Raw genomic sequence first — 194362 nt, forward strand, 5'->3', positions numbered from 1 at the left:
AACCAACTTAACTTCCGACCACGCAAAACACTCGGCTTTCAATCACCTCATTCCCTCTTGCCTTTCCTGCTCAAACCCATCTAATTCCAAAAACCAGCCCAGGTGCACTTTGGGTTTCAATCTGCAGACTATCGCTGGTGCGGCTATGCGGAGGCGCTGGGAGGGAGCCGCAGGGCGCAGCGTGGGTTGTGCAAGGCGCAAGGCAAGCCGGTGGACGGGTGGAGAAGCGCGGGAGCGGCGGAGGCGTATCGCTGCCTGCTGCATGCGGAGGGACGGGAGGTGAAGGACGCGCAGAACGAGAAGGTGGTGCAGCGCGGCGTGAGCGTGGAGTCGGCACGAGCGGTGCTGGCTGAGAAAGGCAGGCTGAGCCCGGCGGAACTGGTGCGGCTGCGGGTGCGTTATTTCACCGACGGCGTGGTGTTGGGCAGCCGGGAGTTTGTGGAAGGTGTCTTCGAGGCGCAGCGGGAGCAGTTTGGCCCGAAGAGGAAGAAAGGGGCACGGCGAATGGCGGAGTGTGAGGGGGCTTTCTACACGCTGCGGCAGCTTCGCGTGGGAGCCGTGGGGTAGGATGGGTTTGCCTTCATCATGCTCACTATTTGCCTGGTGGCATGTTTGCTGTGTTGGCTGGCATGTTTGCCTGCGACTGATCGGGATCGGCGTTTCGACGCTGGTGACGCCGGAGCAAAGGCGGCAGTTGAGGCTGGGGATTTGCGGGGGCTACGGGCGTGCGGCGGGGAGGGGCTCCCCTGCCCTGGGTGCGGCGGGCCTGGGCCGGGTGCAAGGTGGGGGCTGATTTTTCTGCGCGGTGGGCGCAACTGGCGGGCGGGGGGAGTGAATTTATATGAGAGACAAGCGGGCTGCGGGTGGTTATGCTGCGGTGGCTGGTTTGAGATTTTTCACTTTCCCTGATGCCTCTATGAAAACTCCCTCTCTTCTTTCCCTGTGTGTGCTGGCGGCGGTGTGCGGTGTGGCGACTTCCTGCACGGGCAATCTTTTCAAGCGCACGCTGCCCGCGGTGACGACGGCGACGAACTCCAAGCTGGCGTCTCCGGCCTTTGGCACGCCGGCGTATGTGAGCGAGCTGCGGCCCTACGGTGCGCCGTATGAGCGGAGCGGCTTTTACCCCTACAGCATGGCCCGCCCGGGCGGGATGGGCTACTATGACCGGGTGGCCTCGCCGCATGGGTCGTATGAGTACCTCTACCATGACATGGAGGTGCCGCACCCGGCGCCGGGGACGCGGCTGAAGGAGCGGACGGTGCGCTACACCTCGCACCACCCTTCGTCCTGGGGTGCGCCTGTGTGGGTGACGACTTTCAAGCCTGCGGTCTTTGCACGGCGCGGCAACGCGGCGGCGGCCTCACCTGCGGCCGGCTCTGGCTCTGAGTGAGGAGACAGGGGGGTGAGGCGGGTGCTACTCTTTTTTGGCGGCGGCCGGGAGGCGGAAGCCGAGGTAGGTGCCGTTGGAGATGCCGAGCAGGGCGAGGAGGGTGTCGTCAAACACGGGCAGTGAGCGGCTCTTGGCCACGGTGACGACAAAGACGACGCCGAGGACGAGCGTCCAGATGAGCATCTGGTAACGGTGAAAGCTGTAGCGGCCTTCCTCGGTCATCCAGTCGTCGAGCAGGCGCATGACGGGGCTGCCGCTCATGCGTGCGCAGTCGGCCTGCTGCTCCTTGAGCCTGGTGAGGTTTTCGACGAAGTCGGGGGAGTCTGCCTTCTGGGCGAGCTGGAGGGTTTTCTGCGACTGCGCGGAGCGTGCCTGGAGTGTGACGATCTCCGCCTGGAGCGTCCTGATCTTTTCTTCGAGTTCAGGGAGGTCCTTGTTGAGCTGGGTGGTGTGCCGCAGGTGCATGTCGGCGATGTCGCGACTGATGGCGGGGCGGTTTGCCTCTGCGGCGGTGTCGTGCTCCGCCTGTCTGGCTGCGATGTCGGCCTCGAGCCTGAGGATGGCGCGGTTCAGCGCTGGCAGGTCTGTGGACTGGGCTGCGGAGAGGGCCTGCTTCTTTTCGCCGATGGTCTGCCGGAGGTCGCTGATCTGGCGCAGGAGCTCGTCCTTGTCCACGGTGAGTGCGGTCTGCTGGGTGGCGACTTCGGAGTCGAGCCTGCGGATGAAGGCGGCGCGGCCTTCGGTGGGGAGGCGCTTGAAGGGGCGGGCATTGAGGCCGCCGCCGCTGCGGCTGCGGTCTTCGGTGATGACTGCGGCGCCGAGGGCGGTGCCTGCGCCGATGCCGATGAGCCAGAGGCAGGTGTTGTTGAGCACGGGCACCTTGTTCAGCGAGATGAAGAGAAAGAGGAAGGAGCCGATGACGAGGATGAACCAGAAGGCCATCTGCGAACGGGCGAGGCTGTAGGGCGGGATGCCGTCTGCGCGGAGGTCGCCCAAGGTGTCGCGGATGAGGTCTGTGCGGCTGGCGCTGACAAAGAAGAGCGCGAGGCAGACGACCATGAGCAGGAGCGCGATGGAGAAGAGCGTGCCGTCGATGACGACGAGCCTGAGGATGCTCATGCCCGGAAGGGGCTGGGTGTCTGAGGCGACGTACCTGATGGCGGTGGGGAGGAGAAAGGAGCGGTCTGCAAAGGGGCAGTTCAGGGTAAGCTGGACGCTGTCGTTCATGAGGATGCGCTTTCTGAGCTGCTGCCAGACGGCGGTGTTTTCTTCGTTTTCGACGATGGGGAAACGATACCAGAAGTAGTCGTCATAGTCGGTGGCGGGCCTGCGCTCGACCTTGGTCTGGGCCTCTTCATCGGGATTGGTGGGGGCGACGTTTTTGAGGTCGAGGTCATTGATGCGGAGGCGGAGCTCGGCGGCTTTTTTTCTCAGCATGCGCTTGATGAGCTGAGGCACCTCCTGCTCAAGCACGGAGACCTGCTGCTCTGCGGTGGAGGAGGCGAGCAGGGGGAGGAGGTTTTTGAAGCTGGGGAGCTTGAGCACGTCTGCCACGACGGCTTCTGCGGGGATCTCGTGCCTGCCGGGGGCGAGGGGGAGACGGCCAAAATCCCGTGGATCCGGGGGGCCGACGAGCTGGGCGTCTGCGGCGCGGAGCTGGTCGTTTTTGGCGCGGATGTCTGCGAGCACCCTGGCATCGTCTGCGGTGAGGGCCCCCTGCCCCACGTATTCATTGACGCGTGAGTCTGTCAGGACGCCGAGGGAGGCCTCGCGGATGATGAGGTTGGCGTCTGCGGCGCGCTTGAGGTAGCCGTTGAGGATGATGGAGCGTGCTTTTTCCGAGGTGCTTTTGGCGAGGTCTTCATCGACAAAATGAAGGTTGTCCGCCTGGCCGATGAGCCAGCCGTTGAAGTTTTTGACCTCGACGACGAGGACGTCACCGAGGGCGAAGCGGTCGCCCTCGCTGCGGGGCACGTTGCCCATGCCGCTGCCACGGGAGACCCAGGCGCGGAGGACGCCTTGGTGGAAATTTTCCGGTTCCGGCGGCACTGGGTCTGCCCGGACATGGCCGAGAAGGAGGGCGAGCAGGCAGCCGATGAGGACGGGGGTGCGGTGGCGCAGGAACGACACCTGGGAGGTGTTTTTGAGTGAATGCATGATTTTGACTCCCGTAATGTTCGTAGATTTGTGACGCAGTCTATCTGGCGGGTTCATTTGAATCCAGCAGGATTTTGTGCTGCGAATGGCGTGCAGGACAAGGGCGGGAGGCCGGGGCAGGAAGTCCCCCCCTGCCCTGCGTGCCTGGGCAAGCGCCCGCCCGCCAGCGCGGGAGGGAAAAGGACCTGCAGGCGGTGGCGGTGCGAATTTTCCCTGAAAAAGTTTGAAACAAACGGCCGCGTTTTGCATCTTAGCACGACTGCCATGCCTCGTCTGATCACACACCTCCTATCTGCGATGGTCCTTGCGGCCCTCGTTTCGGCGCAGGTGTTTGGCATGGGCCGGGGCTTTGTGTGCGACTGCGGCGGTGTGGAGACGGTGACGCTGGAGGAACACTGCCACGGCCCGCACTCCGCAGCCTGCCATGAGCACGAGCATGAGGCTGCGGAGCCCTGCCATGGTGGCGAGGATCATCGTGAGGGAGACAGCCATGAGCACGAGGCGCTGAGCGAAAGCCTGCGCGCGAGTGTGTCGCCAGGGCTGGCCTTTTCCGCCCCGGTGCTGAAGATTGTCACTGTGGTGCTGGAAGAATGGGGCTCGCCACTGCTGCTGCCTGATGCGCACAGCATGGCTGCCGAGGCGCGACCAGACACGGGACAGGCCGTGCAGCGACCGTGGCCGCAGGTGCTGACGCATGCGGTGGCTTTGAGAATGTGAGAGCGGGCACAGCCTGCCATCCCAAGACGGATGGCCGACGGGCTGTGATGCTGATGCTTCCCCCCATCCTTCAGGCATGGCTGGTCCACGCCTGTGCTCTCAAACTTTTCTGCCTTCATGAAATCCACTTTGCTTCTTACCCTGCTGCTTGGCGCCTTTGCCAGCAGCGCCCCGGCTTTGACCCTGTCTCTGGGAGAGATCGCGCCACGAGTGCGCACCCACAATCCTGCGCTGAAAGCGGCGCGCCTGACCATCGCGGAGGCGCAGGGCCGGCAGCTCGGCGCGGGACGGCTGAGCAATCCTTCCTTCAATTACGATTTTCAAAACCAGAGCCATGTGAGCCCGAGGACGGGCGTGTTCTCCTTTGACCAGTCCTTTCCCCTGACCCGGCGTCTGAGCCTGGAGAAGCAGCTCACCTCCCAGCTCGTGCAGGCCGCTGAACTGGAGGTGCGGGATGTGGAGCGCAAGCTCATCGCCGAGGCACAGCAGCAGGTGGTGCGGCTGCTGACGCTGACGCGGCAGAAGGATCTGCGGCAGCAGCAGACGGAGCTGGCGCAAAAGCTGGCGGACTTTGCCGACGGGCGCGCAAAGGCGGGCGAGGTCTCGCCGCTGGATGCGAAGCAGGTGCGGCTGGACTCGCAGCGGCTGCGGGTGGAGAGCCGCCTGCTGGAGGCGCAGAGCGTGAGCCTGCTGGGGCAGCTCAAGCCCATGCTGGGGCTGAATGCGGAGGACAGCCTGACGATCTCCGGCGACCTGCCGCCCATGGTGCTGCCGAAGGTGACGACGTGGACAGTGCGGCCGGACTACCGGCTGGCGCAGACGAAGATCATCGCCGCCGAGACCGACAAAAGCCTAGCGCGCGCCAACCGTCTGCAGGATGTGAAGATGGGCCTCTTCGCCTCGAATGAAATGCAGGATGTGCCAGGAACGGGGCGCGTGTACACGGGCTACGCGGGCTTCCGCTTTTCACTGCCGCTGCCGTTTTGGAACCGCAACCAGGGCGCCATCGCGGAGAAAACCGCCACTGCGGATCGCGCGCGCCTGGAGCGTGACGCGCTGGCGATGCAGATCAACAGTGAGTCCGGCACGGCGCGCAAGGAGATGGAGACGAACGCCTCGATCGTGCGCGAGGCGCGAGAGGACCTGCTGCCGCTGGCGGCGCAGCAGATGGAGGCGATGGAGAAGGCCTACGAGTCCGGGCAGGCGGAGCTGCAGTCCGTGCTGCGCTCGCGCGACCAGCGGCTGCAGCTTGAATCCTCCACGCTGGATGCGCTGCGGGATTTCCACCTGGCGCGGATCCGCTACGAGGCCGCCGTCGGCACCCACAGCCACTGATTCCCCCCCTTTCCATGAAGCGCTTTTTCCTTTCCCTCCTGCTGGTGCTGCCAGCCCTTTTTCTTCGCGCGGCGGACTCCGGCCGTGCGGACAACCTCATCATCCTGGACCCCGCTGCCGTGGCGAATCTGCAGCTCGAATACACCGAAGCCGAAGAGACCACGTTTGAGGACACCGTCTTTGCCCTGGGCGCGATCGAAGTGCTGCCGGGTAAAAAAGCCATTGTCAGCAGCCGCATCCCGGGCCGCGCGTACTCGGTGCTGGTCATTCCACACCAGGAGGTGAGGCAGGGGGACGAAGTGGCCTGGGTGGAAAGCCGCCAGCCCGGAGATCCGCCGCCCGTGGTGAAACTGGAGGCCCCGATCAGCGGGCTGGTGTCCAAGGTTCAGATCGCCCAAGGGCAGCCGCTTTCCCCGGATGATGCGCTGGTGGAGATCGTGGACCTCAGCATCATCGAGGCCAATGCGCATGTGCCGCAGCATTTTGCGGGGAAACTGGCCAAGGGGCAGACCGCGCACATCCGCGTGCCCTCGCTGCCAGACAAGGTGTTTGAAGCGCGGCTGGAACACATCGCCGCGGAGGCGGACGAAGCCACCGGCACGATCGAGGCGGCGTTTCACGTGGCCAATCCGCAGAAGCTTCTGAGGCCCGGGATGAAGGCGGAGTTCAACATCGTCGTGAGCAAGCGCGAGGGCGTGATGTCCATCCCCCGTACCGCCGTGCAGGGAGATGTGGCGGAGCGCTTTGTGTACATCAAAGACTACGAGCTGAAAAACGCCTTCCTGAAAAGCCCCGTCGTTGTCGGCGCGCAGAACGACCAGTTTGTGGAGGTGAAGGAGGGGCTGCTTCCCGGAGATGAAGTGGTGACGCGCGGAGCCTATGCCCTGGGCTTTGCGGGCAAGGGCAGCGTCAGCCTGAAGGAGGCCATGGACGCCGCCCATGGGCACCCCCATGCGGAGGACGGCAGCGAGCTGAGCGCGGAGGACCTGCAGAAGCAGCACGACCATGAAGACGGAGACGACCACGCGCATGCGAAAGGCTGGACACAGGCCACCACCTTTTTTGCCGCCACCAGCGCCCTGCTGCTGGTGCTGCTCATTCTCAGCATTCTCCAGAAACGGAATCCCGCCGCCCTCTGACCCATGCTCAACAAGCTCATCCGTTTCTCTCTGCACAACCGGCCGCTGATGCTCATGGCAGCGCTGTTTGTGCTGGTGTTTGGCTGGCAGACGCTGCTGCAGCTGCCGGTGGAGGTGCTGCCAGACATGACGAAGCCCACCGTCACCATCCTCACCGAGGCGCCCGGCCTCGCGCCGGAGGAGGTGGAGACACTCGTCACCCAGCCGCTGGAAAGCGCGGTGCAGGGAGTGGGCGGACTGGACCGCCTGCGCTCGAATTCGGACGTGGGGCTCTCGCTCATCTTTGCGGAGTTTGCCTGGGGCACGGACATCTACCGCGCGCGCCAGCTTGTGCAGGAGCGCATGCAGAATGTGCTGGCCACGCTGCCCAAGGACGCAACGCCGGGCATGACGCCGGTCTCCTCCCTCATGGGGGAGATCCTGCTCGTGGGCATGCGCTGCGATAAAAAACCCGGCGAACCGGGCTACATCCCGCCCATGGATCTGCGCACGCTCGCAGACTGGACGCTGCGCCGCCGCCTGCAGAGCATCAGCGGCATCGCGGAGGTGCTGACCATCGGCGGCGGGGTGAAGCAAATCCACGTGCAGCCCAATCCCTACCGCCTCGCGGCCTTTGGCATCACCTTCGCAGAGATCGAGGCCGCCGTGAGCCGTGCCGCCGGGAACTCCACCAGCGGCTACCTCCAGGCCGGCCCGCGTGAAATCATGGTGCGCAACCTCGGCATGACCACGCGACTGGAAGATCTCTCCCGCACCGTGATCAAGACCGTGGGCAGCCGCCCCGTGCTGATCAGCGACGTGGCGGAAGTGCGCCATGCCGTGCAGACGATGCGCGGAGACGCCAGCGTGAACGGCACGATGGGCGTGATCCTCAGCATCGACAAAGCGCCCGGCTTTGACACGCTCAAGCTCTCGCGCAAGATCGAGGACGCGCTCAAGGAGTTCCGCCCCACGCTGCCGGAGGGGGTGAGCGTGGAGATCATGTTCCGCCAGGGGGACTTCATCGAGCATGCCATCGGCAATCTCCGGGAGGCCATCCGCGACGGCGCCATCATGGTGGCCGTGATCCTCTTCATCTTTTTGCTGAACCTGCGCACCACCGCCATCACGCTGATGGCCATGCCGCTGTCCTTTGCCGTGACCATTCTCACCTTCAAGGTCTTCGGCATCAGCGTCAATTCCATGACGCTGGGGGGCCTGGCCGTGGCCATCGGCATGGTGGTGGACGACGCCATCGTGGATGTGGAGAACGTGTACCGCCGCCTGAAGGAGAACGCCTCCGCCCAGGCGCCGAAGCCGTTTCTGGACGTGATCGCCACGGCCTCGGGGGAGGTGCGCAACTCCATCCTCTACGCCACGGTGCTGATCATCCTGGTCTTCCTGCCCCTGCTCGGCCTGGAAGGGCTGGAGGGCCGCCTTTTCACGCCCATCGCCATCGCCACCATCACCAGCATGGCGGCGTCGTTTGTGGTCTCCCTCACGGTCATTCCGGTGCTGTGCTCCCTGCTGCTGAGTTCCAAGCCCTCCGGCCGGCCGCACCGGGACGGCTTTCTGGTGCGGGGGATGAAGTGGATCGTGCAGCGCACCTTTCTCAAGGCGGCGCTGGGCGCGCCCCTGCTGATCATCGCGGCGGCGGGCGTGCTGCTGATCGCCGCGCTGATGCTGTATCCCATCATGGGAAAAGAGTTTCTACCAGCCTTCAACGAAGGCAGCGCCACCATCTCTCTGGCCAGCGCGCCGGGGACCTCGCTGGCGCAGTCCAATGAGATCGGCGAAGTGGGCGTGCGGCTGCTGCAGGGCATCCCGGAGGTGAAGAGCGTGGGCCGCCGGGCCGGACGCGCGGAGCGTGACGACCATGTGATGCCCGTCAGCGTGAATGAATTTGACGTGGAGTTCAAGGAAGGCGGCAGGCCGCGTGAGGAGGTCTTTGCGGTGATCCGCGAGCAGCTCAAGGCCATCCCCGGAACCTTCCTGAATGTGGGCCAGCCCATCGGCCACCGCCTCTCCCACATGCTCAGCGGCGTGTCCGCAAAGATCGCGGTGAAAATCTTTGGCCCCGACCTGGGCGTGCTGCGGGAGAAAGGTGCGCAGGTGCGCGACGTGGCCAAAACGGTGCCCGGCCTGACCGATGTCATCCTCGAAGCGCAGGTGCCCATTCCGCAGATCAAGATCGAGGTGAACCGGGAGCGCGCCATCGCCTACGGCGTGCAGCCCGGGGCGCTCAATGAGCAGGTGTCCACGCTGCTCGGCGGCAAAACCATGACGGAACTGCGCGAAGGCCAGCGCACGGTGGATCTGGTGCTCCGCCTGCCCGAAGACTGGCGGGACTCCCCTGAGAAGCTCGGCGATCTGCTCATTGAAAATGACAGCGGCATGCGCATCCCCCTGAAGCTGGTGGCGGACATCCGGGAGGGCAAGGGCCCCAACGTCATCAATCGTGAAAACACCCAGCGCCGCATCGTCATCGGCGCCAACACCTCCGTGCGCGACCTGGAGTCTCTCGTGGGGCAGTGGGAGGCCGCCGTGAGGGAGAAGGTGAAGCTTCCGGAAGGCTACTTCCTGCGCTTTGAGGGCGAGTTCCAGGCGCAGCAGGCGGCGGCAAAGCGCATCGCCTTTTACTTCGCGCTCGTGCTGCTCGCCATCACCATCCTGCTCTACGGCTACTTCCGCAGCCTCTCGCTGGCGCTGCAGGTGATGGTGAACATTCCGCTCGCGCTCATGGGCGGGCTGGCGCTGACGTGGCTGCTGATCAACAACATCAGCATCGCCACCATCGTGGGCTTCATCGCGGTGGGCGGCGTGGCGGCGCGCAATGGCATCATGATGATCAGCCACTACCTGCACCTGATGGCGCATGAGGGGGAGAGCTTCAGCCCGGGCATGATCGTGCGGGGAACGCTGGAGCGGCTGGTGCCGGTGCTGATGACGGCGCTGAGCGCGGGCATCGCGCTCATTCCCCTGCTGCTGGCCGCCCACGAGCCTGGAAAGGAAATCCTGCATCCGGTGGCCGTGGTGATCGCGGGAGGCCTCGTCAGCAGCACCTTTCTCGACCTCATGGTCACACCGGCCGCCTTCTACCTCTTTGGCCGCCGGGCCTCGGCAGCCGCCCTGCGCAGCCGCGCTCCCGCAGCACTCTGATTTTTTCAACCCTACCAGACCAGCCCATGAAAAACCAGCTCATCACCGTCCTGGCCCTCATCGCCAGCATGGCCGCCGCGCACGAAGCCGTCACGCTCGGCCCCGATGGCGGGCGCGTCCTCTATGTGGACTCACCGGTCACGCCGAATGTGGAGGTGCTCGTCAACCCGGAGGGCCGCGCCGAGATCGCCCTTTTGGACAAGGACCGCCGGCCCATCTCCAACGGGGAGCAGACTCTCACCGTCACCGCAGGCCCGCGCACCGCGCTGAAAAAGCTCGCGCTGGAAAAGCAGGGCGCGAAATTTCTCACCGACAAAATGCCGGACGGCGCGCCCTATGTGATGGTGATCCAGATCAAGGAAACCGCCGGGGCCAAGCCCATCACCGTCCGCCTGAACTACGACCCCGCCCCTGCGGAATCCGGCAGGCCGAAGTACCTCGACAACAGCGTCAACGCCCACAGCGGTGAGAACATCGAAGTGCCCGCGACCGCCGCAGGCATCTGGGCGGAGATCAACCAGCACCAGTCCGAGCTGACCGAGGGCGTGGCCGAAAAGAAGTACGAGGCTCTGGACGAAGTCACCCGGGCCTATCCCAAACTCGCCAGAGCCCTCCCTGCGCAGTCCGGAGACAGTCAGGCCGCCGCACAGACGCTGGTGGACAGGCTGGTGAAACAGCTCGCGGACGTCCGCGAGGCCAGCGCGGCCCGGAAGCTCGACACCGCCGCCCCGGCGCTGGAAGGCATCGGCACCGTGCTGAAGAAGCTCAAGGCCCTCTACCCCGATGAAGTCGCCAATGCCACGCTCAAGAAATGATTCTCAACCACCTGCAAGCAACCTAACACAACCTACCACAACCCAACATAACGCACCCATGAAAACCCAGCTGATCACCATCCTTGCCGCTCTCGCGCTTGCCCTCGCCTGCACGGTCAACGCCGCCGAAGACAAGCATGACCACGGAAAAATCAAAGACGGGCCCACGGGCGGACGCCTCATCACCGAGGTGGAGCCGCATGCGGAGTTCTTTGTGAACAAGGAGAACAAGGTGGAGATCCGCTTTGTCGATGATGACAACAAGGTCGTGCCGCCCGGAGAGCAGATCGTGACTGTGACGCTGGGCGAGCGCTCCGCGCCGACGAAGCTGAGCTTCACCAAGGAGGGCGACAAGCTGATCAGCGACAAAACCATCCCCGCCGGCAACGACTACCCGACCGTGGTGCAGATCCGCGCCAAGGAGGGAGCGAAGCCGGTGAACGAGAAGTTTCACCTGAACCTGGACTCCTGCCCGACCTGCAAGAACAAGGAGTACGCCTGCACCTGCGCACACGGCGCTGAGGAGGAGAAGAAGGGCAAGTAGGCCGGAGAGAGGAGAGAGAGGCCCCCTGCCCCGGTGAGGGGTGGGGCTGCAGGGGGAGGATGGAGTGGAGGTGCCGCTTTCGAGGGGCTCACATCGGGCGTGGGGTGATGGGGCTGGCGAGGGTGTCACCGGCTGCCGCACTAGGGTATGTGCTGGTAGGCGGGAGCCACCGAGCACGGCCAAAGCGGTAGCTGCGCTCATTCTTCGCTCCGCGACCGCAGTCCATATGGGAGGCGAGCTTGCGGGGCGCTTTTGGAACCGAAGCGCAGCGGAGGTAGACAGCCGCAGGCTGCCCGTAGGGTGAGCGTAGCGAATCAATGCGGTCGCGCAGATGCACGGCGCAAGCCTGCATCGGAGCTGCCGCTTTCGAGGGTTCACGGCGGGCGTGGGAGCTGGGGCTGGCGAGAGCGTCACCGGCTGCCGCTCCCGGGTATGTGCTGGCAGGCGGAGCCACCGAGCACGGCCAAAGCGGTAGCTGCGGTCGTGCCTCCCTTCGCGACCGCAGTCCATATGGGAGGTGCGGCTTGGCGGGGCGCTGGATGGGAGACTACTGGGGCACGGGAATGGCCTTGGGGACGGCGTCGTCTTCGCGGGGGACGGGGATGGCTTTCGGAGCGCCGCCGGGGGCGGTGGTGCTTTGGTAGGGGTCTTTGCCGAGGACGACGGTGGACACCGGGGTGACGGGGATGACGCGGGCTTCCCCCTCCACAAAGAGGGCACGCGGTGGTGTGGCGAGGAGCTGGGAGGCGGGGGCTTTGCCGTCCCAGCCTTTGGGCTTGCCCTCGGTGACCATGGCGAAGACGGCGGCCCACAGGGGAAGCGCGGCGGTGGAGGCGGTGGTGGTGGCGCTGATGGGGGTGTCTTTGTCGTGCCCGATCCACACGAGGCAGGTGCGCTCGCGGTCGGAGCCGATGAACCAGGCGTCGGTGCGGTCGTAGGTGATGCCGCCATAGCCGGCGATGCTTTTGTTGGCGAGGCCGTGGGCGACGAGGGGCTTGCGGTATTCGGGGCGCTCCATGCCGGTGATGAGGGTGTCGCGCACATGGGCGACGGCGGAGGGGGCGAAGACTTCGGTGCTGCGGACGGTGGGACCGACGAGGAGGTGGGGGGCGGAGCAGGTGCGGCCGTCGTTGGCGATGGCGGTGAAGGCGTGGGCGACTTCGATGAGGCGGAGGGGGCTCTGGCCGAGGGTGAAGGCGGCCTCGGTGCGCAGCGGGGTGGTGAAGGCGCAGCGGTTGAGGGCGGCGCGGAGGGGATCGAGACCGACCTGGTAGCCGAGGCGGACGGTGGCGGCGGTGCGGCCCTCCAGCAGAGACTGCCTGGGGGTGATGGTGCCGCCGGTGTAGGCGACGGGCTCGCCCTCTGCGCCCCATTCGCCGAGGGTGCCGACCAAGCCGCCGATCATGGCCTGCTTGTTGTCGAGGGGGCCGTCGATCTGGGAGGCGTCGGTGAGGTCTGGCTGGGCGGTGAGGGCGGCGGCGTAAACGAGGGGGAGGAAGGCGGTGCCGGGGGGGCGGATGCCGTCGAGGGCGCGGTTGAAGGGGCTGGTGGTGAAGTCGCGCCCGCCCTGCATGGCGAGGATGGCGCCGGTGGTGTTGTCGAGGACGATGACGGCTCCCTGGAGGGCTTTGTCCTTGGGGGCGAGGGTTTCGAGGTGTTTGCGGACGAGGGCGTCCAGCTTGTGCTGCCAGTCGAGGCGGAGGGTCATGGTCATCTCCGGCGGGGTGCCGGGCTTGAGGCCGAGGCGCTGGAATTCGGCACGGGCGGCGGCGAGCATGTAGCCGGTGCGGACGCGGTTTTTGTCATGCCGGACGACGAGGGGCTGGGCGCGGGCGGCGGTGGCCTCTGCCTGGGTGATGCTGCGGGTCTCGGCCATGCGCTGGAGGGTGAGGTCGCGCTTCTGTTTGGCGAGGGCGGGCTGGGTGATGGGGGAGAAGGCGACGGGGGCTTTGATGATGCCAGCGAGCGTGGCGGACTCGACGAGGGAGAGGTCGCGGACGTCTTTGCCAAAGTAGCAGCGGGCGGCGGCACCGACGCCGCTGCAGCCGGTGCCGAGGTAGATGCGGTTCAGGTAGTGGGTGAGGATCTGCTCCTTGGTGCATTCGCGCTCGATGCGCATGGCGAGGAAGATTTCGGTGATCTTGCGCTCGTAGCTGCGGCCCTGGAGGCCGAAGGCATTGCGGGCGAGCTGCTGGGTGATGGTGCTGCCGCCCTGGCGGATGCCTTTGGCGGTGAAGTTGGCGACGGCGGCGCGGCTGAGGCCGATGATGTCGAAGCCAGGGTGGGAGAAGAAGCGGGCGTCCTCGGTGGCGATGACGGCCTGGACGAGGGTGATGGGGACGTCTGTGAGGGTGATGAGCTCGCGCTCGATGTCGCTGGCGCTGCCGATGGGCTCGCCTTTGGCGCCGATGATGAGGGTTTCATTCTGGCCGCGGTTGAGCGCGGCCATGTCGAAGGTGGCGGCGAGGGCGGAGTAATGACGCCAGACGAGGGCGAAGGCGCTGAGGCCGAGAAGCGCGAGGATGAGGCAGGTGCCGCCGACCCAGCGCAGCCAGCGCGGGAGGCGGCGGCCGAGGGTGCTGAGGGTGAGGAGAAGGCGGCGGAGGGGAAGCATGCGGGGGGAGAAGATTTTGTTTAGCGGAAGAGGCGCTGGAAGAAGCCGCCGATGCCGGGGGCGTCGTCGCGGTAGCGAGGGGGGCCGCCGTAGTAGCCGGGCGGGGGCTGGATGAGCTCGGGGGTGAGGGGGTCGTTTTCCTCGGGGACGGTGTCAGGGGTGAACTTGACGTCGTGGGCGGCGGGGCGGTCTTCGATGTCGCGGAGGACTTTGGCGATGACGGGGGCTGCGGTGCCGCCGCCGGAGAGGCCGCCCTGCCCTGCATCTCCCTCGACCATGACGGTGAAGGCGAGGGGGGGATTGGTGTCCACAAAGCCGGCGAACCAGACGACGTTGGCCTTGGCGCCGCGCAGCACCCACTGGGCGGTGCCGGTCTTGCCAAAGACGGCGACTTTTTTGAGTCGGGCGGCCTTGCCGGTGCCACGGGCGTGATTGACGACGCCAAACATGCCGCTGCGCACGGTTTCGAGGTCCATCTGGCTGACGGGGATGAGGGCGTCCCGGCAGGGCATGCTGACGTCTCCGAGGCGGCCGCTCTGGGACTGGGTGTGGGAGACGAGGCGCGGGCGGGGGCGGCAGGAGCCGTTGGCTAGGGTGGCCATGACCATGGCCATCTGGAGGGGGGAGGTCTCAGTGACGCCCTGGCCGATGGAGAGATTGGCGAGGTCGTGATTGGACGGGGCGGTCTGGGGGAGGTTTCCGGGGGCGGTCTTGAGCGGGAACACGGGGGCGCTGCCGAGGCCAAACTCGTGCGCCATGTAGAGGATGGGGCGGTCCCGGGTGACCATGGCGGACTGGTAGAAGTAGGTGTTGCAGGAGCGGATGAGGGCGGCGCGGGCATTGAACCAGCCGTGGTCGTCCTTGGACCAGTTGTCGAACTCGCGGCCGTCGATCATGAGGGAGGGGCCGCACTCAAACTCCTGCTGGGCGCCGACGGTGCCGGCGCGGAGCCCGGCCATGACGACGATGGGCTTGAAGATGGAGCCGGGGGGGTAGGTGCCGAGCAGGGCGCGGTCAAAGAGGGGGCCGTCGATGTCCTGGGCGAGGGCTGTGAAGTCGGTGGAGGAGATGCCGCCGGCGAAGGCGCCGGGGTCGTAGTGCGGGAGGCTGGCCATGGCGCGGATGTCTCCGGTGTAGGCGTCCACGATGACCATGGCGCAGCGGTGCTTTGACTGGGCGAGGGCGCTCTCTGCGAGGCGCTGCGTCTCGAGATTGAGGGTGGTGACGACGTCGCGCCCGGCGGCGGGCGGGGTGAAGACCTGCTGGTAGGCGACGCTACCAGCGTCTGCCATCATGAGGCAGAGTGTGCCATCGGTGCCGGTGAGCTGCTTGTTATAGGCGGCCTCGAGGCCGGTGGCGCCCTTCGTGCGCTGCCAGAGGGGTTCATTGCGGAGGATGGGGCCTGCGGGGGGCGGGCCGTCTGCGGAGATGTAGCCGAGGATGTGCGCGGCAAGGCCGCCGTGCGGGTAGTGGCGGAGGTACTCGGTGCGGAGGGTGGCGCGCGGGTGCTTCTGGGGATCGATGGCGAGGTCCTGGGGGAAGGCGTCGCTGACGGTGACGGGGAGCTCGCGGCGGCTCTCGTAGTGGCGCTTCAGGGTGTCGGCGTCGGGCATGCGGGCCATGGGGAGGTCGGCCTTGGTGGCGTCGATCTCCTTCTGCAGCCAGGCGGTGTAGGTCTCCAGGGTGCTGCGCTGGTCTGCGGGCACGGTGAACTGGAGGCGGCGCACGGTGGTGTTTTGCGCGAGGGGGCGGCCTTTGCGGTCAAGGATCTGCCCGCGAGGCGCGGGGATGGCGAAGTAGAAGGGCTTGACGTCAGAGCGGGAGCCGGTGCCGGGCACGAAGCCTGCAGGGGGCTCCTGCGCCTGGGCTGCGGAAAGCGCGAGGCCGAGGGCTGCGAGGATGCAGCGGCGGCGCAGGTGCCTGGGGGATGGGGCAGACGGCGGCGGGGAGGAAATCACGGGGGGAATTTGAGAGGGAGAATATCGCGAACGCGCGCGGACCGCCAACAAAACCGGCCTGCGCGTGAAGGATCGTCTCTGAAACGGCATTGGACGCGGTGAAGCGGGCGGGAGTTCAAATTTGGGGTGGTGAGGCGTGGTCTGATGCGCGTGTGGCGGTGGGTGGGACGCGGGACATGTCTGAAACACCATGAGAGCCGATCGTTGAGGCGGCGGCGCTGAGCACGTGAGCCGGTGTGGCGGGCAAGGACAGGCTGGAAGCCTGTCTCCCTCGGACAGCCGGGACGGCTATCCTCCGGGGGTTGGGCTTCGTAGGATGCCTGGGGGCGTTCGATGCCGTGAGAGCTCACGCGGGGGTCTGGGGGCAGCCTGCCGACCCCGGGCGCTTTGGCGTGACGGTGGCGGCGAATGCGGGGATGGTGACGGGCGTGTTTGCGGAGGAGGCGGAGGAGGCGGAGGCGCTGGAGTGGCTGCTGGGGGGATAAGAATCAACCGACAAAGAATGCGGCAGAGATGACGCTGCATGTGGCGGTGCCTCCCGATCTTTGCTCTGCCGCCCGATGAATTATTCATGGACCTCCGCCATGATTTCGGATGAGATGGGCTGCTGAACTGAGCAGGGAAAGGTGCGTCTGTGGGGCGTTTGCGCGGGCGGTGAATGCGCAGCGTTATATTGACCGCGCGGAATGGCCGGGGTAAGGCGGAGGGCCTCATGCCTGATCTTGTGTTTACCATCGTCTTTGTCTCAGCGTTTGCGTCGCTGTTCGTGGGCGGTGTTTTCACGGTGCTGAGCTTTGTGGCGTTTGACCGTCTGCTGCGCCAGGTGTGGGCGGAGTCTGAGGATGAGTGGATGAAGCTGGGAAAGCCGTGCGGCTTTTTCTGGGTGCCGCACGGGACGCGTGTCGGCTTCATGACGGGCTTTGTGCGCAGCGGACTCTATGACAAATGGGCGGCTGTGGATGAGGAGCCTTTTGCGGGGTGCGCGGAGTACCTGGGCAAGCTGAGGCGGTACCGGCGGATGTCCGGCTGGTGCCTTGCGGTGGGAGCGCTGCTGCTGGTGAGTGCGTTGGGGATGATGCTGGCGCAGTGAGCGGAGGGCCGTTCCTTTACGGCGGGTTGAGGGTGTGTTTGCAGGCGGGGCGGTGGCACAGGGCTCCCCTGCCCTGCCTAGGCAGGCCTGTCTGCGCAGGTTTCGGCCTGCCCATTTCAGGGCATCGACGGGAGCTGACTAAACTCGGCTAAAGATTGACTTAGGATTTTTAAAGCACGGCCTAGTTGCCAGACAGAGGAATGACTGGATGTTTGGGGCCTCATACCACGATGATGAAACCTTTCCATACTCTCCCCCTGCTCGCGGTGCTGGCCGCCACCTCTGTGTCACCGCTTTGTGCGGGCGAGCCTGCACCTGGCATCGCTGCGGCGGCGTCTGAGCCTGCGGTGTCTGCCATCAATGGCAAGCTGGACGCGAACTATGGGGCGATCAACCGCAGCTCCACGCGCGGGGTGGCGGGCACGTTTTCGCTGCCGCTGGGGCAGCGCTTTGGGGCGCAGCTGGACGGGCTGTACCAGCATGGGTTTTCGACCAACATCTTTGGCGTGGGCACGCACTTCTTTGCGCGTGATCCGGGCAAGGGGCTGATCGGCCTGGTGTTCAGCGGGATGACGAGCCAGAAGTTTACGGATGTGATCGTGGGCGCGGAGGGCGAGTACTACTTCAAGCAGCTGACGCTGGGCGCGGTGGCGGGGTATGACAACTACGACTCGCATGTGGCGACGACCTTTCCCGGGCTGGCGACGCACCAGAGCTTTGTGGCGGCACGCCTGTATGCGGCGGTGTATCCGGTGGATGATCTGATGATCCGCCTGGAGTACCAGAGCCGCTTTAACCACAACTTTTACATGGCGCATGTGGAGTGGCAGACGCCGCTGAAGGGCACGGCCGTGTATGTGGACGGGGGCGTGGGCGAAAACGGCTACGCGCACCTGCTGGGCGGGCTGCGCATCTACTTCGGCGGAGACAAGCCGCTGAAGGACCGCCATCGCCAGGACGACCCGTCCAATGTGAACTCGACTTTCATCGGCACGAACAGCGCAGGCTCCACCAATACGCAGCCTGCACCTGAAGCGCCGCCGGTGGAAGAATGCCATGATTGCTGTGAGTGCTGCTGACCTGCCGCGAGTCGGGCCAGCAGCTGCAAGTAAGTGTGTGTTATTTGATTGGGTTGGAAAATGCCCGGCGGGGAGGGGCTCCCTGCCGGGTGTTTTTTTGAAGGGTGCGGGGGCAAATGGTGGGTAGCGGGTGATTTTTAAACAACTGTTTATTTGAACAGTTTTTTAACTGTGCTAAAGAGGGTGCATGAGTCTGAGCTTCCGTGATCTTGCCGATATGGCTGCTGCCATCGAAGGAAATGAAGTCGCCGCACGCCAGTGGCTGCAGGCGGGGTTCTCCCCGGGGGATGCGGCGGCCTACGTGCGCGCGGGCTGCTTTGATGTGGACCGCACACAGGAGCTGCGCCAGGCGCACATCTCGCCCAGCCAGATCGCGGCGCTGGGGCTGGGCTGGGACTTCTGCGCGGGCACGGTGTCGCTGAAGGAGCTGCTGGCCTTCCGCACGCCCCAGGTGAAGGCGCCGATGCTTTGGTGAGGGGTGGCGTGGTGTGCAGGTGCCATGCCGCTCAGGTCATGCGCCCCCCCTGCTCTGGCGGAGTGGGACCAGCGTCGTAGCACTAGGCTGCGCGAAGTCTGCCGCATGGTGCAGCGGAAAACTGTCCGTCGGATGACGCGGGCGCGCTGGACGGTGCGAATGCGTGAGGGATCGGGACGATCCCTCTCCGCCGGAGGGCGTGTGCGGAGGCTCTGGCGGAGTGGGACCAGCGTCGTAGCACTAGGCTGCGCGAAGTCTGCCGCATGGTGCAGCGGAAAACTGTCCGTCGGATGACGCGGGCGCGCTGGACGGTGCGAATGCGTGAGGGATCGGGACGATCCCTCTCCGCCGGAGGGCGTGTGCGGAGGCTCTGGCGGAGTGGGACCAGCGTCGTAGCACTAGGCTGCGCAAAGTCTGCCGCATGGTGCAACGGAAAACTGTCCGTCGGATGACGCGGGCGCGCTGGACGGTGCGAGTGCGTGAGGGATCGGGACGATCCCTCTCCGCCGGAGGGCGTGTGCGGAGGCTCTGGCGGAGTGGGATCATCTTGATCCCACCACGCTCCGCAAAGTCTGCCGCATGGTACAGCGGAAAACTGTCCGTCGGATGACGCGGGTGCGCTGGACGGTGCGAGTGCGTGAGGGATCGGGACGATCCCTCTCCGCCGGAGGCTGGCGGGGGCGGAGGCTCTGGCGGAGTGGGATCATCTTGATCCCACCACGCTCCGCAAAGTCTGCCGTATGGTGCAGCGGAAAACTGTCCGTCGGATGACGCGGGTGCGCTGGACGGTACGAGTGCGTGAGGGATCGGGACGATCCCTCTCCGCCGGAGGCTGGCGGGGGCGGAGTTCTGGCGGAGTGGGATCATCTTGATCCCACCACGCTCCGCAAAGTCTGCCGCATGGTGCAGCGGAAAACTGTCCGTCGGATGACGCGGGTGCGCTGGACGGTGCGAGTGCGTGAGGGATCGGGACGATCCCTCTCCGCCGGAGGATCGCGCGGGGCGAAGCTCTGGCGTATACGCGACGAAGCTCTGGCTGGAGCACGCTGTTTACTTGGTTGGCGCGGCCTTGGCCGGGACGGGTGGGGGCGTGGCGGTGTCGTCGCGCTGGGTGGTGACCTGGTAGGTTTTGCCGTCGGTGGTGACGTTCACATTGCCGTGGAGGCCGGTGACGTAGGTTTTCGTGCCGAGGGCCTGAAGGTCTTTGGTGCTGCGGATGCCGCGTGCGTAGCGGGGGAAGACGCTGGCGATGGAGACTTCGGGGCGGGTGGCCTCACCGAACTCCTTGGGGATGGGGTGGATGCCGTGACCTGGGGCTACCAGAATGTGGCATTTGAGCTTTGAGCGATCAACAAAGGGCATGAGGCTGGCCTCGATGTCTTCGGTCTGGATGTCGCCGGGAAGGAGGAAGACGATGTCTCCGAACTGGATGCGGAGGGCGAGGGAGTTGGCGTTGACGAGGAAGTGGGAGGGGCTGTCGTTCTTGGGGCGGCCGGGGAGCTTGGGATCTTTGAAGAAGGTCTTGGGCGGGGCGATGACTTCGATCTTGAGATCGGGGTCGAGCGAGAGGGTTTCGCCGGCGGTGGCGCTGAGGTAGGCGTTGCGCGCGCGGAATTCTTCGCGGACGCGGGTGTAGTGGTCGAGCTCGGCTTTGTTGGTGCCGAGGTAGTCGGCTTCGAGGTCGCTGTGAAAGAGGTAGCCGCAGTCGATGAGGCGGCTGATTTGGAAGTGATCCTTGAGCCAGAGGAGGCCGCCGAAGTGATCGTAATGCGCGTGGCTCATAAACACGCCGTCGATGCGGGTGACGCCTGCCTTGGCGAGGTGCGGGGCGATGAGATCGCGCCCGGCATTGAAGTTGGCGAGCCAGCCGTCGGAGGAGAGTTTCTCAGGGTGCGCGGTGCCGGTGTCGTACAGCCAGGTCTTTCCAGAAGGCGTGCGCATGACGATGGCGAGGCCCGCGCCGCGCTGGATGTCGGGGATTTCGAGAACGGTGAAGCTGAAGGCGGGCTCGGCGGCGGGGGCGTGTGTGAGGAGGCAGGTGAGGAGCAGGAGGGAGGCGAGGATGCGGCAGGGCATGGGGGCTGGGGGAGGCGGGCAGATGGGTTCCAGACGAGAACGCTAGAGAGGGGAGGAATTAAACAGAGGAGTTTTGGGGGGACATGCTCTTCTGCTCATCACTTGGTGATGGCACTCTAAAGTCCTTTACGCTGATTTTTTTCAAAAAGCCGGCTGGTCGATCTTGTCCAAAACGGCGCGCTTAAACCAAGCTGGGATCTGGTCTGTTTTCAATTCCAGTCGCCTACCCTCGGTGATCTCTGCCAGCCAGGTGTGATTGTGGTCGGCATTGTCCGTGGAGTTGTCAAAGATATAGGCCCGGTTGGTGAAGCGAATGGCGGAGAGAAGCAGATCCAACGAGCGATAGTAGCGCTTCTCGACGCGGTCAGGGGCCACATCATGCCGTTCAATTTGACGCGGTTTTCCACGCGGGAGATATTGATGGCAGGATCATCTGTGGCCACATAATAGAGATAAGTGCGGTAGCCGGCTTTCTGGGCCTTCTGCAGCAACTCCACCTTGCCGGGGTGGGACATCACCGTCTCAAAGGTGAAGGTCCGCCGAGCCGCCATTAGCTGGTGCCGCAGAAAATCCGCGACCACAGAGGCAAAGTAGCTGTTGATGATGCGGGGTGGAAAGTACAGCCGTCCGTCAACAAAGCTCAAGCTACCGGCCGCTGCCGCCAAGTCCTGATGGATGAGGAATTCCGAATGGGTGAAGACCGCCAGAACTTCCGCCGCAGTGGTCTCGATGCCGAAGCTGTGCATGTCCACATAACCGCTGTCTCTCACAGCTTTCTCGATGTCATCCGGATTCAAATACACTCCCAGCAGCGGCTTCGGGAGGTAGGACTTCAGCACGCTCTTGCCAGACCCGTTCGGACCGGCAAACATGCGCAGCCTGGGTGTGGCCAGGCTCACTTGATCATGTAAACCGTGCCGGGTTTCACGCGGGTCGGGGGCTCGATGTGCTTGACCACCTCCCTGCGTCCGTCGGGGAAGACGCGGTAGATGGACGCACCCTCCGACTGCAGCACGCTCTGCCCCGATGCCAGCACCTGCGCGCTGGCGGCGGCAAAAGCCTGACCCGACAACGCGGGGAACTGGCTTTCGAGCACCTGGATATCGTGGTCTGACATGGGGCTAGATTAATGTACCTGCCACCTCAGATCAACCGCATCCTTCGTGCTGAGCGGGTGCGGAGACGAGGGGTGCAAATCCGATGAGCCATGAATGGACTGGCTGCTGCTGTTTTTTCACAGATCGTAAATCACCCGTGCGGCGCTGAGGGCGCCGGGTGGGTGGTCGGGGATGGATTCGAAGCGGAGGCCGGGGATCTGGGCGGCTTCGGCGGCGGTTTGGACGGAGTCGGTGACGAGGATTTCCCAGGGGCGGGCGGTGTCTTCGCCGAGCTTGCTGGCGGCGTTGACTTCGCGGCCAAAGACGTCGGAGTCGCCGATGCGGAGGACGGGGCCGTAACCGAGGCCGATGCATTGCAGGATGTGCTCCTCCTGGGGCTTGCCGGTGTTGTAGTCTTTGGCGGCGCGCTGCATGTCGATGGCGCACTGGAGGGCGCTGGCGACGGTGCGGAAGATGATGAGCATGCTGTCGCCTTCGACCTTCATGAGGAGGCCGTCGTTTCTGTCCACGCAGGGGGTGAAGATGCGCTGGGCCTCGTAGATGACCTGCAGGAAGTGGACGATGCCGAACTCGGCGGCATGGCCGGAGAAGCCGGAGAGATCGGTGAACATGACGGCCCAGGTCTCGCCAAAGAGGCTCCAGATGCGGGCGTCCACGGCGGCGCGGTCTGCGCCGGGGAGGAGGCGCTCTGCGAGGAGTTTTTCCAGACGCTGCTGAGAGGCGTGGATGGCGACTTCGTGGACGGAGGACATGAGGGGCTGCATGCAGTGGGAAAATGGGCGGTGTGGGGGCGCTGGGGTGCTGTGAAGGAGGGGAGCAACGGCGTGCCTGGAAATGGGTGGGGGTGCCTGGATGCTAGCTTTCCTGTGGTGCAAGCCAAGGCATTCTTCGGCTGCGGCTGCACAAGACCGCGCGCTGGGCACGGCGGCACGGCACTGGGACAGCAGGCGGTGTAGCGCGGGCTGCGGTGGGTCTCCGGGTGGCAGCGCTTGTCATTTAAGATTGGATGAAAGGTAAGTCTGAGCTTTATGAATATTTACACCCGAGCATTTAACCTATGCATTTATTATATTATTGACAGACTGGAGCGATTCACTTCCAATGGGCCGCATGGTGACCCCGGATTTATTCTTGGCCGCTGTGTGGCAGATGCCGGCGTGGTGCATGACTGCGCGGCGGCTGCGGCGTCGGGGTGTGGCGCGGACGGCGTGTGACGCTGAACCTCCCACCCAAGCCTGTGACGCATGAACAGCCAGGAAAAAAACAGCCCGCTCTTCTGGTGGCCAAACATCATGGTGATGGCAATGATGGCGGTGGGCATCCTGACGAAGCCGCAGTCGCTGACTTCGGTGCGGCCGTCCGGCACGCAGGGGGCGAAACCCGACGCGGTGCAGCCGGAGCACCGGCTGTGGGAGGACCCGCTGCCGACGCAGCCGAACAAGAAGAGCGAGGCGAATGCGACGCCTGCGCCGAAAGGTGAGACGCCCCCTGCCCCGCCCGAACTCACCGAGCAGCTGAAGACGTGGCTGAGCGGCGACCTGTCGGAGAGTGACAGCCGAGTATGCATCCTGATGGTGCACCTGCCGACCGGGGGCTACGCGGAGGAGGAGGAGCGGCGCATGCGCTTCCGCTACGCGATGCAGGCGGCCACGGGCTATGCGGGCTACAAGGCGGACGACCTGACGCCGATGGCGATCGTGCCGGTGAAGCATGCTGGAGCAAACCGCACGGTGGCGAAGGAGGTCTTCCGCCCTTTCAGCCCGGAGAGGAAAAACTGGCTGGCCAAAAAATACGATGTGGTGATGGTGGTGTACCTGGGAGATTTCCTGTTTGAGCTCAAGGCGGGCCAGCCGCCGCTGGCTGCGTGGCGGCAGGTGCTGCAAGCCATGGACCAACGCTGCGAGTACGTCTGCACCCAGACGGACAGAACAAAGCTGGAGGTGGACTTTCACATCATGGGGCCGAGCAATTCGGACCGGCTGGTGGACCTGTGCACGGACCTCTGCGTGGCGGAGGCAGAGGCTGAGGCTGAAGGCAAGACGACGAAGCTGGTGCAGCACGGGCAGGTGTGCTTTCACGCCTGCCTGCCCACGCTGGCCTCGGAGATCCTGATAAAGCTGGTGACCGACGCGGCGCCGAACAAGCCGGGCGGGCGTGACAGCTTTCAGTACCACTGCAGGCGGATGCTGGGGGACAAAAGAGTGATCGAGGCGACACGTGTGGGCGCCTCCCTGGTGCGGGTGGCGGGGGATGACTACGACCTCTGCAAGCTGCTGTATGATGAACTGGCCAGCCGGGGCGTACACCTGCAGGCGACGAGCGTGCCTGAGACCAAGGAGGATGCGACTGGCACCAAGGAGAAGACGCCGGAGCCAGCACTGAAGGCCAAGAAACATGATGACTGCCTGCTGGCGCTGATCTCCGAGTGGGACACGACGTACGGGCGGGCGCTGCCGCTGACGTTTAACGCGGTGATCCGGGAGTACGGCGCCCACCCGCAGCAAACCGAGGAGGAGAAAAAGAAAAACTGGTCCTGGCACTGGGAGGACCAAAACATGGAGTCGCGCACGCTGTGCCGGTTTTCCTACCTGCGCGGGCTGGACGGCCAGCTGCCGAATGACGCGGCGAAGAGCGGCCGCAGTGACAAGGAGGGCGGCGAGGGCGCGACGGACCGGCCGCAAGGACGCAGCCAGGCGGACTATGTGCACCGGATCGTGGAGCGGATGCAGGCGATCGAGCAGTCGGAGCTGCGGTCTTTCCGCGCCATCGGCATCCTGGGCAGCGACGTGTATGACAAGCTCATGATCCTGCGGGCGCTGCGGCCGGCGTTTCCCGGGGCGGTGTTTTTCACGACGGATCTGGACGCGAGCATGGACGACGCGAGCCAGTATGACTGGACGCAAAACCTGATCGTGGCCTCGCGGTTTGGCCTGCGGGCGCATGAGGCGTACCAGGGCTGGTCGCCGCCGTTCCGGGAGGGCTACCAGACGGGGTTTTACCTGGGGTGCCTGGAGGCGCTGGGGAGCACGTACTACGACTCCAATGCCAGGCTGCAGCACCTGACGCCGGTGGACTGGAGCGCGCCGTCGCTGCTGTTTGAGATCGGCCGCAGCGGGCCCTGGCAGCTGACGCCGCCGCCGGGCGCGGTGGCGAGGCTGCACGCTGCGGGCCATCCGCTGCTGTCGCTGTGGCCCGGCAAGCAGGAGTCCAAGTGGGAGCCGGAGCACCGGGTGAGATCCGGGGACGGGCAGAACATCGCGCCCCATGACATGCCGCACGCCAACCCGCAGCCGCAACCGATGGCGACGGTGACGGAGATGACCTTTCCGCTGACGCTGACGCTGGTGATCCTGGTGGCGGGTGTGTGCCTGAGCAGCTCGATGGGCCGCGAGCAGGAGGTGGTGACGGAAGAAGCGTCGTCGGTGGCCCTGAAAATGTGCACTTTGCTCCTGGGCTGGGTGTGGGTGGTGGGCATGTGCGGCTGGTGGCTGAGCAACAGGGAGGAGCCTTTCCTCTTTTGGAATGGCATCAGCGTGTGGCCGAGCGCGCTGATGCTCTCCACCGTGCCCTGCCTGTGCGTGCACTACTTGTGGACGTCATGGCTGAACCTGCGGCTGAACCGCGAGGCGCTGGCCAAGGAATGCGCCGCAGCCGCCGAGCCCTGGGTCGATGATGCCCCGGAGACACCCATGGAGAAGGCAAGGAGCGAAGGGATGGCACGCAGGCTCATCAAGCACCTCTTCCCGGCCTACAGCGATGGCGAAAGACTGGAGGAGCACTGGCAGAAGCACATCAAAAACTGCGGCTTTCAACGCTGCATGCGGCGCACGATAGCCTACGTCGTGGTGTGCACCCTGCTGAGCTGGATCGCGACGCTCTCGCTGCCGCATGTGCATACCAATCTGGTGCGCGGGGGCCTGAGCCGCATGCTGACGACGGAGTGGGTGCCGATGATGGCGCTGTTTTTCTTTTTGATGCTGCTGTTTTACGCGGTGGATGCCTGCCTGGTCTGCGCGGCGCTGCTGCGCACGGCGATCAAGAGCCTGAACGGGCGGGCCGACAAAGCGGCGGCTGCTGCGGAGCGGACGCATGCAGATGCCGGGACGAAAGCGGCCAATGATGCAGCGCCCAAGGTGGCAGTGACAAAGACGAGGGCAGCCGAAATGACACGCGCAGAGGCCAGGGCCCAGGCAGACGCCAAGGCGGAGGCAGAGGCGAAGATGGCGCGGCAGGTGCGGCAGATGATCAAGCGCTGCGCCTCGCGCGGGGACATCGTGGCGAGCTTTATCTACTACCCGTTCATCGTGCTGTTCATCCTGATCGCCTCGCGGCACCGGGTGCTGGACGGCTTTGACTGGTCGCTGGAGCCGCTGCTGATCTACTCGAGCAGCCTGCTGATCCTGGTGATCATCACGACGGTGCTGCAGGGCACGGCGAACCGGCTGAAAAAGGTGGCGGTGCGTGTGGTGGAAACCAGCCGGGAGCGCTCCCGCGGGGACACTTCCAGCCACGATGAGACGCTGAAGTACCTGGAGGGGATGGACTCGCCGGTGTTTTCCACGGTGTACTCGAACCCGGTCTTCCGCGCGGTGCTGATCCCGCTGGGCGGCACGGGGGCGCTGCATGGGCTGGATCTGCTGAGCACGCTGATGAAGTGATGCGCGGGCGCCGTTCGGGGCCTTATCTCATACCACGTTCTGCTGGAACCGGCCTGTCATGACACAATCCGTTTTCAAAGGATCGTGGTGCTACTTCTTTTTCGCGGGCTCGAAGGCGCGGGCGGTGGCGGCGAGGGAGATGGAGACGTCGAAGTAGTAGTCGGTCTCGGTGCCGTCGGGGAGGCTGACGTGCATTTTGTCGCAGGAGTCCACGAGGCTCTGGTCGATGAGCTTGGCGTCGATCTCATTGAGCAGGGCGTACTCCTCGGAGACGGAGATGACTTTCCAGGCGGTCTTGGGAGATTTGCCGTCGCCGGTGGCGGTGATGGAGCGCATGAGGCCGTAGAAGCAGTGGAAGTGGTGCATGCTGCCGGGGATGTCTCCGGCTTTCTTGAGGAAGTGGCCGCGGAGGTAGTGCACCTCGGCATCGACGGGGACTTTTTCGAGCCAGGCCTTGGAGAGTTCGAGGGCGCTCTTGTAGTCCTTGCTGCGGATGGCGGTGAAGACGGCCTGGCGCTCGGGCTCTACATTCCAGAAGGAGCTGAAGCCGGGCTGGGCGGCGTAGGCCATGCGCAGGGCGGTGTAGTCCTCTGCGCCGGGAAACGGCGGGACCTTGGGCGCTGCCGCCGGCTCGCTGTGGCCGACGCTGGTGAGGATGAGAACGAGCAGGAGGGTTAGGCAGGATGTTTTCATGACCGGGTTTCAGCGGTGTATTGATGGCTGGTGCGGTAAAGTGCGTAGCGATTCGCCCCGGGCAACGAACTTCTGAGGCGGATGAGATTCGGCGCGGTGAGGGAGGCGGAGATTGACGCCTGTGATGCGAAGACCTAGCGTTTCGGCTCATGAGTTCACCTTTGATCAAACTGCACCTCGGGGCCTTCAACTGTCCGCAGGAGGGGTGGTACAACACGGACATCACGCCGCATATCTGGGTGACGATGATCCCGGGGCTGCCGTGGCTGCTGCGGAAGGCGGGGCGCATCACGCAGGCTCGGCTGGAGGAGCATGAGCAGGGTGTGTTTAAAAAGCTGCACTACCTGAATGTGACGAAGCGCTTCCCGCTGGCGGACAACAGCTGCGAGTGCGTGTTCAGCTCGCACATGTTTGAGCATATTTTTGTGTGGGATGTGCCGCTGCTGCTGGGAGAGATCCTGCGCGTGCTGGCTCCGGGCGGGGTGGTGCGCTTTGTGATCCCGAGCCTGGACCACTACGTGAAGCTCTATGATCCGGAGGACCCGACGGCGATGCTGCTGGGCATCCTGGAATACGACGGCACCGGGGTGAAGAACCGGCACCAGTGGATGTACACGGAGAGTTCGCTGTGCAAGCTGCTGACGAAGCATGGCTTTGTGAACGCGCGGGCCTGCAAGTACCGCGAAGGGAAATGCGCGGACCTGGAGCGCATTGATAACCGGCCGGAGAACAGCATCTATGTGGAGGCGGAGAAGGCGGGGTGAGGGGGGGAGGTTGGAAAGTACTATCGAGCTTTAGCTCGTTCTGTGTTCTGGGAGAAGCGGGGCGGTTTCCAGAGTGAGCTAAAGCTCACGAGTACTTTAGTGGGGGCGCTGGAACGTTCGTGTTTGCCGCAGAGGAGCAGAGAGGCGGAGGGGGCAGAGGTTGGGGAGTGATGGATGGAGCGGGAAGAGTGTGCGATTTTGAGCTGCGTGTATGCGCTGGACGTTGCGTGAGCGTGAGGGATCGGGACGATCCCTCTCCTCCAGAGTGTGCTGCGGTGAGGTGAGACTGGCGGCTCTAGATCGTGCTTTACGGGTGGTGTGGTTTGTGGTGGGATTTGGGCATGGAGTTCTCGCCTTCTCTTCTGCGCATGCGCGGCGTGTGTGTGCCGGTGCTTGCCCTGGTGCTGGCATGGGTGTGCGGGGCGGCGCCAGTGATGGTCAAGAGTGCGGCGGCACGGAATGATGGCGCTGGGGTGGGAACGCAGCGGCAGGTGTGCCTGGTCCCCACGCAGCCTCTGTGCCTGAGCATTGATCCCGGCAGCTCCCGCTTCGGCCTGCATCTGCATTTCGATCCGCTCTTCGTGCTCGAAGTTCCCTCCCGGCTGCAGGAATTCCCGCAGGTGATTATGGACTACCTGCCCTGGTGGCGGGAGATGGAGATCAACTCACATTACCTCACTGGATGGCAAGTGAACTTGGTACCGCCAGAGGAGCGGTTTGGCTGGTGGCTCACGTGGATGTGTCAGCAAAGCCCCCTGCGGATTTCGCCAGAACTGCCCTATGTCTTTCCTGAGGGCGCTGGCTATTTTGACATTCGCGGGGACGTCTCGGGCGGGTATCCCTATGTCGTGGGTGGCCCGATGCCGCCGATGCCTGCCTACGGACCGCTGGGCCTAGTGCTGCGGATGGCTGAGAGGGGGCTTTGAGATGGAGGATGATGATACATGGCTGCGACGAAGGCTCAATGTGCGGGGATCAGGGTGATCCCCCCCTCCGGCTGGGGGTGCTGCGTAAGCGTGGTATTTCGTGCTTTACGGGTGGGGTGAGTTGTGGTGGGATTTGGGCATGTTCAGGACAATCACGCTTGTTGCTTTGGCATGTGCCGGTCTTGGCGTCACAGCACGCGGTGAGGAGGCGGCCGCGCCTGAGGTGATGTCGTTTGTGGAGCTGGTGAAGTGCCATGCGAGGTCTGCGACGCCCTTGAGCAAAGAACAGCAGCATGAGGTGACGATGGATGCGCATCGGCTGCGCAAAGCGGCCGACAGAGCGCACGGCATGAAGCTGACGCCGCTGGCAGACGAGGCGTTTTTGGCGGCGGTGGGAAAGCTGACGTCTGTGGCGCACCGGCTGGACGGAAACAACACCGAGGACCTGGATGTCTGGCACGGGCTCTCAAGCCTGCTGGAGACGGTGTTTTGGTCCAAAGGACTGAGTGCCGAGGGAGCGAAGAGAGTACTGGCTGCAGAGATCGGGATCTTGAAACGCTGCTTTGAAGAAGAGGAACTGCTGAAGAAGGCCGGGGCGTCTCCAGGGGTGGTCATGATTTACAATGTGGTCGGCGAAGGCCCTTCGGCTGCGGAACTGAAAAAGCAGGCGGCCAGGGCGCGGTACAATCTGGTGGAACGGGCCGAATGGCAGATGTTTGAGAGCCTCTGCCGCGCCTTGCGGAAATTGGAGCCCGGCACAGCGGAGCAGCGCAAAAGGTATCTCATGGCCGCGGGACTGACGGCGGGCGAGATCGAAAAGTGTCTGAGGCTGGGGCGGGAACTGGATGCTGAGGCGTTTGTGAGACATGCGCCGCTGTGATGGGGTGCGAAGGCGGGCCGCGCCGGCTAAAGCCTGCACTACAATACTCAGAGAGGCGGAGACGGGCTTTGAATGGACAAGGGGCTGAGGTGCGGCGGCTGAGGTGGCCCTTGTTCCGCAGGAACAAGGCTACCGGGCTGCGCCTGGTGCTGGCGGGTATTTTGTGGTATGACTCTGACGTCCGGTCTTTGGAAAGCGGCGGCTGCGGTCGTGGCACCCTTCGCGACCACACTCCATATCGGACGGGCGGGCGAAGCAGGGGGAGAGCGAAGAGGCGGCCCGGGTGGCACCTTCAGCGGCTCATTTGTACTTCGGGGAGATGTGGATCTGGATCACCGACTCACGGAAAGGGGTGGCTGTGGAGCGCGCTGCGCGGCTTTGCCCGTAGACCATGCGGCACTCGATCCAGACGATCCTGTCCTGATGAAGATAGGCGGCTCTCAGTCTCAGGTCATAGCCGTCTTTTGACTCCTCCAGAGACTGGGTGGACGTGGGAACGTCCATGATGGAAAAGAAGGCTTCATTTCCGGAGCGGGACGGCGGCAGCAGAGTCTGCAGCACTTCCTGGTAGGTGCGCGCTTCGGCCAGCTTTTCCAGCGTGGGCGGTTGAAAGGGGAACAGAGGATAGGAGGTGTCATCTGCGGTCTTGAGCGCCGCATAATCGTCCGCCACATGCAGCTTCTTGAACGGCACCTGGCTCCAGGCGTCTTGATCGAATGAAACGGCCACCTCCTTGTAGTTCACCGAGGATTCCTTCTGGATAAAATCGCCCAGCCCCTGCAAATCATAGAGCCTGAGGAAAGGCAGGATCTGCGCTCCTGTATAAACCTTCGGGCCGGGGGGCTGACCCGGCAGGCAGGTGATGGCGAGGAGCATGCACGCGAGAAGGAGGAGAGGTGGTTTCATCGGTTTGTGTATTCATCGCGCAACAAACGGCGAAGCCAAACTTTAAACCTTCAACCTCTCCCCTGCCCTACGCTTTCATCTCGCTGATCTGCTTGGTGGCGATGCCGATGGGCTTGTCGAGCGGGATGCCGGCACAGGAGAGGATGGTGGTGAGGAGGTCGCCCTGGTTGCCTTTGGTGTCGGGGAGGTAGCGGCCGGTTTTGACGGTGCCGCCAGCTTTTCCGGCGAGGATGAAGGGGAGGTTTTCGCGGGTGTGCTTGTTGCCGTCCTCCAGGCCGGAGCCCCACATCATGAGGCAGTTGTCGAGCAGGGTGCCGCTGCCTTCCTTGATGCTGTGCATCTTTTTCACCATGTAGGCAAACTGGGCGATGTTGAAGGCGGTGATGGCCTGCACTTTGTTCACCATTTCGGTGCGGTTGTTGTGGTGCGTCTGTGAGTGGTGCTCGTCCTTGAAGCCGAGCTCGGGATAGGAGACGCCGTTGGGCGTGGAGCCGATGTAGGTGCTCACGCGGGTGGTGTCTGTCTGAAAGGCGAGGACGGTGAGATCACACATGACCTGCATGTATTCGCTGCGCTTGTCGCCGAGGGGGATCTTGATCTCGATGGGCGGGGTGTCGGTGCCGCGATGGCGGCTGGGGGCGAGGCCGGATTTTTCGAGGGCGGCCTCCTTCTGGCGGATCTCGATGGCGGCGATGCGGCGCTCGACGGCGCGGACGCTGTCGAGGTATTCGTCGAGCTTGTGCTGGTCGTCCTGCGGGAGCTGCTTTCTCAGGTCCTTGGCGCCGGTGATGACGAGGTCGAGCATGCTGCGGTCCATCGCGCGTGCCTTCTGCGCGGCGGGGCTGGGGTCTGCGCTGACGCCGCCGGAGCCGCCCTGATTGAAGAGTCGGTTGAGCACGCTGCGGGGATTGATCTCCGCGGGCATGGCCTGGGTGGCGGAGCGAAAGCTGCAGTGGGAGTAGTAGCCTTCATTGAGCCCTTCCTGGTTCTCCTTGTGCGTCTGCGGCATGGTGGCGAGCTCGAGGGAGGGCAGCGCGGTGAGTGCGCCGATGTAGTTGGCGGCGATCTGGTCGGCGGAGATGGCGATGTTGATGCGGTTGCGCTGGCGGGCATCCGGAAGCTGGGCGGTGAGCCAGGTGGAGAGCTCGAGGGCGTGCGGTGCGCCATTGAAGGGCGCGATGGGGATGCCGCTGATGCCTTTCATGAGGAGGCACTGGTCCAAAACGCCGCGCAGGGACTCGAGTGCGGGCGGCGGGGTGGTGAGGTAGCTCTCCGGCGTGGCGGGCCAGAACTGATCCATGATGACGCCGTGGGGCATGTACATGAAGCCGAGGCGCACGGGCGGGCGCGCTGCGGCGGCCGTGGCTGCTGCCGCGCCTTTTTTGGCGGTGTCTGCCCAGCCCATGACTTCGAGCAAGGGAAGCGCGAGGGTGGTGCCGAGGCCGCGCAGGCAGGTGCGGCGGGAGATGAGGGGGCTGCGGGACATGGGGAGAGGAAGTGAAAAGGGGTAAGTGAAAAAGGGGCGTGTGCCGAGGGGGGCAGAGCGTCTGAGTACTTTTACTCGGAGAGGGCTTTGATTCTATCGGGGTGTTGAGGGGAGGCTGCGCTGCATCCCAATTTTCCCCGTGGCCGTTCATTGAATCATGCGCCGGCCTGGACTATGGCCGTGACTCCATGAAAACGCGTGATGATGTCGTTCTAACGCTGAAGTCTTTGCTGGCCGATCTGAGCCGTGACCGCAGCTCGTGGGAGAATCCATCGTTGGAGAGATATTTGGATGCCATGGCTGCATGGCTCGACTCGGCCCGGATGCGGAACACTGAAAAGCCCTCGTGGGAACTCATCTGTGAAATGCTGGAAGCCGCAAAAGTTTACGAATGACGAATGCGGCGAGGGACGCACTGCGAAGCGGTGGACGACTCCACGCTCCGCCGCCAAAAAAAAAGCCTGCCGGGGAATGGAGCATTCCCCGGCAGGCGGTGGATTCAGCGTGGATCAGCGGCGGCCGAAATGGAAGGGGAAGACCGAGGGGCGGCAGTTGCCGAAGCTGCTGCCATGGTGATGGCTCACAGGGCGGCAGTTGTGGCTGACGATGCGGTAGCCAAAGATGGGATGGCGGTGGCGGTCATAGCCGACGACGACGCGCTCGCGATACACGGGGGTGCCGCAGGAGTTGCAGTTGTTCGCGAAGCTGCGGCTGGGAGCGGGGCCATGGCGGTGGCCGTCAAAGGCATGCGAACTGGAAGGCGCGAAAACAGCCAGGCTGGCGGTGGCGGCGAGGAGGGTGATGATCTTTTTCATGACTTGAGGAGGTTTGCTTTTTTTGATCTGCTGCCGCTTTCTTGCGGCGTGTTCATGAGACGGGGGGCGGCCGGTCTTATTCGAGATCTGGCGATCTATTTTTTTTAACGCCCATGCGAGGCCCGCAAAAGCTGACGGAGGAAACCGGGGCTGCAGCCTGTGGAGCGAGTGCCGAATACAACGGATGAATTGACGGCGGGGCGGCGCAGGCATGGGCTGATGCAGCAGCACCTCCAGGTTCCTGACAGCTTTGCTCTTCAACGCGTGCAGAGGGTCACTTCACGGTGACCTGCTTGTCGAGCTTGTCGGCGGAGGAGCCGAAGAGGCCTTCGCGGCTTTTGGAAAAACGGAAATAGAGGGTCGAGGGCTTGTCGTCACTCCAGCCATCGACGGTGAGCAGGTCATCTGCGCCCTGGGTCCATTTGAGAGGCCATTCCTTGCCGGAGGCATTGGCCTGGATGCCGCTGCCGTCCGCCTTGAAGGTGAACTGGCTGCCGCTGGCGGTGGTCCATTTTTTTCCGACAAAGGTCCGGGGCTGGCGGGAGGGGGCTTCAGGGTTGCCGCCGATTTTTTCAAGCTCGCTCTTCGCGGCGAGGGCGTCTTCGAGCTTCCCTGCCTTGGCGTAGGTGTCCTGCAGTTTTTGCAGTTCGCGGACATAGACGGCGTCGCTTGGCTGCAGGGCTTTGTCGCGCGACTGGATCCAGGATTTTCGGAGGGCGACGAGCCTGGCGGGTTGTTTGTCGGAGGCGGGTGCTGAAGCCGCTGTGGCGGCGTCTTCGACCACGCTCTGGCTTTCGTTTTTGACGGCCATGGCGTCTTCGAGCTGCCCGGCCTTGGTGAAGGTGTCGAGCAGCTTCTGCAATTCGCGCAGGTAGCCTTCATCGATGGGCTGTGCGGCACGGGCGCGTGCCTGCTCCCAGGATTTTCTGAGCATGCTGATCTGGGTGGGCTCTGCAGTCAGCGCTGAGGCGGAGAAGGCAAAGATCGAAAGGCCGAGGACGATCCAGGTGCTGAGATGGCGTGTGTTCATGAACGAATTGTTTCGTTTGAGTGGAAGTCTGGCATCGGGGCTGAAAGCCCCTGCATGCGCCGCAATCTGAGCAGCGAACGGCGCGGCGGCGAGTCCAACTTTCGAAGGACCCGCAGACTGAAGAAATGCCCTAGGTGGCACTGACGACGCACCTGGAGAATGCGGACCACGGGCGTTGCGGCGGTGCTCCGGGTGGCTGAGAAGGCAGGCGCGGGAGTTGCACAACTTCTGCTTTCGTTCACTCTGTGAGCTGATCTTGTGTATGCGCCGCTTCCTCACACGCCTGCTTCTCCTTTCCGCCGCGCTCGGCCTGATGTCCTGCCGCTCTGTGAAGGAGGAGGAGGGAGACAGTGCGCGGTTTAGCGCCGGCAATTCATTCTCCTCCTGTGAGTACATTCTGAAGGGTACGCGAATGTCGTATTACACGATCGGGTACAATGGCGCGGATCGAAAGCGGGTGAGCACCAGAAAGCTGACGCCCGAGGAGCTGGCCGCGTTTTGGAAAGGGCTGGAGGACAACGATGTGTACCACTGGCGGAGCAAGTACGAGCCGTCAGGCGAGGTTCCCTACACGGATCCGGGAACCTGGGATCTCACGATCCACAAAGGAGGAAAACGAGTGCTGCAATGCTGGGGCTTTGCGGCCTACCCCAGCGATGCTGATCCGCGCAAAACGACCTCGTTTGAAGAGACTGACCGTTTCAAGAGGATGTTCAATCTCTTCATTCTCCACCTGTAAGCAGCTCCTGAAGAGGGGGCGGGGCTCCGTGGCTCAGAGAGGGGCACGGCGGGCGCTGGGCCTGCGCAGCAGATTTTCCTGTCCGTCATCTGCATGGCCCCTTTTGTGCTGCTGTGCACGCGCGCGCCGCATGCGTGGAGCCGGGATGGCGATGGCTGTGATGGACCTGCCTTGCCAGCAGGCGCAGCACGCTTTTCAAGTCCGGCCTTTCCGTGTTTTTATCTCGACAAGACCTGCGGAAACAAGCAATTAATTGAATCTATCACTTAATCCTTATTTATTTGTATCTTAGATAAAGACATTCTGAATATAGGGCGTTAGAAATTTTGTTTTTAGGACAATCCCATGTTTTTCCTCGTTGAAGTGACGAGCAGATCAACCTCCGACATTATAGAAGCATGACCCCGGCTCACATTTCCACCCGCAGCGCCCGCATTCAGTTTCGCTTTGTGATCGGGGTCTGCGCCTGCTCGCTGATGGCCTCCTGCGGGAGCGGCCCGAATTATTACCGCCCCAGCTTTGTGGAGATGGCGCGGGTGCCGCGAACGGTGAAGGTTCTGGATAAGAACGGCAAGCCGGTCGAGGTGGCGGTGGACAGCAGGACGGACCGCAATGCGGAGCTTCGCTTCAGCGACCAGGTGGCGATCAACTACGCGAATGAGATGATCAATGTGCTGGCGCCGAAGTTCAACCGGGCGCGGTATGCCAGCAATGCCTCCGCGACGCTGCAGACGGCCTCCTCCGGCCTGGTGGCTGGAAACGCCGCCACCAAGCTGGGCGCGCAGGCTCTTTCGTGGCTCGGCGTGACGAATCTGCTGCTGCCCGGCATCCAGGGGATCTTTGACGCGAAGGGACGCTCCCAGGCCTACCTGAAGGCTGCGTATGAGATCAAGAGCGCGATCAATGAGTACCAGTCGTTCAATCAGAACCCGTCCGGCACGGTGCTCACGCAGAACGGGGTGACGCTGGTGCACCGCACGGATGCGGCGATCCATGTGGTGGAGTCGTTCCTGGCAGGCGAGATGCCTGACCCGGTGAAGGTGCGCCAGATGGTGGAGCCGATGTCAACGAAGGGCGCCGTCGTCACGGCCGCCGGAGATCCGGTGTATAACAACATCTCGTCCAGCGGACTGAGGCAGGCGGTGGCCGAAATCCCGTTTAACCCAGGGAGGACCACGGATGACAAGATCACTCTGCCTGGCGCTGCGTACCTGAAGCGGGTGGATTCGCTGCTGGGGCGGGTGGATGGCATGAAAGCTGCCGATGCCATCAAAGCCGCCAATGACAATCTGGGGCTGACCCTGACCGCGAACGACGGCACCAAGGCGACCTCGCTCATCTACCGGGCGATAGCGGAGCTGCGCAACACGGAGGACGTGAAAGCAGTGGAAAAGTGGGAGGCGATTGTGCCGCCCCTGAGTGCGACGCAGAGCCGCATCGACAAATTGATTGATAAAGCCGGCGGCCTGGGAGACCGGGCAGTCGTCATAGCCAATCAGAAATGGCCGGGCGGCCCCTCCTTCACCAGCAAGGCGAAGGCGATCCAGGCCATCAGAAGGGCGCTCATCGTCCTGCAGCAAACCCCTGACGAAACCGAAATCGCCGACTGGGAGCAGCGGATCAACGGACCGTGAAGCCACGGACAGGCCCCCAGCTGCAACAGCCCGCCACAACACTCAGCCCTCCTAAAACATGCCTGACAACCTCATCACCAAATTCAAGGCCGCCACATTAGATGACCTGATCGAACATCTGCAGGTGAGCATCGAAGCCAACAACGGTGTCATTGTCTCCATTTCAAACCTGACGAGCACCGCAGAGGGCAAGACCGAGTATTTTCATGAGGTCGAATACTTCAAGCGTCCGGCAGGGACGGTGGTGAAGCCGGTGGAGTATCACGAGTTTAAGAGCGCGGAGGAGGCGGCCCAGCGGCTGGAAATGGCGGAGGTGCTCAGCCAGGGAAACTGCCCGGTGTGCTATTCGAGGCTGACGTTCATCGACGCAAATGGTGTGGCGATCGCGACGAATATTTTCTTTTACCGGCCTGATGGCGGGGCGTGGCTGGCGACGGTGACGAAACCGGCGATCAGCGCAGACCTGACGGGGACCATCCCGTGGAGCAAGGCCAAAAGAAGCCAGACAACCTACCAGGGGCTGAGCAAAGATGGCATTTCCTACTTTCCCAAAACGGGAGGCGGAAACGCTGCGGTGGTGACGGTCACGGACGCGGACATCGACACGGACGGCCCCGGGGGGAGCAAGGCGGTCGATCCCTACTGGCTGCCCAACACCTCGCTGACGGATGCGAACGGGAAGTCCTGCGACTCGCGCAAGTTTTTAGGGGTCGTGATTCCGCCGGGGCTGACGCATGAGTTTGGCATCCGCACGGGGGACTTTGCGCTGCTGAACTGGAAGGACAAGCAGGTGCCCGTGCAGGTGTATGATGTGGGGCCGAGCACGAAGATCGGAGAAATCAGCTTTGGCGCGGCTCTGGCGCTGGGCATCCACACAGACAGCAGCCCTGCCGGTGAAAAGGCGGCTGCCACCAGGGGAAATTCTGTGAAGGATCTGATGACGGTGTTTTTCCCGGGCTCCGGCGGCGGCAAGGCCGTGACTCAGGAGCAGACGACGGAGGCTGTGAAAAAGCGCCTGGCAGACTGGCTGGCGCCTGCTGCACCGGCGGTGGCACCGGCACCGGCTGCACCTGTGGTGGTCGCAGCGGCTCCTGCCAAACCAGCGGCCGGGGGCTAGCCCCCGGCGCAGGTGAAAAAGGGCCACGGATGAACGGCCGTTTGCACTCGTGATGGATGAAGGCGGAAAGCGGTAGCTGCGTTCGTGCCTCACTCCGCGACCGCAGTCCATATGGGGCTGGGTGTGCGGTGTTTTGGGGGATGGCGGAGGTGGCCGTTGTTGCACAGCAACAAGGCTGCTTTGCCGGAACCAGTTGCGGCGCAACTGGGCTGCTTTTTAGCGGGCGGGGTGGAGCGAGGGATTTTTTTGGAGTGCGGCTGCGCAACGAGGAACGAGTGGAGCTGCCGCTTTCGTGAGTCTCGTGGCGTGCGCATACCCAGGCTGTGAGCGAAAGATCATCGGCTGCCGCCTGCGGAATTTATCGGGTTCCCGCCCTTCGTCCGGCACGGCGAAAAGCGGTAGCTGCGTTCGTGCCTCACTCCGCGACCGCAGTCCATATGGGGCTGGGTGTGCGGTGTTTTGGGGGATGGCGGAGGTGGCCGTTGTTGCACAGCAACAAGGCTGCTTTGCCGGAACCAGTTGCGGTGCAACTGGGCTGCTTTTTGGCGGCGGGTTGGAGCGAGGGATTTTTTTGGAGTGCGGCTGCGCAACGAGGAACGAGTGGAGCTGCCGCTTTCGAGGGCGGTGTGATGGGCGTGGGGTGAGGAGCTGGCGAAGGATCACCGGCTGCCACGTCCGGTTGGGGCTGGGCGTGCGAGAGCTGTGATCGACGGCGGAAAGCGGTAGCTGCGTTCGTTCCTCACTCCGCGACCGCAGTCCAAATGGGGCTGGGTGTGCGGTGTTTGGGGGGATGGCGGAGGTGGCCCTTGTTGCACAGCAACAAGGCTGCTTTGCCGGAACCAGTTGCGGCGCAACTGGGCTGCTTTTTGGCGGGCGGGTTGGAGCGAGGGATTTTTTGGAGTGCGGCTGCGCAACGAGGGACGAGTGAAGCTGCCGCTTTCGAGGGCGGTGTGATGGGCGTGGGGTGAGGAGCTGGCGAAGGATCACCGGCTGCCGCGTCCGGTTGGGGCTGGGCGTGCGAGAGCTGTGATCGACGGCGGAAAGCGGTAGCTGCGTTCGTGCCTCACTCCGCGACCGCAGTCCAAATGGGGCTGGGTGTGCGGTGTTTGGGGGGATGGCGGAGGTGGCACTTGTTGCACAGCAACAAGGCTACTTTGCCGGAACCAGTTGCGGCGCAACTGGGCTACTTTTTGGCGGCTTTCCCGGGCTCCAGTTGCGGCGCAACTGGGCTACTTTTTAGCGGGCGCGGGTTTCGTGGCTGGCGCGGGCTTGGCAGCGGGCGCGGGCTTGGCAGCGGGCGCGGGCTTTGTTGTTGGCGCGGGCTTGGCGGCGGGGGCGCTGAGGGTCTCGACGACGCGGCGGTTGAGGAAGGGGTAGCTGGTCACGACAGAGGTGATGAGGGTCTGCATGCGGTGGTTGTCTTGGGAGATGCCGCGCATGAGGCCGTCGATGACGATTTCGTCGTGGCCTTCGAGCTGGCGGCAGAGGGCGTAGGCGAGGAACTTTTCGGCGAGGTTGCGGGTGAGGTCGTCTTTGCGCTGGGCGATGATGGCTTTCAGCTCGGCGGGGGTGGTGAAGCGTTTGCCGCCGGGGAGCTCGCCTGCGGCGTCGATGGGGCCGCCGGTGTCGTCCTGGGCGCGCCAGCGGCCGATGGCGTCGAAGTTTTCCAGGCCGAAACCGATGGGGTCGAGGATCTTGTGGCAGTTGGCGCAGACGGCGTTGGTGCGGTGGAGCTCGGTGCGCTGGCGGAGGGTCATGCTGGCGATTTTGTTTTTGTCCTGCTTCTCCAGGGTCGGGACGTTCGGCGGGGCGGGCGGGACGTGCTGGCCGAGGATCTGCTCGAGCACCCAGACGCCGCGCTTCACCGGGCTGGTGCGATTGGGGAAGGAGGTGACGGCGAGGATGCCGGGCATGCCGAGGATGCCGCCGCGATTGGGGTCGGGGAGTTTGACGCGGCGGAGTTTGGAGCCGGTGATTTCGGTGGCTGGCGCGCGAGCGGCCGGTGTCAGATCAGGCGGTGAGACGGCAGGCGCGGAGCTGGGAGCGGGGTCGTTTTCTTTGGGATTCTTTGGATGGCCAATGGCGCGCTCGAGAAACCCGAGCCGGGGGGCTTGCTCAGGCTTGATGCCATGCGTGTAGAGGGCGGCGAGGGATTCGTTGAGGTAGGTGTAATCTGCGGTGATGAAGGTGGAGACGGGGGCGTTGTCGCGGATGATGCTGGTGAAGAAGAGGCGGGCTTCGTCATACATGGCCTGACGGAGCTCGGGGGTCATCTGGGGGAATTTGGTGGTGTCGAAGGTCTTGCTGGCGAGATCGGCGAGGCCGAGCCACTGGGCGCCGAAGCCGTCGAAGAGGGCGCGGGAGCGGTCGTCTTTGAGCATGCGGGCGACCTGGGTCTTGAGGACGGCGGGGTCGTGGAGTTTGCCCTGGTCGGCGAGGGTGGAGAGTTCTTCATCGGGCATGGTGGCCCAGAGGAGGTAGGAGAGGCGGGAGGCGAGCATCCAGTCGTCTAGCGGGACGATCTCGGGGGCGGGTGGAGGCGTGGGTGAGGGCGTGGTCCCCTGCCCTGGGATGGTGACGGCCACCGGGGCAGAGGTAACGCCGGTGCTGGCGGGGGTGATGTAGAGGAACTGGGGGGAGACGAGGGCGGCCTTGAGCATGAGCTTGAGGGCATCGTCATAGGGGAGCTGGTTTTTCGTGGCGAGGTCGTAGACCTGCATGAGGACATCCACCTCCTGCGCGGTAGCGGGCCGGCGGTAGGCCTGCCGGGCGATTTTTTGCGCGACCTGCCGGGCGGCTGCGCGGTAGTCTGCGGGCGTGGAGTCGATGGTGGGTGCGGACGGGAGGTCGAAGAGGCGCTGCCGGACCTCCACCTGCGTGAGGGTGGCTGGGCCGCGGCGCGGGGGGAGGCCGAGGCGGAGGGCCTCATTGGCGATGCCGAGGTACTGCTCCATTTGCAACGGTGAGAGCGTGTTGAGGTAGCCTTCGCCGGGGACGTCGTCGGGGAGCTCTTTGACGATGTCCGGGGAGACGCCAAGGAGGTCGTGCAGGGTGTTGCCGTATTCGGTCTTGGTGAGGCGGCGGATGACGAAGGCGCCGGGGTCCTGGGGGCTGAGGTATTTGAGGCGGCTGACCCAGCTCATAAACTCCTCGCGCTCGGCGTCGGTGGGCTGCTTGTCGGCGTCGTCCGGGGGCATGTCGTGCGCGTTGACGGTGGCGAGGCCCATTTTCCAGCGGCGGGTGAAGGCGGGGTCGGCGGGGTTTTTGAGGGCGGGGGCGAAGTTGACGCCGCCTTTCATGCGGCGGTCGCCGTGGCACTCCCAGCAGTAGTTTCTGATGAAGGGGGTGATCTTGTCTTTGAAGGTGCGGCGGACTTCGTCCTGAACGGTGAGCGCGGCGGCGACGGTGGGCTTGGTGGTGGGTTTTGCGGCCGGCTGAGGAGCGGGAGTGGTGGCAGCGGGCCGGGCAGAGGCCTGTGAGGGTGTGGTAGATGCTGGTAGGGGCGCGGGCTTGGGCGCTGGGGCTGCGGTTTTGGCCGGGGCGGCTGCGGTGCTGGCGGGCGCTGGGGCTGCGGGGGCGCTGGCTGTTGCGGGAGCGGGCGCTTTGGCGGGTGTCGCGGCTGCGGCGGGCGCTTTGGCTGGCGCGGGGGTTTGGGCGTGCGGGATGGACGCGGGCAGCAGGGCGAGGAGGGCGCAGAGGAGGGGCAGGATGACGCGGAGGTCATGCCGCTGGGTGAGTGGGGGCATCAGGGGATTCTTCAATGGGGGGACCGTTGGGTTACGGTGCGCGCGGGGTGGGTCTTGCGCTGAGTCGATTTGCCCCCCCATGGGAAGGATGGGTTTGAGACAGATGGGGGGCTGCGGGCCAGAGACAGACGCCGTCGCTGGGGGAAATGGATGAAGGTTCCCAGTGTGGCCCGGAGCTGAGCCCTGCGGTCATGCTTTTTTTGCGCGCAGCCACTGGGCTGCCATGACGGGGGCTATGGAGAGAGAGCGGGGGGCCGCGCGGTTTTGCGGCCGCGGGCAGACCTGAACAGCTGATTCACAGAGGGGGAGAGGTCTCCCCCGCCCTGTGTGTGCTGACGGTGAGGGGGGAGAAATCAGCCCAGGACCTGAAGGAGGACGCGGCCGACGAGGAGGATGACGACGGAGGCGTAGATGATGGCGCTGACGGTGTCTTCCGGGTGCGTGACGCGCCTGGCGGGCACGGGTGCGCTTTCATCGAAGGTGAAGGAGGGCAGTGGCGATGTCATGGCGTGTGGGCGGGTGCGGGGTGGATGACGGCTGCGCGTTTGATTTCGCCACCAGATTACCCGGACTGCGGGGAAACACCGATAAGTAAAAGGTTCATATTGGCGGCCGGGTGCCGGGAGGGATGGGGGGCTGCGGGGCTGCTGCCTCCCCTGCCCCCCGGGGGCGCGGGCTGGCCCAGGGCGGGTGGTTCTTCTGAAAAAGGTCTGGCCAGACGGGGCATTGGGATTCATCATGGGGCTTTACTGCCATGGAAGAAGAGGTGTTTTCGAATTTCCTGAAGAAGCGTTACGAAGACCAGCTGCAATGGTTTGAGGCGAAGGCGGCGGCGCAGAAGCGGCGCTACCATGTGCTGCAGACGAGCGTGGTGGTGATCTCGTCTTCGATGCCGGTGATGGTGACGATGATGCCGCCGACGCAGAACTGGATCACGGCTTCGGCTTCGGTGATGCTGGCGCTGGGGACGGCGCTGCTGAAGATGCTGCACCTGCCGGAGGCGTGGATCAACTACCGGGACACGGCGCAGGCGCTGCGGCAGGAGATGTCGTGGATGGAATTTCAGACGGGGGTGTACGCGGAGCTGGACCTGCCGACGGCACGGAGGAAATTCATTGACCGCGTGGAGGACATCCTGCTGAAGGAGTCGGGCACGTGGCGCAGCACGGCGATGACGCCGGTGATGAACAACAACGGCGGTCAGCCAAACCCCTCCTATGGAGGTGGTGGCGGAGGCAGCGGAGGCTACCGGCCACCGCAGCAGCAGCAGTCGCGCGGGGATCGCGGTGACAGGCAGTCGTATAATAACGGGGACCGGGGTGAGCGCGGGGACCGCCAGAACCATGGAGGAGACCGTGCAGAGCGGCAAAACAACGGTGGGGACCGTGCAGAGCGACAGCCGCCACCGCCGATGCAGCAGCGAGTACCGCGCTCGACCGAGGTGGATCTGGAGAATGGGTGAGCACAGCGAATCCATGCGGCTGAGCAACGAGGGACGTGTGGAGCTGCCGCTTTTGTAATACCACGATCTGTTAAAAACGGGTCTGAAGGTGGAGGCACGAGCTGACGGAGGGGGATCATCTTGATCCCCCCACCTGCAGCGTGTTCGCGGATGTGCGAGAGCGCTGGATGATGAGGGAGGCTCGGCTTTGCGAAGGCACGAGAATGCAGGGCGATGCGTGAGCGTGAGGGATCGGGACGATCCCTCTCCGCCAGAGGCTTGGCCGCAGAGACGGAGGGGGATCATCTTGATCCCCCCACCTGCAGCGTGTTCGCGGATGTGCGAGAGCGCTGGATGATGAGGGAGGCTCGGCTTTGCGGAGGCACGAGAATGCAGGGCGATGCGTGAGCGTGAGGGATCGGGACGATCCCTCTCCGCCAGAGGCTTCGCCGCAGCGACGGAGGGGGATCATCTTGATCCCCCCACCTGCAGCGTGTTCGCGGATGTGCGAGAGCGCTGGATGATGAGGGAGGCCCGGCTTTGCGGAGGCACGAGAATGCAGGGCGATGCGGGAGCGTGAGGGATCGGGACGATCCCTCTCCGCCAGAGGCTTCGCCGCAGAGACGGAGGGGGATCATCTTGATCCCCCCACCTGCAGCGTGTTCGCGGATGTGCGAGAGCGGTGGATGATGAGGGAGGCTCGGCTTTGCGGAGGCACGAGTATGCAGGGCGATGCGGGAGCGTGAGGGATCGGGACGATCCCTCTCCGCCAGAGCGCTGGCTGGCCGCATGGGATGCTGGCTTACATCCATAAGACCCGTTTTCAACTGTGCGTGGTATAAGTCTCGTGGCGTGCGCATGCCCAGGCTGTGAGCGAAAGATCATCGGCTGCCGCCTGCGGAATTTATCGGGTTCCCGCCGTTCGTCCGGCACGGCGGAAAGCGGCAGCTGCGTTCGTGCCTCCCTTCGCGACCGCAGTCCCTATTCTGCGGCGAGGGCTCAGGGCCGGGTCATGAAGGGGCTGCGGGAGAAGCCGCGCTTGTCGTGGTTGGTGATGCTTTCGATGTACCACTCGTGGGCGTAGGAGTGGGCGTCGAGGTAGGCGTCCATGTCTTCCTTGAGCTCGATCTGGAAGCGGCTGAAGCGGGGGTGCCAGCCTTCGGGAGGGACGCCCTGGGCAAAGGCGGAGGTGCAGTAGTAGTCGAGGGGGTGGTACTGAATGACGCTGCTGAGGTCCCCCTGCTCTTTGACGTCGGGGAGCGGGGTGTCGAGGATGGTGAGGCGGAGGTTGGCGGGCCTGATGCCGAGGATGTCGAGGGTGCGTGCTGCGGCCATGACGACGAAACCGCCGGCGCTGTGGCCGATGAAGTGCATGGGCTGGTCGGCGCGGACTTTACCGGATTTGATCTGCATGGCGAGCTTGCAGCCGACGATCTTGCCGATCTCCTCGCCCATGGAGCGGATGGCGGCGAGGTCGTTGAGGAAATTGTGCTGGAGGGAGGGGTCCTGGGCGGCTTCGTGCCAGTCCACGAGGCAGATTTCGGGGACTTGCAGGGCGAGGTCTTTGCTTCTCTCCAGGGTGTTTTGCATGCGCTCCATCCAGCGGCTTTTGTCTTCCTTGCGGTTGGCGCCGTCATGCAGGCCGTGGGCGATGAGGATGAGGCCGTGGGCGGTGCGCTCTGGCCGGGGGTCCCAGCCGTCTGCGGTGGCGCTGGAGAGGAGGCGGCCATCCCGCCGGTGGATGGCGCTGGTGGCGACGTAGTCTTTGGGCACGTGCCAGGCGATCCAGGCGGAGGTGAGGACGATGGCGACGGCGACGACGACGAGGCGGCCGAGGATGACGGAGAGGATGAAGCTGAGGCTGGCGGTGAGGCCGCCGAGGAGGCGGTGGTGCCAGGTGTGGCGCGCCTGCTCGACGGTGGCGCGGATGGTGGCGGCCTCGTCGAGGTTTTTGCTGCGGTAGAAGAACTCGGAGTGCTCGGCCTGGTAAAACCATTCGACGACTTCGCCGAGGAGGACGGTCTCGACCTGGTGGACGATGGCCATGGCGTCGGGGAGGGTGGCGGCGTGCTGGAGGCGGGCGGCGGCGGCTTCGAGGAAGTCGATCTGCAGGGCGTAGCGCCCGGTGCGGCGGTTGAGCTCGAGGAAGGAGCTGAGGGACTGCATCAAAATGGCGACGAGCGGGAGGGTGGTGCCTGCGAGGCCCATGACGTAGTCGGAGCCGGAGACGCGGAGGAGGTAGTCTGCGCGGCCGCTGATGACGAGCGCGGCGCCGGCGACGGCGAGGAAGAGGGCGCCGTCGAGGGTGCGGGTGACCCAGCGGCTGAGGTTTTTGCGCTCGTGGATGGCGGCGCTGCGCTTTTCCTGGTAGTGGTCTCGCTGGTTGAGGATGCGCTCTGTGAGGTAGCGCTGGCGGAGGGAATCGAGGTCAGGCGTGCTCTCGGGGGCAGAGTCCTGGGGCAGGCCGGCGGCGATGACCTGGAGCTTTGGGACGGTGGAGAGGGCCTCGACGGTGACGCGGCCGGGCAGCCAGCCGGTGGCGGCGGCGGAGCGTGCGATCTCGGCCAGGAGGCGGGCGCGCGTCCAGGTGTGCTGCATGCCGCGCCAGCGCAGCCACCAGCAGACGCCGACGATGGCGAGGGTGCAGGTGAGCACGGCGGCGGCGGTGTAGCCGGGGTGCCAGCCGAGGCGGAGGACGAGGAGCCAGAGGAGCGGGAGGACGACGGCGACGCCCTCCAGCGCGAGGATCCAGCGCCAGAGCCTGCGGGTATTGGGCGCGAGGGTGCTGGCGACGGCGTCCGCCTTTTCCAGCACCTGCGCCGCCGTGGCTCCCGGCTGCAGGCCGAGGGCGGTGCAGAGGGGCTGGTACCACGCGGGGCGGTGAGGGTGTGCGGGGGGCTGCTCCATGGGGCAGAATGATGAATCGGCTCAGCGCCTACTTCAGCGCAGCATCTGTGCCTGCGTCAAGTGTGGGACGTGCTATTTCCGGGCGGTGTCCGCAGGTTTGTCCTTGGTGAATTCCGGCAGGGAGAGGGGGGCTTTGCGCATGTCTGCGGCGCGCTGGCGGAGAGCTTTGGCGATGTCTGATGCGGTCTTGCGGTTTTCGGGCTTGGTGAGGGGGAGGGCCTCCATCCAGGCGGCGAGGCGCTCTTCGCGCAGGGGCAGGTCGCCGAAGTTTTTCACGGCGGAGATGGCGACGAGCTCCTTCATGGCTGGCAGCGCGGCCAGGGCCTGGCTGTAGGGGGGATCAAAGAGCGCTGCGTCGGGATACAAGTGGAAGGACAATGAGACGACGCACTGGGCGAGGGCCTCCTCGTTGTCTCCCTGAAGGGCGGCGAGGATGGCTTTGTTGTAGGGGGTGGTGGAGCTGGGCTTTTTGTCCTTGGCGGCGCTTTCCTGAATCCTGCGGGCTGTTTCTTTGAGGTCTCCCAGAAGCCAGGGAAGCCAGATGTTTGCCGGGCGCTCTGCTTCCGGCATGCGGGCGGTCAGCGCCTCGGTTTCGTCGATGGTTTTCTTCATTTCGGCTTCGAGCGCGGGGATCTGGGCGGGAGCGGTGCCGGGGCTCAGGATCTCCCGCTTGAGGATCAATGCGAGCTGGTGAAGGCAGGACTGGCGCTTGCTCAGGGTGAGGCCCGAGTCTGGAGCGAGGGCGCGCTGCAGCACGGCTTTGGCCTCCGCGAGCCTGCCAGCCAGGCGCAGCGCACCGGCGTAGGCGCTGGCGTGAGTGATGCCGGCGATGCTGTCGGAGTCGGGCTCTGCGCGTTCAAAGAGCTGCTTGCGGATGGCGATGGCTTCGGGGAAGAGCCCCATGTCTTCCAGAAGTTCTGCGTGGGCGTCCTGGGCCCAGGTGGATGTGTCGTTGGGGAGTCCTTCGACGAAGCATTTTTCGCTGTCGGTGTACAAGCCGAGGCGGCGGAGGTTGTCCCCGAGTTCGGTGAGGACCCAGCCTTTGTTTCCTTCGTCAACGGCATGCTCATAGGCGTCCTTGTAGCCTGCCGCGGCTTCGAGGGTCTCGTTCTGCTGGCGGTAATGCGCGGCACGGCGGGAGACGAGGTGGAAGAGGATGTCCTTGTCCTCCTTTTCGCTGTCGGGCTTGACCTTCTTGAGGGCGGCCTCGATCCCCTGGTTGAGCACGCTGAGCGACCAGAGGCGGTATTCTTCATCGGGGCTGCTGGTGCCGTCCCAGAAGGCTTTGTAGAGCGGGAGGCTGTCTGGCTGGTCCTTGAAGACCTGCTCGGCAAAGGCCCGGGTTTCTTTGGCACGGCCGACGTCGTTCATGTGCTTGGCCACTTTGAGGAAGAGGGTGCGCCAGGGCTCCTCGAATTTTTTGCTGCCGGCGGCTTTTTCGATTTCGGCGGCACAGCGCAGGAGGTCTGCCTTGTCTCCGGAGAGGTCGGCGGCTTTGTCCTCCAGCTTGAAGCGGCGTGTCCAGGCCTCGTCCTCGCGGGCGGGGATGAGGGTGGCCTTGCGGACGTGGTCGAGGGCTTCGACGGGGCGGCCAAGCTCTTCGTGGAGGTAGGACCAGGAGAGCTCCGCAAAGGCCTTGTGGTCAGCCTCCTCGGCGAGGGTGGAGGTGAGCCTGAGGTAGGCGGTGGCGCGGTCATATTCCTTGAGGGCTCTGGCCTGGATGTAGGCCCTGGCGGTGCTGATGTAGTCGGGCGGGTAGCCGGACTTCACCGCCTCGTCATAGGCTTTGAGATAAGAGGTGCGGTCCTGCGGGGTGACGCCCGTGCCCTTTTTTTCGGTGATCTTTTCATAGAGTGCAGACAGGCTTGAGGACTGCTTCTGCATTTTGTCCAGGCGGGCCTTGATCTCGGACATCTGCGGACTCTCGTAGAAAAGCTGGCCTTTGCGGATGCTGAGGGCTCCGTTTGCGACGGCTTTTTTCACCGAGGCCACGCCTTCGTCGAAGACGCCCTGCCATTCGGAGGAGAGCGCCTCGCGCTTGATGCCGCCTATGTTGTGCATCTTCAGGCGCTGCTCGATGAGTCCGGCATAGTCCTGCCAGACTTCGCGGGACTGGGGCTGGGTGAGCTCCATGGACTTGAGGCGGGTGCTGAGCAGGAGCCAGCGCAGAGGAGCGGGCAGAGTTTCGATTTCGTCTATCCTGGCCTGGTCGGCCTCGGTGGCGGCGGGTTTCCAGTCCAGCAGTGTCTTGAACTTTTCCAGGTGCTGCATGTGCTGACAGTCCATGCCGCATTTTTCGAGCTTGCCGTGTGTGTTGCTGGCGCGGGCGAGGAGCGCGTCGATGTCCTCGCGGCGGACGTGCGCGCCCCCTCCTCGGTACCACTCGGTGACCTGGGCAAAGATGTGCCAGGAGTCGGCGATGTCCCGGGCGGCGTCTGCGTCGGCATGCATGTCGCGCCAGGACCTGTCCTCCCGGGCCACGCCGACGACGGAGAGCGCGTCTGAGACGTCCACGGACCAGCGGGACTTGGCGTCTTCGAGGGATTCGCCGGCGCGGATGATGGGGGTGGGTTTGGGGAAGAACTTCCAGAGGCGGAGCCAGCCGTGCTGATCTGCGGCGACGAGGCAGCGGCCGTCGGGTGAAAAGGCCACGGCCTCTGCCTGCGCGGGCTTTTCTGAAAAGGCGGGGATGGTCTCGAAGACCTCGCCGTCCCTGCCAAGGCGGATGGAGCCGTTTTTCAGACCGGCGGCATACCAGCTGCCCTCGGGTGAAAAGGCGAAGGTGACGGGCGGGAAGGAGGAGCGAAAAGAATTGGCGCGTTCGATGGAGTAGGTGCCGTGCGCGATCTGGAGGAAGATGCCGTCATTGCCGCCGTCCTTGGTGACGAGGTGGGTGAGGTCATCCGGTGCCATGACCACAGGGCCGGAGAAGTCGTCGCTGGACTCCACCTCTCCATCGGCAGATTTGTAGGTGATGTATTTTTTGTCGTCGCCTGCGATGAGCAGGAGGCCATGGCTGGCAAAGGAGAGGGTCTTGATGGCGCTTTTCGAGAATGACTTGCGCCAGCGGAAAACGGACCCGGCAGTGCCTGCGGTGTCGGGAATGGAGGGGTCTGGGAGGGTGATGTCGAGGAGGGCGACGTCGCCACTGGGGAAGCCTGCGGCGAGTGATTTTCCATCGCAGGACAAGGCGAGGCAGCAGGGGGCTTCATTGAAGATTCTGCCATCGGATTCGGTGCGGGACTGGTCGGTATCTTCGCCCTGACTGCGGCCTTTTTTGGAGGCTGCCGCCTTGCCTGTCTGGGCTTTGGGCTTGTTGAAGCTGGCGGCCGTGAGGAGCAGCGCACGGCGGGGGCCGGGGCCCTGGGCAAACTCGGCATCTCCCACCCAGGCACTCATTTCTTTGAAGCTTCTGGCGTAGCCGACTGCGACATGGGTGAGAGGCAGGGAACTGTAAGATCCATACAATCTTCTGGCGGACACGGACAGAGCCATGATGCCGTGCGGGGGACAGAAGCCCGCGGCGGTGAAGCCCTGGCTCGTGAGCTGGGGGATGGGGCTGGCTTCGGAGTCTTTTTTGGATTCAGGATCGGTGGTCAGGTACCGAAGTTCGCGCCCGATGGGGTCCAGCTCAAAGAGGGCCACATCCCCGCGCTCGGTTTCACCGAGATCCACCATGCCGGCATTGGCGATGGTTCCGCTGGGCAGGGTGAGGACGGGGCCGCGGGCAAATGAGAGGCTGCCCCGGTCTGAGAGCACATCTGTGCCATCTGCCGACCAGACGCCGATGCTGCCGGACCAGGTGCAGGCCACCAGGGAAGCACCATCTTTGCTGTAGCTGACATGGATGCGGCTGCCCCAGTCGATGTCTTTTTCATCGATGGAGTAGCCAATGCTGAGCTTGCGGATTTCGCCAAGAGTGGCGGCATCGAGCAGATAGGCATTTCCAAGCCGCCCGCCGAGGGCGATGCGTTTGCCGTCTGGAGAAACGGAGAGGGACTCCACGCCTTCCTTCAAAAGCATGAAGGCCCCGGCGGGCTTGCCGGTGCTGACATCCCGCAGCTCGACGGCTGCGGTCTCGGGGGCCCGGCCATACTCATGGGTGGAGGCGACGACGCAGGTCCTGCCGTCTGGCAGGAAGGAGAGGGCGGTGATCCGGCCTTCATGCTTCCACTGCACTGGGGGGGCTTTCTCCGGCCCGGTGCCGGCGACAACGACGGTGCCGTCTGCGAGGCCGGCGAGAAAGCGGTCTCCGGTGGGGCTGAGGGAGAGGGCGGTCCATTCGCCGAGCGGGGGCAGGATGGGCTCGGACTCGACTCCGGTGGCGAGCTCGATGGAGATGACCGGACCATCCTCGATGGCTGCGATGATTTTTTTGCCGTCCGGAAGCAGGGCTGCGGAGGCAAACTTGCGCCTGGTCTTGATGACCAGGGAGGTGACGCTGGGCTGAAGCTCCCAGACATGGAGGAGGCCGAGGCCATCCACCACCAGGAGGCGGCGGCCGTCCTTGCTGGCGTCGAGTGCGCGGACCAGCCTGCTAGTCTCATCATCAGTCCGGACACTCGCAAAGCTCAGGGGGAAAGCGAGGGAGGGCTTGGCCACTGCCTCCGGCTTGGGCTGACTGGCGAGGTCCCAGGCGAAAAGCTGGCTGAGTCTTTTGTCGTCCTCATCCTGCTGAACGACGAGAAAGCCGGGCTGGTGCCACCAGGGGATGATGCTGGTGACGGGCGTCTCCTTGGACAGCCTGAAGGCGCCGGCGGGCTCCACCTGAGAGGTGGCGGCGCGGGCAGCCGGAGCGAGTGCGGGCGCGGCTTTGGCCTCGTCGCTTGCTGCCGCTTCGTCAGGCAGAAGCTCGGCGGCGGCGGCATTGACCTCATCCTTGGCGCTTTGGGGGATGGCGGCCATGTCCTCCATGGCGCGGCGGAAGAACATCGCCTCGACGGTGCGCCTGCCTTCAGACCAGAAATTGATGGTCTGGGCCTTGTAGAGCTGGCCCATGGCGGCGGCAGCTTTCTGCTGCTGATCCTTGGCGATGGCGATTTCCGACCTGGCTTTTTTTTCGGCATCGGTGGCCACGGCTGCCTGCTGGGTGGCGGCGGTGGCCTCCGACTTGGCGCGCTCGCTGGCGGCGAGGGCCTCGGCCCGGCTTTTGTCCGCGGCTTCTTTTTCCAGGACGGTCTGCTGGAGAATGATTTCGGCGTTCTGCCGGGCGAGGTCCGCCTTGCTGCGCTGCATGAGCGCCCAGATGGCGACGGCGGGGCAGACGATGAGGAGGAGGACGGCGGCGGCGCGGCCCCAGAGGGCGGCCATGCGGGCCCAGTCCTTGGGCATGCGGTCGGAGATCCAGCGGGTGTTGAAGTTTTCCCGGTAGATGGGGTTCTTGACGATGAGCCAGCCTTTCTCTCCGCGCACGAGGCCGGTGAGCTTGAGGGCGGAGATTTCGGGCAGGACTTCGCTGTCCTCCACGCGGGAGCCTTTGAGGACGCGGCGGTAAACGCCGAGGAGCTTCTGGGTGAACTCGGGCTGGAGGGTGCGCTCTTTGTCGATGCGGTCGCGGATGGCGGTGAGGTTGTCGTCGGTCTCGCGGGCGCGCTGGGAGAGGAAGTTTTCGTGGACGATGCTGTCCACGTGCGCGGGGAGGGTGGCGGCCTCGTCTGCGGCGGCCATGGCGCAGATCTTTTGCGTGAGGTAGGGCTGGCCGCCGGTCCAGTGATAGACGCGGGAGACGATGTCCCGCGCGGCGTCCGGGGGGAGGCGGGTGAGGCCGTCTGCGAGGGCGAGGGACTCCTGCTGGGTGAAGTCGCGCAGCTCGATGCGGTGGCCGATGTTGAAGGGGGTGATGTCCTTGTTTTCGATGAGGTCGGCGGGACTGGCGACGCCCATGAGGCAGAAGCTGAGGCGCTCGAGCTCGGGGTCGCGGCTGCGGCGGTTGTAAAGCTCGCGGATGCCGGTGAAGAGCTCGTCTGTGGAGAAGGCGGTGATGCTGCGGACGTAGTCGATCTCGTCGATGACGATGACGATGCGGCCGGTGATCTCCGCGAGGAGGACGCGGCGGATGACTTCCTGCCACATCTGCTGGGGGCCGAGATTGGCATTGGCGGCGCGGAAGTCGTCGATCTCGTCCTCGATGCCGAAGTCGTCGCCGAGGCGCTCGAGCATGCCGTCGAACCACTGATGGGCGGTGAGGTTTTTGCCGAGGCCGGAGAGGTCGATGAAGCCGAAGCGGAAGCCTTCGCTGCGGAGGCTGCCGGCGGCGCGGGAGACGAGGGAGGACTTGCCCATCTGCCGGGAGGTGAGGACGTAGCAGAAGTCTCCGGCCTTGATGGCGTCAAAGAGCTCCTGGTCGGCGCGCCGCTCGATGTAGGAGCGGTTCATGGGGGGCATGGTGCCGCCGGTCCAGTAGTAGCGTGCGGTGGCGGGCTGCTTGCCGGGCTCTGTGCTCATGGGTGTGCGGGTGTGGAAGGTGCGTGCGGGGTCCCCCTGCCCCGCTGGGCGGCTGCTGCTGAGGTGGTGCGGTGGCTAGACGAGGTGGTCTTCGAGGTAGCGGCGGTAGATGCCGCAGCGTACCTGGGCCTCCTGGCGGATCTCTCCGACGATGAGGCCGGCGCTGCGGAGGCGGAGGAAGGAGTCGGGGTCGAGCTCCCTGCCCTGCTTGATGAAGCCGCGCACGGCGGCTTCGAGCTCGGGGTCGCGATGGAGGGCGATGAAGAAGCGGCGGAGGTGGTCGCCGAAGACGCCGCTGTCGCGGCTGGCATTGGCGATGAGTTTTTCGAATTCGGCGTTGGGGTCGCTCTCGGTGCGCTCGATGGTGAGGGCGTAGAGGCTGCGGCGCACGAGGAAGGGCTGGCCGCCGACGGCCTCCATGAGGCGGCGGATCTGCTCGTCATTGGCCAGGGGGTGGCCGTAGCGGGCATTGAGGTCTTTGACTTCCTCAAAGGTGAAATCCGCCAGGGTGACGCGGGTGCCGACATTGAAGGGGGACTGATTGACGTCTTTGATGAAGAGGGTGGCCTCGGTGGCGAAGCCGATCACGAGGGAGAGCTGGCTCCAGACGCTGGCGGGATTGAGCTGGCGGGCATTGTGCCAGGAGCGGAAGAGGCCGAAGACTTCGGTGCTGAAGCCGCAGGGGAAGAGGCGGTCCACCTCATCGAGGGCCCAGACGATGGGGGTCTGGGCGTCGCCGATGATGCGGCGCTTGACGAAGCGCTCGAAGCGCACATTGGGCGCGCGGCCTTCGGAGCCGGGCTCGTCGTAGGTGGCGTCGATGTCGAGCTGCTCGGCAAGCTGGTAGGCGAGGGCGCGGTAGAAGGTGTCGAGGGTGGCGAAGTCGCTCTCGTTGAGGGTCTGGAAGTCGATGATGACGACGCGGCTGCCGTTTTTGCGGGCGCGCTGGAGGCCGCGGGCGATGAGGGAGGTCTTGCCCATCTGGCGCGCGCCTTTGACGAGGACGATGCTGTCGCAGTGGTCGATGCCGGCCTCAAAGACGGCGTCTGAATTGCGCACGACGTAGAAGGGCGAGGTGAGGGGGACGGCGCCGACGGGGTTTTCCCGCTGCTGGGCCTGGGTGGCGGGCGGGGGCTGGGGGCGCTCGACGGCTTCGGTGATGGACTGGAGGAGGGCCTCATCGTCCTCGGGGCCGTGCCAGAGCTGGTACTGGAGGTGCTGGAGGGCGTGGGCCATGCCGGGGGGGAGCTCTCCCTCATAGGCGACGCGCACGGGGAGGATGCGCGGGGTGCCGCCGGGCGGGGTGTTCTGCCGGCGCTGGGCGATCTCGATCTCCTCTTCGAGCATTTCACTGCCGATGGAGAACATGGAGAGGAGCGGGATGACGATGTCTGCGGTCTCGACTTTCTCGCGGATGACGCGGCGCCAGTCTGAGCCGACTTCGAGATTTTTGTCCACAAAGACGCGGTGGCCGCGCTGCTGGAGGCGCTCGTAGATGAGGCCGAGGAGGCGCTCGTCTTCGACGACGTTGCGGCGGTAGAGGATGGCGACGGAGGATTTGTCTGCGGCGAGCGGTGGCTGGGCGGGTGCGGATGGAGATGCGGGCGCGGGTGCAGGCACAGGAGCGGGTGCCTGTGCGGGTACGGGCCGGGGCTTGGCTGCGGCGGCGGGCTGCTGGGCTTCGGACTTGAGCTGGCGGAGCTTGAGCTCGCCGATGAGCTGGCGGATCTGCACGGCGGCGCTTTCGAGCTTTTCGATGAGCGGCGGGGTGCTGGCGTCGAAGTGCTGGGTGGTGGCGAGGAGGAACTCGAAGACGCGGCAGGTGTCCGGCGCGGCGACGTAGAGGGGGACGACGGGGACTTTGTATTTGTCTGCGACGAGGAGCTCGCGCCGCTGCTCGTCGGGCTTGAGCACGGTGTTGTCGCTGATGAGGATGCACATGAGGAGGCTGTTGCAGATGGCCTGGGAGATGGAGTCGTCCCAGCGTGAGGCGAGGGCGATGCCTTCCTGGTCGATCCAGCAGCGCAGGCCATTGGCCTCAAGGACGGTGCGGAAGTTGTCTGCGCAGTCGCGGTCGCTGCTGCGGTAGCTGATAAAGACGTCGTGCTTTTTCATCATGCTCATATTTGAATGGCGGAGAGACGATCAGGGGTGAGGTGCAGTGCCTGCGCATTTCAGCGCGTTTTGCATGCCTGCGTCAAGCATTGGGAACGGATAAAGTCTTGCCATTTTCAAGAAATCTCAATAGTAGCTGCCGGGATGCCAGGTTAGCTCTCCGCCTGCCGAAGCCCAGACTTTATTTAATTGAACCATTGATGAGTGCTTCATCCACCTCCCACAATGAGGCAGGCCAGCGACATTACGCGGTCTTCATCTCCTACCGGCATGCGGACAACAAGGAGTCGGGCCGCCAGTGGGCAAACTGGCTGCACGACACGCTGGAGGGCTACGTGGTGCCGCCGGAGCTGGTGGGCACGGCGAATCTGCGCGGGGGCCAGGTGCCGGCCTCGCTGTACCCGGTTTTTCGGGATGAGGCGGAGCTGCCGGCGGATGCGGACCTGAGCAACAACATCAAGCTGGCGCTGGAGCGGAGCGATCTGCTGGTGGTGCTGTGCTCGCCACGGGCGGTACAGTCGCGCTATGTGGCGGAGGAGATCCGCTACTTCAAGGAGCTGGGGCGGTCCAGCCGCGTGCTGGCGCTGATGATCGACGGTGAGCCGAATGTGACGGATGATGCGGGAAAGTCCGGCCTGGAGTGCCTGCCGGAGCCGCTGCGCTACGGGGCGGCGCGGGAGGATGGCAGCGTGGACTGGAGCGTGCGGGTGGAGCCGATCGCGGCGGATGTGCGGCCGCAAGGGAGGCCGGAGCAGGGCTGGACGAGCGCGGCGCTCTACGGCCGTGAGCTGAAAAAACGGCAGCCCGCGCTGGGCAGCCGCGAGGTGCGGGAGGCGGTGGTGGAATATGAGAAGCGGCTGAACGAGGCGGTGCTGAAGATCGTGGCAGGGGGCCTTGGCGTGCCGTTTGGCGTGCTGACACAGCGCGACCAGGTGCGTGCGCTGGCGGCGGCGCGGCGGCGCGGGCGTGTGCTGATGCGGCTGGCGGCGGGCTTTGCCCTGCTGGCACTGGCGGCGGCGGTGGCGGGCGTGGTGGCGTGGCAGATGCGGGGGAAGGCGGAGCGCAGCGAGCTGACAGTGCGGCAGAATGCGGGCAGGTCTGAGTTTACGACGGCCACGGACTGGATGCGGCAGGGCGTGGGGGACAAGGCGCTGGCGCATTACGCGAAGTCGTTGAGGCTGGATCCGCACAACTCCTCCTCCGCCTTCTGCATCCTGACTCTGCTGGGGCGCAAGAGCTGGCCGGTGCTGCTGCGTGAGTTTGCCGGGCCTCACATGGTGCGCCGCATGCGCCTGCTGCCGGATGAAAAGCGCCTGGTGACTGCGCGGGCGCTGGATGCCTACAGCGTGATGGGCAAAGCAAGCCTGCAGGTGTGGGACTGGCGGACGAGCCAGCTGCTGACGAGGCCGCTGGAGGTGGGGCGCCGTGAGGTGGTGGACATGCGGGTGAATGCCGCTGGCACGAAGGCGCACCTCACGCTGGTGCACAAGGGCATCGATGAAACCCATGTCACGCCGCTGCCAGCGGGAGCCCTGCACCCGTTTTCTTTTGCGAAGGATGACGAGGCGCACGCGAAGCCACTGCAGTGGCTGAGTGCCGACGAGCCGCTGCCGCTGAACAAGGACATCGTGCCGGCGGGAGATCAGCGCGTGCTTTTCAAGACGGCGGCGACGGGGCTGCGCCTCTGCGAAAACTTCAGGCACGAGAGCGCGGTGACCGCGCAGGATGCGCTGCACGGCCATCTTTTCGCCACGGGAACGGCTCTGGGATTTGCGCGGGTGTGGACGCGCACGGACGCGCCATGGCCCACGGTGGCTGTGGCGGCCCGGAAGCCTGCCCAGGCCGGAAACACCGAGCCTGTGCCGCCGGGGCCGTTTCAGAGCGACTCGAACACCGAGGGGCAGGACGAGCTCTTTGCCACCGCTCCGGATGGCAAAACAAAAGTGTGGGGCAGGCGTGATGGCAGCCGCCGGAAGCCCTACCTGGAGCTGGACGGCAAAAAGGTGCCGCTCGACATCACCACCTATGGCGGAATGTATGTGGCCAATTTTTCCAACGACGGACGTCTGCTGGCGCTGCGCACCGCCTCCGGTCTCCTGGGGAGCTCAGCCTCCCTGAGCGGCCTTTATAACGACGGTGCCTCGCTCTACGATGCGCGGACGGGTGCGGTGCTGCGCTCCAAGCTGCCGCATGACGGCTGCTCGTGGACGGGTTTTGACCACAGCGGGCGCTGGCTCATCACGCTGGGGAATGGCAGCATCCAGTGCTGGGACAGCACCACGGGAGAGCGCAGCGGCCCGGCTTTCCAGCACCCCGGCGTCTCATGGATGGCGACGGACCCGAAGCGCCCGAACCGCCTGCTGAGCTTCAGCGAGCACGGGCAGCTGCGCATCTGGGACGTGGAGAAAGGTGTGATGCTTTACGAGTCCGACTGGCCGGCAGGTGACAGCGCCAAGGCGGTGCCCGGCGCGGAGGCACTGCACAGCGCGGCGCTGGACCCGGAGCGCCCCTGGTTCATCCAGCGGGAGCCCGGCGGCATGGTGTTTCGGAGTCTGGAGACGGGAGATCCGCTCACGGATGTGCTGCCGCATGTGTCGCTGGAAATGAATCCCGGCTACGAGCAACTGGTGCGCCTGCTGGGATGGGACGCAGTGCTGGCAAAGGACTTCTCTGCCGCTGCTGAAGCGCTGGCCACCGCCGCCGAGGCTGTCGCGGGCCTTTACGTGAACGACTTCGGCATCATAGCCCCGCTGCGTGACACCGCCGCGGCTTTCCAGAGGGTCGAAGAGCTTTTGAAGCCCGCACAGCCGGGTGAGAGCACCGCCGTGCATGCGCTGCTGGGAAAACTCACCGGCCAGCCGCAGCTGCGCCCGCTGCTGGAGACGCCGGCGGCAAAGCTCGCGGAAAATGCCGCGGAGGGCCGGGCGGTGATGATTCTGCAAAAAGCGGTGGAGGAGTCGGCCATGCAGCATTGGGAGGACCACACGGCGGAGCTGCGCTGGGCGGTGGACCAGGAGCGCATGCAGAACATGCGTGAAATCTTCCAGGAGGCACGGCGCGCCGCACCTGCGCCTGCGGAGCGCCTGATCCGCGAACTGCAGGCGCTGTGGGCTGAGCGCACAGATGCCATGGCCCTCTTTCTGCGTGTGGATGAAGGTGACCGCAGTCCCGAGGTGCTGGCGCAGGCGATGGAGTTGCTGGTGGAGTACCAGACGCTGCTGGATGCGGATGAAAGAACTCCTTTCAACTACGCCGCCCCCGAAGACCTGCGTGACAGGCGGCTGCGCTATGAGGAGCTGCAGCGCAGTGCTGAAGTGTGGAAGCTGCCCCTTCCCTCCGGTCCTTACGCTTCGGCGAAAACGGGCGGTCTGCTCGCGACGGGAGAGGAGCAGGTCTATCACGCACTGGACAAGGTGCTAAACACCCAGCCCTTCCCGAAACTGGACGTGGCCACGCTGCGCTCCTGGTATGAGCCGCTGCTGAAGGAGGCTGTGCTGCAGCCGGACCGGCGGGCGTCCAGCCGCTATTTCCGTGCAGAGCCGCTGCTGGAGTGGCTGGCACGGCCGGACGAGAAACCCGGCGCGGAGATGCTGGAGCGCCGCCTCGCCTTTGCGGAAAGCCTGATTGGCGATTTTACACGCCATTACCAGGCGCTGCTGCTTATCAAGGAAGGTGTGCGCCCGCATGTGTCTGCCAAGGAGCCGCTGGGAAAGCGTGCGCTGAGATCGCAGATCTGGATTTCGCGCCGCATCGCGCGGCAGGAGGGCTGGAGCGAGAGCGCCGCAGTCATGGACTCCATCTTTCCGCTCGTCTCCGAGTACCTGGGCAGCGGGGGCGCGTTTGAAGAGATCGTGAATGGCAGCACGGACGCTTTCGAGCAGAGCCTGGTCAGGAACCTGGTGGCGGACGTGAGATTCCCCTTTGAGCAGCTGCCCGCAGGACTCCAGACGAAGTATGCGGGCCTTCTGGCGCGCTATGGGGAGGACAGCCTGCAGCCCAGGGCCGCAGCCCTTCTGCAAGCCGCGATGAAAGCAGGCCCGCTCGTGCCGGAGCAGGTGGCTGCGCTGGGCTCCGCGCTCTACCGCGAGAAAAAATACGCCGAAGCCGCCCCGCTGCTGCGACAGGCGGCGGAGACGCTGCCCAAAAGCGGTGGCCTTTTCGAGCTCGCCCCCATCCTCTACCGCGAGTGCTACGCCTGGCTGCACACCGGCGCTGACAATCTGGTGGAGGCAGAGGCTGCGGCGAAGAGGCATGTGGCGGCATTTCCCGCCAAACCGGAGGGGCATTACTTCATGGGCCAGGTCCTGGAAAAGCGCGGGCTGCACGCCGCGCAGATGGCGGAGTTCGTTCTGGCGGTGAAGGCTGCGATCCGAGGCGGGCCTTCCTACTCCGACTATGTGGTGGATGTGCTGGGCAAGATTGACTCCGCCTGCACCAAGGCGGGCACACCGGCTGAAGCGGAGGCTGTTGCGAATCAGCTCATCGCTGAATTCCCGAAAAATCCCGAGGGTCATCGCTTCCTCGGAGGCATTCTGCAAGGTCGCGAACAGCCTGCCAAAGCGGCGGCGGCCTTTGCCTACGCCGTGAAATTTGCCCAGGAACAAGGCACGTACGCCTACCCTCTCACCTACGTGACCGGCGTGCTGCGCCAGCTGGGCACCGCGCTGGGCAAGGCGGGAAACCTTGCCGATGCTGAAAAAGCCTTTGACCATGCCACCGGCCTCCTGCCGCAGGATGGCGGAGTGGCGCGGCAATGCGGCTGGGCGGCCTTCAACGTGGGGCTCCACGCCAAGGCCCTGAGCTACTGGCAGACAGCCCACAAACTGCTGGGTGAAAAAAATGAGGATGCGATGGCAGGCGTGGCCGTGGGCCACTGGTCCACAGGAGACAAACCTGCGGCGGTGGCTGCGTACCAAAAGCTCATCGCGCTGAATGCGGACTACGGCAAAGCCGACTACGTGGCGAAGCTGGACTGGACAAAAGCGGAGGTCGCCGTCATGACGGAGATCCTGGCGGCGCTGCCGAAGCCGTGAGGCGCAGATTGCGCATGCACCAAGCTCATTCAGCGGGGCTGCCGCCCACATCCTGCGGCACGGCGCTCCCGGCTGAGATACCACGATCTATGGGAAACGGGTGTGAGCAGGCTTGTGCACGAGCAGCCTGGATGTCTGGACTGCAGGTCGGCCGTGTTTGGCGTCGAAGGCGTATTGCAACGAATGGCGGCATGGCAAGCTTTAGACCAGATGCCACTGGATCGTGCTATGAAGCGGCTTGCTGCTGGCGCGGGTCGTGCGCGGCGTGAGCGCTCTCAGTTTTTCCCGCGCCACTGCTCCTGCACCCAGGCGTCGTCCCAGGCGGTGCCGGGGCTGGGGGTTTGCCTGTCCAGGCTGGTATTTTGTGTCATGACGACGACCCAGTGGCTGTCGTACCCGGTGCAGTGGGTGATGCGGTAGCCTTTCTTTTCGTGCTCGGTGATCCACTCCTGCGGCCAGGGGCCGGGGCCGGTGAGGACCTGCTCTCCATACGCGGTGCCCTGGGTCATGATGACGGACCAGGTGTCCTGGCTGCGGTCTTTGCTGTACTCGTCTCCGGCGAGGCTGGTGATGCGGTAGCCGGCTTTCATGTTTTGGGAGATCCACCGGCTGCGCTCTTCATTCCAGGGGCCGGGGAGGTGGTAGCGCTGGTCCTTCCAGCCGGTGCCGGCGGTGAGGACGAAGACCCAGGAGGTGCTGAAGCCGGCGTGGCTGGTGATGTGGTAGCCGATGCTGCGGAGCTGGTCGATGGAGGAGGGGTCGAAGTCGAGGCCGAGGAGCTTTTGCTCGCGTGCTGTGCGGCCGGTGGCGGACATGACGACGCGCCATTTTTCGTTTTCGCCGCCGAGGCTGGTGATCTCCCAGCCGTCCTGCCACTTCTGCTTGATCCAGTCGAGCGGGAGCTTGCCGACGGGGTGGGCGGCCTGCTGGGTGAAGCCGGTGCCGGTGGAGGTAATGATGCGCCACTGAGTGGCGAAGCCGCCGATGGCGCTGATGCGCGCGCCTTTGTCTGCGGGGGTGGTGGTGAGGGCTTCGTCGTCGGTGTGGTCGGGGGTCTCGGGCTCCGGGGGGGCTTCGTCGCTTTTTTCTTCGGCGGCCTGACGTGGCGGGGTGAGGGCGGCGAGGGTGAGGTCGGCACGGGAGCCGGGCTGCCACTGCGCGGCGAGGGCGAGTGCGGCCTGCGGATTGACGACGCCACTGGTGGCGACCGCTTCCTGCAGGGACTCGAGCGCGGTGACGGAGCGCTCGAGGATGAGGCGCACATCCACGGCGGTGAGCTGCGGGTGCTCGGTGCGGATGCGTGCGGCGAGCCCGGCGACGGCGGGCGCGGCCATGGAGGTGCCGGACATGAAGCCGGCCTGGTCTGCGAGGAGGAAGGAGAGGATTTTTTCTCCGGGGGCGGCGACCTGGACGCTGGCGGTGCCGTAATTGGAGAAGTCGGAGAGCTTGTTCTCTGCACTCACGGAGGCGACGGTGATGACGTTGGGGAAGAAGCGGGAGAGGTAGGCGGGGGACGGGTAGCCGGCGTCGTTGTCTTCGCTGTCATTTCCGGCGGCGAGGACGAAGAGGACATCGGGGTTTTGATGGATCATGAGGGCGAGCTCGGCGGCGGCATTGACGAGGAGCTCCAGGCCGAGGTCTCCGCAGAGGTCGAGCCCGATGGGGCAGGTGTAGTTTTCGATGGAGTCGGGGTCCATGCCGTGCTCCTGGTAGATGTCCTTGATGTCTGAGGCGACGCCGGTGAACCATTTGCGCGACTGCATCCAGCTGAGGTTTGCGACGCCGGCGCCGGTGCTGCGGAGGTAGGCGCTGCGGCGTGCGCCGTGCTTCAAGGCGTCTGAGAGGAGGGTCTTGCGGAGCTGCATGACGAACTGCTCGTAGGTGACGGTGCGGGGGGCGAGGCGGTGCGCGAGGGCGATGAGGTCTGTGACGGCTTCCTTGGGGGTCTGAAAGCGGCCGTGGATCATGCCGTGGACCTGGGCGGTGCTGTTGCTGGCTTTGAGGACGATGCCTGCGACGTGGGTGCCGTGGGAGGCGCTGACGAGCATGTTGGTGAAGGTGAGGTCGTCGATGTCCACGCCTTCGTCCATCAGGGTGTCGAGGCCGAGCTGGCGCACGAGGGGGTTCTCATAGCCTTTGCGGAGGTCGTCGAGTTTCAGGCCTTTCCATTCGGTGCTGCCGGTGTCGTAGGACTCGACTTCGCTGCGATTGTAGAGGGTGACGAATTTGCGCAGGAGGGTGGCGCTGGAGCCGTCTGCCATGTTGGCCATGAGGGGGGCGCGGAGGGGCTCGTCTGCGGCGGCGTTCCAGCCGTAGATGTCGTCGATGAAGCCGTTGCGGTCGTCGTCGAGGCCGGGCTTGCCGGTGGCTTCGGCGGTGTTGGTCCAGTAGCGGGGCTTGATGTCCTTGTGGTCGTGATCGATGAAGCAGTCGCTGATCATGACGAGGCCGGGGCGTGTGATTTTTGCGGGGGCTTCGGGGTGCTCCTGCACGAAGGAATAGCAGCGCAGGAGGAGATTGACGGCGGAGAATCCGGCGGCGTCTTTCTTCAAAAGGTCGCGCGCTTTTTTGCCGGACTTGTCGGTGAGATTGGCATCGGCCCCGGCCCAGAGGAGGGCGCGGCAGATTTCAAAGCTGCCGGCCTTGGCGGCGAGCATGAGGGGCGTCTCGCCGCTGGCATTGCGCACGTCCGGCTTGGCGGAGCTGAGGAGGAGCTGGCGGACGCGGTCGGTGTCTGCCTTTTCGACGGCGGTGAGGAGTGCGGCGGGGTCCCCTGCCCCAGTCTGCGCGCGCAGCGGTTGAATCCAGCTGACTGAAAGGGCCAGGGTGCTCAGGATGACTTTGCCAAGAGAAGGAGAAGGAGCCATGGGTGCGAGTGGAGCATAGGGAGCATGAAGTGACCAGCCCTAAATGACGGGCTTGCATTTAAGCAGAGCGCCTGCTTGATGGCGGGCATGAGCCCGAGAATGAATGAGGGGGAGCGCGGCGCGAGACAGTGCGCGGTTTTCATTTCCTGCCGGCATGCGGACAATGCGGAAACAGGTGCGGTGAACGGACAAACCCATTTCAATCAATGCCTGCCGACACGATGAGCTGCCAGTACTTTGCCTTCATCAGCTACAGCCGGAGGGACAGCCGGGTGGCGGCGTGGCTGCAGAAGCGGCTGGAGTGGTTTCGCTTTCCGGTGAAGCTGGTGCCGGTGGAGCGGAGGCCGCCGCATGAGCGCTATGTGCGGCCGATCTACCGGGACAAGACGAACCTGGAGGTGACGGATGAGCATTACTGGAAAAACATCCGGTGGGCGCTGGAGGAGTCGCGCTACCTCATCGTGCTGTGCTCGCCGCATGCGGCGGGGTCTGAGCCGGTGGACATGGAGGTGAGGCATTTTTTGGAAACGCATGGCGGGGACACGAGCCTGCTGGCGCCGGTGATCGTGAGCGGGAATGTGATGAGCGCGGGCGCGGATGGGGCGCTGTGCCCGGCGCTGCGGGCGCTGGGGGGCACGCTGACGGACCGCAATCTGCCGACGATGGTGGCGGATGCGGCGGGCACGGAGCAGGCGGCGTGGGAGGATGGCTTTGTGTCGCTGATCGCCTACCTGCTGCGGCTGGAGCGCACGGCGGTGGGGGACCACATCCAGCGTGAGACGCGGCGGCAGGCGGCGGTGCTGCGCCGCTGGCTGGTGGCGGTGGGGGTGCTGGCGGTGTGCGCGGTGGGTGCGGGGGTGGTGGCGCTGAAGCAGCGGAGCATGGCGCTGGCGAATGAGCAGAAGGCGCTGGTGCTGCTGTCTGAGACGCTGGTGTCGTCCGCTGGGAGCTCGCTGCTGCAGGGGCTGGCGGGGCGGGCGCGCAGCCAGCTGGATGCGTGCCCGGAGGGGCTGCGGTTTGCGGAATGGCGTAGGGTGGCCGGGCAGGTGCCGCGTACGGAGCTGCGGCTGGAGCATGCGTGGTGGTGCCAGAGGGTGGCGGGGGATGCCGGGTGTGAGAACGTGATCACCGAAAGCCGCGACGATGGTGTGCTGCTGTGGACGAAAAAGAACCGGTACAAGGAGGCTGCGCTGCTGTCTGCGGAGGCGGGGCCGGGCTTTGCGGCGGATGCGGCCTGCGCCCGGGTGCTGACTTTGGCCAAGCCTGCGGCGGTGGTGCTGCATGAGGTGGCGACGCGCCGGGTGCTGCGGCGGATCGCGCTGGACCTGCCGGAGGAGACGAGGCTGATGAGCCTGGTGCTGAGCGCGGATGGCCGGCTCCTGGCCTGGGCCACGGAGGATGAGGTGCATGTGGCTGCGGCGGATGGCGCGGACGCGGCGGTGGTCTCGCGGCGCCCGGGCTTCAAGGTGCGGGAGCTCTCCTTTGGCGGGGCGCGTGGGCGCTGGCTGATGGTGCGTGGCGGGGAGGCTTCTGAGCTGGTGATGGTGGAGGAAGAATCCGCAGCGCTGAAGCTGAAGAGCAAGCCGCTGGCGGGCCGGGCATGGCTGGCGGCAGGGGCGGACAGAGTCGTGGTGGCGGCGGCGCAGGGGGCTGAGGGAAAGTTTTTCGTGCAGGACGGCCCGGGCGCCGACGGGGGGCGGAGCCTGGAGGTGGCGGGGGCCTACGGGGTTTCGGCGCTGAGTCCGAAGGGGGACTTTGCCGCCTTCAGCCTGGGCCCGGGAAAACTGGCGCTGCTGAATGTGGATAAAGGCCAGGTGCTGGTGCAAAATACCATTTCCACAACCCGGACGAACGACGCGATGGCGTTTTCCCAGGCGGGGGATTTGTTTGGGTACGACAAGGGCGGCGGCCGCGTGGAGGTGGTGAAGCTGCCGGGCGGGGAGCGCCTGGGGACGATCTGGACGCATGAGACCGTGATCAATGCGGTGGCGTTTTCCCCCGATGGCCGGCGGCTGCTGACGGGGGGAGATGACGGCCTGGCGCTGATGTGGCCGGTGGAGGCGGTGCGGAACGATGAGGCCATCGCGCTGCCAAAGGATGCGTGCGACATGCAGACGGGCTCGCTGGATCTCTCGCAGGACGGTGCGCGTGCGGTGCTGTGTGATGACGAGCACGGGACGGTGACGGTGTGCGATGTGATGAGCGGGCGCTGCACGACGGTGCCGTGCGCGGGGGTGAAGGCGGTGCAGGCCGGGAATGGCACGGGGGGATTTTGGGCGGCGTGCGACGGGGCAAAGGCGGGGGTGTTTCGTTTTGGCGCGGAGGGACGCACTCCGGTGCGGGTGATCGACGGGAGCGGCTTTTTGTGTCTTTCGGCGGATGAGGGCACTGCCTCCTGTGTTTCGCGGGGCGGGCATCCTGCGTTTTTTGATGCGACCAGCGGCGCGATGATCCGCGAGTATGCGGAGATCGAGGGTGCGCCGCCGCACGGGGCGGTGATGAGTCCGGACGGTGAGCATCTGGTGGTGAACCTGGACTATGCGGACATTCGTGTTTTGCGGCGGTCGCAGCACTCGGTGCTGAAGCTGGCGCTGCCGTCCACGGTGCGGAATCCGGGGATGGCCTTCTCCATGGCGGTGAGCCAGGACTCGACGATGCTGGCGGCGGGCTTTGCGTTTGGGGAGCTGTGGATCTTCCGGCTGAGCGACGGCGCGGTGCTGCACAAGCTGAAGGCGTCTGACTTTCACGTGTCGGGCGTGTGCTTTGCGGATGAGGACCGGCGGCTGATCTCGCTGGGCTCGGCGGGAAATCTGAACTTCTGGGACACGCGCACGGGCCGGGGTGTGCTCTCGGAGATAGCCACGGAGGCGAATGAAGACCCCTGGGTGTGCTACCTCCGGGCGGACAAAAGCCGGCGGTTGCTGGTGACCCTGGACGGGACAGACCTGCGGGTGATCCGCCTGCGCTGACGCCCGCGCCGCCTGCCGTGCGGGATGCGTGAGCGTGCGGCGCAGGCTGGCTGCCGGGAGCTACTGCGCGTTGAAGTTGCCGATGTCGTCGGCGGTGCCGTCGATGCCGTCGGGGCCGGTGCTCCAGAGGTCGTAGGGGTCGGTGGTGGAGCGGCGGGCCGGGGACTCGTAGCGGTAGGGGTGTGACCAGGGGTCCATGGGCAGCTCTTCGAGCAATTTAGTCCAGTAGCGCGGAACGGGCGCGAAGGAGGGTCTGAACAAGAGGGCGTCGAGCCCCTGCTCTGTGGTGGGGGGCTGCCCGCCCCTGGCCTGATACATCGTGAGCGCCATTCCGATCTGCGACATGGCCGCCTCTGCCTTGGTGATCCTGGCCCTGGCGATGTTTTCACCGGCGGAGGCGACCATCATGATGGTGGCGACGATCATGAACAGAATGGGGGAGGCGAGGATGGTGAGCATGAGCGCGAGCGAGCCCCAGAGGCGCTTTGCAGAGGGCGGGCCTGCGGGATTGACCGCGAGGGCATCGAGCCGCTGCCGGCGGGCGCGGCACCAGGCGACGCGGTAAAGATGCAGTGCCTCCAGGCCGAGCAGCCCAAAGCCGAGCATGCGTGCCCAGGGATGGATGAGGTACAACAGGCCGCCGCCTGCGGCGAGAACGAGCTGCTGCAGCAGGGCCTGCACCCAGGCGCGGTCGATGGGGCGCACATCCCAGTTTTCAGGGCCCACTTTGCCATGCACAAAGGCGAGGGCCTCTGGTGTGACCGAGGCTGTGCCCGAGGGGATCTGGGCCAGGAGAAACTGCACCTGCGGGACAAAGGTGGCGGCATCTGCCTGCCAGATGAGCAGCCGGAACTGGGTGCGGTCTGCCCCGAGCTGCTGGTGCAGCGTGTCTTTCCACGCTTCGGGGCTCCGGGTGGTGTCAATGATGAAGAGGGTGCGCTGCGGGCCGAAGACCTGCCAGGCGAGGCGGATCTCATCGAGCACATGGGGGGTGACGTCACGGATGTCGATGAAGACCATGCGTGTCTGGGCAAAGGAGGCGAGGAGGCGGGCCATCCAGTTGTGGTCCGGGGCGACCATCTCAAACTGGCGTGAGCCGAGGTACTTCAGGCCGGTGAAGAGGGGGCTGAGGAGTGTGACCCACAGGGATGTGCGCTCTGCGGGCGGGCGTATGCCGCCGAGATGCCAGTCGGGGCCCATGGCGGCTTTGAGCCAGGCACGCAGCTGGTCCGAGGAGGCGTCTGAACGAAAGGCACGCAGGAAGAGGCAGAGGTCTTTTTTGCCTCCGCTTTCGCTCATGAGGAGCCAGTAGGAGGCGGAGCCCATGAGCTGCAGCATGACCAGTACGGCAACAAAGATGCTGGCGTCTCGGAGATCGGAGGGCTCCATCTGCTGCCGTGCCAGCAGGATGGGCAGGGCAAAGCCCACGACGGCGAGAGCGGTGCTCCATTTGAGGAAGGTGACGGCAAAGCGGACCGAATCCAGCAGCGGACCACAGCGGCGGAGCATGACGGGGACGGGTGGGAGGGAGTTCATATTTTGAGAAGTCCGTTTAAGGGCATGCTGTGACAGCTGGCAGACGGCTGCCAGCCAGCCTGATGAGGCGTCAAAACGTTGGTGCAGGACGTTTTAATCTGCGCCGCAGGAAATTGTCCAAGGTTTTCACGATCCTCCCCCCCTGCTCTTTTCCTTTAACTGTGACGTTGAAAATTGAGGTGGGGCGGTTGAAAGGCGGGGATGGCTGAGATGAGGACACCCACCGCCCACGCCCTGAGAGTGCACGCGCTCCCCCCGTCCCACCTGCCTGCGGTCTGTGTGATGATGAAGCGGCAACCCACCCAAATTTTTTGTCAACCGAAATGACGACGTACAAATACTTCGCCTTCATCAGCTACAGCCGGAAGGACAGCAAGGTGGCTGCGTGGCTGCAGAACCGTCTGGAGTGGTTCCGCTTTCCCGTGAAACTCGTGCCGGAAGACCGACGTCCGCCGCATGAGCGCTACGTCCGCCCGATCTATCGCGACAAGACCAATCTCGAAGTCACTGACGAGCATTACTGGAACAACATCCGCCATGCGCTGGAGGAGTCGCGCTATCTGATTGTGCTGTGCTCGCCGAACTCGGCGGCATCCGACCCGGTGGACATGGAGGTGGCGCACTTTCTGGAGACGCATGCGGGCGATGCCAGCGTGGTGGTGCCGGTCATCGTCAGCGGAAACGTCACGAGCACCGGCGCTGATGCGGCGCTGTGCCCGGCGCTGCGGGCGCTGGGGGGCACGCTGACAGACCGCAATCTGCCGACAATGGTGCCTGATGCGACCACGGCGGAGCAGGATGCGTGGGAGCAGGGCTTTGTCTCACTCATTTCTTACCTGCTGCGGCTGGAGCGCACGGCGCTGGGGGACCACATCCAGCGGGAAACGCGGCGGCAATCCCGCGTGCTGCGGCGCTGGCTGGAGGTGGTGGGTGTGCTCACGCTGGTGGCTTGCTGCGCGGGCGTGCTGGCATACATCAATGGCAAGGAGGCGGTGGACAACCTCGCGGAGGCGCAGCGCAATGCCCTGCTTGCCAAGGAGCAGGAAGGCCTGGCCGTGGCCCGGGGCGTCGAGTCTGAAAAGCATGCGAGTGAGGCACGGGCGAATGCGGAGAAGGCAAGCAAAAATGCGGCGGAGGCGCGCGCGAATGCGGAGAAGGCAAGCCAGAATGCCGCGCAGGCGCAGGCGAATGAGGAAAAAGCCAACAAGAATGCGGCCGAGGCACAGAAGCAGGCGGAGAAGGTGCGGGCGCAGCTCCGGGAGGCGGCGCGCTCAGACTGGGTGGAGGCGGTGAAGCTGCTGGAAAGAGACCGGCAGAGCGAGGCCTTCGCCCATCTGGCACGGGCCCACCGGTATGATCCGGAGTTCATCCTGCCGATATCCACGGCGATGCTGGCGCTGCAGGACTGGCATGTGGCGCAGCCGGCGCTGACGATCCAGGCGGACGGTGGATTCATCAAAGCACTGTTCTTTTTCAACCACGACACGGAGATCCTGACGGTGGACAGCGCAGGCCTGGTGAGGAGGTGGAGCGCCACGGATGGCAAACTGCTGGCTGAATTCCGTGTGGAAGAGGAGGAACTGAGCAGAGCCGTGCTCTCCCCTGACGGGAGGGAGCTGCTGACCTGTGGCGCGAGGAACATCGTGGCGGTGTGGGACATCGCCACTGGCAGGAGCACGACGGAGTTCTCGGCCCACTTTGGGGACATCACCGAGGTGTGCTTCAGTCCGGATGGAAAACACATCGCCACCGCGTCCAAGGATGGCACCGCCATCTTGTTTTTGAACCGGCAGTCAAAGGGGATCGAGCTGGCACGCCGCGGTCAGCCCGGCGAAGGGCCCGGCCTGGAGCTGCCCTATCTCATCCGCCCAAATTTGCAGGGCCGCATGCTGCTGAACGGAGGACCGGCCGTGTACTACGTAGTCTTCAGCCCGGATGGCAAGACGATCGTTACGGGTGACGCAGACGGCTCGATCAAACACTGGAATGCGGCGAACGGGGAATTTCTGCGGGAGGCAACCATGCAGAACGCCATCACCAGCATTGAGTTCAGCGCGGATGGAGCACGCATGGTCACAGCTTCCAGAGACAGGACGGCGAAGGTCTGGAATGCCAAGGACGGGAAGCTGATCTCGACCCTGGCAGGCCATGAGGACATTGTTCACAGAGCGCACTTTCTCATCAGCGGCGCCACCTATCCGGTGGCTACTGCCAGCGGAGACAACACCCTGCGCATTTGGAACGGTGAAAAGGGCCAGCTTGAACTGACCCTTCCACAGCACACCGACCGTGTGCTGGACGCGATTCCCTCTCCTGACCTGGGCCGCGTGGTGCTGAGCCATTCCACGGATGGCAGGGCCATGCTGAGCGACGGCTCGTTTTCCATACGGGGGATGCAAAGACAGACAGCCTGCGAGGCGCATGGTTCGCCGGTTCTCGCCGCAAAATTCAGCCGCGATGGCTCGCACTTCATCACGGCGGGAGGCAATGGCTCGGTAATGCTGTGGGAGCCGACACGCTGCCACTTTTACGCCCGCGAACGCTCGGCTCTGGACCGGACGGAATCGATGCGAGGCGGTGTGGACTTCTCTCTCAATCACGATGGAACGATGGGTCTCACGGTACATGAAAAAGGCGCGCTGGTCCTCTGGGAGACAGCATCCGGGATGATCCGACACTTTGTAAACCTGTTTGAAACCGACCTGTGGGAGCAAGACTACAGCGAGTTTTTTTTGTGGGCGGACTGGAGCCCTGATGGAAAACAGTTCGCGACTTATTCCAGCCGCAACAAGCTGCGACTCTGGGATGCTGGCACCTGCAAGCCTGTGCGCATGCTGCTGGAGGGCACCGCACTCAACCGTGCGACGTGGGCACCGGACGGGAAGTCCATCCTCGTCGCCCGGGAGCGGAGCAGTGAAATGAGGACTGAACTGCTCAACGTGTGGGTGGATGGATCACCGCCCACGGCGATTGTGGAAACCCCCATGCAGGCGGCGCGGTTTCTGGTCTTCAGCCGGGATGGAGCCGTTTTTGCCACTGCGCACCGTGAGCGGAATCCGAATCCTGATTACTCCATCACGGTGTGGGACGCCGTGAAGCGGAAGGCACTGTGGACACTGGACAGCACGGGGGGGGAGATCACTCAGCTGGAGTTTGACCGCGAGCACCGGCAGCTGCTGACGGTGACGGATGATGGTGTGGTGAGCGTTTGGGATATGCAAAGGGGAGAGCTGGCGGCGGAATTCAAATCCGAGGACGCGGAGACCCTCGCCGAATTCAGCACAGACGGTTCACGGCTGCTGATTGCTCATGCGAAATCAGTGCAGGTGATGGACCTTGCGAGCAAATCTGTGGTGTCCACTCTGCGGGCTGATCATCTGGTGCTGATCCAGGCCCTTTTCTCCGAGGAAGGAAAGTTCATCGTGACGCTGGGGTTTGACCGCAGTGTGCGGCTGTGGGATGCCGCCACGGGGTTGCAGGTGGGTAGTTTCGGAAGGACCGGCCTAAACCCCGCGAGCATGGCTTTCAGCAAGGATGGCTCGCGGCTGATCATTGTTCACGCCAATGGAACTGGTACTGTGTGGGACATGCCGCAGATGCCAGAAGTGCTGCCGCCGTGGTGGCCGTCCTTTCTCGAATGCATGGCCAGCAGGGAATTTACCCCGGACGGGGCCATGGAGGTGCTGACACAGCCATCCTGGGCGAAGCTGCGTGCGGAGGTGCTCTCCGCGATCGGAATGGACTCCTCCAGACTGGCTCAGCTGGCGCGCTGGCATCTCTCCTCCCACGCGGAGCGGACGGTGCGCCCCGGGGATGCGCGGAGGCTGGACGAGATGTTTGACGAGATCATCTCCAGCCCAATCCAGCGAAACGTGCTCTTGATTGACGAAATCCAGCCACGGCATCCGCTGGCCTTCATCGCGATGGCTCCCGGACTCGTCGTCTATGAAGGCGGCAGCAAAGCGCAGGACAGCATTCGGCGTGCGGCGGTGGAGTTTTCCGTGAGGCATCTGCCGCCGGACGAGCCGACGTGCCGGCGTGCGTCTGAGATGCTGAAGAAACTCGGCTACGCAGATCTCTCCAAGCAGGCGCTGGCGAAGAGCAGGGCTTCCGTTTCGCTCATTCCGGTGGGTGCGGAGACGCTGCCGAAGAAAGCTGAAACGATGTCTCCCCCTGCCCAAAGCAAACCGCGAGCGCTCGAAAAGGTGAAAGTGAAGGAGGGCGATTCGTTTGTGCCCGTTCCCCTGGTGGAGCCCATGCCGCTCGGGCGGTCCGGCAAGCCTGCACTGCTGCCAGTTCCGCCGGTTCCGACGCCCAACCCCCCAGGCAAGCCCTGATTCGCCCCTGCTCTTTTCCTTTAACTGTGACGTTGAAAATTGAGGTGGGGCGGTTGAAAGGCGGGGATGGCTGAGATGAACTCGAACCCTGCTTCCACCACTTCCCCGCGACAGTACGCGGTCTTCATTTCCTACCGGCATGCGGACAATCTGGAGATGGGGCGCAAGTGGGCGAACTGGCTGCATGAGGCGCTGGAGAGCTATGAGGTTCCGCCCGACTTGATCGGGAAAACGAGTCTGCGGGGCGATCCAGTTCCGGCGTCGCTCTACCCGGTGTTTCGGGATGAGGCGGAGCTGCCAGCGGATGCGGATCTGAGCACGAACATCCGGCGGGCGCTGGAGAACAGCGGGCTGCTGGTGGTGCTGTGCTCGCCACGGGCGGTGCAGTCGCGCTTTGTGGAGGATGAGATCCGGTATTTCAAAGAGCTGGGCAAGAGTGACCGCATGCTGGCGCTGATGCTGGACGGGGAGCCGAACGCGAGTGATGATCCGGGGAAGGTGGCGAGCTTTGGCGCGGAGGCGGAGTGCTTTCCTTATCCGCTGCGGTTTGGCGTGCCGGTGGACGGGGATGCGCGGAAGATCGACTGGAATGCGCGGACGGAGCCGATAGCGGCGGATGTGCGGCCGGGCGGGCACTGCGTGCAGGGCTGGACGACGGCGGCGGCTTACCGTGAGCAGCTGGTGAAGGAGGGGAAGCTGACGGCGCGGCAGATCAATGATGCGGTGCAGGAGTTTGGGGAGCGGCTGGAACTGGCGAAGCTCAAGGTGATCGCGGGCGCTCTTGGCCTGCCGCTGGGGGAGCTGACGCAGCGGGACAAGGCCTTCCAACTGGCGAAGGCGAAGCGGCGGCAGAAGATCATCATGACGGCGGCGGTGGTGTTTGGGGTGCTGGCGGTGCTGGCGGCGGGCGCGGGATGGATCGCGTGGGAGATGCGGGGCCGGGCGACGGCAAAGGCGCATGAGCTGTCTGACACGCTGGGGATTTACTCGTTTTATGAGGGGACGAACCGGCTGACGAATCATGAGACGACGGGGGAGGCGCTGGCCTACCTGGCGCGGGGCGCGCGGGAGTATGGGAACCAAAACTGCGCGGACCGCATCCTGACCTTCATCCAGCAGCGGCCGCTGTGGGTGCTGGTGCCGTCTGACAGGAAACGGCCTGCGGTGGCGGAGCCTGCGGAGGTGCCAGCTTCTGGTATCAAGGGTCCGCCGCTGGAGGGGGTGGAGATGAAGGTGCTGATGACGGCGGCGGGGCCGGAGGGCATGACGGCGGCGGTGTGGGGGGATGAGGACACGTCCATGGGATCGCCCTGCTATTTCCGGGTGTGGGATGCGAAGGGGAAGGCGCTGACGCCGTGGATCGAGCCGAAGTTTGAGGCGATGACCCGGAGCGAGCACGTCTCCCGCATCGACTTTTCTCCGGACGGCCTGTACGTGGCGGTGTGTGTGCAGCGCTGGCGGGAGCCGGAGTTTCTGCAGGTGTTTCATGTGCCGTCTGGCAAGCAGGTGGGGGACACGCTGGAGGCCACGGGGGAGGGCTCCCATGTGCAGAGCGCGAGCTTTACGCATGTGTCCTTCACGCGGAGCCGGGCGCGCGGGGATGAGAAGAACGGGGCGCTGCTGGCGGGGAGCTCCCGCGGGGATGTGTACTGGATGGATCTGACGGTTTCCGCCGAGGGCGAGGCCACCTCCTACAAGGAGGCGCTGGTGCCGCACCACTACGCGGTGTGGGCGGCGACGCTGGTGAAAGATGGGGAGTACAAGGACGGGGATGCGGAGCTGCTGGTGTCCGGCTCCGAGGACGGGCGGATCAATCTGACGCGGGCCGGAGACGGCGCGCGCGGCGTGCAGGCGGGCACTCTGAACGCGGGGGGAAAGGTGGAGGCGGTGTATGTGGATGCGGATGGCGCGGTGGAGGTGGTGGTGGAGGGCGGCAGGCAGATGCGTCTGGTGAAGATCCCCAACCTGGACCTGGGGCTGAAGATGCCGGAGGTGCCTGAGTATGAGGCGGGGGAGTCGAAGCCGGAGGAGAGCGTGATCGCGGCAAAGAAGGGGGCGAAGGTGCAGTTCACCATTCCGGATGGGATTATGGAGGAGCAGATGGGGGTGTTTTCGAGTCCGCGGGTGCAGCCGGTGCCGCTGAGTGTGCGTGTGACGCATGCGGACAAGAGCGTGGCGTGCTACGGGGTGGACGCCTCCTACAAGAGCCGCCTGCTGGCCAAGGGGGCGGGCAGCCTGCTGACGCTGCGGGGCAGTGCGCCGCCGGTGGACGTGGGCAAAGAGATCGCGGACATCACGCCGGGGCCGGACGAGAAGGCGCTGACGGTGGGCTTTGCGGACTTCAGCTACCGGGTGCTTTCAGCCAGCACGGGGGCGCCGCTGAGCGCGCTGATGGATGAGAAGCTGTTCTTTGCGCAGGGCGGGCAGCCGGATGCGGTGGAGTCGATGCTGCTGTCTGCGTCCGGCAAGCGGCTGCTGACGCGGAGCCAGCACTGGGAGCCACCGAATGCCATGCTGAGCTATCTCATGGTATGGGACACCGCGACGGGGGTGCCGATGACGGACCGCCGGATGTACGCGGACGACGGGGGCGATGACCAGCCGTATGAGGGGCGGCTGTACATGGATGATGTGAACGCGACGGCGGACGGGATGCTGCGCCACCACGCGCAAGCGGAGGAGTTTGCGGTGCTGGCGGAGATCGCGGAGAACCTGGCCGGCCTGCGGCTGACGGAGTCGCGGGAGTTTCAGGCGGTGGCGCAGCAGCCGGAGGTGGTGCGGGGGCTGTTTGAGCGGCTGCGGGGGAAGTGATGGGCGTGGTGATGGGGGCTGTGTGCAGGAGCGGCGAGGGACCCGGGGGGCCGCACTCGGGTGTGGGTGGGTGGGCGTGAGTCACCGAGCACGACCAAAGCGGTAGCTGCGGTCGTTCCTCCCTTCGCGACCGCAGTCCAAATGGGGGCGTGCTTGCGGGGTGCTTTTGGAACCGAAGCGCAGCGAAGATAGACAGCCGCAGGCTGCCCGTAGGGTGAGCGTATCGCGCAGATGCACGGCGCAAGCCTGAATCTGAGCTACCGCTTTCGAGGGGTTCACAGCGGGCGTGGGAGCTGGGGCTGGCGAGGGTGCCACTGGCTGCCGCACTCGGGTGTGTGCTGGTAGGCGGAGTCACCGAGCACGGCCAAAGCGGTAGCTGCGCTCATTCTTCGCTCCGCGACCGCAGTCCATATGGGGAGGCGAGCTTGCGGGGCGGACCTACCATCTACCATCTACCATCTACCATCTACCATCTACCATCTACCATCTACCATCTGCCATCTGCCATCCGGCATCGCGGAAGAGTTGGTGTGGCACGTGGGGCCTCACACAAACCACTCGGCTTCCATCTGGAGGCGACACCATTCGCGGTGCTCGTTGTTGAAGAAGTGCTCGCTGTAGGCGATGTGGGCGAGGGTCTGGTTCACGCTGAAGGCGCCGGCTTTGCCGCGGGTGATGTAGTCGCCGATGGCGAGGGCTTTGGCGCGGAAGAGATTGCGGCTGCGCGGGGCCTCAAAGGCGGCGAGCCAGGCGCGGAAACCGAAACCAATGACGGGGAGCACGGCGGCGAGGGCGATGCCGAGGATCTCGAGGGTGAGGGTATTGGCGGCGGGCGCGGTGCTGGTGGCATGGGCGACATCCAAGACGGTGCCGCCGGCGGCGGTGTGGGCGGCCTCCATGGCGTGCCCGCCATGGCCGGCGCTGCCGCTGAGGATGCCGTGAAACAGCGCGTGCCAGACGGTGTGCATGCCGTGAATGAGGACGATGACGACGCTGAGGGCGAAGATCCAGAGGCCGACTTTGAAGTCCACGATCCAGGAACGGCTGTGGGCTTTGCTGGACTGGTGCTCGAAGTAGTGGCGCTGGAATTCGAGGCGCTTGATGCGGTAGTAGATGGAGATGGCCTGGAGGTCCGGGGGGGGGACGGCACAGGTGACGGCTCCGGGGAGCTCGGGGTGGAGGGTCTCTTTTTCCTGGGCCCAGTGGTGGGCGGACTTGGTGTCGATGGTGGTGAGGGCGCGGACTTCGGCTGCGAGGCGGCTCTGCCAGGCGGGGAAGTCTGACCAGAGCTCGGGCCAGGAGAGGGCGGTGAATTTGAGGATGCGGAGGCGCTCGGCGCACTGGCGGTGGGCGAGCCAGCCGTGGTGGAGATGGAAGTAGAAGCCGCCGAGGACGGCGAGCGCGGCGACGGTGACGGAGAAGGTCTCCATGAGGCCGAGCAGCATGGTGTCGCTGCGGTAGGTGAGCTGGATGATGGCGAAGACGATGCCGGCGATGCCGGGCCAGATGGCGATGGCGGCGGTGCGGCGGTGCCACTTTTGCTTTTTGAGGGCGGCGGCGTCTTCTTTCTGCCAGGCGGGGAAGACGGTGGCCTGAAACTCCTGGAGGGCGGCCCGGGCGCGCTGGATCTGGGGAGGGTGCTTTTCGAGCCAGTCGATCTCGGGCTGGTCGTCCATGTCAAAGGTCCAGGAGCGGGGGCCGCCGCTGCGGGCGTCGGTGGCGCACTGGCTGAGGTAGTCGTCCCAGGCGGCGAGGGCCTGGGTGCCTTCGATGGTGAACTGGCCGTCTCCGGGCTCGATGCGGTGGCCGAGCTTCAGGATGGTCTTGAGGGTGCCGACGGCGGTGTGGCGGTCGAACTCCTTTTCGGAGTCGGGGAGCTGCTCGTAGGGGACGAGGCAGGGGTGCTCCTTTTTGGCGTCGTCGCGCTGGGGGCCGTACGTCCAGCCCTGGGCGATGCGCTCCTGGGCCCAGATTTCATGGATGTTTTTCGCGAGCTGCTCATTGAGCCCCGTGAGCTGGTCTGTGAGCACGACATTGGCGGTGTCGAGGGGGGCGGGTGTGTAGGGGCTGGCGGACATGCGTGCGGGGGGCTTCCATGCGAACGGCGCAGGGCAGAATGAGCGAGCGGGGCCGCGATTGGCAAGCGGGATTCTTACAATCTCGGCTGGGATTGGGGGTGCGTACGTAGGCGGCTCCCCTGCCCTGCCTGCTTTGTGCAGGCGGGTGTGGAGGTGCCCCGGACCTGTGGCCCGCAGGCTGAAACGAAGTGCGCTGGGTGGCTTCTTTTGCAGTGGTGTTTGCGGGGGCGCGGCAGCCTGCTTAGGATATGGGGAATGATGAGCGGCGGGGCACAGACTTTTTTTCTTCCGGGTGCGGGTGGCAGTGCGGCTTTCTGGAGGCCGGTGGCGGAGCTGGCGCGGCTGGAGGGGGTGTTCTTTGCGTGGCCGGGTCTGGGCGCCGAGCCTGCGGAGCCGGGGGTGCGTGGGATGGATGATCTGGTGCAGCGTGTGCTGGAGCGGATGAACGCGCCGCCGGTGGATCTGGTGGCGCAGTCGATGGGCGGTGTGGTGGCGCTGAAGGTGGCGCTGGCGGCGCCGGACCGTGTGCGGCGTCTGGTGCTGGCGGTGACCTCCGGCGGGGTGCCGGTGGCGGGTCTGGGCGGGGCGGACTGGCGGCCGGAGTACTTCGCGGCCTTCCCGCAGGCGGCGTCATGGATCGCGGAGCCGGTGGAGGATTTGTCGGAGAAAATCCGCACGCTTCAGGTGCCGACGCTGCTGCTGTGGGGCGGGCGCGATGAGATCAGCCCCGTGGCCGTGGGCGAGCGCCTGCGCGACCTGCTGCCCGATGCGCGGCTCTGTGTGATGCCGGAGGCCGGGCATGACCTGGCGCAGACGCATGCGGAGTGGGTGGCGCGGGAGGTGGTGGGGTTTCTGGGGTAGGGTCAAGCAAGACATCCGTTCTCCCTGCGGCTGTGCCCGAGGATGCGGATGTTATACCATATGCAGTTGGAAACAGGGCCGCCCTTTGGGATGAAGCGTGCGGATCCTAAAAAAGGGCGGACTTTGCGGAGCTGAGGGACCAGGATGCCCCCCTCCTCCAGAGCTTCGCCGCACGAAGTCCTGGCACCTCAAATCCACCCCAGGTTTCTACTTTCCGAAGCGATAGCAGATCGCTTTACAGCGGCTGTAGATATTATGATGCTCGTGGTACGGCAGCACCCGTACCGGCTTTTTACATTTCAGGTTTTAGCAGCGTCTTTTCAAGTCTGTCCACAATAGACCTAAACTTGTCCAATGTGCCTTTGATACGTGCCTGATCCATTTGAACAAGCATTCCTTTTTCCTGCAATTCCTGGGAATCCTTCACATGCTCTGAAACTTGCTCGAGAAGCGCACGGGAAACAAACATCATATCAGGCCAGTGGAGCATATCGGACCACAAGGCACGGTTTTGGTCATTATTAATGGTTACTTTGACCACCGGAAGATACGGCGGCTTTTTTCCCATCAAGAATGGAGTGAATGACACCTCCCCTACTGAGACAACAGCATCACTGTCATTTTTTCCATCAGCCTCGATCAACTGCCTCAAATTTTTACGAGCCTCGTAAAAAGCGGGCAGCGAGGTCAATGAACCGATTTCATCCCTGTAGATTTGATGAATAGCTTCGATAAGCTCATCACTCAGAGGGAGAGGAATCTCTCGTTTCATCAAAACCATGTAATTTGATGCCTCGACAAGGTGCGCAATAATGAGCATCTGAGAAGGCACTTTACCGAGGATCTCCTCGCTCGTGACAGCAGCGTCTTTAGCCACCTGAGCAACCAGCTGAAGCTGTTGCTCATCCTTGATACCAAGAACCTTAAAGACTTCCTTGCGAACTTCCGGTGAAATAGCGCTCATTATTAAAAATTAACCATTTTGGACCGCTGATTTAACACATCAAATTGTGCGCCAGGTCGCCGCCTTGATGGTGGATTGATTGGAAGTTTAATGTCATTCAATGCAGTGGCACGATATGCCTCACGCGAATGTAACATAATCCCACTGTTTTCGTAGTGATGGGTATGGCCAGACAGGTTATTGTAAACTTTGTCATCTCTCGTCATTTTTCTAGTTTGACGCCGCTCAGGTCTAATTATGGTAGAGATAGAATCCTCCGAAGGTACTGCGGGCTGATAATATGCATGACTACACCACCAATCTGCAATAAACATCATCCCCTGCATCAATTGCAGATCCTCATCATAAACCAAAACCTTGCAATTTAAAATAGCTTCAAGATTAAGCACCAAATCCTTGACGCTTTCATTTTTGGAAAGCTCCAACTCTTTGACAGCCTGCTTACCAAGCCCTGCTTGAATGACCAGAGTTGCCAACTGTTCAATGGCCGCCGTATTCGATGGCTCCTTGGAGAGCAGAGCGGCTGTGAGCAAACGAATGTTGGTGGGCCACTTGTCTTGCAGCCTTCTTTTTAGCAGCTCAAGCCAATGCCTGGACATTGTCGTGAAAGATTCAATCTCCAGCAGCCGACGAAATGCCAGCGCAGCGGTCTGAGCTTTTCCAAGGAGTTTGTTCCACAGCACAAGGTCAGGTTCGCCTGTTTCAGAATAACCGGTAGCGGCCGCAGCAATTTCTGGCAACGCAGAATGCGCCAGAACAGGGGCCATTAGACATGCCTCCAAGAGCATTCGGGCATCTTTACGCAACTCTTCTGGTTTTACTGCGCTGATGATCTCCGCCCAATATTTCGCTTTTTCCGTGTGTTGAGGGATGACGATACCTTCCACCCACTCCTCCTGGATAGCGCGACGCACATTTTTCAAAGCTTCGATCACACCGTTTCTTTTCGCTGGTGTGAGAACATCCTGATTCAGGCCGAAAACGGCCGCCACTGCCTCGTGGGGACGCTCAATCTCCTTGCCTTGGTAGAGAAGCGGCATGCCATCCTCTCCATCAAGGCGCTGCTGCACCCAGATGTTTAGCTCCTCAGCTGGCTTGGCAGCCACCACGGAACGAAGTGTATCGGAAGGATGTGTCATGGACTCAGCAGTTTAACGTCAAAATTCATTACGCTGCAACTCTCATGAACGGCTTCCGGAAATCCCGGACCTGAACCTGAGGTCAAAGGCTCCGTAGCACCAAAGGCCACGCTGCAAGGATTTCGGGGCCGAAACTGGTCATTGTCAATGCCATCCAAGGCGCTGGGCACATGCAGCGACACCGTAGAAGGAAGTGACGATCGATCGTATTGAATTTCCACGCAGCAGCCACCTCCCGTGATTTGTGCGTAATGAGCTTTCAGCCCTAATCGATCCATCAAATCTGAAGCCGTGGCCCTGACCGCATCCAACGCTGGAGACTGCTCTGTCACCCAGACTAAAAGTTGAAAATCAACCGAGGCACTCGTGGCAGCCTCATCGAGAAGCTCCTGAATCTGAGTGCTGGTGGCGGAGTCCAAAGCGGCTCGTGTCAGCCCGGTAGAGGCGAGATCCAAAGCTGGGAACATGTCTGGCAGTTTCGTAGGGAGAGTGAAACGCACCAATCTGTCAAAATGACCAGCAGCCACCAGATTTCTCTTTCGATTGAGGCTGGGAGACTGCCAGATGGAATTTCGTGCAGCTTTCCAAGCAGCAGAGGAGTCGGTTGGAGTCCCTGCACTTTCAACTCGTCGCCAAAACTCCTCTTCAGTTGCTGGATCTATGCACGCCTCGTCTTGAAGATTCTGAAGAATTTGCGAAGTCTCAGGGGACGTCTTCATCGCATCTGCCCATTGATTCAAATGTGAGGGGACGATCATGGCTGTAATTGTAACCGGGGAAAGCGATGACTGTTTATCAGGAGAGCGAGCTTTTTTCTTTCAATATTGATCTAATTTAAGTCATTCACCATATGCAAGCATGTCGATGTGAAGACGCCAGCCAATTCGGAAAAGAACGACCATGTGCCATTCTACTTTGCGATGAAGACTCAGACTGTGTCCCCGTTGCGGCGCAACGAAGCTACTTTGCAGTCAACCAGCCTCAAGGCTGACCGGGGGCGGGCGGTGGTGCGGAAGGTGGTGGCGTTGTTTGCGGCGTGGCGGGGGGCTCGGACTTGCGGGCGGCTTCGATTTTTTTGCGGTATTCCAGGGCGCCTTCGGGGCTGAGGGCGCAGAGGGGCTCCGGGCCGATGCCGGTGGCGATGAGATAGACGGTGACGATGGTGTCTGCACTCACGGGGAGGCTGGCGGGCAGGAGGCGCAGGGTGGGGCCGAGGGTGAAGGTCTGATCCGGGACGGGCTGCTCGACGAGCTCGGGCTTGCCCTGCGGGGTGAGCTTGTAGCGCTCGTATTTGCCGCGCCTGGAGGTGAGCCGGACGGGGAGCTTGTCGGTGGGGAGGACGTCGACGAGCAGGGCGTCTTCGCTGCGGCGGACGCTGCGGATGTAGCAGCGCAGGGGGGCGCTGCGGATGCGCTGGAGCTCCTGGGCGTCTGCCTCCTCCTTTTCGCGGAGGGCGGCGGCCTGGGCTTTTTGGTCGGCCTGGGTGATGATGTCCTGGGTGCGCTGGCGCTGGCGCTCCTTGAGGAGGAGGGATTCGTTTTTGGGGTCGTAGCCGAAGAGCTCGCGGAGCTCGGGCTGGAGCTCTGAGAGGGGGACGGTGGCGGCGCCGGCGGCATGGGTGAAGCGGAGCTCGAGGGCGTCAAAGCGGGTGACTTTGACGTCCTTGTACGTGACGCCGCGGGTGGTGGTGAGGGTGGGAAAGCTGAGGGGCTCTGAGGCGCGGACGCAGGCGTGGCCGAGCAGGAGTGCGATGAGCATGACCAGCGCGAGGTGGGCGCGGTGATGACGCTGCCATGCCCCCCTGGAGGCGACGGTGGGCGCTGCGTGCGGCATGGGGCTGTGGCGGTGGGTTTGTACCACGGGCGGAGTGTAACGTGGCTGCGGGTTTTTGGGTAGGGAAAAGTGGGGGCTGGATGCTGGGTGCTGGGGTGTGAGGGGCGGCTCCCGTACCCTGCTTTGCCCCCCTGCATCTGTGGGGGTTTTCGAGTGGGGATGCGGAGGGCAAGGATGGTGGCCTCATGAAATCTACTTTGCTTTCCATCATGCTTCTCACCACGGCGCTGCCTGCGGGGGCGGAGCTCATCGTCACCTACGCGGAAGATCCAAACTTGAACCTCTCCTCGCTGGCCAACACGAATGTGTTCACGTTTGACCAGCTGAAGACGGGGGTGAACAAAAATGTGTCCTGGAGTGGTGTGGGCAGCTTCAACCAGCTGTATGTGAAGGGTGCGGATGTGTACGGCGGCGCGGCGGACGCGGCAAACCCCAACGGCACCAAGTACTCGCTGCAGGGCGCGGGCACGGGGGTGCTGAGCAGCACGCTGACGCTGGAGAAGAGCTCGTCCTACTTTGGCATGTGGTGGTCTGCGGGGGACCCATACAACAAGCTGGACTTTTACCAGGGCTCGCAGCTGGTGGGCTCCTTTACGACGGCGAGCCTGCTGGGCCTGCTGCCGGACACGTATTTTGGCAATCCCAAAGACCGCTCTCTGGATGCGGGCGAGCCGTTTGCGTTCATCAATTTTTTTGGCGATCCGAAGACGGCGTGGGACAAGATCGTGCTCTCGAACAACAACTCCTCGGGCTTTGAGTCTGACAACTACACGACGCGTGTGACGGCGTGGAACCCGCTGGTGGACGGGGCGCTGCCGGGCGTGCCGGTGGCGCTGGTGAGCGGGACGACGACGACGAAGGCGACGAAGGAGTCGCTGGCGGGGACGCCCTGGAGCCTGGGACAGAGCCCGGTGGGCGCGGCTCCCGGCGCGCCTGCGCCGCCGGTGACGCTGCTGGCGGCTTTTGCCGGGGTGCTGGCGCTGCGCCAGGTGCGGGCAAAGCGCCGCACGGCGTGAGTGGCAGAGGGCTGCGAAATGCGGCGTGACTTTGCGTGGCAGGTGCCTCCGGGTGCCTGCCACGTTGTGTCAGGGGCTACCATGATGGGCGAAGCCGGGACGATGGGTGGAGCTGCGGGGCGAGTGATGAGGGGGCTTTCACGCGCAGCCTCTCGACTTGCAGGCTCTGCCCCTTTCTCCAAATCTGAAATCTGAGAAGCCTATCGTGACCAGACGCACGCGTGTAGTGATTAAAACCCGTTTGAAAACGAGCCATGGAGCCGGCTGTCGTTGCAATGGCTGCCATGGAAGGTCGAAACCAGCAGCAAATGTCCATGATGATAATTTAGCACATTCAATTTAATTCATGCACTTAGCTTTTTTGACTTATTTTAAAATTGACATGCTGACATGCAGGAGAGTGACTTGTAAAACCTGGATTGTTTTTCGTTATGCACCTGCTAAAAATTTGTCTCACTCTTTTTGTCATCATAATCCTTGGATCGACAGCCTATTGCCAACAAGCGGCACCTCCGGCTTCGCTTTCAAAAGAGTCTGCCGCAGGACAAGCCGGGACAAACCCGCCAGAATCAGCACAACAGGGGACAAGCATTACCAGCATAATCACCGCCGCCGCTGCGATTTTTGGGATTTTTGCCGGAGCTCTTGGCAACGGATGGTTCAGGGTGATGTTGGATAACAAAAGAACTCGGTTAAAAAAATCGCAGCGTGATGCCAAACGCAAGACGCTAGTGGACCGCCTGCTCATAACTTTGGCAGAGCAGCTGGTCCATGCCAAGGAACCTCCGGATTTTACCAAGCTAAATGAGTATCTGGAAAAAAGGCGGGAAAAGTATCTGGAAAAACATCCGGCACCTTTGCTGCCCCCCGGCAAGGCTCCGGTAAAAATCATTGTCCTGGCCAGCGGCAAAGGAGGCGTTGGCAAATCATCCATCGCGCTCGGCTTGCTGGAGTATTTTTCCGCCAAGGGGCACACAGTGCTGCTGGATTTTGACATGCCAAACAGAGGCCTCACTTCTCTCTTCGGACACCGGCTCAAGTCGCCGGAACACAAAGGGACCACCACTGTATTGAAACAGCTTGAGCACTTTATTCTGTCACAAGACCCTGCCGAAACTGAGTCCGAAAAAAAGCCTCCCAGCAGGCCTGAGCTAAAACTATTTGCGGTGGCTTCGGATGATATGGAGCAAGATCCACCAGCGCGTGACGAAGTTCGTAAAAATCAGCTGGCGATTTTTCGTGAACACGCCTGGTTTATGCCGAGCATAGCCGTGCCAGACATGTTTCTCAGCTCCAGGGTGTTCACTGCGAACGAAATGGAAGTGGAGCAGTTTATCAAACGACTTGCGCTTGAGTTAACCGCAGTGCAGCCGGTCGCTACAGTAATCGTGGACTGTCATGGAGCCCACGATCTGTTCATGGTCGGCGCCATTCAGGCTGCCACTGATCTGATTGTAACCATGACCCCAGAGCCGGGCAGCTTTGACGGTACGTTTGATCTCCTGGCCTATGCAATGAGACCCCCTCTGAATGGGAAACCCGCGGTCAGGCCTCAGACCACAAGTCTCATTGTCAACAATGTTGCTGAATGGCAGCAGGAGGCCGCCCAAAAACTCGAACAGTTTTTTGATGGCTCGAGTGACGAGCCATCAGAAAATTCGTCCCTGATACGGCCCACTTTTGTGAAGGCCATTGAGTCTGATGATGCCATCAGAAATGTGATGGGCGACTATAAACTTGGAGCTGTAAGCCAGACACCACTCTGGAAAACGATCTGCGAGATAGCGAACAAAATCAGTCCGCCACAGGCTTATGTGCCGCGCGCGCAACAGGCTGCCCGCCCAGCCCCCCCCAAGTGAAAGTCCATTTTGTCGGCGTGCAGGGGCACGGACATGGCCAAGCGGGTAACAGGCTCCGCAGGCCGGCTCTCAAACAGGCGAGCAGCGCATGCTGAGCACAAAACGGCGCAGGCTGCCCTTTTAGCTTGGCACTGCTATGTTCACGGGTGACTGCATGTCCCCTGCAGGCTCTGCCAATATACAGACTGTGGCCGTCTGATAAGGGGGGCAATGGCTCGATGCCACCCGCCGTCGCACCCCCTGCATCTGTGGGGGTTTTCCAAAACGCCTACTGAAGCGATGATCGAGGCCTTATGAAACCCACACTGCTGTCTGTCATTCTAATCGCCACAAGCCTGCCATCCTTCGCGGATGACAATGCCTCACTAAAAAACTCCGCCGAGGCTGCTGTGCAGTCCAAGGAGTCGGATGACAAGCAAAAGGCTGAAGAGGTGAAGAAGGCTGAGGAGGCGAAGGCTGAGGCAGCCAAGGCTGAGGATGAGGCGCAGAAGGGCGAGGAGAGCCGGGTCGCGGCGATGAAGGCTGTGGATGACTCCAAGGCGGCGGCTGCAAAGGCGGCGGATGATGCCAGGAAGGCCGAGGAGAACCGGATCTCCGCCACAAAAGCTGCGGATGATGCCAAGCAGGCGGCTGCAAAGGCGGCGGACATCGCCAAGGAAACTGCGTCGAGAGCTGCGGATGACGCCAAGAAGGCCGAAGAAGCCAGGGCCGCGGCAGAGAAGTCCCCAAATGACGCCAAGAAGGCCACCGAGGCCAAGGAGGCGGCAGCCCTGGCTGCAGATGACGCCAAGAAGGCCGATGAGGCGAAGATCGCCGCTGGTCAGGCTGCGGACAATGCGAAGAAGGCCGAGGACGCCCGGGGCGCGGCGACGAAGGCGGCGGACGACGCCAAGGCGGCGGTCTCCAGGGCTGAGGACGCCGTCAAGGTGGCGTCCGCGAAGGCTGAGGATGCGGCCCGGCGTGCCTACGAGCTGAAGCTGGCTGCCACGAAGGCGGAGGAGTACGCCGGGCAGATGGCAGCCGCGGCGGGCCTGGGCTATCAGTCAGGCACCGGCGCGGGGGCTGGCTCCGGTGCAACCTCGGGCCTGTCCGCAGTGGGTGCTGCGCCGGGTGCGCCGGCTCCGCCGGTGACGCTGCTGGCGGCCTTTGGCGGTGTGGTCGCGCTGCGCCAGATGCGGGGCAAGCGGAAGAAGTAAGAAGGAAGTGCTCCTGCCCGCTGCCATGATGAATTTCCGACTTTCAGCTTCAAGTGTGCGCACGGCCTTTGCCGCGGCGGTGGTGGCGGGTGCGGTGCACCTGGCGCAGTCGCGGGATGTGGTGGTGGATTTCACCCGGCCTCTGGTGCTGGCGGTGCTGCACTGGCTGGGCATCGCGGCGGCGGACGGCGGCGAGGAGCTGCGAGTGGGCAGGCTGCTGGTGCCGTGGACGCGGGACTGCGCGGGGATAAACCTGCTGCTCATTTTGCTGGCGCTGGCGGTGTGGGTGAACCGCAAGGAGACGCGGGCGTGGCGCTTCTGGCTGTGCCTGGCGGGCATGGTGCCGGCGGCGGCGGTGGCCAATGTGCTGCGGGTGCTGACGCTGCTGGGATACCGCACGCTGGCATATCCTGGTGTGGAGAGCCCGCAGACGCATTACTTCATCGGGTTCATCTGGCTGGTGCCGTTTGTGACGCTGATCATGCCGCGTGACGCGCGGCGGCTGGGGTCGCGGCTGATGGAGACGCTGCATGCGGCGGCGGTGGTGGCGCTGCTGGCGCCGCTGGCGGGCACGCCGAATGCGCTGCTGCTGACGCTGGCGGCGGTGGCGGGCCTGGCGCAGTGCCGCGTGGCGGAGACGCTGAGCCGCGCAGGTGCAGGGCTGCTGGCCGCGTGGGTGGCGGCGGGGGCGTGCATCGCGCTGGTGGGGATGGAGTCTTTCTGGCTGCCGTGGCTGCTGCTGTGCCCGCTGATGGTGCGGCGGGAGTGGGCCATGAGCGTGCCGGGCCTGGCCTGCGTGGCCTGCACACAGTCGGTGCTGGTGATGCAGCCGTGGTCCTGGGCGGTGGCAGCCGCAGGGCTGGCCTGGGCGTGGTATTTTGAGGAGAAGGCGGCGGGTGGGGAGGGTGCGCAGGCTGAGGAGAAGGCGCTGGGTGAAGAGAATAGGTCCTATACGGCCCATACGACCTATGATGGGCGCTCTGAGCAGGCTGCGGGTGGCGCTGAGGCCCATGTGCCTGCGGAAGCTGCTGCACCTGCGCCGCCGGTAAACTGGGGGCGCTGGGGGTGGGTGGCGCAGGGGGCATTTTTTGCGTGCCTGACGCTGCCGTTTCTGGCGTCCACGGTGCTGGCGCTGGGCCGGGTGTCGTGGGAGCCGCCTGCGGGTGTGGTGTCCCGGTGCCTTTCGCCCCACTGCTACGAGGTGCGGCTGCGCGGCCAGCCGGAGGAGATCGGGCTGGCGTGCTACAGCTCTGCCAGCCGCGACCGCCACCACACGCTGGCGGTGTGCCTGAAATATCGCGGCGTGGAGCTGCAGGAGGTGGCGGACTGCCCGCAGGTGATGACGGACGGGAAGAACTGGTTTCGCGAATTTTTCATGCAGGAGGGCCAGATGCTGGGCAGCTACGCGGCCTACGTGCGCAGCACCTTCTACCCCTGGCGCGATCCGGGCGTACACCTGATCTTTGTCTGCCCCTGCAAGGCCCGGAGCGCGGCGGATTTCAACGCGGCGTGCGAGGGCCTGTCGCGGGAGTTTGATGCGGAGGTGAAGAGCAGCGACGCGGCGCGGGTGGCGGTGGTGCGGGGAGAGTGAAAAGGGGTAAGTAAAAAGGAAAAAGGGAGGCAGCAGTGTGGGCGCTGTAATTTTGTCAATAATTTGCACACTGACCCCGTTTTTCCGAACTCCGCATCCGCTCAAAACAACTCACGGATCGCCCGGCCGCCGTCGGACAGGGGCACGGCGACGCCGTTGGGCCTTGCGAGGCGCTGGTTCTCGCTGAAACCGAGTTTGCGGTAGATCGTTTCGGCGTAGTCGTAGGGCGTGTAGAGGGCATCGGTCACATCGCCGCCTTCGCGGTCGGTGGCGCCGATGACGGCACCGCCGGGACAGCCGGCACCGGCAAAAGCGATGGACATGGCACGCGCCCAGTGATCCCGCCCGCCGTTCTTGTTCATGCGCGGGGTGCGGCCCATCTCGGTGACGAAACACACGAGCGTTTCGGCCAGCAGGCCGCGCTCGTGCATGTCTTCGATCAGCGCGCTGAAGGAGCGGTCCAGGCTGGGCATCATGACCGGATGCGGCAGGCCGTAGCGCTCCTGATTGCTGCTGCCCTGCGGGCCGCCGCAGGGGCCGTTGTTGTAGATGCCTTCGTGATGATCCCAGTTGAGGAACACACCGCCCGGCTGGCCGATGCCGGGGCGCTTCACGTGCTCCGGCGGCTGGATGCACGTGACGGTGACAAAGCGCACGCCGGACTCGATCAACCGCCGCCCGAGCAGGTAGCAGCTGCCGCGATGATCGCGCCCGTAGCGGTCGCGTGTTTTGGCGGACTCGCGCGAAAGATCAAACGCGTGCTTCGCTTCATCGCTCGTGAGCAGATCCAGCGCATGCTTGGTGTGCCCCTTCATCAGCTGCCCGGCGGTCGATTGCGCAATGGCACCGTCATCGAGCGACTCCAGCAGGCGGAAGCGCTCGAGCAGCCGTTCGCGCCCCAGCCCTGCCTGCAGCTCCAGGGAGCGCACCTTCCACGCGGGATCGCTGAGGTCTTCGCCGAGCTGCTTGGTGCCCAGCTTCCACGGCGCGCGGCTGGCGGGCAGAAAGCCGGTGCTGGTGACGGCATTGGGCATGTTGATGCCGGGGCAAAAGATGTAGCCCGGCATCTCGGGCCGCTCCGTGCCCATGAGCTCCGTGACCACCGCGCCGATGTCGGGAAAGTCGAAGGCGTTGGTGTTGCGGTAGCCTTTGAAAAACTCCTGGCAGCACTCCTTGTGCCCCGCCGTGGGTGCGGAGGTCATCGAGCGCACGACGGCGAGCCGATGCGCCTGCTTGGCCGTGAGCGGCATGAGCTCGGAGAAATGCGTGCCCGGCACGCTCGTGGGGATCGGCTTGAAGGGCGAACGGTGATCCAGCAGCGCGTCGGGTTTCGGATCAAACGAGTCCATCTGGCTGATGCCGCCCTCCTCATAGATGACGAGCACGCGCTTCGCCTGCCCGGGCTGCACGGCGCCGCTCGCATTGCCCGCCCTCGCCTGCAAAGCCAGCCACTCCGGCAGCCCCAGCCCGAGGACGCCCGCCGACATCGACTTCAAAAGCCGCCGCCGATCGGGACTGAGCACCGGAGCGCTGCGCTGCTGCAACCAGAGGTTCATGGTGGGAGATCTACAGCGGCAGAGCGGGGGTTGTTGCAAAACGGGGACGGATTTCGTGGTGGGAAGGAAGCGGGTGAGTGATGCGCGGGCGTGGGGAGGTGCGTGGGGAGTGGGGGGGGGGCAGATCTGTGGGTGAAGAAAGAGGTGCGAGGTGTGAATGGCCGTTGGTTAAGCGCGTGGGGGCGTTCGTTTTTGCGCCTCCTGCAGGGTCCTTTGAGTTCTGCTAAAGAAGGCGCTCCAAGGACTCGTTGGCCTGCCGCGCTCATTTCTCGACCCGCTCCCTTCAATGTGTGCCATGCGTGGCAGGCACGAATGGCACTTGGATCGGTGAGCCTGCGACAGTGTGACCGGAGGCGCATTTCACTCCGGGAGCCTAGCCGGTCACTTGCGTGGCTGCGGCGGCAAAAAGCTGACTCTCCCGGGAAACTCTTGGGCGGCGATCTTTTCAATAAAATCCTGCTTCACTTCTTCGACATCTTCCCCATGCACCACTTTCCACCACGTTTTCGCCAACAGGCTCTCGCGCGCCCAATAGTTGTCCGGCTTAAAGACAGAAAGCACCTCCACGTCTTGGTCATGCAGCCAGAGGTTTTGAATGGCGAGCTTGAGCGGGTAAGCGTGAGGCTCGATCTCCTGCAGCGTTTCACCGTCTTTTCCACTGTAGAACCTGATCACAATCTCTCTGGGAATATGGGTTCGATCCAGCGAGATGGCATACCACCGCTGCTCGCGGAACTGCACGGTGAAGACGCGTTCGTCGCGAATGGATTTCCAATGACTGCGATGCCCATCAAGACGAAAGGTTCCGGCACAAGAGATGGTCCCACCTCCAAAAGAAATGATATGAGGGTGCCCCCAGAAACGCCACTCAAAGTACGTGAAACGAGCCGTTCCAAGCCTGCCATCTTCAATGGTGAATTCCTCGTCCCAGGCTGTTCGATCAAAACAGGCCCATAGCAACAGCCCCACCGGCAGGAAGAGGAGCAGGCTGTATTTGATCCATTTGTTCATACTTTCATTTGGACGGCTCGATTAAGTGCCATTCATCCCTGGCAAGAATGGCACTCAGTTAAGAGCATGCATCTCGAATTGAAGCGTTGCAGGCGGAAAGATTCCTAGAGCGCAGACCTCCTGAGTCCGCAGCTGGCCGCCTGCACGCAGCGTGTGTGGTTGAAGTCAGAACAGCGGAATCACGAGCGCTTTGGGAATGAGCGAGCGATGGCGTCAGGGACGATTCATAATCGCGTGTGCTTGCGGCGTGCTGCGGGCTCGGAGGCCCGCGCTCCTGAAGCGTTTTCTTTGGCAGAACACGATTGGCCTTTCGGGAGGCGCAAATCACGATGCAGGTTGGTCACTTCCCCACCTTCTCCATCTGCTTGGCCAGTCGTTCTGCCATCTGGGCGAAGCCTTGGTCGTTGGGGTGGACGGCGACGGAGTCGAAGAGCTTGGGGTCGTGGTCGATGAGGGCGGGGCCTTCGATGAGGTGCATATTCGGGTCCTGGCGCGAGGCGACGAGGTCGCGGGCGGCCTGGCGGTAGGCTTCGAGATCGGTGGTGGCGGTCTTGGGGCTCCAGGAAGGGGGCACGTAAAGAGTGGTGATGAAGTAGATGGGCACGGTGGGCTGCACGGCGCGGATGGCATCGAAGAAGCCGCTCATGTTTTTGCGGTAGCGCTCCACGGGGCCGCCGCCCTGCCAGTCGTTCACGCCCATGAGCACGTTGATGACGTCGGCCTTGAGGGTTTTGAGGACGTGGGCGTCCACCACGTTGGAGGCGCGGCCGCCGAGGCCGAGATTGATGAGCTGCCAGCCCATCTTTTGAGCTACCAGATACGGGTAGGTTTTGTCGATGGCGCTGGCGGTGAAGCCGTGCGTGACGGAGTCGCCATAGGCGACGTAGCGCACGGCGGGTGGCGCGGGCGGTGGCTGCATCTGGGCGGTAAGATTGACATCCGCGCTCAGGAACTCGACCGAGTCGCCGTAGGGGAGGACGATCTCGTAGTCGTGGAATCCGGGAGTGGTGGGGGCGGGCATCTGAATCCCCACGTATTCGACGCCGCGCTTGGGCGTGGTGGCCTTCGTTTTGAAGGTCCAGCCCGGCTGGGTGACACCATCGATGAGGTAGATGCCGTTGCTGTTGCGGGCGCTGGCGGAGGTGTGGAGCTCATTGAAGCGGAGCAGCGCCCCGACGCGGGTGGCATCGGTGCGGAAGCGGATGCGCGCGCCGGGATTATCCCAGCGGTAGCCTTTGCCCGGGATGTCGAGCAGGCGGTCAAAGCGGGCGAACTTGGTGGTGCGCGGCTCCGCACCCGCCAGCCCAAACTCTCTCAACTCAGTCGATATGAGCTCCATGTGAACGTAGCCGGAGTAGCCGATGCTGGGATCATCTGCCGCGATGACGCGTGAAGTGTCCGTCTCCGCCTGCACGGCCGGCGGCGCGCTGAGGAGGCTGAGGGAAACGAGGAGGCAGGTGCAGCGAAAGAGATGGCACAGGGAGAAACGGGAGAGGCGGCGGCGTGGCTGGAATGCGGGAGGCTGGAGGCTGGTCATGGGCTGAAGGGTTGGCTGCTGAAGGGTGGCGTCAACATGCAGATGCAAGCCGCCGTGATACGCCGGGACGAAGGCCGCAGCCGTCATGCCGGGGAGAGGCTGCTTGTCTCCCCTGCCCCAAGGCGGGTGGTGCGGGGAGGTCCCGCGTACGGGTGAGGACGAGGAGGGAGCCAGCGAGGACGGCACCCCAGACGGTGGCGAAAAGGAAGACGGGCGGCGGTCAGCGGAGGTGTTTGAAAAGGTACACCGCACAGACTCCGATGACGAGGATGGGAGCGAGGCATCGGGCAGCCATGAAGAGCAGCCAGCAACCCGCGCTTTGATGACGGCGGCTCACGAATGGCATGGCGAGGACATCGCCAAGGAACATGATCAAAACAGCGGGCGCGCTGAGCACGAAAAACAAGCAGGTCCACAGGCGCAGCGGCTGCGAAGGTGGCGCCGATGGCTTGGGCCTGGGCGTACGCGGTGTCATTTCAGCCGGTGAAGCACGAGGGCGGTGAGCACGCTGATGACCAGGATCTGGATGACGGTGGCGACGATGTCCTCCAGCGGCACGCCTCCTTTGGGAGGTCTGTATTCCGGGGGCTGGCGCGGGGTGTCCGGCATGGTGGTGGAGCGCCGCCTCACTTCTGCGGCTGCATGGCGTTGACGAAGAGGTCCACATTCAGGCGGGGGCCGGCGTCGGTAATGCTGAGGTCGGAGCGGTTGATCTTGCCGGTGACGGTGATCTCCTTGCCTTCCTTGAGCTTGGGCATGACGCCATCGGGGTCGGTGTAAACATGCACCCAGGCCCAGACGAGGATGGTGTCTCCGCCGCGCTTGAAGGTGTCCTGCAGCGCAAGGCGCCAGCCGGTGATGCCGCGCTCCGGAAAGGGCCAGACTTCGATGCTGGTGATCTTGCCTTTGTAGGTGCCGTCCTTGCCGTGCTCCTTGAGCGTGAGCTTCTGGGAGATCTCCTTGGCGACTTCCAGTTTCTTGGTGCCGGAGAGCTTGAGGATGTCCTTGGAGGGGATGTCCTTGAGCATGTCTTTGAACTCGCGCACGCCGCCAGGGGCATCTGCAGCACGGGTGGCGGCGGCAGTCAGGCAGAGCAGCGAAATGAGAAGGAGGAGGCTGTGTTTCATGGCGGGGTGGTGCTGGGAGGTGCGGTCTGAACAACCAATACGGCAGGACGGACTTCGGCACATTCGCATTCTTAAACCGATGTCGCCACCTGTATTAATGACGGCTTTTAATGAAAAACAAAGACACAGGCAAGCCAAGAAACCGGACCGGCTGACACTCAAAAGCAGAGACACCCTGCCCACGCCACGCCATGCGCCTATGGCTACTAAAGGATTTGGCAGATGCCAGCCACCTGTGAAAAGGCATCGGCCGCGTGGGCAGCAGCGCAAACGCCTAGCGTGAGTGAACTCTTCAGCATGTCCGACATAGGCCATGGACTTACCCTATGCGTCTTGTTATTCCAGTTATAGAACCACTTACTCTCAACCCTGCCATTTTGCCTATTTTGAGGCCTGCACACTTTGTGCATTTTACTTTGGAGTTATCCGTCACAGTATCCTGTCTCTATCATGAGATACACAGACCACTCCACCATGAGCCGTCGTTTGGGAGATGCCAGGGTCCGGAGGGTGAAAGGGTGGTGCGGGATGAATGCCGGGGCCCCTGCCCTGTGTGCGGGACTGCTGGCAGCAGTGCTGCTGTGCAGCTGCGACCACGCGGAGCCGAAGCTGGTGCTGAGCAAGCCCCTCGTGCAGGACACGGTGATCACGCGCACTTATGCAGGCCAGGTCAAGTCCGGCAGGCGGATGGAGATACGCGCCGAGTCACGCGGCTACCTGGAGGTGGTGAATGCACGCGAGGGGCAGAACCTGAAAAAGGGAGAGCCGATGTTCAAGATCGTGCAGCATGCGCCGGGCGCGGCGAAAAGCACGGAGCCGGAGGCCGCGGTGATCGCAGCCCCCTTTGACGGACGGATGAGCCTGCTCCGTAAAAACGGCGGCAGCCCGGTGCGCGAGGGAGACCTGCTGACGACGCTGTCTGACAACCGAGAGATGGAGGTGGACTTCAACATGCCGGAGGCGCAGTACCAGGAATACGCAGCCGCCACGCCCGCAGGAGAGCGGCTGAGCGTGAGACTGCTGCTGGCAAATGGCCGGCTGTTTGAACCGGCAGGCCAGATGAAGCTGGAAAAAACGGAGCTGAACACCCGCACGGGCACGCTGCCGCAGCATGCGGTGTTTCCCAATCCGGGCGATCTGCTGCGGCACGGAGAGTCTGGCAACGTGCAGCTGCGGGAGACGATCAAGAACGCCGTGCTGGTGCCGCGGCAGGCCACGCTGGAGATCGCAGAGCACCGCTATGTGCACGTGGTGGCCAAGGATGGCATGGTGCGCCAGCGTCGGGTCAGCATCTCCAACGAACTGCAGGATTTCTACGTGGTGACAGAGGGCGTGGGCGCAGATGAAACGATCGTCTTTGAAGGCACTGAGCAAGTGCATGACGGAGACAAGGCCTGGACCGGCGTGTTTGAAGAACCCGCCAAGGCCTATGCAAACCTGAAGCACAAGGCGGAGTAAGCCAGCATGGCAGCGGAGGGAACCGCAGTCCGCTGCCGCCCCCCCCTGCCCCTCCACTCTTTACAGACCGCCAAACCAGCGCTCGATGGTTTTGTCCCGGGCAAGGGCCGCAGTCAGGACCATGCAAAGGCCAAACACCCCCACAAAAAGGCGGGACAAAAAGTCGAGCTCTATTCGGACAAATGCTGAGCACAAAATAAACATAGCACCCATGACACCACCGATTATTCGTAGTATAATCACGCTGCAAAATGAATCATTTTGCTAAATTGAGCAAACCTTTTTAACACCCCACCCCCACAAATCAGCGCCAGGCGCAGGCCTGCAGGAAGGCGCGCAAGTGCCCACGCAGCAGGGCCGCCGACGCCGGAAAAAGGCCGCCGCGGCCATCAGAGCAAACGGGGATCAAACGCAAAAGGCTCGGCCACACCGAAGGAGATGGCCGCGAAGTCAGGATGCGCAGGATTGAGCAGGAAGTTGGACTCCCCAGGAATGATGGCGCTGGGCACCTCCAGCACTGCGGAGCGCCGCTGCGCTGCCCAGAGATCTCCCAGCCCCCGCGTGGACGGCGGAGCCGGCATGTCATTCCACCCCGGAGGAAGGGCGGAAACCTTTTCCACCAGCGCCGCGTCAAACCCCACCGAAATGATGACGTAGGAAAAGAGCACCGGAGGATTGAGGTGCACGAGAGACTCCAGCGCCGCCAGCGCCTTCGAGCCGCTGGTGTACACGAGGCTCACCCCGGCGGAATTCCACCGCCCGCCGTAGAGCCGCGCCCCCTCGCCGCTGAAGGCAGAGGCGGCATGCTTTGCCTTCACAATGCGCCAGGCCTGCAGCTTCATGAGTAAACACCGTATTCAATGCGGCCCAGCAGGTCCTCCACTTCACGGGCACCCACCTCCGTCTCCGCATACTCCAGAGGCACCGCCCCGCCCAGCCCCCGCTGCGGCGCACTCAGCCAGGCACGCGCATTCTCCCGGGACTCCATCACCTCCACCGCCTTGCCCAGCAGCCGGGCAAACCGCACCACACGGTCAGACTCCGCCGGGTCCAGCCTGCCCGCCGCCATGCGCCGGTGCAGCGTGGCCTTGGAGATCCCCAGCATGGGCACCAGCCGCTCCATCGGGAGATCCAGGCTGCTGCGCAAATCATGCAGCTCCTGCACCGGCAGGCCGCATTTCAGAGACTGGATGAGCCCCGCCGTCGTGAACTCCCGCGACACACGCCTTTCCTCAGGCCCCTGCACCAGGTAGGCCACGACGCCCCCCCTGCGTGTGTCCACCCCGCTGCGGTAAGTCGCAGCCACCTCCCGGACGATGTTTTCTTCTATTCTCATATGAGACTATCATTCATCTCATTTGAAACAAGTCAAGGCCAAAGTCCCTCATCCCGTTGATTGCAGCCAGGCGCTAAAACGTCCAGTTCAGCGACACCGTGCCAAAGACCTGGGGCGCGATCTGCGCGCTGAACTCCTTGGTGCGGTAGACCAGGGCATAGGCCAGCTTGGTGTTGCGCCAGTTGATCACAAACCCAGCGCTGAGATCCGCCACAAACACATTGTGCCCCACCGAAGGGCTGCTGCCAAAAGTGTTGCCATCGAGAAAAATGTTGTGCGCCACAGCCCGGCCATCCACCCGGGCAAACAGGTGAAACCCCAGTGGAAACCACCCGCGGTCAGCCCCCAGCGCACCATCGACAGGCGTGGCAGCCGCAGAAGACGGGCCGATGCTCGGCGTCCCATAGTCATCCGGCAGATTCAGCCCGATGCGGAACTCCCCGCCCACATTGGCGTAGTCCTTCACATTCCCCGCCGTCGCACCCGCATGCGGCAGCAGCTCCCACTCCAGGCCGCTGCGCTTCACCAGGTGCGGCCAGCGCCACACGCGCTCGTAAGCCAGCGTGATGCCGATCTCATTGTGCAGCTGGTTGTCCCAGCCGTTGGGGTGGTCAAAGCCGCGCACGTCATGCACATAGCGCTGCGCCTCCTGCGCCAGGGACCAGGAGCCCACCACCCCGATGTCCATCACCAAAATGTTGCGCACACGGTCCGTCTTCCATACGACCCCGTTGGAAACATAAAGCCAGCCGGCGTAGGGGCGGTCTGTGGGCGAGGGCGTGAAAGTCTCCGTGTCGTCCGGCGTGTAAATGTCCTGCCCGATGGAGTGGATGACGTTCTTCTGGTAGTTTGTGTCATGGACGCCCGGCAGCAGGTCAAAAAGCGGCAGCAGCATGCTGGCGTGCGGCGTGCCGCTGAGGTGCGAGAGATCCCGCGAGGTCCAGCTGATCTTCACACCGCTGGTGTAGTAGCGGTCCGTGCCGGCAAAGGCGTCGTTTTCGACGTAGATGCCCAGGGTGCCCGCAGTCGTGGGAGCCTCCGCGCGGCCCCGAGCCGGAGCCAGCAGCAGCAGAGCGGTGGAGAGCGTGGAAAAAATGAGTTTCATGAGTGGTGCGTGAGATGAGCGTGCGGAGCCGGCACAGAGCCGGAGCTCACCGCCTCCCTTATCCAGTCAGAGAATCTGCCAAAGCCCGGTACAGTCACTCAGACGGCAGATTTGCCAAGAACAAAGCGCGGCCCGGCACCAGCGCCCCTCGGAGAGCAGCGGGGCCATGGGAGGCGCTTTCCGCAGAATGCGACTTGCCACGGGCCTGAGTCCTTCATTTAATCCCGGTGCCTACCACGCACCGCGCGCCCGCCATGAAGCCCACCCTGCCCTGTCTCCTGCTGCTGGCCACCCTGAGCACGTGGGCGCTGGCGGCGGAGGCCGACGCCCGCACCTATGCGGCAGTGCTGGCGCTGCGCGAGGCGGGCCGCCATGCCGAGGCGGAGCAGGCCGCGCTGGCCCTGGTGCAGGCGGCGGCCCGGGCCCACGGCGCGGAGGCACGGGAGACGCTGCGCGCACGGCTGCTGCAGGCGGAGATCATCCGCAAGCTGGCGCGGGACGCCGAGGCGGAGACGCTGCTGCAAAAGCTGCTGCCGGAGGTGCGGCGTGTCCTGGGCGCGGAGGACCGCGAGACGCTGCGCTGCGAGTCGGCACTGATCGCGGCGCGCGGCAGCCAGGGACAGTTTGCGCAGGCGGCGGAAAAGCTGCTGCCGCTGATCGCCACGGAGACGCGGGTGCTCGGCGCGGAGGATGCGGAGACGCTGCTGTCGCGCCGGCGGCTGGGCGCGGCGCTGCTCAGCCTGGGAAAGCTGCCCGAGGCGGAAAAGGAAAACCGCGCGGTGCTGGAGCTCTGCACGCGCGTGCACGGCGCCGCACACCGCGAGACGCTGGAGACCCGGCTGGCGGTGGCAGAGGTGCTGCTGCGCCAGGGCCGGGACGCGGAGTGCCAGGCCATGCTGCAAACGCTGCTGCCCGAGCTCACACGCGTGTGCGGTGCGGGAGACAGGTACACGCTGCGCTGCGGCACGGGCATCGTACATACCATGATCTCCCAGGACCACATGGCCGAGGCGGAGGCGCTCACGCGCAGCCTGCTGCCCGAGCTCACACGGCACCTGGGACCCGAGAACGACCAGACCCTGTGGCTGCGCAGCACGCTGACCGTCATCCTGGCGCGCCAGGCAAAGTGGGCGGAGGCCGAGGCGGGCCTGCGCGAGCTGCTGCCGGTGATGACGCGGGTGCGGGGCGCGGAGCACGCAGACACGCTGCGCTGCCAGAACGACCTCATCGGGGCGCAGATCGCGCAGGAAAAATACACCGCGGTGGAGGAGCCGCTGCGCCAGATCATCGCGCTGCAGACACGGGTGTCCGGCGCGGAGACGGAGGCCACGCTGGCCTCGCGCATTTCCCTGGCCGTGCTGCTTTCCCGCCTGGAGAGGCATGAGGATGCCGAAAAAGAGTACCTGCAGGTGCTGCCAGCGTGCGAGCGCACGTTTGGCGCGCAGGCCGCCAACACGCTGATGACCTGCCACAATCTGGCCCAGTGCCTGATGCAGCAGGACAAGATACCCGAGGCGCTGAGCTACGCACGACGAGCACACGCCGGCTACCTCAAGACGCTGGGCAAGGACGCGCCGGCCACGGAGGCCGCAGGAAACCTCGTCAAACACCTGGCGGCGCTGGGCACCAAAGCCTGAGCCTGCCCTCCCCTTTTTTTCACTCCTCCGCCCTGCCATGAAGCCGCTCCTCGTCTGCCTGCTGCTGCTGTCCACCGCGCCCGGCCATGCGGCGCAGAAGGCGCAGGAGATCGGGAAAAAGGGCCGCGAGCCGCTGCCGCTGCTGAAGGAGGAAGGCCCGGTGCTGGAGGGGGAAAAGGCGGCGCAGGCGCTGGTGGAGACACGCACCCAAACCCTTGGGCCGGAGGACAAGGAGACGCTGCGCGCACGCCTCAAGCTGGCGGAGGTGATCCTGGAGCAGGACCGCGCCGCCGAGGCGGAGGCCCGGCTGCAGGAGCTGCTGCCGGTGGCCGTGCGTGTCTTTGGCGCAGAGCAGCGCGAGGCGCTGGCCTGCGAGGCGGCCCTGCTCTCCGCACGCGCGGCCGCCGGAAAAAACGCGGAGACGGAGCCGGACTACCAGCGGCTGGCAGCCACGGCGCAGCGTGTGCTGGGCGCGGCGGATGCGCTGACGCTGCAGGTGCGCTGGCGCTTTTCCGGCGTGCTCTACGCCCTGGGAAAAAGCACGGAGGCGGCCAGGGAACACCGCGAGGCGCTGAACCTCAGCCAGGGCAAGGTGCCCCTGAAGGACCGCAAGCCCCTGGACACCCAGACGGCCAAGGCGCTGAAGACGCGGATGGACAAAAAATACGGCGAGGCCGGGCTGCTGTGGCAGAAGATCCTGCCCATCCAGACGCGCCTCTTTGGCCCCGAGCACCCGGAGACGCTGAAGGCGCGCGTGGAACTGGCGGAAAATGTGGAGGCGCAGGGCTGGGGCCCGGAGGCGGAGCAGCGGCTGCGCGCCGTGCTGCCCGTGCAGCAGCGCGTGCTGGGCGCGCTGCACCCGGACACCCTGGGCACCTGCGGCATCCTGGCCGCATGCCTGCGGGCGCAGAACCGCCCGCAGGAGGCGCTGCCCTACGCGCGGCGCGCGCAGGAGGGCTTTCAGCGGCTGTTTGGCCCGGAGCACATGGACACCCGGCTCTACCAGCAGCTGGTAGACTCCCTGACACGGGCCGCGCCCAAGGATGCCCCCTTCAAAGACCGCCCGGTGGCCACGGTGGACGGCGTGCCCATCCTGGCCACAGACGTGCACATGATGATCAAGACCGGCGTGGCGGAGTTTCAGCAGCTGCACCCCGGCGAGCCCGAAAAGCTGGAGGCTGAGACGCAGAAGCTCAAACGCACGGCGCTGGACACGCTCATCGACCAGCAGCTGCTGGCCAGCGAGCTGGCCCACGTGGGCGTGACGGTGAACCCCACGCTGCTGGAGCAGGACTTCAAGGCCATGGTCAAAAACTCCGCGCAGGGAGACAGCGCCGCCTTTGAGGCGGAGCTGGCGCGCGACGGCCTGACGCTGGAGAAGCTGCGCGTGGCACGCCAGCGCATGATCTACAGCACCGCCATGCGCGTGCACATCGCCAGCATGGTGAAGGCGACGGACGAGGAGGTGCGCGCCTTTTATGAGAAAAACCGCACGCTGTGGGACAGCCCGGAGGAGGTGAAGCTGTACTCGCTGACCATCCCCGAAACGCTGCACCAGAGCGATGCGGCCACGCGCGCACGCATCGAGGCGCTGCGCGAAAAGATCGCCAAAGGGGCGAGCTTTCCCGTGATCGCGCGTGCGGAGAGCAAGGACAGCCATGCCGAGGACGGCGGCGCCTGGGGCTGGACGCCCGTGACGAGCCTGAGCCCGAAGGTGCGCGCCGCTGTGGCGAAGATGAAAAAGGGCTCGATCAGCCCCATCATCGAAGAGCCGGGGCTGTTCATCCTCATCGGCGTGGAGGAGCGCCGCACGCCACCGCCACCGCCGTTTGAAAAAGTCAAAGAGCAGGTGGCCGCACGCCTGAAGAACGACCTGACGAACGAGCGGATCGCCAAGACGCTGGTGCGCCTGCGTGCCGCCGCCGAGATCCAAAAGCTGGAGCCCGTGGCGGAGGCCGGGAAGCCACGCGCCCGCAAGAGCGAAACGAGCCTCTGAGCACCGCCGGGCCGCAGCAGCCAGCGGCGCACACCTGTGCCCGAAGCGTGTGCGCAGGGGCCTATGCCGCCGCGCCCAAGGCCGTGCGTTCCTTGTGCAAACACGCGCCGTGTGCGGGCATCAGGATGATCCCCCCTCCGGCGCTCGATGTGCTCGCAATGCGCAGCGCTTGCGCACTCCCAGCGCCTCCGGCGGAGAGGGATCGTCCCGATCCCTCACGTGCTCGCAGCTTCCAGCGTGTGCACATTGCGCCGAGCCCAAGGCAGTGCGTTCCTTGTGCAAAGACGCGCCGTGTGTGGGGATCAGGATGATCCCCCTCCGGCGCTCGATGTGCTCGCAATGCGCAGCGCTTGCGCACTCCCAGCGCCTCCGGCGGAGAGGGATCGTCCCGATCCCTCGCGTGCTCGCAGCTTCCAGCGTGTGCACATTGCGCCGCGCCCCAGCTCGTGTGTTCATTGTGCAAAGACGCGCTGTGTGCGGGGATCAGGATGATCCCCCTCCGGCGCTCGATGTGCTCGCAATGCGCAGCGCTTGCGCACTCCCAGCGCCTCCGGCGGAGAGGGATCGTCCCGATCCCTCGCGTGCTCGCAGCTTCCAGCGTGTGCACATTGCGCCGCGCCCAAGGCCGTGTGTTCATTGTGCTAAGACGCGCTGTGTGTGGGGATCAGGATGATCCCCCTCCGGCTCCTGGGCTCGCGCATTCCACACGCTCACCGCTCACAGCCCTACTCCGGCTTCATCTGTGCCAGCACTTCCAGGGCCTCGGCCTTTGAATTGACGTGCAGCTTCTGGTAGATCTTTTTCATGTGCACGCGCACGGTCTCGTGGCTGAGGCCCATGATGGCGCCCACCTCCTTGGCGTTGCCGTGTTTGGACATCTGCTGCAGCACCTCGCGCTCCCGCAGCGTGAGGCTGCGCAGCGAGCTCTTCTTGCGCGCCGGCGAAGCGGACGCATGGCGAAATTCAGCCATCAGCATCTGCGCGATCACCGGGCTGAGGCTCACGCCATCCTGGATGATCTGCCTCAGCCGCTCCGCAAACACCCCGGGGTCCGCCGTTTTCACCAGGTAGCCCGAGGCACCGCTGCGGATGGCCGCAAACACATGTTCCGGTGCGCTGGAGGAGGTCAGCATCACACACAGCGGCGGATCGGGGAGCTTGTGCAGGTTCGCGATCAGCTCCACCCCGCTCAGCCCCGGCAGTTCCAGGTCGATAAACATGAGGTCCACCTCCAGAAAGCGCCGGTCCGCCACCATCGCCTCCGCGCTCTCCCAGGCCTGCACCAGCTCCACCTCCGGCGTTTTCTTCAGCAGGCCCGTGAGGTAGGCCCGGTAAACCGGGTCGTCCTCCACCAGCGCGATCCTCATGGGACCGTTGCCTGACCGACGTGTGGCTTTGTTTCTCATGTTATCCTTCCAGAATACTACAGCCCGTTATTCAATACATCAGAATACAGCACGTCCGCGCACTTCTCGCACACTGTGTGGGAGCTGCCGCGCCCCGTCGTCATGAGGCGCAGGTCGTCCCAGTGCATCCAGCCGTGCTGCGCCGTATGCACACGGCGGCAGCAGCTGCACGTCACGGGGTGCGCTCCCGGGCCCGCCATTTCCAGAGACTGTGGCGCGGCAGGCTGGGGCGGTGCGGCAGGTCTCAGCCGGGCCAGGTAGGTCTGCAGGCTGCAGCGCAGCCCGTCCAGCACGCCCGCGCGCCGCTCCGTCATCTCAAAGCCCTGGTCCAGCTGCATGCCCAGCACATACTTGCGGCCGTCCGCCGCCAGGCCAGAGGAAAGCCCCAGAAACAGCAGCACACTGCCTGCCCACGGCACTGTGGCCACACTCTCATGGGAAGCCGCCGCCGCCTGCCGGAGGATGAGCTCCTGCAGCCCGGGGGAGATCTCCATGGTCTGCTCTCTCCGCAGCACGATCTGGCAGCCCCCTGCCGCATGGCTGGCCACCCACGCATGCCTGCAGCCCAGCAGCGAGCAGGCGGTGTCCAGCGCGTAAAGCGCCGCCCATGAAAACACACCGGGCTGGCTGCCAGCATCGGCATGATAAGGCGCAGGCGCCTCGCAGTGGTCGCAGGTGACGGGGGGGGAGATCATAATGGTATTTATATACTTTAGGCCCCGTCCTCCGCGCGCCTGCCGCCTTGGGTTAACCCCATTTTTAGCCCCCGTTGAGTTACCTCAATCCCCTCCTTGGCAGACAGCGCAGACGCACGCCAAGGTGTGCGCATCTCCGCAGCGGCCGTGTTTACCGGTGCGTGAGGCTGTTGGGCTGGCGGTGGTCCGCGATTACCGCCGCCAGCTGTGGCCTCAGGTGGGTTCTGGAAGCCTTTGCCAGCATGCGCGATGTGGGGGGAGGATGGGCACGAAGGCGCCTGTGGCTGTGGAAGAACTCGGCGTGTCTGCGGAGTGCTGCGGACTGAAGTCCGCGCTCCCTTCCGGAGGGATCTGCAAACGTGTGCTGGGTGCGGGGATCAGGATGCTCCGCCTCGGGCTCCCAGCGCTGCCGCGTGCGCAGTCCGCACCGCCCGCCGCATTGGCAGCCTCAAAGACCACAAAATACCACAAGGCAGCGCAATGGCCCGCATCCGCACCTGCTCCACTGCATGTCTAGGCGGCCACCGCCTCAGGCCGGGCCGTCCGCGTCCTGAGCAGGATCTGCTCAGGCCTCAGCTCCAGCATGCCGTGCTCCAGGCAGTAGCGCGCGATTTTCGCCACGGAGTCGATCCCGGTCTTGCGCGCGATGTTGTGCTTGTGCACCGCCACCGTCCCGGCCGAAAGGCCGAGCTCCGTCGCGATCGACTTGATCGGCCTGCCTTCGCCGAGCTTCAAAAAAACCTCCAGCTCCCGGCGGCTGAGAAGGTTCATGGGATCTCCTGTCTGCAAAAAGCTGATGTACTCCATGAACTGCTGCGCAATCTCCGGCGAGAGATGCTTCCTGCCGGCCAGGACGTCCTGGATGGCGGCCACCAGCTCACTCAGGGGCCGGGACTTCGTCACCATGCCCAGCACGCCCTCACTCATGGCCTGGTGCAGCCAGAAGGTGCTCACCTCCGCGGCCAGGATGAGCATCCTGGTCCCCGGCGCATGCTCGCGCACCTCAAGGATCATGGAAAGCCCCGCGCTCTCCAGCCCGGAGATGTCCGCGATCAAAAGGTCAAACGCATGGTGCTTCATGAGCAGCCGGGCTTCATTCAGGCTCGACGCGGTGATGAATGTCATCTCCGGCAGCTCACGCCCGAGAAACGATGTGAGCATTTCCAGAAACATCGTCTGGGAGTCCACCAGGAGCACGCTTTTTGGGGTCATCGGGATCGGGGTCATGATTGGGCACCGCGCCTGGGCTGGCAGGCACATCGGCGCCGCCTGTTTGCCCGAAGTCCCCGCCCAAATAAAGCAGGCTGATGGGTTACCACAACGAAGGCCCGCGCGGCAGCATGCGGCACTGCGCCGCCCTCATCCATGCTCAGGACCCGCCCGGAGGCACTCACGCTGCACCAGCTCCCTGCCACCCAGCATCTGGGAAATGCGCAGCCGCACGAGCCGCCAGAAGCCCATCGGCAGCGGCACCAGCGGCACGCCCGCGTTTCTCACCACGCCCACGGCACGGTCGTCCCACAGCGCGATCATCTGATGATCCTTGCGGTTCGTGATCTCCAGCCTGGGCAGCTGGTAGTACGCGCACCACTCGTGGATGAACCTCTCGCTGACCGGGTCTCCGGCGCGGGCGGTGAAAATTTTGACCTTCCGCCCGGTCTTGATCCAGTAGCGCACGCGCTTCAGCATGGCCGGCACCGCAGGGCCGATGCAGTGCGGGTGCATGCCCGAAGTCGTCCGCGCGAGCGTGCCGTCAAGGTCCACCCCGATCCACCCTTTGCGGGGGTACTTCGGCAGGCGCAGGTCTTCCATGTCTGTTTCTTGCTGTTGCAACATCGCCCACACCTACCAGAGATTTGCGCAGAGGGAGAAACGGGAAAGCGTACTCATTTGGGTTACCACAACATACGCCGATCTGGTATTGACAGAGGCCGCCTCACCGACGCCGCAGCACACCGGCCAAAAAACACCCAAGGAGGGGCCGAAGGAGTCCGCCGGAGGCTGGCTCTGCCTTGCAGCCTCTTGAGCATGGGTGAGGTGGCAAATGCCTGGCATTTTTCCCATGGCATTTTTCCCACACAAGGCGTGTGTTTGCGCCATGAACGTGCGGGGTGAGGTGGTGTGGAATGCGGGGGCTATGGGTGTGGCGGGGGCGTGAGGGATCGGGACGATACCTCTCCGCCGGAGGGCGGAGGCTCTGGAGGAGTGGGACCATCTTGGTCCCACCACGCTCCGCAAAGTCTACGTTGTGGCGTGAGGGAAGCGGTGAGTCAGACCCTGACGCGGGGGCTATGGGTGTGGCGGGGGCCTGAGGGATCGGGACGATCCCTCTCCGCCGGAGGGCGGAGGCTCTGGAGGAGTGGGACCATCTTGATCCCACCACGCTCCGCAAAGTCTACGTTGTGGCGTGAGGGAAGCGGTGAGCCAGACCTGGCGCGGGGGTGGTGTGGAATGTGGGAAGCGCTGGGTGTGGCGGGGGCGTGAGGGATCGGGACGATCCCTCTCCGCCGGAGGGCGGAGGCTCTGGAGGAGTGGGATCATCTTGATCCCACCACGCTCCGCCAAGTCTGCGGCATGGCGTAACGGATGGGGTGAGCCTGACTTGGCGCGGGGGTGGTGTGGAATGTGGGAGCGGTGGGTGTGGCGGGGGCCTGAGGGATCGGGACGATCCCTCTCCGCCGGAGGGCGGAGGCTCTGGAGGAGTGGGACCATCTTGGTCCCACCACGCTCCGCAAAGTCTGCGGTGTGGCGTAAAGGAAGGGGTGAGCCTGACTTGGCGCGGGGGTGGTGTGGAATGTGGGAGCGCTGGGTGTGGCGGGGGCGTGAGGGATCGGGACGATCCCTCTCCGCCGGAGGGCGGAGGCTCTGGAGGAGTGGGACCATCTTGGTCCCACCACGCTCCGCAAAGTCTGCGGTGTGGCGTAAAGGAAGGGGTGAGCCAGACTTGGCGCGGGGGTGGTGTGGAATGTGGGAAGCGGTGGGTGTGGCGGGGGCGTGAGGGATCGGGACGATCCCTCTCCGCCGGAGGGCGGTGGAGACGGAGGGGGCTCAAAGGGCGGCACGCAGGTCTGCGATGGCCTGCTGCACGGAGGTGTGGAGTTTCTGGGCGCAGTCTTTGGGCAGGGCGCGGCTGCGGCGGGAGGCGGTCTCGAGGGTGGTGCAGTTTTCTGAGACGGCGCTCATGCCAAAGAGGGTGCTGGAGCCGCGGAGGGCGTGGGCTTCCCGGGCGGCGGCGGCGGTGTCTGCGTGGTCAAGGGCGTGCTGGAGGCGGGTGAGTCTGCCTGGGGCTTCCTGGAGCCAGAGGGCGGCGATCTGCCGCGCCTCCTGGTGACCGAGCTGTGTGGCGAGGCGGTGGAAGGCGGCGGCGATGGGCGTGGTGGCCTTGGGCGTGGTGGCCTTGGGCGTGGTGGCTTTGGGCGTGGTGGCCTTGGGTGTGGTGGCTTTGGGCTTGGTGGCCTTGGGTGTGGTGGCTTTGGGCGTGGTGGCTTTGGCTCTTTTGGGTGCTTGGGTGGCTGGCGTGGCCGTGGTGGCGGGGGATGTCGCGGCGGCTTCGGCGGTGGGAGCGGGCCCGGCGGCGGACGGCTCAGGGGTGATGCCGGCGAGGAGGGCTTCGAGGGTGTCCTGCTCGAAGGGCTTGGTGAGGTAGTCGTCCATGCCGGAGGCGAGGCAGCGCTCGCGCTCTTCGGGGAGGGCGCTGGCGGTCATGGCGATGATCTTGCAGCGGGGCGGCCTGCCGGGGGTGCTGCGGAGGCGCTCTTCGGCCTGGCGGATTTTGCGGGTGGCGGCGTGGCCGTCCATGATGGGCATCTGGCAGTCCATGAGGATGGCGTCAAAGGGCTGCCTGCGGAAGGCGGCGACGGCTTCGCGGCCGTTGGCGGCGACGGTGTGGGCGCAGCCGAAGGATTCGAGGAGGAGGCAGGCGAGGCGGGCGTTGACGCGGTTGTCTTCCGCCACGAGGACGCGCAGGCCGAGGCTGCGGTGCCGGGGCGCGGTGCCGGGCGTGGCGGCGGGGGTGGCGGAGAGCTGCCAGACGGCGCTGCGGAGGGCGGCACGGCGCAGGGGGAGTGCGACGGCGGGCGGGCCGCCGTCTGCGGCGGTACCGCCGATGAGGATGAGGTGCGGCGGTGCGGGGCTGGCGCGGTGGAGGCGCTGCAGGGCGGGCGTCATCCAGGCGGCGTCCACGAGGAGGACTTCATGGGGGTGACGCGGGGCGGTGAGGTGGGCGCGGAGCTGCCTGCGCGGGAGGGGCTGAAACTCGACGCCGGGGCCGCTGAGGGCGGCGCGGATGCTCGCGCTCTGGCGCGGGGAGGCGTGGGCGATGCGGATGAGGCGGGGCGAGCCGGCACCGGGGGCCGGGGCGGCGGGCGCGGGGCCGGGCTGCAGTGGCACCTCATACCAGAAGGTGGCACCCGGGCCGGGGCGGCTCTCCACGCCGATGCGGCCGTGCATGGCGTCCACGAGCTTTTTGCTGATGGCGAGGCCGAGGCCGGTGCCGCCAAAGCGGCGGGACTGGGAGCCGTCCACCTGGCTGAAGGGCTTGAAGAGGCGCTCCTGCGCGCCTTCGGGGAGGCCGATGCCGGTGTCTTCCACGAGGAAGGCCACCTGCCCTGCCGCGCCGGGCTGCACGCGGATGGTGACGTGGCCGGTGTCGGTGAATTTGACGGCGTTTCCGGCGAGATTGAGCAGCACCTGGCGGAGGCGGCCGGGGTCTCCGAGGATGACTTCGGGGAGCGCGGGGGAGATGTGGGTGGTGAGCTCGAGGCGCTTGGAGGAGGCTTCGTGCTGGAGGAGGTCGGCGACGCCTTCGACGAGGTCGTCGAGGGCGACGGGCTGCACCTGCAGCTCGATCTGCCCGGCCTCGATCTTGGCGAAGTTGAGGATGTCGTCGATGATCTTCATGAGCGCGCCGCCGCTGTGGAGGACGGCCTCGACCATCTCTGACTGCGGGGGGGCGAGCTGGCCGGCGCGGAGGAGGCCGGCCATGCCGAGGATGCCGTTCATGGGGGTGCGGATCTCGTGGGAGATCATGGCGAGGAATTCGCTCTTGGCGCGGCTGGCGGCCTCCGCCTTGTCGCGGGCGGCACGGAGCTCTTCCTCGATCTTGCGGCGGCGCTGCTCCTCGCGGCGGGCGACGATCATGCTGCTGACGGCGGCGAGGAAGGGGTCGAGCTCTTTGACGCCTTCTTCGTCGTAGCCGTCGGGGCGGTTGGCCAGGCCGATGAGGCCGACCATTTCGAGGCCGTTGTAAACAGGGAGGCCGAGGAAGGTGTGGATGGGCGGGTGGCCGGGTGGGAGGCCGCCGCGGCGGGGGTCGTGGGCGGCGTCATTGGCGATGAGCACCTCCCCCGTGACCATGGGGATGCCGAAGAGGGTCTTGAGATTGCGGAACTCCAGGCCCATGGGGCCCATCTGGCGCATGATGCTGCGCGTCTCCTCATTCCAGGCGATGTCGGTGAGGCCGTAGGAGCGGAGGTAGGGGGCGCCGGTGTCGTCGCGGAGGACTTCGCCGACGAAGCCGAAGCCGCTGCGGGTGTGGGAGACGACGACGTCGAGCATCTCGGCAAAGACGGGGGCCACATCCACGGCGCCAATGAAGTGCTCCTGCGCGGCGCGGATGCCGTTGAGCATGTCTGCACGGCGGCGGGCGGCCTCCTCGGACTGCTTGCGCATGTGGATGTCCATCTGCGTGCCGATCATGCGCTCGGGCTTGCCGTCCTTGGTGCGGGCGACGATGCGGCCGACGTCCTGCACCCATTTCCAGGAGCTGTCTTTGCAGCGGAGGCGGTGCTCGCAGATGTAGTCGGGCGTCTCGCCGCTGAGGCATTTGTTCATGGCCTCCATGACGGAGGGGAGGTCGTCCGGGTGCACGCGGGAGGCCCAGCTGTCCACGTGCTGGGGCCACTCTCCGAGCTCGTAGCCGAGCATGCGCTGGATGAGGTCTGTGTAGAGGACGTGGCCGGTGAGGATGTTCCAGTCCCAGACGCCGAGGCCGTTGTTTTGGAGGGCGAACTGCCAGCGCTCCTCCGTCTGCTGGAGGGTGCGCTGGGCGAGGACGAGCTCGGTGATGTCGAGCACGGTGCCGATGACTTCGCGGGCGCGGCCGCCTGCGCCGCGGCCCACCTCGGCGCTGCTGCGGAGGTGGCGCTCTTCGCCGTCCGGGCGGAGGATGCGGTAGGTGGTGGTCATGGGCTGGCCGGTGCGGACGACGGTGTCCACAAAGTGCATGACGGCGTCGAAGTCGTCGGGATGGATGGCGCGGCGGCAGAGGTCCATGTCCACCTCCACGGAACCGGGCTCGTAACCGTAGATGTGGTACTTTTCGTCTGACCAGCGGATGTGGCCGGTGGCGATGTCCATGGTCCAGTTCCCGAGGTGGGCGATGCGCTGGGCCTGGCGGTAGGCGTCCTCCGTGCGGATGAGCTCGGTCATGTCCTGCATGGTTCCGACGAGGCGGCAGGGGGTGCCTTTTTCATCCAGCTCTGCGGCGGCGCGGGTGGTGACGTGGCGGATCTCCCCGGTGGGGCGGGTGATGCGGTAGGCGACCTCCTGGCTGAGGCCGGTGCGGGCCACGGCGTCCAGCGTGCCGAGCAGCTTTTCCAGATCCTCCGGGAGCACGCACTGGCGCACGTGGTCCAGGGTGGGGCTGAAGCTGCGGGGCTCGAAGCCGTGGATGCGAAATTTTTCGTCTGACCAGGAGAGGGCGTTGGTGCGGAGGTCCCACTCCCAGGTGCCGAGGTGGGCGAGGCGCTGGCCCTCATTCATGGCGCGCTCGCTGCGGCGCAGGGCGGCCTCGGCCTCCAGGCGCTTGAGCAGGAGCCCGAGCTGGCTGCCGATGCGGTGGAGCGCCTCCAGGAGGTCGGGGTCGGGGGCGTCGAGGTGGACGCTGAAGAGCTCCACCACGCCGCGGATGTGGCCGTCCACCGGCACGGGAAAGGCGACGGCGCCGGTGATGCCGCACTCTGCTGCCGCGTGGCGGCGGGGGAAGTTTTCGTCCTGGCGGACGTCGGTGATCCAGTGGCTGGTGCGCTCCGCCCAGACGCGGCCGGGCAGCCCCTTGCCGGAGGGAAAGCTCATCTCGCGGGAGGACTGCATGAAGGCCTCCACTTTGGCGCCGCTGCGCTGCCAGGACTCGGAGAGGTGCATGACGTCGCCGCGCACGCCGGGCACCCACCAGTTTCCGACGGTGGCCTGGATCTGGCGGCCCAGCGCCCCGAGCATGGACTGGATGAGGTCTGGGAGGCGGACGCCGCTGGTGATGACCTCGGCGGCGGCGGCTTCGAGCTGGCGGCGCATTTCATTGCGCTTTTTGCCGGAGACGTCGGCCTCGATGGCCATGAAGTGGGTGACCTGGCCTTCGGGGTCAAAGATGGGCTGGACCTCGATGTCCACCCAGTAGGTGGTGCGGTCTTTGCGGTAGTTGAGGATCTCGCAGCGGAAGCTCTCGCCGGCGAGGACGTGGGCGCCCATCTCGCGGGCGGTGCGGAGGTCGGTGCGGGGGCCCTGGAGAAAGGCGCCGGGCTTGAGCCCGCGCACCTCGGCGAGCGGCCAGCCGGTCATGCGCTCGAAGGCTTCATTGACCCACTCGATGCGGCCCTGGCGGTCTGCGAGGATGACGGCATTGTCTGTGCGCTCTGCGACCATGGCGAGCTTGCGGGACTCGGCCTCTTTTTCGATGAGCCTGCTCTGCTTGTGCCGCAGGCGCTCATTGAGGACGAGCAGCTCTTCATTGGCGATGCGGTGCACCTGGGCGACGTGGAGGAGGTCCTGCGCGGAGTCGTGGGTGGCGAAGTCTGCGAGGGTGAGGCCGAGGCGGTCGAGCTCTTCGGGGCTCTGGAGCCATGGGGTGCCGAGAAAGACCTCCAGCCGGGCCTCCTGCAGGTGCATGACCTGGCCGCGGAGCTGGAGGCCGGTGTCCGGGTGGAGGAGGAGGAGGAGGATGCCGCGCGGGGCGGCGGGGCTGAGGGTGCCCTGCGGGCGCTCGAGGCGGAAGGCCTCGTCCACCTGCATGCCGAGGGCGAGGCCGGGGATGACGCGCCGGAGGGAGGGGCCGATGCTGAGGATGCGCCCGGCCTCGTCCCACGCAAAGACGAAGGGGAAGACGGCCTCCACGCCTGCCCAGGGCATGCCGGGCATGGGCTTTTCCCGCGCGCTCATGACTCGGTGGGCTGGGGTTCTTTCCAGGTGATGCGGAAGACGTCGTGGTCCGCGCCGGAGTCGCGGCTGTGCTCCTGGGTGATGTGGGCGGTGACGGCAAACATCTCCGCGAGGCCGTGGAGGAGGCCCATGACAAAGGCGGAGAGCCCCTGGCGGTGGCTGCGGTAGTGCAGGCGGACGTGCCCGGGGGCGACGTCGGTACACTGAAAGTCCGGGGGCTGCAGGGCGGGAAAGATCATCATGATGCGGGTGTGGAAGTTGGGCAGATTTTGGAGAAACTCACCCAGATTCCGCCCGCCGGCGCGGAGGAGAAGGCCGTAGCCGTGGTGGGCGGTCTTGAGCACCCACCAGCGGCCAAACTCATGGAGCACGCGCTGGGCGGGGAGGCCGAGCACCTCTGAGGCGGCACCCATGAGGCGGTAGGTGACCTCGTCCGGGTAGGCCTGGGTGGAGATGAAGATCTCGTCGTCCACCTCCGCGCGGAGTTTGATCTGCTGCCAGACTTCTTCGCCGTGACTGGCGATGATGAGGTCCTGCACCGCTTTGTTGACCATGCCGTACATACGTGCTGAAAAAAGGAGCTGAGGGTGGGGGATGGCCCGGGATAAGCGGGCATGAGAGGGAGGGAACCCAGCGAGGGGGTTAACCCAAAAACTACCCTGCCCTGCCGTGTGTGGAACCACTGCCTTGGGTTAACCCGTTTTTGAAAATGGAGAGGACGCTGAATGCTGAACATGGAATGCGGGGGGGCTTGTCATTTTGCGGGGGCGGGCCACGGTGGGGGGATGTCACCGATGCCTGAGCCGCATGCTTTTGCCGAAGAATGGATCGCCGCGTGGAATGCGCATGATCTGCCGCGCATCCTTTCGCACTACTCGGAGGACCTGGAGTTTGAGTCGCCCTTCATCTCGCGTGTGCTGGGGGCGGGGGCCACGGCGGTGCCGAACCGGCTGGTGGGCAGGGAGGCGGTGGCGGTCTACTGGGGCCAGGCGCTGGCGCGCTACCCGGACCTGCGCTTTGAGCTGCGCGGGGTGCTGGCGGGGGCGCACTCGCTGTGCGTGCTGTACCAGTCGGTGCAAAACCTCCCGGCGGCGGAGTGTTTCTGGTTTGATGACCAGGGGCTGGTGTGCCGCGCTGCGGCGCATTACGCGTGAAATGGCGGCGGCCGGCCGGCGGGATGGCTGGCATGAAATACCAGAGGATTGCGGAGACGCGGGAGGAGGCGGGCACGGGCGCCCACGCGCGTGGAAGCACTCTGCGTGTCTGCGGAGTGCTGCGGACTGAAGCCCGCGCCGCCTGCCGGAAGCCTCTGCCGCCATCACCCAGGTCTTCACCTCCCGCATGCAGCAGCTCGGGCACCTTGGCGGAGACTTCACCAAAGGCGCGCTCAAGGAGAACATCGAAGAAACCGCCGACGGGCTCATCTCAGCCATCGCCAAAGCCGTCGGCACCGGCCACAGCGTGCAGGAGGCGGTGGGAGACTACGTCAAGCAGATCCCTGAAAACGCCATCGTCACCTCCTTGGTCGGCGGAGGCGGAGAGGCCATCCCCGCCGCTGGCGGCTCCACCGTACGCCGTCCTCCGGGGCAGACCGCCGCCACTCCCCCAGCCCCGCAGCAGCACAGCGCCGCCGCCGTGGCCACCCCTGCCTCACAGCATCCCATACCAGATGCTACCACGCCAAACACCACCGGCTCGGCTCAGCAACCGTCCACCACCGCCAACGACCGCCAGCCATCCCAGCCCCTTCCCTCCGGCTCCGGCCAACAACAGACAACCACCACGAACAACAGCCAGCACCGCAAACACCCGCCGCCCTCCCCGTTCCCACGTTTGAGGAAGCCGGCACGGCCAAACAGACCATCGACAAGCTCAAGGCGCAGAAGGGCCCTCTGAGCCCGGAGCAGCAAAAGGAGCTGGATGGGGCGGAGCGGACCTTCGCCAGAAGGACGGAGTACAACATCCTCAATCAGCAGGCCGGCATTGAGAAGCGCGGAGGGAAACTTCACCCCACCACCGCGAAAGCGCTGGAGGACGCCCAGGCCACGCTGGCCCGGCCCCGCGCTGCGGGAAACACGGACAGCGTCGGCACCCCGGGCAAAACCACGTCCTTCACGGCGAGTTCCAGCGGCCCACTCCCACCCGCAGACACCACCACCACCCAGGGCGACGCGCCGCCCGCAGGCACCGCATCCGTGGAAGTGTCGCCACGCGCAGAAACCAGCAGCGCGCCAGCACGCACCCCCGGTTCGCCATCGCAAACCACGGCCACCTCCAGCACGGGCTCATCACAGCCACCGCCAGCAGCCGTCGCTCACCGTCAACCACCGCAAAGCCCCCAGCCGGCTTCCGCCAGCCTTTGACATTCTGCCTGAATTCATCCGCCGCCCCCAGCCCGCCGTTCACGTGATACCACATCGCATTATTTCCTACCTATTCATGCTTTTCTGGTTGCATTTCAGCGACGCGACCCAAGGTTTCAGTCCTGCGGGACTTATTCATGCCCGCGCGACCCGACGCTGTGAAGAACACGGAAGGTGCCACCGCCGCCCTGCGGCCACGCATCCGCCATGTCCTATTCCTTCCAGCTTTCAGACCTCCTCCATCCCGCCGCCGAAGAAGACGAGCAGCAGCAGCCGTTTAAAAAGCAGCGCCCCGCAGGCCCTCCGCAGTCCGCGCCGCAGCCGCAGCCGCAGCCGCAGTCCGCGCAGCCGCAGCCGGTGGGCATCCCCTACCGGCCGCAGCCCGGTGCAGCCACCTCGCGCTGGCTGACGCCCATGCTCGCGCCCTGGGAGCGCCCCAAGGCCGCAGCAGCCGCACCGGCCAGCCCCGTCCCCTACGCAGCTCCGGCGAGACCCGCCGCGCCTCAGCCTCAGCCTCAGCCTCAGCCTCAGCCTCAGCCTCAGCCTCAGCCTCAGCCTCAGCCAGCACGCGCCGCCCAGCCTGCCACGCCGGTGCCCTCCGCAGCCCCGCCTGCGCAGGCGGGCGCCTGGGGCAGGCCTCCCGCGCCCCCTCAGCCCGCCACGCCAAAGCCAGAGCCCTCAGTCATCACGGAAAACCTCAGGCAGCATGAGCTGCGTGGCAGGCAGCGTCAGGAGCAGCTCCTCGGCCAGGGTGCCGAGCAGGTGCGCCAGCAGGCTCAGGAGGAGGCCCGGCTGCAGTCTGCCCAGCAGCGCCTGGAGACCGCACGCCAGACGCACGCAGCCCTCTCGGACGCGCCCGTCCGCTATGAAAACCGCGACGGCAGGCTGGTGCGCCTCCAGTCCGCAGCCGGCGGAGCCGGGCAGGTGCTGCCCGTCGATCCCTCTGACACCCGCGAGATGCAGAAGGGCTCCGACTGGCTGCAGCAGCACGCCGCCGCCACGGCGGAGCTGGCCGCCGCCGAGGCCGCGCATGCGCCTCTGGCCGCAGGCGTCCAGGGCTTCAAAGAGCAGCGCCAGCAGCTGGCCAAAAAACTCGTGGAGGGCCATCGCTGGCAGCAGTCCCTGCAGCAGCACGGGCGGCACAGTGCCTCCGGTGCGGGAGGCCCCCCGCCCCCCTTCATCCCCGCCAGTGCAGACCGCGCGCTCCTCGCCCGGCTGGAGGCGCAGGGGCACCCCCTGGCCGCCGCCGTCAAAGAAGAAATGACACCGCCAGCGGTGCGTCAGCTTCAGGAAAAGCTGGCCCAGGCCGCGCCGGGCACCCCCATGTCCATCCTGGATGCCACCACCGGCGGCACCCCCGGCAGCGGTGCCAAGGCCACGCTGCAGGAGCAAGCCGCCGCACGCGATCTCGCCCTGAAAACCATGGGCGTGTCAGATCCGAAAGCCACCCTCACCCCGCAGCCAGACGGCACGCAGGCCCTGCACTGGCCCCGCTTCGGCGGCACCGCCCCCGTGGCCGTTTACGATCCCACGCAGAAATCCCTGACCGTGCATGCAGAAAATGGCAGCCTCAGCGAGGGCACCCGGCAGATGCTGCAAAACCTCGCCGTGCCGCCCGCACGCCCGGGAGCAAAGGCCAATGCCGACGGCTTGCCCGTTTATTTTGGCAACGGCCGCCGCACCACAGAGGCGGAGCTCAGCTCCCTCATCGAGGCAGGAAAAAAGGCGCACGAGTCCGCCCGCACCCCGGAGGAGCGCGCCGCCGCGCTGGAAAGGCTGGGCCTCTCCCCCGCAGGCCTGAAAAAGCGCTGGGAGTCAGGCACACTCTCTCTCCAGCAGGGACTCGCGCTCAATGGCGTCTTCAACGGCGTCGTCGAGCCAAACACCACCCGCACCGGCACCGACGGCGCCATGCAGGACTGGGGAACCGACCCAAACAACAAGGAACTGGGCCACTGGCTCCACGATGGCACCCCCGAGCAGCGGGCCTATGCCATCAATCAATACTTCAAACAAGCCCGCCAGCGCGCAGAGGGCAGCCTGCTGGCCAATCCGGACCGCATCGATGAGCTCAGGCGCAGCGCGCTCGGGCAGATCAAAGACGGCAATCCCGAATGGGGAAAGCCCGGCGCAGCCTCCCCCGGCAGCCGCACTGAGGACGGGCCCCCGGGCATCGAGCGCATCCCCCTCCAAGGCGGCGGCGCAGCCCACATCCCCAGCGGCACCTGGACCGCCCACGACTACGAGACGCTGGACCAGCACCCCGACATCCTCAAAATGCCCCACGCCGAGCGCGAGGCCGCCGTGGACACCCTCCTGAGCGACTACCACGACCAGCTCGTCCAGCAGCCCGGCGGCCTCACTACCACAGACTACCAGAAGTTTCGCCAGACCGCCCAGGCCCTGCGCGACCGCGTGGCCGCACAGAAGGGTTTGGGCGACTTCGCCGGGCAGGGTGCCGATCTCGTCAAAGAAGCCGCCAAAAGCGAAGTCGGCACCCACGTCGCCGCAGGCGCGGACCTTTCCTTCTTCAACCCCGACGGCAGCCCGCGCATGCCCGGCAGAAATCTCAAGGAGCAAAGCCGCTTCGAGGCGCAAAAGGCCAGGGACACCGCCCAGCGCCTCGCCCAGCCCGCCGCAGAAAAGAAGATCGATGCCGCCCTCGAGGCCATCCATCAGGACATCCGCAATGGCAACTTCCCCGTGGGGGATCCCGAGGCGCAGGAGAGGTGGATAGATGAGGTTTCCGCCAGGCTCAATCCCCAGCGCCAGCAGTGGTTTGACGCCGTGCAGGGCCCCGCCGACCCAAACACCCCCGAGGGCAAAAGGCACCTCGCACACCTGCAGGAGCAAACCCTTGCCAGCGCGGAAAATCGCGCCCTGCTCCAGGAGTACATCCGCACCGGCAACAAGGAGCGGTGGAAGGAGCTGGAGCACAATCTGAAGAAGACGCCGCAGCGCGCCCAGACCGAGGAGGACCAGCAAAACAGCCTCAAAAACGACCCCCTCGTCCGCGGCCTCAGCCATGCCACCGGCGCCGACTTCGGCGAATACATGCAGGGCGCGCCCGGTGCCGTCGCGGGCCACTTCATCCCCGGCATCGGCATCGGCAGCAAAGGCGGCCGCGTGGCCAGGTATGTCCGCAAAGGCGCACGCATCGCCGCAGACATCGGCGGCACCGTGGCGCAAAACACCATCGAAAACCCCGACTCCGACTTCGAGGACCACAAGAACGCCGTCATCGCCGACTACGCCACCTCCTTCGGCATGAAGCCCCTGCACTACACCGTGGGCAGGGCCGGCCAGGTGATCAAAGACCACCGCCCCGGCAAAGGCCAGCCCGACAGCCCGCCCCCGCCCTCCGACGGCCAGACCTTCGAAGAACGCGCCGCCCTTGAGAATGGCAGCATGCCCCTCCCCCCCATGGACACCGCCCAGCCCCAGCAGCAAGGGGCTGCACCCGCCCAGACAGCCCCGCCTTCATCACAGCACCCAATACCAGAGACTACCACACCACCCACCCCAGGCTCCGGCCCCGAAAAACAATCGCAAACCACGGTCAGCAGCAGTCAACCACCGCAGACTCTTCCACCGCCAGCAGCCGATCTCAAAGAAGTCGGCCAGGTGCTCGACAACATCCAGCGCCTCAAAGACAAGGCTAAAGAAGGACCGCTCAGCCTTGAGGAGCAGCGCGAGCTCGATCACAACGAAAAAGTCCTCGCCCACACCCGGGTCAAGAACCTGGAAACAGAACAGGCGGTCATCAGCAGCCTGCCCCAGCCACGCGAGCTAGATCCCGTCAAAGCCAAGGCTCTGGAGACCGAGCGCGCCATCCTGCAAAGACCGGTGCCGGGCGAGGCTCCAGCCGGAGGCGGCGCAGGTGAACCCGTCCCCGTCCCTAGCAACAGCGGCGAGGCTTCTCCATCGCCACTGCCAGGCAATGACGGCCATGGCGGCGGAGCAGCTCCTCCAGAATCACCGCCGGTTCCCTCAGAATCAACTCCCTCGAAGAGCAGCGAATCAAGCTCTACGGACGCAACAAAGAATGTAGCTCCTCCACCGCTGCAGTCATTGGACAGGAAACGGCATCAGGAGCACCGCGAAAAATATGACCGCAAGCGCGCAGAGCCACGCAATGCAGAAGTCCAGGAAGACCTGAAGGCCCGTGAAGCCCCGCTACTGCATCCTGAAACCGGCGTAGATGCCGCACGCAAACGCATCGAGACTACCACTTTTGACATGGTGGAGAACATCGGCGGCACACACGTTAACCAGACCGACCACCTGAAATCACCTGATGGTGTGGAGGTCGTGCACAAACCCAAGGATGGGCAGGTGAAAGAAAAACACCGTGCGGGCATCGAGCCAGAAACCACCGGCCAGCGAGAAGTCGCCGCTTCGAAGGTCGCCCAAGCATTGGGGATTGATCTTGTCCCCCCTACCACCATGATCACCCACAGTGGTCAGCCCGGCTCCGCACAGTATTTTAAAAGGGGCTTGATAACCGGAGACAAGGCCGCCAAGCCACCTTACAATGTTAAGGTCGACCCAAAAACCAAGACACCTGTCAACTTGCCGGACTCCGTCGCTGAAGACTGGCAGCTCACTGATGACCTGCTGATGCACAGCGACCGCTACCAAAAAAATTACATGCTACTCCTCGATGGAGACAAGATTACAGAAGCCGCTCTTATTGACAATGGCTACTCCCTGCCCGCCAATACAGGCGTCGTCGAAAAACGTTTCCCTGGCCCACGCGAAGGAAAACCCATCTCTCCACTCAACCAAGAACGCCTGCACCGCATGCTCGACAACGAAGAATCACTCAGGAAATCTCTATCCAGTCATCTTGACGAGGATGCACTCGACGGCCTATTTGCCCGGGCCAAAGCCTTGCTGGCACGCGGCACCTACGGCAATTTCAAAATAGATGAAATTAATGCCCATCTTTCACCAGCAAAGCAACACATTGAATCTGTGCCTTATTATGATTCCTCCCAATAAACGAAGCCATGAAAGTTGAAATACGCACCTTCTACGAAGATCACAAAAACGGTGAACTGCTCGAGACCTGGAGGTTGGGCAGCAATGGTCATGCCACCTGTGACGATTCATCCAAGCAGGCGGAAGTCGAACAAGATGGCATCATTGGCAAAGGAGGTCGAAAATATTTCCCCAAAGATGGAGAGGCATTTCTGCGCAACTATCCATACGAATATGCCAATAGCAGCTTTACTCGAGCTATCATCATAGAATAGCCCACTCGAAGTGGCGCCCCCTTTCCCCGCTGAATCAAGCACGACTGCACCGAATTCTCGGCAATGAGGATTCACTCAGGCAATCTCTAAAGGATCACCTGAAACCTGAAGCCATGAAGTATGGCAACTTCACCCTGGATGAGATCAACGCGCACCTGCCTCCAGATAAACAACCTTCTCGCGCTGTGCACTGGGGCGATAAGTCCCAATAATCCACCACCATGAAAGTCGAAATATACAGCTATGACATTGGTCAGGATAGACGTAGTCTGCACGAAACCTGGACCTTGGACAAAAACGGCCATGCCGTCTGCGACAGGGCCTTCGAGCAGGATTTTATGGAAATGCACGGGATACCCTACGAGGGAAAAATGCTCTATCCCAAGGACGGGGAAACCTTTCTGCGCAACCTGCCTTGGGAATATGCACACTGCAGCTTGGTTCGTGCTGTCGTTGTAGAGTAACAGTCCGCATCTGCAGATGCCGACTAAATGCCAGGCATGAATGGCACTCAGTTAAGCGCATTCGTCGTGGCATTTAAGCTCAGGGCACCGACGCGAAAAGTAGCACGGGCAATCCTGCCCGTGAAGAGAGCGCTGCTTACGGGCAGGATTGCCCGTGCTACTGCCCTGACTCGTTTTTCACAGACCTCCAACGACCTTTTGTCACAATTGCACACTGACCCCGTTCACAAATCAAACAACTATATAGATATGGACTTCGTGAAGGATATTGAAAATCCACTGCTTTATTGGGTTCAACGAATCGAGGGATCACCCGATGATGGCCTTCGTCTGTGGGGAACATCTCCCGCAGGCACCTTCGGCTTTGGTGGGGAAGAGCGTTCCTACACCGGGGATGTTTTTTTGATCTCAGACAAAGAGCGTCGAGAAGAAAAAGAACTCTCGATCGTGCAGGGGCATACAAACAGCCGGGGCTTCTTTTGGAGCCCTTGGGGAAATCCTCCCCCCCAGTATCCAGAGCCCCCCTTCTTGATAACGAACTACCCTGCATTGCGATTGATACGCAAGCAGGAGATTTCCTTCACTCCCAAGCACAACTGGCGCATGCTCAATGACATGACCATTCCCGTGGAGGGCTTTTGGGTTTGTCGCCCGGACTGGATGGGATGGTTGCAAGTAGACAAGAGGAAGTCCAATCGGCAGGGCATCCTGTGGCTTTTCTCAGACCGCCCAGATGTCACCATTGAACCAGGAACAGAACTGGTGTTTTGCGGCAGCCCAGACGAAACCTTTGTTACCGTGACTAACTATCAGGAGCCCACAAATTGACTTCAAGGATAAAGCTTATAAAAGCCCGTAGATGCCGGCAGCTTTGAAACAATCCAAATCGATTTTCATTTTCAGCCGATAGCCTTCATCACAGCACCCAATACCAGAGACTACCACTAAACGGGCGTCCGACCTTGCGACATTCGGCGCCGCTCAAAACACCATCAAAAAGCTCAAGTCTCAGCCAAGCCCGCTCAGCCCGGACCAGCAGAAGGAACTGGCAGCCGCCGAGCACACCGTCGCCAGCACCATCGAGTACAATCTCCTCAGAAAGCAAGCCGCCATTGAAAAACGCGGCCTCACCCTCCACCCCACCGAAGCCGAGGCGCTGAAGAATGCGCAGGCCACACTGGCACGCCTGGCACCGGCAGGCACCAACGCCCAGCCTTCAAACGGTGCCGAAGCCAGGACCGCGACACCGGGCGCACCCCAGGCATCGGACAGCACCGAAGGCCCACGCCTGCAGTTCAGCCAGGGCGGTGCAAATCCCAAACCCATCGCAGACAGCGACATCGTGGACGCCCACCGGCTCCTGTCTCAGGAGGAAGACGCCTTCCAGCTCGGCAAGAGCAAGCCGGACACTTCCAAGATGGGCACCGACGATGCTCTCAACACACTGGCCCAAAGCTACTCGCAAGATGGAATGGAACTCAAAGTCAGCAGGGCAGGCCCTACCGACCGCGCCTTCCGCATCGAGACGCCCAACGGAGAGGCTGTCGCCACACTGGACCATGACAATAAAACGCTGCGCCTCAACAGCGCCAATCTCGACAGCAACACCACCAAGCGCGGCGGCGGGACCAATGTCTATCAAATGGCCTCTACTTTCGCGCAGCAGCATGGTTATACATTCCTGCCGGATACATCGGTCAAGCCCGTGGCACAAAATCGTCGTATCAGCCAGATGATCTCCTCCGTGCTGCGGCATGGAGGCAGCACAAAACACTTTGATGGAGACGCCACCTTTAAGGGGGCCCAAACCGGCGATCAGATCATTGCGAACGAGACGCCCGTCACCAAAGTCGAGCTGCCCGGCTGGAAGCCTGGCGACGACGAACACAACCTCGCCCTCATGCTGCGTCGTGAGCATGCCGACGTCATGGCTGAGGCCAAGGCACGCGGCATCGACCTCAGTCATTTGACATACGACCCCGACTCACACACCATCATCAATGGCCATACCGGGACCCCCCTTACAGAAGGAGCTCTTAAATCTCTCGTGGACCGATTTGAACCCGGAGATAGTGGAGTCGGCAAGACAACACTTCTTAGGGCCCTTGTCACCGGATCCACGCTACAAGGACGCAGATCCGATGGGAGCATTCAGCCTCTACATGACGATGCGGGAGGAGACCCCGGAGGGCAGGGAACTGGGGCGGCTGACCGGGACATGGTGCGCCTGGCACGGGGTCTTTACTATAGCCGACCATCGGGCGGCGCTGGAGGCGTTCCGACGCGGCGACTGGGTGACGCCGTATCCGAACGGCCCGGTGGGCTCGCCACCGCCGTTGCCAACGTATCCGACCACCTTAAAACCCAGGTCCCCGGACTCCTCAACGACAGAACCCACGTCTTCCACAGCACCGAAGACTTCTTAAACTCCGACTACGCCAAGGAGCATCCGCTTTCCAAGGAGGACCTCGAAAAGCTCCCCTCCGCCGAAGGCTTCCACGATCCCAAGACCGGTCACAACGTCGTCATCGCGGGCAATGTGGAGCTGCGCCCCGGCGAAACCCCGCACGATGCCCTCACCCGCGTCATCCTCCACGAGCGCGTGGGGCACGATGGTTTGCAGGCCCTGCTGGGCTCGCAGGACAGCAAGGCGCAGAAGCATTGGGCGGGCCTGACCCAGCGCATCAAACCGCAGGAGCTGGACGCTATCGCCCATGAGCCTGGATACCAGCATCTGGCAGGAGACCGCAATGCGCTGGCCCACGAATGGTTCGCCCGGCAGGCGGAAAAATCCCCGCACCTGCTCCAGCAGCCCGGCCTGCTACGTGACATGTGGGAGGCCTTCAAAGCCCAGCTCAGGAAAATGAGCAACAACTGGAAGGACACGGACGAAAGCCATCTGGACACCCACCTGCACGAGCTGCTGCGCCATTCGCGGAGGGCGGCTTTGAGACCTGTTTCTTCGCGCTAGCCCCGCCCTCCGACGGCCAGACCTTCGAAGAACGCGCCGCCCTTGAGAATGGCAGCATGCCCCTCCCCCCCATGGACACCGCCCGGCCCCAGCAGCAAGGGGCTGCACCCGGCCAGCCAGCCCCGCCTTCATCACAGCACCCAATACCAGAGACTACCACTAAACGGGCGCCCGACCTTGCGACATTCGGCGCCGCTCAAAACACCATCAAAAAGCTCAAGTCTCAGCCAAGCCCGCTCAGCCCGGACCAGCAGAAGGAACTGGCAGCCGCCGAGCACACCGTCGCCAGCACCATCGAGTACAATCTCCTCAGAAAGCAAGCCGCCATTGAAAAACGCGGCCTCACCCTCCACCCCACCGAAGCCGAGGCGCTGAAGAATGCGCAGGCCACACTGTCACGCCTGGCACCGGCAGGCACCACCGCCACGCCAGCAAACGCTGCCGAAGCCGGGAAACCGACACCGGGCGCGCCCGCAACGCCAGGCGCTCCGCAGCCGCAGAGCAGCGCCGAAGGCCCACGACTGCAGTTCAGCCAGGGCAGTTCAGAGCAAGGAAGCTCAGAGAAGAAAACCGCCGGACAGGTGATGCAAAACCTCGCTGGCGACGAAGGCCGCTTCCGCCGTGGCAAAGCCAGCCAGAGCAAGGACTTCGGGGAAATTGCCAAGGAATACGCGCTGCCTGAAGAGTTGAGCCATGTGCGTGAGCATGAAGATTTTGGCGATGTGCCAACAAAAAAGATCTATCGCATCGACTTGAAAGCTGGTGGCCATGCCTTCCTGCTTCATGGCACAAATGGCAAGGTGTGGGTAGACACTTCCCAGATGCGCAGTCCCGATGGCCAGGCGGTGGAAGGCGGAGACCTCGTCTATCAAGCGGCCATGACTTATGCCCACAACAATGGGCTGAAGTTTGTCGAAGATCCGAATGGGGTGAAGCCAATAGCGAGTTTTCGTCGCATCAGCCAGATGCTTTCCAATGCCATGCGTCATGGCACCACGGAGCACCTCACTCCTTCCAGCGTAGAAAATGCTCCTTCCCTTAACGCCACCATCCCAGGCTGGCGACAGCAGCAAGGCCCCGAGGACACTGCCACTTATGAGCATAACATCAACCAACTCGCTCTCGCGGAGATGAACGAGGTGGAGAAAAAGATGCGTGACTGGCCGGGGTATGTCCAAGTAATGAAGCGGTTTGCCCCCAAGAACAGCAAGCCATTTCCAGAGCCTGGTCCTCTTGGCCACGTGCAGCTCCAAGACTTGAAATGGAACCCTGAAGATGATACGGTCACCCATGTACCTACCGGGCGCAGGCTATCCGAAAGAGATTTTAAACAAATCGTATCAGGACTGGACCCCGGAGGAAGCGGAGTTGGTCCGACGACACTTTCTCGGGCCCTTATTGCACGACAGGCGCTTCTCGGAAATGCCTCTGGGGGCGATAGCGTCCCAAATCTGGGGACTGAGGAACTTGGTGGACGAGGACGAGGAGAAGCTGATGTACATGGCTCAAAATTATTCAGAATACTCGAAGCGGGCCAAAAACTCTTTTACTCGCAGCCCGGGGCATCAGAAAATAGTGGATTGGATGAAGGCAGCCGAGGCGGAGGCAGCGGCCGAAAACTCGCCAGCCACTTCGGCTCCGATCCAAGACAGCTAGCGCAGCAAACGGCGCAGACGGCGGGCATGCTCAACCAGCGTGTGCCCGGCTTGCTCAACGACAAGACCCACGTCTTCCACAGCGTCGAAGACCTCCTCAACTCCGACTACGCCAAGGAGCATCCGCTTTCCAAGGAGGACCTCGACAAGCTCCACTCCGCCGAAGGCTTCCACGATCCCAAGACCGGTCACAACGTCGTCATCGCGGGCAATGTGGAGCTGCGCCATGGCGAAACCCCTCACGACGCCCTCACCCGCGTCATCCTCCACGAGCGCGTGGGTCATGACGGCCTGCAGGCCCTGCTGGGCTCTCAGGACAGCAAGGCGCAGAAGCATTGGGCGGGCCTGACCCAGCGCATCAAACCGCAGGAACTGGACGCCATCGCCGATGAGCCTGGATACCAGCATCTGGCAGGAGACCGCAATGCGCTCGCCCACGAATGGTTTGCCCGGCAGGCGGAAAAATCCCCGCACCTGCTCAAGCAGCCCGGCCTGCTGCGCGACATGTGGGAGGCCTTCAAGGCCCAGCTCCGAAAAGTGAGCAACCACTTGAAGGACACCCCCGAAAGCCATCTGGACACCCACCTGCACGAGCTGCTGCGCCATTCGCGCAAAGCCGCGCTGCGCCCATCTTCCACCAGTCAGGCCGACGCCCAGCCGGGAGCCGCACGCACTTGAATACCCCCAGAGAGTCAAGGATACCTGCCACTTTCGAAGAAGCGTTCGAGGCACGGAATACCGCCGACAAGCTCAAGGCCCAGAAAGCCCCTCTGAGCCCGGAGCAGCAGCAGGCGCTGGGTGCGGGGATCAGGATGATGCCCGTTCCGGCCGGGGGCATGAAGGATGCGACGGTGGCGGGCTACCAGATCCTTTCAGGAAATGGCACGGGGTTTCATTCCTGAAAGAGCGGCTGAAAGAGGGGGGTGAGGAGGGCGGCGCCTTCCACGGTGAGGTGGTTGGTGTCAAAGTAGAGGACTTTTTCGCCTTGGACGACGCGGCAGGTGCCGTGGGGGGTGAGGAAGGCGGGGGCGGGATCGAGCAGGGTGGCGCCCATGCGGGCGATCTCGTCAAAGGTGGACTGCAGGGGAGCCTCGGCGCGGAGGTGCTGCGCGGGGGTGGTGCCGAGGGTGTCGAGGCTCTCACCGTGCAGGGTGCGGAGGGCGACGACGCGGGGCACCTCAAACCCGGGTGCGGGCACGTCTCTGACGAGGTAGACGCGCGCGCCGCCGGCCTGCAGGGTGCGCACGGTGCTGACGAGCGCGGCTTTGAACTCGGCGGTGGGGGGATAGACCTCCCAGCGGGCGGCGAGGATGATGTGCGGGATGCGCTGTGCGGCGGCGTAGGCGACGATGTGGCGGGCGGTCTCGGGCGCGTCCTGATGGAGGGATTTGAGATTGGGGGGGACGTAGCCGAGCACTGGCGCGGTGCCGCCGTAGGCGGAGAGGAGGCCGCGCTGGCGGTGCTGCTGGCAGAGGGTGTGCAGGGCGGGGGCGAGGGCTTTGGCGTGGCTGTCTCCCCAGAGCAGGAGGCGCACGGGCATGCTGCCGCCGGGGCCCGGGGCGGGCGTGCTGCCGCCGCCGCCGGGGGTGACGCCGCTGCTGCTGCTGGCATAGGGGCCCAGCTCGATGTACCGGCCAGCGCGGGCCCGGGGGAGATCGACCTGCTCCTGAAAGGCGCGGCTGGCGCGTGCGGCGGAGAGGGCGAGCACGCGCGGGGGGTAGCGCCCGGGCATGCCTTTGCGGAGGTAAACGAGGGCTGCGAGGAGAAAGAGCAGGGCGCTGGCGAGGCCGGCGGCGAGGAAGAGGCGGCGCGGGCTGCGCAGCACGCGGCGCTGGCGCAGGGGTGTCTCGATGCATTTCCACGTGAGCACGGCGAGCCCAAAGGCGGCGAGCAGCAGGCCGAGGCGCACGGGGACGCCGAGCGGGGCGGGCTGGGTGTGCAGGTAGCGGGCCAGGGCCAGCAGGGGCCAGTGCCAGAGATAGAGCGGGTAGGAGACGAGGCCGATGAGGACGAGCGGCCGCCACGCGAGCAGCCGCCCGACGGGCGTGGGACCCCCTGCGCCGGAGGCGATGATGAGGGCGGCACCGAGGCAGGGCGGCAGCGCGGCCAGCCCGGGAAAGCGTGTGTGCTCCGTGTAGGCAATCACGGGCCAGGCGATGAGGGCGAGCCCGGCGAGGCCGCTGACTGCGCGGCGGGGCCCGCCGGCGGAGAGGCGGCCGCCGCTGCCGGCGAGCAGGGCGCCGAGCAGGAGCTCCCACGCACGCGAGGGCAGCAGGTAAAAGGCGGCGCGAAAGTGGGGCGCGGAGTGCGTGGCCAGCACGCTGAGGCCCAGCGAGACGACGGCGAGGCCGAGGAGCCAGCGCCGCCAGCGGGTGGGGCGGGTGCGGAGCAGCCAGGTGAGCAGGAGGGGAAAGACGAGGTAGAACTGCTCCTCCACCGCGAGGGACCAGGTGTGCAGCAGGGCCTGCGCGTCCGAGCTCATCTCAAAGTACTCGATGCCGCCGCGCCAGAAGAAGAAATTGGCGGCCATGAGGGTCTGCGCGAGGACGGACTTGGCCATGTAGATGAAGTCTTCCGGCAGGTACCAGCGCCAGCCTGCGGCCAGCACGAGCGACACCACGAGGGTGAGGGCGGGCATGATGCGCCGGATGCGGCGCTCCCAGAAACGGCGGAGGCTGAAGGCGCCTGCGGCGTGCTCCCGGAGGATGAGGGAGGTGATGACGTAGCCGGAGATGACAAAGAAGACATCGACCCCGACAAAGCCTCCGGGGCAGCCGAGCCCGGCGTGGCAGAGGATGACGGGGAGCACGGCCAGCGCCCGGAGCCCGTCGATGTCCGGCCGGTAATGCTGCGGCGGGAGTTCGGTGCTGGGGAGGGGGGGCGGCATGGGGCGTGGGGGCGGCTGGGCATGCCGTTGCATTCCTGCCGGGGGTGCGCACGTCTTTTTTTACGGGCTCTGCGGGCGGCCCGCCCCGGCGGCGGGGGGTGGCGGCGGGGCGCGGCCTCCCCTGCCCGGCCGCCGGGCGCGCGCATTTGCACGCGCCCCAGGCATACCATGGGCTACCAGTTTCTTTCTCTTCTTGGTTTTTTGTGTTGCTTTCTAAAATGGTGGCCCAATCTGTTTTGAGGGCGCTGACACGCCCCTCCCCCTGATACAACCGGACGCTGTGAAGAACACGGAAGGTGCCACCGCCGCCCTGCGGCCAAGCCCCTCTCATGCCCTTTTCCTTCCAGCTTTCAGACCTCCTCCATCCCGGCGCCGACGAAGACGAACGGCTCCAAAAGCAGCGCGCCGCTGGTGCCCCGCCTCAGCAGCCTCAGCAGCCTCAGCAGCCTCAGCAGCCCACCCTGCGCATTCCCTACCGGCCGCCGGAGGGGCCCACAGCAGAGACCCGGCCGCAGACAGCCTTGGCCTTCTCGCGCTGGCTCTCGCCCATGCTCCCGCCCTCGGAGCGCGCCAAGACCGCTGCACCGCTCTCACCACTCGCCGTCCAGCCCGCCATGGGGCAGCCTTTGCAGCCGCCGCTCACACCGCCCCAGGGCGGCCCCCTGCCTCCGCAGAAGCCGGTGCCCGCACAGTCGGCGCAGTCGGCGCAGTCGGCACAGCCCGCACAGCCCGCACAGCCCGCACAGCCCGCACAGCCTGCGCAGTCGGCACAGTCGGCACAGTCGGCACAGCCCGCACAGTCGGCACAGTCGGCGCAGCCCGCGCAGCCGACGCCCGCACCCGCACCCGCACCCGCACCTGCTCCTGCTCCTGCTCCTGCTCCTGCTCCTGCTCCTGCCCCACCACCCGCTCAGCCTGTGCCGCCCAATCGCGGGGCAGCGGCACTGGTGCGCCAGCTTGCGGATGCACAGAAGCACGGCGCTGTTATCAAAGACGGCAGGCTCATCCCCCACCCGGATGGCCAAGGCGGCCTGCTGCACCATGAAGGCTTTGTCACCATCCCGGACGCCGCCTCCCCGGCCAAAGCCCCCGCCGTCCCCTATCGCGACGATCCCGCAAAAGGCGTCACCGTTCCCTACCGCGACGACCACGGCAGGCATCACCCCGTTCCTCTGAAGGAGATCACCCGCGTCGCCGGGCCCGATGGCAAGGCGGAATACCACTTCATGGTAGGCGGCAGGCCCGTCCGTGTGCCCGAAGACGGCCGGGCGCCCATCTTCCAGGTGGACCAAGCCGGCAAACGCTACGCCACCGCCGCAGACGGCACCCGGCGCGAGCTGGGGAATGACGCGCGCACCATGGCTGACAACGGCGGAAAACTGCGCGTCGAGGCCGCCGACAAGTCGCTCGATGAAAAGCTCGCCCAGGGCGCGGCGCTCGCCGCGCAGATCCAGGAAAAGCAGGCGCAGGCCGCCGCCGCGCAGCAGCGCCTGGACGCCGCCCGTCTGGCCGTGGCCGCACCCTTTAAAAACACGGGCCCCGACTCCGTGACCCGGCGCATCAGCGCCCAGCCGGAGGTCATCCACGCCGAAGACGCGGTGAGGCAGCGCACCCAGGAGCTGCAGTCCCTCCAGCAGCAGCACGAGGCCCACTACAGCGCCCTCGCCCATGAGCAGCGCGCCCGCCACGCCGAGATCGGCCACTACCAGCGCGGCGCCGCCGCCAGCCCGCACGACGCCCCGTGGCTGAAGGACGCCCGCTCCGCGCTAGGAGATCCCCGCGCCACCAGCCTCCGCCTCATCGCCGCAGTGGAGAAAAAAGACCCCGCCAGCGCCGAGGCCATGCGCCGCGCGCTCGTGCCCCCGCACACCCGGCGCCTCCTTGCCGCCGCAGAGAATGCCTTTGGCAGCGCCCAGCCGCCCGAGGGCCAGAGCATGAATCTGCACGAAATGCTCATGCAGGACCCCGAGCTGCAGACGGACAAGAGCACGCTCAGCCAGGCAGATGCCGCACGCGCCACCGCGCAAAATGCCCTCGGCATCGGCGATCCCGAAAACGTCCGGGCCACCCGCAGCGCAGACGGCAGCATCTCCCTCTCACGCCCGGGCGCAGACGGCAGCGGCACGCACCAGCCCTTTGCCACGCTGGAGCCCAAAACCCGCCGCATCGCCCTCGCCACAGGCGCGGATGGCCGGCTCACGCAGGCCGCCGCCGCCCTGGCCGCCAGCGGCTCCGCTGTCAGCACCCCCATCTACATTCCCGGCGGCCAGCCGCCGCTCAGCGAGGCGCAGGTGAGCGACCTCATCCAGAAAGGCCTCGCCGCCACCACCTCCGCCACCGACCGCAAAACCGCCGACGCCGCCCTCACCCAGGCAGGACTCTCCCCGGAGGGCATCGCGCAGATGGTGAACGAGGGCCGCCTCTCCGTGCAGGACGGCCAGCTTTTAAACAGCAAGTTCAATGGCGGCGTGAGCTCCTATGCCGAGCGCGACAAAGCAGAGGCCGCACCGCAGCAGAAGGCACGTGAAAAACAGGAAGAAGAGACTGCACTCAATGCCCGGCAGGCAGGCTTCAAAGCCGCGCTTGATGATCTTGGCTCCCTCAAAGGCCTCACTCAAAGACGGCAGGATGGGCCGGGAGCCGGCAAAGATGCGCAGCACTTCTTCAAAGGCTACCACGCAGCGTTTGCGGTGCTCTCCAAACATCGTGACCTGATGCAGACGCTGTCTGACACCATCGAGCGCGACATGACCGGCAAAGCGCGGGAAGGCGATTCGGAAGCGCTGGCCAGCGCACGTGAAAAACTCATCGACCTGCCCGACGACGAACGGCGCATCGTACTCGCCGCCCTGCACAACGAGGCGCAGAAGCGCGGCGCGGTAAACGGCGCGGCCAAGGGCGGCACTGGATATGCAGACGCCGCCAAGCAGCTCCTCCATGGCCTTTTTACTGCGGGCATGACCAAGGACGGATCATCCTTCTGGCAGCAGACCGGAGAAGCAGGCTGGCGGCTCCTCGACAGCGGCTTCTCTGGCAACAGCCATGCCAACAGCTTGGATGCGCTCAAGTCCGTGCCGACCACTGGGCGCGTCACCTTTGCCGGAGACATCCGCACAGCGGAAGATGCACGCCGGTTTGTGGAAGCAGAAATGATCCACACCCATGCCGTCAATGCCTCTCTGGCAGGCGATGGGCCCGGCATCCTCCCCCGTGAAGGCCGCGAGATGACGCTGACTCCAGAGCAGACCCGGCTGATTGAAGATGCCAAGAGCCGTGTCGAACGAGAGGTGCGCACCGCGCAGGAGATCAAAGCCCTCGGCTCGGCCGTTGACCCCATTCCAAATCTGTTTGCTTCGACCCTGGGCTCGAGCGCCACCATGATGGGCCTCATGGCTGTCAGCCGGGGGGCAGCGGCCCCGGTGATCTTCAACCTCTACAAAGGGACAGAGTATGAGGACCTGAGCCTAAAGTACCCGGACGCCCCCCATGAGGAGAAGCTCAAAGCCGCCACCCTCTCCGCCGCCCTGCAAACGGCAGGCGATTACGTGGGCGTCAAGGCATTCAGCGGCCTCAACATTGGCAAGCTCCTCGCCAATCCGCAGAAGCTGACGGCTGCGGTCATCGGGCGCGGTCTTGGCAGGGCTGGCCTTTCATACGGCGTGGAAAACGGCGTCGAAGCCGGGCAGGACATCGTCACGCCGGCCATCATTGAAGCGCTGAAGCTCGACTTCCCGGGCTTTGACTGGGAGAAGGAGAAGAAGGACTTCTGGAAAGGCCGCGCGGATGTGGCCGTGGGCATGCTGCCGCTGACACTCCTCGGCCTCGGCGCTGCCTCCGTGAAGGACTACGCCAACGGCAGAGCCCTGCTCAGTGACGCTGCGGCGCTCAGCCGCCTGGGCATCCCGGAAAACGACCGCAAAGAGATCATCGACGCCACCCGGCGCGGCGACACCGACACCGCGCAGCTCATCCTCCAGGAAGGCTTCAAAAAACGCGACCCCGCCATCGCTGCGCAGTCTCAGGCGGCGATGGATGCGGAGACGGAGAAGCTCGAAGGCACGGTCATGCCGGACGGAACCCGAAGAGCCACCCCACCCGCCAAGGTCGATCCAAATAACATGCCTCCACCCACCCCCGAAGAAATCGCGCAGGCCAAAGCCGCCGTGAAGGAAGGATTCGACAAAACATCTGGCACCCAGGCCGCGCGCAAGCAGATGGAGGACATTCAATACACGGAATCGGTGCCAGTGACCACACCAAGCGCCAACCAGCCCCAAATCCTCAAGGCTCCTGACAGCCCATCCGCCTTTTACAAACCCAATTCCGGATTGAATCCGAAAAAAATGCGCGCTGGAATCGACCCTCCCAGCATGGGGCACCGCGAGGTCGCGGCGTCGAAACTCGCCGAAGCCATCGGGAGCAGCATCATTCCACCGACCACACTCAAAACGCACGGCGGAGACATCGGCTCCGCCCAGGTCTTCAAGGAAGGCATGATGAATGGAAAGGAAGCACAACAGAGCGAGCACAAGCTGCTCATCAATGAGGCCACCCAGGCTCCCGCCAATCTGCCCGACAAGCTGGCCGAAGAATGGCAACTCATGGACGACCTGCTCATGCATGTGGACCGCCACAAGAAGAACTATATGCTAATCATCGACGACAAACACGAAGTGGCGGATGTTGCGCTTGTGGACAACGGCCTCTCGCTCCCCGACAATCCAGGCGTCGTTGAAAAACCATTCCCAGGCCCGCGTGAAGGCCAGAACATCTCCCTGGCCAACAAGTTGCGGCTTCAGCATCTGATCGATAACGAAGCCACCATCCGCGAATCTCTCCGCCCTCATCTTCAGGAGGGTGCGCTGGACGGCCTCTTTGCTCGGGCCAAGGCCTTGCTCAAGCGCGGCAAGTATGGCAGCTTCACCTTGGAAGAAATCAAGGAGCACCTCCCCAAAGATTACAACCTCCACTCTCCCGTGCTTTACAACGATACTAACTGACCACCCTTCAAACACTATGAAAGTCGAAATTCGAAGTTACCTCCGAGACCACCAAAACGGGGAAATTGATGAAACTTGGACGCTAGATGAACAAGGCAGCGCGGTTTGCGATGATGCCAGCGAGCAGCGCCGATTCGAAAAAGTTGGAGCCGTTGGAGATCACGGACATATCTATTATCCGCAGGACGGGATACCGTTTCTCCGCAGTTTGCCCGACCAATACGCCAACAGCAGTTTTGTTCGCGCTAAAATCATTGAGTGATTCAGAACAGACATCGGAGGCGAATACTCATATGATACACACCATGGACAAGGGCTGGACAGAAGAACGCATCAAGGCACATCGGGAAGCATTTCTGAAGGGTTTCGGCGAGAGGGAGCTGAAAGAGCTTGCCGAATCTTCGAAGAAGCCGTCCGAAGCGGAAAGTACGAGCCACGAGTCCTCCGACTCCTCGCCCAAGGAAACCCAGAACTCGAAGCGCTAGTGCCGCCTGCGGAGTCCACTAATCCGCCTAAGTAGAGAGTAACTCCGTCGAAGCCGAAATAAAGATGCCGGGCATTATTTGTGTAAGCATCTGGCATCTGACTGATTGACAACGAGCTGGAGCTGCCGTGAAGGCATCGACCATGGCGCGTCATGACAGCTCACCGGCGAGTGCTCCGCCCGCTCCGGAATGGCTTGAGCGGGTTTGGTGGTGATGCCTCCAGAGTCGCCCCAGGTGGTGTCCAACATCGACATTCACGCGCCTGTCGCCAGCAGCAGCGCATTGCCCGCCGCTTTGATTTTCTGCCGGATAGTGCGAGGTCAATCAACTGAATGCCAGGCATTTTGCACACGATTCAAAGCTAACTTGTGAGTTCGCCGCCTTCTGGTCATGCCTTCTGAAAAAGGTGTCATTTGGCTAGTCTGTCGGTGGAACTGCATAGACATGTCTGAAGTAAGTCCGGCTGTCTGGATCGACATATAAAACCTCCAGAATCCCTGCAGGAGCCGAGGCATTTCGGTAGAGATGCATCGGCCTGCCAGTCTGCCTGCTGCGTGGAATAAAACGGTAAGCCCGGAAGATGCCGCCGACCATCGTGGCCAGGCAGGCAACCATTGCAAAGCCCCGCGTCCAGTTCAAGGCAAGCCCTCCGAAAACCGTTGAAACAACGATGACGGCAAACCCTGCCGCAGCGATCCCAACGATACCGTAGCAAGACCACAGGAAGGACCTCCTGCCAGGAGCATCCTCAGTGTAGCCAGCAAGTGACTCGATGCTTATCTCAGGATACTTGGATTCGGGGAGCATCGTGTTGAGTTGGGCGAACGTTTCGGATCAGGCGAAGGCGAGCGCAAAGCGTCGATGACACGACAGATGCCATACAAGCCGTTGCCTGCATCCGTTTTGTTTAACGAAGCCGTTTTGCGGGAGCAGCCATTCTTGAGAGCGTGGGGCGGTCTGTGGAAACGAGTCGGGCAGTGGCACGGGCAATCCTGCCCGTGAAGAGAGCACCGCTTACGGGCAGGAACCGTAGCGAAGCGAAGACAGCCAGCCGCAGGCTGCCCGCAGGGCGGGCGTGACGAGGCATCGCCCGTGCTACTTTTAGCGCTGCATGCCACGAAGAGCGTGCTTAACTGAGTGCCATTCATGCCTGGCATTTTATGGCATGGCATTTTATTTCCAAGCCTGCATCGGAGCTACCGCTTTCGCGGGGGTCACGGCGGGCGTGGGAGCTGGGGCTGGCGGGCGGCTGGTTGGCTGCCGCTTTCGGGTATGTGCTGGTAGGCGTGAGTCACCGGGCACGGCCAAAGCGGTAGCTGCGGTCGTTCCTCCCTTCGCGACCGCAGTCCATATGAGAGGCGCGGCTTGGCGGGGCGCTTTTGGAAAGCGGTGGCTGCGTTTCCCCCTTCGCTAAAGCTACGGAGGACAGGCTGTTCCTCCCTTCGCGACCGCAGTCCATATGAGAGGCGCGGCTTGGCGGGGCGCTTTTGGAAAGCGGTGGCTGCGTTTCCCCCTTCGCTAAAGCTACGGAGGACAGGCTGTTCCTCCCTTCGCGACCGCAGTCCATATGAGAGGCGCGGCTTGGCGGGGCGGGGCTCTCCGGGCTGTTGTGTTTTCTTCAGGCGCTGAGGGCGGTGCCGAGCATTTCGCGCAGGAGCTTGCGGGCGCGGTAGAGGCGCAGCTCGACGGCTTTTTCGGAGGTGCTCTGCACGCGGGCGATCTCGGCGTGGGTCATGCCGTGCCAGACGGAGAGGATGAGCACTTCGCGGAGGTCCTGGGGCAGCTCGCCGACGGCTTTCTGCACGGCGGCGAGGCGCTCGTTCACGGCGGCCTGCTCTGCGGGCGTGGCGGTGGTGCTGGCCAGGGGCATTTCGTGGAGCGCGTGGGGCTCGGTGAGGGCCTCGGGGTGGCGGGAGCGCCAGCGGGCGTGGTTGCGGGCGAGATTGGTGGCGATGGTGAAGAGCCAGGTGGAAAACTTTTGCGCGGCGCGGTACTCAAAGCGGTGCCGGTGCACGCGGACGAAGGTCTCCTGGGCGAGGTCGCAGGCGGTGGCGTGGCTGCCGGCGTGGCGGGTGAGGTAGCTGATGAGGGGCGGGCTCCAGGCGTCCATGAGGCGGTTGAGGGCGAGGTCTTCGCCCTCGGCGAGCTGGCGCATGAGTTCGGCATCGAGGTCGTCTCGCGCGGGGGGGCTCATCGGCGGGTGCTGGAGGGGAGATTCTGGTCGTGCTGGCGGCGCTGCTGCTGCATGACGGGGAGGATGTCCTGCAGGAAGCGCCGACCCTGCGCTGCGGGCATGAGGGCGGCGACCTGCCGGAGGTGCTCGGTGGCGGCTTTTTCGCAGTCGGCGCAGACGCGGTGGTCGCGGGCGAGCTGGGCGTCGAAGTCGCCGGGGGTGCGGGCCTGGTGGCGGGCGCGCCAGAGGAGGGGGCGGTCGGCTTCGTTGATCTGGCGGCACATGTTGTCGCACTGGCGGAAGTAGTCGCGGTGCAGGGCGCTGACTTTTTCAAAGGTGGCGGTGTCGAGGTGGTACTCGTCTTTGAGCCAGCGGAGGCCGATTTCCTGGGGGGTCTCGCGTGGGCGTAGGGTCTCGCGGGTGGCCCAGAGCGCGGCGGCGGCGGCGGCGGCGGTGAGGAGCACGAAGGCGGCGATGCGTCCGGCGGGTGTCATGGGTAGCGGCCGTTGGTGTGGTGGGGGTCAAACGGGCTGACGGACATGACGTAGGCGTCATGCGGGGTGAACTCGGGCTGGGGGGGGTGGGTGATGCCCCAGAGGATGGCGAGGGCGGTGACGGTGGCGATGACGAGGAGCTCGCGCTTGGGGCGGAGGAGCCACCAGGCGAGCTTTTCGACCCAGCCGGGCTCGGTGGCGGTGGCGGAGATGCGCCGCCAGACCTCGCGACGGAAGTCTGGCGGCGGCTGGGCCTGCGGGAGCTGCCATTGCTGGAGGAGATCGTCGAGGGGATCGGGATCGTCGGGTGTCATGGCAGGTGCGGGCGTGGGTTTTGGGGGGGGGAAGATGGCGCGGCGGTGGCGGGGATCAACGCTGGCCGTAAACGTCGATCCAGGCGAGGCCGCTTTTGACGCCCTGGGGCTGGAAGTAACGGCGGCCGAGGTAGACGCCGTCCACGGGGCGCATGGAGCCACCCTGCGGATGGCTGGCGCGGGTGAGCACGGGCTTGCCATTGTAGGTCTGTGTGAGGCTCGGCACGGAGGGCGCGTTGCAGGAGACGAGCGTGGTGGCGGCGAGGATCGCGATCAGGGTGGTTTTCATGGTTGGGTGTCGGTTGGGTTTGGGTTGGGGTTGGTTGAGCAGGGTTGGTTGGTCGTGCTCATGGGGTGCTACCCCGCCGCGTTTGGGATCCCTCAAAAAAAGGTGATTTTTCTTTTTTTAGGGGGAGGAGGGGGACGGGGAACTTTGAACATTGAATGAGGGGGCGCTGGGTGGGGCGGGTGCGGTGGGGTGATGTGGAATGCGGGGGGCGCTGGGTGTGGCGTGGGCGTGAGGGATCGGGACGATCCCTCTCCGCCGGAGGGCGGAGGCTCTGGCGGAGTGGGACCATCTTGGTCCCACCACGCTCCGCAAAGTCTGCGGCATGGCGTAACGGATGGGGTGAGCCAGACCTGGCGCGGGGGTCGTGGGTGTGGCGAGGGCGTTAGGGATCGGGACGATCCCTCTCCGCCGGAAGTCGGAGGCTCTGGCGGAGTGGGACCATCTTGGTCCCACCACGCTCCGCAAAGTCTGCAGCATGGCGTAAAGGAAGGGGTGGTGTGGAATGTGGGAGCGGTGGGTGTGGCGAGGGCGTGAGGGATCGGGACGATCCCTCTCCGCCGGAGGGCGGAGGCTCTGGAGGAGTGGGATCATCTTGATCCCACCACGCTCCGCAAAGTCTGCGGCATGGCGTAAAGGAAGAGGTGATGTGAAATGCGGGAGCGGTGGCTGTGGCGGGGGCGTGAGGGATCGGGACGATCCCTCTCCGCCGGAGGGCGGAGGCTCTGGCGGAGTGGGACCATCTTGATCCCACCACGCTCCGCAAAGTCTGCGGCATGGCGTAACGGATGGGGTGAGCCAGACCTGGCGCGGGGGTCGTGGGTGTGGCGAGGGCGTTAGGGATCGGGACGATCCCTCTCCGCCGGAGGGCGGGGGGTTTTAGAATGTTTGTCGGCTTCTTTGTGCGGAGGCCTAGGGCGCTCCTGCGGCTGGCGGTGCCCAGCGGCGACAAAGATCGCTTTCCCACATGGCGTATGCACCTAGCTGGAGCCGGGCTTTGAGTGGATTGCGCCTGATGTAGCGGACGCAGCGGACGAAATGATCGTCATCTCTCACCATCCGGTCAAAGTAGTCTTCCTGCCAGAATGCGCCGGCGAGCCCAAGCAGGTCGTTCATCTGCTTTGCTGTGTAGCTTTTCCAGCTCGAGACGATCTTGCCGAGATGCTCCCCTTCCGCCAGGGAGAGCAGGACGTGCACGTGATTGGGCATGATGACCCAGGAGTGCAGATGATAGCGCTGCGCTTCGAAGAACTGCAGGGCCAGTGTCAGGATGTGCTGACAGTCTGTGCGCCGCAGCACACAGGTTCCGTGGCCTGCATCGAGCCAGCGTTCAATGCGAGTGGTGAACCTTTGCTGATACTCTTCAATCTCTTCCGGGCCATGGGGTTTGGGGTGCGTTTCCAGCCACTGATCCCGCTCCTGCGCCCACTCCTGCCTGAGGGACGCAGGGATGGAGTCTGCCATGCGAAAGGTGATGAAGTAGCAGCGTCCCGGCTGCTCCCAGTGCGGGAGGTGATTGGACGACTTCACCACATCCTTCAGCGGATTGAGAAACCGGGGTGTGTCCATGCAGGCTTAAGCTTGGCGCTGCCTGGAGCCTTTGCATCCGCAAAGGCAGTTCGTGAATCGATTTTGTGTTCTCGGAGGGACAGGAGGCGACGGAGGGGGATCATCTTGATCCCCACACATCGCGTGTGTTTGCGCCATGAACGTGCGGGGTGGGGGTGATGTGGAATGCGGGGGCAGTGGGTGTGGCGGGAGCGTGAGGGATCGGGACGATCCCTCTCCGCCGGAAGTCGGAGGCTCTGGCGGAGTGGGACCATCTTGGTCCCACCACGCTCCGCAAAGTCTGCGGTGTGGCGTAAAGGAAGGGGTGATGTGGAATGCGGGGGCGGTGGGTGTGGCGAGGGCGTGAGGGATCGGGACGATCCCTCTCCGCCGGAGGGCGGAGGCTCTGGCGGAGTGGGACCATCTTGGTCCCACCACGCTCCGCAAAGTCTGCGGCATGGCGTAACGGATGGGGTGGTGTGGAATGCGGGGGCTGTGGGTGTGGCGGGAGCGTGAGGGATCGGGACGATCCCTCTCCGCCAGAGGGGCGGCGTGTTGCTCTCTGCTGGTGGTGTGGTTTGCGGAAGGAGCGGGCGGGCTGGGATGATGGAAAATCTCGGCTGACACGGGGGCTTTTCTTGCTTTTCTTGCGGTTTTACCCCTATGACGACTGCTGAAGCTCTGCGTATCCTGGATCTAACCGCCCCGATCAGCCGGTCGCAACTGACGCAGGCGTACCAGGAGGCGCTGCTGACGTGGTGCGTGGGGAGGTTTGAGGGGGATGCGAAGATGATCGCGAAGGCGAATGCGAAGAGCGCGGTGATCAAGGCGGCGCATGCGGCGCTGCTGGCGCTGCCGGAGGGGGAGTTTCCCTACGCGGCGGCGGCGGGCTCGGTGGCGGCTTCCTCCCCGGAGGCTGCGGGGGGGCGCGGGGGGCTGCCGCCGCGCGAGAGGTTTGCGCGGCACTCGCCCTCCTCGGCGCCGCTGCCGGGGCCGAAGCGGCCGTTTGAAAATGCGCGGGGGCGTCAGGAGCCGGCACTGCCGCAGGCTCAGGAGCAGGCGGCTGGGGCAGAACCGCCGCCGCCACCGCTGATGCCGTGGGTGCCGCCTGCGACTGCGGGAGGGAATTCTGGACGTGGTGGTGATGCTGGGGCCGCTGGTGCTGGGGCTGGCGCTGGGCGTGGTGATGCTGAGGCGCTGCCGCGGGCGGTGCGCCCGCGCCCGGGGGCGGCGCAGGCGGGGGCTGGCTCTGCGCCGGGGGCGCAGGCTGAGGGGGCTGCGGCGCGAAAGAGGGGCGGGGTGGCGCTGCTGGCGGCCGGGCTGGGACTGGCGCTGCTGGCGGCGGCGGCGGCGTTTTTTTTCCTGCGGGAGCCAGCGCCTGCGGGGGGCGGGGCGGGCACGTCTTTAACGACAACGGCGAAGGGGGCGAGCCCGCAGGGGGCAGCGGCGGTGCCTGAGGCTGCGACTCCAGCGACGGGGGGGCCTGACTCCCCTGCCCCGGTGCCGCCGGCTCCGGCAGTGCTGGACGATGCGACGCCGCTGCCGCAGCTGCGCGCGCTGGCGGAGCAGGGGCTGGCGGAGGCGCAGCGGGTGCTGGGCCGCCGGCTGCTGTTTGGCACGGCGGCGCCGAAGGACGAGGCGCAGGCGGTGACGTGGCTGCGCAAGGCGGCAGACCAGGGAGACGGCCTGGCGCAGCACACGCTGGGGGGCGCGTACCTGAAGGGCTGGGGGGTGGCGAAGGACGAGATCGCCGCGCTGACGTGGATCCGCAAGGCGGCGGCGCAGGGGCTGGCGGACGCGCAGTTTGACCTGGGGGAGTTTTACCTGCAGGGCGTGGGGGTGGTGAAGGACTTTGCGGAGGCGGTGCGCTGGATGCGCCTGGCGGCGGACCAGGGCCTGAAGGAGGCGGAGTATGAGATGGGCCGCTGCCACCTGACGGGCGAGGGCGTGGAAAAGAACACCACGCTGGCGGCGGGCTGGCTGCGCAAGGCGGCGGCAAAGGGCGAGGCAAACGCGCAGCACTGCCTGGGCAGCCTGTACCAAAAGGGCGACGGGGTGCCGCAGGATGCCGCTGTGGCGGTGGAGTGGTTTCTCAAGGCGGCCGCGCAGGGCTACGCCTACGCGCAGCATGAGATGGGGCTGGCCTGCCAGGAGGGCAAGGGCACGCCGCAGGATGACACGGCGGCGGTGCAGTGGTTCCGCAAGGCGGCGGAGCAGGGCCTGGCGGAGGCGCAGACGAGTCTGGCGCTGTGCCTGGCGGAGGGCCGCGGCGAGGACCAGGACGCCGCGGAGTCGGTGCGCTGGCTGCGCAAGGCGGCGGACCAGGGCGATGCGCAGGCGCAGTACGAGCTGGGCACCTGCCTCTTTGCAGGGGCGGGCGTGACCAAGGACGAGGCGGAGGCGGTGCGCCTCTACCGCCTGGCGGCGGACCAGGACCACACGGAGGCGATGCTGAACCTGGGGAGCTGCTACCTGAACGGCACCGGGGTGGCGCGGGATGCGAAGGAGGCGCTGCGGCTCTTCCGCATCGCGGCGGAGCGCGGGCATGCGGTGGCGCATTACAACATCGGCCTCTGCTACGCAAACGGCTACGGCGTGGTGCAAAATGACGCGGAGGCCATCGACTGGCTCATGAAGGCGGCGGACATGGGCGATGCCATGGCCATGATGGCGCTGGGCCGCGCCCGGCTGGAGGGCACCGGCGTGCCCAAGGACGCCGACGCTGCCCGGCGGTGGATTTACAAGGCGGCATGCCTGAACCACGCGGAGGCGCAGTACCGCCTGGCCCTGCTGTGCCAGACGGACCGGCCGCCAAACAAGCTGGAGTCGCTGGCCTGGCTGACGCTGGCCGCTGTGCAGGGCCACGCGGAGGCGACCGAGCTGCTGCGGGTGATGGCCGCAGGCCTGGACCTGGAGCAGGTGGCCGCCGTGGAAAAGCTGGCGGTGCAGATGGTGCCGCAGGCGGCAGACGCGCTGAAGGTGGCACCGGCGGCGAAACCTGCGAGCAGCGGCGCGGGCCCCATCGTGATCCCGCCCGCGGTCCCCGGCACCACGTCTGCGGTGCCGGGCATGCCCCCTGCCCCGCCGGCCGGCACGCCGGCTGAAAAGCCGGAGGAGGGCCTGGAGCACCGCCCCACGGATGAGCGCCTGGCCTCCGGCACCATCCTCAAGGACCACCTCAAGGACCTCGGCGGTCAGGGCACGCTGATCGTCAACAACGAACGCCCGGAGGATGCGCTGATCAAGGTGATCTCCGGCAAGCGGCTGGTGGCCTCCTTTTACGTGCGCGGGGTGCAGAAGTTCACCTTTGACCATGTGCCGGACGGCTCCTACGAGATTCTGTACTGCACGGGCTACGGGTGGCTGGGCTCTGTGGCGGACTTTTCGCGCGGGCGCCGTGCGAAGCGCTTTGACTCTGAGCTGAAGTTTGCCGTCGTCACCCAGACCGAGGGCGGCACCACGACCCGCCTGGCGGACATCATGACGCTGACGCTGAAAAAAGACCACAGCGGCCTGGGCAACGCCCCCACCACGGAGATCCCGCTGGAGGAGTTTGACCGCTACTGAGCTGCGCCGCGTGCTTCGGCATTTGGCATTTGGCATTGGCCCCCCAGCTCGAACTCGATCCTCGCCCCCCCCCGCGCAAAGAAGCAGCCACACATGCACATGAGCAGCATCAGCCCGCATGCCTTCATCGTCTTCCTCGTGGTGTACTGCCCGCTGCTGATCATCGCAGGAAACATCGCGGCCAAAGGCGGGCAGCACGGGCTCTGCACGCTGTCGCAGTTTCTCTCGTGCGTCGTGCTCGCCCTGCTGGGGCAGCAGGAAGCCCTGCCCGTGGGCCTCGGCGTCGCAGTCCTCATCGCCAACATGCTCCTCCTCATCCGCCTGGCACGCAACGCAGCGCGCCTCGAAAAAACACCCGACACCAGCGACCATGAATCCCAGCCCCGTGATTGACACCGCCACCGCACCCTCGCCCGCCACACCGCGCATGCACAGGGTGTGGATGGTGCTCTTCATCAGCTACGCGCTCGTCAGCTTCTGGCTCAGGACGCACCCCACCGCGCCGCCGCCACCGCCCACGCCCGCGCCCCTGCACATTTACTTCGGCCATCAGTATCGCGGCCAGTTCATGTCCCTCAGCCTGGATGATCAGATGGTCTTCACCGGCCTGCTCCAGACTGACGCGACCACCCCGCGCGCCGCCACCCTCCACTTCCCGCCGCCCGGCGAACACTTCCTCCTCGAAGCCACCGTCACCTCCGCCAAAGCCCCCGCCATCACCCAGACGGAAAAGATCCATCTCGCCAAAGGCCGCCACCTCCTCATCGTCCTCACCAGCGACTCCCGCCTCAACATCTTCCAGTCTGAGAAGGCGCCTGATTTTTTCTAAGTCCCCATCGTGCGCTTTCGAACTTGGGCGCACGAAGCCACGCGGCAGCGTCTTTTTTGGACTGCGGTCGCGCAGATGCACGGCGCAGGCCTGCATCGGAGCTGCCGCTTTCGAGGGGTTCACGGCGGGCGTGGGAGCTGGGGCTGGCGAGGGCGTCACCGGCTGCCGCTTTCGGGTGTGTGCTGGTAGGCGGGAGTCACCGAGCACGGGGAAAGCGGTAGCTGCGCTCATTCTTCGCTCCGCGACCGCAGTCCATATGGGCGGTGCGGCTTGGCGGGGCGCTTTTGGAACCGAAGCGCAGCGGAGGTAGACAGCCGCAGGCTGCCCGTAGGGTGAGCTTAGCGAATCAATGCGGTCGCGCAGATGCACGGCGCAGGCCTGCATCGGAGCTGCCGCTTTCGAGGGGTATGGAACGCTATCCGTCCTCAGCCCATCGTCCAGCCCGCGAAAGCGACGCCTCACCCAGCGTTTGCCCGCCTTCCGCACACAAAGCCCGCATGCAAACCCCTCCGCGCTGCGTAATCACCCCACCACCATGAAGCACCATTTCATACTCGCCGCCGCCCTGCTCCTCTCACCGCTGGCCGCACTGCACGCGGCGAACCCCGTCACCGTCTCCGTCGATTCCCCCGCTGTCGTCTTCTCTCCCGGCAACTGGACGGGCGATGCGGGGCGCGGCGGCAAAGTCTTCCGCCAGAGCTGGAATGCCGGTGCGTACTTCCGCGTCACCTGGGAAACCACGAACGCCAAACCCACCGCCAGGCTCCTGCTCGACACCTCCACCTTTCCGCCCGGCTTCAACGGACCGCAGATCGCGTATTGCATCGATGGCGTGTGGAAATCCAAGATCCCCTGCGCGAATGAAATCGTGATCGAGGATCTCCAGCGCGCCGGGCCGCATGAGCTCTGCGTCGTGCTGCAGTCCTCGCAGCAGAAAGAGCGCTGGGGCAGCCCCGGAAAAAGCGGCCTCAATGTGCTGCGCGTGACCGGCCTGCAGCTCGATGCCGAAAGCCGCCCCGTGCCCGCCGCACCCGCGGCGAAGTGGGCCATGATCATCGGCGACAGCATCACCGAAGGCATCGGCGCCACCGAGCTCTCACCGTACTCCCAGCTCCTCGGCCAGGCGCTGCAAACCCAGGGCTACGAATACTGCATCAACGCCTGCGGCTGGAGCGGCTGGATCAATCCCGGCGACAACCCGCCCGGCGATGTCCCCGGCTACTACGTGATCAGGAACTCCACCCACGGCACCGGCGGCCAGTATGACGACGCCGCCAGCCGCTGGAACAAGATCGACGGCAACCGCCACTCCCTGCTCGACTCCCAGGGCCACCTCAGCGCCGACGGCCAGCCCGGCCACGAGCCCGCCCTCATCCTCATCAATTACGGCACCAACGACGCCCTCCACAAGTCCAACCCGAGCGACACCCAGGCCAGCATCATCCAAGCCCTCGCCGCCCTCCGCCGCAGCGCGCCGGAGGCCCAGATCATCCTCCTCATCCCCTTCGGCCAGTACTACGCCAAAGAGCTGAAGCACGCCGTGGCCGCGCATCGGCAGACGCATCCGGCGGAGAAGAAGCTCGCCCTCATCGACCTCGGCCCCGGCGTGGCCCGATCCTTGGCCGTGAAAAACGGCGTGCTGGGCGGCCTGCATCCGAATGACCGCGGGCATGCCGTGTTTGCCGCGAAGATTATTCCGCAGGTGCTGGGGATATTGAATGGGGGGAGGTGAGGCGGGGGGGATCAGCAATTAATAAATTGCCGTTTCCAACTAGTTTAACATGATCGCCACCGAGAAATGAACGCCACTATCGACTTTGCAAATATCAAGCCACACCTTGGAGACAGAAGGTGGGCTTTCGAAGAGCTATGCTTCCTTCTGTTTGCTTCAGAGTTCTCAGGTCAAGGACTTGCCATACGAAGAGAGGGCTCCGGCGGCGACGGTGGGGTTGAGGGATATATCTGCGATTCAAGCGGCAAAGTCAGTGTCGGTTTGCAGGCAAAATATTTCATTGGGGACCAGTTCCGGCGAGATTGGTGGCGGCAAATGACAGAATCAGTGGAGCAAGCATTAAAAGGCAATGCTGCATTAGCTTCACTTCAAAAATATATCGTTTGTACGCCGCGTACGTTCACTCAAAGCCAGCAGAATCAATGGGAAAAGCATCACGCAGAATGGCAACTCAAGGCAATTGCGTTAGGCTACGCATCGCCCCCGTCTTTTGAGCATTGGGATTATTCACGACTCGAAGCGGCACTTTTAAAGTCGGTAAACAGAGGCTTTTTATTGTACTGGTTTGGCTATAAAGATCTGACGGTTGATAGCTGCATTCAACACAATCAAGCAGTGATCGAAGGACTTCATGAACGATTCATGCCAGAACTTCACACCCCTACCTTCACAGAATCGTCAGTGCACTATTTTCTTCGATCAGAATCGGCGTGGCAGGAGTTTATCAGATCGAGTCGCGCCTCACTTTCTGATGCGTTGGGGGGCAAGTGGCCAAAGCAAGATTATCTGCCAACAGTTCTGACCCCGCAAAAACTCAAGTTCGAAGCTGAGCGAACGAGGCTACTTTCTCTCTTGGGCGATGGTTGTCGTTGGCCATCCTCAGTGCGAGAATTGACAGCCTCTGGTAATATGCTGGACAGTGCGGCATATGATCTCCAAACAGCGTATCAAGATCATCTGCGGGGCACGAACGCACCTGAAATTGCAGATCCAAAAGATATCGCCAAATCAATAAGAGAGAAGTGTCGTGCTGACCTTGGCGAGTACCATGGAGTCGGAGGCTGGGCCCACATGTTTCAAGATTGGCGCATGCTGCCCGACGCTCAGTTCCTGCTGTTTTTGGGTGGGCCTGGATCGGGAAAAACCCATACAATTGCGCAGATCGTTGTCGAATATCAGGAGGCGGGCGGACGAGTCTTGTTTTTGGAGGGGCGCGCTTTCACTTCTCTTGAAAACCCATGGCATCAGTTATTGCAATTGATCGGATTTAATGGGAGTCGGGACGACTTTCTGGACTGTTTTTCAGCAATGGCAGACACTTCATCCACGCAGGCGGGCGGTCAGACTCCCGCAGGTCTGATCTGCATTGATGCTCTGAACGAGACTGCGCACCGCGAGATTTGGTTGAACCACCTGGAAGGCTTTGCCGCTGCGATGCGGCGATATCCGAGGTTAAAGTTGATCGTGAGTTGCCGCTCAGACTTTGCTGATCTGGTTGTACCAAAGTCTATTCTAAACCGTGAAGCAACAGGATGGAACGATCTGGAACATTACGGATTTCAAGAATCTGTGTTTGATGCAACTATGCTCTATTTTCGGGCATATCGGGTGCGCGGAGTTAATATGCTATCGCTGATCGGCGAGATGCAAAACCCTCTTTTTCTCAAGACGTTCTGTGAGACCTTCGAGGACGCAGAAGTCCCCTCAGGCATTCATAGCCTACCCCAGTTGCTACGGGCGTTCATCGCGCGCAAGGCTAAGAATATTCAAGATAGAATCGGGTGTTCCGGTTCGATCGTCACCGACAGTCTTCGAACTTTGGCGGACGCGATGAACGACAACAGACACTCGCCATTGCGTGAAAGCTCGGCACGTCGTATTCTTCTTGAATTTCATAGCGAGACGCTTGAACACAAATCACTCTATCGAGGTCTTTGCTCGGAAGGGATCCTAATCGAGAATCGTCAGGTGGACGAACTGGGCGATCAAATTTTTGTTCGTTTCGGCTACGAAAGAATTTGGGACTACCTGCTCACTCTACGGCTACTTCCAGTAGATATTGCGCCTCATAATATCTTGATTCCACATCTTAGCGATAATGACTGGCGCATGAAGAATCGAGGGCTTCTTGGACTATTGGCGTCAAGACTGTCTATTGAGGCGCACAAGGAATTGCATGATGTCGCGGGCATTAAACCATGCACAGACCGTTTTGTGGACGATGCTTTCCTTGAAAGCATCAAGTGGCGAGACAAGGCAAGCGTCTCGGATCGCACTTGTGCCATACATCAGAATCTTATTGAAGCTCGGAGGCTAGGCCAATTATCGATCTTGGCACTTGCTCACTTGCCACAACACCCTTGGAACAGCATTTTCCTTCACGAACACCTTGTACATCTGCCGCTTGCCGAAAGGGATATGACATGGACGAGAAATGTGAACAGTGACCTGCAGCGCCACGCAAATACGGGTGTCGCGGTCACCCTCATAAAACTGGCGGAGAACGCCGCTTTATATGATGTGGGACAGACACAAACAGTATTAGTAGCAATCGCGTTAGCTTGGTTATGTTCCACAACTGTAGTGGCTTATCGCCACCGTGCAGAGCGCGCGCTAGCCCGCTTGCTAACCAATCGCATGAGTGATGCAGCAGATCTCGTCACGAAGTTCAAAGACGTTAACGATTCGCAGGTCTTGGAGGCGGTCATGTTTGGTGCCGCAGGCAGTGCAGTGAACAGCGAAAAATGCAAGTCATCGCTCCATGCCCTTTCGCAGGCTGTCTTTAACACTGTCTTCAAAGGGGCGGAAACACGTCCTCACATTATCATCAGGCATTACGCCAGGATTGTCTTGGAAGAGGCTGCCACGCAGTGCTGTCTTCCTGCAGAAGTAAAACCAGCGAGTTTTCGACCTGTTTATTGCTCTAAATGGCCGGAGATTATTACTATCGAGAGAGAGGAGGAAATCGAGCGGATGAGTCAGAACGGAACCGAATACCAAGCGCTGTCTCGAGTTGTTAACTCATCACGTACTGAGAGCATGGGCAACTATGGCGACTGGGGACGCTACGTAATGGACTCGGCCTTGAGCGGATTCCAAGGGCGGCTCCGATCTGAACCTAGAGCTAAGGATTATCAAGATACTGCTTATCTTTTCCCTGATCGAGAGGCACGGCGATATATTCTTCAACGTGTGATTGAACTCGGATTGAATAGCGTCGGACCAGACAATTCCACAGGTAGCCCAAATCGAGATCGTCCAGAAGTCGAACGTCTTGGAAAGAAATATCAGTGGATAGCCCTTCATGAATTTCTAGCCTATGTTTCGGACCACTATCACCATTGCCTTTCGAATGAAGGCATTGAACAAGAACCGCCAATACGCGACCTGAGACTCCCCGACTTGCTAGATCCAATCCAAGCAAATACAAATCCCAGCGATTATCGAGAGGAACGGCCCTTTACGAAAAAAGGCCCCACATGGTGGAATCCACTACCTCATCCTGCTCCAATGAGATTGGAGCCAACAATCAGAAAACAGCTTCTAGCTGCCAAAGCCACAGCAGAACCAAAGCCAATGATGATATTATCTGACGGCGGCAAATCATGGACCACCCTCGCTGGTTATTGGCAATGGCATGAACCCCGGCCTTGCTGGATCAACTCCGAAGACTATGACACACCTTGGCTGCAGCAGTCTTGGTGGTGCACTTCCTATATAGTGCCTATCAAACAACTGTCAAATTTTGTCAATCGAATGAAACCGAGATGCTTGGGTGGCGACATGGTTCCCAAACCACCGAGTTCACCAAAAGAACGAGAATGGCTGAGAGCTTATCCACGTTCCCCACAAGAATACGATTCAATCTGTGCTTCTACCTACGCACAAATCGACGGGGCATACTTCTCTGCCATGACGCACGATGCTCGAGATACTAACGACCGCTCTCATTCAGGCTTTATTCCCTCGCCGCAGATTGGGCAATTACTCGATCTCAAATGGACAAAGAATGAATTGGATTTCGCAACTCTCAAATCTGGCGATGTCGGCGCTAAATGTATGCGTGATAAGCGAAATAGCGTCTGTGTTGCAGATTCCACTTTGCTCCAAAATGCACTTAGCAACGGTGGCTTGACGTTGGTCTGGAGACTCTATAGCTGGAAGCACTCATTTTCTAGTCATGAACAAAAACTTCCACAGCGTGAATATTGGGCGGTATATGTCTGGGATCTGAAAAAGGGGCCAACATTTAGAAGTGGTGGAACTTGGCTAGATTTTGCAAACCCTGAACCGATTAATTGGGCTTGATTGTAATTTCGATTCTACAAAAATCAATGTTTTCAGCAGACATAAAAAGCCTCTCGGTTAAGCTCCTTCATCATCTTTTGAAGTAAGAATAACTCGTGGACAAGTAGATGCCCTGCCCCCTGCCCCCTGCCCCCTGCCCTCCCTTCGTCAATCATTTGAACCCACCCGCCTCCTGCGGCAGGTGAGCCACCGCTTTCACCTCGATTCCGCTTTCGCCTTCGTCCTGATCCATCCATAAACCACCCAGCCTCCCGCAGTCAGCCTCTGGCTCGTTTTCGATTGAAGTCCGCCCTGCGGGCATCGCAGTGATCAAAGCGGTTGTGCCTGATGAGGATGTTCTTAGCGCGGCCATAGCCGGCCACGTCGCGGTTGTCGCCGATGTTTTCGGCGCTCCCAGGACGGGCTGCGGCGTCGCGCTCTGGGTGGGGCGAGGCAGCAGGGACGTTCGCCCAGAGCCGACAGAATGTCGGCGCTCCCAGGGCTGATGCCTCAGATCAGCTCACGGATGGGCTGCGCGCCGTTTTCCACGAGGTAGTGCGGACGCCCTTTGTTGTCGGTCACGGTCGCGGTGTTCACGTCGATGCCGAGGTTCCGGTACAGCGTGGCAAAGACTTCGGGGAAGGTCACGGGGCGGCTGTCGGCCTCGCCGCCCAGGCGGTCCGTGGAGCCGATGACCTGGCCGTTTGGCATGCCGCCGCCGGCCAGCAGCGCCATGGCCACGCGCGGCCAGTGGTCGCGCCCCACCTGCTTGCTGATGATGGGCGTGCGGCCAAACTCTCCCCACACGAGCACGGTGCAGTCCTTGTCCATGCCGCGCTGGTGCAGGTCTTCGATGAGCGCGGTGATGCCCTGGTCAAAGATGGGAAAGTCCTCGCGCTCGCGGGAGAAAATGTCATTGCCCGGGCCGCCGTGCCAGTCCCACTTGCTGTAGTTCACCGTGACCACGCGCGCGCCGGCCTCCACCAGACGGCGTGCGGTGAGGAAGCTCTGCGGCACGCGCGGCGCGCCGTTTTCATCGATGCGCTTGACCGTGTCTCCCATACCATAACGTGCCACGATGCGCGGGTCCTCCTTGGAGAGGTCGAGCGCATCCGCCAGCTTCGATGAAGTCAGCACGCCCATGGCCTGCTGGGTGAAGGCGTCCATGCCCTCCATGCGGCCGCTGTTGTCCACGTCCCGGCGAAAGCGGTCGATGCTGGAAAGCAGCCGCGCGCGGTCCGCCAGCCGGTCATAGGTGATCCCTTGCAGCGTCAGATCTCCGCGGCTCGGCCCCGTGTGCCGAAAAGCACTGTGCGCAGAGCCCAGCATGCCGGGCCCGGGCTCATTGTAGGGGCCGTGCGTGCAGTCGTAGCACATGCTGACAAACGGCGGCACCGCCGGGTCCACCGCGCCCTGGAGCCTGCCCACGACGCTGCCAAACTGCGGCCATCCTCCCGGCGGAGCCACGCCGGTGGGCACATGCCCGGTGTAGCACTGCGCCGCGTCATGCCCCGCCTGCGCACCCACCAGCGAGCGGATGACGGTGAACTTGTCCATCATCTTCGCCATGCGCGGGAAGAGCTCGCAGATCTCAATGCCCGGCACGTTGGTGCCGATGGGCTTGTGCGGCCCGGCGATCTCGCGCGGCGCGTCTGGCTTGAGGTCAAACATGTCCTGATGCGGCGGCCCGCCCACCAGGTAGATGAGAATGACCGACTTGTGCGAGCTGCCAATGCCCGCCTGCGACTCCAGCGCGAGCAGCTTCGGCAATGAGAGGCCGATCGATCCGAGTCCGCCGATTTTGAGGAAGTTCCGCCGCGACACCCCATCACAGAGCGGACTGGCGTGATCAGCGGGAGCAAGGATTTTGAGCATGCGGGAGAAGCGGGTTGCCGGATGCCTGAGGCGCCGGGAGTGTGCAGAGATACGCCGCCGCCTGGATTTCTCTTTCCCAGCAGGCCAGCCACTCCAGCAACAAAACACCTCACCTTTGATAACTCCCTGCCCGATCCCCTGTTTTTCCAAAATCATTCCTCGCGCCATCCAGCATCCAGCATCCGCCATGCCCTCCCCACCCACACGCCGCTCTCCCCTGCGCCTCGCGCTCGCCCTGGCGCTCGCTTTCACAGCCGCCCCCGCCGCAGAGCCTCTGCGCGTCGAGATCGCGCGCGACACCTGGGTCTCATCCTACCCCACGGAGGTGGAGGGCAGCAACGGTGCCTCTCCCAAGATGAAGTTCAAAGGGGTGCAGGAGCTCGCGCTCATGGACATCGACGCCAGCGCGCTCAAGGGCAGGCGCGTCGTCAAAGCCCAGCTCCATCTGCATGGCGAGGGTGTGGAAGCACTGCAGCGCATGACGGTCTCCACCATCGCCGAGGAGTGGACCGAAGGCACAGGCACCGGCTACCAGAAAATACCCGGCGCCAGCTCCTTCACCTGGGCGCGCACGGGGGAGCAGCGCTGGGGCGGCGACCAGCCGGACATCACCGCCGTCATCAACGGCTCCGGCGGCTCCCTCTGGGGCTTTGCGGACCCCACACCACGCGATGCCAGCGGCTGGCAGGTCATACCCGTGGACCCCGCCGTCGTGCAGGCGCGCATCGAGGGCCGCAGCTTCGGCTTTGCCGTGATGGATGACGTGGGCAGCGAGTACCTGCGCGAGGGGGACAAGTTCACCTACCGCCCCTTCCTGAACCGCTACGTCTCCAGCAAGGACGACAAAAAAAGCACGCGCCCCTACTTCACCCTCTGGCTGGAGGACGGACCGCCCGCCGCTGCGCTACCCCAAGATACCCAACCTGCTCCAGCCAAGCCCGCCACGCTGCCGCCCGCCATCCCGCTGCCAGCCACCGCCAGGCTGCCGGTGGACTGCCGCGATGAGTTTGGCGAGCCCCTCCCCGCGCTCGACTTCTTCGCCGCCAAGGGCGAAACGATCCACTTCACCGTCGCCGCCGGCGCCAGCCTCACGCTGCCGCAGGTGAAGGTGCAGACCTACGCCATGCCGCAGGTGGCGCAGCATTACGACCCCCTCGTGCCCGGCGCCTCCAGCGGGCCCACCTGCATCGAGATCCACGTGCCCAAGGACGCACGCCCCGGCCGCATCGCGGGCCAGCTCACCGTGGGCACGCAGTCGCTGCCATGCACGCTCACCGTGTGGGATTTCACGCTGCCAGACCGGCTCTCCTTCATCCCGCAGATGAATGCGTACAGCCTGCCCGGAAATGAGCGCGCCTTTTACCGCCTGGCACATGAGCACCGCACCACGCTGAATGTGCTGCCCTACCACTGGACGGGCAGGATCGATGCCGGCCCCGTGATCAAGCCCGACGGCCAGTGGGACTGGACTGCGTGGGATGCGGCCTACGGCCCGCTGTTTGACGGCAGCGCCTTCACCGGCCTGCCCCGCAGCGGCGTGCCCATCGAGGCCTTTTACCTCATGCTCAATGAGAACTGGCCCATGGAGCAGGAGCCGTATTTCAAAGGCGGCTACTGGATCGAGACCGCGTATGACGAGGCCTACTGGCAGCAGTTTCGCGAGGCTGCGGCACGCATCGCCCGGCACCTGCGTGACAAAGGCTGGACCGAGCCGATGTTTGAGTTTTACCTGAACAACAAAGTCTCCTTTAAAACGCCCCGGTGGGACCGCTGCTCTGCGCCGTGGATCTTTGACGAGCCCTCCAACACGCAGGACTTCTGGGCGCTGCGCCGCTTTGGCCTGGAGTTTTGGAAAGGCGCAGGCGCACAGCCCGGCCTGCACCTGGCGCACCGTGCGGACATCTCGCGCCCGCAGTGGCAGCGCGATCTGCTGGATGGCGTGGTGAATGCGGAGATCGTCAGCGGCGCGCTGCGCACCTACGGCGCCTCCGTGCGCGAGCGCGCGCGGCGCTTTGGCAATCTCGTTTACATGTACGGCACCTCCAACGCGCTCGGCACTCCCAGCGTCAGCAATGCCGCGTGGTGCGTGGAGGCCTGGGCGCTGGGTGCGGATGGCGTGGTGCCGTGGCAGACCATCGGCAAGGCGGATGCGCTGCAAAAGCCGGATGACCTGGCGCTCTTTTACCCCACGCCCGCCGGCCCGCTGCCCAGCCTGCGGCTCAAAACTTTCCGCGCCGGGCAGCAGCTGGTGGAGTACCTCACCCTCTACACCGCGCTCTCCGGCGAGTCCCGCGAGGGCGTGGCCGCCGCCCTCCTGGCAGAACCTGGTATGCGCGCCGTCACGGTGAAGAAAAACGAGGACGACGCCGGCAAGGCCGCCTTTCCCCCCGAGACGCACGCCTCCCTGACCGCGCTGCGCCTGCGCCTGGGCCACTGGCTCCATGCGAAGTCCCCCGCCCCGCGTGAGCGCTGGCACGACCCCAGGCCAAAGCCGCACAGGCCGGAGGCGGTGAGGGAGATCGAGGTGGTGAGGTAACGTGACGTTTGGCACTTGATGGAGCTGCCCCCCAAACCCAAGCGCCCATGCTTTCGGCAGGCAGCCCGGGCTTCTGCGGCGGCCCAGAGGCGGGGCCGTGCTTTGAGGCGATGTTTTTCCATGCTTGACCATCCGTGCCAGCCCCCCTACTAGCGCGCAGAGTGCCATGACGTCCTCTCCACGTTCCATCATCGACCCAGTCTGGATCATCGGCTTTACCGGGCACCGGCCAGACCCGGCGCGGGGCCGCACACGGGCGGACCTGGAAAAGATACGGCCGCAGGTGCGGGCGGAGCTGCTGCAGCTCAAGACGCTGGCGCAGCAGCAGGGCGGGCGCGCGGAGCTGCTGTGCGGCGTGGCGGCCGGGGCGGACATCATCGCGGCGCAGGAGGCGGAGTCTCTGGGCATGGCGGTGCATGTGATCCTGCCGATGCCGCAGAGCCTCTATGAGCAGGATTTCGAAGGCGCGGACCTGAGTGGTGACCTGCAGGCGGCGCGGCATTTCATCCAGCAGGCCGATGCCGGCAGCAGAGGGGCGACCTTTCGCGTGGCAGGAGGCTCCCACCTGCGAAACGAGTGCTACTACGACCTGGGCCTGGAGATCGCGCATGCCTCGGACGCGCTGCTCGCCGTGTGGGATGGCGCGGAGGCGGAGGCGCTGCATCTGGCTGCGAAGAACGGCACGCTCGCTCCCGGACGCGGCGGCACCCGGGATGTGATGCAGGTGGCCGGCAGCGAGGTGCTGCCCCACGTGAAGCAGGGGCTCTTTGCCCAGGGAATGGCGTGGCTGCCCAAGCCGGTGCGGGTGATCCACCTGCATACGGGAGTGGTGAGCGGCAGCACGGAGGGCTTTGCCGACGTGCAGGATGCGGGGCTGCAGGAGCTGCGTGCGCTGCAGCGCGCCGCCGAGGCGGAGAAGCGGCCGGAGCTGACGCTGGACTCTGTGCAGAGCCTCATGGACTTCACCGACTACCAGGCCATCGACTGGGCGGCAAAGCTGCGCCGGGGCCTGCTGTGCAGCAGCGCGCTGCATTTCACGGCGTCTCTGACCGCCGCCATCTCGGCAGGCATGCAGTCGCATCAGGTGAAGTGGCTGCCGCCGTTTCTCGCCGCCATCGAGCTGGCGCTGGTGAGCGCGGCCATCACCCTCATGCTGTGGTCGCGCTGGAAGCGTGCGCAGGCGCGCTGGCTGGAGCTGCGGCTGGCCACGGAGCTGGTGCGCGGGCTGGTGGACGCCGGGCGGCTGCTGGACCCGCTCTTTCCCGTGTGCCGCGAGGTGCTGCCGGCGTGGCGGCGCTTTTGCCTCTCGGTGGGGCTCACGGTGTGGCGTGACCCCAGGTCACAGCCGGGCGGGCCCGGAGACACCCCTGAGCAGAAGTTTGAAAAATCCCGCGCAGTGTATCTGGAAAAACGCATCCAAAACCAGCTGGAGCATTTCGACAGGAAAGACCCGCACCACAAGCACTGGTGGCACCCGCTGGCGCATTACGCCGCCCCGGCCACGGCCACGCTGGCGGTGGTGTTTGCGGCGCTGGCGCTGTTTCGCAAATGGGAGGTCTCCCTGCTGAGCGAGGCGCCGGAGAGCACCTTTCTGAGCAGCCTGCTCTTCACGCTGCTGCCCATCGCGCTGCCCCTGGCGGCCGGGGTGCTGGCCTCGCTGCAGACCGTCACCGACATGAAACGCCGCGCGCAGGTGTACCCGGAGATGCAGGAGCGCCTCCGGGGCGCACGCGACCTGCTGCCCCACCTGCGCACCGAGGCCTCCGTGCGCCGCTTCGTCCGCCGCACGGAGGAGCTCCTGCTCGACGAACTCGTGGGCTGGTACGCCGCCGCGAAGGGGATCTCGCATTGATGAGGGATAGGGCTGTGCCTGCGCTGAAGTAATACCACGATGCGATGAAAACGGGTCTGAAGGTGGAGGCACGATCCGACGGAGGGGGATCATCTTGATCCCCCCACCTGCAGCGTGTTCGTGGATCTGCGAGAGCGCTGTGCGATGCGGGAACGTGTGGGATCGGGACGATCCCACTCCGCCGGAGCCTTCGCCGCAGCGACGGAGGGGGATCATCTTGATCCCCCCACCTGCAGCGTGTTTGTGGATCTGCGAGAGCGCTGTGCGATGCGGGAACGTGTGGGATCGGGACGATCCCACTCCGCCGGAGGCTTCGCCGCAGCGACGGAGGGGGATCATCTTGATCCCCCCACCTGCGGCGTGTTCGTGGATCTGCGAAGGCGCAGGGCGATGCGGGAGCGTGTGGGATCGGGACGATCCCTCTCCGCCAGAGGCTTCGCCGCAGAGACGGAGGGGGATCATCTTGATCCCCCCACCTGCGGCGTGTTCGTGGATGTGCGAAGGCGCAGGGCGATGCGGGAGCGTGTGGGATCGGGACGATCCCACTCCTCCGGAGGCTTCGCCGCAGCGACGGAGGGGGATCATCTTGATCCCCGCACCTGCGGCGTGTTCGCGGATGTGCGAGGGCGCAGGGCACTACGGGAACGTATGGGATCGGGACGATCCCACTCCGCCGGAGGCTTCGCCGCAGCGACGGAGGGGGATCATCTTGATCCCCCCACCTGCAGCGTGTTCGTGGATGTGCGAGAGCGCAGGGCGATGCGGGAACGTGTGGGATCGGGACGATCCCACTCCGCCTGAGGCTTCGCCGCAGAGACGGAGGGGGATCATCTTGATCCCCCCACCTGCAGCGTGTTCGCGGATGTGCGAAGGCGCAGGGCGATGCGGGAGCGTGTGGGATCGGGACGATCCCTCTCCGCCAGAGGCTTCGCCGCAGAGACGGAGGGGGATCATCTTGATCCCCCCACCTGCGGCGTGTTCGTGGATCTGCGAGGGCGTTGGGCGATGCGTGAGCGTGTGGGATCGGGACGATCCCACTCCGCCGGAGGCTTCGCCGCAGCGACGGAGGGGGATCATCTTGATCCCCCCACCTGCAGCGTGTTCGTGGATCTGCGAGGGCGCTGGGCGATGCGGGAACGTGTGGGATCGGGACGATCCCACTCCGCCGGAGCCTTCGCCGCAGAGACGGAGGGGGATCATCTTGATCCCCCCACCTGCAGCGTGTTCGTGGATGTGCGAGAGCGCAGGGCGATGCGGGAACGTGTGGGATCGGGACGATCCCACTCCGCCAGAGCCTTCGCCGCAGCGACGGAGGGGGATCATCTTGATCCCCCCACCTGCAGCGTGTTCGTGGATCTGCGAGGGCGCTGGGCGATGCGTGAGCGTGTGGGATCGGGACGATCCCACTCCTCCGGTGCGCTGGCTGGCCGCATGGAATGCTGGCTTTCACCCCTGAGACCCGTTTTCAGCTGTGCATGGTATAAACAGTGGCGGCAGCGCCCGGCACCCATGCAGAAACGCCAGAGCGTGGTGCGTGCAGGCCGCCCTTTTCAGGGGCACATCATGCGGAGGCAGTGGGTGCGGCGGAGCGGTGCACGCAGGCCGCAGTCATGGCCTACTGCGGCGAGCCCTTCGCAGGGGCGGGAGCCGCCGCCGCGGGCAGCCCCAGATCCTTCCGCGCCCTCGCCATTTCCTCCCTGCCGATGCCCGCCTTCTCCAGCATGGCAAAGTCCTCGGCCACCCCATCTTTGAAAATGCGTCCGAGCATCGGAGCATCCCAGTGGTCCTTGTACATCTTGATCGCCTCCTCGTATTGGCCCTGGAAAAGCAGCGCATGGGCCAGGTTGCCATAGATGAAGACCATGTCTGCGCGCCTCTTGGGATCGTGGTCAGCTTTGCAGGCAGCGATCAGGTCCAGAGCCTCCCGGCTCCAGGCCACCGCATCCTTGTACCTCTTCTGAAACACAGCCTCAAACGCGCTGTTACCCAGCTGGCTGGCCAGCTCGAACCTCAGCGCGTCTGAAGGAGCTTTCGCCAGCTCAGCGCGTGCTGCTTTGAGCCTGGCCATTTCGGCGTCGAATGAAAGGGAGTCCGGCAATTTAGGGAGGTCAGATGCGGCCTTTTCTCCGGCAACAGCGGGTGGTCCTGCTTTCTTCTTAGCTTTGAGGATTATTGGCGAAGCTGCCTTTTTTGTGACAGAAGCTGATGGTTTTTCATCCCCCTTGGGTTCGATCATACGTGGTTGAGTGGCCTTTTTTGTGCCAGTGCCGGATGGTTTTTCATCCTTCTTGTCCTTGTTATCTGTGGGATAGTTCAGCGCATAAGTGCACAGGTCTGCAAACCCCACATTGTTTTCATGGGCGATGGCAGCCAGCTTGCGAAGAGAGTCACGCACATCGGCCGGAACCTCCACACCTCTTTCTTCTTTAATCCACCGTGCCTGGTCAGCAATGGGGTCGGCGTCCTTTTCTGGAACCGCATTGTTGATGTAAAACTGAACAGGAATCATGACGCCATTCACCTCGCAGGGGATGATAAACATCTTTAATTTGGGCAGCCTGTCTTTTGCCGAGCGCAATTTGGCCAGATTTTCATCAGTAGGTTCCAAAGCAGGATCGAGCAGTTCTGGCTCCTTGAATCCGTAATGAGGAATGGCCAGTTCCTTCAGCCATCGCTGCCACAGGCGCAGCTCGGCCTCCCGATTTCCCAGCTGCTGATAGGACCTCGCCATGCTCCTGAGCAGGTTGGCGAAGGATTGGCGAAGGTAGTAAAGGTAGGGTTTCTCCAGATATGATTTTTCACACAGCTCGACCATCCGCAACTGGAGCTCCATCGCCTTGTCAGGCTTGTTCTCATCGAGATAAAGGTTCGCTCGCCGTTGTGCCAAATCCAGCAGCGTTTGTTTTGAATTCGTGCTGTTGCAATGCGCGACATATGACAGTGCCCCATCCAGGTAGGCGATGCGCGTCTCAACAAGAGGTGCGGGATTTTTCTCCGTCTTGGCCAGTTCAATTAGCGCATCGTCATGGGTGACTGTCCATTGTATGATGTTAGATACATAGTAATCGGTAACTAGTTTTGGCGATGCTGCAAAGCCCTGTTTTAACACGCCAATAGCTTCCTTCAACAGGGGGGCGGCTTTGGCTTTGTCATCTCTTATCGGTTCAAAATTTGCTTGTTTGGAAAGCAGGAGGCCCAGTTCATCCCGCAGTCCCATGTGCTGAGGGTATTTTTCCACAAACTTTTTTCCGGCCATGATCCCACGCTCGCGAATCTGGTGGGCCAATGCTGGGTTGGCAGTGTTTTTTGCGGCCGCTCCTGTGCCTTTGCCGCCTTGCTCAAAGTCCGCAAGCTGGTTTAGAAGGCTGAGCAGCCACTGCCCATACAACGGACGGTCTTCACGCAGTTTTACCAGCTCTTCGAGCAGCGAGATGCCCTCGGAGTACAGTTGCTTCGCTTTCACATAGTCCTGTCTTCGGCTGAGAAAGACGCCATGATTTTTAAGCCCATCCGCCAGCCAGGCGCGGTATAGGGTGACCCGTGGATTGGCCGAGGCTGTGAGGCGATAGGTGGCGGTGGCCTGTTCATACAGCTTTCCTGCCTCGTCAAAGTTGCCCAGTTTGGCCTGGAGTTCGGCTCTCTGTTGCAACCCAATCGCCGCATTGCTGAGAAGTCGTGGAGAGTCCGGCTGTAGAGCGAGCGCCTTTTTTTGGAGTTCATCGGCCTGCGTCATGAGTTCGAGGCCTTTCTTTTGATCCTCCAGAGATTCGCTGATTTGGAGCTGCCGCCCCAGATTGTGTGTGGCGGCAGAAAAGCGGTCCAGCAGCGCGGCATCGGGTTCTCGTTTGCTGAGAAACTCTTTGCCCCAGTCACGTGCACGCGTGTAGTACTTCATCTTTTCCTCACGAACCGAGGTGTGGAGGCCTACGATGTTGTAAGCTCGAACCAGCACCAATCCGGCTCTGGGGTCGTGCTTTTCAGTCGCCAGCGGTTCGATGGCCTTCAGCGCATCCTTCAAAAGAGACTCATCATCGGGAAATCCATTGTCGTCGATGAAAACATCATAATCGATGAAGGTGTTTGCCAGGAGGACGCTGAAGTCGGGTGAAGAGTACAGGCTTTGCGCCTTCCGAAGCCTGGGCACCAGCGTTTCGTACGCCGTCTTGGCCTCCTCCACGGTACCAATCTGGCTGAGAATGTTCGCGCGCGCGGCCTCCATTCTCAGCAGGCCGATCTGGATGGACTGATCATCCGGACGCCGCGAGGCCAGGTACTGATACAGCTCAATGGCCTTCCGTGCCGACTCTTCACGGAAGGGCTGTATCCCGGGGACAAAGGCAAAATCTTCTCCCGCCAGCTTGGCCACCATCTTGTCCGTGGCATCCCGCGCGGCATCAAAGCCGGCATTCGCCTCCGCCTGCTGGCGTTTGGCCTCCGCCTCCTGCCTGCGTGCCACCTCCTCCTGGCGGCGTGCCTGTTCGCGCTGGGTGTTGGCCTCCGCCTCCTGGCGGCGGGCCTCTGCGGCGGCCTCGCGGGCGCGCTGCATGCCCACCCACCCAAACACTGCGGCGATGATGGCGGCGATGGCGCAGGCCGCGGCGGCCAGGGCAAACTTTCGCAGGCGGTTTTTTTCCGCCAGCGCCTTCTGCTTTTCCGCCTCCGCGTGCTCCTGGTCCAGCCGCGCCTTTTCCAGCGCCTCCTTTTCCTTGCGTGCCTCGCGGCTGGCGCGGGCCACGCGGGTGAGCACGTCGTGCGTCAGCTCCAGGCGCTGCACGCCGCCGCGCTCGTCCACGGAGAGCAGCCGGCGCTCCACCAGCAGGGCCAGCACCTTCTTCGCCGTGTCCGCGTCCGCCTTGCCGGAGAGCTCCCACAGCATCGTGTCAAAGGCGATGCTTTCGCGGAAGCCCTCGGCGGACAGCAGGCGGTCCTCGATGAGCCGGCGCAGCGCCTGCAGCGTGGCGCCGCCCAGCGGCACCGCCTCCAGTGCGGCCCCGTACGTGGCGGGGTCAAAGCTGCGCTCGTAAAAGCTGTTCAGGATCTCCGCCCCGCTGCCCTCAAACTGCGACTGGCTGATCTGCTCCAGCCCCAGCGCCTGGCGCTGCGAGTTCAGCTCCGAGCAGATGAGCGAGAGCAGCGGCGGCACGGCGTCGATCTCTCCCAGCGGCACATCCGGCGCCACCCCGGCCACAAAGCGCACGATGGCGCGGCCCACCTCGTCCGGGATGATGGGCGGCTGGCCCGGCCGCTTCTGGCCGGGCCTGACCACGGCCTCAAACGCCTGCGGTCCGGCCAGCAGGCGCAGCTCCATGCGGTTGTCCATCAGGGAGGGCATCTGCTTGCGCCAGCGCTCCAGCAGGTGCAGGAAATCGTAGCGCAGCGCCATCAGCACGCGGTAGCTGCGCGCCTGGTAGTGGACCCTGTCCGCCAGCTCCTCGTCCTGGGCGATGATCTGGCGCACCGCCGCGTTTGGGCGGTTTTCCACCAGCGAGGCCAGCACATCGCGGAAGGCCAGCGTGGCCGCCCGGCGCTCCGGCTTGTCCCCCAGGGTGAACATTTCCTCAAACTGGTCAAAGATGAACACCGGCTGCGGGACGCCGCCGTCCGCGCCCGTGAGGCCAAAGACGGGGTCGTGCAGCAGCAGCCACAGGCTGGCCGTGCCGCCCTGCGCCAGCGTGGCGGAGACGTCTGCTGCGGCCTTTGTGCAGCCGGCGGCGTGCAGGGCCTTGGCCAGGGCGCCGATGACCTGCGCCTCCAGCGAGCCCGCGCCCTCATCGTGCACCAGGCGTATGATCACGGGCAGAAAGCCGTCCTTGCGCAGCTGCGGCACCAGGCCCGCCTGCAGCAGCGAGGTCTTGCCCCAGCCGGACTGGCCAAAGAGGATGGTCAGCGGCTTGTGCAGCACCCGCTCCCGCAGGTCTGCCAGCTCCTTTTCACGGCCAAAGAAATGCGCGGCATCCCCCTCACCGTAGGAGCGTAGTCCGAGCCACGGGGAGTCCGGGGTCACTTCAGAGCTTGCGGGCGTGGGGTTCATGAGGCGGCGAGGTGTTGCTGGCGCTTCTGCTGCAGCGCAAAGACATGGCGGGCAAATTCATCGGTCGCGGCGCCGTTTTTCAGGCGCGTGCACTGCACCCTGGCAAACACCCGCGGCTCGTTCTGCGTGGCCAGCGGCGACTCGTCGATCACCACCGGGATGTAAAACTCATCCGCCGCATGCCCCTGGGAAAAGCCGTCGTAGCGCTCCGCCGCCCAGTTGCGCTCGCGGTGGTAGTAGCCCTCCGGGCTGCTCTCCGTCGTGCGGGAGACCACGGAGACAAACAGCCCGCAGCGGTTCTTCACCTCGTCCTCCAGCTCGCTCGGCCAGTAGGCCCCCGGCTTCAGGCGCTCGCGGTCATACCACACGGTGCAGCCCGCCTCCTGCAGGCCGCCGATCAGGCGCCTCACCGCGTCCTCGTCCTCCCGGGCATAGCTCACAAACACCGCCCCCTTCGGCATCTCCTGGGGGATGGGCTTCAGCGCTGCCGGCGGCTGGCTGGCATCCCGGGGGTGCTCCAAAAGCCACCGGCGCGAAAGCTCCCGGGTGAACTCCTTCGGGCAGCAGCGCACCACGTGCACACTGCGCGTCACCGCCCCGAAAAACATCACCATGTCGCTCGGCAGCATCTTGTCCGGGCTGTCGGCCAGGTAGGCGGGGTGCACCCGCAGCGAGAGCTTTTCCTGCTGCGTGATGCGCAGAAAGAGCCGCACAAGCCAGTCTGAAAAGCTCAGCCCCAGCAGCAGCAGGCCGTGCGCCTTGAGGTCGCGCGAGAGATTGTCCACCGTCCCCGTGCGCTTGAACTGGTCGTGCAGGTCGATCACCGTCTCCAGCATGTCCGCCTCCCACAGTACAAACTCCGGCTGCGGCGAGGCCTTGCCAAACAGGTGGTACACCAGCGCGCCGTTGAGGTCGCGCATGCGTGCCGGCATGTCCTTCCGGTCCAGCCCCTCGCTGTAGGACACCGCCTCCGTGCACGGCTCACCGCCGTAGCGCTCCAGGTTCAGGGCATTCTCCAGCAGCGGGTCCACCGCAGTGCTCAGAAAGAGCTTGAAGGCATCGATCTGCGCCAGCGAGCGCAGCAGGGGGCCCGGCTCAGGGCACTCTTTTTTCAAGATGTTGAACAAGCGCGTGTAGAGCAGATTCGGCTGGTCCTTGCCCCGCAGGTGAAAAGCCGTGGCCACACGGTTCAGGCTCGGCGGCTGGTCCAGCTCTGACTGCGGGATGGAGAGTTTCTCCGCCAGCCGTTCTGCCAGCCACGGGTAGAAAGGCTCGTCCTCCGGCCCAAACGTCACGATCCCCTGACCGATGACGGGGATGACTTTCCCCTCCTCAATAAAAGCGAGCAGGTCTTCCCAGAACAATTCATCCAAATTTAAACTCATTGTATGCGTGAGGGGGGGGGGCAGAGGCTGATGAAAGCATGAAACACATCCGCTGCCCGGGCCCGCAGGGAGCCTGGGCAGGCCGAATCCCTATATCCTAAATTATTTCACGTCCAAGTCGTTTTGATCTTTTCTTAGGCTCTTCCACGGGAATCCTGCACCTGAAATGCCCGGCCGAGCCGCATTGCGTGCCAGACGTGTGCTTGATACCACGCACAGCTGAAAACGGGTCTCATGGGTGAAAGCCAGCATTCCATGCGGCCAGCCAGCGCTCCGGCGGAGTGGGATCGTCCCGATCCCACAGGCTCCCGCATCGCCCTGCATTCTCGTGCCTTCGCAAAGCCGAGCCTCCCTCATCCTCCAGCGCCCTCGCAGATCCACGAACACGCTGCAGGTGGGGGGATCAAGATGATCCCCCTCCGTTTCTGCGGCGAAGCCTCCGGCGGAGTGGGATCGTCCCGATCCCACACGCTCCCGCATCGCCCTGCATTCTCGTGCCTTCGCAAAGCCGAGCTCCCTCATCCTCCAGCGCCCTCGCAGATCCACGAACACGTTGCAGGTGGGGGGATCAAGATGATCCCCCTCCGTTTCTGCGGCGAAGCCTCAGGCGGAGTGGGATCGTCCCGATCCCACAGGCTCCCGCATCGCCCTGCATTCTCGTGCCTTCGCAAAGCCGAGCTCCCTCATCCTCCAGCGCCCTCGCACATCCACGAACACGCTGCAGGTGGGGGGATCAAGATGATCCCCCTCCGTCGGATCGTGCCTCCACCTTCAGACCCGTTTTTATCGCATCGTGTATTTATCTGGTGTTTTACAACATTACCTAATACCTACCCGCCGACCATGCGGGCCAGAGTCCCGTGGGTTTGCGGCCCTGGGGGCGCATGCGCTCGAGCAGGACGAGGGCGGTCTGCGCCTGCTGGCGGATGAGGGCGGGGGCGTCCTGGTTGCGCAGGCTGGGGATGTCGTAGTTGGTGATGGTGGGCTTGGCAAAAAAGGCGTCGAGCGCGAGGGGGAGGAAGATGGACTCGACAAAATTGGCGGGCACGGGGAGCGCCACGCCGGGGTCGGTGTGAGCGGGGTCGTCATTGTACACATCGGCCCGCGTGAGGGTGCGCGGGGCGGTGCGGGCCTGAAACTCCAGCACGGTGTCGGTGCTGACGTAGCCGGAGATCATCATGCGGAGGCGCACGGTGTCGCGGGTGATGGCGGACTCGATGAAGTAGCGGGGCTCTCCGCAACTGCTGCCGGCGAGTTCTTCGCGGCTGCTGGCGGCGGCAAGGCTGCGGCGGCTGCCGCGAAAGCGCACGGGCTCGAGCACGGTGATGATGTCGGGGTCGAGCTCGACGGTGTCCACATGCACGGTGGCGGTGCCGCTGGTGGTGCTGGAGAGGTGGGGAAACTGCAGCGTGGCGGTGCTGCCGCTGAGGGTGAGGATGCGGTTCATGGCGGGGTCTCCGGGGAGGTCCACCCAGCAGCCGGCGGCCCACGCGGGAAAGCTGCCGGTGACGCTGTACGCGCCGTGGCTGAGGCCGCTGACGGCGACGGGCGCGGGGGCGCGAAAGTAGGCGCTGCGCTGCTGCTTGGCGGCAAACAGGGGGCCGAGCGCGGCCATCTGCTGCAGGGCGGCATTGCACGCGGCGAGCGCGTCTGGCAGCGGGTCTTCAAAGTCGGGGCCGCCGGCGTAGGGGATGGCGCGCTGCTCGGTGCGCAGGTAGCTGAGCATGGCGGCGATGGTTTCGCGTACAGTCATGGCTGTGTGGGGGGGCTGGGGGTGGCGGCCGGGCTGTGGCCGGGGGTGTCGAGGGTGGCGATGATGTCTGCCTCCTGCGCGAGGCGGTAGGTGCGGCCGCTGCGCTGGAGCTCGCCGCTGGTGTAACGGCTGACATAGACGGCGGTGCCGCAGCCGAGCGCGGGGTGCGTGCAGCCGGGGCCGCGTGCGACGATGACGGCCTCCATGCGGGTGCTGGCGCCCTGCACGGCGGTGGGGAGGACGAGACCGGCGGCGGTGGTGCGCTCCTGCGGGGTGACATCGAGGAGAAGGTGGCTGCCGAGGGGGTGGATTCCGGGTGGGCTCATGGGGAGTGTGTGCTGGTTTGGGCTTTGTTATGGTGGTTTGTGGTATTTGTGGTCAAAATGTCAGCGCAGTGTTTTCAGCGGACCGTGCTCGTCTCCCGGGCTCCGCAGTCCGCAGCGGCAAGGCGCTGGTGAGCCAGGGGCTCATCGGTCGTGCAGGTCGTATGGGACATGGAGGTCATGGGGTTTGGGCTGTTCGTCATTTCAGGGTGCGCGTCATTCACGCCGTGCGCCGCACCCAGCCGCCGCCGGCCAGCTCCACGCGTGAGTCTGCGTGCGTCAGGGCCTGGCGCAGCGCCTGCTCCGCCACGCCCAGCAGCGCGGCCAGGGCCTTGAGGCGCTTGGGCGGCTCTGCCAGAGCATACGCCGCCGCATGCAGGGGCGTGCCGACGATGAGCGAGGGCGGCAGCGCCTGCACGCTGGTGGCTGCGACCGATGCGGTGGATGAAACGGCTTCCGGGGCTTTGACGTCGGCGGCCTGGGGACAGGCTGCGCCAGCTTCGCGGGGTTGAGTCCCGGGCTGCTGCGTGGCAGCGCCTGCCGCAGGCGGGGCGCTCTCTCCAGGAGCGCCGCAGGTGCCGCCCGGGGTGGGCGCAACGGTCGGCTCTGCACCCGGCCCAACCACGTTTCGGGTGTGTGTGCTCGTGTCCGTTGCGCCCGTCTGGCGGGGAGGGGTCTGCGCCGCGGCGGTGGCGGGAGGGGCGGGCTCCAGCAGCACGACGATGGCGTGCGGGAGGCGGCGCTGGTCCATGAGCTCGTGCGCGAGGCGGCCGCCGCCGGCCTGCCAGAGGTGCAGCGGCACGCGCAGGATGTGCCCCTCCTGCTGCGACTCATGGCGGAAGATGTAGGAGCGCGTGCCTTTGTCGTGAAAGTCATACGGGGCGGCGTTTCCCACGCCGACGAGCTTGACCACCACGAGCGGCTCATCCGCACGGCGGTGCCTGCACAGCAGCGCGGAGTCCACGCGTGCGGGGAGCTTTTGGACGATGGCGAGCGAGGGGCAGGTCTGGGTGGCGGGCTTCATGGCGTGGAAAAAAGTGAACAGGGCTGCTGTGGCGGGTGCGGTGTGGTGCGGTGTGGTGGGGAGGGGTGAAAACGGGGACGGGGCGCGGGTGTCTGGTATCTTTGGGTATTTGATGATAGCTTTCGTTTCCTCTCTGCCTGCGCCGGGTCCTTTTTTTCTGCCCCTCCCCCCCTCCCCTGCCCCGGCGGCGGCTGCGTGCTCCGGGACAGGCGAGGGGGGGCTATGGGATGCTTTGCTGGGTGTCTCTCTCTTTATGGCAGCATGTGGCAGGCTGCTGCCGCGGGTGTTTCTGCGGGTGGTGGGTGGCCCGCGCGGCGCCCCGGATTCAGGGCAGCGCGCGGGCCGTGGTTTGCGGGGTTATGCGCTCAGGGTGGGGACCTCCAGGCCGGGGTGCTGGCCGGCGTGGCGCAGCAGGGAGTAGCCGCTGGTCTTGCCGTCCGTGCGGATGCACGGGGCCTGGCCAAAGATGGTCTCGTAGCCGCCGCCATCGACGAAGGAGTAGTCGTCCTTGTCGCCGACGAGGAGGTCGTCCCCCACGTAGGCGCGCACGGCGGTGTCCTGGCCGAGGATGAGGCTGCACATGTCCACGGCGCCGTTGGCATTGCAGGGGATGATGTAGGCTCCGGCGTCAAACTGCGAGGTCCAGACGAAGTCGGGGGAGCAGTTTGAGCCAGAGCCCGCACCGCCCGGCAGGCGCGCGTAGTCGGTGCCGGCGGTGTTGAGCCCCCAGTTGTCTCCGGTGGCGACGAGGTTGCCCAGGGTGGCGACTCCGAGGCCGGAGGCGTCGGCGGTGTTGTCGGGGTTCAGGATGTGCGTGAGCTTGATCTGGTTGCCGTTGTTGTCCGAGCCCACCCAGCTCACAAAGCCGACGGAGCCGTCGGGATTGAGCACCCACGCGTAATACGTGGCGCTGGTGATGCTGCTGTAAAACGCCGTCCACGCGACGCCTCCGGGCGCGGTGGTGGCGGTGCTGTGGGACTGGCCCTCATACCACTCGTAGGCGTAGCCGCCCATCCACGCCATGTAGGGCGTTTTGAGGTCGGTCTTGGCGGGGGTGGCCGTCGAGTCGCTGCGGAGCACGCAGTCGGCCGCGGGGGAGTCCACACCAAAGCCCATGCCCAGGATGGCGCGCGGGGCCAGGGGGTCGGCGCACTGGTCATTCTCCGGGTCCACGGAGGCGTGCTCAAAGAGGCCCACGCCGTTCCAGTCCAGCAGCTTGCCGGAGAAGAGCGGGTTTTCCTCATTGCTGCGCGCGCCGCCGTGCATGGCGGCCTGCTCGTAGCTGCTGGAGTTTTTGATGCTGGCGATGGCGGCGTCCGGGATGTACACCATGGGCTTGTAAACGGGGCTGCCGTGCCTGCTGGTGACGACGATGCTGCGGCCGCCGAGACGGCGCCACTGCGGGATGGCATTGGTGATGCCGGAGGGCGTCAGGGTGTCCAGCGCATTGAGGCTGGCAAAGGTCTTGCGCGCATTGGGGTAGATGGTGTTGCCCACGCCCTGGAGCTTGAGCGCCATCTTCATGTCGTTCATGCGGCGGCGGCCGAGCTTTTCACGCAGGGCGAGGAGCACGGCGGACTTCACCCCGCCGCCCCCGGCCATGAACTTGAGCTGCTTTTTGGTGAACTTGAAGGCGTCGCGCCAGAAGTCCACCACGCAGCCAAAGGTCTTGAAGTCCACGCTGGACTCATTGCCGCGCAGGGGCTGCTCGCCACGCGCACCGGGGCCGCGCGGCTGGCTCATGACGGTGAATTTGACCTCGTCCCCCGCATGCGCGGAGGCGATGTCCTTGCGGACGATGAAGGGCTTTCCGGAGCCCTCCGCGCCCTCAAACATGGCAAAGTCGTCCACCGAGCGCGCGCCTTTGCGCAGCTGCTGGGAGTAGACCTTTGCGACGACGGAGGGATCTGCCGCGACGGCGGCGGCGAGTGTGGAGACGACGGATTCGGCGTGATATTCGCTCATGGTATGTGTGTCTTTCTGGCTGAGTGTGGGTGTGTTTCGGTGCGGGGGCGGGCGTGTGCGCGCCCCGTGCGCCTTGCTGTATGCTTGTTTATGCTATTTCATGGTATCGGGCATCAGGGGCTGGCATCTGCGAGCCGCGGGGGCCGGGCTAGCGCCGCGCTTTGGCGGAGGTGAGCCGGTCGAGGCTGTGGATGAAGGCGTCCTGCTGCTCGGGTGTCAGCTTGTCGATCTCCGCCATGGCCGTCTGGGGAGACAGCGCGCCGGCGGAGAATCCGGGGCCGACAGGTGAGCCGGGCAGCCGCAGCGTGTGCCGCGGTGCGGGCGGTATGAGTGACGCGCCCTCCGCATGGCCCGGGCTGTGCGCCGCGGCTCCTGCAAAGAACTTGTCGAGCACCCGCCGTCCGATCTTCTCAGGCCAGTCAGGATGATTCAGGATTGGGTCGCTTTTTGCCTCTGCAAGCAAAATTTCATCGTCGCAGTGTGAAACGAAGCCGCAGCCGTCGTCGGCGATGAGGGGTGCATACATCTGCAGGGCGCGGGCGTGGCTTTCAGCCTGGCGGCCCTGCCAGGCGCGGCCCACGGTGGCGGCCTCGCGCTGCGCCTCGCGGAGGTCCATCTTGACGTCGGTGATCTGCTCCAGGAGATCGGTGGCGGCGGGGTCGTAGGAGGCCTTGGCCTGGAGGTACTGCTGCTGCAGGTGGCCGAGGTGCTGCTGCAGCTCCGCCACCTGGGGCGCGGTGCTGTGGGGCTGCGCCGTGGGGGCGTCTGCGCCGTAGGGATCTGCGGCCTCGGCGGCGGCGTCAAACTCGCTGCCGGGGGCGTAGCCGGCGGCCTCGCCCTCGGCGCTGGCGGCGGGGTGGCCAAAGACCTGCGCAAAGGCCGCGGCGGGGCTGTGCCCGGCGCGGATGAGGTCCAGCGCCTGCACGGTGCGTGCGCGGTCTTCGGGCTTGAGCGCCTTGATGGAGATGCGCGAGGGGGCTGCGGTGGCGGAGAGACCGCCGCTGTCCTCCGCAGCGCCGGTGTCGGCCTCGCCCTCGGCCAGTGCGGCGGGCTGCTGCACGGCGGCCAGCGCGGCCTGCACGCGGAGGGGGTCTCCGCTCTCAAAGTCGCGCAGCTGCGCATCCGTCATCTGCGCGAGGTCCGTGCCCGCGAGCGCCTCATCCAGCGAGCCGAGTCCGGGGACCGCAGCGTCCGGGGCCGTGCGGCCATCACCAGCGCCAGCGCCGCCGGAGCCGGAGAGGCTCTCCAGCACCGCGCTGGCGTCTGACTCGGAGAGGCTTTGCAGCACGGCCCCCGCCTCTGCGGCGGCGGAGTCTGCGGCTGGGCTGGCGTGCGGGGCGGCGGGGTCGGTCATGGCAGTGTGTGGTTGTTTGTGGTAGCGTGATTCTCGGGCTCTCTGCGGAAAGGGGTCGTTGCGGCTGCGGCTGGCTGGCGGTGGCGTTGCGGCCCTGCGCGGCATGCGCCACGGGCTGCGGACGGGGCTGTGTGTGTGCGGGGGTAAAAAAAGAACGTCGGAAGCGGCTCACCCGCCCGGCCACCCCGCCCTGCGGTGGTGCCGCGCGGCGCATGCTGTGGTCAGGCAGTGCATGTGAGAAAGCCTTGGCCCCGGATTTCAGGAGTCAAGCGATAAGGTGAAATAATGCTTCATTCCAGCATCTCCTGACTGTTTGAGGTATGAAATACCACTATTACCACCGCTGAGGCACAAGCAACTCATCCCTTTCTGGGTGGAGCGAGGCATCAGGGACGTCCGCCCAGAGGCCGACAAAATGTCGGCGCTCCCAGGACCGACGGCAGCGGCGTCCCGCCCCCCCGCTTTCTCCGTCCACGATCAAGGCTCTTAACTGAAGACCTTTCGCGCCCCATTCGCGCCAGGCATAAGTCCATGCACGCAGGCATGGGCTTAAAAATCAAACCCGCACCGCCCTTAAGAAATCCGTTTCACAATCCTAGCAATTGCATTTGACGCACTTAACCCACCACGGAAAATCGTCTCACCCTCACCGCATGCCCGCCGCCAACCTCGCCCAGCGCCAACAAAACCTCGCTCGTCTGTGTGACGCGCACTCCGCCCATTGCGTGTGTGGCGCGGCCCGGGCGCACGCTTCGAGCACGATGGCGCAGAAGCTGCCGCTGAGCCATGCCGCGCCAGAGGGCGCCATGGGCAAGATTCTCGGCTCAGGAGCCTTGCTCTCGCAGATGGCGGTCAATCCACGCCCAGACAGCGCTGAGGCCACTCTCGGCACGGCGGACGATGTCTTTTTCTATCTCGGCGCGTTCGGCTACCCTTACACCGACTGCGGCTTTCTTTTCCTGCCTGCTCTTGAGGAAGGCCACCAGAGAGACGGAGTCTCCACGCCCTTCGATTCTGGCGCGCTGGTGAGCAAGGTCAGCAACGTCAACCCGCCAGCGAGTTATGCACAAGACATACCCGGCAGAGTCGGTTTCGTGCGCGATCACGAGCTGCCCGTCTCGGGCTATCGAGAGCTGCTGAGCCGGGTGATCACGGACTATTCCCGCGCCTGCGGCATCTACCTGGAGTCCCCGGACGAGTTTAAATGTGAATGCGGGTTCGTGCGAGGGCATCCGTTTGGGCTGGTGGGCGGGGACCGGCGGGCGGCCACCTTTGAGGTGCGCCTCCCCAGGAGCGTACCACTCAGCCCCCCGCATCTGCATGCGGTGTTTGTTCGTACCGGGTTTGAGCCCCGCGAACTGGCCCCCCTGCGCCGCGCCGGGGTCAGGATCGAGACCTTCCAGCCCGAGCCGGGTGCCGATTCTTCTGGTGCATTGCGCGCAGCCTGCATTAACTTCATCCAAGAACATCTCCTCTCATGACGACAGAAACCTTTGACCTCTCCACGCTGGAGATCATCGGCTACGCCAGCACGCTGGCCACGCCGACGCTTCCGCGTGTGCTGCACCCGGTGTTTCGCGTGCGGGGTGCAGACTTGGTCCTTTTCCCGCCTTACACCCTTCAGGGCACGGAGGTCTGGAAAGCCCATCAGGGCGATCAGGCCGAGTTTGAGGAGTTCCTGGCCAAAGAAAAGCTCACCCGGCTGGACCCGCCCCTTCCGGCAAAGCCTCATCATGATCTCTGGGTCAGCCCGGAGGGCGTGGTGGCCTATGCGCCCAAAGCTGAGGTCAAAAAAACCTTCGAAAAGCTGTATGCGGAGCACCTGAGCCTGGCGGAGACCAAGCTGGCAGCCAAGGACTTTGAAGCCGCCGCCCGCCACGCCGCCGTGGCCCGCTCGGTCGATCCCGGAAAGCTCGATCCCCTCATCATCCGTGGCGTGACGGAGTTCAAGCTGGCGGACCAGTCCTATTATGAGTTCACCCGGGAGCTGGCCGGGAAGATCGTGAAACCGGCTGAGTTTGACCAGTTGGTGAGGGAGCGTGTGGGGGGTGCAGGAATAAATGGCGTGGCAGTCGAGGTAATGAGCGTTGAGGTGCCCCTTTCTCAAATTCTATCAACGGAAAGCGCAATCACCTATGTTTCATCCAGAGGCGCAATCGTCATGCGTCAGATGGCCATAAGGCCAACCCGCTTTCCTAGTCCTGCCGCCGCCGCTGCATGAGCTTTCAGCCGCGCATTTTCACCTTCTACAGCTACAAGGGTGGCGTGGGCCGCAGCATGGCGCTGCTAAACATGGCCTACTACCTGCACGCTCGGGGCAGGCATGTCTTGATTGTGGATCTGGACCTTGAGGCCCCCGGTGCCAGCGGCTTCCTGCATCGCTCAGATGAGCTGCTGCCACGCGAGAGCCTGGGAGATGTGGTGGATGTGCTCCAAAAGGTGGTGGATGCTGTGAAGCAGGCACCCGAGGGGGCGGAACCGCAGCTGCCTGCTATGGATTTGAAGGATTACCTTCGCTCAGTGAACCCTGAGAAATATGCCACCGCCGTACACCCCAAGGCCCCACGGGCACGGCTGGATGTGCTGGGTGCCGAACAGGGGGCGGACTATACCGCAAGATACAGCGCCCTGGAGCTTTCCAGCCTCAATGCTGATCAAGTCGCAGACGCCAGCGATCTGCTGCGCGGACTGCTCCTCCTTCACAGCTTTCCGTTCCATCAGCCCTGGCAAGAGGAGGATGCAGTGCCCGAGCCTACGCACTACGACTACATCCTTGTGGACAGCCGCACGGGACTGAGTGAAATCGGCGGCTTGTGCATCGGGCCTTTGTCAGACCGCCTCATCGTGCTCTGCGGTCTTAATGATCAAAACATCGAAGGAACGCGTCATTTTTTGGATGTTGTGGGTCTAAAGCCCAGAACCCGGGCGACCACTGCGGAATCTTTTGATGATGCCGATCTCGTTGCTGAAGACGGTCAGCGCCCCGCCACCCTGGGTCCCAAACCAACGCTGCTAGTGGCCTCTCCTGTACCCGGCGGCGAGATGATGTACAAGAAGCACCGCATGAAGGAGCTGGAGAAGCGACTCGGAATGGCCCCAGCAAAGCTTTCCTACCACCCGCAGATGGCGCTGATGGAGACCCTGTTTGTCCGCGATTATGAGGACGAATACCTCGCATTGGAATACACCACACTGGCAGAGCGGCTGATGGGCCTGGTGGGAGACACAGTGCCGCAGCTATTGTCCCCAATCCAGCGTCTTCTGGCCGACCGGTTCAATGCGGATGAATCAAAATCGACTAGCATGGAGGCAAGAACAGCTCACCCCATGGTGGAACCATTGTTTCAACTGCTGCCCCCGCGCACCAGCAAGAAGAAGGAGGAGAAAGTAGATGCCGAGGATCTACTTCAGCGCCTTACGCGCAGCACACTTGCTGGCGCTCTGCATGGCCCTGACATGCCCCCTTTCATGATCAGTCGTCTTGACCTGTCCGATGCGGATCAAGTCAAGGTTTGGCAGCTACGTATCAATCTGGCACAGACGGATGACATAGCAGCCCAGAGATGGCTCGAGTGGGCGGATGACTTGGATACAGAAGAGGCCCGGAATAGTGGGAGTCCCACAGCTTTCCAGGCCATAGAGGACAAATATCGGAAAGCAGTCACGCTGAGACCTCAGTTTTATCAGGCATTTCACAACTGGGGCTCAGCCCTTGCGCAGTGGGCAAATACTAAAACAGGGGCAGAAGCAGAATTCTTGTATTCCCAAGCCAGTGAAAAATTTCAACAGGCGGCGACCATTCAGCCAAATGACCACGCGACTTTTTCTGATTGGGGCACATTTCTCTCTGATTGGGCAAATACCAAAGTAGGAGCGGAAGCAGAGTTCCTTCATGGTCAGGCTGATGAGAAATTTCAGTTCGCGACTGCCCTGGAGCCGAACAACGTCAATACCCTTGACAACTGGGGCCTGGCTCTTGCGCTGAGGGCTGAAACTAAAGAGAGAACAGAAATCGATGCCTTGTTTATGCGGGCTTGTGAAAAATTTCAACAGGCCGCGGCCATTGATCCGAGTGATATTACACCGATCCTCCACTGGGGTTCCGCATGCTTGCGGTGGTCGCTTACAAAGGAAGGGAGTGAATCGGACACCTTATTAACAAGGGCTTGTGAAAAGTTTCAACAGGTAGCTGCTATTGACCCGGTCAACCTCAACATGCTTCACAACTGGGGGGTCACCCTCATGCAGAGGGCGAATACAAAGACGGATGGTGAGGCGGACGATTTGGTTGCTCAAGCCTGTGAGAAGTTTCAGCAGGCAGCAAGCATTGAGCCTAATGACGGCACAAGGTTTAAAGTCTGGGGCTCTGCCCTAATGCAACTGGCAAAGTCAAAAACGGATGAAGAGGCTGATGCTTTGTTTGCCCAGGCCTGTGAAAAACTCCAGCATGCTTCGGCGATTGAGCCTAATGACCTTGGAACAATTCGCGCCTTGGCTCTTGCTTTTTATCAGTGGGCAGAGACCAAAGCCGGAGTAGAGGCAGAACCCATGCTGGCGCAAGCCTGTGAGAAGTTTCGGCACGTGGTGGCGATTACCCCCCGAGACAATACAACCCTCTACCTCTGGGGCACTGCTCTCATGCAGTGGGCAAGTACAAAAATGGGGGGAGAGGCTGCTTCCTTTTTGGCCCAAGCATGTGAAAAGTTTCAGCAGGCCTCGGCCATTGAGCCAAATGACTCTGAAACGCTTCGTGCTTGGGCATTCGTTCTTATGCAGCTGGCAAATACCAAAGCGGGCATTGAAGCTGATGCCCTAAATACGCAGGCCTGTGAAAAGTTCCAGAAAGCGGTGTCTATTGATTCTGAGGACTATTCAATGCTTGGCGTTTGGGCATTAGCCCTCTTGCAGAGGGCTAATGCCAAAGAAGGCATTGAGGCTGAGGCCTTGTATGCGCAGGCCTGTGAGAAATGCCATCAAGCGGCGGCTATTGCGCCTAATGACTTTACAACGTTTAGCACCTGGGCACTCGCCCTGTTGCATCTGGCAAACACCAAAAAGGACACTGAAGCTGATGTCTTGTTTGACCAAGCCTGTGAGAAGTTCCAGAAGGCGGTGGCTATCGAGGTTAATGACTTTGAAACTCTGAACAACTGGGGCAATGCCCTTTTGCAAAGGGCAAAAAACAAAGAGGGGGCGGAAGCTGATGCCTTATTTGTCCAGGCTGGTGAGAAGTTTGAGAAAGTGGTTTCCATTCGGCCGAATGACTCGGGAGCACTTTATAATCTTGGCTGCATCGCCGCGTTGCGCGTCCAGAAGGAAGCCGCTTTAGCGACACTCGAAAAATGGAAATCCACCGATCCTGAAGCCAGCAAAGCCAAGCTGGATGAGGACAGCGATTTTGACCGCATCCGAGATGACCCGCGCTTTCAGGCATTTCGGGATGGACTGGCGGACTGAAGGCAGGCGTCTGCAGTGCAGAATGATGCATGCCTGAGGTTGGGCAAACCATCAGGGCATGGAGTTCAAAGGGCACATAGTGTCAACACTACAACACGTGCTCCCGCAGATGCAGCCAGCTGGTGGCCAGAGCCAATATTATTCTTGTCCTGACGCTGCTGCTGGAGCCCCCAATCACAAATCCTCATCCCTCTCCCCTTCCCCGAAGCTGGCGGATTTGTACCTGCCGGTGGTGCGGAAGTCGCGGGCCTGATGGATGGCGGTGGTGAGCTGAGGCATGGCCTTGAGGGCGGCGGGAGGGACGGAGCCGATGAGGGCATCGATCACGACGGGAACCCCTTGGGAGTTGATGCGAATGTTTCCCGGATGCAGATCCCCGACGAGCCAGGCTTCGTCATCGCCCCAGAAGAGATAGACGGGCATGCCCAGCGGGCAGGTGGGGCGCACGGCCTTCATCATGCTGACGGCGGTGAGGCTGTCTGCGGTGAAGTCCTTGTACATCTGGCAGAACGGCTGCTTGGCGATGAGGAAGTCCCCCGTGTCACTGAGGCCGACGATTTCGGTGGGGCAGGCACCGGCTTCGTGGAGGAGGCGGAGCTTTTGCACGGTATCGAGCAGCGTGGCGTCCACCTGCTCCAGCCTGAAATGGAAGTCGTCATCACGGCAGAATTCGAGTTTCTGCCCCAGAGCGCCGTTGGCACGGAGGTCGAAGAGCTTGTACACGCAGCGGGTGTCGGCGTCCAGCCAGGCGCTGGCTTCCTTGCCTTCATTGAGCCGCTGGAGCTGCCGGGAGGCGAGGGCGCTGAGCTCGTCGAAGTAAAACCCGAGACGGTCGAGCGAGACTAGCGGGACGTCCCAGAGTTTTGATTCTGCGGCAACAGTGGCCTGCCAAACATCAGGCGAAAGCGATTGCCGGGATGGAGTTGTGCGATGAGTTTCCTGGATTCCACGCGCTCGTTGACGATTGATTCGTGTGCAAATGCGCCACTGCTCCAGAGAGAGGGTGTCTCCGGTGATGGCTGTGGGGCAGCCGGTGCGGAAGTCGAATTCGTATTGGTCGGGCGGCTGGTCATTCAAGGGAGGAGGGTGCTCGTTTTACCATGTACGCCTGACGGGTGTCAATCATGCTTGCTGTTTTTCAAGCAAGCATGGGGCATGCCACGTGGAGAGCAGTGCCGCGCGAAGGAAGCGAATGCGCTGCGTCTCCAAGGGCCTGCAGAGGTGGTTCTCGTTCAAGGTTCGAGTCCTTGCGCGATAGCCATCCCCCCCTCACAGCAGCCGCCAGTCCACTTTGGCGGCTTCGGTGGCTTTCATGCCTTGTTTTTTCAGCACGCGGGCCAGGAGGCGGGCGTCGAGGTCGTCCTGCTGCACGGGGGTGAGCTCGGCCCATTGCTTGGTCACGCCGTGGCCGGACCGGCACAGGCAGTCATACCGGGCCAGCGCCTCCACCAGCGCGGTGGCGCTTTTGTAGCCCAGTTCTTTGGCCCGGAGCTCCAGGGCGTCGGCGAGGGAGTGGCTGAGGCGGAAGGTTTTGGTGCGGGTGGCGGACATGGGGGGGAGTTATTCAGAGAGCTTGTAATACAGGCAGGATGTTGCGTCGGGTCGCAAACGGCGGTATTTTGTTCACATGAACAGCATTTCAATGAGTGCAAGGCCGGATGCTCCCTCGGGCGCTTTGACTGCGACGGGGGACGGCGGCCAGCGTATGGGATTTAGGCGTTTTGTTCAAGCCCGTATGCATGCTCTACAGCCCTGCTTCGCGTCTTTTGACCCGGCTTCAATCCCGGCATTTTTCGGTCTGAATAATGTTTTATCTCACATCGGCCACGCGCCTATCTGCGGATGGCGGTTATGGCTGGCACCGGGTGGTCGAGACTTTGGCGCTTTTCCGGCCTTCTTTTTTCTTAGTTTTTCACTTCATGCGTCGTTCGTCTTTTCGATGGATTGACGTCGGCTTTTTGCTTTGCACGGTGCTTTTTATGAAGACGCTGACCGCTTCTCCTGCTGCCTCTCCTGCCTCTGCCCAGGTACGCCTCTCCGGGCCTGGGGCGGGCGGGCCGGTGCGCGGCTTGCGCGCGTGCGGCATCGGGCTGGGCGCGGCGGGCTGGAGGCCGGGGCGCGCGGTGGCAAAGGGGCTGCCGGGGGGCTGGGCGCGCGGGCTGCGGCGGGCGCGGCGGCGGGTCACTTCCTGGGTTTTGCCGCCTTGCGGGCCTTCGTGGGGCTTTGCGTAGCTGCCGCCTCGGCCAGCGCGGACTCATACAGGGCGCGGAGGAAGTCGGCCTTGCTGGGGTAGCCTTTCTGCGCGGCCAGCCGGGCGAGCGCCTCGTCCTTTTCGGCGCTGATGTAGGCTCCGGCCAGCTTGGTACCGCTTTGTCTTTGGTTCGGCATGGTTATGAAAAACAGGGAAAAACGAGTTACGGGTGATTAACACCAAAAGTCACCCACGCAGGGCTTAATTCAACACTTTTTATTTGACGGGTGATTATCACCCGGGCAGAATGGGTGATTATCACCCGCAGCACACAGCAGCAATGAAACTAGCAGGAGCATACATCAACGATGAAACGTACGGGAGGCTGGTGGCCCTGGCGGCGGCTAACAACCGCACTCTGGCGGGCGAGTGCCGCCACCTTTTTGACCGGGCGCTGAGCGGGGACCTGAAGGTGCCGCGCCTCCCGCGTGCCCCGCTCCCGGCCCCTGCGGCGGGCGCGCAGGCGCAGGCCGTGGCAAAGCCGGAGCCCCAGGCTGCGGCCACCCCGGGGGCGGAGACGCCTGCCGGGGCTCTGCCCGGTGTGCCGCGCGCTGCGCAGCCGGGTGTGCCCTGCGGCGCGCCGTGCTGCGGCAGGCTTTCCACCCACTCTATGACACCGATGCCCCCACCCGCCCCTGCTGCGTGCCGCCCGCCGGGCGTGCCGCCTGTGTGCCGCGCCCCGGCACTCCGCGCTCCCGCACCGCCCAGCGTCTGCGCATTCCCCAGCCCTCCGGCGGAGAGGGATCGTCCCGATCCCTCAGGCACTCGCACCGCCCAGCGCGCCCGCCTTCCGCACCGCCCAGCTCGCACGAGCATTCCGCAAACTCGCGCCTTGTGGGGGGATCAAGATGATCCCCCTCCGGCTCTCCGCGCCTCCGCCATGCCACAGGCTGCTGTGTCATGGCATGACGCCACCCCCTGCCCTGCTGCTGCTGCAGAGGCGCTGACGTGCCCTGCCGCGACGGAGGCCGGTGGCGGCACCACTGCCATGCCACGGGCTGCCACGATGCAGCATGCCGTGTCATTTCCCCTGTCTGAAACGCCGAACGCTGAAGGGAGGGCGGCACGATGAAAAAGCCCCTTTCCGAACTGCTGCGCCGCTCGGCGCTGTCGCTGCCGCCGCAGAGGCCGGGGCGCTTCCGCCCGCTGCTGCCACTCATCATGGCCATGGCGGAGCGCGGCCATACGGCGGGGAGCATGGCGGATTTTCTCATCCGGGAAAAGGAGATCCTCCCGGCGGAGCGCCGCGCCGCGGCCCGCAGCATCCGCAATCTCATCGCCCGTCACTGCTCATGATGCACACCGTCACCACCCTCATCGCGCTGCTGGGCGCGGGTCTGCTGGCCCTGGGCTGGCGCACCTGGCAAAACCACCTGGAGCTCTCGCGCCTGCGCCGCAATGGCTGGCGCCGCGTGGCCTGCCGCGCGTACCGCCGGGGCGGCGTGCACCCGGACTTTCTGCGCCTGCTGGCGGAGCTGCTGGTGCTGGTGCTCCTGCTGGCCTCCGTGCTGGGCTGGCTGGGCGCGGGCGAGCCGTCCGCGTGGTGAGCCTGCCGCGTTTCTTTTGATACCATGTACTACCACTCCATGCCGCCCGCCGAGGGGTCCCGGCCAGGGGTGGCGCGTGCCGAAAACCCTGCCTGCCGCCATGATTCCCCCCCTTTGTGAAATGCCCGCTGCTGCGGCTGCTGATTTTGTGGTGGCAGCGTGGTGGAGAGGCGGCCGGGCTGTGACTCCGGGCGGAGCACAGCCTGCCGCCTCTCTTTTTCCCCGTGCGCAGGCGGTGTGCCCTGCCTGCGGGCGCATGGGCGCGGCCACGCTCCCCTCCCCTTCCCGTGTCCTGCGTGCCCCTGTGCTTTTGTTTTTTTTTGGATGTGATGCGCCGCTGGCGCTGCGGCTGCCGGCTCCTGCCTGCGCTGTCTCTTTCCGGGCCCGCTGCGCGCGCGGGCGCGGCTGACTCTAAAGCCTGACACCTCTTTCCTGACACCTGCATCTCCGAACCCACCCACACTGAACATGAAAACCTACGACATCGACGTCCTCCTCCACGTGATCAAACCCGACGGCCACGGCAGCAATCCGCTGGCGACGGAGCTGCACCGGCTGGCCTGCGCGCTGCAGGAGCAGACGGACAAGGTGCACGCCGCGCTGGACACGGTGCGGAACCCGAAGTTCAAGGGCGATGTGGCCGGGGAGCTGGCGCCGTGGCCGGGCCATTTCCCATTGGAGCTCGATCATTCGGAGGACAGCCTCAATGACATCCTGGTGCGCGGCCAGTCGGTGAGCGAGCACCTGGCCGCCGGCCTCTGGGAGGAGGCGGAGGCGTATGTGCAGGAGCGCTACGGCGCGGAGCCCGGTGAGGGCGCACGCCGTGCGGTGGCCCGCATGGACGCGGCCGACCTCCACAGCGCCCGCGCCGCCTGAAGCCGCGCCTGCTGAGTGGTATTTGTTGTTTTATCATGCCATGTCCCACCACGTTGTTTCCCTAAATGCCCGCCCCGGACCCCGCCCTCTGGCTCTCCGCGCCCGCGCACCGTCCAGCGCCCGCGCATTCCCCAGCCCTCCGGCGGAGAGGGATCGTCCCGATCCCTCAGGCGCTCGCACTGCCCAGCTCGCCCGCCTTCCGCAGCGTCCAGCACGCCCGCGCATTCCGCAAACTCGCGCCTTGTGGGGGGATCAAGATGATCCCCCTCCGGCTCTCCGCGCCTGCGCACCGTCCACTGAACACTGAACACTGAACACTGAACACTGCCCTCCATGACTCTCATCACTGACGTGCTTCACCATCTGGTACGTCGCGGCCTGGTGCTGCGCATCGAGACCAGCGGCGCCCTGAGCATCTACGCACCGCCGGACTGGTCGCCGGGCCACGCGGAGCCGCCGACGCCATCGCGATCCCCGGCAGCAGCGGAGGCAGCGGCCACCTCTGCCACGGCGGCAGCGGAGGCACTCGGGCACGCGCACGTGCAGGGGAGCGCCCAGCCTTGGGCGCAGACCTGGGGCGTGGCGGCGCATGGCGCGGCGGTTTCCGCCTCATTCTCCTCCTCGGCCGAGGACGTCGGTGACACGCGCAGCCGCGTGCTCGCCACGCAGTCCGCTGCGGCACAAGCAGCGAGAAATGCTGGACAGGCGGGCGCGCTGGTGGTGAAGGCTTGCGGTGCGGAGTGCATCGTGCATTGCCTCGCCGTGCAGTCCGCCGCACGGCACGGGCACACGGCGGCGGCGCTGGGCGCGGAGGCTCCGGCGGCAGGCGCGCCTGGCATGAAATCTCCCACCGCTGGCGCGGCGGCTGCCGTGGCGCCCGCGAGCCGCCCCCGCTCCGCCAAGGCACCCGCCTGGACACCTCAGGGCCCGGATGATCCCGAGGAAGACGGGGAAGAAGATGGCGAGGAGGACGGCGAGGAGGCGTGTGCAAAAGCATCCGCCACGCAGTCGCCTGGCGGCAGCTCCGGCGCAGGCATCTGCGGCAGAGCCGGGCAGGGTCTCGGCCCCGTCCCGGCCGGCGACCCCACACGCAGGCGCAGGCACACGCAGGGCAGCGAGGCCCGTCGTCCCGCAGCAAGCGCAGCAACAACAGCAAGCGCAGCAACAACAGCAAGCGCAGCAACAACAGCAAGCGCAGCAACCTCAGCAACCTCAGCTACCTCAGCAGCTACCTCAGCAGCTACCTCAGCAGCAGCAAGCCCAGGCGGCAGCACGCGCACCTGCTCCACCTCGGGCGGGGTCAGCAGCCAGCCGGGGCGGGACGGCAGGTTTGTGCCCACGGGCGCGGAGTGGCATGGCATCACCTGGCAGGATGTGCCAGGGCACGACGAGAGCGTCCAGAAGCTCAACTTCAGCCTGCTCAAGCGCGGCATGCTCTACGGTCACAAGGACTGCGCACGCCTCCACGGCGAGGCCCTCAAGCGCCGCCTGCAGCAGGTCAGCGTGCGCAACCGGGGCAACAGCCGGCCCGCCTCTGAAAAGGACAGACACCTCCACCCACGCCCGCAGCCATGACCAGCCACGCCAGAGGTGGCGCCTTGCGCGTGCGGCGCACCGCGGCCGCTTCCGGCCTGAAACAGCACTTTCCACCACAAAACACCCGATCATGAAATCCCAGCCCGCCCCCTTCCCCACCCCTGCCCCGGCCGGTGGCAGCGCCGCCGCAGAGCCGGTGCGCGACGCCCCGGCATTTGACTTTTACCCGGAGCGCTGGCTCGTCGGCGTCGCTGGCATGAGCGACGCCGAGCAGCTCTCCTACCTGCGCCTGCTCTGCCACCAGTGGCTGTGCGGCGACGCCGGGCTGCCGCCGGATGTGCCCGCCCTGAAGCGCCTGGGCGGCAAGGGCGTAACCCCCGCCGTGCTGGCCAAGCTGCCGCTGAAGGCGGACGGCAGGCGGCGCAATGCGCGTCTGGAGATCGTGCGCGAGGAGCAGCGCGAGAGGATCGCCAAAAAGAGCGAGCAACGCCGCGCCGCTGCCAACAAACGCTGGCACGGCACCCCGGCCGCCACCGCCACGCCTCTGCGCACGCCGCCTGCCGCAGGTGCGCCAGCGGCCGCCGCACCCGCGTGTGAAGCGCATGCGCCCAGCCTGCGACCGCACCGCGAAAGCAGCTGCGGGACGGATGCGGCGCGGCTGCGACCGCAGCGCGGCAGCATGTGCGGGCCTCATGCGGCAGACATGCCCACCACTCACCGCCCACCACTCACCACCCACCCCCTACCCAGAGACGCAAACAACGCGGGCGCGCGTGCGCACGAGGCTGCTGCCGCTGCGCTGACAGCCGAGGAAGCAGAAGCCGCCGCAGCATGGGACTGCGCTGCCGACGACGCCGCCGCACGCGAGGCCGCAGACGCCGCGGCAGATGCCGCCGCCGAGCGCGAGGCGAGCTCCACGCCAAGAGCCACCCCTTGCGCCGCCAGCACCGTGACCGCCTCCCTGAACGCCGGCCGCCCAGCGGAGCAGGACGCCGCAGCCACCGCAGGCACCGCCGACGTCCCCACGCCCAGCCTCGCCACCGTGAAGGCCTGGGCCGTCGGGATCGGCTGCCCGGCGGACAAGGCGGAGATCTGGTGGCACGAGCACGAGGCACGCCCGCTGACCGCCTTTGGCCGCTGGACGGACCGCGACGGCCTGGCCGTGCGCAGCCCGCAGAACGCCCTGGCCGCCTGGTGGCAGAAGTGGAAGGCCAACGACCTGCAGCGCGCCACCCGGCTGAACCCTCCCAGCAGATCCTACCACCCTGCACCACGTCCTGCCACCCCACGCAGCGACACCGCCAACGCTCCCGGGAGGTATGCGTGATGACGGTTATTTGTTCGCGGTTCTCGGTTCGCGGTTCGCGGTTCGCGGTTCACCGCTCCCAGAAGCGGGCAGGAGTGCCCGCGCTCCTCTCCGCACCGCTCAGCGCCAGCAGCTCCCCGTGGAGGACAGGCGTCCCGCCTGTCAGCGGCGCGTGGGCGTCCCGCCCGCGACTGCAGGCCCAATGCACGCTTTCTCGGCATGGCTCATCGCTTTCACATTCTCCGCACACCAGGGCTGCGCCGAACGCACACGCCGTGTGGGAAGCTGGAGGCTGGAAGCCTCAGGCCATGGACAGGCCAGAGGCCTATCCTCCACGAAGAGACATGCCGCTCACACGCTTCCCCACGGAGGACAGGCGTCCCGCCTGTCAGCGGCGCGTGGGCGTCCCGCCCGCGACTGCAGGCCCAATGCACGCTTTCTCGGCATGGCCCAACGCTTTCATTCTCCGCACACCAGGGCTGCGCAGAAAGCACACGCCGGGTGGGAAGCTGGAGGCTGGAAGCCTCAGGCCATGGACAGGCCGGAGGCCTATCCTCCACACAGAGACATGCCGCTCACACGCTTCCCCGTGGAGGACAGGCGTCCCGCCTGTCAGCGGCGCGTGGGCGTCCCGCCCGCGACTGCAGGCCCAATGCACGCTTTCTCGGGATGGCTCATCGCTTTCATTCTCCACACACCAGGGCTGCGCCGAACGCACACGCCGTGTGGGAAGCTGGAGGCTGGAAGCCTCAGGCCGTGGACAGGCCGGAGGCCTGTCCTCCACACAGAGACATGCCGCTCACACGCTTCCCCGTGGAGGACAGGCGTCCCGCCTGTCAGCGGCGCGTGGGCGTCCCGCCCGCGACTGCCCACCCAGCGACAGCGCTTTCTCGGCATGGCTCATCGCTTTCATTCTCCGCACACCAGGGCTGCGCCGAACGCACACGCCGTGTGGGAAGCTGGAGGCTGGAAGCCTCAGGCCGTGGACAGGCCGGAGGCCTGTCCTCCACACAGAGACATGCCGCTCACACGCTTCCCCACGGAGGACAGGCGCCCCGCCTGTCAGCGGCGCGTGGGCGTCCCGCCCGCGACTGCCCACCCAGCGGCAGCGCTTCCTCGGCATGGCTCATCGCTTTCATTCTCCACACACCAGGGCTGCGCCGAACGCACACGCCGTGTGGGAAGCTGGAGGCTGGAAGCCTCAGGCCGTGGACAGGCCGGAGGCCTATCCTCCACACAGAGACATGCCGCTCACACGCTTCCCCGTGGAGGACAGGCGTCCCGCCTGTCAGCGGCGCGTGGGCGTCCCGCCCGCGACTGCCCACCCAGCGACAGCGCTTTCTCGGCATGGCTCATCGCTTTCATTCTCCGCACACCAGGGCTGCGCCGAACGCACACGCCGTGTGGGAAGCTGGAGGCTGGAAGCCTCAGGCCGTGGACAGGCCGGAGGCCTGTCCTCCACACAGAGGTGGTCTGGGGTCTGTCGTGGTGCGGACTCACACCAAGCCCTCGCGTGCCCTCATCAGCCCCGATCGAGAGGAGCGCGGGCACTCCCGCCCGCAACCGCCCCGCCTCAGCGGTCCCGCGCCTCTGCTCCGCATCCTTCCGCCACCTCACGGCGCTCCACGCACACACAGCCTGGAACACTGAACCGAGAACTGAGAACCGAGAACCGAGAACCGAGAACCGAGAACCGAGAACCAAGAACCGAGAACCAAGAACCAAGAACAACGAACCTCCCCCCACCATGCCCACCGCCGCCCAAATCCTCCGCACCTCGCCGCCGCTGACCGACGCTGACACCCCGCCCGAAATGCACCCGCACGTGGTCGCGTGGCCCTGGCGCTTTGAGGTTTACCACCCCGGCCTGCACGAGGTGCTGCCGGCGGTGCAGGCCTTTTGCAGCGCGGTGATCCGTCGCGAGCCGCCCCGCCGCTGGCTCAGCCTCCTCGGGCCCTCCGGCGTGGGCAAGACGCACGTGCTCAAGCAGGCGCTCGAGTGCCTGCGCAGCGCCGCCGCACGCGGCCTTTGGAAAATCCCCACCCCCACCGGCCATCGCGGCCCGCAGATGGCGCACCTCATCCCCGCCGTGGACCTGACCGACTTCCGCGCCGCCCGCGATTACGCCGCCTACGACCTCATCTACATCGAAGACATCGGCTCCGGCGCCGCGCTGGACAAAGGCTCCGGTGCCGTGACGAGAAGCCGCGTGGCCGAGCTCCTCCAGCTCCGCTCCAACCGCTGGACGCTGATGGACGCGAACCTCTACCGCCGCGAGATCGAGCAGCAGCTCGACGGCCGCATCGCGTCACGGCTCAAGAGAGATGGCAGCTGGATGGTCGAGGTGCCCCAGGCGGTGGGGGATTATTGGGATCGGTGAGGGGGGCAATTTTTTCCAATCTCAGACTCCCAAGCTAAAAAATGGCAAGCGTGCTCTCTCTGTTATTACGGTGGCAAAAAGAAAAACTTATCTTAGTTACAAAGATATAGACCCCACCGAAATGAGCGACAATTCATCCCTCACATGCCTTGAAAATGATCCTTCGATTTCTGAAATGCTACCGCTGATCCGAGAAAGCATCGATGATCGAACAAACCATGTGTCCGTGATTACCGAACAGTATGTTTGCTGTTTCAAACTGGTTGGCAAGAAGAGCGTACCTCCCAAATATTTTGAAAAAGACAGTGAAGAGGAACTTTTGAAATTTGCTGAACAGTTTAATGCCGGAAGGATCAGTTTAGAAAATATTCGCAGTGTTTGCATCACGGCACCGCTTCAGGGCGAGTCCGAGAAAGATTATGGCGGGTGGTATAGCATTCATTTTGCACCGAATGAAAAAGATGGCATAACCATGTCGCTAGCCCAGGAGGATGCGGTCCTGCCCCTCCAGGCGATCAAGGCCTTGGCAGTTGATCACCACTGGCAGATTGAGCACAAGACAGAAAAGGTGGAACCAGTAATTCCAAAAAGGAATAAGCCATCTTCTCTGAAATCAATCGGCCTTTCCATAGCCCTTTGCGTGATTGTGCTCTTTTTATGGCCCCTCTATGCTGGAATTTGCATAAATATCACCTCGATAGCCTTTCGCACATCATTTAGCTCTGGCCTCGCAGCGTCGATTTTGAGCGTGCTTTTGTGCGCGTGTATGGTCGGGCTTACTTATTGGACTTGGGAGAAACGACGATCCGCCGGCTCCACTGACGCTGAGAGCAATGATCCTCCGAATTCCTCCAGGAAAGCAAGCCGTCTTGGAGGTCACAAGCCGATGCATTCTTATGTATTGCATTGGATTCTGAAGCTTTGCGCTCTGCTGCTTTTCTGGAGCTTTTACCAGCTCAAACTTCCAGAATCCATTGCAAAGAACTATTGGATTTCCCTGCTCATTTCAGCAGCTGAGTACTCAGCTGTCGCCAGCTTGTTGTACTGGTCGGTTCGCCTAGCTGTCCGCTCCTCGCCGAACAAAATGACTCCCAACACTACCGCGATGGGCCTGTATTTGAGGTCTTTCCACCGGGATCAACAAGGCTCATTTAATAATTTGGGCGTGATCAATGCTTTGTTTGGGCTGAATCCGAACGTCGGCGGGATCAACCAACCTTTCACTTTCTATCGTCTGCTTTACATGGGAAACCCTCTCACGATTTTCAGGCTTTTGCTGTTCAAGCCACGTGAAACCGCAGAGGAACAGCTCCTCGGCGGGCTGTCCAGAACGATGCCTGTCGTTGCCATCGGCAAACCAGGGGATCGACTGCCAACACTCGGCGCACAGCGCAGCTATGTCTCGGATGACGAATGGCAGGAGGCCGTGCTACATGCTCTGGCAAAGGCGTCTCTTGTCATCATCCAGCCAGGAATTTCGAAGCACATTTTCTGGGAGATCGACAGGTCACTGGAACTAGTTGCCAAAGAAAGGATTCTCTTCTGGCTTTCAGGCTTGGAACAACGTCAATCCCGTTACGATAATCTTCGTATTCATTTGGAGCGCAAAACTGGGTTGAAATTTCCGCGGCACCTGGGAAATCATCCCTTTTTAGCGATCACAGAGGGAAAGCCGTGCATGCTGCCAATCATTGAGAGCAATGCGTTTACGTGGCCCCTTAAAGGCAGCAGAGTAGACTTCCGGCGCACTCTCGCCCCAGTGCTGCAAAATCAGAATTCGCAGCCTGTAAAGCCGGCACCGCCGCCTCACTTTCTTTCTTCAACGATTCGAAAAATCACCACTTTTTTCGCCTTTTGCTTCTGGCAGCTCATGGGCCCGCTGTTTTGCTATTGCTTCATGGCAATAGTTGGTGTGTCACAAGAATTATGGACCGCATGGACCCTCCGCCGAGGATTTGAAAATCCCTCATCCCACGAAACTGTGATCAACACGACCTGGAATTCGCAAATTCAATGGTCGTGGCCATCTGGCTGGGTCCGATCACCTGCATACGATGGGGATGAAAACAGAGCTCACAAGGAAATCGAATTATATGGCTGGTCTTATGGTTCGGGAGCTTTCATGTTGTTGACAGTGTTACAAACGAACCCTGGGCTGGCATCGCTCTATGAGAGAGCGCCTGACGACTTCCTTCGGATAAACATGAATGAACTGACAGAGAAGCATGGATTCAAACTTGGACCGGTGAAGTTATTGGATGTAAACGGGAGGAAGTGGGCACAGGCGGAATTCACAGCCAGAGAATTTGATGCCACATGGATTCCAGAAACTGCTTGGTTGAGAATCTTTACATCAGGAGCAAAAGGAGTGATTCGATCAACCTTGGGCCCCGAGGGATCCACCACCGTTTGGGCATTTTCCCCGCCGACGAACGCGCTCATTGCAAGAGATCCACTTTTTCGACTCCTGGACTCCATTAGCATCTCGGTTCTAAACTCCCCTGATGCCGATGAACTCACTTCGAAGATTCCGACTGTCAGTATGCTCCGGTCGTGGGAGAAGGCGGAGCACGCCAACCATCGGTTTGATACGCTGCCAGAACTCGAGCTGACACTTCCAAAGTTCTGGAATCGTGAGAATGAAACAACCTTCACCCTGGACAAGACAGCGGTCCTGAATTGGTCTTTCAGGCCAGCAGAGATCACGGATGCGGCACTAAAAGAAGCCGCTGAAAGAGACATCAGAAGATTCGAACTCGAGAAGAAAGTAAACTGCAAGATCTTAAACTGGTCTTCAACTTCTGCGGGGGGATTGCTTGAATGTGAATCAAAGAATGCACGTTTACTTCAGCGCACATGGGCAGGTCCCATGGGCGTAGTGAGCACACGGGTCTGGTGCGCCAAGGAAGCATATTCAATGATTGGCAACGTGATGCGAGGAGCGGTCAACGCTCTTGGCATGGCACAAAATGATGCTGAAGAAGTAGCTGTCTCAAAAAGGATATCCGCCCTCCCACGCAATACTGAGGTAGCCGGATTGAAGACGAACTATGTGCTGCATCTGCCTGCAGGGTGGACAGTGTCTGAATCCAGCCCCAACTTGGACAGGTTCATCGTGATAGAAGAGCCAATGGAGGGTAGTATTTCGGTGGTTGTTGAAGATGTCTCGGACCCAAGCCTTCTTTCGAGAGACAGGTGGCAGATTATCGCGGACAACCTTGTGAAAAAAATTGGTGCCACGGAAGGGATTGCATCTTTGCAACTACGTGAGACCACTTTATTCGATGAGGCACCTGGACACTCAAGTTTTCGCATGCGCCTTTTTTTGCGCTTTTCTTCGGGTGGCATTTACCAAGACACGATCTATGGAGTGGCCTGTGCCAAAAAGGTTTACACCGTCAGCTGTATCAGTTCGCTCAAGAATCCAGAGGCTCATGATAAGATTTTCGACACCATTATACGAGAGGCTTCGTGGATGGACAAATGATGCATCTAGTGGCAGACGTTCACCGGGGAAGTGCCGAGGAGTGACTCTGCTCGTCTCTTCCCATGCCAATGATACGAGCCGTCCGCATCACGCAGAGATAGAAGCGAAGCAACGAATCAGCGGCGCCCCCGGACCAACGGCCGCCCAGATGGCGGACTTTGAAACGCTGGCAGACCGCATACCCGAGCTGATCTCCACGTCAAATCTTGAGCCGGTCCCCGGGGTGCGAAAGCACCACTTTTTGACATGCACACGGCGCGCATTGACAGCATCATTATGAATGCCGACGGCACCTGCCGCTTTTCTTTGAACGTCGATCCTTCAGAGAATTACATGGGCGCACCGTTGTTCTACGTCGCACAAGATCACTCCTTGATTTCAGCTGAATGGGCAGTCTAACCCGTGGGTCGCCGCATCGCGTCGAGGTTGAAGAGGGATGGCAGCTGGATGGTGGAGGTGCCGCAGGAGGTGGGGATTTCTGGGACCGGTGATTGGGGTGGGCGCGCGGAGGGCTTTTGACGCTCGCTCTCTTGCACAGCCTCGGGCGAGGGGGCTGCGAGGCGCGGTGCTCTGTATAACCTCCACACCCAACACCACAAGCCATAACGAGATCGTATTTCTAATATCTTATTTTAGATATTTATTGTTGAATCCTATTTTGATAGGCCTAATGCCTCTTTTGGCTAGTCCTAGCTCTTATTGGTCAACGAATCGTTTCATTACTGACAACTCTTGAATGATCATGCCTTCCCCGCCCTTCGTCCCTGCATTTTTCCTGGCAATGGCATGCGGCTGAATGTTTCCTGCAGCCAGGGTGGCCGCAGCCTGCCGCTGGGGCTGGGCGGCTCCGTGGTGCCCTGGCGTGGCTGGGGGCATGCTGCCGGCAGCAAAAGCTGCAGCACCTTTAAAAGCTGCTGCGGGCTGCCGCGGCAGGCCACGCACGGGCGCCTTCGCTTTCCCTGTCCAGACACGGGCTCTTTTTTTCCGCCTCAGACTTTCACAGGCTCTCCCCCTGCCGCCGGCGGGCGCTCCGCCTCTTTCATACCACAGTAAACCCTAATCATACCATCATGCACCCGAACCTAATGGCCCTGACCACGGCACACTCCTCCCCCACAGACCCGAGACCCGGCATGGCGCCGAGGGTCCTCCGCAGCGGCGCACTGCGCCTGTGCCTGGCTGCCTTGATGGGGGGCGGACTGCTGTCTTCCTGCTCGTTCCGCATACGGCCTGAGAAGGCCTACTTTGACGGCTCCATCACCGACCCGCAGCACGCCAATGCCTGGAATGTGAAGCGGCGCTTTGACTCGGCCAAGGCACGCGATGACAGGACGAACCGCTTTCTGGTGGCTGAGTTCAAAGAGGACGGCCAGCCGCACCTGAAGGCGCAGCTCTCGACGGCGGTGCAGGAGATCCAGAGCTTCAGCCCCCGCACGGTGCTCCTCTACGTGCACGGGTGGCACAATGACAGCTCGCCTGACTGTGGAGAGGCCAAAGGCAAGGATATGCAGGATCTGGACGGCCTGGTGCACCGGATGGTCGAGGCCAAAATGGGCCGGGTGCTGGCCATCTACGTGGCCTGGCGGGGCGAGAGCCTGGATGGACTGCTCAAGTGGGGCACGCTCACCGGGAGGCGGCGCACGGCGCGCGAGATCGGGAAAAGCGCCGAGCTGCAAAAGTTTCTCGGAGATGTGGCGGAGGCGGGCAAACAACAGGGGGCCAATGTGGTCTTTGCGGGTCACTCGCTTGGCGGGGCGCTGCTGGAAAAGACGGCGGCTTTGATGATCAAGGACACCGCCCCGGGCGACGACCGGCGCCTGCCGCACCTGTTTCTGCTGGCAAACAGCGCGGAGGTGGCCTTTGTCTCAAAGGACCAGATCAAGACCGTCAATGAGTCGAAGCTCGTCACCCAGCAGCCGACCGACACCCGCCTGCTGGCTCCGCGCGTGCTCGCTGTCACGAGCACCCAGGACACGGCAAACAGAGTGCTGCAGCCGCTCAACAACTACCTGCTGCACCCTGTCGCCACCCTGAGCTACCTGCGGCATGAGCTTTTTGCCAACACCATCGGCTTTGACCGCTCCACACGGACGCATGATGTGAAAAAGACGGGAGAGGTGCAGCCGGCACGTCCGCTGCCGGACGCTGAGCTCCGTGCGCTGCAGTACAAGCTCTCTCTGCAGCCCACGCTGGACCCGGCATTCTGGGTGCCAAACAAGCAGCACCGCCTGTCGAAGTACCGCATCGTGCCCAAAGCAGATGGCGAGCGCACGGCGGGCTTTTGGAACATCGCGTCGCCAGGCAGCATCGCGACCGGTCACAACGACGTGTATGGCGACAAGTTTCTGGCGGCGGGTGTGAGCTGGTTCCGGATGCTCAACCACAATTATCCCGACCTTCCAGACGATCTCCCCGCCGTGCTCGAGCGCCTGAAAAAAGAGCTCAGGGAGCACCCGCCAGGCAGCCCCGGCTACGAGGAGGAAAGAAGGCCCTACCGCACCCAGTGGACCATGGGCGCAGCTTTGCGCATGCCCTACAACGTGACCACCTTTGACCTGCTGCTCCGCGAACTGGAGAATTCAGACACTCATATCATCAATGAACTGGACACGAAGCGCACGGGTCCCGATGACTATGCGGCCATGGTGCTGAGCCACCGTGTGCACCTGTTTTCCATCCTCAAACACACGCACAGCGCGCCCAAGGTGTGGGACTCTTCGCCGGAGCTGCGGACCCGCCTGGCTGCACTCATGGAGAAGGAGCCGCTGCGGGACGCCCTGGCACGCTCCGGCGCTGCCGAAAGCGGGAAGTCTGCGGAGACGGACAAAAACTTGAAGGCCTTTTACAAGTTTCTGCGCCAGCGGTCCATCCGCACGCCTTGACCTGGGCACCCGCCGCGGAGGTGAATCACCAACCGCCGCCCGCCCGGGTGCCCATCCTGCCCATCGGCAGGCTCTGGGCACCCGGCTTTTTTTTCCGAGGCCATTGGCGCTGCAAGCTCCGGGCCCGCGAAGGGCGCGCTCCTCAGTTCCACAGGAACTGAGCTGCTTGGGGCAATGCAAAGCAGCCTTGTCCCTGCGGAACAAGAAAAGCGCCGCAACTCCCACGCGCGCCGGGCCAGCAGAGGACGCAACTCCGCGCCGGGCCTGCCATGTGCGGGTTTTGCGCAAAGGTGGGGGGCTCATGGCCCGATGCGCAGGCCGCGGTTCATGAGGTCCAGGATGGCGGCGGCTTTGCGCACTTCGTCTGCATCGGAGCCCTGGATGAGCAGCGCGGCGGAGCCGGGGACCGGGACGATGGAGTCGATCTTTTTGAGGTCGATCTTCAGGCTTTGCAGCGCGCGTCTGGCGGTTGCCTCCGTGAGGGTGCTGATGTGCAGGTGGCGCAGCGTGTGCGGCTGCAGGGTGATGTATGCGGTTTCACGCTCCGGCGTTCCGGGCCGCTGGGGGTGGAGCTCGACGGCGTGGTTTTGAAGGCTCAGCCGGTAATGGCAGGAGGCCGCCATGAGGTGCAGGGCCTCGATGAGGGGGGTGTTTTTCAGGTCCACGCTTATGCGGGCTGCGGAGCCCGGCGCCTCCTGCACGATCACGCTGACCGCACCGGCCCGTGGGTCGGCCCTGCGGGCCTCCGCCAGCGCGGCCTGCACGGCCTGCGTGATGGGGGCGTCCTTGATGACGAGGGTGGGAATCACCGTGTCGGGGAGCCCGCCATCACTGCCGCCTTTGACCGAGCGGCAGTGCGGACACAGCATGAGCAGCAGAAGTGCCAGGATGAGGTGGTGCCGCGATTTCATGCGGCGGATTCAACGGGAACACAGGGGCGGTGCGCAAGCCCAAAGCGCAGCGGCTCTGGGCGCTGCGGCTGTGATGTGGGAGAGCCGTCTCTGGGTGCATGAGGCGTGGCTTTTTATGAGAAGCGGTGAGGGACGCCGGGCAATGCCCGCATGTGAATCCGATGAAGAACATCCATTTACAGCCTGAATCGCGCCCCCCTATGCTTCCAGCGGGATTTAACCCGAAGCCCGAACCCATCAGCCGATGATGAAGAAGCCGCAGTATCGAAGCCGGAGAGAGAAGGTGGAGGCAAACCTCAAGGAGGGCGAGTATGTCTTTGATTCCAGCGAGATGAGCGTGGAAGTGATTCAAGAAAGGGCGGCACTGGGCATGCACCCTGTGTGCGCGTGCTGCGGGGCACGTCTGGAGTATGCCCTGAGTCCGGCAGAGACGAAGAAGCACGGCACCTACCCGGGAGTGCGGTGCCCGGTGAACCTGGGCCACTGCCAGATCGTGGTCGATTTTGCGCGGGATGCGGGGTAGCAGGGCTGCATGGGTGGATCTGCGAGCCAGGGCCTGCCATGCGTGACCGCCAGGGACTGCGCAGGCTTTGGGCCCGAAGGGCGCGCTCCTCAGTTCCACAGGAACTGAGCTACTTTGGGCCTGCCATGTGCGGGTTTGCGCAAAGGTGGGGGACAGGGAAAGAAAGAGCGCGGTGCTTGAGTTTGCCACGAAAATGCTGCGTCATCCATCCCGTGCTGCGTCATCCATCCCGTGCTGCGTCATCCATCCCGTGCTGCGTCATCCATCCCGTGCTGCAAAGGCCGTGCTGCAAAGGCTTGGGCTCCAGAGGCTTGGGCTTCTCCCGTCCTGCCTGTGGCCAGGTTTCAAATCATCGCCTAAGGAATGCACGGAGCCGGACGTTCCACAGGCATGCACCCTGACCGCCTGATGCTTGCCCTGCTGTTTTTACTGGTGCCGTGCCTGGTGCTGAAGTGGCGCGAGGAGACGCCCGGTGCTTTTGCCGTCATCCTGGAGCGGCTGCGGCATGAGTGTGACCCGGCCAACCCGGATGCCGACTACTCCCGGGCCCAGAGCACGCTGCCGACGGAGCGAAAGCGGGAGGCCATCATCGCGGAGTGCCGCAGCACCGGCAGGGGGCTGCTGCCGGAGGTGCGCCGGGCTCTGGCGCTGGAGCGTGACGCTGAGCTGCGCGGCATGCTCTGCATCATCGCCGCGGCGCTGGGAGACGAGGCCGCGCTGAAGGAGGCATGCCAGGAGATGGTATGGTCGGAGCATCCGGCGGTGCGCATCAGCGCCGCCAGGACGCTGCGCAGGCTGAAGGACCGGCGCTGCGTCGAGTGGTACCTGACGGCGCTGCAGGACGGGCACTTTGTGGTCAATGGCGCCTGCGGCACTTTGCGCGAGAAGTTTTATCCCGTGCGCAGCCTGGCGCAGATGGCCCTGCAGGAGGCGGTGAAGGACGGCGCGCTGGGCCGTGTGGAGGTGGCCAGGATCAGGGCGGGCATCGATGGCAGACCGCCCTATGATGCCGAGCAGAAGCGGCTGGAGCTGGAGGCGCTGGTGCGTGAGGAGATGAGGCGAAACAGCACCCGCTGAGCCATGGCCGCAGGACGGATGTGGCGGCAGCCCTTCCGCCTGCGAGCTCTGGGCCAGCCCCCCCCCGGCGTGCGTAGGCCCGCGCAGCCGGGCGGTTTGGCGGAGGGAGCGGTGGAGGATGACACAACCCACCAACACCAGACACCCCCAGCCTGCGGCCTGACCGCCGCACCGCACTGCCCGCATGGCCTGCCCGGCCTGCGGCAGCAGACCAGCTTTCAATGGTTCGTGGTAGGCTGCCTGGCGAGAGGCCGATGAGGCGCTGGTCCGGAGCGTGAGGAAATGGCGAAGGGGGGCAGCGCATCCTGCCGGTGTCCCTGGCAGGGCTACCTGTCGAAGCCCTCGAGCCCGGTGACGTGCCAGCCTTGGCTTTCATCGTACTTGAGGGTGATGCGCTGCCCGCTGCCGGACATGGGCAGCCTGGATGTGACCATGGTGACGACGAGGGTGTCTTCGCTGGCGATGGAGATGTTCACGAGAATGTCCTGATAGGCGCGCTTGTCCCGGGCGATGGCGCGGCGGATCTGGGAAAGGGACCAGTCGCGGCTTTGGGATTTCGGCGCGGCTGCGGGGTCGCTGCCAAAGAGCACGGCGGAAACAAGGAGCAGGAGCGTGATGAGCAGCGGACGGAGGGTGCTTTTCATGCAGGGAGCATGGGCTGCACGGCTGAAAATGCGAGTGGTGAATGGCATGGCGCGGCATGCGGCCTCAGCGCCGGCCCAGGAGCCAGCGGATGAGGAGCGCCTGGCCATAGCCGAGGACGATGCCGAGAAAGCCGCCGGGCACGATGACGAGCAGCGCCCACGCTCCCTCAAGCCCCAGCCACCGCGCCGCCACACTGCCTAAAAACACGCCCTGCGGGATGCCCGCCGCGAAGGTGATGAGGCTGAAGTAGAGCGGGAACATGGGGGTGAGGAGGGGGGGGAGTGCGGGACTTACGGCGAGGGCTAAAGTGAAGGGGATTTTTTCAGCTCGGCTTCGAGGCGCTGGTGCTGCTCTTTAGCGTCTTTGGTGTCCGGGTGGTCGGAGCCGAGGACTTTCTGCCAGATCTGCTCCGCACGCTGCATCAACGGAAGGGCTTCGGCGAGCTTGGAGTGCTGGCCTTGGGATTCGAGGCAGAGTGCCAGATTACAGCATGTTAGCGCCACATCAGGATGCTCCGCGCCCAGCACGCGGACCTGGACCTTTAGTATGGCGCGGTACTCCTGCTCGGCGTAGGCATGCCTGCCCTGCTCAAACATCACTTTGGCCAAGTTCATCCGGCTCATCAAGGTCTCCGGATGGTTCGTGCCCAACACATGTTTCCTGATCTCCAGCACGCTCCGGTGCTCCTGCTCAGCCTCGGCAAGCTTGCCTTGGACCCACAGCGAATTAGCCAGATGGTTCCGACTGCTTAAGGTATGCGGATGCTTCGCTCCCAAAACGCGTTCCTTGCTCTCTAGCACCATCCGGTGCTCGTGCTCTGCCTCGGCATACTTGCCTTGAGCCAACAACGCGTTGGCCAAGTTCATCTGGCTCATCAAGGTCTGCGGATGCTCCACGCCCAACACGCGTTTTAAGCTCCCCAATACAGTCCAGAACTCCTGCTCCGCCTCAGCATGCTTGCCTTGGGCATTCAGCACGTTGGCCAGATTGTTCCGGCAGCTCAAGGTATTTGGATGCTCGGCTTCCAACTCGCGTTTCCTGATCTCCAGCACGGCCCGATACTCCTGCTCCGCCTCGGCATACTTGCCTTGGTCATACAGTGCTGTGGCTAAATTGTTCCGACTGCTCAAGGTATCCGGATGCTCCTCGCCCAGCACGCGCTTCCTAATCTCCAGCACGGCCCGGTGCTCCTGTTCCGCCTCGGCATATTTGCCTTGGGCCCACAGCACATTGGCCAAATTGTTTCGGCTCCCCAAGGTATTCTGATGATCTGAGCCGAAGCTTTTCAATGAATAGGCCACCGCGCGACAGCAGAATGCCTCGGCAGCGACGTACTCGCCTAAGACCTGGAGGTGAATGGGCCAATTCACCAGAAGCAAGTAACAGACCTCTTCCGCCACACCGGCAGGGCCCGCCTGGGCCAGCAGATGCTCGATGTGCGGACGCAGTGCAGCCCAGGCTGGCCAGTGGGACGGGTGAGCATTGTTTCGCGGGGCGCAGACTGTCACCCTACGGCAGGCTTGGGACAGCCGTGCGCGAGTTTTTTCAGCCAAGTCCGTGTCCCGGCCAAGTCCGATGTCGAGACGAACGGCGATGGCAATGGCGCGGTGCATTTCCAATGTCGGCGGCTCCCATTCGACCAGGGAGAGATCGGCCAACTCGGCGAGGGCGGCTCGCTGGAGGCCATCGAATTCGTCGTCTTGCAGAAAGACAGCCTCTGGAATGGGCGCGGGGGCGAGGTGAGCGGCGATCTCCAGCAATTCTCTGGCAAGTGGCGTTAGCTGCTGGAGGCTGATGCGGTAAGTGCGCAGAATGCCATCAGGAAGATCCTTCATCTCACTGGCTTCATGGGAGAGGGCTTTTGTGGGATTTTCGGCGAGCAGTTTGCTGTACGCCGTCCAAGTGAGGCGCATGTGCGCGACGTAGGCGGCGGCCTGCTGGAGGGCGAGGGGGAGGCGGCCGAGCTCGAGGGCGACGGCGCGGGCGTCGGCATCGGGGCCAGGTTGATGATTGCTTTTGCTGGCGCGCTTTTGCAGGAGCTGCACGGCATCGGGTTCATCCAGCAGGTCCACGCGCTGAGGGGCGAATTCTTCGCCGAGATTGGTGAGGCGGGTGGTGATGAGCCAGCGGACGCCGCCGGGCTGGTGGCAGAGGAGGCGGACGGCTTCGAGGGCCGCCAGAGTGTCGGCATTGTCTGCGACGACGAGGGCGCTGGGCACGGCACGCAGCAGGCGGAGGGCGAGGAGGACAAGGGCTTCCTCTTTGGCCTGGGGATCGGTGGTGAGCTCGAGCCGACGGGCGACTTCTGCGAGGGAAGCGCGCAAGGAGTCGGGGCTCTGGGCATCGAGGAAGAGGCGCAGGGTGTACGCGCTGCCATGGGCGCGGGCAAACTCGACTGCGGCGCGGGTTTTGCCAATGCCCCCTGCCCCGTGCATGGCGACGGGCTGCGTGAGGGCGATATCGCGCCCGGCATCGAGGCTCTGCTTCATGGCGCTGAGCAGCGTTGCGCGACCGACGAAATTTTGCTGAGGAGGAAAGGTGCGATTGTGAAACGGCGCGGGCTGCGGCCATGACTCTGGCTTGAATAGGAGCTGAGGCTGGCGGTTTGCCTGCTGATTGAGATCGGCAAAGCGCGCCAATATCTCGGCGGTGTTTTGGTGCGTGGCTTCGATCGTCTGCTGCAGTTGAGCCTGCCGTGCCAGCTCTTTTTGGCGGAGCTCGGCCAAATCATCACGCATCTTCAACACAATGTTCTCCGTCTGGGTCAGACTGCTGCTGAGATGATAAAGGTAGTCGGCACCTGTGACCTTCGCTCGGTAGGCGTCTTGCAGGGCGCTGAGCGCGTGGGCTTCGGCATCACAGGGGTCTGTGGGGTGCTCGGGGGTGAGGATGAGGTACCAGACCTTCTTGCCCTGCTGGCGTGCGTAGAGGGCCTCCAGCTGCGTGTAGCTGTACTCGCCGAATTCGGCGTCGGGTTCTTTTGGGGCGAAGCCGTAGCGGTGGCCGACGAGCTGGATGACGGCGTCGGATTGATCGATCCAGTCTCGCAGCACCTGGGGGAGCATCCCGGTCTCGGTGGGAGCGATGTCCTGGGACTTGGGATCGTAGCCGAGGGACGTGAGTGTCTGGGAGACAAGCGCACGGGCCGTGTGCAGCTCTTTGCTGACGGCGGAGATGAAGATGACGGGTCGCAGGGTGCTCATGCGTGGTGCAAGGGTGTGTGTAAGACGCGGAGCGGGCAAGCAGTAAATGCCGTAGATGGCAGACTTAACCCGGGAGTCGCCTGGAGGACATGCAGCAGGGCATTGACGTGGCCTGATCGCGGGAGTATGCAGGGGGCCAGATTGACCAATGACTGCCTCTCCATGGACTCCGCCCACCTCCTCTCCCTGGCTTTGGTTGCGCTGTTTTACTGGATGGGCCTGCGTGCACTGAGATCGGGGAGCATCCGGCTGAATGCGGGGACTTTCTCGCGCGCGAATGAGGCGCTGGGCTTTTTTGGGGGGGTGTCGCTGTACCTGCTGCTGGGCACGGCGCTGCTGGCGCTGGTCTGAGCGTGAGGCGGGACCGTAGGGCTGCATGGGTGGATCTGAGAGCCCACGCCATTCATCCGTGACAGCCGGGGACCACGCAGACGTTTGACGCGAACGCACGGCGGCGGTGCGCAAACCCAAAGCGCGGCGGGCCTGGGCGCTGCGGCCTCAGGACAGGCTGGAAGCCTGCCCACCATGGACAGCCGGGACGGCTATCCTCCGGCCGGGAGGTTAGGCCTCCGGCCTGACAGGGGCCTGAGGCGTCCCGCCTCCAGCTCCCTCTCCCAGCGCAGACACCACGCGCTGGTAGGACAGGCTGGAAGCCTGCCCACCATGGACAGCCGGGACGGCCATCCTCCGGCCGGGAGGTTAGGCCTCCGGCCTGACAGGGGCCTGAGGCGTCCCGCCTCCAGCTCCCTCTCCCAGCGCAGACACCACGCGCTGGTAGGACAGGCTGGAAGCCTGCCCACCATGGACAGCCGGGAC

The 194362-nt window shown here is 64.0% G+C and carries 130 protein-coding genes and 1 pseudogene; 69 read left to right on the forward strand and 62 right to left on the reverse strand.

The features are described 5' to 3' along the window. The first annotated feature begins 102 nt into the window (after positions 1-102). The gene (locus ACFQDI_RS20110; RefSeq protein WP_377170208.1) at positions 103-567 is read left to right on the forward strand and encodes a hypothetical protein; all 465 of its coding nucleotides are present in this window, start codon (positions 103-105) and stop codon (positions 565-567) included. A 349-nt stretch (positions 568-916) separates the two neighbouring features. After that, positions 917-1390, forward strand: coding sequence for a hypothetical protein (locus ACFQDI_RS20115; protein ID WP_377170210.1), 474 nt, complete (start codon positions 917-919; stop codon positions 1388-1390). Between the two features lie 24 nt (positions 1391-1414). Here the strand turns inward: ACFQDI_RS20115 and ACFQDI_RS20120 are convergent, their stop codons facing one another. Further along, on the reverse strand, positions 1415-3547 hold the full coding sequence (locus tag ACFQDI_RS20120) for a hypothetical protein (protein WP_377170212.1): 2133 nt from the start codon (positions 3545-3547) through the stop codon (positions 1415-1417). Between the two features lie 264 nt (positions 3548-3811). On the opposite strand from ACFQDI_RS20120, the gene ACFQDI_RS20125 reads away from it, so the two are divergent. The 6 genes from ACFQDI_RS20125 (at position 3812) to ACFQDI_RS20150 (ending at position 11235) form a co-directional block, all read left to right on the forward strand. Further along, the gene (locus tag ACFQDI_RS20125; RefSeq protein WP_377170214.1) at positions 3812-4264 is read left to right on the forward strand and encodes a hypothetical protein; all 453 of its coding nucleotides are present in this window, start codon (positions 3812-3814) and stop codon (positions 4262-4264) included. 117 nt (positions 4265-4381) lie between these two features. After that, positions 4382-5599, forward strand: coding sequence for a TolC family protein (locus ACFQDI_RS20130; RefSeq protein ID WP_377170216.1), 1218 nt, complete (start codon positions 4382-4384; stop codon positions 5597-5599). Between the two features lie 14 nt (positions 5600-5613). Continuing rightward, complete coding sequence (locus ACFQDI_RS20135) at positions 5614-6738, forward strand: efflux RND transporter periplasmic adaptor subunit (RefSeq protein ID WP_377170218.1); 1125 nt, start codon at positions 5614-5616, stop codon at positions 6736-6738. A 3-nt stretch (positions 6739-6741) separates the two neighbouring features. Further along, entirely contained in the window at positions 6742-9876 is a 3135-nt protein-coding gene (locus ACFQDI_RS20140) for an efflux RND transporter permease subunit (protein ID WP_377170220.1), read from the forward strand. A gap of 26 nt (positions 9877-9902) precedes the next feature. Continuing rightward, positions 9903-10691, forward strand: coding sequence for a hypothetical protein (locus ACFQDI_RS20145; RefSeq protein WP_377170222.1), 789 nt, complete (start codon positions 9903-9905; stop codon positions 10689-10691). A 58-nt stretch (positions 10692-10749) separates the two neighbouring features. Then, positions 10750-11235, forward strand: coding sequence for a hypothetical protein (locus ACFQDI_RS20150; RefSeq protein ID WP_377170224.1), 486 nt, complete (start codon positions 10750-10752; stop codon positions 11233-11235). 547 nt (positions 11236-11782) lie between these two features. Here ACFQDI_RS20150 and ACFQDI_RS20155 read toward each other — a convergent pair. Further along, positions 11783-13849: a transglycosylase domain-containing protein gene (locus tag ACFQDI_RS20155; protein ID WP_377170226.1), complete on the reverse strand. Its 2067-nt coding sequence runs from the start codon at positions 13847-13849 to the stop codon at positions 11783-11785. 20 nt (positions 13850-13869) lie between these two features. Then, complete coding sequence (locus tag ACFQDI_RS20160) at positions 13870-15807, reverse strand: peptidoglycan D,D-transpeptidase FtsI family protein (protein WP_377170229.1); 1938 nt, start codon at positions 15805-15807, stop codon at positions 13870-13872. A gap of 338 nt (positions 15808-16145) precedes the next feature. Here ACFQDI_RS20160 and ACFQDI_RS20165 point away from each other — a divergent pair, with 338 nt between their 5' ends. The 4 genes from ACFQDI_RS20165 (at position 16146) to ACFQDI_RS20180 (ending at position 18451) form a co-directional block, all read left to right on the forward strand. Further along, positions 16146-16292, forward strand: a complete 147-nt coding sequence (locus ACFQDI_RS20165) for a hypothetical protein (RefSeq protein WP_377170231.1) — start codon at positions 16146-16148, stop codon at positions 16290-16292. Positions 16293-16519: 227 nt separating this feature from the next. Then, positions 16520-16897: a hypothetical protein gene (locus ACFQDI_RS20170; protein WP_377170233.1), complete on the forward strand. Its 378-nt coding sequence runs from the start codon at positions 16520-16522 to the stop codon at positions 16895-16897. 230 nt (positions 16898-17127) lie between these two features. Beyond that, a complete protein-coding gene (locus tag ACFQDI_RS20175) occupies positions 17128-17976 on the forward strand; it encodes a hypothetical protein (RefSeq protein ID WP_377170235.1) in 849 nt (282 codons plus the stop codon). A gap of 187 nt (positions 17977-18163) precedes the next feature. Further along, the gene (locus tag ACFQDI_RS20180) at positions 18164-18451 is read left to right on the forward strand and encodes a hypothetical protein (protein ID WP_377170237.1); all 288 of its coding nucleotides are present in this window, start codon (positions 18164-18166) and stop codon (positions 18449-18451) included. Between the two features lie 1050 nt (positions 18452-19501). Here the strand turns inward: ACFQDI_RS20180 and ACFQDI_RS20185 are convergent. The 4 genes from ACFQDI_RS20185 to ACFQDI_RS20200 all read right to left on the reverse strand — a co-directional run bounded on the left by ACFQDI_RS20185 (position 19502) and on the right by ACFQDI_RS20200 (position 22397). Beyond that, positions 19502-20527, reverse strand: a complete 1026-nt coding sequence (locus tag ACFQDI_RS20185; protein WP_377170239.1) for a ComEC/Rec2 family competence protein — start codon at positions 20525-20527, stop codon at positions 19502-19504. A 209-nt stretch (positions 20528-20736) separates the two neighbouring features. After that, on the reverse strand, positions 20737-21426 hold the full coding sequence (locus ACFQDI_RS20190; RefSeq protein WP_377170241.1) for a zeta toxin family protein: 690 nt from the start codon (positions 21424-21426) through the stop codon (positions 20737-20739). Further along, a complete protein-coding gene (locus tag ACFQDI_RS20195) occupies positions 21423-21644 on the reverse strand; it encodes a hypothetical protein (protein WP_377170243.1) in 222 nt (73 codons plus the stop codon). The genes ACFQDI_RS20190 and ACFQDI_RS20195 overlap by 4 nt, the downstream gene beginning before the upstream one ends. Before the next feature lie 117 nt (positions 21645-21761). Continuing rightward, entirely contained in the window at positions 21762-22397 is a 636-nt protein-coding gene (locus tag ACFQDI_RS20200) for an adenylate/guanylate cyclase domain-containing protein (RefSeq protein ID WP_377170245.1), read from the reverse strand. A gap of 492 nt (positions 22398-22889) precedes the next feature. Here ACFQDI_RS20200 and ACFQDI_RS20205 point away from each other — a divergent pair, with 492 nt between their 5' ends. After that, complete coding sequence (locus tag ACFQDI_RS20205; RefSeq protein ID WP_377170247.1) at positions 22890-26303, forward strand: hypothetical protein; 3414 nt, start codon at positions 22890-22892, stop codon at positions 26301-26303. A 90-nt stretch (positions 26304-26393) separates the two neighbouring features. On the opposite strand, the gene ACFQDI_RS20210 is transcribed toward ACFQDI_RS20205, so the two are convergent. Next, positions 26394-26996 carry a DUF4919 domain-containing protein gene (locus ACFQDI_RS20210; RefSeq protein WP_377170249.1) on the reverse strand — a complete coding sequence of 201 codons (603 nt, stop codon included), beginning with the start codon at positions 26994-26996 and terminating at the stop codon, positions 26394-26396. A 149-nt stretch (positions 26997-27145) separates the two neighbouring features. On the opposite strand from ACFQDI_RS20210, the gene ACFQDI_RS20215 reads away from it, so the two are divergent. From ACFQDI_RS20215 to ACFQDI_RS20225, 3 genes are all read left to right on the forward strand, one after another. Continuing rightward, positions 27146-27760, forward strand: coding sequence for a class I SAM-dependent methyltransferase (locus ACFQDI_RS20215; RefSeq protein WP_377170251.1), 615 nt, complete (start codon positions 27146-27148; stop codon positions 27758-27760). A 341-nt stretch (positions 27761-28101) separates the two neighbouring features. Beyond that, positions 28102-28686 carry a hypothetical protein gene (locus tag ACFQDI_RS20220; protein WP_377170253.1) on the forward strand — a complete coding sequence of 195 codons (585 nt, stop codon included), beginning with the start codon at positions 28102-28104 and terminating at the stop codon, positions 28684-28686. Positions 28687-28825: 139 nt separating this feature from the next. Next, complete coding sequence (locus ACFQDI_RS20225) at positions 28826-29566, forward strand: hypothetical protein (protein ID WP_377170255.1); 741 nt, start codon at positions 28826-28828, stop codon at positions 29564-29566. A 300-nt stretch (positions 29567-29866) separates the two neighbouring features. On the opposite strand, the gene ACFQDI_RS20230 is transcribed toward ACFQDI_RS20225, so the two are convergent. After that, on the reverse strand, positions 29867-30472 hold the full coding sequence (locus ACFQDI_RS20230; protein WP_377170257.1) for a hypothetical protein: 606 nt from the start codon (positions 30470-30472) through the stop codon (positions 29867-29869). Positions 30473-30539: 67 nt separating this feature from the next. Then, on the reverse strand, positions 30540-31958 hold the full coding sequence (locus ACFQDI_RS20235; protein WP_377170259.1) for a DUF1552 domain-containing protein: 1419 nt from the start codon (positions 31956-31958) through the stop codon (positions 30540-30542). A gap of 188 nt (positions 31959-32146) precedes the next feature. On the opposite strand from ACFQDI_RS20235, the gene ACFQDI_RS20240 reads away from it, so the two are divergent. Next, complete coding sequence (locus ACFQDI_RS20240) at positions 32147-32353, forward strand: DUF7660 family protein (RefSeq protein ID WP_377170261.1); 207 nt, start codon at positions 32147-32149, stop codon at positions 32351-32353. A 114-nt stretch (positions 32354-32467) separates the two neighbouring features. Here the strand turns inward: ACFQDI_RS20240 and ACFQDI_RS20245 are convergent, their stop codons facing one another. Further along, complete coding sequence (locus ACFQDI_RS20245) at positions 32468-32773, reverse strand: hypothetical protein (protein ID WP_377170263.1); 306 nt, start codon at positions 32771-32773, stop codon at positions 32468-32470. A gap of 274 nt (positions 32774-33047) precedes the next feature. Next, the gene (locus ACFQDI_RS20250; protein WP_377170265.1) at positions 33048-33803 is read right to left on the reverse strand and encodes a hypothetical protein; all 756 of its coding nucleotides are present in this window, start codon (positions 33801-33803) and stop codon (positions 33048-33050) included. A 262-nt stretch (positions 33804-34065) separates the two neighbouring features. On the opposite strand from ACFQDI_RS20250, the gene ACFQDI_RS20255 reads away from it, so the two are divergent. From ACFQDI_RS20255 to ACFQDI_RS20265, 3 genes are all read left to right on the forward strand, one after another. Further along, positions 34066-34542 carry a hypothetical protein gene (locus tag ACFQDI_RS20255; protein WP_377170267.1) on the forward strand — a complete coding sequence of 159 codons (477 nt, stop codon included), beginning with the start codon at positions 34066-34068 and terminating at the stop codon, positions 34540-34542. A 398-nt stretch (positions 34543-34940) separates the two neighbouring features. Further along, a complete protein-coding gene (locus ACFQDI_RS20260) occupies positions 34941-36176 on the forward strand; it encodes a hypothetical protein (protein WP_377170269.1) in 1236 nt (411 codons plus the stop codon). 58 nt (positions 36177-36234) lie between these two features. After that, a complete protein-coding gene (locus tag ACFQDI_RS20265) occupies positions 36235-37293 on the forward strand; it encodes a hypothetical protein (protein ID WP_377170271.1) in 1059 nt (352 codons plus the stop codon). Positions 37294-38522: 1229 nt separating this feature from the next. Here the strand turns inward: ACFQDI_RS20265 and ACFQDI_RS20270 are convergent. Further along, the gene (locus ACFQDI_RS20270) at positions 38523-41039 is read right to left on the reverse strand and encodes a DUF1592 domain-containing protein (RefSeq protein ID WP_377170274.1); all 2517 of its coding nucleotides are present in this window, start codon (positions 41037-41039) and stop codon (positions 38523-38525) included. 353 nt (positions 41040-41392) lie between these two features. After that, a complete protein-coding gene (locus ACFQDI_RS20275; RefSeq protein WP_377170276.1) occupies positions 41393-41545 on the reverse strand; it encodes a hypothetical protein in 153 nt (50 codons plus the stop codon). 248 nt (positions 41546-41793) lie between these two features. Here ACFQDI_RS20275 and ACFQDI_RS20280 point away from each other — a divergent pair, with 248 nt between their 5' ends. Beyond that, positions 41794-42501 (forward strand): DUF4231 domain-containing protein, encoded by a 708-nt coding sequence (locus ACFQDI_RS20280; RefSeq protein ID WP_377170278.1) that lies wholly within the window; start codon positions 41794-41796, stop codon positions 42499-42501. 978 nt (positions 42502-43479) lie between these two features. Here ACFQDI_RS20280 and ACFQDI_RS20285 read toward each other — a convergent pair. From ACFQDI_RS20285 to ACFQDI_RS20295, 3 genes are all read right to left on the reverse strand, one after another. Then, a complete protein-coding gene (locus ACFQDI_RS20285) occupies positions 43480-45387 on the reverse strand; it encodes a hypothetical protein (RefSeq protein WP_377170280.1) in 1908 nt (635 codons plus the stop codon). A gap of 72 nt (positions 45388-45459) precedes the next feature. Beyond that, positions 45460-51831: an AAA-like domain-containing protein gene (locus ACFQDI_RS20290; RefSeq protein WP_377170282.1), complete on the reverse strand. Its 6372-nt coding sequence runs from the start codon at positions 51829-51831 to the stop codon at positions 45460-45462. 75 nt (positions 51832-51906) lie between these two features. Beyond that, complete coding sequence (locus tag ACFQDI_RS20295; protein WP_377170284.1) at positions 51907-53949, reverse strand: AAA-like domain-containing protein; 2043 nt, start codon at positions 53947-53949, stop codon at positions 51907-51909. 197 nt (positions 53950-54146) lie between these two features. Between ACFQDI_RS20295 and ACFQDI_RS20300 the strand changes: the two genes are divergently transcribed. Beyond that, positions 54147-58979 carry a TIR domain-containing protein gene (locus ACFQDI_RS20300; protein WP_377170287.1) on the forward strand — a complete coding sequence of 1611 codons (4833 nt, stop codon included), beginning with the start codon at positions 54147-54149 and terminating at the stop codon, positions 58977-58979. A 275-nt stretch (positions 58980-59254) separates the two neighbouring features. On the opposite strand, the gene ACFQDI_RS20305 is transcribed toward ACFQDI_RS20300, so the two are convergent. Beyond that, complete coding sequence (locus ACFQDI_RS20305) at positions 59255-61846, reverse strand: S8 family serine peptidase (RefSeq protein WP_377170289.1); 2592 nt, start codon at positions 61844-61846, stop codon at positions 59255-59257. 206 nt (positions 61847-62052) lie between these two features. Between ACFQDI_RS20305 and ACFQDI_RS20310 the strand changes: the two genes are divergently transcribed. Continuing rightward, positions 62053-64815: a toll/interleukin-1 receptor domain-containing protein gene (locus tag ACFQDI_RS20310; protein ID WP_377170291.1), complete on the forward strand. Its 2763-nt coding sequence runs from the start codon at positions 62053-62055 to the stop codon at positions 64813-64815. Between the two features lie 60 nt (positions 64816-64875). On the opposite strand, the gene ACFQDI_RS20315 is transcribed toward ACFQDI_RS20310, so the two are convergent. Further along, complete coding sequence (locus tag ACFQDI_RS20315; RefSeq protein ID WP_377170293.1) at positions 64876-66351, reverse strand: type II secretion system protein GspG; 1476 nt, start codon at positions 66349-66351, stop codon at positions 64876-64878. A 323-nt stretch (positions 66352-66674) separates the two neighbouring features. Here ACFQDI_RS20315 and ACFQDI_RS20320 point away from each other — a divergent pair, with 323 nt between their 5' ends. After that, complete coding sequence (locus ACFQDI_RS20320; RefSeq protein WP_377170295.1) at positions 66675-70688, forward strand: toll/interleukin-1 receptor domain-containing protein; 4014 nt, start codon at positions 66675-66677, stop codon at positions 70686-70688. 75 nt (positions 70689-70763) lie between these two features. Next, positions 70764-73499 (forward strand): TIR domain-containing protein, encoded by a 2736-nt coding sequence (locus ACFQDI_RS20325; protein WP_377170297.1) that lies wholly within the window; start codon positions 70764-70766, stop codon positions 73497-73499. Between the two features lie 1796 nt (positions 73500-75295). On the opposite strand, the pseudogene ACFQDI_RS20330 reads toward ACFQDI_RS20325, so the two are convergent. After that, positions 75296-75577, reverse strand: a pseudogene (locus ACFQDI_RS20330) (RyR domain-containing protein); the annotation flags it as partial. 255 nt (positions 75578-75832) lie between these two features. Here ACFQDI_RS20330 and ACFQDI_RS20335 point away from each other — a divergent pair. Next, positions 75833-76438 (forward strand): alpha/beta fold hydrolase, encoded by a 606-nt coding sequence (locus tag ACFQDI_RS20335; RefSeq protein WP_377170300.1) that lies wholly within the window; start codon positions 75833-75835, stop codon positions 76436-76438. Positions 76439-76730: 292 nt separating this feature from the next. Here ACFQDI_RS20335 and ACFQDI_RS20340 read toward each other — a convergent pair whose 3' ends face one another. The 4 genes from ACFQDI_RS20340 to ACFQDI_RS20355 all read right to left on the reverse strand — a co-directional run bounded on the left by ACFQDI_RS20340 (position 76731) and on the right by ACFQDI_RS20355 (position 80374). Continuing rightward, entirely contained in the window at positions 76731-77402 is a 672-nt protein-coding gene (locus ACFQDI_RS20340) for a hypothetical protein (RefSeq protein ID WP_377170302.1), read from the reverse strand. A gap of 2 nt (positions 77403-77404) precedes the next feature. Beyond that, entirely contained in the window at positions 77405-78541 is a 1137-nt protein-coding gene (locus tag ACFQDI_RS20345) for a hypothetical protein (protein WP_377170304.1), read from the reverse strand. Beyond that, positions 78538-79299 carry a hypothetical protein gene (locus ACFQDI_RS20350; RefSeq protein ID WP_377170306.1) on the reverse strand — a complete coding sequence of 254 codons (762 nt, stop codon included), beginning with the start codon at positions 79297-79299 and terminating at the stop codon, positions 78538-78540. Before ACFQDI_RS20350 ends, ACFQDI_RS20345 begins: the two co-directional genes overlap by 4 nt. A 223-nt stretch (positions 79300-79522) precedes the next feature. Further along, entirely contained in the window at positions 79523-80374 is an 852-nt protein-coding gene (locus tag ACFQDI_RS20355; RefSeq protein WP_377170309.1) for a hypothetical protein, read from the reverse strand. Between the two features lie 185 nt (positions 80375-80559). On the opposite strand from ACFQDI_RS20355, the gene ACFQDI_RS20360 reads away from it, so the two are divergent. The 4 genes from ACFQDI_RS20360 to ACFQDI_RS20375 all read left to right on the forward strand — a co-directional run bounded on the left by ACFQDI_RS20360 (position 80560) and on the right by ACFQDI_RS20375 (position 86036). Beyond that, the gene (locus ACFQDI_RS20360) at positions 80560-81390 is read left to right on the forward strand and encodes an Npun_F0296 family exosortase-dependent surface protein (RefSeq protein ID WP_377170311.1); all 831 of its coding nucleotides are present in this window, start codon (positions 80560-80562) and stop codon (positions 81388-81390) included. A 431-nt stretch (positions 81391-81821) separates the two neighbouring features. Further along, entirely contained in the window at positions 81822-83249 is a 1428-nt protein-coding gene (locus ACFQDI_RS20365) for a ParA family protein (protein WP_377170314.1), read from the forward strand. A 293-nt stretch (positions 83250-83542) separates the two neighbouring features. Then, positions 83543-84445 (forward strand): PGAP-CTERM sorting domain-containing protein, encoded by a 903-nt coding sequence (locus ACFQDI_RS20370; protein ID WP_377170316.1) that lies wholly within the window; start codon positions 83543-83545, stop codon positions 84443-84445. Between the two features lie 25 nt (positions 84446-84470). Continuing rightward, positions 84471-86036 (forward strand): exosortase/archaeosortase family protein, encoded by a 1566-nt coding sequence (locus tag ACFQDI_RS20375; RefSeq protein WP_377170318.1) that lies wholly within the window; start codon positions 84471-84473, stop codon positions 86034-86036. 101 nt (positions 86037-86137) lie between these two features. On the opposite strand, the gene ACFQDI_RS20380 is transcribed toward ACFQDI_RS20375, so the two are convergent. The 6 genes from ACFQDI_RS20380 to ACFQDI_RS20405 all read right to left on the reverse strand — a co-directional run bounded on the left by ACFQDI_RS20380 (position 86138) and on the right by ACFQDI_RS20405 (position 91267). Continuing rightward, the gene (locus ACFQDI_RS20380) at positions 86138-87592 is read right to left on the reverse strand and encodes a DUF1501 domain-containing protein (RefSeq protein WP_377170320.1); all 1455 of its coding nucleotides are present in this window, start codon (positions 87590-87592) and stop codon (positions 86138-86140) included. Between the two features lie 381 nt (positions 87593-87973). Beyond that, entirely contained in the window at positions 87974-88603 is a 630-nt protein-coding gene (locus ACFQDI_RS20385; RefSeq protein ID WP_377170322.1) for a hypothetical protein, read from the reverse strand. Positions 88604-88943: 340 nt separating this feature from the next. Continuing rightward, complete coding sequence (locus tag ACFQDI_RS20390; protein WP_377170324.1) at positions 88944-90140, reverse strand: SGNH/GDSL hydrolase family protein; 1197 nt, start codon at positions 90138-90140, stop codon at positions 88944-88946. 220 nt (positions 90141-90360) lie between these two features. Further along, entirely contained in the window at positions 90361-90615 is a 255-nt protein-coding gene (locus ACFQDI_RS20395; protein WP_377170326.1) for a hypothetical protein, read from the reverse strand. Then, a complete protein-coding gene (locus tag ACFQDI_RS20400) occupies positions 90612-90749 on the reverse strand; it encodes a hypothetical protein (protein ID WP_377170328.1) in 138 nt (45 codons plus the stop codon). Before ACFQDI_RS20400 ends, ACFQDI_RS20395 begins: the two co-directional genes overlap by 4 nt. A gap of 17 nt (positions 90750-90766) precedes the next feature. Then, the gene (locus ACFQDI_RS20405) at positions 90767-91267 is read right to left on the reverse strand and encodes a hypothetical protein (protein WP_377170330.1); all 501 of its coding nucleotides are present in this window, start codon (positions 91265-91267) and stop codon (positions 90767-90769) included. 450 nt (positions 91268-91717) lie between these two features. Here ACFQDI_RS20405 and ACFQDI_RS20410 point away from each other — a divergent pair, with 450 nt between their 5' ends. After that, positions 91718-92725 carry an efflux RND transporter periplasmic adaptor subunit gene (locus ACFQDI_RS20410; protein ID WP_377170333.1) on the forward strand — a complete coding sequence of 336 codons (1008 nt, stop codon included), beginning with the start codon at positions 91718-91720 and terminating at the stop codon, positions 92723-92725. A 389-nt stretch (positions 92726-93114) separates the two neighbouring features. Here ACFQDI_RS20410 and ACFQDI_RS20415 read toward each other — a convergent pair whose 3' ends face one another. From ACFQDI_RS20415 to ACFQDI_RS20425, 3 genes are all read right to left on the reverse strand, one after another. Continuing rightward, a complete protein-coding gene (locus ACFQDI_RS20415) occupies positions 93115-93567 on the reverse strand; it encodes an RES family NAD+ phosphorylase (RefSeq protein WP_377170335.1) in 453 nt (150 codons plus the stop codon). Then, entirely contained in the window at positions 93564-94061 is a 498-nt protein-coding gene (gene parS / locus ACFQDI_RS20420; RefSeq protein ID WP_377170337.1) for a type II RES/Xre toxin-antitoxin system antitoxin, read from the reverse strand. The genes ACFQDI_RS20415 and parS overlap by 4 nt, the downstream gene beginning before the upstream one ends. A gap of 73 nt (positions 94062-94134) precedes the next feature. Then, positions 94135-95166 (reverse strand): lipid A deacylase LpxR family protein, encoded by a 1032-nt coding sequence (locus ACFQDI_RS20425; RefSeq protein WP_377170339.1) that lies wholly within the window; start codon positions 95164-95166, stop codon positions 94135-94137. A 254-nt stretch (positions 95167-95420) separates the two neighbouring features. Between ACFQDI_RS20425 and ACFQDI_RS20430 the strand changes: the two genes are divergently transcribed. Both ACFQDI_RS20430 and ACFQDI_RS20435 read left to right on the forward strand, forming a co-directional pair. Next, positions 95421-96803, forward strand: a complete 1383-nt coding sequence (locus ACFQDI_RS20430; RefSeq protein ID WP_377170341.1) for a tetratricopeptide repeat protein — start codon at positions 95421-95423, stop codon at positions 96801-96803. A gap of 37 nt (positions 96804-96840) precedes the next feature. Beyond that, positions 96841-98799 carry a tetratricopeptide repeat protein gene (locus tag ACFQDI_RS20435; RefSeq protein WP_377170343.1) on the forward strand — a complete coding sequence of 653 codons (1959 nt, stop codon included), beginning with the start codon at positions 96841-96843 and terminating at the stop codon, positions 98797-98799. 725 nt (positions 98800-99524) lie between these two features. On the opposite strand, the gene ACFQDI_RS20440 is transcribed toward ACFQDI_RS20435, so the two are convergent. From ACFQDI_RS20440 to ACFQDI_RS20465, 6 genes are all read right to left on the reverse strand, one after another. Beyond that, positions 99525-100205 carry a response regulator gene (locus tag ACFQDI_RS20440; protein WP_377170345.1) on the reverse strand — a complete coding sequence of 227 codons (681 nt, stop codon included), beginning with the start codon at positions 100203-100205 and terminating at the stop codon, positions 99525-99527. A 17-nt stretch (positions 100206-100222) separates the two neighbouring features. Beyond that, entirely contained in the window at positions 100223-100900 is a 678-nt protein-coding gene (locus ACFQDI_RS20445) for a hypothetical protein (protein WP_377170347.1), read from the reverse strand. Between the two features lie 513 nt (positions 100901-101413). After that, positions 101414-102112 carry a LuxR C-terminal-related transcriptional regulator gene (locus ACFQDI_RS20450; protein ID WP_377170349.1) on the reverse strand — a complete coding sequence of 233 codons (699 nt, stop codon included), beginning with the start codon at positions 102110-102112 and terminating at the stop codon, positions 101414-101416. 147 nt (positions 102113-102259) lie between these two features. Beyond that, positions 102260-102712, reverse strand: coding sequence for a hypothetical protein (locus ACFQDI_RS20455; protein ID WP_377170351.1), 453 nt, complete (start codon positions 102710-102712; stop codon positions 102260-102262). Positions 102713-103948: 1236 nt separating this feature from the next. Beyond that, positions 103949-109054, reverse strand: coding sequence for a PAS domain-containing protein (locus tag ACFQDI_RS20460; RefSeq protein ID WP_377170353.1), 5106 nt, complete (start codon positions 109052-109054; stop codon positions 103949-103951). Then, complete coding sequence (locus tag ACFQDI_RS20465) at positions 109051-109608, reverse strand: heme NO-binding domain-containing protein (protein WP_377170355.1); 558 nt, start codon at positions 109606-109608, stop codon at positions 109051-109053. Before ACFQDI_RS20465 ends, ACFQDI_RS20460 begins: the two co-directional genes overlap by 4 nt. A 240-nt stretch (positions 109609-109848) precedes the next feature. Here ACFQDI_RS20465 and ACFQDI_RS20470 point away from each other — a divergent pair, with 240 nt between their 5' ends. Together ACFQDI_RS20470 and ACFQDI_RS20475 are read left to right on the forward strand one after the other, a co-directional pair. Beyond that, on the forward strand, positions 109849-110208 hold the full coding sequence (locus ACFQDI_RS20470) for a nuclear transport factor 2 family protein (RefSeq protein WP_377170357.1): 360 nt from the start codon (positions 109849-109851) through the stop codon (positions 110206-110208). Between the two features lie 187 nt (positions 110209-110395). Continuing rightward, entirely contained in the window at positions 110396-110950 is a 555-nt protein-coding gene (locus tag ACFQDI_RS20475; RefSeq protein WP_377170359.1) for a hypothetical protein, read from the forward strand. A gap of 109 nt (positions 110951-111059) precedes the next feature. Here the strand turns inward: ACFQDI_RS20475 and ACFQDI_RS20480 are convergent, their stop codons facing one another. Next, a complete protein-coding gene (locus ACFQDI_RS20480) occupies positions 111060-111326 on the reverse strand; it encodes a hypothetical protein (RefSeq protein ID WP_377170362.1) in 267 nt (88 codons plus the stop codon). A 298-nt stretch (positions 111327-111624) separates the two neighbouring features. Between ACFQDI_RS20480 and ACFQDI_RS20485 the strand changes: the two genes are divergently transcribed. From ACFQDI_RS20485 to ACFQDI_RS20515, 7 genes are all read left to right on the forward strand, one after another. Continuing rightward, positions 111625-116421 carry a hypothetical protein gene (locus ACFQDI_RS20485; RefSeq protein ID WP_377170364.1) on the forward strand — a complete coding sequence of 1599 codons (4797 nt, stop codon included), beginning with the start codon at positions 111625-111627 and terminating at the stop codon, positions 116419-116421. An 8-nt stretch (positions 116422-116429) separates the two neighbouring features. Next, complete coding sequence (locus tag ACFQDI_RS20490; RefSeq protein WP_377170366.1) at positions 116430-116675, forward strand: hypothetical protein; 246 nt, start codon at positions 116430-116432, stop codon at positions 116673-116675. A gap of 221 nt (positions 116676-116896) precedes the next feature. Further along, positions 116897-117139, forward strand: a complete 243-nt coding sequence (locus ACFQDI_RS20495) for a hypothetical protein (RefSeq protein ID WP_377170368.1) — start codon at positions 116897-116899, stop codon at positions 117137-117139. 36 nt (positions 117140-117175) lie between these two features. After that, positions 117176-117967: a hypothetical protein gene (locus tag ACFQDI_RS20500; protein ID WP_377170371.1), complete on the forward strand. Its 792-nt coding sequence runs from the start codon at positions 117176-117178 to the stop codon at positions 117965-117967. Between the two features lie 514 nt (positions 117968-118481). After that, a complete protein-coding gene (locus ACFQDI_RS20505) occupies positions 118482-120110 on the forward strand; it encodes a hypothetical protein (protein WP_377170373.1) in 1629 nt (542 codons plus the stop codon). Positions 120111-120166: 56 nt separating this feature from the next. Beyond that, positions 120167-122443, forward strand: coding sequence for a hypothetical protein (locus ACFQDI_RS20510; RefSeq protein WP_377170375.1), 2277 nt, complete (start codon positions 120167-120169; stop codon positions 122441-122443). Continuing rightward, complete coding sequence (locus ACFQDI_RS20515; protein WP_377170377.1) at positions 122440-122667, forward strand: hypothetical protein; 228 nt, start codon at positions 122440-122442, stop codon at positions 122665-122667. The genes ACFQDI_RS20510 and ACFQDI_RS20515 overlap by 4 nt, the downstream gene beginning before the upstream one ends. Here the strand turns inward: ACFQDI_RS20515 and ACFQDI_RS20520 are convergent. Next, on the reverse strand, positions 122658-124652 hold the full coding sequence (locus ACFQDI_RS20520) for an acyltransferase family protein (protein WP_377170379.1): 1995 nt from the start codon (positions 124650-124652) through the stop codon (positions 122658-122660). The genes ACFQDI_RS20515 and ACFQDI_RS20520 overlap by 10 nt on opposite strands. A 329-nt stretch (positions 124653-124981) precedes the next feature. On the opposite strand from ACFQDI_RS20520, the gene ACFQDI_RS20525 reads away from it, so the two are divergent. Genes ACFQDI_RS20525 through ACFQDI_RS20535 form a run of 3 tightly spaced genes read left to right on the forward strand, consistent with a single transcriptional unit; the run spans position 124982 to position 130137 of the window. Further along, entirely contained in the window at positions 124982-129652 is a 4671-nt protein-coding gene (locus ACFQDI_RS20525; protein WP_377170381.1) for a hypothetical protein, read from the forward strand. Positions 129653-129668: 16 nt separating this feature from the next. Beyond that, entirely contained in the window at positions 129669-129914 is a 246-nt protein-coding gene (locus ACFQDI_RS20530; protein ID WP_377170383.1) for a hypothetical protein, read from the forward strand. Positions 129915-129957: 43 nt separating this feature from the next. Next, entirely contained in the window at positions 129958-130137 is a 180-nt protein-coding gene (locus ACFQDI_RS20535) for a hypothetical protein (RefSeq protein WP_377170385.1), read from the forward strand. A gap of 417 nt (positions 130138-130554) precedes the next feature. Here the strand turns inward: ACFQDI_RS20535 and ACFQDI_RS20540 are convergent, their stop codons facing one another. The 6 genes from ACFQDI_RS20540 to ACFQDI_RS20565 all read right to left on the reverse strand — a co-directional run bounded on the left by ACFQDI_RS20540 (position 130555) and on the right by ACFQDI_RS20565 (position 134973). Continuing rightward, positions 130555-130944, reverse strand: coding sequence for a hypothetical protein (locus tag ACFQDI_RS20540; protein WP_377170388.1), 390 nt, complete (start codon positions 130942-130944; stop codon positions 130555-130557). 811 nt (positions 130945-131755) lie between these two features. Next, positions 131756-132331, reverse strand: coding sequence for an RNA polymerase sigma factor (locus ACFQDI_RS20545; RefSeq protein WP_377170390.1), 576 nt, complete (start codon positions 132329-132331; stop codon positions 131756-131758). After that, positions 132328-132804 (reverse strand): hypothetical protein, encoded by a 477-nt coding sequence (locus tag ACFQDI_RS20550; RefSeq protein WP_377170392.1) that lies wholly within the window; start codon positions 132802-132804, stop codon positions 132328-132330. Before ACFQDI_RS20550 ends, ACFQDI_RS20545 begins: the two co-directional genes overlap by 4 nt. Continuing rightward, positions 132801-133118 carry a hypothetical protein gene (locus tag ACFQDI_RS20555; RefSeq protein WP_377170394.1) on the reverse strand — a complete coding sequence of 106 codons (318 nt, stop codon included), beginning with the start codon at positions 133116-133118 and terminating at the stop codon, positions 132801-132803. Before ACFQDI_RS20555 ends, ACFQDI_RS20550 begins: the two co-directional genes overlap by 4 nt. A 55-nt stretch (positions 133119-133173) precedes the next feature. Continuing rightward, positions 133174-133407, reverse strand: a complete 234-nt coding sequence (locus tag ACFQDI_RS20560) for a hypothetical protein (RefSeq protein WP_377170396.1) — start codon at positions 133405-133407, stop codon at positions 133174-133176. Positions 133408-134316: 909 nt separating this feature from the next. After that, entirely contained in the window at positions 134317-134973 is a 657-nt protein-coding gene (locus ACFQDI_RS20565) for a transposase (RefSeq protein WP_377170398.1), read from the reverse strand. Positions 134974-135615: 642 nt separating this feature from the next. Between ACFQDI_RS20565 and ACFQDI_RS20570 the strand changes: the two genes are divergently transcribed. The 5 genes from ACFQDI_RS20570 to ACFQDI_RS20590 all read left to right on the forward strand — a co-directional run bounded on the left by ACFQDI_RS20570 (position 135616) and on the right by ACFQDI_RS20590 (position 145388). Next, entirely contained in the window at positions 135616-138519 is a 2904-nt protein-coding gene (locus ACFQDI_RS20570; protein ID WP_377170400.1) for a tetratricopeptide repeat protein, read from the forward strand. A gap of 99 nt (positions 138520-138618) precedes the next feature. Further along, a complete protein-coding gene (locus tag ACFQDI_RS20575) occupies positions 138619-138912 on the forward strand; it encodes a hypothetical protein (protein ID WP_377170402.1) in 294 nt (97 codons plus the stop codon). Beyond that, the gene (locus ACFQDI_RS20580) at positions 138890-139348 is read left to right on the forward strand and encodes a hypothetical protein (RefSeq protein ID WP_377170404.1); all 459 of its coding nucleotides are present in this window, start codon (positions 138890-138892) and stop codon (positions 139346-139348) included. Before ACFQDI_RS20575 ends, ACFQDI_RS20580 begins: the two co-directional genes overlap by 23 nt. Positions 139349-139883: 535 nt before the next feature. Continuing rightward, positions 139884-141080, forward strand: a complete 1197-nt coding sequence (locus ACFQDI_RS20585) for an SGNH/GDSL hydrolase family protein (RefSeq protein WP_377170406.1) — start codon at positions 139884-139886, stop codon at positions 141078-141080. A gap of 66 nt (positions 141081-141146) precedes the next feature. After that, positions 141147-145388: a hypothetical protein gene (locus ACFQDI_RS20590; protein ID WP_377170408.1), complete on the forward strand. Its 4242-nt coding sequence runs from the start codon at positions 141147-141149 to the stop codon at positions 145386-145388. A 489-nt stretch (positions 145389-145877) separates the two neighbouring features. On the opposite strand, the gene ACFQDI_RS20595 is transcribed toward ACFQDI_RS20590, so the two are convergent. Then, positions 145878-147242: a DUF1501 domain-containing protein gene (locus ACFQDI_RS20595; protein ID WP_377170410.1), complete on the reverse strand. Its 1365-nt coding sequence runs from the start codon at positions 147240-147242 to the stop codon at positions 145878-145880. A gap of 187 nt (positions 147243-147429) precedes the next feature. Here ACFQDI_RS20595 and ACFQDI_RS20600 point away from each other — a divergent pair, with 187 nt between their 5' ends. Together ACFQDI_RS20600 and ACFQDI_RS20605 are read left to right on the forward strand one after the other, a co-directional pair. Continuing rightward, positions 147430-149778 carry a hypothetical protein gene (locus ACFQDI_RS20600; protein WP_377170412.1) on the forward strand — a complete coding sequence of 783 codons (2349 nt, stop codon included), beginning with the start codon at positions 147430-147432 and terminating at the stop codon, positions 149776-149778. Positions 149779-149944: 166 nt separating this feature from the next. Further along, the gene (locus ACFQDI_RS20605; protein WP_377170414.1) at positions 149945-151630 is read left to right on the forward strand and encodes a hypothetical protein; all 1686 of its coding nucleotides are present in this window, start codon (positions 149945-149947) and stop codon (positions 151628-151630) included. A 1615-nt stretch (positions 151631-153245) separates the two neighbouring features. On the opposite strand, the gene ACFQDI_RS20610 is transcribed toward ACFQDI_RS20605, so the two are convergent. From ACFQDI_RS20610 to ACFQDI_RS20640, 7 genes are all read right to left on the reverse strand, one after another. Beyond that, positions 153246-157661: a DUF2610 domain-containing protein gene (locus ACFQDI_RS20610; RefSeq protein WP_377170416.1), complete on the reverse strand. Its 4416-nt coding sequence runs from the start codon at positions 157659-157661 to the stop codon at positions 153246-153248. After that, positions 157658-159046 carry a toll/interleukin-1 receptor domain-containing protein gene (locus tag ACFQDI_RS20615; RefSeq protein ID WP_377170418.1) on the reverse strand — a complete coding sequence of 463 codons (1389 nt, stop codon included), beginning with the start codon at positions 159044-159046 and terminating at the stop codon, positions 157658-157660. Before ACFQDI_RS20615 ends, ACFQDI_RS20610 begins: the two co-directional genes overlap by 4 nt. 823 nt (positions 159047-159869) lie before the next feature. Further along, positions 159870-160799, reverse strand: coding sequence for a hypothetical protein (locus tag ACFQDI_RS20620; protein ID WP_377170420.1), 930 nt, complete (start codon positions 160797-160799; stop codon positions 159870-159872). After that, positions 160796-161125 carry a co-chaperone GroES family protein gene (locus ACFQDI_RS20625; protein ID WP_377170422.1) on the reverse strand — a complete coding sequence of 110 codons (330 nt, stop codon included), beginning with the start codon at positions 161123-161125 and terminating at the stop codon, positions 160796-160798. The genes ACFQDI_RS20620 and ACFQDI_RS20625 overlap by 4 nt, the downstream gene beginning before the upstream one ends. 217 nt (positions 161126-161342) lie before the next feature. Beyond that, entirely contained in the window at positions 161343-162146 is an 804-nt protein-coding gene (locus ACFQDI_RS20630) for a hypothetical protein (protein ID WP_377170424.1), read from the reverse strand. A 357-nt stretch (positions 162147-162503) separates the two neighbouring features. Further along, on the reverse strand, positions 162504-164111 hold the full coding sequence (locus ACFQDI_RS20635; protein WP_377170426.1) for a hypothetical protein: 1608 nt from the start codon (positions 164109-164111) through the stop codon (positions 162504-162506). A gap of 148 nt (positions 164112-164259) precedes the next feature. Beyond that, positions 164260-165465 carry a hypothetical protein gene (locus tag ACFQDI_RS20640; protein WP_377170428.1) on the reverse strand — a complete coding sequence of 402 codons (1206 nt, stop codon included), beginning with the start codon at positions 165463-165465 and terminating at the stop codon, positions 164260-164262. A 653-nt stretch (positions 165466-166118) separates the two neighbouring features. Here ACFQDI_RS20640 and ACFQDI_RS20645 point away from each other — a divergent pair. Genes ACFQDI_RS20645 through ACFQDI_RS20655 form a run of 3 tightly spaced genes read left to right on the forward strand, consistent with a single transcriptional unit; the run spans position 166119 to position 170922 of the window. After that, positions 166119-166946 (forward strand): hypothetical protein, encoded by an 828-nt coding sequence (locus ACFQDI_RS20645; RefSeq protein ID WP_377170430.1) that lies wholly within the window; start codon positions 166119-166121, stop codon positions 166944-166946. Continuing rightward, the gene (locus ACFQDI_RS20650) at positions 166943-167686 is read left to right on the forward strand and encodes a hypothetical protein (RefSeq protein ID WP_377170432.1); all 744 of its coding nucleotides are present in this window, start codon (positions 166943-166945) and stop codon (positions 167684-167686) included. Before ACFQDI_RS20645 ends, ACFQDI_RS20650 begins: the two co-directional genes overlap by 4 nt. Beyond that, positions 167683-170922 carry a KGGVGR-motif variant AAA ATPase gene (locus tag ACFQDI_RS20655; protein ID WP_377170434.1) on the forward strand — a complete coding sequence of 1080 codons (3240 nt, stop codon included), beginning with the start codon at positions 167683-167685 and terminating at the stop codon, positions 170920-170922. The genes ACFQDI_RS20650 and ACFQDI_RS20655 overlap by 4 nt, the downstream gene beginning before the upstream one ends. 174 nt (positions 170923-171096) lie before the next feature. Here the strand turns inward: ACFQDI_RS20655 and ACFQDI_RS20660 are convergent, their stop codons facing one another. After that, entirely contained in the window at positions 171097-171999 is a 903-nt protein-coding gene (locus tag ACFQDI_RS20660; protein ID WP_377170436.1) for a hypothetical protein, read from the reverse strand. A 192-nt stretch (positions 172000-172191) separates the two neighbouring features. Continuing rightward, a complete protein-coding gene (locus tag ACFQDI_RS20665; RefSeq protein ID WP_377170438.1) occupies positions 172192-172473 on the reverse strand; it encodes a hypothetical protein in 282 nt (93 codons plus the stop codon). Positions 172474-172549: 76 nt separating this feature from the next. Between ACFQDI_RS20665 and ACFQDI_RS20670 the strand changes: the two genes are divergently transcribed. Continuing rightward, a complete protein-coding gene (locus ACFQDI_RS20670; protein ID WP_377170440.1) occupies positions 172550-172870 on the forward strand; it encodes a hypothetical protein in 321 nt (106 codons plus the stop codon). Positions 172871-173103: 233 nt separating this feature from the next. Here the strand turns inward: ACFQDI_RS20670 and ACFQDI_RS20675 are convergent, their stop codons facing one another. Next, the gene (locus ACFQDI_RS20675) at positions 173104-173310 is read right to left on the reverse strand and encodes a hypothetical protein (RefSeq protein ID WP_377170442.1); all 207 of its coding nucleotides are present in this window, start codon (positions 173308-173310) and stop codon (positions 173104-173106) included. A gap of 143 nt (positions 173311-173453) precedes the next feature. Here ACFQDI_RS20675 and ACFQDI_RS20680 point away from each other — a divergent pair, with 143 nt between their 5' ends. The 10 genes from ACFQDI_RS20680 (at position 173454) to ACFQDI_RS20725 (ending at position 187187) form a co-directional block, all read left to right on the forward strand. Continuing rightward, positions 173454-174245, forward strand: a complete 792-nt coding sequence (locus ACFQDI_RS20680) for a hypothetical protein (RefSeq protein ID WP_377170444.1) — start codon at positions 173454-173456, stop codon at positions 174243-174245. Further along, on the forward strand, positions 174242-174469 hold the full coding sequence (locus ACFQDI_RS20685) for a hypothetical protein (RefSeq protein ID WP_377170446.1): 228 nt from the start codon (positions 174242-174244) through the stop codon (positions 174467-174469). Before ACFQDI_RS20680 ends, ACFQDI_RS20685 begins: the two co-directional genes overlap by 4 nt. Further along, positions 174466-174720 (forward strand): hypothetical protein, encoded by a 255-nt coding sequence (locus ACFQDI_RS20690; protein WP_377170448.1) that lies wholly within the window; start codon positions 174466-174468, stop codon positions 174718-174720. The genes ACFQDI_RS20685 and ACFQDI_RS20690 overlap by 4 nt, the downstream gene beginning before the upstream one ends. 468 nt (positions 174721-175188) lie before the next feature. Then, entirely contained in the window at positions 175189-175596 is a 408-nt protein-coding gene (locus ACFQDI_RS20695) for a hypothetical protein (protein WP_377170451.1), read from the forward strand. Positions 175597-175929: 333 nt separating this feature from the next. After that, positions 175930-177171, forward strand: a complete 1242-nt coding sequence (locus tag ACFQDI_RS20700; RefSeq protein WP_377170453.1) for a hypothetical protein — start codon at positions 175930-175932, stop codon at positions 177169-177171. A gap of 91 nt (positions 177172-177262) precedes the next feature. Further along, positions 177263-178459 carry a hypothetical protein gene (locus ACFQDI_RS20705; RefSeq protein ID WP_377170455.1) on the forward strand — a complete coding sequence of 399 codons (1197 nt, stop codon included), beginning with the start codon at positions 177263-177265 and terminating at the stop codon, positions 178457-178459. A gap of 1726 nt (positions 178460-180185) precedes the next feature. Beyond that, entirely contained in the window at positions 180186-180818 is a 633-nt protein-coding gene (locus tag ACFQDI_RS20710; RefSeq protein ID WP_377170457.1) for a P-loop NTPase family protein, read from the forward strand. A gap of 121 nt (positions 180819-180939) precedes the next feature. Then, positions 180940-184305: a hypothetical protein gene (locus ACFQDI_RS20715; protein WP_377170459.1), complete on the forward strand. Its 3366-nt coding sequence runs from the start codon at positions 180940-180942 to the stop codon at positions 184303-184305. A gap of 246 nt (positions 184306-184551) precedes the next feature. Beyond that, positions 184552-184704, forward strand: a complete 153-nt coding sequence (locus ACFQDI_RS20720) for a hypothetical protein (protein WP_377170461.1) — start codon at positions 184552-184554, stop codon at positions 184702-184704. Positions 184705-185375: 671 nt separating this feature from the next. Then, positions 185376-187187, forward strand: a complete 1812-nt coding sequence (locus ACFQDI_RS20725) for a hypothetical protein (protein ID WP_377170464.1) — start codon at positions 185376-185378, stop codon at positions 187185-187187. Between the two features lie 299 nt (positions 187188-187486). On the opposite strand, the gene ACFQDI_RS20730 is transcribed toward ACFQDI_RS20725, so the two are convergent. Continuing rightward, entirely contained in the window at positions 187487-188098 is a 612-nt protein-coding gene (locus tag ACFQDI_RS20730; RefSeq protein WP_377170466.1) for a hypothetical protein, read from the reverse strand. 244 nt (positions 188099-188342) lie between these two features. Between ACFQDI_RS20730 and ACFQDI_RS20735 the strand changes: the two genes are divergently transcribed. Both ACFQDI_RS20735 and ACFQDI_RS20740 read left to right on the forward strand, forming a co-directional pair. Continuing rightward, positions 188343-188621, forward strand: coding sequence for a hypothetical protein (locus ACFQDI_RS20735; RefSeq protein WP_377170468.1), 279 nt, complete (start codon positions 188343-188345; stop codon positions 188619-188621). 390 nt (positions 188622-189011) lie between these two features. Further along, positions 189012-189698, forward strand: coding sequence for a hypothetical protein (locus tag ACFQDI_RS20740; RefSeq protein ID WP_377170470.1), 687 nt, complete (start codon positions 189012-189014; stop codon positions 189696-189698). A gap of 326 nt (positions 189699-190024) precedes the next feature. Here the strand turns inward: ACFQDI_RS20740 and ACFQDI_RS20745 are convergent, their stop codons facing one another. The 3 genes from ACFQDI_RS20745 to fxsT all read right to left on the reverse strand — a co-directional run bounded on the left by ACFQDI_RS20745 (position 190025) and on the right by fxsT (position 193546). Then, positions 190025-190342 carry a hypothetical protein gene (locus tag ACFQDI_RS20745; RefSeq protein WP_377170472.1) on the reverse strand — a complete coding sequence of 106 codons (318 nt, stop codon included), beginning with the start codon at positions 190340-190342 and terminating at the stop codon, positions 190025-190027. 64 nt (positions 190343-190406) lie between these two features. Beyond that, positions 190407-190604 carry a hypothetical protein gene (locus ACFQDI_RS20750; RefSeq protein WP_377170474.1) on the reverse strand — a complete coding sequence of 66 codons (198 nt, stop codon included), beginning with the start codon at positions 190602-190604 and terminating at the stop codon, positions 190407-190409. 41 nt (positions 190605-190645) lie between these two features. After that, the gene (gene fxsT, locus ACFQDI_RS20755) at positions 190646-193546 is read right to left on the reverse strand and encodes an FxSxx-COOH system tetratricopeptide repeat protein (protein WP_377170476.1); all 2901 of its coding nucleotides are present in this window, start codon (positions 193544-193546) and stop codon (positions 190646-190648) included. 162 nt (positions 193547-193708) lie between these two features. Here fxsT and ACFQDI_RS20760 point away from each other — a divergent pair, with 162 nt between their 5' ends. Continuing rightward, positions 193709-193897: a hypothetical protein gene (locus tag ACFQDI_RS20760; protein ID WP_377170478.1), complete on the forward strand. Its 189-nt coding sequence runs from the start codon at positions 193709-193711 to the stop codon at positions 193895-193897. The last annotated feature ends 465 nt before the right edge of the window (positions 193898-194362 follow it).

The sequence above is a fragment of the Prosthecobacter fluviatilis genome (genome assembly GCF_042655725.1).
GTDB classification, from domain to species: domain Bacteria; phylum Verrucomicrobiota; class Verrucomicrobiia; order Verrucomicrobiales; family Verrucomicrobiaceae; genus Prosthecobacter; species Prosthecobacter fluviatilis.

Coding starts and splice junctions, on each gene's coding strand:
- ACFQDI_RS20115 (WP_377170210.1), top strand. CDS start 917: ATGAAAACTCCCTCTCTTCTTTCCCTGTGTGTGCTGGCGGCGGTGTGC.
- ACFQDI_RS20120 (WP_377170212.1), bottom strand. CDS start 3,547: ATGCATTCACTCAAAAACACCTCCCAGGTGTCGTTCCTGCGCCACCGC.
- ACFQDI_RS20125 (WP_377170214.1), top strand. CDS start 3,812: ATGCCTCGTCTGATCACACACCTCCTATCTGCGATGGTCCTTGCGGCC.
- ACFQDI_RS20130 (WP_377170216.1), top strand. CDS start 4,382: ATGAAATCCACTTTGCTTCTTACCCTGCTGCTTGGCGCCTTTGCCAGC.
- ACFQDI_RS20135 (WP_377170218.1), top strand. CDS start 5,614: ATGAAGCGCTTTTTCCTTTCCCTCCTGCTGGTGCTGCCAGCCCTTTTT.
- ACFQDI_RS20140 (WP_377170220.1), top strand. CDS start 6,742: ATGCTCAACAAGCTCATCCGTTTCTCTCTGCACAACCGGCCGCTGATG.
- ACFQDI_RS20145 (WP_377170222.1), top strand. CDS start 9,903: ATGAAAAACCAGCTCATCACCGTCCTGGCCCTCATCGCCAGCATGGCC.
- ACFQDI_RS20150 (WP_377170224.1), top strand. CDS start 10,750: ATGAAAACCCAGCTGATCACCATCCTTGCCGCTCTCGCGCTTGCCCTC.
- ACFQDI_RS20155 (WP_377170226.1), bottom strand. CDS start 13,849: ATGCTTCCCCTCCGCCGCCTTCTCCTCACCCTCAGCACCCTCGGCCGC.
- ACFQDI_RS20170 (WP_377170233.1), top strand. CDS start 16,520: ATGCCTGATCTTGTGTTTACCATCGTCTTTGTCTCAGCGTTTGCGTCG.
- ACFQDI_RS20175 (WP_377170235.1), top strand. CDS start 17,128: ATGATGAAACCTTTCCATACTCTCCCCCTGCTCGCGGTGCTGGCCGCC.
- ACFQDI_RS20180 (WP_377170237.1), top strand. CDS start 18,164: ATGAGTCTGAGCTTCCGTGATCTTGCCGATATGGCTGCTGCCATCGAA.
- ACFQDI_RS20185 (WP_377170239.1), bottom strand. CDS start 20,527: ATGCCCTGCCGCATCCTCGCCTCCCTCCTGCTCCTCACCTGCCTCCTC.
- ACFQDI_RS20195 (WP_377170243.1), bottom strand. CDS start 21,644: ATGTCAGACCACGATATCCAGGTGCTCGAAAGCCAGTTCCCCGCGTTG.
- ACFQDI_RS20200 (WP_377170245.1), bottom strand. CDS start 22,397: ATGTCCTCCGTCCACGAAGTCGCCATCCACGCCTCTCAGCAGCGTCTG.
- ACFQDI_RS20205 (WP_377170247.1), top strand. CDS start 22,890: ATGAACAGCCAGGAAAAAAACAGCCCGCTCTTCTGGTGGCCAAACATC.
- ACFQDI_RS20210 (WP_377170249.1), bottom strand. CDS start 26,996: ATGAAAACATCCTGCCTAACCCTCCTGCTCGTTCTCATCCTCACCAGC.
- ACFQDI_RS20215 (WP_377170251.1), top strand. CDS start 27,146: ATGAGTTCACCTTTGATCAAACTGCACCTCGGGGCCTTCAACTGTCCG.
- ACFQDI_RS20220 (WP_377170253.1), top strand. CDS start 28,102: ATGGAGTTCTCGCCTTCTCTTCTGCGCATGCGCGGCGTGTGTGTGCCG.
- ACFQDI_RS20225 (WP_377170255.1), top strand. CDS start 28,826: ATGTTCAGGACAATCACGCTTGTTGCTTTGGCATGTGCCGGTCTTGGC.
- ACFQDI_RS20230 (WP_377170257.1), bottom strand. CDS start 30,472: ATGAAACCACCTCTCCTCCTTCTCGCGTGCATGCTCCTCGCCATCACC.
- ACFQDI_RS20235 (WP_377170259.1), bottom strand. CDS start 31,958: ATGTCCCGCAGCCCCCTCATCTCCCGCCGCACCTGCCTGCGCGGCCTC.
- ACFQDI_RS20240 (WP_377170261.1), top strand. CDS start 32,147: ATGAAAACGCGTGATGATGTCGTTCTAACGCTGAAGTCTTTGCTGGCC.
- ACFQDI_RS20245 (WP_377170263.1), bottom strand. CDS start 32,773: ATGAAAAAGATCATCACCCTCCTCGCCGCCACCGCCAGCCTGGCTGTT.
- ACFQDI_RS20250 (WP_377170265.1), bottom strand. CDS start 33,803: ATGAACACACGCCATCTCAGCACCTGGATCGTCCTCGGCCTTTCGATC.
- ACFQDI_RS20255 (WP_377170267.1), top strand. CDS start 34,066: ATGCGCCGCTTCCTCACACGCCTGCTTCTCCTTTCCGCCGCGCTCGGC.
- ACFQDI_RS20260 (WP_377170269.1), top strand. CDS start 34,941: ATGACCCCGGCTCACATTTCCACCCGCAGCGCCCGCATTCAGTTTCGC.
- ACFQDI_RS20265 (WP_377170271.1), top strand. CDS start 36,235: ATGCCTGACAACCTCATCACCAAATTCAAGGCCGCCACATTAGATGAC.
- ACFQDI_RS20270 (WP_377170274.1), bottom strand. CDS start 41,039: ATGCCCCCACTCACCCAGCGGCATGACCTCCGCGTCATCCTGCCCCTC.
- ACFQDI_RS20275 (WP_377170276.1), bottom strand. CDS start 41,545: ATGACATCGCCACTGCCCTCCTTCACCTTCGATGAAAGCGCACCCGTG.
- ACFQDI_RS20280 (WP_377170278.1), top strand. CDS start 41,794: ATGGAAGAAGAGGTGTTTTCGAATTTCCTGAAGAAGCGTTACGAAGAC.
- ACFQDI_RS20285 (WP_377170280.1), bottom strand. CDS start 45,387: ATGGAGCAGCCCCCCGCACACCCTCACCGCCCCGCGTGGTACCAGCCC.
- ACFQDI_RS20290 (WP_377170282.1), bottom strand. CDS start 51,831: ATGAGCACAGAGCCCGGCAAGCAGCCCGCCACCGCACGCTACTACTGG.
- ACFQDI_RS20295 (WP_377170284.1), bottom strand. CDS start 53,949: ATGATGAAAAAGCACGACGTCTTTATCAGCTACCGCAGCAGCGACCGC.
- ACFQDI_RS20300 (WP_377170287.1), top strand. CDS start 54,147: ATGAGTGCTTCATCCACCTCCCACAATGAGGCAGGCCAGCGACATTAC.
- ACFQDI_RS20305 (WP_377170289.1), bottom strand. CDS start 61,846: ATGGCTCCTTCTCCTTCTCTTGGCAAAGTCATCCTGAGCACCCTGGCC.
- ACFQDI_RS20310 (WP_377170291.1), top strand. CDS start 62,053: ATGCCTGCCGACACGATGAGCTGCCAGTACTTTGCCTTCATCAGCTAC.
- ACFQDI_RS20315 (WP_377170293.1), bottom strand. CDS start 66,351: ATGAACTCCCTCCCACCCGTCCCCGTCATGCTCCGCCGCTGTGGTCCG.
- ACFQDI_RS20320 (WP_377170295.1), top strand. CDS start 66,675: ATGACGACGTACAAATACTTCGCCTTCATCAGCTACAGCCGGAAGGAC.
- ACFQDI_RS20325 (WP_377170297.1), top strand. CDS start 70,764: ATGAACTCGAACCCTGCTTCCACCACTTCCCCGCGACAGTACGCGGTC.
- ACFQDI_RS20335 (WP_377170300.1), top strand. CDS start 75,833: ATGATGAGCGGCGGGGCACAGACTTTTTTTCTTCCGGGTGCGGGTGGC.
- ACFQDI_RS20340 (WP_377170302.1), bottom strand. CDS start 77,402: ATGAGCGCTATTTCACCGGAAGTTCGCAAGGAAGTCTTTAAGGTTCTT.
- ACFQDI_RS20345 (WP_377170304.1), bottom strand. CDS start 78,541: ATGACACATCCTTCCGATACACTTCGTTCCGTGGTGGCTGCCAAGCCA.
- ACFQDI_RS20350 (WP_377170306.1), bottom strand. CDS start 79,299: ATGATCGTCCCCTCACATTTGAATCAATGGGCAGATGCGATGAAGACG.
- ACFQDI_RS20355 (WP_377170309.1), bottom strand. CDS start 80,374: ATGCCGCACGCAGCGCCCACCGTCGCCTCCAGGGGGGCATGGCAGCGT.
- ACFQDI_RS20360 (WP_377170311.1), top strand. CDS start 80,560: ATGAAATCTACTTTGCTTTCCATCATGCTTCTCACCACGGCGCTGCCT.
- ACFQDI_RS20365 (WP_377170314.1), top strand. CDS start 81,822: ATGCACCTGCTAAAAATTTGTCTCACTCTTTTTGTCATCATAATCCTT.
- ACFQDI_RS20370 (WP_377170316.1), top strand. CDS start 83,543: ATGAAACCCACACTGCTGTCTGTCATTCTAATCGCCACAAGCCTGCCA.
- ACFQDI_RS20375 (WP_377170318.1), top strand. CDS start 84,471: ATGATGAATTTCCGACTTTCAGCTTCAAGTGTGCGCACGGCCTTTGCC.
- ACFQDI_RS20380 (WP_377170320.1), bottom strand. CDS start 87,592: ATGAACCTCTGGTTGCAGCAGCGCAGCGCTCCGGTGCTCAGTCCCGAT.
- ACFQDI_RS20385 (WP_377170322.1), bottom strand. CDS start 88,603: ATGAACAAATGGATCAAATACAGCCTGCTCCTCTTCCTGCCGGTGGGG.
- ACFQDI_RS20390 (WP_377170324.1), bottom strand. CDS start 90,140: ATGACCAGCCTCCAGCCTCCCGCATTCCAGCCACGCCGCCGCCTCTCC.
- ACFQDI_RS20395 (WP_377170326.1), bottom strand. CDS start 90,615: ATGACACCGCGTACGCCCAGGCCCAAGCCATCGGCGCCACCTTCGCAG.
- ACFQDI_RS20400 (WP_377170328.1), bottom strand. CDS start 90,749: ATGCCGGACACCCCGCGCCAGCCCCCGGAATACAGACCTCCCAAAGGA.
- ACFQDI_RS20405 (WP_377170330.1), bottom strand. CDS start 91,267: ATGAAACACAGCCTCCTCCTTCTCATTTCGCTGCTCTGCCTGACTGCC.
- ACFQDI_RS20410 (WP_377170333.1), top strand. CDS start 91,718: ATGAGATACACAGACCACTCCACCATGAGCCGTCGTTTGGGAGATGCC.
- ACFQDI_RS20415 (WP_377170335.1), bottom strand. CDS start 93,567: ATGAAGCTGCAGGCCTGGCGCATTGTGAAGGCAAAGCATGCCGCCTCT.
- parS (WP_377170337.1), bottom strand. CDS start 94,061: ATGAGAATAGAAGAAAACATCGTCCGGGAGGTGGCTGCGACTTACCGC.
- ACFQDI_RS20425 (WP_377170339.1), bottom strand. CDS start 95,166: ATGAAACTCATTTTTTCCACGCTCTCCACCGCTCTGCTGCTGCTGGCT.
- ACFQDI_RS20430 (WP_377170341.1), top strand. CDS start 95,421: ATGAAGCCCACCCTGCCCTGTCTCCTGCTGCTGGCCACCCTGAGCACG.
- ACFQDI_RS20435 (WP_377170343.1), top strand. CDS start 96,841: ATGAAGCCGCTCCTCGTCTGCCTGCTGCTGCTGTCCACCGCGCCCGGC.
- ACFQDI_RS20440 (WP_377170345.1), bottom strand. CDS start 100,205: ATGAGAAACAAAGCCACACGTCGGTCAGGCAACGGTCCCATGAGGATC.
- ACFQDI_RS20445 (WP_377170347.1), bottom strand. CDS start 100,900: ATGATCTCCCCCCCCGTCACCTGCGACCACTGCGAGGCGCCTGCGCCT.
- ACFQDI_RS20450 (WP_377170349.1), bottom strand. CDS start 102,112: ATGACCCCAAAAAGCGTGCTCCTGGTGGACTCCCAGACGATGTTTCTG.
- ACFQDI_RS20455 (WP_377170351.1), bottom strand. CDS start 102,712: ATGGAAGACCTGCGCCTGCCGAAGTACCCCCGCAAAGGGTGGATCGGG.
- ACFQDI_RS20460 (WP_377170353.1), bottom strand. CDS start 109,054: ATGAGCGCGCGGGAAAAGCCCATGCCCGGCATGCCCTGGGCAGGCGTG.
- ACFQDI_RS20465 (WP_377170355.1), bottom strand. CDS start 109,608: ATGGTCAACAAAGCGGTGCAGGACCTCATCATCGCCAGTCACGGCGAA.
- ACFQDI_RS20470 (WP_377170357.1), top strand. CDS start 109,849: ATGCCTGAGCCGCATGCTTTTGCCGAAGAATGGATCGCCGCGTGGAAT.
- ACFQDI_RS20475 (WP_377170359.1), top strand. CDS start 110,396: ATGCAGCAGCTCGGGCACCTTGGCGGAGACTTCACCAAAGGCGCGCTC.
- ACFQDI_RS20485 (WP_377170364.1), top strand. CDS start 111,625: ATGTCCTATTCCTTCCAGCTTTCAGACCTCCTCCATCCCGCCGCCGAA.
- ACFQDI_RS20490 (WP_377170366.1), top strand. CDS start 116,430: ATGAAAGTTGAAATACGCACCTTCTACGAAGATCACAAAAACGGTGAA.
- ACFQDI_RS20495 (WP_377170368.1), top strand. CDS start 116,897: ATGAAAGTCGAAATATACAGCTATGACATTGGTCAGGATAGACGTAGT.
- ACFQDI_RS20500 (WP_377170371.1), top strand. CDS start 117,176: ATGAATGGCACTCAGTTAAGCGCATTCGTCGTGGCATTTAAGCTCAGG.
- ACFQDI_RS20510 (WP_377170375.1), top strand. CDS start 120,167: ATGCCCCTCCCCCCCATGGACACCGCCCGGCCCCAGCAGCAAGGGGCT.
- ACFQDI_RS20520 (WP_377170379.1), bottom strand. CDS start 124,652: ATGCCGCCCCCCCTCCCCAGCACCGAACTCCCGCCGCAGCATTACCGG.
- ACFQDI_RS20525 (WP_377170381.1), top strand. CDS start 124,982: ATGCCCTTTTCCTTCCAGCTTTCAGACCTCCTCCATCCCGGCGCCGAC.
- ACFQDI_RS20530 (WP_377170383.1), top strand. CDS start 129,669: ATGAAAGTCGAAATTCGAAGTTACCTCCGAGACCACCAAAACGGGGAA.
- ACFQDI_RS20535 (WP_377170385.1), top strand. CDS start 129,958: ATGGACAAGGGCTGGACAGAAGAACGCATCAAGGCACATCGGGAAGCA.
- ACFQDI_RS20540 (WP_377170388.1), bottom strand. CDS start 130,944: ATGCTCCCCGAATCCAAGTATCCTGAGATAAGCATCGAGTCACTTGCT.
- ACFQDI_RS20545 (WP_377170390.1), bottom strand. CDS start 132,331: ATGAGCCCCCCCGCGCGAGACGACCTCGATGCCGAACTCATGCGCCAG.
- ACFQDI_RS20550 (WP_377170392.1), bottom strand. CDS start 132,804: ATGACACCCGCCGGACGCATCGCCGCCTTCGTGCTCCTCACCGCCGCC.
- ACFQDI_RS20555 (WP_377170394.1), bottom strand. CDS start 133,118: ATGACACCCGACGATCCCGATCCCCTCGACGATCTCCTCCAGCAATGG.
- ACFQDI_RS20560 (WP_377170396.1), bottom strand. CDS start 133,407: ATGAAAACCACCCTGATCGCGATCCTCGCCGCCACCACGCTCGTCTCC.
- ACFQDI_RS20565 (WP_377170398.1), bottom strand. CDS start 134,973: ATGGACACACCCCGGTTTCTCAATCCGCTGAAGGATGTGGTGAAGTCG.
- ACFQDI_RS20570 (WP_377170400.1), top strand. CDS start 135,616: ATGACGACTGCTGAAGCTCTGCGTATCCTGGATCTAACCGCCCCGATC.
- ACFQDI_RS20575 (WP_377170402.1), top strand. CDS start 138,619: ATGAGCAGCATCAGCCCGCATGCCTTCATCGTCTTCCTCGTGGTGTAC.
- ACFQDI_RS20580 (WP_377170404.1), top strand. CDS start 138,890: ATGAATCCCAGCCCCGTGATTGACACCGCCACCGCACCCTCGCCCGCC.
- ACFQDI_RS20585 (WP_377170406.1), top strand. CDS start 139,884: ATGAAGCACCATTTCATACTCGCCGCCGCCCTGCTCCTCTCACCGCTG.
- ACFQDI_RS20590 (WP_377170408.1), top strand. CDS start 141,147: ATGAACGCCACTATCGACTTTGCAAATATCAAGCCACACCTTGGAGAC.
- ACFQDI_RS20595 (WP_377170410.1), bottom strand. CDS start 147,242: ATGCTCAAAATCCTTGCTCCCGCTGATCACGCCAGTCCGCTCTGTGAT.
- ACFQDI_RS20600 (WP_377170412.1), top strand. CDS start 147,430: ATGCCCTCCCCACCCACACGCCGCTCTCCCCTGCGCCTCGCGCTCGCC.
- ACFQDI_RS20605 (WP_377170414.1), top strand. CDS start 149,945: ATGACGTCCTCTCCACGTTCCATCATCGACCCAGTCTGGATCATCGGC.
- ACFQDI_RS20610 (WP_377170416.1), bottom strand. CDS start 157,661: ATGAACCCCACGCCCGCAAGCTCTGAAGTGACCCCGGACTCCCCGTGG.
- ACFQDI_RS20615 (WP_377170418.1), bottom strand. CDS start 159,046: ATGAGTTTAAATTTGGATGAATTGTTCTGGGAAGACCTGCTCGCTTTT.
- ACFQDI_RS20620 (WP_377170420.1), bottom strand. CDS start 160,799: ATGACTGTACGCGAAACCATCGCCGCCATGCTCAGCTACCTGCGCACC.
- ACFQDI_RS20625 (WP_377170422.1), bottom strand. CDS start 161,125: ATGAGCCCACCCGGAATCCACCCCCTCGGCAGCCACCTTCTCCTCGAT.
- ACFQDI_RS20630 (WP_377170424.1), bottom strand. CDS start 162,146: ATGAAGCCCGCCACCCAGACCTGCCCCTCGCTCGCCATCGTCCAAAAG.
- ACFQDI_RS20635 (WP_377170426.1), bottom strand. CDS start 164,111: ATGAGCGAATATCACGCCGAATCCGTCGTCTCCACACTCGCCGCCGCC.
- ACFQDI_RS20640 (WP_377170428.1), bottom strand. CDS start 165,465: ATGACCGACCCCGCCGCCCCGCACGCCAGCCCAGCCGCAGACTCCGCC.
- ACFQDI_RS20645 (WP_377170430.1), top strand. CDS start 166,119: ATGCCCGCCGCCAACCTCGCCCAGCGCCAACAAAACCTCGCTCGTCTG.
- ACFQDI_RS20650 (WP_377170432.1), top strand. CDS start 166,943: ATGACGACAGAAACCTTTGACCTCTCCACGCTGGAGATCATCGGCTAC.
- ACFQDI_RS20655 (WP_377170434.1), top strand. CDS start 167,683: ATGAGCTTTCAGCCGCGCATTTTCACCTTCTACAGCTACAAGGGTGGC.
- ACFQDI_RS20665 (WP_377170438.1), bottom strand. CDS start 172,473: ATGTCCGCCACCCGCACCAAAACCTTCCGCCTCAGCCACTCCCTCGCC.
- ACFQDI_RS20670 (WP_377170440.1), top strand. CDS start 172,550: ATGAACAGCATTTCAATGAGTGCAAGGCCGGATGCTCCCTCGGGCGCT.
- ACFQDI_RS20675 (WP_377170442.1), bottom strand. CDS start 173,310: ATGCCGAACCAAAGACAAAGCGGTACCAAGCTGGCCGGAGCCTACATC.
- ACFQDI_RS20680 (WP_377170444.1), top strand. CDS start 173,454: ATGAAACTAGCAGGAGCATACATCAACGATGAAACGTACGGGAGGCTG.
- ACFQDI_RS20685 (WP_377170446.1), top strand. CDS start 174,242: ATGAAAAAGCCCCTTTCCGAACTGCTGCGCCGCTCGGCGCTGTCGCTG.
- ACFQDI_RS20690 (WP_377170448.1), top strand. CDS start 174,466: ATGATGCACACCGTCACCACCCTCATCGCGCTGCTGGGCGCGGGTCTG.
- ACFQDI_RS20695 (WP_377170451.1), top strand. CDS start 175,189: ATGAAAACCTACGACATCGACGTCCTCCTCCACGTGATCAAACCCGAC.
- ACFQDI_RS20700 (WP_377170453.1), top strand. CDS start 175,930: ATGACTCTCATCACTGACGTGCTTCACCATCTGGTACGTCGCGGCCTG.
- ACFQDI_RS20705 (WP_377170455.1), top strand. CDS start 177,263: ATGAAATCCCAGCCCGCCCCCTTCCCCACCCCTGCCCCGGCCGGTGGC.
- ACFQDI_RS20710 (WP_377170457.1), top strand. CDS start 180,186: ATGCCCACCGCCGCCCAAATCCTCCGCACCTCGCCGCCGCTGACCGAC.
- ACFQDI_RS20715 (WP_377170459.1), top strand. CDS start 180,940: ATGAGCGACAATTCATCCCTCACATGCCTTGAAAATGATCCTTCGATT.
- ACFQDI_RS20720 (WP_377170461.1), top strand. CDS start 184,552: ATGCACACGGCGCGCATTGACAGCATCATTATGAATGCCGACGGCACC.
- ACFQDI_RS20725 (WP_377170464.1), top strand. CDS start 185,376: ATGCACCCGAACCTAATGGCCCTGACCACGGCACACTCCTCCCCCACA.
- ACFQDI_RS20730 (WP_377170466.1), bottom strand. CDS start 188,098: ATGAAATCGCGGCACCACCTCATCCTGGCACTTCTGCTGCTCATGCTG.
- ACFQDI_RS20735 (WP_377170468.1), top strand. CDS start 188,343: ATGATGAAGAAGCCGCAGTATCGAAGCCGGAGAGAGAAGGTGGAGGCA.
- ACFQDI_RS20740 (WP_377170470.1), top strand. CDS start 189,012: ATGCACCCTGACCGCCTGATGCTTGCCCTGCTGTTTTTACTGGTGCCG.
- ACFQDI_RS20745 (WP_377170472.1), bottom strand. CDS start 190,342: ATGAAAAGCACCCTCCGTCCGCTGCTCATCACGCTCCTGCTCCTTGTT.
- ACFQDI_RS20750 (WP_377170474.1), bottom strand. CDS start 190,604: ATGTTCCCGCTCTACTTCAGCCTCATCACCTTCGCGGCGGGCATCCCG.
- fxsT (WP_377170476.1), bottom strand. CDS start 193,546: ATGAGCACCCTGCGACCCGTCATCTTCATCTCCGCCGTCAGCAAAGAG.
- ACFQDI_RS20760 (WP_377170478.1), top strand. CDS start 193,709: ATGGACTCCGCCCACCTCCTCTCCCTGGCTTTGGTTGCGCTGTTTTAC.